Annotated in this window: 194 protein-coding genes and 2 pseudogenes; 96 read left to right on the top strand and 100 right to left on the bottom strand. The window is 73.8% G+C overall.

The genetic code is table 11. The annotated features are described in order from the left end of the window. Nucleotides 1-77: 77 nt before the first annotated feature. From ABT160_RS05120 to ABT160_RS05130, 3 genes are all read right to left on the bottom strand, one after another. The gene (locus ABT160_RS05120; protein ID WP_351643703.1) at nt 78-1343 is read right to left on the bottom strand and encodes a serine hydrolase domain-containing protein; all 1266 of its coding nucleotides are present in this window, start codon (nt 1341-1343) and stop codon (nt 78-80) included. Nucleotides 1344-1565: 222 nt separating this feature from the next. Next, nucleotides 1566-2117: an RICIN domain-containing protein gene (locus ABT160_RS05125; protein WP_351643705.1), complete on the bottom strand. Its 552-nt coding sequence runs from the start codon at nt 2115-2117 to the stop codon at nt 1566-1568. A gap of 207 nt (nt 2118-2324) precedes the next feature. Continuing rightward, a complete protein-coding gene (locus ABT160_RS05130) occupies nt 2325-3326 on the bottom strand; it encodes an ArsR/SmtB family transcription factor (protein ID WP_351643708.1) in 1002 nt (333 codons plus the stop codon). Between the two features lie 186 nt (nt 3327-3512). Between ABT160_RS05130 and ABT160_RS05135 the strand changes: the two genes are divergently transcribed. Then, entirely contained in the window at nt 3513-4658 is a 1146-nt protein-coding gene (locus tag ABT160_RS05135) for an inorganic phosphate transporter (RefSeq protein ID WP_351643710.1), read from the top strand. Between the two features lie 12 nt (nt 4659-4670). After that, the gene (locus ABT160_RS05140; RefSeq protein ID WP_351643711.1) at nt 4671-4934 is read left to right on the top strand and encodes a hypothetical protein; all 264 of its coding nucleotides are present in this window, start codon (nt 4671-4673) and stop codon (nt 4932-4934) included. Nucleotides 4935-4960: 26 nt separating this feature from the next. On the opposite strand, the gene ABT160_RS05145 is transcribed toward ABT160_RS05140, so the two are convergent. Next, nucleotides 4961-5713 (bottom strand): hypothetical protein, encoded by a 753-nt coding sequence (locus tag ABT160_RS05145; RefSeq protein ID WP_351643714.1) that lies wholly within the window; start codon nt 5711-5713, stop codon nt 4961-4963. 333 nt (nt 5714-6046) lie between these two features. Here ABT160_RS05145 and ABT160_RS05150 point away from each other — a divergent pair, with 333 nt between their 5' ends. Then, entirely contained in the window at nt 6047-7609 is a 1563-nt protein-coding gene (locus ABT160_RS05150; RefSeq protein WP_351643716.1) for a M4 family metallopeptidase, read from the top strand. A 96-nt stretch (nt 7610-7705) separates the two neighbouring features. On the opposite strand, the gene ABT160_RS05155 is transcribed toward ABT160_RS05150, so the two are convergent. Further along, entirely contained in the window at nt 7706-7885 is a 180-nt protein-coding gene (locus ABT160_RS05155; protein WP_351643719.1) for a hypothetical protein, read from the bottom strand. A gap of 151 nt (nt 7886-8036) precedes the next feature. Then, complete coding sequence (locus ABT160_RS05160) at nt 8037-9662, bottom strand: acyl-CoA dehydrogenase family protein (RefSeq protein WP_351643721.1); 1626 nt, start codon at nt 9660-9662, stop codon at nt 8037-8039. A gap of 235 nt (nt 9663-9897) precedes the next feature. Here ABT160_RS05160 and ABT160_RS05165 point away from each other — a divergent pair, with 235 nt between their 5' ends. Beyond that, complete coding sequence (locus ABT160_RS05165; protein WP_351643723.1) at nt 9898-11418, top strand: class I adenylate-forming enzyme family protein; 1521 nt, start codon at nt 9898-9900, stop codon at nt 11416-11418. A 51-nt stretch (nt 11419-11469) separates the two neighbouring features. On the opposite strand, the gene ABT160_RS05170 is transcribed toward ABT160_RS05165, so the two are convergent. The 4 genes from ABT160_RS05170 to ABT160_RS05185 form a co-directional block, all read right to left on the bottom strand. Then, nucleotides 11470-11904, bottom strand: a complete 435-nt coding sequence (locus ABT160_RS05170; protein ID WP_351643725.1) for a PaaI family thioesterase — start codon at nt 11902-11904, stop codon at nt 11470-11472. A 10-nt stretch (nt 11905-11914) separates the two neighbouring features. Continuing rightward, nucleotides 11915-13087: an aromatic ring-hydroxylating oxygenase subunit alpha gene (locus ABT160_RS05175; RefSeq protein WP_351644180.1), complete on the bottom strand. Its 1173-nt coding sequence runs from the start codon at nt 13085-13087 to the stop codon at nt 11915-11917. A 155-nt stretch (nt 13088-13242) separates the two neighbouring features. Next, nucleotides 13243-13872 carry a TetR/AcrR family transcriptional regulator gene (locus ABT160_RS05180; RefSeq protein ID WP_351643727.1) on the bottom strand — a complete coding sequence of 210 codons (630 nt, stop codon included), beginning with the start codon at nt 13870-13872 and terminating at the stop codon, nt 13243-13245. Nucleotides 13873-13954: 82 nt separating this feature from the next. After that, the gene (locus ABT160_RS05185; RefSeq protein ID WP_351643729.1) at nt 13955-14860 is read right to left on the bottom strand and encodes an ATP-grasp domain-containing protein; all 906 of its coding nucleotides are present in this window, start codon (nt 14858-14860) and stop codon (nt 13955-13957) included. 185 nt (nt 14861-15045) lie between these two features. On the opposite strand from ABT160_RS05185, the gene ABT160_RS05190 reads away from it, so the two are divergent. After that, nucleotides 15046-15603 (top strand): hypothetical protein, encoded by a 558-nt coding sequence (locus ABT160_RS05190; RefSeq protein WP_351643731.1) that lies wholly within the window; start codon nt 15046-15048, stop codon nt 15601-15603. A 30-nt stretch (nt 15604-15633) separates the two neighbouring features. On the opposite strand, the gene ABT160_RS05195 is transcribed toward ABT160_RS05190, so the two are convergent. From ABT160_RS05195 to ABT160_RS05205, 3 genes are all read right to left on the bottom strand, one after another. Continuing rightward, complete coding sequence (locus ABT160_RS05195; RefSeq protein ID WP_351643733.1) at nt 15634-16773, bottom strand: FAD-dependent oxidoreductase; 1140 nt, start codon at nt 16771-16773, stop codon at nt 15634-15636. Between the two features lie 128 nt (nt 16774-16901). After that, a complete protein-coding gene (locus tag ABT160_RS05200) occupies nt 16902-18293 on the bottom strand; it encodes a hypothetical protein (RefSeq protein ID WP_351643736.1) in 1392 nt (463 codons plus the stop codon). Between the two features lie 68 nt (nt 18294-18361). Next, on the bottom strand, nt 18362-18874 hold the full coding sequence (locus ABT160_RS05205; RefSeq protein ID WP_351643738.1) for a hypothetical protein: 513 nt from the start codon (nt 18872-18874) through the stop codon (nt 18362-18364). Nucleotides 18875-19039: 165 nt separating this feature from the next. Here ABT160_RS05205 and ABT160_RS05210 point away from each other — a divergent pair, with 165 nt between their 5' ends. The 3 genes from ABT160_RS05210 to ABT160_RS05220 all read left to right on the top strand — a co-directional run bounded on the left by ABT160_RS05210 (nt 19040) and on the right by ABT160_RS05220 (nt 22449). Further along, nucleotides 19040-20464: an MFS transporter gene (locus ABT160_RS05210; protein ID WP_351643740.1), complete on the top strand. Its 1425-nt coding sequence runs from the start codon at nt 19040-19042 to the stop codon at nt 20462-20464. A gap of 26 nt (nt 20465-20490) precedes the next feature. Further along, nucleotides 20491-21930, top strand: coding sequence for a pyridoxal phosphate-dependent decarboxylase family protein (locus ABT160_RS05215; protein ID WP_351643741.1), 1440 nt, complete (start codon nt 20491-20493; stop codon nt 21928-21930). Between the two features lie 66 nt (nt 21931-21996). Continuing rightward, on the top strand, nt 21997-22449 hold the full coding sequence (locus ABT160_RS05220) for a nucleoside deaminase (protein ID WP_502984162.1): 453 nt from the start codon (nt 21997-21999) through the stop codon (nt 22447-22449). Nucleotides 22450-22508: 59 nt separating this feature from the next. Here the strand turns inward: ABT160_RS05220 and ABT160_RS05225 are convergent, their stop codons facing one another. After that, entirely contained in the window at nt 22509-24029 is a 1521-nt protein-coding gene (locus tag ABT160_RS05225; RefSeq protein ID WP_351643745.1) for a catalase, read from the bottom strand. 227 nt (nt 24030-24256) lie between these two features. Here ABT160_RS05225 and ABT160_RS05230 point away from each other — a divergent pair, with 227 nt between their 5' ends. From ABT160_RS05230 to ABT160_RS05255, 6 genes are all read left to right on the top strand, one after another. Further along, nucleotides 24257-24646, top strand: coding sequence for a PRC-barrel domain-containing protein (locus ABT160_RS05230; protein WP_351643746.1), 390 nt, complete (start codon nt 24257-24259; stop codon nt 24644-24646). Between the two features lie 113 nt (nt 24647-24759). Continuing rightward, nucleotides 24760-25419: a hypothetical protein gene (locus ABT160_RS05235; protein ID WP_351643748.1), complete on the top strand. Its 660-nt coding sequence runs from the start codon at nt 24760-24762 to the stop codon at nt 25417-25419. A 120-nt stretch (nt 25420-25539) separates the two neighbouring features. Beyond that, nucleotides 25540-26766 carry a phospholipase D-like domain-containing protein gene (locus tag ABT160_RS05240; RefSeq protein WP_351643751.1) on the top strand — a complete coding sequence of 409 codons (1227 nt, stop codon included), beginning with the start codon at nt 25540-25542 and terminating at the stop codon, nt 26764-26766. A gap of 168 nt (nt 26767-26934) precedes the next feature. Next, nucleotides 26935-27840 carry a poly-gamma-glutamate hydrolase family protein gene (locus ABT160_RS05245; RefSeq protein ID WP_351643752.1) on the top strand — a complete coding sequence of 302 codons (906 nt, stop codon included), beginning with the start codon at nt 26935-26937 and terminating at the stop codon, nt 27838-27840. A gap of 120 nt (nt 27841-27960) precedes the next feature. Further along, on the top strand, nt 27961-28428 hold the full coding sequence (locus tag ABT160_RS05250; protein ID WP_351643755.1) for an N-acetyltransferase: 468 nt from the start codon (nt 27961-27963) through the stop codon (nt 28426-28428). A gap of 82 nt (nt 28429-28510) precedes the next feature. Beyond that, on the top strand, nt 28511-29311 hold the full coding sequence (locus ABT160_RS05255) for a maleylpyruvate isomerase N-terminal domain-containing protein (protein WP_351643756.1): 801 nt from the start codon (nt 28511-28513) through the stop codon (nt 29309-29311). A 149-nt stretch (nt 29312-29460) separates the two neighbouring features. Here the strand turns inward: ABT160_RS05255 and ABT160_RS05260 are convergent, their stop codons facing one another. Beyond that, nucleotides 29461-30384, bottom strand: coding sequence for an NADP-dependent oxidoreductase (locus ABT160_RS05260; RefSeq protein ID WP_351644183.1), 924 nt, complete (start codon nt 30382-30384; stop codon nt 29461-29463). Nucleotides 30385-30639: 255 nt separating this feature from the next. Between ABT160_RS05260 and ABT160_RS05265 the strand changes: the two genes are divergently transcribed. The 6 genes from ABT160_RS05265 to ABT160_RS05290 all read left to right on the top strand — a co-directional run bounded on the left by ABT160_RS05265 (nt 30640) and on the right by ABT160_RS05290 (nt 35838). Beyond that, a complete protein-coding gene (locus ABT160_RS05265; protein ID WP_351643758.1) occupies nt 30640-30780 on the top strand; it encodes a hypothetical protein in 141 nt (46 codons plus the stop codon). A 94-nt stretch (nt 30781-30874) separates the two neighbouring features. Beyond that, the gene (locus ABT160_RS05270) at nt 30875-31666 is read left to right on the top strand and encodes a GNAT family N-acetyltransferase (RefSeq protein ID WP_351643760.1); all 792 of its coding nucleotides are present in this window, start codon (nt 30875-30877) and stop codon (nt 31664-31666) included. 113 nt (nt 31667-31779) lie between these two features. Then, entirely contained in the window at nt 31780-31896 is a 117-nt protein-coding gene (locus ABT160_RS05275; RefSeq protein WP_351643761.1) for a putative leader peptide, read from the top strand. 139 nt (nt 31897-32035) lie between these two features. Then, on the top strand, nt 32036-33274 hold the full coding sequence (locus ABT160_RS05280) for an LLM class flavin-dependent oxidoreductase (protein WP_351643763.1): 1239 nt from the start codon (nt 32036-32038) through the stop codon (nt 33272-33274). 17 nt (nt 33275-33291) lie between these two features. Then, nucleotides 33292-34680 carry an NtaA/DmoA family FMN-dependent monooxygenase gene (locus ABT160_RS05285; protein ID WP_351643766.1) on the top strand — a complete coding sequence of 463 codons (1389 nt, stop codon included), beginning with the start codon at nt 33292-33294 and terminating at the stop codon, nt 34678-34680. 9 nt (nt 34681-34689) lie between these two features. Beyond that, on the top strand, nt 34690-35838 hold the full coding sequence (locus ABT160_RS05290) for an LLM class flavin-dependent oxidoreductase (RefSeq protein WP_351643768.1): 1149 nt from the start codon (nt 34690-34692) through the stop codon (nt 35836-35838). Nucleotides 35839-35881: 43 nt separating this feature from the next. Here the strand turns inward: ABT160_RS05290 and metX are convergent, their stop codons facing one another. Both metX and ABT160_RS05300 read right to left on the bottom strand, forming a co-directional pair. Then, nucleotides 35882-37033: a homoserine O-acetyltransferase MetX gene (metX, locus tag ABT160_RS05295; RefSeq protein ID WP_351644186.1), complete on the bottom strand. Its 1152-nt coding sequence runs from the start codon at nt 37031-37033 to the stop codon at nt 35882-35884. Then, entirely contained in the window at nt 37030-38439 is a 1410-nt protein-coding gene (locus tag ABT160_RS05300; RefSeq protein WP_351643770.1) for a bifunctional o-acetylhomoserine/o-acetylserine sulfhydrylase, read from the bottom strand. Before ABT160_RS05300 ends, metX begins: the two co-directional genes overlap by 4 nt. A gap of 376 nt (nt 38440-38815) precedes the next feature. Here ABT160_RS05300 and cpt point away from each other — a divergent pair, with 376 nt between their 5' ends. From cpt to ABT160_RS05315, 3 genes are all read left to right on the top strand, one after another. Further along, nucleotides 38816-39349, top strand: coding sequence for a chloramphenicol phosphotransferase CPT (gene cpt, locus ABT160_RS05305; protein WP_351643773.1), 534 nt, complete (start codon nt 38816-38818; stop codon nt 39347-39349). A gap of 133 nt (nt 39350-39482) precedes the next feature. Further along, nucleotides 39483-40910, top strand: a complete 1428-nt coding sequence (locus ABT160_RS05310) for a hypothetical protein (protein ID WP_351643775.1) — start codon at nt 39483-39485, stop codon at nt 40908-40910. 68 nt (nt 40911-40978) lie between these two features. After that, nucleotides 40979-41422, top strand: a complete 444-nt coding sequence (locus ABT160_RS05315; RefSeq protein WP_351643777.1) for a glutaredoxin domain-containing protein — start codon at nt 40979-40981, stop codon at nt 41420-41422. Nucleotides 41423-41504: 82 nt separating this feature from the next. Here ABT160_RS05315 and ABT160_RS05320 read toward each other — a convergent pair whose 3' ends face one another. The 3 genes from ABT160_RS05320 to ABT160_RS05330 all read right to left on the bottom strand — a co-directional run bounded on the left by ABT160_RS05320 (nt 41505) and on the right by ABT160_RS05330 (nt 48294). Beyond that, the gene (locus ABT160_RS05320) at nt 41505-44822 is read right to left on the bottom strand and encodes a S8 family peptidase (RefSeq protein ID WP_351643780.1); all 3318 of its coding nucleotides are present in this window, start codon (nt 44820-44822) and stop codon (nt 41505-41507) included. Between the two features lie 284 nt (nt 44823-45106). Beyond that, a complete protein-coding gene (locus tag ABT160_RS05325) occupies nt 45107-45928 on the bottom strand; it encodes an alpha/beta fold hydrolase (RefSeq protein WP_351643781.1) in 822 nt (273 codons plus the stop codon). A 155-nt stretch (nt 45929-46083) separates the two neighbouring features. Beyond that, complete coding sequence (locus ABT160_RS05330; protein WP_351643782.1) at nt 46084-48294, bottom strand: MMPL family transporter; 2211 nt, start codon at nt 48292-48294, stop codon at nt 46084-46086. A gap of 449 nt (nt 48295-48743) precedes the next feature. On the opposite strand from ABT160_RS05330, the gene ABT160_RS05335 reads away from it, so the two are divergent. From ABT160_RS05335 to ABT160_RS05360, 6 genes are all read left to right on the top strand, one after another. Beyond that, nucleotides 48744-49946: a sensor histidine kinase gene (locus ABT160_RS05335; protein ID WP_351643784.1), complete on the top strand. Its 1203-nt coding sequence runs from the start codon at nt 48744-48746 to the stop codon at nt 49944-49946. Continuing rightward, nucleotides 49943-50638 (top strand): response regulator, encoded by a 696-nt coding sequence (locus ABT160_RS05340; RefSeq protein ID WP_351643786.1) that lies wholly within the window; start codon nt 49943-49945, stop codon nt 50636-50638. Before ABT160_RS05335 ends, ABT160_RS05340 begins: the two co-directional genes overlap by 4 nt. 67 nt (nt 50639-50705) lie before the next feature. Then, nucleotides 50706-51260 (top strand): hypothetical protein, encoded by a 555-nt coding sequence (locus ABT160_RS05345; protein ID WP_351643788.1) that lies wholly within the window; start codon nt 50706-50708, stop codon nt 51258-51260. A 341-nt stretch (nt 51261-51601) separates the two neighbouring features. Next, nucleotides 51602-53431: a S8 family serine peptidase gene (locus ABT160_RS05350; RefSeq protein ID WP_502984163.1), complete on the top strand. Its 1830-nt coding sequence runs from the start codon at nt 51602-51604 to the stop codon at nt 53429-53431. A 257-nt stretch (nt 53432-53688) separates the two neighbouring features. Next, nucleotides 53689-53892: a cold-shock protein gene (locus ABT160_RS05355; RefSeq protein WP_351643790.1), complete on the top strand. Its 204-nt coding sequence runs from the start codon at nt 53689-53691 to the stop codon at nt 53890-53892. A gap of 94 nt (nt 53893-53986) precedes the next feature. Then, nucleotides 53987-55705 carry a DEAD/DEAH box helicase gene (locus tag ABT160_RS05360; protein WP_351643792.1) on the top strand — a complete coding sequence of 573 codons (1719 nt, stop codon included), beginning with the start codon at nt 53987-53989 and terminating at the stop codon, nt 55703-55705. Nucleotides 55706-55815: 110 nt separating this feature from the next. Here ABT160_RS05360 and ABT160_RS05365 read toward each other — a convergent pair whose 3' ends face one another. Continuing rightward, nucleotides 55816-56736: an endo-beta-N-acetylglucosaminidase H gene (locus ABT160_RS05365; RefSeq protein WP_351643794.1), complete on the bottom strand. Its 921-nt coding sequence runs from the start codon at nt 56734-56736 to the stop codon at nt 55816-55818. Nucleotides 56737-57043: 307 nt separating this feature from the next. Here ABT160_RS05365 and ABT160_RS05370 point away from each other — a divergent pair, with 307 nt between their 5' ends. Further along, nucleotides 57044-59101, top strand: coding sequence for a phosphocholine-specific phospholipase C (locus ABT160_RS05370; protein ID WP_351643795.1), 2058 nt, complete (start codon nt 57044-57046; stop codon nt 59099-59101). A gap of 100 nt (nt 59102-59201) precedes the next feature. Here ABT160_RS05370 and ABT160_RS05375 read toward each other — a convergent pair whose 3' ends face one another. Then, nucleotides 59202-59441, bottom strand: coding sequence for a hypothetical protein (locus ABT160_RS05375; protein ID WP_351643797.1), 240 nt, complete (start codon nt 59439-59441; stop codon nt 59202-59204). Nucleotides 59442-59894: 453 nt separating this feature from the next. Between ABT160_RS05375 and ABT160_RS05380 the strand changes: the two genes are divergently transcribed. The 4 genes and pseudogenes from ABT160_RS05380 to ABT160_RS05395 form a co-directional block, all read left to right on the top strand. After that, nucleotides 59895-61007 (top strand): branched-chain amino acid aminotransferase, encoded by a 1113-nt coding sequence (locus ABT160_RS05380; RefSeq protein ID WP_351643799.1) that lies wholly within the window; start codon nt 59895-59897, stop codon nt 61005-61007. Nucleotides 61008-61187: 180 nt separating this feature from the next. After that, the gene (gene murC, locus ABT160_RS05385; RefSeq protein ID WP_351643801.1) at nt 61188-62621 is read left to right on the top strand and encodes a UDP-N-acetylmuramate--L-alanine ligase; all 1434 of its coding nucleotides are present in this window, start codon (nt 61188-61190) and stop codon (nt 62619-62621) included. A 15-nt stretch (nt 62622-62636) separates the two neighbouring features. Further along, a complete protein-coding gene (locus ABT160_RS05390) occupies nt 62637-63722 on the top strand; it encodes a serine hydrolase domain-containing protein (protein WP_351643803.1) in 1086 nt (361 codons plus the stop codon). 172 nt (nt 63723-63894) lie between these two features. Next, nucleotides 63895-64893, top strand: a pseudogene (locus tag ABT160_RS05395) (threonine ammonia-lyase); the annotation flags it as partial. 85 nt (nt 64894-64978) lie between these two features. Here ABT160_RS05395 and ABT160_RS05400 read toward each other — a convergent pair. The 4 genes from ABT160_RS05400 to ABT160_RS05415 form a co-directional block, all read right to left on the bottom strand. Further along, a complete protein-coding gene (locus ABT160_RS05400) occupies nt 64979-65932 on the bottom strand; it encodes a helix-turn-helix domain-containing protein (protein ID WP_351643805.1) in 954 nt (317 codons plus the stop codon). Nucleotides 65933-66151: 219 nt separating this feature from the next. Next, a complete protein-coding gene (locus ABT160_RS05405) occupies nt 66152-66754 on the bottom strand; it encodes a hypothetical protein (protein ID WP_351643807.1) in 603 nt (200 codons plus the stop codon). Nucleotides 66755-66945: 191 nt separating this feature from the next. Further along, entirely contained in the window at nt 66946-68154 is a 1209-nt protein-coding gene (locus ABT160_RS05410) for an ATP-binding protein (RefSeq protein WP_351643808.1), read from the bottom strand. Next, nucleotides 68151-68813 (bottom strand): response regulator transcription factor, encoded by a 663-nt coding sequence (locus tag ABT160_RS05415; RefSeq protein WP_351643809.1) that lies wholly within the window; start codon nt 68811-68813, stop codon nt 68151-68153. Before ABT160_RS05415 ends, ABT160_RS05410 begins: the two co-directional genes overlap by 4 nt. A 171-nt stretch (nt 68814-68984) precedes the next feature. Between ABT160_RS05415 and ABT160_RS05420 the strand changes: the two genes are divergently transcribed. The 3 genes from ABT160_RS05420 to ABT160_RS05430 are packed head-to-tail and all read left to right on the top strand — an operon-like array spanning nt 68985 to nt 72427. Continuing rightward, nucleotides 68985-70247, top strand: coding sequence for an ABC transporter permease (locus ABT160_RS05420; protein ID WP_351643811.1), 1263 nt, complete (start codon nt 68985-68987; stop codon nt 70245-70247). 56 nt (nt 70248-70303) lie between these two features. Further along, nucleotides 70304-71689 carry an ABC transporter permease gene (locus ABT160_RS05425; RefSeq protein ID WP_351643813.1) on the top strand — a complete coding sequence of 462 codons (1386 nt, stop codon included), beginning with the start codon at nt 70304-70306 and terminating at the stop codon, nt 71687-71689. A 6-nt stretch (nt 71690-71695) separates the two neighbouring features. Beyond that, nucleotides 71696-72427 carry an ABC transporter ATP-binding protein gene (locus ABT160_RS05430; protein WP_351643816.1) on the top strand — a complete coding sequence of 244 codons (732 nt, stop codon included), beginning with the start codon at nt 71696-71698 and terminating at the stop codon, nt 72425-72427. Nucleotides 72428-72521: 94 nt separating this feature from the next. Here ABT160_RS05430 and ABT160_RS05435 read toward each other — a convergent pair whose 3' ends face one another. Beyond that, entirely contained in the window at nt 72522-73853 is a 1332-nt protein-coding gene (locus ABT160_RS05435) for a cytochrome P450 (RefSeq protein WP_351644192.1), read from the bottom strand. A 554-nt stretch (nt 73854-74407) separates the two neighbouring features. On the opposite strand from ABT160_RS05435, the gene ABT160_RS05440 reads away from it, so the two are divergent. The 3 genes from ABT160_RS05440 to ABT160_RS05450 all read left to right on the top strand — a co-directional run bounded on the left by ABT160_RS05440 (nt 74408) and on the right by ABT160_RS05450 (nt 80886). After that, nucleotides 74408-76111: a glycosyltransferase family 2 protein gene (locus tag ABT160_RS05440; protein ID WP_351643817.1), complete on the top strand. Its 1704-nt coding sequence runs from the start codon at nt 74408-74410 to the stop codon at nt 76109-76111. Between the two features lie 14 nt (nt 76112-76125). Continuing rightward, nucleotides 76126-79119 (top strand): SGNH hydrolase domain-containing protein, encoded by a 2994-nt coding sequence (locus tag ABT160_RS05445; protein ID WP_351643819.1) that lies wholly within the window; start codon nt 76126-76128, stop codon nt 79117-79119. A gap of 444 nt (nt 79120-79563) precedes the next feature. After that, the gene (locus ABT160_RS05450; protein ID WP_502984165.1) at nt 79564-80886 is read left to right on the top strand and encodes a phosphatase PAP2 family protein; all 1323 of its coding nucleotides are present in this window, start codon (nt 79564-79566) and stop codon (nt 80884-80886) included. Nucleotides 80887-81021: 135 nt separating this feature from the next. On the opposite strand, the gene ABT160_RS05455 is transcribed toward ABT160_RS05450, so the two are convergent. Next, nucleotides 81022-81357 carry a hypothetical protein gene (locus ABT160_RS05455; protein ID WP_351644209.1) on the bottom strand — a complete coding sequence of 112 codons (336 nt, stop codon included), beginning with the start codon at nt 81355-81357 and terminating at the stop codon, nt 81022-81024. A gap of 1437 nt (nt 81358-82794) precedes the next feature. After that, nucleotides 82795-83724 (bottom strand): annotated as a pseudogene (locus tag ABT160_RS05460) (DUF642 domain-containing protein); the annotation flags it as partial. Between the two features lie 432 nt (nt 83725-84156). Here ABT160_RS05460 and ABT160_RS05465 point away from each other — a divergent pair. Both ABT160_RS05465 and ABT160_RS05470 read left to right on the top strand, forming a co-directional pair. Beyond that, entirely contained in the window at nt 84157-86157 is a 2001-nt protein-coding gene (locus ABT160_RS05465) for a PAS domain S-box protein (protein ID WP_351643822.1), read from the top strand. Nucleotides 86158-86361: 204 nt separating this feature from the next. Further along, a complete protein-coding gene (locus ABT160_RS05470) occupies nt 86362-86523 on the top strand; it encodes a DUF5670 family protein (protein WP_351643824.1) in 162 nt (53 codons plus the stop codon). 132 nt (nt 86524-86655) lie between these two features. On the opposite strand, the gene ABT160_RS05475 is transcribed toward ABT160_RS05470, so the two are convergent. After that, on the bottom strand, nt 86656-87774 hold the full coding sequence (locus ABT160_RS05475; RefSeq protein ID WP_351643826.1) for a glutamate--cysteine ligase: 1119 nt from the start codon (nt 87772-87774) through the stop codon (nt 86656-86658). Nucleotides 87775-87955: 181 nt separating this feature from the next. Here ABT160_RS05475 and ABT160_RS05480 point away from each other — a divergent pair, with 181 nt between their 5' ends. Continuing rightward, the gene (locus tag ABT160_RS05480) at nt 87956-88978 is read left to right on the top strand and encodes an iron-containing redox enzyme family protein (protein WP_351643829.1); all 1023 of its coding nucleotides are present in this window, start codon (nt 87956-87958) and stop codon (nt 88976-88978) included. 8 nt (nt 88979-88986) lie between these two features. Here ABT160_RS05480 and ABT160_RS05485 read toward each other — a convergent pair whose 3' ends face one another. The 15 genes from ABT160_RS05485 to ABT160_RS05555 form a co-directional block, all read right to left on the bottom strand. Continuing rightward, nucleotides 88987-89217 carry a hypothetical protein gene (locus ABT160_RS05485; protein WP_351643831.1) on the bottom strand — a complete coding sequence of 77 codons (231 nt, stop codon included), beginning with the start codon at nt 89215-89217 and terminating at the stop codon, nt 88987-88989. 351 nt (nt 89218-89568) lie between these two features. Beyond that, nucleotides 89569-90489: a hypothetical protein gene (locus ABT160_RS05490; protein ID WP_351643834.1), complete on the bottom strand. Its 921-nt coding sequence runs from the start codon at nt 90487-90489 to the stop codon at nt 89569-89571. A gap of 122 nt (nt 90490-90611) precedes the next feature. Then, a complete protein-coding gene (locus ABT160_RS05495) occupies nt 90612-91439 on the bottom strand; it encodes a hypothetical protein (RefSeq protein ID WP_351643836.1) in 828 nt (275 codons plus the stop codon). 46 nt (nt 91440-91485) lie between these two features. Then, a complete protein-coding gene (locus ABT160_RS05500; RefSeq protein ID WP_351643839.1) occupies nt 91486-92028 on the bottom strand; it encodes an Rv1363c family protein in 543 nt (180 codons plus the stop codon). 125 nt (nt 92029-92153) lie between these two features. Further along, a complete protein-coding gene (locus tag ABT160_RS05505) occupies nt 92154-92831 on the bottom strand; it encodes a hypothetical protein (protein WP_502984166.1) in 678 nt (225 codons plus the stop codon). 101 nt (nt 92832-92932) lie between these two features. Next, nucleotides 92933-93535: a hypothetical protein gene (locus ABT160_RS05510; RefSeq protein WP_351644198.1), complete on the bottom strand. Its 603-nt coding sequence runs from the start codon at nt 93533-93535 to the stop codon at nt 92933-92935. A 32-nt stretch (nt 93536-93567) separates the two neighbouring features. Continuing rightward, nucleotides 93568-94842: an MCE family protein gene (locus ABT160_RS05515; RefSeq protein ID WP_351643843.1), complete on the bottom strand. Its 1275-nt coding sequence runs from the start codon at nt 94840-94842 to the stop codon at nt 93568-93570. Continuing rightward, entirely contained in the window at nt 94839-96134 is a 1296-nt protein-coding gene (locus ABT160_RS05520) for an MCE family protein (RefSeq protein ID WP_351643845.1), read from the bottom strand. The genes ABT160_RS05515 and ABT160_RS05520 overlap by 4 nt, the downstream gene beginning before the upstream one ends. Next, complete coding sequence (locus ABT160_RS05525; RefSeq protein WP_351643847.1) at nt 96131-97156, bottom strand: MCE family protein; 1026 nt, start codon at nt 97154-97156, stop codon at nt 96131-96133. Before ABT160_RS05525 ends, ABT160_RS05520 begins: the two co-directional genes overlap by 4 nt. Next, nucleotides 97153-98220 carry an MCE family protein gene (locus tag ABT160_RS05530; RefSeq protein WP_351643851.1) on the bottom strand — a complete coding sequence of 356 codons (1068 nt, stop codon included), beginning with the start codon at nt 98218-98220 and terminating at the stop codon, nt 97153-97155. The genes ABT160_RS05525 and ABT160_RS05530 overlap by 4 nt, the downstream gene beginning before the upstream one ends. Beyond that, nucleotides 98217-99320, bottom strand: a complete 1104-nt coding sequence (locus ABT160_RS05535) for an MCE family protein (RefSeq protein WP_351643852.1) — start codon at nt 99318-99320, stop codon at nt 98217-98219. The genes ABT160_RS05530 and ABT160_RS05535 overlap by 4 nt, the downstream gene beginning before the upstream one ends. Continuing rightward, complete coding sequence (locus ABT160_RS05540; RefSeq protein ID WP_351643854.1) at nt 99317-100570, bottom strand: MCE family protein; 1254 nt, start codon at nt 100568-100570, stop codon at nt 99317-99319. The genes ABT160_RS05535 and ABT160_RS05540 overlap by 4 nt, the downstream gene beginning before the upstream one ends. A 1-nt stretch (nt 100571) precedes the next feature. Further along, nucleotides 100572-101378 carry an MlaE family ABC transporter permease gene (locus ABT160_RS05545; RefSeq protein WP_351643857.1) on the bottom strand — a complete coding sequence of 269 codons (807 nt, stop codon included), beginning with the start codon at nt 101376-101378 and terminating at the stop codon, nt 100572-100574. A 5-nt stretch (nt 101379-101383) separates the two neighbouring features. Further along, a complete protein-coding gene (locus ABT160_RS05550) occupies nt 101384-102148 on the bottom strand; it encodes an MlaE family ABC transporter permease (RefSeq protein ID WP_351643859.1) in 765 nt (254 codons plus the stop codon). Then, nucleotides 102145-103158 carry an ABC transporter ATP-binding protein gene (locus tag ABT160_RS05555; protein WP_351643862.1) on the bottom strand — a complete coding sequence of 338 codons (1014 nt, stop codon included), beginning with the start codon at nt 103156-103158 and terminating at the stop codon, nt 102145-102147. Before ABT160_RS05555 ends, ABT160_RS05550 begins: the two co-directional genes overlap by 4 nt. 741 nt (nt 103159-103899) lie before the next feature. Here ABT160_RS05555 and ABT160_RS05560 point away from each other — a divergent pair. From ABT160_RS05560 to ABT160_RS05575, 4 genes are all read left to right on the top strand, one after another. Then, nucleotides 103900-104535, top strand: a complete 636-nt coding sequence (locus ABT160_RS05560; RefSeq protein ID WP_351643864.1) for a hypothetical protein — start codon at nt 103900-103902, stop codon at nt 104533-104535. 101 nt (nt 104536-104636) lie between these two features. Then, nucleotides 104637-106208 (top strand): DUF6801 domain-containing protein, encoded by a 1572-nt coding sequence (locus tag ABT160_RS05565; protein WP_351643867.1) that lies wholly within the window; start codon nt 104637-104639, stop codon nt 106206-106208. Nucleotides 106209-106253: 45 nt separating this feature from the next. Further along, nucleotides 106254-107195: a hypothetical protein gene (locus ABT160_RS05570; RefSeq protein ID WP_351643869.1), complete on the top strand. Its 942-nt coding sequence runs from the start codon at nt 106254-106256 to the stop codon at nt 107193-107195. Nucleotides 107196-107415: 220 nt separating this feature from the next. Next, the gene (locus tag ABT160_RS05575; protein WP_351643870.1) at nt 107416-108627 is read left to right on the top strand and encodes a PucR family transcriptional regulator; all 1212 of its coding nucleotides are present in this window, start codon (nt 107416-107418) and stop codon (nt 108625-108627) included. Between the two features lie 231 nt (nt 108628-108858). Here the strand turns inward: ABT160_RS05575 and ABT160_RS05580 are convergent, their stop codons facing one another. Together ABT160_RS05580 and ABT160_RS05585 are read right to left on the bottom strand one after the other, a co-directional pair. Further along, complete coding sequence (locus tag ABT160_RS05580; RefSeq protein WP_351643873.1) at nt 108859-109269, bottom strand: YunG family protein; 411 nt, start codon at nt 109267-109269, stop codon at nt 108859-108861. A gap of 58 nt (nt 109270-109327) precedes the next feature. Further along, the gene (locus tag ABT160_RS05585) at nt 109328-109912 is read right to left on the bottom strand and encodes a TIGR03086 family metal-binding protein (RefSeq protein WP_351643875.1); all 585 of its coding nucleotides are present in this window, start codon (nt 109910-109912) and stop codon (nt 109328-109330) included. Nucleotides 109913-110034: 122 nt separating this feature from the next. On the opposite strand from ABT160_RS05585, the gene ABT160_RS05590 reads away from it, so the two are divergent. Further along, nucleotides 110035-111015, top strand: a complete 981-nt coding sequence (locus ABT160_RS05590) for a helix-turn-helix transcriptional regulator (RefSeq protein WP_351643878.1) — start codon at nt 110035-110037, stop codon at nt 111013-111015. On the opposite strand, the gene ABT160_RS05595 is transcribed toward ABT160_RS05590, so the two are convergent. Continuing rightward, nucleotides 110978-111898: a DUF3626 domain-containing protein gene (locus ABT160_RS05595; protein ID WP_351643880.1), complete on the bottom strand. Its 921-nt coding sequence runs from the start codon at nt 111896-111898 to the stop codon at nt 110978-110980. The genes ABT160_RS05590 and ABT160_RS05595 overlap by 38 nt on opposite strands. A gap of 345 nt (nt 111899-112243) precedes the next feature. Here ABT160_RS05595 and ABT160_RS05600 point away from each other — a divergent pair, with 345 nt between their 5' ends. The 4 genes from ABT160_RS05600 (at nt 112244) to ABT160_RS05615 (ending at nt 116701) form a co-directional block, all read left to right on the top strand. Continuing rightward, nucleotides 112244-113500, top strand: a complete 1257-nt coding sequence (locus tag ABT160_RS05600) for a pyridoxal-dependent decarboxylase (protein ID WP_351643882.1) — start codon at nt 112244-112246, stop codon at nt 113498-113500. Between the two features lie 164 nt (nt 113501-113664). After that, nucleotides 113665-114381, top strand: coding sequence for a CoA transferase (locus tag ABT160_RS05605; RefSeq protein WP_351643885.1), 717 nt, complete (start codon nt 113665-113667; stop codon nt 114379-114381). A 21-nt stretch (nt 114382-114402) separates the two neighbouring features. After that, a complete protein-coding gene (locus tag ABT160_RS05610; RefSeq protein ID WP_351643887.1) occupies nt 114403-115926 on the top strand; it encodes an aldehyde dehydrogenase family protein in 1524 nt (507 codons plus the stop codon). 28 nt (nt 115927-115954) lie between these two features. Continuing rightward, on the top strand, nt 115955-116701 hold the full coding sequence (locus ABT160_RS05615; RefSeq protein WP_351643890.1) for a nuclear transport factor 2 family protein: 747 nt from the start codon (nt 115955-115957) through the stop codon (nt 116699-116701). Nucleotides 116702-116794: 93 nt separating this feature from the next. Here ABT160_RS05615 and ABT160_RS05620 read toward each other — a convergent pair whose 3' ends face one another. The 5 genes from ABT160_RS05620 to ABT160_RS05640 all read right to left on the bottom strand — a co-directional run bounded on the left by ABT160_RS05620 (nt 116795) and on the right by ABT160_RS05640 (nt 121173). Beyond that, on the bottom strand, nt 116795-118135 hold the full coding sequence (locus ABT160_RS05620) for an MFS transporter (RefSeq protein ID WP_351643891.1): 1341 nt from the start codon (nt 118133-118135) through the stop codon (nt 116795-116797). Continuing rightward, nucleotides 118132-118686, bottom strand: coding sequence for a UCP032817 domain-containing protein (locus ABT160_RS05625; RefSeq protein ID WP_351643892.1), 555 nt, complete (start codon nt 118684-118686; stop codon nt 118132-118134). The genes ABT160_RS05620 and ABT160_RS05625 overlap by 4 nt, the downstream gene beginning before the upstream one ends. Before the next feature lie 75 nt (nt 118687-118761). Further along, nucleotides 118762-119985 carry a phenylacetate--CoA ligase family protein gene (locus tag ABT160_RS05630; RefSeq protein ID WP_351643895.1) on the bottom strand — a complete coding sequence of 408 codons (1224 nt, stop codon included), beginning with the start codon at nt 119983-119985 and terminating at the stop codon, nt 118762-118764. Between the two features lie 125 nt (nt 119986-120110). Continuing rightward, nucleotides 120111-120263, bottom strand: coding sequence for a hypothetical protein (locus ABT160_RS05635; RefSeq protein WP_351643897.1), 153 nt, complete (start codon nt 120261-120263; stop codon nt 120111-120113). A 265-nt stretch (nt 120264-120528) separates the two neighbouring features. After that, entirely contained in the window at nt 120529-121173 is a 645-nt protein-coding gene (locus ABT160_RS05640) for a carbonic anhydrase (RefSeq protein WP_351643899.1), read from the bottom strand. A 378-nt stretch (nt 121174-121551) separates the two neighbouring features. On the opposite strand from ABT160_RS05640, the gene ABT160_RS05645 reads away from it, so the two are divergent. Next, on the top strand, nt 121552-122763 hold the full coding sequence (locus tag ABT160_RS05645) for a cation:proton antiporter (protein WP_351643900.1): 1212 nt from the start codon (nt 121552-121554) through the stop codon (nt 122761-122763). Nucleotides 122764-122766: 3 nt separating this feature from the next. Here ABT160_RS05645 and ABT160_RS05650 read toward each other — a convergent pair whose 3' ends face one another. After that, nucleotides 122767-123312, bottom strand: coding sequence for a GNAT family N-acetyltransferase (locus tag ABT160_RS05650; protein WP_351643903.1), 546 nt, complete (start codon nt 123310-123312; stop codon nt 122767-122769). A 117-nt stretch (nt 123313-123429) separates the two neighbouring features. Between ABT160_RS05650 and ABT160_RS05655 the strand changes: the two genes are divergently transcribed. The 4 genes from ABT160_RS05655 (at nt 123430) to ABT160_RS05670 (ending at nt 129387) form a co-directional block, all read left to right on the top strand. After that, entirely contained in the window at nt 123430-124206 is a 777-nt protein-coding gene (locus ABT160_RS05655; protein ID WP_351643905.1) for a tetratricopeptide repeat protein, read from the top strand. 75 nt (nt 124207-124281) lie between these two features. Next, nucleotides 124282-128487 carry a CHAT domain-containing protein gene (locus ABT160_RS05660; RefSeq protein ID WP_351643908.1) on the top strand — a complete coding sequence of 1402 codons (4206 nt, stop codon included), beginning with the start codon at nt 124282-124284 and terminating at the stop codon, nt 128485-128487. Between the two features lie 16 nt (nt 128488-128503). Next, nucleotides 128504-128728, top strand: coding sequence for a hypothetical protein (locus tag ABT160_RS05665; protein WP_351643909.1), 225 nt, complete (start codon nt 128504-128506; stop codon nt 128726-128728). Further along, the gene (locus tag ABT160_RS05670; RefSeq protein ID WP_351643910.1) at nt 128725-129387 is read left to right on the top strand and encodes a hypothetical protein; all 663 of its coding nucleotides are present in this window, start codon (nt 128725-128727) and stop codon (nt 129385-129387) included. Before ABT160_RS05665 ends, ABT160_RS05670 begins: the two co-directional genes overlap by 4 nt. A gap of 37 nt (nt 129388-129424) precedes the next feature. Here ABT160_RS05670 and ABT160_RS05675 read toward each other — a convergent pair whose 3' ends face one another. Further along, complete coding sequence (locus tag ABT160_RS05675; RefSeq protein ID WP_351643912.1) at nt 129425-130945, bottom strand: MFS transporter; 1521 nt, start codon at nt 130943-130945, stop codon at nt 129425-129427. A gap of 330 nt (nt 130946-131275) precedes the next feature. On the opposite strand from ABT160_RS05675, the gene ABT160_RS05680 reads away from it, so the two are divergent. Beyond that, on the top strand, nt 131276-131767 hold the full coding sequence (locus tag ABT160_RS05680) for a MarR family winged helix-turn-helix transcriptional regulator (protein ID WP_351643913.1): 492 nt from the start codon (nt 131276-131278) through the stop codon (nt 131765-131767). A gap of 261 nt (nt 131768-132028) precedes the next feature. Here ABT160_RS05680 and ABT160_RS05685 read toward each other — a convergent pair whose 3' ends face one another. From ABT160_RS05685 to ABT160_RS05730, 10 genes are all read right to left on the bottom strand, one after another. Beyond that, nucleotides 132029-133099 carry a PP2C family protein-serine/threonine phosphatase gene (locus tag ABT160_RS05685; protein WP_351643916.1) on the bottom strand — a complete coding sequence of 357 codons (1071 nt, stop codon included), beginning with the start codon at nt 133097-133099 and terminating at the stop codon, nt 132029-132031. Then, entirely contained in the window at nt 133096-135195 is a 2100-nt protein-coding gene (locus tag ABT160_RS05690; RefSeq protein WP_351643919.1) for a hypothetical protein, read from the bottom strand. The genes ABT160_RS05685 and ABT160_RS05690 overlap by 4 nt, the downstream gene beginning before the upstream one ends. Then, nucleotides 135192-136937: a glycosyltransferase family 2 protein gene (locus ABT160_RS05695; RefSeq protein ID WP_351643922.1), complete on the bottom strand. Its 1746-nt coding sequence runs from the start codon at nt 136935-136937 to the stop codon at nt 135192-135194. The genes ABT160_RS05690 and ABT160_RS05695 overlap by 4 nt, the downstream gene beginning before the upstream one ends. A 77-nt stretch (nt 136938-137014) precedes the next feature. Next, nucleotides 137015-138682 carry a glycosyltransferase family 2 protein gene (locus ABT160_RS05700; protein ID WP_351643925.1) on the bottom strand — a complete coding sequence of 556 codons (1668 nt, stop codon included), beginning with the start codon at nt 138680-138682 and terminating at the stop codon, nt 137015-137017. Between the two features lie 118 nt (nt 138683-138800). Beyond that, nucleotides 138801-140240 carry a GDSL-type esterase/lipase family protein gene (locus ABT160_RS05705; protein ID WP_351643927.1) on the bottom strand — a complete coding sequence of 480 codons (1440 nt, stop codon included), beginning with the start codon at nt 140238-140240 and terminating at the stop codon, nt 138801-138803. Between the two features lie 18 nt (nt 140241-140258). After that, nucleotides 140259-141281: a beta-ketoacyl-ACP synthase III gene (locus tag ABT160_RS05710; protein WP_351643930.1), complete on the bottom strand. Its 1023-nt coding sequence runs from the start codon at nt 141279-141281 to the stop codon at nt 140259-140261. A gap of 15 nt (nt 141282-141296) precedes the next feature. Then, the gene (locus ABT160_RS05715) at nt 141297-141509 is read right to left on the bottom strand and encodes an acyl carrier protein (RefSeq protein WP_351643932.1); all 213 of its coding nucleotides are present in this window, start codon (nt 141507-141509) and stop codon (nt 141297-141299) included. A 225-nt stretch (nt 141510-141734) separates the two neighbouring features. After that, complete coding sequence (locus ABT160_RS05720) at nt 141735-141923, bottom strand: hypothetical protein (protein WP_351643935.1); 189 nt, start codon at nt 141921-141923, stop codon at nt 141735-141737. Nucleotides 141924-142014: 91 nt separating this feature from the next. Further along, nucleotides 142015-143610 (bottom strand): FG-GAP repeat domain-containing protein, encoded by a 1596-nt coding sequence (locus tag ABT160_RS05725; protein WP_351643938.1) that lies wholly within the window; start codon nt 143608-143610, stop codon nt 142015-142017. Nucleotides 143611-143791: 181 nt separating this feature from the next. Continuing rightward, complete coding sequence (locus ABT160_RS05730; RefSeq protein WP_351643940.1) at nt 143792-145015, bottom strand: sensor histidine kinase; 1224 nt, start codon at nt 145013-145015, stop codon at nt 143792-143794. A 325-nt stretch (nt 145016-145340) separates the two neighbouring features. On the opposite strand from ABT160_RS05730, the gene ABT160_RS05735 reads away from it, so the two are divergent. Continuing rightward, nucleotides 145341-145991: a response regulator transcription factor gene (locus tag ABT160_RS05735; RefSeq protein ID WP_351644199.1), complete on the top strand. Its 651-nt coding sequence runs from the start codon at nt 145341-145343 to the stop codon at nt 145989-145991. Between the two features lie 201 nt (nt 145992-146192). Here the strand turns inward: ABT160_RS05735 and ABT160_RS05740 are convergent, their stop codons facing one another. After that, a complete protein-coding gene (locus ABT160_RS05740) occupies nt 146193-146990 on the bottom strand; it encodes a response regulator transcription factor (protein ID WP_351643942.1) in 798 nt (265 codons plus the stop codon). Nucleotides 146991-147695: 705 nt separating this feature from the next. Here ABT160_RS05740 and ABT160_RS05745 point away from each other — a divergent pair. The 3 genes from ABT160_RS05745 to ABT160_RS05755 all read left to right on the top strand — a co-directional run bounded on the left by ABT160_RS05745 (nt 147696) and on the right by ABT160_RS05755 (nt 150136). Further along, nucleotides 147696-148904: a transglycosylase family protein gene (locus ABT160_RS05745; protein ID WP_351643944.1), complete on the top strand. Its 1209-nt coding sequence runs from the start codon at nt 147696-147698 to the stop codon at nt 148902-148904. A gap of 44 nt (nt 148905-148948) precedes the next feature. After that, on the top strand, nt 148949-149905 hold the full coding sequence (locus ABT160_RS05750; RefSeq protein WP_351643946.1) for an LCP family protein: 957 nt from the start codon (nt 148949-148951) through the stop codon (nt 149903-149905). A 75-nt stretch (nt 149906-149980) separates the two neighbouring features. Then, the gene (locus tag ABT160_RS05755) at nt 149981-150136 is read left to right on the top strand and encodes a hypothetical protein (protein WP_351643949.1); all 156 of its coding nucleotides are present in this window, start codon (nt 149981-149983) and stop codon (nt 150134-150136) included. A 132-nt stretch (nt 150137-150268) separates the two neighbouring features. Here ABT160_RS05755 and ABT160_RS05760 read toward each other — a convergent pair whose 3' ends face one another. The 3 genes from ABT160_RS05760 to ABT160_RS05770 form a co-directional block, all read right to left on the bottom strand. Continuing rightward, nucleotides 150269-151804, bottom strand: coding sequence for an AMP-binding protein (locus tag ABT160_RS05760; RefSeq protein ID WP_351643951.1), 1536 nt, complete (start codon nt 151802-151804; stop codon nt 150269-150271). After that, the gene (locus ABT160_RS05765; protein ID WP_351643954.1) at nt 151804-153009 is read right to left on the bottom strand and encodes a DUF5938 domain-containing protein; all 1206 of its coding nucleotides are present in this window, start codon (nt 153007-153009) and stop codon (nt 151804-151806) included. Before ABT160_RS05765 ends, ABT160_RS05760 begins: the two co-directional genes overlap by 1 nt. A 167-nt stretch (nt 153010-153176) precedes the next feature. After that, complete coding sequence (locus tag ABT160_RS05770; RefSeq protein ID WP_351643957.1) at nt 153177-153983, bottom strand: SDR family NAD(P)-dependent oxidoreductase; 807 nt, start codon at nt 153981-153983, stop codon at nt 153177-153179. Nucleotides 153984-154159: 176 nt separating this feature from the next. Here ABT160_RS05770 and ABT160_RS05775 point away from each other — a divergent pair, with 176 nt between their 5' ends. Both ABT160_RS05775 and ABT160_RS05780 read left to right on the top strand, forming a co-directional pair. Next, complete coding sequence (locus ABT160_RS05775) at nt 154160-154795, top strand: TetR/AcrR family transcriptional regulator (protein WP_351643959.1); 636 nt, start codon at nt 154160-154162, stop codon at nt 154793-154795. Nucleotides 154796-154926: 131 nt separating this feature from the next. Beyond that, entirely contained in the window at nt 154927-155430 is a 504-nt protein-coding gene (locus ABT160_RS05780; protein WP_351643962.1) for a DinB family protein, read from the top strand. A 46-nt stretch (nt 155431-155476) separates the two neighbouring features. On the opposite strand, the gene ABT160_RS05785 is transcribed toward ABT160_RS05780, so the two are convergent. Further along, on the bottom strand, nt 155477-157705 hold the full coding sequence (locus ABT160_RS05785) for an FUSC family protein (protein WP_351643965.1): 2229 nt from the start codon (nt 157703-157705) through the stop codon (nt 155477-155479). A 99-nt stretch (nt 157706-157804) separates the two neighbouring features. Continuing rightward, nucleotides 157805-158422, bottom strand: coding sequence for a flavin reductase family protein (locus tag ABT160_RS05790; protein WP_351643967.1), 618 nt, complete (start codon nt 158420-158422; stop codon nt 157805-157807). Nucleotides 158423-158719: 297 nt separating this feature from the next. On the opposite strand from ABT160_RS05790, the gene ABT160_RS05795 reads away from it, so the two are divergent. After that, on the top strand, nt 158720-162625 hold the full coding sequence (locus ABT160_RS05795) for a glycoside hydrolase family 38 N-terminal domain-containing protein (protein WP_351643969.1): 3906 nt from the start codon (nt 158720-158722) through the stop codon (nt 162623-162625). A 38-nt stretch (nt 162626-162663) separates the two neighbouring features. On the opposite strand, the gene ABT160_RS05800 is transcribed toward ABT160_RS05795, so the two are convergent. Continuing rightward, on the bottom strand, nt 162664-163674 hold the full coding sequence (locus tag ABT160_RS05800) for a YdcF family protein (RefSeq protein WP_351643971.1): 1011 nt from the start codon (nt 163672-163674) through the stop codon (nt 162664-162666). Nucleotides 163675-163897: 223 nt separating this feature from the next. Here ABT160_RS05800 and ABT160_RS05805 point away from each other — a divergent pair, with 223 nt between their 5' ends. After that, the gene (locus ABT160_RS05805; RefSeq protein ID WP_351643973.1) at nt 163898-164158 is read left to right on the top strand and encodes a WhiB family transcriptional regulator; all 261 of its coding nucleotides are present in this window, start codon (nt 163898-163900) and stop codon (nt 164156-164158) included. Between the two features lie 141 nt (nt 164159-164299). Beyond that, complete coding sequence (locus ABT160_RS05810; protein WP_351643975.1) at nt 164300-164755, top strand: universal stress protein; 456 nt, start codon at nt 164300-164302, stop codon at nt 164753-164755. Between the two features lie 63 nt (nt 164756-164818). Here the strand turns inward: ABT160_RS05810 and ABT160_RS05815 are convergent, their stop codons facing one another. Then, nucleotides 164819-166858: an ATP-binding protein gene (locus ABT160_RS05815; RefSeq protein WP_351643978.1), complete on the bottom strand. Its 2040-nt coding sequence runs from the start codon at nt 166856-166858 to the stop codon at nt 164819-164821. Between the two features lie 155 nt (nt 166859-167013). After that, nucleotides 167014-167490, bottom strand: coding sequence for a hypothetical protein (locus ABT160_RS05820; protein ID WP_351643981.1), 477 nt, complete (start codon nt 167488-167490; stop codon nt 167014-167016). 396 nt (nt 167491-167886) lie between these two features. Here ABT160_RS05820 and ABT160_RS05825 point away from each other — a divergent pair, with 396 nt between their 5' ends. Further along, nucleotides 167887-168687, top strand: coding sequence for a glycerophosphodiester phosphodiesterase (locus tag ABT160_RS05825; RefSeq protein WP_351643983.1), 801 nt, complete (start codon nt 167887-167889; stop codon nt 168685-168687). A 241-nt stretch (nt 168688-168928) separates the two neighbouring features. Continuing rightward, nucleotides 168929-169297, top strand: coding sequence for a hypothetical protein (locus ABT160_RS05830; protein ID WP_351643986.1), 369 nt, complete (start codon nt 168929-168931; stop codon nt 169295-169297). A 20-nt stretch (nt 169298-169317) separates the two neighbouring features. Here the strand turns inward: ABT160_RS05830 and ABT160_RS05835 are convergent, their stop codons facing one another. The 3 genes from ABT160_RS05835 to ABT160_RS05845 form a co-directional block, all read right to left on the bottom strand. Continuing rightward, nucleotides 169318-170760 carry an FtsW/RodA/SpoVE family cell cycle protein gene (locus tag ABT160_RS05835; RefSeq protein ID WP_351643989.1) on the bottom strand — a complete coding sequence of 481 codons (1443 nt, stop codon included), beginning with the start codon at nt 170758-170760 and terminating at the stop codon, nt 169318-169320. A 506-nt stretch (nt 170761-171266) separates the two neighbouring features. Further along, nucleotides 171267-172133, bottom strand: coding sequence for a universal stress protein (locus tag ABT160_RS05840; RefSeq protein WP_351643992.1), 867 nt, complete (start codon nt 172131-172133; stop codon nt 171267-171269). 85 nt (nt 172134-172218) lie between these two features. After that, nucleotides 172219-173262, bottom strand: a complete 1044-nt coding sequence (locus ABT160_RS05845; protein ID WP_502984164.1) for a hydroxyacid dehydrogenase — start codon at nt 173260-173262, stop codon at nt 172219-172221. A gap of 264 nt (nt 173263-173526) precedes the next feature. Here ABT160_RS05845 and ABT160_RS05850 point away from each other — a divergent pair, with 264 nt between their 5' ends. Further along, a complete protein-coding gene (locus tag ABT160_RS05850; protein ID WP_351643995.1) occupies nt 173527-174627 on the top strand; it encodes a substrate-binding domain-containing protein in 1101 nt (366 codons plus the stop codon). 154 nt (nt 174628-174781) lie between these two features. Next, the gene (locus ABT160_RS05855; RefSeq protein ID WP_351643997.1) at nt 174782-177181 is read left to right on the top strand and encodes a polysaccharide lyase 8 family protein; all 2400 of its coding nucleotides are present in this window, start codon (nt 174782-174784) and stop codon (nt 177179-177181) included. Between the two features lie 53 nt (nt 177182-177234). On the opposite strand, the gene ABT160_RS05860 is transcribed toward ABT160_RS05855, so the two are convergent. Continuing rightward, nucleotides 177235-177897, bottom strand: a complete 663-nt coding sequence (locus ABT160_RS05860) for an RICIN domain-containing protein (RefSeq protein WP_351643999.1) — start codon at nt 177895-177897, stop codon at nt 177235-177237. Between the two features lie 431 nt (nt 177898-178328). Between ABT160_RS05860 and ABT160_RS05865 the strand changes: the two genes are divergently transcribed. From ABT160_RS05865 to ABT160_RS05895, 7 genes are all read left to right on the top strand, one after another. Beyond that, entirely contained in the window at nt 178329-178775 is a 447-nt protein-coding gene (locus tag ABT160_RS05865) for a hypothetical protein (protein ID WP_351644001.1), read from the top strand. Further along, nucleotides 178772-181021, top strand: coding sequence for an NACHT domain-containing protein (locus tag ABT160_RS05870; protein ID WP_351644004.1), 2250 nt, complete (start codon nt 178772-178774; stop codon nt 181019-181021). Before ABT160_RS05865 ends, ABT160_RS05870 begins: the two co-directional genes overlap by 4 nt. Nucleotide 181022: 1 nt before the next feature. Continuing rightward, nucleotides 181023-181430 carry an ArsR/SmtB family transcription factor gene (locus tag ABT160_RS05875; RefSeq protein WP_351644006.1) on the top strand — a complete coding sequence of 136 codons (408 nt, stop codon included), beginning with the start codon at nt 181023-181025 and terminating at the stop codon, nt 181428-181430. Nucleotides 181431-182003: 573 nt separating this feature from the next. Next, the gene (locus ABT160_RS05880; protein ID WP_351644009.1) at nt 182004-182189 is read left to right on the top strand and encodes a hypothetical protein; all 186 of its coding nucleotides are present in this window, start codon (nt 182004-182006) and stop codon (nt 182187-182189) included. 52 nt (nt 182190-182241) lie between these two features. After that, the gene (locus tag ABT160_RS05885; RefSeq protein WP_351644010.1) at nt 182242-183177 is read left to right on the top strand and encodes a CorA family divalent cation transporter; all 936 of its coding nucleotides are present in this window, start codon (nt 182242-182244) and stop codon (nt 183175-183177) included. 94 nt (nt 183178-183271) lie between these two features. Next, complete coding sequence (locus ABT160_RS05890; RefSeq protein WP_351644012.1) at nt 183272-184006, top strand: MgtC/SapB family protein; 735 nt, start codon at nt 183272-183274, stop codon at nt 184004-184006. Between the two features lie 98 nt (nt 184007-184104). Continuing rightward, nucleotides 184105-184791, top strand: a complete 687-nt coding sequence (locus ABT160_RS05895; protein WP_351644014.1) for a TOPRIM nucleotidyl transferase/hydrolase domain-containing protein — start codon at nt 184105-184107, stop codon at nt 184789-184791. Between the two features lie 21 nt (nt 184792-184812). Here the strand turns inward: ABT160_RS05895 and ABT160_RS05900 are convergent, their stop codons facing one another. The 3 genes from ABT160_RS05900 to ABT160_RS05910 all read right to left on the bottom strand — a co-directional run bounded on the left by ABT160_RS05900 (nt 184813) and on the right by ABT160_RS05910 (nt 187316). Further along, nucleotides 184813-185460 carry a dihydrofolate reductase family protein gene (locus ABT160_RS05900; protein ID WP_351644015.1) on the bottom strand — a complete coding sequence of 216 codons (648 nt, stop codon included), beginning with the start codon at nt 185458-185460 and terminating at the stop codon, nt 184813-184815. A gap of 294 nt (nt 185461-185754) precedes the next feature. Then, nucleotides 185755-186798, bottom strand: a complete 1044-nt coding sequence (locus ABT160_RS05905; RefSeq protein ID WP_351644018.1) for an LLM class flavin-dependent oxidoreductase — start codon at nt 186796-186798, stop codon at nt 185755-185757. Beyond that, nucleotides 186798-187316, bottom strand: coding sequence for an SRPBCC family protein (locus tag ABT160_RS05910; RefSeq protein WP_351644020.1), 519 nt, complete (start codon nt 187314-187316; stop codon nt 186798-186800). The genes ABT160_RS05905 and ABT160_RS05910 overlap by 1 nt, the downstream gene beginning before the upstream one ends. Before the next feature lie 231 nt (nt 187317-187547). Here ABT160_RS05910 and ABT160_RS05915 point away from each other — a divergent pair, with 231 nt between their 5' ends. Both ABT160_RS05915 and ABT160_RS05920 read left to right on the top strand, forming a co-directional pair. Continuing rightward, the gene (locus tag ABT160_RS05915) at nt 187548-187904 is read left to right on the top strand and encodes a VOC family protein (RefSeq protein ID WP_351644023.1); all 357 of its coding nucleotides are present in this window, start codon (nt 187548-187550) and stop codon (nt 187902-187904) included. Next, complete coding sequence (locus ABT160_RS05920) at nt 187901-188488, top strand: GNAT family N-acetyltransferase (protein WP_351644025.1); 588 nt, start codon at nt 187901-187903, stop codon at nt 188486-188488. Before ABT160_RS05915 ends, ABT160_RS05920 begins: the two co-directional genes overlap by 4 nt. 7 nt (nt 188489-188495) lie before the next feature. Here the strand turns inward: ABT160_RS05920 and nirB are convergent, their stop codons facing one another. After that, on the bottom strand, nt 188496-191255 hold the full coding sequence (nirB, locus tag ABT160_RS05925; protein WP_351644028.1) for a nitrite reductase large subunit NirB: 2760 nt from the start codon (nt 191253-191255) through the stop codon (nt 188496-188498). Nucleotides 191256-192025: 770 nt separating this feature from the next. Between nirB and ABT160_RS05930 the strand changes: the two genes are divergently transcribed. Next, nucleotides 192026-192259: a hypothetical protein gene (locus tag ABT160_RS05930; protein WP_351644031.1), complete on the top strand. Its 234-nt coding sequence runs from the start codon at nt 192026-192028 to the stop codon at nt 192257-192259. A gap of 191 nt (nt 192260-192450) precedes the next feature. Here ABT160_RS05930 and ABT160_RS05935 read toward each other — a convergent pair whose 3' ends face one another. Then, the gene (locus ABT160_RS05935; protein WP_351644034.1) at nt 192451-193563 is read right to left on the bottom strand and encodes a PP2C family protein-serine/threonine phosphatase; all 1113 of its coding nucleotides are present in this window, start codon (nt 193561-193563) and stop codon (nt 192451-192453) included. A gap of 521 nt (nt 193564-194084) precedes the next feature. On the opposite strand from ABT160_RS05935, the gene ABT160_RS05940 reads away from it, so the two are divergent. Both ABT160_RS05940 and ABT160_RS05945 read left to right on the top strand, forming a co-directional pair. Continuing rightward, the gene (locus ABT160_RS05940) at nt 194085-194858 is read left to right on the top strand and encodes a DUF899 family protein (RefSeq protein ID WP_351644037.1); all 774 of its coding nucleotides are present in this window, start codon (nt 194085-194087) and stop codon (nt 194856-194858) included. 169 nt (nt 194859-195027) lie between these two features. Beyond that, nucleotides 195028-196032, top strand: coding sequence for a LacI family DNA-binding transcriptional regulator (locus ABT160_RS05945; RefSeq protein WP_351644040.1), 1005 nt, complete (start codon nt 195028-195030; stop codon nt 196030-196032). Between the two features lie 12 nt (nt 196033-196044). Here the strand turns inward: ABT160_RS05945 and ABT160_RS05950 are convergent, their stop codons facing one another. Together ABT160_RS05950 and ABT160_RS05955 are read right to left on the bottom strand one after the other, a co-directional pair. Further along, on the bottom strand, nt 196045-196782 hold the full coding sequence (locus tag ABT160_RS05950; RefSeq protein ID WP_351644042.1) for a phosphatase PAP2 family protein: 738 nt from the start codon (nt 196780-196782) through the stop codon (nt 196045-196047). 409 nt (nt 196783-197191) lie between these two features. Then, nucleotides 197192-198148 carry an alpha/beta hydrolase fold domain-containing protein gene (locus ABT160_RS05955; RefSeq protein WP_351644045.1) on the bottom strand — a complete coding sequence of 319 codons (957 nt, stop codon included), beginning with the start codon at nt 198146-198148 and terminating at the stop codon, nt 197192-197194. 832 nt (nt 198149-198980) lie between these two features. Here ABT160_RS05955 and ABT160_RS05960 point away from each other — a divergent pair. Continuing rightward, nucleotides 198981-199172, top strand: coding sequence for a hypothetical protein (locus ABT160_RS05960; RefSeq protein ID WP_351644047.1), 192 nt, complete (start codon nt 198981-198983; stop codon nt 199170-199172). Between the two features lie 41 nt (nt 199173-199213). On the opposite strand, the gene ABT160_RS05965 is transcribed toward ABT160_RS05960, so the two are convergent. Beyond that, entirely contained in the window at nt 199214-199861 is a 648-nt protein-coding gene (locus ABT160_RS05965) for a TetR/AcrR family transcriptional regulator (protein ID WP_351644049.1), read from the bottom strand. A 276-nt stretch (nt 199862-200137) separates the two neighbouring features. Here ABT160_RS05965 and ABT160_RS05970 point away from each other — a divergent pair, with 276 nt between their 5' ends. After that, a complete protein-coding gene (locus ABT160_RS05970; protein ID WP_351644051.1) occupies nt 200138-201100 on the top strand; it encodes an NAD(P)-dependent alcohol dehydrogenase in 963 nt (320 codons plus the stop codon). Between the two features lie 134 nt (nt 201101-201234). Further along, nucleotides 201235-201891, top strand: coding sequence for a DUF2231 domain-containing protein (locus ABT160_RS05975; RefSeq protein ID WP_351644054.1), 657 nt, complete (start codon nt 201235-201237; stop codon nt 201889-201891). A gap of 107 nt (nt 201892-201998) precedes the next feature. Here the strand turns inward: ABT160_RS05975 and ABT160_RS05980 are convergent, their stop codons facing one another. Then, nucleotides 201999-202826, bottom strand: a complete 828-nt coding sequence (locus ABT160_RS05980; protein WP_351644056.1) for a DUF6597 domain-containing transcriptional factor — start codon at nt 202824-202826, stop codon at nt 201999-202001. 178 nt (nt 202827-203004) lie between these two features. On the opposite strand from ABT160_RS05980, the gene ABT160_RS05985 reads away from it, so the two are divergent. Both ABT160_RS05985 and ABT160_RS05990 read left to right on the top strand, forming a co-directional pair. Beyond that, on the top strand, nt 203005-203589 hold the full coding sequence (locus ABT160_RS05985) for a TIGR03086 family metal-binding protein (protein WP_351644058.1): 585 nt from the start codon (nt 203005-203007) through the stop codon (nt 203587-203589). A 212-nt stretch (nt 203590-203801) separates the two neighbouring features. After that, nucleotides 203802-204125, top strand: a complete 324-nt coding sequence (locus ABT160_RS05990; RefSeq protein ID WP_502984167.1) for an SCO0607 family lipoprotein — start codon at nt 203802-203804, stop codon at nt 204123-204125. A gap of 62 nt (nt 204126-204187) precedes the next feature. Here ABT160_RS05990 and ABT160_RS05995 read toward each other — a convergent pair whose 3' ends face one another. Together ABT160_RS05995 and ABT160_RS06000 are read right to left on the bottom strand one after the other, a co-directional pair. Then, complete coding sequence (locus ABT160_RS05995) at nt 204188-206101, bottom strand: M12 family metallo-peptidase (RefSeq protein WP_351644060.1); 1914 nt, start codon at nt 206099-206101, stop codon at nt 204188-204190. Nucleotides 206102-206397: 296 nt separating this feature from the next. Continuing rightward, a complete protein-coding gene (locus tag ABT160_RS06000; RefSeq protein WP_351644063.1) occupies nt 206398-207297 on the bottom strand; it encodes a sigma-70 family RNA polymerase sigma factor in 900 nt (299 codons plus the stop codon). Between the two features lie 143 nt (nt 207298-207440). Here ABT160_RS06000 and ABT160_RS06005 point away from each other — a divergent pair, with 143 nt between their 5' ends. Continuing rightward, on the top strand, nt 207441-209498 hold the full coding sequence (locus ABT160_RS06005; RefSeq protein WP_351644066.1) for an SMI1/KNR4 family protein: 2058 nt from the start codon (nt 207441-207443) through the stop codon (nt 209496-209498). Nucleotides 209499-209886: 388 nt separating this feature from the next. Then, a complete protein-coding gene (locus ABT160_RS06010; protein WP_351644067.1) occupies nt 209887-210975 on the top strand; it encodes a glycosyltransferase in 1089 nt (362 codons plus the stop codon). Here ABT160_RS06010 and ABT160_RS06015 read toward each other — a convergent pair. After that, a complete protein-coding gene (locus ABT160_RS06015; RefSeq protein ID WP_351644069.1) occupies nt 210945-211394 on the bottom strand; it encodes a hypothetical protein in 450 nt (149 codons plus the stop codon). The two genes, ABT160_RS06010 and ABT160_RS06015, sit on opposite strands and share 31 nt — an antisense overlap. A gap of 123 nt (nt 211395-211517) precedes the next feature. Between ABT160_RS06015 and ABT160_RS06020 the strand changes: the two genes are divergently transcribed. Next, nucleotides 211518-212357 carry a class I SAM-dependent methyltransferase gene (locus ABT160_RS06020; protein ID WP_351644072.1) on the top strand — a complete coding sequence of 280 codons (840 nt, stop codon included), beginning with the start codon at nt 211518-211520 and terminating at the stop codon, nt 212355-212357. 97 nt (nt 212358-212454) lie between these two features. Here the strand turns inward: ABT160_RS06020 and ABT160_RS06025 are convergent, their stop codons facing one another. Further along, nucleotides 212455-213210 (bottom strand): dienelactone hydrolase family protein, encoded by a 756-nt coding sequence (locus tag ABT160_RS06025; protein ID WP_351644075.1) that lies wholly within the window; start codon nt 213208-213210, stop codon nt 212455-212457. Nucleotides 213211-213435: 225 nt separating this feature from the next. On the opposite strand from ABT160_RS06025, the gene ABT160_RS06030 reads away from it, so the two are divergent. Further along, the gene (locus tag ABT160_RS06030) at nt 213436-214500 is read left to right on the top strand and encodes a terpene synthase family protein (RefSeq protein ID WP_351644078.1); all 1065 of its coding nucleotides are present in this window, start codon (nt 213436-213438) and stop codon (nt 214498-214500) included. 127 nt (nt 214501-214627) lie between these two features. Here ABT160_RS06030 and ABT160_RS06035 read toward each other — a convergent pair whose 3' ends face one another. Continuing rightward, complete coding sequence (locus ABT160_RS06035; RefSeq protein WP_351644080.1) at nt 214628-215011, bottom strand: hypothetical protein; 384 nt, start codon at nt 215009-215011, stop codon at nt 214628-214630. A 104-nt stretch (nt 215012-215115) separates the two neighbouring features. Then, a complete protein-coding gene (locus ABT160_RS06040; protein ID WP_351644082.1) occupies nt 215116-216561 on the bottom strand; it encodes an MDR family MFS transporter in 1446 nt (481 codons plus the stop codon). 173 nt (nt 216562-216734) lie between these two features. On the opposite strand from ABT160_RS06040, the gene ABT160_RS06045 reads away from it, so the two are divergent. Then, complete coding sequence (locus ABT160_RS06045) at nt 216735-217349, top strand: TetR/AcrR family transcriptional regulator (RefSeq protein ID WP_351644085.1); 615 nt, start codon at nt 216735-216737, stop codon at nt 217347-217349. A gap of 135 nt (nt 217350-217484) precedes the next feature. Here ABT160_RS06045 and ABT160_RS06050 read toward each other — a convergent pair whose 3' ends face one another. The 5 genes from ABT160_RS06050 to ABT160_RS06070 form a co-directional block, all read right to left on the bottom strand. Further along, nucleotides 217485-218681: a L,D-transpeptidase family protein gene (locus ABT160_RS06050; RefSeq protein ID WP_351644088.1), complete on the bottom strand. Its 1197-nt coding sequence runs from the start codon at nt 218679-218681 to the stop codon at nt 217485-217487. A gap of 341 nt (nt 218682-219022) precedes the next feature. Then, entirely contained in the window at nt 219023-219484 is a 462-nt protein-coding gene (locus ABT160_RS06055; protein ID WP_351644091.1) for an SRPBCC family protein, read from the bottom strand. Nucleotides 219485-219585: 101 nt separating this feature from the next. After that, nucleotides 219586-220077 carry a LysM peptidoglycan-binding domain-containing protein gene (locus ABT160_RS06060; RefSeq protein WP_351644094.1) on the bottom strand — a complete coding sequence of 164 codons (492 nt, stop codon included), beginning with the start codon at nt 220075-220077 and terminating at the stop codon, nt 219586-219588. A 209-nt stretch (nt 220078-220286) separates the two neighbouring features. Further along, nucleotides 220287-221249: a DMT family transporter gene (locus ABT160_RS06065; RefSeq protein ID WP_351644096.1), complete on the bottom strand. Its 963-nt coding sequence runs from the start codon at nt 221247-221249 to the stop codon at nt 220287-220289. A 192-nt stretch (nt 221250-221441) separates the two neighbouring features. Then, on the bottom strand, nt 221442-222194 hold the full coding sequence (locus ABT160_RS06070) for an ArsR/SmtB family transcription factor (protein ID WP_351644097.1): 753 nt from the start codon (nt 222192-222194) through the stop codon (nt 221442-221444). A 125-nt stretch (nt 222195-222319) separates the two neighbouring features. On the opposite strand from ABT160_RS06070, the gene ABT160_RS06075 reads away from it, so the two are divergent. Further along, complete coding sequence (locus ABT160_RS06075; RefSeq protein WP_351644099.1) at nt 222320-223540, top strand: cation:proton antiporter; 1221 nt, start codon at nt 222320-222322, stop codon at nt 223538-223540. A gap of 201 nt (nt 223541-223741) precedes the next feature. Continuing rightward, nucleotides 223742-224233, top strand: coding sequence for a histidine kinase (locus ABT160_RS06080; protein WP_351644102.1), 492 nt, complete (start codon nt 223742-223744; stop codon nt 224231-224233). A gap of 3 nt (nt 224234-224236) precedes the next feature. Here the strand turns inward: ABT160_RS06080 and ABT160_RS06085 are convergent, their stop codons facing one another. Both ABT160_RS06085 and ABT160_RS06090 read right to left on the bottom strand, forming a co-directional pair. After that, the gene (locus ABT160_RS06085) at nt 224237-224611 is read right to left on the bottom strand and encodes a hypothetical protein (RefSeq protein ID WP_351644104.1); all 375 of its coding nucleotides are present in this window, start codon (nt 224609-224611) and stop codon (nt 224237-224239) included. Between the two features lie 31 nt (nt 224612-224642). After that, on the bottom strand, nt 224643-225896 hold the full coding sequence (locus tag ABT160_RS06090) for a MalY/PatB family protein (protein ID WP_351644106.1): 1254 nt from the start codon (nt 225894-225896) through the stop codon (nt 224643-224645). 140 nt (nt 225897-226036) lie between these two features. On the opposite strand from ABT160_RS06090, the gene pip reads away from it, so the two are divergent. Then, entirely contained in the window at nt 226037-226990 is a 954-nt protein-coding gene (gene pip / locus ABT160_RS06095; protein WP_351644108.1) for a prolyl aminopeptidase, read from the top strand. The last annotated feature ends 124 nt before the right edge of the window (nt 226991-227114 follow it).

A 227114-nucleotide genomic window follows, 5' to 3' on the forward strand; every position in this document is an offset into this window, starting at 1 on the left:
GGGCGGGGGGGGGGGGGGCCCCGGGGGGGCCCCCCCCCCCGCCGCGCTGTCCGCTTCCGGCCCTCCGGCCTCAGTCCTCAGTCCTCCAGGGCCTGGTAGACCGTGGTCCAGAAGTCGTGGATCAGGTGCGCCGAGTGCGGCACCGACATGCCGACCTGGGTGAGCAGGAGGCCGGTGACGCCGTGCACGGGATCCGCGTAGCTGCTCACGCCGCTGCCGCCGTCCCAGCCGAACTGGCCGACGGGGGCGTAGTCGCCGCGGTAGGTCCGCACCGCCATGCCCAGGCCCCAGCCGCCGTGCTGGCCCTGGCCGTAGGACAGGTGGACGTTGTCGCGGGCCAGGGTGGAGCGGGCGGCCTGCTGCTCGGGCAGCAGGCGGTTCGTCGTCATCAGCTCGACGGCGGCCCGGGACAGGATGCGCTCGGAGCCGTGCACACCGCCGTTGAGGAGCATCCGGAAGTAGGCGTGGAAGTCGTCGGCGGTGGACACCAGTCCCCCGCCACCGCCCTGGAACGCCGGGGCGGAGCTCCAGCGCCCGTCCTCCGGGGCGTCCCAGACGGTGAACTCGCCGGTGCCCGGGTCGGGGGCGTACAGCGTCGGCAGGCGGTCGAGCCGGTCGGCCGGGACGTGGAACCCGGTGTCCCGCATGCCCAGCGGCCCGAAGATCCGCTCGTCCAGGAACTCCCCGAAGGACCGGCCCGAGACCCGGGCGACCAGGACGCCTACCAGGTCGCTGCTGATGTGGTACTGCCAGCGCTCGCCCGGCTGGTGCATCAGGGGCAGGGTGCCCAGGCGGCGGATCCACTCGTCCGGCTCCGGCATCGGCACCGGCAGGTCCGGGGTCAGGCCGTTCTCGAACACCGCGTTCATGATCGGCTTGCCGAGCGCGGTCATGTCCATCCCGAGCCCGAACGTCGAGGTGAGCACGTCCCGTACGGTGATGGGCCGGCGCGCCGGGACGGTGTCGTCCAGCGGGCTGTCGACGGTCCTGAGCACCTGGCGGTCGGCCAGTTCGGGCAGCCACTCCTGGACCGGGTCGTCGAGCCGGATCCGGCACTCGTCGAGCAGGACCATCGCGGCCGCCATGGTGACCGGCTTGGAGGTGGAGGCCATCCGGAAGACGGTGTCGCGCTCCATGGGCGCGCCCCCGTCGTGGCGCATCGTGCCGAGCGCCTCGACGTGCGTACGGCCGCCGCGGCTGACGAGCGCGACCAGGCCGGGGATCTTCTTGGACTCGACGTGGCGGTCGAGGACGGCACGCAGCCGGCGCAGCCCGGACTCCGTGAAGCCCTTGTCCTGCTGCTGGGTGGCGGGGAGGGAGGTGAAGGTGGTGGGGAGAGACATGGTGGCGGGCTCCGTGAGTGAGGCGTTCGGTGGGTGGCCGGCCTGTTCGCTGCCGGTGCCCCGACTCTCCCGGGGCCACCTTTCACGGCCCTGTCACGCCCCTTGCACCGCCGCCGTCACCGCGTGCGCGAGGCGGCGCTCGTCCGCGCGGCCCGCGGTTCCCGGTCTCCCCTGTCGACCGGGAACCGCGGGCGGCTCAGGGCGCGGGGCGCCCGGCGGGCGTCACCGCCAGGTCTGGTTGACGCCTCCGTTGCAGCGGATCGTGCGCAGCCCGAACTGGCTGTCGTCCAGGCACTCCCCCGTCGCCTGGCTCTGGAAGGTGAGCTTGTCGCCCTTGACGAAGACGAACCAGCTCTGCTGGCGCGAGGAGTTGCACGCGCGGGTGTCGAGCGTGACGCCGTCGTCGTACAGGCACTCGTTGGTGGCGAGGTTGCGGAACTGGCGCGTGTTGTCGGCCCACTTGTGCACGTTCCACTTCTGGTAGACGCCCCCGTTGCAGGCGTATCCGCGCAGCCCGTACTGGCTGTCGTCCAGGCAGGAGCCCGTGGCCATGTTGCCGTACGTCTCCACCGCGTCGGTCGCGCCCAGGACGACGGCGTCCGGCGCGGGGGCGGGCGTGCCGAGCGGCTGCGCGGACGCGGCCGTGGTGGCCCCGGCGAGCAGTCCCGCCGCGCCGACGAGTGCGAGGAGGCCCCTGCGGAGGCCCCTGTCCCTTCCCTGGGGGCGTGCCCCATCGAGTCCTTCGTGTCCTTCGTGGGAGGAATGCGGACGCATGTCTGTTCTCCTTGGTTCGCGCCACCGGGCAGCGCCTCGGCGGCCGTTCGGGCGGCCGGGGGCGTCGCGGTCGGTCGGTGCGGCTCCCGTTTCCCGGCTCCTTGCGCACCGAACGTAGGGGCCGGATCCGTGCCGTGGCCAAGCATTCGAGCTCCGTCGAAAGCATCGGCGGCCCGCGCCGGGCAGCGTCTCAGGCGAGTCGGCGGGTCACAGGAGGCGCGAGCCCGGCTCCAGCAGGGCCATGCCCAGCGAGGTCACGGAGTGCAGTACGGCCTTGCCCTCGCGCCGGGTGGTGACCAGCCCGGCGTTGCGCAGGACGGAGGTGTGGTGGCTGACGGTGGCCGGCGAGATGCTCAGCCTGCGGGCCAGGTCGGTGGTGCTGCCGCCGCCGACGGCCGCGCCGAGCACGGCCGCGCGGGTCCGCCCGAGCAGGTCCTCGATCGACTGGTCGTCGTCGGTGTCGGCGCCCTCCCAGAGGGCGTTGCCGAGCGCGGCACCGGTGACCGAGGGAACGGCCAGCACGAGGGGCCGGGCGGGGTCGAGGGCGGGCCGGAGCACTTCGGCGTGGGCCACGGAGAACAGCGTGGGGACGATGACCAGGCCCCGTCCGTCCAGGTGCACGTCCGCCTCGCTGCGGTGGCGTACCTCGAGCACCGGGGGCCGCCACCTCAGCAGCGGTCCGTCGAGCGACGCCAGCAGGTGCTCGACGCCTCCCCCGGCCAGCGCGCCCGCGTACGCGGCCCGGGTCTCGGCCAGGTGGGAGCGGATCCTGCCCCAGTAGGGGGCGACGGCGACGCGGTGGGAGGCGCGCAGGGCCGCGGCGACCTGGAGCCAGGCCTCGCGGTCGCCGTCGACCAGGTTCCCGCCCCAGGAGCGGTACGCGGGGTCGAACTCGACGTGCTCGAACTCGGCCCGGATCAGCGCCCGGGGCGCCGAGAGCAGGGTGTCCACCGCCTCGTCGACGCACGGGGAGTCCCCGGCCAGGCTCCAGACGTCGACGTCGGGCCCGGTGGACGGCAGCAACGCGGCCAGCGGGCGGGCCTGTTCGCCCGGGCGGCCCCGGACGGAGACGGCCCAGCGGCGGAAGGCGATCCCGCCCGCGCGGTCCTTGAGCAGCTTCACGCTGTCGAGGGTCTCGGCCGCCGCGCCGATCGTCGTGGCCACCCGGGTCCGCATGAGGTCCTGGGCAGTGAAGTGGATCCGTTTCACCCGACGTCCCGTCACCCGCGTCCCGTTCGCTCCTCCCAGTGTCCGTTCGGCGACGGCCGAAACGCAACGATCATTCCGGTCAGGGGCGCGGCCCCGCCGTGGACCTTCCGGCCCGGCAGCGAGCCTGCGCTCCTTCTTCACCTGCCTGTTGGGACGCGTACGCGTGACGGGGCTTCAATGACGTGAATGGAGCACATCTCGTTCCTCGTCGCCGTGGTGATCGTGTCGGCGCTCGTCTTCGACTTCACCAACGGCTTCCACGACACCGCCAACGCCATGGCCACGTCCATCGCCACCGGGGCGCTACGCCCCAGGACAGCGGTCCTCATCAGCGGCGTGCTGAACGTCGCCGGCGCGTTCCTCTCCACGGAGGTCGCGCGCACCATATCCGGCGGGATCGTCGACGACACCCTGGTCACCCCGGGAATGATCTTCGCGGGGCTCGTCGGCGCCATCCTCTGGAACCTCACCACCTGGCTCCTCGGTCTGCCGTCGAGTTCCTCGCACGCCCTGTTCGGCGGTCTGATCGGGGCCGTCTGGGTCGGCGCCGGGCAGCACGGTGTGCACTTCGACAAGGTCGTCGAGAAGGTGCTCATCCCCGCGCTGGCCTCGCCCCTGGTCGCCGGGGTGGCCGCGCTGTTCGCCACGTACCTCGCCTACCGGCTGACCGCACGGCGCCGACAGGGCTCCGTGGAGCGGGGGTTCAGGATCGGGCAGATCGCCTCGGCCTCGCTGGTGTCCCTGGCCCACGGCACCAACGACGCCCAGAAGACGATGGGCATCATCACCCTCACCCTGATCTCGGCCGGGTCCCTGCCGCACGGGTCCGGGCCGCCGGTGTGGGTGATCGCCGGCGCGGGACTGGCCATCGGGCTCGGTACCTACCTGGGCGGCTGGCGCATCATCAGGACGATGGGCAAGGGCCTCACCGACATCCGCGCCCCGCAGGGCTTCGCCGCCGAGACGGCGGCGACCACGGTGATCCTCACCTCGGCCCACCTCGGCTTCGCGCTCTCCACCACCCAGGTCTGCTCCGGCGGGATCCTGGGCGCGGGCCTGGGCCGCAGGCTCGCGGAGGTGCGCTGGGGCACCGCGGGCCGCATGCTCGTCGCCTGGTGCGTGACGCTCCCGGCCGCCGCGGCGGTCGGCGCCGTCGCCGCGACCGTGGTGGTCCACGGCGGCACGGCGGGCATCGCCGTGATCGCGCTGGTCGCGGCCGCCACGGCCGGCGGGATCGTCCTGGCGTCCCGGCGCAACCCCGTGCACTACGGCAACGTCAACGACACCCACCAGGTGAACGTGCGCCCCGAGCCCGTGGCCGCGACCCGCTGAGAGGAGCCCCGCGTGAAACTGAACTGGAGCGCCCTGGGCGAAGTGGCCCTGGTGAGCATCGGCGTCACCGTCGGCGTCGTCCTGGTCTTCGCGATCGGCGTACGCGCCCTGGCCGTGCCAGACGGCGCGCCCACCGGGCCCCAAGGCACGGCCACCGGCCGGCACGGCGGCGCGTCACCCGGCCCGGCCTCCCGGGCGGTGAGCGGCCTGTGCTTCCTGGCGTGCGCGGCCGTGGTGGCGTACGGGATCTACCTGATCGTGCCGCAGTTCCACTGAGCCCCGGACGAGATACCGACCCGCACCTACCTGACCTTGAACGGCATCAAGCCCTCCCACCACCACGATTCCAGCTCGTCGTCCTCGATGAACTCGACCGGGGGTGCCCACTCTTCGGGCACCCCCTCGGACAGGGCGCCCGTGCGGCGCACCCGTGTGTGCAGGCTCGCGACCGCCGGTATCTCCGCCAGTTCGTCCGGCGCGTAGGGGCAGCCGCCGGGTCCGCCGAGGAGCAGCCGGCAGCCGAGGGCGTACCAGTCGGCGATCAGGCGGAGGTCCCCCGCCGCCTCGGCCGCCTCGGCGACGGCGGACACCGCATCGACGAGCGGGACCGGACGCGGTTCCTCGGCGGCGGCGCCGGTGAGGCGGCCCGATGACACCATGCGCCGCCACAGCGGGGTGCCGGACTCGCAGTAGAGGTGCGGTGGTTGGACGTATCCGTCGGCGAGCCAGTCGTCGAACCCGGTGAAGTCGTCGGCCTCCTCGGCGTCGTCCGCGTACGCGCGCAGGGGGGTGAAGTCGGTGAGCGCGTCGAAGTAGGCCCGGCGGTCGGCGTGGTCGGGGTGGTCCCGGACGGGGAACCGGTGGGCGTAGCCGTGGCACAGGAGCGCGTCCATGACGCGGAACCGGGTGAACGAGCAGTCGTGGCCGTCCTGGAACGCGTAGAGGGCGGCGATCCAGTCGCGCACGCGCGGTTCTCGCGGCGCCCCGGGACCGTGGCGCGCGTCAAGGGCGCGGATCGAGTCCGCCACCAGGTCCTCGATGTAGTGCAGTGACACGGATGCCCCCTCGTCCGCCGCCGCCGGAACCCCCTCGGCTCCGTACGAACGGACCCTAGCGCCCGCCTCTGACAACGCCGGTCGGCCGCCGGTCGGCCGCCGATCGGCGGCCGGTTGGCCACCGGTTCTTCGCCGGTGCGAAGATCCACGCCATTCCCGTCGCGGATATTCGCCCCCGAACCCCCCGGATATCGGACATCGCGCCGCGCCTGACGGACAAGTACTGGTCAAAACGTTTGTACGCGCACTGACAAAACGCGACGCGGTGTGGCACTGTCTCCCGCACGCACCACCGTTCCCAACAACCCCCCACAAAACACGTGTTGGAGACTCATGACCCCCCACAAGAACACACGGCTCAGTGCTGCCCTGGTGGCCTCGGCCGCCCTCGTCGTCGCCCTCGCCGTCCAGACCACCGGCACCGCCAGCGCCGCCGACCCGCAGGACGCCTCCCCCACGGCGTCCACGGCCCTCGCCGCGCAGCGCACCGCCGCCCTCACCACCGCCCAGGCGCACGCCCCGGCCACTGCCCGGGCGCTGGGGCTCGGCGCGAAGGAGAAGCTCGTCGTCCGCGACGTCGTCAAGGACGCGGACGGCACCGTCCACACCCGCTACGAGCGCACCTACGCGGGCCTGCCCGTGCTCGGCGGCGACCTGGTCACGCACACCGCGAAGGACGGCCGGGTCAAGGGCGTCGACAAGGCCAACGACGCGCCGATATCGGTGCCTTCGACCACACCGAAGCGCACCGCGCTGGCCGGGTCCCGCACCGTCGTCTGGGCCCGCGACGGCAAGCCGGTCCTCGCCTTCGAGACCGTGAAGAAGGGCACCCAGCACGACGGGACGCCCAGCGAGCTGCACATCGTCACCGACGCCACCACCGGCAAGGAGCTGCGCCGCTTCGAGGCGATCAAGACCGGTGAGGGCACCAGCCAGTACAGCGGCGCCGTCGCGGTGGGCTCCACCAAGGCGGGCAACGGCTTCGAGCTCACCGACGGCGAGCGCGGCGGCCACTCCACGTACGACCTGAAGCACGGCCAGAGCGGCAAGGGCACGCTCTTCACGGACGACGACGACAAGTGGGGCGACGGAACCGCCGGCAACCCGCAGACCGCCGCCGTCGACGCCGCCTACGGTGCCGCGCTCACCTGGGACTTCTACAAGTCCGAGCTCCAGCGCAACGGCATCGCGGGTGACGGCAAGGCCGCCTACAGCCGGGTCCACTACGGCAACGCGTACGTCAACGCGTTCTGGGACGACAGCTGCTTCTGCATGACGTACGGCGACGGCGAGGGCGACAAGAAGCCGCTCACCGCCATCGACGTCGCGGGCCACGAGATGAGCCACGGCCTCACCGCGGCCACCGCCAACCTGGAGTACGCGGGCGAGTCCGGCGGGCTCAACGAGGCGACGAGCGACATCTTCGGCACCTCCGTGGAGTTCTTCGCGAACAACAAGGAGGACGTCGGCGACTACCTCATCGGCGAAGAGATCGACATCAACGGCGACGGCTCGCCGCTGCGCTACATGGACAAGCCCAGCAAGGACGGCCAGTCACTGGACTACTGGGACGCCAACGCCGGGAACGTGGACGTCCACTACTCCTCGGGCATCGCCAACCACTTCTTCTACCTGCTGGCCGAGGGCAGCGGGAAGAAGGAGATCAACGGCGTGCAGTACGACTCCCCCACCAAGGACGGCTCCACGGTGACCGGGATCGGCCGGGAGAAGGCGTACAAGATCTGGTACAAGGCGCTGACCTCGTACATGACGTCCACCACCGACTACAAGGCGGCCCGCGAGGCCACCCTCAAGGCGGCCGGTGACCTGTACGGTGCCGACGGCGCGGAGTCGAAGGCGGTCGCGGCGGCCTGGACGGGCGTGAACGTGAAGTGACCACAGGCGCGCCCCTGCCGGTTCCGGCGGGGGCGCGCACGGCGAACGCCCCCGGGACGGCCTCGACGTCGGCCCGGGGGCGTTCGGTATCTATGCCTACCGGCGGCGTCTCGGGCCGGAAGACCAGCCGGAGCCGACCCCGGCCAGGTGGAGGGCGGCCAGGGTGAGGCCGAGCAGCATGAGGCTCGTGGTGCCGAAGAAGTGGTTCGTCGACACCTCGGCGAGATACAGCACCCAGGCGATGGCGAACACGACGGCGGAAGCGATTGCGAGCACGGGTGACTCCTTCAGCGGCGTGAAGCGGAACCATGTCGTTCCGCCCGTGCGAGTGCCCTCGCTTCGACGGATCACACGCCCGTGTCCAACACATTTGGTTCCAGGGCGACTTGGCGTGTCCGTCTTGCGTACGGACGCCCCCTACCGCCCCTCAGGCCCGCGCCGCGACCGCCTTCAGGTCCACTCCCGCGGGCAGTGCTCCGTACAGCCCTCCCGAGCCCGGCTCCCCGGTGAGGCGTGAGGCGGTGAAGGCGTCCGCCACCGCGGGCGGCGCGGTGCGCACGAGCAGGGACGCCTGGAGCGCGAGCGCCAGTGCCGCCACCACCTGGCGGGCGCGCGCCTGGGGCGACTCGGAGGCCAGTACCTCCCGTACGAGCCGGCGCGTCGCCCGCCAGTGGGCGTCCAGGCGGCTGTCGGCGCCGGTCGCGAGGGTCACCTCGGCGTCGAAGGCGTCCAGGGTGGCGGGCTCGCGGGTGAGGGCGCGCAGGACGTCCAGGGCGATGACGTTGCCCGAGCCTTCCCAGACCGCGGTCACCGGCTGCTCGCGGTAGCGCATGGCCAGCGGGAAGTCCTCCGTGTAGCCGTTGCCTCCGAGGCACTCCAGCGCCTCGGCCGCGTGGCCCGGGCCGCGCTTGCACACCCAGTACTTGCCGACGGCGGTGGCGAGCCTGCGCAGCGCGCGCTCGGCGTCGGACGCGTCCTCGTCGTGCGCGCGGGCCAGCCGCAGCGCGAGGGCGGTGGCCGCCTCGGTCTCCAGCTGCAGGTCGGCGACGACCGCGGTCATGGCGGGCTGGTCGACGAGCGCGGCGCCGAAGGCGTGGCGGTGGCGGGTGTGCCAGGCCGCCTCGGCGGTGGCCTGCCGCATGCCGGCCGCCGTGCCCAGGACGCAGTCGAGCCGGGTGCGGGCCACCATCTCGATGATGGTGCGCACGCCGCGGCCCTCCTCGCCGACGATCCGGCCGACGGCCTGGTCGTACTCGACCTCGCCGGAGGCGTTGGAGCGGTTGCCCAGCTTGTCCTTGAGCCGCTGGATCCGGACGCCGTTGCGCTCGCCGCCGTCGAGGAGCCGGGGGACGAGGAAGCAGCTCGGTCCGCCGGGTGCCTGGGCCAGGACGAGGAAGGCGTCCGACATCGGGGCGCTGCAGAACCACTTGTGCCCGGTGAGCGCGTAGCGGCCGTCGCCCGCGGGGACGGCGGTGGTGGTGTTCGCCCGGACGTCGGAGCCGCCCTGCTTCTCGGTCATCGCCATGCCGAACAGGGCGCCGGGTTTGCCGGGCACCAGGCGGCCGTCGTAACGGGTGCTGAGCAGCCGGGGCAGCCACTCCCGCGCGAGGAGCGGATCCTGGCGCACGACGGGGACGGCGGAGTGCGTCATGGAGACGGGGCAGGCGTGGCCGGGCTCGACCTGCGCGTACAGCATGAAGGTGGCGGCCCGGGCGACGTTCGCGCCGGGGCGGGGTGCCGCCCAGGCGGCGGTGTGGGCGCCGTCGGCGACGGCGGCGGCCAGTACGCGGTGGTAGCCGGGGTCGTAGTCGACCTCGTCGACGCGGTTGCCGTACCGGTCGTGCGTGGCGAGCTCGGGTTCGTGGCGCTGGGCGCGGGCCGCGTCGTCCTGGAAGGCGGCGGACCCGACCCGCCACCCTGTCGCGTGCAGCCCGGCCCGGGCCCAGTCGGCGCCGTGCTGGCGCACGCCGTCGACGAGCGCGGGGTTGGTGGCGTACTCGTCAAGGTCGACGCGGGGCGGCGGCTGGTTGGTGACCTTGTGCGTGGGGCTCATGGTGCCCTCCTGAGGGACGCCCGTGCGCCCCGCGCCGCACCGGGCGCACCGGGGACGGCGGGCCGTCCTGCTCGGTCGTGCCCAACGGCCGCCCTGACCGGGGCCGATGGGGCTTCCGCAAAATATTGAACGGTGATTCAATCCTTGCTGAGCCGATTGAAGCACCCACCGCGGGGCGCGACAAGACCGCGTACCGCGCACACCTGGCGGCTCCGACGGGGGAAGGGACCATGCGGTGAACCTGACGTGGATGCTGGAGAGTTCGGCGCGGACGCACCCGGGGAAGCAGGCGGTGGTCTCCGACCTCGGCTCCCTGACCTACGCGGAGCTGCTCACCGCCTCCCGGCGCGCGGCGGCCGTGCTGCGGAAGCGCGGCGTGCGCCCCGGCGACCGGGTCGGCGTCCTCGCGTACAACACCCCGGCCTTCGTGGTGGCGGCCTTCGGCGTCTGGCGGGCGGGCGCCGCCCTCGTGCCCCTCAACCACAAGTTCACCGCGCACGAGCTGGCGTACGTCACCGGGCACGCCGGGGTGCGCGTGGTGGTCGCGGCGCGGGAGCTGGCGGACCGGGTGCGCGAGGGCGCGCCCGGCGCCGACGTGCTGACGACGGACGACGTGGGTGAGGGCTCCTTCGACCGGCTCGTGGCGCGGGCCGCGGAGTGGGAGGGCGTGGAGGTCGAACCCGACGCCGTGGCGCAGGTGTTGTACACCTCGGGCACGACGAGCGCACCGAAGGGCTGTCTGCACTCGCACCGCGGCCTGTCGGCCGTGCCCGCGTACACCACCGCCGCCACCGGGCTGCGCCGCGAGGACCGGTTCCTGATCGCCATGCCGATCTGGCACGCGGCGCCGCTGAACAACTGGTTCCTGTCGATGGTGTACCTCGGCGGCACGGCGGTCCTGCTCAAGGAGTACCAGCCGCTGGCCTTCCTCGAAGCCGTGCAGAAGCACCGGGCGACGGCCTTCTTCGGCGCCCCCATCGCCTACCTCGCCCCGCTGAAGGCCCTGGCCGCCGCCGGGCGCGACCTGTCCGGCTACGACCTCTCCAGCATGCGGCTGTGGGCGTACGGCGGCGCGCCGCTGGGCGCGGGCACCGTGCGGACGCTGCGCGAGGCGTACGGCTCGGACCGCTTCTACCAGGTGTACGGGATGACGGAGATGGGCCCGGTCGGCTCGGCCCTCTACCCCGAGGAGCAGGTCGCCAAGGCGGGCTCGATCGGCGCGGGCGGGATGCCCGGCGTCGACATCCGGGTGGTGACGGCCGACGGGGCCGACGCGCGGCCGGGCGAGACCGGGGAGCTGTGGCTGCGCTCGGGGACCCGGATGCTCGGGTACCTGGACGACCCGGTGGCCACGGAGGCAGCGTTCGACGGGGACTGGTACCGCTCGGGGGACCTGGCGCGGGTCGACGAGGACGGTTACCTGTTCGTGGTGGACCGGCTCAAGGACGTCGTCATCACGGGCGGCGAGAACGTCCACTCGCCGGAGGTGGAGGAGGCGCTCCGGCAGCACCCGGCGGTGCGGGACGCGGCGGTCGTCGGGCGCCCGCACGAGGAGTGGGGCGAGACGGTGGTCGCGGTCGTGGAGGCCGAGGGACCGGTGGAGCTCGACGAGGTGCGCGCCTTCCTGGCGCCGCTGCTCGCCCGGTACAAGATCCCGCGCGAGCTGGTGGTGGCGCCGGTCCTTCCCCGTACGCCCTCGGGGAAGGTGAGGAAGCACGTGCTGCGCGAACGGCTCGCGGGGAACGGCGACGCCTGACGACCATCCACGGCCCGGGGGCTGCCTGCCCCGGGGCCGTGGCCGCGGGCCTCAGCCCTCCTGGGCCGGGCGCTCGCCCGCCGTGACGATGGTGCCCTGCGCCACCGCGACCAGCCGCTCCTCGCCCTGCTCGGTCAGGACGTGGATGGTGCACTGGCACACCGACTGGCGGCGGGTGGTGGCGGTGGCCCTGGCGCGGGCGATGACGACCTCGCCGACCGCCGGACGGACGTAATTGATCTTGTACTCGGCGGTGAGGGCGTCGCCGCCGAGCGCGAGCCCGCCCGCGAACGTCAGCGCGTTGTCCGCCAGGTAGCTGAGCACCCCGCCGTGCACGAAGCCGTGCTGCTGCTGGATCTCGGGGCGGTTGGCGATGCGGATCTCGGCCGAGTCGGGCCCCACGTCGGTGAGTTCGGCGCCCAGAAAGACGCTGAACGGCTGGGCCTTGAAGATGGCGTGGGCGAAGGCGCTGGAGTCCGTGGTCATGGGAGCCGTCCTATCGTCGCTGGGGTGGGGTGTCCGACGCGCCTTCGGCCGCGTCGCGCGCGGGCGCGAGCCGTTCGTCGACGTTGTTCTGGAAGATCGCGAGCAGGCCCTCGGCGAGACCGAGCACGTGGTGGTCGCTGCCGCCGTGCGGCAGGGTCCGCTGGACGTCCTCGGCGATCGCGAAGTCCTCCTGGTCGAAGACCGTGTCGTTGGTGAACCGGAACCGCTTCTCCAGCGCGCTCTGGCCGGCCGAACCGGCGAAGTCCTCGGCGCGGTAGAGCATTTCGTGCGTCCAGACCGTGCGGTCGGGGGCGAGCGGCCAGAAGGTGTTGATGGACACGTAGTCGGGGTGCAGGATGAAGAAGGTGTTGGGGAAGAGCGTGTAGTACACGGAGGCGAAGTCGAGGACGCGCCACTCGTCCTCCGGCTTGAGCGCGGTCTCCCCGATGTTGGTGCGCGCGGCGCACAGCCTGATGTGGGGGCCCTCGCCGTCGTGCGCGATCACGCCGCGCTTGAAGGCGAACGCGAGGGTGTCCCGGTGCAGGTAGGGGACGTGGTAGCCCTCCAGGTACGTCTTGATGAGCAGCTTCCAGTTGGCCTCCTTGACGACCTTCGTCTTCTTGTACCGGACCAGTGAGGCCACGTCGAAGTTGACGAGGTCGTCGTGGAAGGAGCCGAGGAAGCCGGGGACGTCGAGCACCTGCCCGGGGGTACGGCCGACCCAGACCAGGCCGCCGGACTCGGCGGCGGGGAGCTCCACGAGCCCGTAGTCGCAGGTCTTCACGCCGGGGAAGTCATGGGCCCGGGTGATGCCCTTGAGGGCGCCGTCGAGCCCGTACACCCAGCCGTGGAAGGGGCAGACGAAGTTCTTCACGGTCCCGGCGGGCTGGTCGGCCAGGCGCGCGCCGCGGTGACGGCACTGGTTGTAGAAGGCCCGGACCCTGCCGTCCTCACCGCGCACCACGATGTACGGGAACTGGTCCCAGTCGCTGGTCAGGTACGCGCCGGGTCCGTCGAGCGCGGAGGAGTGCCCCGCGATCAGCGGGTACCGCGAGAACGCCGAGGCGATCTCCCGCTCCAGGAGCGTCCCGTCGGTGTACTTGGTGACCGGGATGGTCACCACCTCGTCGAGCATCTCCTCGTCGCGGCGGGCCTCGCGCAGCGCGAGGAGCCTCTTGAGCATGTCCACTTGTTCGTCCTGCCGCACTCGTCCCCCACTCGCACCGCACGCGCACCCGCACGCCAAGATCTGAATCAACGTTCAATTCATGGTACGGACGAGCCGGGGCGCTGGCAACGATCTTCCGCGCGCGGTGCGGGCCGGGGCGGGCGGGCGCGTCAGTGCGCGGCGGCGCCGAGCGCCCGCAAGCAGAAGTCCCTGATCTCGGCGACCAGTTCGGCGTCCGACAACTGCGCCCGCGACGCCTCGGAGACGTCCGGGGAGAGCCTGCCGACCAGGGACTCGGAGATGGCGCCGATGGCCGCGGAGGCGGCGACGTACGCGTTCTGCGGGGCGAACACCCGCGCCGCGACCCCCTCGGCGACGATCCCCTCGCCGAGCGCCACGTAGTCGCGCCGGTACACCAGGCGCTCGGCCTCGACGGCCGGGGACACCGGCTCGAAGAGCAGCGACCACGCCGTCCGGCGCCCTTGGAGGGCGCGCTCGGTGAAGGTGCTGACGAGCGCGCCGAGGCGGTCCACGGGCCCGCTGGTGACGACCGCCACGGCGGCCCGCACCTCGGCCAGCTCTCGGTCGGCGGCGCGCCGGAAGACCTGGGCGAGCAGTTCGTCGCGGCTGCCGAAGTACGAGTAGAGGGAGCCCGCGCTCGCCCCGCAGGCGGCGGCGACGGCGGTCACCTTGGCCCCGGCGAAGCCGTGCCGGGCCACCAGCTCGTGCGCGGCCCGCAGGAAGGCCTCCTCCTTCTCCCGCGCGTTGCGCCTCGTGCGTTCCGTGCGCCGGTACACCATCGCCGCTCCCGGCCCCTTCCCGTGCTGTGGCCCGCCTTCGCGCGAGCGGTGACCAGTGAAGCAGAGGGCGGCCCGGGGTGCCCTATCCCCGGTCGCCGAGCAGGTGCTCCAGGAGGCGGGCCTCCTCGACGTCGGCCGGGAGGCCGCTGACCTGGCCGTCGCCGACCTCCACCACCCGCCAGGCGCCGTCCGTCCGCAGGGCCATGTCCGTGGTGACGAAGGGGCAGCCGAGGGCGCGCACGAGCGGGGCGACGCGCGCCAGGTCGGGGGCGGGAAGCGGGCGGCCACCGGGGTCCGGGGCCGTGGTGGCGTCGGCGTCCGGGTGGGCCGTGGTCAGGACGGGTTCGCCGTCCACCCACCACACCCGCCGCTCCTCGCCGGTGAAGTCCTCGAAGGCGCGCAGCACGATGCCGCCGGCCAGGAACTCCTCCTGCAGCTCGACGAAGCGCCCGACCACGCGGGACAGCCGGGCGTGGTCGGCCGCGTCCGGGACGAAGCACGCCTCGTCCCACTCGTGCTTGCGCGACTTCACGTAGTCCTTGACGACCACGGCGCCCGGGGGCAGCCGGGCGGCGAGTTCCGCGAGGCGCTCGACGGGCGGTACGACCCCGGGCTCCGTGGGGAGCCAGACGCTGGCGGGGGTGGCTTCCGCCAAGGTCCCGTACCACCCGGGCAGTTCGTGCGCGGTCCGGTACTGCGCCGCGTCGGTCACCAGGGTGCGGCCGCGCCCCGCGAGGGCCCGGGCCAGCTGCGCGTACCGCTCGGCCGGAAGCATCCAGCCCCGGTACCAGAGGGGTCCGGTCCCCCGCTCCACCCGGGCCACCGCCTCGTCGGCGCGCCCGGCCACCAGGGCGTCGTGGTCCACCAGCGCGACACCCGCGCCGAGCTCCCCGGCGGCACGGGCCGCGCCCGCGAAGTGCGGGTCGGGGCGGCCGGGGCGCAGGGGGTCGCCGCAGGTGAGGAGGGTGGCGCCGGGTACGGGGGTCATGCCGACCCAGGGTAGTGGCCGTGGGCGGAGCGCCCCGGGGCGACTCCCCCGCTCCCCCAGAGGCGTTCGACGCCGCGTCCGCACCTGCCGGGGGCGCCGCACGATTCCGGGTACCGCTGCCCGGCCGAGGGGCTACGGTACGAACGCGCCACCGTACCCGGAGTGGTCGGACCAGGAGGACGCCCGTGTCATCTCCCTGCGACCCGAAGTACGCGTCCGTCGGCGACGTCGGCGCGGCGCTCATGGTGGTGGACTCGCGGATCAAGGCCCTCCACTCCGGCACGACGGCGGACGACCCCGAACACCGGGCGCTGGTCGAGCAGTACGTCGCCTCGCTGGGCCCCGAGGGCGCGGACGCGTTGCTCGACGGGGCCTGCACGCTGATCTACATGTTCATGCGCTGGCTGCGGGTGGTCCACGAGGACCTCGGCAAGGACGTCATGGAGTACGTCGTGCCGACCCTGGTCGCCACGATGCGGATGATGCCGAAGACCTTCAGGCCCGAGGTCATCCCCACCATGGCGGCGCTCGTCATCGCGGCGGGCACCGACCTGAGCCCGTCGCTCTGGCGGCAGCAGTACGGGGAGTGGACCGAGCCCGAGCTGAACGCCCTGGAGGCCACGACCGTCCTGCTCGCCGAGCACATCAACCGGGTCGCCGGCGACACCGACTTCGCGACGCGCATGGTCAGCGAGGCCATCTCGCGGATGGAGGAGGACGGCGAGGAGGACGATCAAGGCTGAGGTGCCCGGGCCGCGGCGGCTCCGGACGCCTCACCGCTCCCCCGCGAACGCGCTCAGCAGCCCCCGCGGCGCGTCCTCGCCGAACATCAGGTCGTGCAGCTCGTTCCCGTCCGCCGCGGCCTCGGCGCCCCGGGCGAACATCGCCTCCTCGTACCCGGCGAGCGCGGCCTCGACGTCATCGGGGCGCGCGGCGAGCGCCCTGCCGAGTTCGGCGCCGTCGAGCATGGCCAGGTTGGCGCCCTCGCCGTTGGGCGCCGCGAGGTGCGCCGCGTCGCCGAGCAGGGTGACGCCGGGGACGCGTTCCCAGCGGGTGCCGACGGGGAGGGAGAAGAGCGGGCGCGCCAGCGGCGCGGTGTCGCTCCGCGTGATCAGCGCGGTCAGTTCCGGCGCCCACCCCTCGAACTCGCGGGCGATCCGCGCGGCGGCGGCCTGCGCGTCGTCGAAGTCGATCGCGTCGAACCACTCCAGGGGCTCGGTGAGCGCCACGTAGGTGTGCAGGGTGCCTCCCTTCTCCCGGTGGGTCTGGATCCCCTTGCCCGGCGCGAGCGCCAGCATCGAGCCGTCGCCGACCGCCCGGGCGCTCGCGGGGTGCCGCTCCCCCGCGTCGTACAGGTACGTCTCCACGAACACCCTGCCGAAGTACTCGGGCACGGTGTCGGTGAGCAGGGGCCGCACCCGCGACCAGGCGCCGTCCGCCCCGACGAGCAGGTCCGTGGTGACCGTGGAGCCGTCGGCGAAGGACACCTCGTGACGGCCGTCGCCGAGGGAGCGCGCACCGGTGGCCTTGCGGTCCCAGCGCACGATCCCGGCGGGCAGGGAGTCGAGGAGCAGGGCGCGGATCTCGCCGCGCTGCGCCTCGGGGCGGGCGCCCGTGCCGTCGTCAGGCCGGTCGAGCAGGACGGACCCGTCGCGGCCGAGGACGCGCATCGCCTCGCGGCCCTCCAGGACGATCGCCCGGAACTGTTCGAGCAGCCCGGCGGCCCGGAGAGCGAGTTGGCCGTTGTGGTCGTGGATGTCGAGCATGCCGCCCTGGGAGCGCGCCGCCGGTGAGGCCTCGGCCTCGTGGACGGTCGCGGGGATGCCGTGGACGTGCAGGACGCGGGCCAGGGTGAGTCCGCCGAGGCCGGCACCGATGATGGTGACGGGGGCGGGTGCGGTGCTGCCGGGCATGATGGCTCCTCGCGTGTCGTACGCCTGCCGGGCTGGCCCCGGCCGGACCCGGACAACCTCCCAGGTCCGGCCGACAGACCGCCGACAGAGCGGTCCGCGCACCGACGGACGGCCGACACGACGAGCGGTCACCCCCGGAACGTGAGGGTGGCGTAGCCGGAGTCGTCGGCCGCGTCGGTGTCCCCGGGGATCGACGTGCGCACGCTGATCTGCGCGTAGCGGGGCGCCTGGCGGCTGAGGTTCTCCACGGTGACCTCGCGGGTGTGTGTGCCGCCCGGGGGTATCGCCGGCACGGGCGCGGTGTAGGTGGTGGTCTGGCCGTTGTTGGCGCGGGTCACCTGGCAGTCGGGTCCGGCGCCCATCGTGTTGGAGAAGACCTGGACGAGGTTGACCGTGATCGTCATGGTGCCGGGCGAGGACGGGGTGGTGCCGCGGTTGGTGAGGACGACCGGGACCGAGGCCCTGCTCCAGGTGGGCCAGTTGACCGACACGGCCGTGCTCACGTCCGGCGGCCCCGTGGTCCGGTAGCGGGGCGCGGCGGCGGTCCCGGGGTCGAGGCCGGGCAGCACGGCGAGGACGCCGTCGTCGCGCAGCACGGCGACCGAGTCGGTGGCCGGGCGGCCGAGGTCGCTGGTCGCCCAGTACGGCGGGGCCTTGTCGCCGGGCTGGGGCGGGCGCCCGCCGTTGTAGAGGACGAAGTTCTCGTCGCCCTGCATCACGGCGCAGTGGGGGCCTGACGCGGGGGTGCCGACGCGGCGGGCGGCGCCCTGGTCGAAGGCCGTCCAGTAGGCGCGGCCGGTGTCCGGGGCCCGGTCCGCCCCGGCGACGCAGAGCAGCAGGTTGCCGTCGTCGCGCAGCAGGGCGGCGAAGCGGCCGTTCGCCGAGGTCAGGTAGTCGCCGGAGGCCAGCCATTCGCCGGTGCGCAGGCAGCTGCCGCGGTGGTGGCGCAGGACCGGGTAGGCCAGGGTGGTGCGCCAGAGCACGGGTACGGCGTCGAGGTGGGCCTGGTCGGGTTCGCCCTGGGCCGTGTCGTGCAGGCGCAGGTTGCCGTCGGGGCCCAGCGAGAGGCAGTAGCCGCCCCGGTTGCGCAGGATGGAGGTGTTGGTGGCCCAGTACGCCTGGCCCAGCCGGGACGGGTCGGGTCCGGTGTAGAGGACCAGGTTGCCGTCCAGCTGCATCATGGCGAAGTACTGGCCGTTCGTCTGGGCCGGGTTGAAGGTGAAGTACGGGTTCCCCATGTGGCCGGGTCCGTCGTCGAGGACCAGCGAGTAGTAGCGGCGCGCCGGGTCGGGGCTCCCGTCCGGTCTGGCGAAGCAGAGGAGCAGGTCGCCGTTGCCCTGCATCAGGGCCGCGTACGCGTTGCCGTTCGGTCCCCCGCCGCAGGACAGCCAGTCCCCCACGCGCAGGTACTCCCCGGCTCTCAGCAGCCAGCCCAGGTTCTCGCCCACGATCTCGCCCCCCATCGGCGGCCGCGCGGCCGCCCTCCGCCGGAGGGTCCCGCCGGGAGCGTCGATCGTCAACGGAAAACGCTTGCACCCTGCGCGGACACCGCGCCACGGCCCCCTTCGGTCCCGCTCCCCGGTCGGGGTCAGTCCCTGATCCCCAGGTCCTCGCGCATCAGGGTCCGCATCGCCACCAGGCGCGGCGCGGCGGCGCGCACGGCGGTGAGGAGGGTCCCCGCGCTCTCCTCGCCGCGCGGCAGGCCCCGGTCGACGCGCTTGGCCGCCGCGTCCACCTCGGCGAGCACCTTGTTCAGCTCCCGCGAGGCCTCCATCACGCGGAGCGGGACGATCATCTGGGCCGCGGCGTAGCGGTCGCGGTACTCGCGGCGGGACTCCTCCAGGCGGGTGCGGTCGTCGTCGGTGTAGAGGCCGTCGCGCATCCGGTGCAGGGCGTCCTTGAGGAGGGTGTGGAACTGCTCGGAGGCCCGGTTCATCGCCGTGTACGCCTCGCGCCGCTCCTCGAACGACCGTCTGCGCTCCGCCTCCCGGAGCTCGGCGGCACGCTGGCGAGCGAGGAACCGCTGCGGGAGCACCGCGCCGAGCAGGGCCCCGCCGACCCCGGCCGCCGCGGTGATCGCGGTCGCTATCGCGTCTGACATGCGCGGACCCTATCGCGGGGCGGGGACGTCCAGTGGGGCGCACGGCCCGGGCCGGGAAGGTCGCGGGGCGGGGCCCGCGCGCCGTGCGGTCCGCGCGGCGGGCTTCACAAGTCCGTGACACCGCGGGGCTGGTGCACGGGTACGGATCTTCACTAGGTTCGCGCCATGTCCCCCAACGGACCGGCGGCGGCCGGTGGTCTCGGTGCGCGCGTGCGCGTCGGGTACGGGCTCGGCTCCTTCGCCACCGGCACGTTCGGCACGGTGCCCGGCCTGCTGCTGCTCTACTACCTCACCGATGTCCTCGCCGTCGCGCCCGGCATCGCGGGCCTGCTCGTCTTCCTGCCCAAGGCGTGGGACGTGCTGCTCAACCCGTGGATCGGCAGTCTCTCCGACCGCAGCGGCGGGGCCCGTTGGGGGCCGCGCCGCTCGTGGATGCTGCTCGGGGCGGTGACGCTGCCGGTCTGCTTCGCGGCGATGTTCGCCGCGCCCGGCGGGCTCGCGGGCGGCCCCGCGGCGGTGTACGTGGCCGTGCTCTTCCTGCTCTCCGCGTCCGCGTACGCCTGCTTCCAGGTGCCGTACGTCGCGCTGCCCGCCGAGCTCACGGCGGACCCCGACGAGCGGGCCCGGATCATGTCGTGGCGGGTGGCGTTCCTGGCCGTGGCCATCCTGCTGTCGGGAGCGGTGGCGCCCCTGCTCGCCGGGGACGGTGCGAACGGCCGGGGCGACGCGGCCGGTTACCGTCTGATGGGCCTGGTCGTCGGGGGCGTGCTCGCCGCCGGGATGGTGGCCTCGGTGGTGGCGACGGCGGGTGCCCGCAGTGTCGTACGGACCGTCAGCGAGCCGAATCTGCGGGCGCAGTTGCGTGCCGCCCGGGGGAACGCGCCGTTCGGCTGGCTGCTCGGCGCGTTCGTGGTGCAGGCGGCGGCCACCGGCCTGATGCTCGCCGGGACGCAGTACTTCGCCACGTACGTCCTGGGGCGGCCGGGCGCGACGACGTACCTCTTCGCCTGCCTGATCGTTCCCTCGCTGCTGGCGATGCCGCTGTGGCTGGCCGTCGGGCGGCGGACCGGCAAGCGCGACGCGGCGGTCGCGGCCTCGCTGTGCTTCCTGGTGGGCGCGCTGGGCGGGGCCGCGGGCCGTGAGCTGCCGAGCGGCCTGGTGTACGGCGCGGTGGCGCTCGGCGGGGTCGGGTACGCGGGGATGCAGATGCTGCCGATGGCGATGCTCGGGGACGCGGTCGCCGCCGACGCCTACCGCAGCGGCCGGCGCAGGGCCGGGGTGTTCACCGGCCTGTGGACGGCGGGCGAGACGCTCGGACTCGCCCTGGGTCCGGGCCTGTTCGGGCTCGTCCTGTCGCTCGACGGCTTCGTGCCGTCCGACGCGGCGCACCGCGTCGAGCAGCCCGGCTCGGCGCTGACCGCGATCGTCGTCGGCTTCGGCGCGCTGCCCGCCGTGCTGCTCGCGCTGAGCCTTCCGCTGCTCGCCCGCTACCGCCTCACCGAGGCCGAACTGACCCGGCTGCGCGACGCGTCCGCTACCGCCGCCGAGCCGCCCGACCGCCCCGGCGACCGGGACGAGGAGTCCGTGTGACCGCCCCTTCCGAGTGGAGTACCCGCGTGAACCCTGCCGACGAAGCCCTCCTCGCGCGCCTCGCCGCGCTGCGCGAGGGCGACCTGCCGGTGCGCGGCGGGCGCACCATGGCGTACGTCTACGACTCCGGGCTGGCCGGTCTCGAAGAGCTCGCGCACGCCGCCCAGGCCGCGTTCGCCGGGGTCAACGGCCTGGACATGACGGCGTTCCCGAGCGTGGTGCGCCTGGAGAACGACCTGGTGCGCCGCGCCACCGAGCTGCTCGGCGGGAGCGCGGGCACCTTCACCAGCGGGGGCACCGAGAGCTGTCTGCTCGCCGTCCTGACTGCTCGTCAGCACGCCGCGCGCGCACGGGGGATCACCGATCCGGAGCTGGTGCTCCCGGAGACCGCGCACGCGGCCTTCCACAAGGCGGCCGAGCTGTTCGGGCTGCGCGTGGTGAGCGTGCCGGTCGACCCCGGCACCTTCCGGGTGCGGCCCGCCGACGTGGCGGCCGCGCTCGGCGACCGTACCGCCCTCGTAGTCGTGTCCGCGCCCTCGTACGCCCACGGCGTCGTCGACCCCGTCGCCGAGGTCGCCGCCGAGGCCGGGCGGCGCGGCGTGCCGTGCCACGTCGACGCGTGCATCGGCGGCTGGTACCTCGGCCACCTGCGCACCGCGTCCGGCCAGGACGTGCCGGAGGTGGCGGAGTTCGACCTGCGCACGCCGGGCGTGACGTCCCTCTCCGTCGACCTGCACAAGTACGGGTACACCGCCAAGGGCGCGTCGCTGCTGCTGTTCCGCGCCCCCGGCATGCGCCGCCACGGCTGGTTCGCGCACGCCTCCTGGCCGGGCTACCCGGTCGTCAACTCCACGCTCCAGGGCACCAAGTCGGCCGGTCCGCTGGCCGCGGCCTGGGCCGTCACCGAGCGCCTGGGCACCGAGGGGTACGCCGCGCTGTCGCTGCGGGTGCACCGGGCGACCCGGGCCCTGGCCGAGGGCGTCGGGCGCGTCGAGGGGCTGCGGCTGCTCGCCGAGCCGGACGCGTCCCTGCTCGCCGTGGCGTCGGACGACCCGGACGTCGACGTGTTCGTGGTGGCGGACGAGATGCGCGCGGCCGGCTGGTACCTCCAGCCGCAGCCCGCCTTCGGGGCCTCCCCCGCCAACCTCCACCTGACGGTCACCGCCGCGGTGGCCGACGACGCGACGGTCGCGCTGCTCCTGGCCGAGCTGGCGGAGGCGGTGGTACGGGCCCGCCGCCACGGACCCGTACGCGTCGACCCTGCCCTGGTCGAGGCGGCGGCAGCGCTCGACCCCGACGCGCTGACCCCGGAGGAGGTGGAGCTCGCCCTGGCCCTGGCCGGTGTCGGCGAGGGCGGGGCGCTGCCCGCGCGGATGGCGCCCGTGCTCGCGGTGCTCCAGGCGCTGCCGGCGCGGCTGGGCGAGCGCCTGCTGCCGGAGGTCATCGGGCGGCAGTACCGGCTCTGAGGACGCGGCACGGACGCAGGGACCCGCGGACCCGCGGACCCGCGGACCCGTACGACAATGGCGTCCATGGATCCGATCACCGCGCGCTCCCTGCTCCCCGTCGCCCTGGAGGAGGCCCGCCTCGGCCTCGCCGAGGGCGGCGTACCGATCGGGGCGGCGCTGTACGGGCCGGACGGGCGGCTCCTGGGGCGCGGGCGCAACCGCCGCGTCCAGGACGGCGACCCCTCGGCGCACGGCGAGACGTCGGCGTTCCGCGCCGCCGGACGGCAGCGGAGTTATCTCGGGACGACGATGGTCACCACGCTGTCGCCGTGCTGGTACTGCAGCGGTCTGGTGCGCCAGTTCGGCATCTCGCGCGTCGTCGTCGGCGAGGCCGAGACGTTCCACGGCGGGCACGACTGGCTGGCGGAGCACGGCGTCGAGGTGGTCGTCCTGGACGACCCCGAGTGCGTGGAGCTGATGCGCGGCTTCATCGCGGCCCGGCCGGACCTGTGGTCGGAGGACATCGGCGCGTCCTGAGCCGGGCGCGCCCGTGCCCCGGCGCGGGGCACCGGGGCACGGGGACCGGCTCGGGTTCGTCAGGCCTTGTGCTGCATGGAGCCGCGGGCCGGGTTGCCCTGCTCCGCCTTCTTCGGGTCCTTCTCCTCCGCCTTGGCGCGCACGCCCTGCTCGATGCGCTCGCCGAGGGCCTTGTCGATCCGGGACCAGTAGGCGAACGCCCGCTGGAGCACCGGTTCCGTGACGCCGTTGAGCAGGTGTCCGACCACGTTGTCCACGAGCCGTTCGCGGGCCGCGTCGTCGAGGACCTCGCGGACCATGGTCCCGGCCTGGCCCCAGTCGTCGTCCTCGGCGTGGTCGACGTAGGCGGCCCGGGTGATGGCCCCGTCCGCCTCCCAGCTGGGCGGGGTCCCGTACCGCTCGGTGTCGGCGGCGGGCCCGCCCTTGGAGTTGGGCGCGTAGACCGGGTCGCTGGTCTTGCGGTACGCCATCGCGCCGTCCTTGGAGTACGTGTGGACGGGCACCACGGGCGCGTTGACCGGCAGCTGCTGGTAGTTGCCGCCGATGCGGTGGCGGTGCGCGTCGGCGTACGAGAACAGCCGCGCGAGCAGCATCCGGTCCGGGCTCGGGCCGATGCCGGGGACCAGGTTGCTGGGCTGGAAGGCGGCCTGCTCGATCTCCGCGTGGTTGTCGGTCGGGTTGCGGTCCAGGGTCATCCTGCCGACCTCGGTCAGCGGGTAGTCGGCGTGCGGCCAGACCTTGGTGAGGTCGAACGGGTTGAAGCGGTAGCCCGCCGCGTCCTCGTACGGCATCACCTGGACGTACAGCGTCCAGCTCGGGTGGTCGCCGTCGCGGATGTGCTCGAAGAGGTCGCGGGTGTGGTAGTCGGTGTCGACGGCGGCCATCTGGTCGGCCTCGTCCTGGGTGAAGAAGTCGACGCCCTGGTCGGTCTTGAAGTGGTACTTCACCCAGAACCGCTCGCCCTGGGCGTTGATCCACATGTAGGTGTGCGAGGTGTAGCCGTTCATGTGGCGCCAGGTGCGCGGGACGCCCCGGTCGCCCATCAGCCAGGTCACCTGGTGCGCGGACTCCGGGGAGAGCGTCCAGAAGTCCCACTGCATGTCGTGGTCGCGCAGGTTGTTGTCGGCCCGGCGCTTCTGGGAGCGGATGAAGTGCTGGAACTTCATCGGGTCCTTGACGAAGAACACCGGCGTGTTGTTGCCGACCATGTCGTAGTTGCCTTCGCTGGTGTAGAACTTCACCGCGAAGCCGCGCGGGTCGCGCCAGGTGTCCGGGCTGCCGCGCTCACCCGCCACCGTGGAGAACCGGGCCACCAGGTCGGTCGTGGTGCCCGGCTGGAACACGGCGGCCTTGGTGTACGCGCTGACGTCCTGGGTCACCTCGAAGCGGCCGAACGCGCCGCTGCCCTTGGCGTGCGGCTGGCGCTCCGGGATGCGCTCGCGGTTGAACTGCGCCATCTGCTCGATCAGGTAGGCGTCCTGGAGCAGGATCGGTCCGCCCGGGCCGACGGTGAGCGAGTGTTCGTCGCTCTCGACCGGGGCACCGGAGTCCGTGGTGGTCGCGTGCGGGGTGTCGGTCAAGGATCTGCCTTTCCTCGGGGGGGCCGGCGCGGGGACGGCGCGGGGCGTGATCACTGGAGCACGGGTAACCCTCGGCGAACGCCGTCAAACATGGGCGAAACGCCGGGCCGGCGGCCCGGTGGCCCGTTTGGGAGGGGCCGTGCCGGACAAGCGGGGGGTGTCGCCGGAAGGACCTGCGGCGCGTCCCCGCGCCGCCCGTCCGGCGGACCGCACCTGGAGGTACCGACATGGCCGAGAACATCTGGAGCTTTCCGAACACCGCCGGTCACACCCCGGACATCGACCTGACGGGATACCGGGTCGAGGCGACCGACGGGGCCATCGGCAAGGTCGACAAGCACACCGACGAGGCCGGGCCGCAGTACATCGTGGTGGACACGGGCGTGTGGATCTTCGGCAAGGAGGTGCTCCTGCCGGCGGGCACCATCATGAGCATCAACATGACCGCGAAGACGATCCAGGTGGCCCGGACGAAGGACGAGATCAAGAACGCGCCCGAGTTCCAGCGGGACCGCCACCTGACCGACCACGGCTACTTCGAGCAGGTCGGCATGTACTACGGCGCGGCCCCCGGCGCCTGGCCCCTGGGCCCCGGCCCGCACGGCCTGACCGGCTGAGCGCCCGCTCCCGGGGTGCATCCGGACGGGCGCGCGGACGGAAGTGGTGCACGAAGGGTTCGAGGGAGCCGCCGCCCTCGCGGGCGCCGGCGCACCACCGGGAGGAGGGCGGCATGCGCGGCTGGGGTCCTCGCGCGGCCGGGCGGCGCCGCAGGCTGCGCTTCGACGGCTGGATCGCCGGGCTCGGCACCGCCTCGGGGACGCGCCTGGTCGTCGGCCACTGGCCGCGCTCGCCGTTCGGCCCCTTCAGCGACGTGATGGCCGAGCACCCCGACGGGCAGCGGGTGCTGCTCGCCCCGACGCGGGAGACGGCGGACTTCATCCGTCGTACGTACTCCTTCGACGCCGTCCGCGTCGTGCCCGTCGCCGTCCGCCACGCCGGCCGGACCTGGACGGTGACCGCCGGGCCGCTGGACCTGCGCTTCACCACCGGCCGCCGCGGCCCCCTCGGCCTGCTCCTGCGGGCCGTGCCCGGGCCGCTGGCGAGCCGACCCCTGTGGAGCGCCCTGACCGACCGGCCCGCCCGGCTGCTGATGCCCGGGGTGCGGACGCGGGGCACGGCCGGACGGGGGCGGCGCGAGTGGTACGGGGCACGGGACCTGCACCCGGTCGTGGGCGTCACGGCGACCTGGCAGGGCGCGGACCTCGGCGGCCTCGCCCCGGTGTCGCCGCCCGTCCGCTTCGGCTTCGGCTCCGCGCCGCGCGCCCCCTCGCTCACCCGGATCACCACGACGGTGGAGGTGGGCGCGGGCGAGGAGGACCGGGCGGGCTGATTGGAGCGGGGCGGCGCGGGTAAGCGGGGCTGGCCGCCCGGCCCGAGCCGGAAGGGTACGGGGCGGCGCCTGGCCTCCCCGCCCGGCACCACCCACCTCACCCTCCGGCCGAGGAAGGCCATGACCAGTACGCAGGAGCAGCCCGCGCCGATGACGTCCCCGATACCGGGAGCGGCGCCCGGCGCGTCCGCCGAGGAGCGCATCGGGCGCATCCGCAGACGGCTGGAGCGGCTGATCGGGATCGCCGCCACCGAGGGCAACAGCCTGAAGCCGCTGCGCAACGGCGACCGGATCTTCGCCGCGATGCTCGCCGCGATCCGGGGCGCCGAGCACACCGTGGACATGATGACGTTCGTGTACTGGAAGGGCGACATCGCCCGTGACTTCGCCGAGGCGCTCGCGGAGCGGGCCCGGGCGGGCGTGCGGGTGCGGCTGCTCCTCGACGGCTTCGGCAGCCGGCTGATCGAGACCGACCTGCTCGACGCGATGGAGCGGGCCGGGGTGCAGATCGCCTGGTTCCGCAAGCCGATGTACCTCTCCCCGCTCAAGCAGAACCACCGCTGCCACCGCAAGGTCCTGGTGGTGGACGAGGAGACGGCCTTCACGGGCGGCGTGGGCATCGCCGAGGAGTGGTGCGGGGACGCCCGCGACGCGCACGAGTGGCGCGACACCCACGTCGAGGTCCGGGGCCCGGCGGTGGACGGGATCGCGGCGGCGTTCGCCCAGAACTGGGCCGAGTGCCACGACGAACTCTTCGACGAGCGGGACCGCTTCATCCGGCACGAGCCGCGGGGCAGCGCGATCGTGCAGGTGGTGCGCGGTTCGGCCAGCTTCGGCTGGCAGGACATGCAGACGCTGATCCGGGTGATGCTGGAGTCCTCGGAGGAGCGCTTCCGGCTGGCGACCGCGTACTTCTCCCCCGACCGGTACTTCATCGACCTGCTGTGCGCGACGGCCCGCCGCGGCGTCGAGGTGGAGATCCTGCTGCCGGGCCCCCACACCGACAAGCGGGTGTGCCAGCTGGCCGGCCAGCACTACTACGAGGACCTCACGGCCTGCGGCGTGAAGATCCACCAGTACCAGCCGACGATGATGCACGCGAAGGTCATCACGGTCGACGGCGTCGCCTCGCTGATCGGCTCCACGAACTTCAACCGCCGTTCGCTGGACCACGACGAGGAGGTGATGCTCGCCGTGCTGCACGAGGAGTTCACCGCCGCGCTGGACGCGGACTTCGACGCGGACGTGGCGGCGAGCGTGCTGATCAGGCCGGGGCGCTGGAAGCGCCGCTCGGTGCTCCAGCGGGCCAGGGAGCTGGCCGTGCAGCCGATCCGCCGGTTCCTGTGATCCCGTGATGCTGTGATCCTGTGATCCTGTGAGGCCGGATCCCGTACGACCTGGGCAGGTGTCCCCACGGCCGGGGCGGGTCCTCGCGCGGCTTGCTCCGGTGCCCCGGGCCTCCTCCGTGCACGCCCCGCCCGACGGGGGCCGTAGCCCCTCGGGCAAGATCGGCCCATGACCCAGACCAGCAGACGCACCGTCCTCGCCTCCGTCGCCGCCGTCGCGGCGGCCCTGCCCACCCTGAACGCGGTGGTCGGCAAGGGCGCCACCCCGGCCGCGGCGGCCGACCAGTACGCGTCGAACACCGACCTCTACACCCGTACGGCAGCCAAGGAGGGGACCGACTGGCAGCGGCGGTTCCGGATCGGCGCGCCCGTGCAGGTCACGGACAACGTCCGCGCCACCAGCAGCCCCGTGAACAGCACCGCCGTGATCGCGCCGCACGGCGGCGGCATCGAGGCGGGCACCAGCGAACTGTGCCTCGCCGTCGCCGGGTACGCGCCCTTCGACGTCGACGTGGACCCGGCGGGTGCCGCGGTGGCCGGACAGCCGCAGCGGGACTACTGGATGTTCGAGGCGCTCGCCAACTCGGCCGCCCAGCACGTCACCTCGACGCACTGCGACGACCCGGCGGCCCTCGCCGTGTGCGCGAACAACCTCTACGCCGTCTCGCTGCACGGCTTCTCCGACACCGCCGTCAAGAAGGTGATCATCGGCGGCCGGGACGAGCGCCTGCGGCGCAACCTGGCCGCCGCGTTCGCCGCGCACGGCCTGGGTCCCTCGGCGACCGACCCCGACCGGAGCGTCACGGTGGTCCTCGCGGGCGGCGACGACCCGATCAACGGCGACGACCCGGCGAACATCGTCAACCGCACCCGCAGCGGGGCGGGCGCGCAGCTGGAGATCTCCACGGCCCTGCGCAAGGCGATGTTCGGCGACTTCTCGGGCGCGGCCAAGCGCCGGACGACGGCCGGTGTGCCGAGCGCCGAGAGCCCGGCGGCCGACCACTTCTGGAACGCCTTCGTGGACGCGGTGCGCGAGGCCGTCCGCAACCACGAGCTGGGCCTGACCGCGCTGTAGTGCGTCGGGTGGGAGGGGCGGGCCCGGCTCCGGGCCCCGTCCTCGCGGCGCGGGGCGGGGCCCGCTGCGCGCCGACAATCCCCTCGCCGTCGTCCGCCCCGGGCGGATAGGTTCGGCGGCATGTCCGATCACTCTCCTGACCAGCCCTTCGTGCCCGCCGACTTCGACGTGCCCCTCGCCCTCGCCGGGGACGGGTTCCGCCTCGAACCGCTGGGGGCGCGGCACAACGACGCCGACCTGGCCGCCTGGACGTCGAGCATCGCGCACATCCGCGCCACCCCCGGCTTCGCGGAGGGCGGGTGGCCGCCCGCCGACGGGATGAGCGCCGAGGCCAACCTGCGGGACCTGGAGCGGCACGCGGCCGACTTCGCGAAGCGGTCCGGCTTCACGTACACCGTCCTGGACGACGCGGACGTGGTCGTCGGGTGCCTGTACATCTACCCGTCGCGCGAGAAGCCGGGCGTGACCGACGTCAACTCCTGGGTGCGCGCGGACCGGAGCGAGCTGGACGGTCCGGTGCACGAGGCGGTGTCGGCGTGGCTGGCCGAGCGCTGGCCCTTCGGGACGGTGGACTACCGGCCGCTGTAGCGGGCCGGTCCAGGACGGGCTCGAACACGGTTTCCACGGCAGGGTGGTTGCGCGGACCCGGACGCCGGGACGACGCTGAGGCATGGACTACGTCGCGCACTTCCGCCGCGAAGTGGAGGACTTCGGCGTCGCGGTCCGCTCGGCGTCCCGGCGGGCGCGGGGCGGGGGCGCCGTCCCCGTGCCGTCGTGCCCGGGCTGGTCGCTGGGGGACCTGGTGTTCCACCTCGGGGCGCAGCAGCGCCGCGTCGCGCACGTCGTCGGGCACGGGCTGCTGGAGCCGCCGCCCGACGACGTGCTGCTCGGGATCCCGGAGTCGGCCGCCGGGCTCCGGCCGCGCCGGGACGGGACGGGCCCGTGGACCGGGCCGGTGCCCGAGGGGTTGCTCGACTGGTTCGCGCAGGGCGCCGAGGAGCTGGCCGCGCTGTTCGCCTCGCGTGATCCGGCCGAGCGGGTGTGGACCTGGTCGGCGGAGCGGTCGGTCGGGTTCTGGGCCCGGACGCAGGCGATCGAGGCGGCGGTGCACCGCTGGGACGCGCAGGACGCGCTGGGCGCGCCCGGAGCGCTGGACCGGGAGCTGGCCGTGGACGCGGTCGGCCACACCTTCGAGGTGATGGCCCCGGCCCGGCGGGCGGCGCGGGACGCGCCGCCGGGTGGGGGTGAGCGGCTGCGGTTCCGCCAGTCGGACGGCTTCCACGTGTGGGTCGTACAACTGGAGGACGAGGTGCTGCTGTACCGGGGCAGCGAGTGCTGTCTGGTGGAGCTGACCGCGACCGCGTCGGAGCTGGCGCTCTTCCTGTGGCACCGGATCCCGAAGGACGGCCTGGAGGTGCGCGGGGACGCGGCGCTGCTCGACCGCTGGTTCAAGCTGGTGCCGCCGGTGTGAGCGGCATGGCGGCGGGCACCCGAGGGCGCCCGCCGCCGTGCACGGACTCACACCGACTCGCACAGGACATCAGACGGACTCAGCCTGGCCCAGACGGGCTCAGACGGGCTCAGGCGGGCTCAGGCGGGCTCAGGCGGGCTCAGGCGGGCTCAGACCGTGAGGACGATCTTGCCCCGGGTGCGTCCCTGTCCGCTCAGCCGCCATGCGTCCGCCGCCTCGGCCAGCGGGAAGGTGCGGTCGACGTGGACGCTGAGCTTCCCGGCGTCGGCGAGCTTCGCCAGTTCGGCCAGGTCGGTGGCGTCCGGGCGCACCCACAGCGAGTGGCCGCCCTTCTCGGCGGCGGCCTGGTCGGCGATGGAGACGAGGCGCTCGGGGCCGCCGCGCAGCAGGGCCAGCGAGAGGTCGACGACGCCGTCGCCGACGAAGTCGAGTGCGGCGTCCACGCCGTCGGGGGCGAGGGCGCGGACCCGCTCCTCGAGTCCCTCGCCGTAGGTGACCGGCTCGGCGCCGAGGTCGCGCAGGAAGTCGTGGTTGCGCTCGCTGGCGGTGCCGATGACCCGGGCGCCGAGCGCGGCCAGGATCTGCACGGCGAACGCGCCGACGCCGCCGGAGGCCGCGTGCACGAGGACGGTCTCGCCCGCCCGCACGCCGGCGCGCTGGACGGACTGGTACGCGGTGAGCCCGGCGAGCGGCACGCCGGCGGCCTGCTCCCAGCTGAGCGCGGCGGGCTTGCGGGCGAGGGTGCGGACGGGGGCGGAGACCAGTTCGGCGTACGCGCCGTTCTGCGCCCAGTCCTTGCGTACGTAACCGAACACCTCGTCGCCGACCTGGTACTCGGGTGCGTCCAGGCCGACCGCCTCGACGACGCCCGCGACGTCCCAGCCGGAGACCAGCGGGAAGCGGACCTCCATGATCGGGTCCAGGTATCCGGCGGCGAGCTTCCAGTCCACCGGGTTGACCCCGGCCGCCTTCACCCGCACCAGGACCTCACCGGGCGCCACCTTGGGCGCGGGCAGGTCGACGAGCCGCAGGTCGTCGGCGGATCCGTACTTTTCGAGTGCAACTGCCTTCATGGTCGCCATGAACACCACGTATGCCCGGATCATTCCCGGCCATAACGGGGGCCTCGGCGAGAGGCCCTCGATTCGGCGCCGGGAGCGCGCCCGGATCCGCGCCCGTCAGGGCGGCGGGAAAACGCCAGTTCAGAGCCCCGGACGCGACCCCCGGCCGCAGGGCATGCGGTTGACATTCCTTTTGGGGCCCGCATAGCTTGCGCACGACGAGGCGCTCCGGGTCCTGGGCCGAGCGCGCGAGGCGGGGAAGCGAGGGTGACCATCGTGCACGCAGCCGACGGCATACCCGTTCGCCGTGCCCGCCGCCTCCTGCTGTGCGCCGACCGCTGCGTCGACCTGCTGCGCGTCAACAGCGCCCTGTGTACGGGCCGTTCGCGCACCCTCGACCTCGCCTGACGGCTCCCCGCCGCCCCGCACTCCTCGTCCCGCGCCCCGCTCCCCGTCGCCGCCGAGCCCGGACGCCCTCCCGAACACGGAGACCCGTATCGCCATGTCCGCCACCTCGTCCCACATCCTGGACAATCCTGCCTGGGCCGCCCTCACCGGGCCGCACGCGCACTTCGCCGAGCGCGTCGGGCGCGCCGCCCGCTATCCGCGCGACGTCTCCCCCTTCACCGCCCTCCAGGACCCCGCCGACCCGCTGGCCTGGGCCGATCTCGCCGAGCTGATCGGGCCGGGGGCCGCCGTGGCCGTCACCGGGCTGCGCTCCGTGCCCGCGGGCTGGACCCTCGAACAGAGCGGGGACGGTGTCCAGCTGGTGGACACCTCGCTGCGCGCCGAGCCCGCCCCCGAGGCCGTGCGGCTCGGTGCCGCCGACGTGCCCGAGATGCTCGACCTGATCGCCCTGACCCAGCCGGGCCCCTTCCTGCCCCGCACCGTCGAACTGGGCACCTACCTCGGCATCCGCGAGGGCGGGCGGCTCATCGCGATGGCCGGCGAGCGACTGCACCCGCCCGGCTGGACCGAGATCAGCGCCGTGTGCACCCACCCCGACCACCGGGGGCGCGGTCTGGCCACACGGCTGGTGCGCGCCGTCGCGGCGGGCATCCGGGAGCGCGGCGAGACGCCCTTCATGCACGCGGCCGCGAGCAACACCGGGGCGATCGGGCTCTACGAGTCGATCGGCTTCACGCTGCGCCGCCGCACCAAGTTCTCCCTGGTCCGCTCCCCCGAGGCGCCAACCGCCGTACCCGAGTGGCAGGTCGACGCCTGCGTGGGCCCGGTGCTCGCCCCGGCCCGTCCCGTACGAGAAGAGTCCGCGCACGCGGAACAAAGGGCATAGCCGTGCTGTTGTCCTGGTTCACGAGCCGTCCCCGCCCCCTGCGCCAAGGGGTCGGGCCGGACGGCCGACGCGGGGCCCGGGGACCCCGGGCCGGAAGGGTGACGGTGAGGCTCGTGCACGCCAAGTCCCCACTCCCCGAGGCCTGTTCGACGCGCCCGCGCCGCCTCTACCTGTACTCCCGGCCGCACATCGACCTGGTGCGCGTCGCCGGCGCGCTCTGTCGCCCCTGACCGTGACCCCCGCGGCCGGCCCGTCTCCCGGGACCGGCCCCTCCCCGTGTGCCACCGCACCGGGCCCCGCCCCGCCGCGCGCACCCGCGCAGCCGGGGGCGGGCACCTCCGGGCGCCTGACCAGGAAGGTCTCACTCGCGTGTCCTCCGCATCCCCGTCCTCCTCTTCCCCCTCCTCTCCCCCGCTGCACCTGGCCGTCGCCCTCGACGGCGCGGGCTGGCACCCGGCGGCGTGGCGCGAGCCCGTCGCGCGGCCCCGGGACCTCTTCTCCGCCGCCTACTGGGCCGATCTCGTCACCGAGGCCGAGCGCGGCCTGCTGGACTTCGTGACCATCGAGGACGGCCTCGGCCCGCAGTCCTCCCGGCTCCTGGACCCGGACGACCGCACCGACCAGGTGCGCGGGCGCCTCGACGCGGTGCTGATCGCCGCCCGGGTGGCCCCGCTGACCCGGCACGTCGGCGTGGTGCCGACCGCGGTCACCACCCACACCGAGCCGTTCCACCTGTCGAAGGCGATCGCCACCCTCGACTACGTCAGCACGGGCCGCGCGGGCGTGCGCGTGCAGATCACCGCACGCCCGAACGAGGCCGCCCACTTCGGGCGCCGCGACGTGCCCCGCCTCCCGGACGGGGGCTACGGCACCGCCGAGGCACAGGAGTTGGTGCGGCCGCTGTTCGAGGAGACCGCGGACTACGTCGAGGTGGTCCGCCGGCTCTGGGACAGCTGGGAGGACGACGCCGAGATACGGGACGTGGCCACCGGCCGCTTCATCGACCGCGACAAGCTGCACTACATCGACTTCGAGGGCCAGCACTTCAGCGTCAAGGGCCCCTCGATCACCCCGCGCCCGCCGCAGGGGCAGCCCCTCGTGACGGCCCTGGGGCACGCGAGCGTCCCGTACCGGCTGATCGCCCGCGCCACCGACGTCGGCTTCGTCACCCCGCACGACGCCGGCCAGGCCCGCGCCATCGTCGACGAGATCCGCGCCGAGCAGACGGCGGCGGGGCGCGCGGACGAGACCCTGCACGTCTTCGGCGACCTGGTCGTCTTCCTCGACGAGGAGCCGGACGCGGCCGCGGCGCGACGGGCCCGCCTTGAGGAACTGGCCGGGGAGGCGTACGAGAGCGACGCCCTGGTCTTCACCGGCACGCCCGCCCAACTGGCGGACCTGCTGGTCGAGTTCCGGGCCGCCGGGCTGACCGGCTTCCGGCTGCGCCCGGCCGTCACCGGACACGACCTGCCCGCGATCACCCGGGGCCTGGTGCCCGAGCTCCAGCGGCGGGGCCTCTTCCGCGACGCGTACGAGGCCGACACCCTGCGCGGCCTGCTCGGCCTGCCCCGCCCCGCCAACCGCTACGCCGCCACCCCGGCCGCCTGAGCCCCAAGGACACCGTCATGAGCAAGCCGCTCAAGCAGATCCACCTCGCGGCCCACTTCCCGGGCGTGAACAACACGACCGTGTGGAGCGACCCCAAGGCCGGCAGCCACATCGAGTTCAGCTCCTTCGCGCACTTCGCGCAGACCGCCGAGCGCGCCAAGTTCGACTTCCTGTTCCTCGCCGAGGGCCTGCGACTGCGCGAACAGGGCGGTCACATATACGACTTGGACGTGGTCGGGCGACCGGACACCTTCACCGTGCTGGCCGCGCTGGCCGCCGTCACCGACCGCCTCGGCCTCACCGGCACCATCAACTCGACCTTCAACGAGCCCTACGAGGTGGCCCGCCAGTTCGCCAGCCTCGACCACCTGTCCGCGGGGCGGGCCGCGTGGAACGTGGTCACCTCGTGGGACGCCTTCACCGGCGAGAACTTCCGGCGCGGCGGCTTCCTGCCGCAGGAGGAGCGCTACTCGCGCGCCCAGGAGTTCCTGTCCACGACGCACGAGCTGTTCGACTCCTGGCGCGGCGACGAGATCGCCGCCGACCAGGCGACGGGCACCTTCCTGCGGGACGCGGCGGCGGGGGCCTTCGCCCACACCGGTCAGCACTTCGACATCCAGGGCCGGTTCAACGTCCCGCGCAGCCCCCAGGGCCGTCCGGTGATCTTCCAGGCCGGGGACTCCGAGGAGGGCCGCGAGTTCGCGGCGGCGAGCGCCGACGCCATCTTCAGCCGGTACGCGACCCTGGAGGACGGCCAGGCGTTCTACGCCGACGTCAAGGGCAGGCTGGCCCGCTACGGCCGCCGCCACGACCAGCTGCTGATCCTCCCGGCCGCCAGCTTCGTGCTCGGCGACACCGACGCCGAGGCCGAGGAGCACGCCCGCGAGGTGCGGCGGCTGCAGGTGAGCGGGGCGACGGCGCTGAAGCACCTGGAGTTCGTCTGGAACCGCGACCTGTCCGGGTACGACCCGGACGGGCCGCTGCCCGACGTGGACCCGCTGCTCGGGGAGCACACCGTGGCGCGCGGCCGGGCCCAGGTGCGGATGTACCGCGACCCGCTGGCGATCGCCCGCGAGTGGCGCGAGCGGGCCGCCGCCAACAACTGGTCCATCCGCGACCTGGTCATCGAGACCGGCAACCGGCAGACGTTCGTCGGCTCCCCCGCCACGGTCGCCGCGGCCATCGACGACCTGGTGCAGGCGGACGCCAGCGACGGCTTCATCCTGGTGCCGCACGTCACCCCGGGCGGCCTCGACGACTTCGCCGACCGGGTCGTGCCGCTGCTCCAGGAGCGCGGCACGTTCCGTACGGAGTACGAGGGCACGACGCTCCGCGACCACCTGGGCCTGGACCACCCGGACGGGGCGCGCGAGGAGCTGCCCGCCGCCGTGGCCGCCGGGAACTGAGGGGGCGCCATGTCGGACATCCCCCTGGGCGTCCTCGACCTGGTGCCCGTGCCGTCCGGCTCCACGGCGGCCGGGGCGCTGCGGAACTCCCTGGACCTGGCGCGCCGGGCCGAGCAACTGGGCTACGCCCGCTACTGGTTCGCGGAGCACCACCTCAACCCGGGAGTGGCCGGGTCCTCACCGGCCGTGGTCCTCGCCCTCGCCGCGTCGGCCACCTCCACGATCCGGCTCGGCTCGGGCGCGGTGCTGCTCGGGCACCGCACCGCGCTGGCCACGGTCGAGGAGTTCGGCCTGATCGACGCGCTGCACCCGGGCCGCATCGACCTGGGCCTCGGCCGCTCGGGGGGCCGTCCGCCGGGCGGCTCCCCGGCGTCCGGGCCCGCCCCCTCGGGCCGTACGGCGCCCAGGACACCGGTCGTGGACGGGCGAGCGCCCAACGGGCTCCTCGTCCCGCCGCCGTTCTCCTTCGCCCACCTGCTCGGCTCGCCCCGCGTGGCACTGCTGCAGCGGCTGCTGCACCTGCCGGGAGCGCACTCGCAGCCGTACGGCGAGCAGATCGACGACGTCCTGGCGCTGCTGGCCGGGACGTACCGGTCCGAGGACGGCCTGGAGGCCCACGCGGTGCCCGGCGAGGGCGCGGACGTCGAGGTGTGGATCCTGGGCAGCGGCGCCGGGGAGAGCGCCGAGACGGCGGGCCGGGGCGGGCTGCGGTTCGCGGCCAACTACCACGTCAGCCCCGGGACCGTCCTGCAGGCGGTGGACGCCTACCGGGACGCCTTCCGCTCGTCGGACGTACTGGAGAAGCCGTACGTGAGCGTGTCGGCGGACGTGGTCGTGGCCGAGGACGACGCGACCGCGCGCGAGCTGGCCACCGGCTACGGGCTCTGGGTGCGCAGCATCCGTACCGCCGAGGGGGCGATCCCCTTCCCCACGCCGGAGGAGGCACGGGCCCACGGCTGGTCGGAGGAGGACCGTGAGCTGGTGAGGGACCGCGTCGAGACACAGTTCGTGGGGTCGCCGGGCAGGGTCGTGGAGCAGCTGGCCCGGCTCCAGGAGGCCACCGGGGCGGACGAGTTGCTGATCACCACGATCACGCACGACCACGCCGACCGGGTGCGTTCGTACGAGCTGCTCGCCGAGGAGTGGCGGGCGGCCTGAGGCGGTGGGGGTGCCGGCGCGGATCGCGTCGGCACCCCCGGACCTATCCGAGGAGTTCGCGCACGAGTGGGCCGACCTGGTCCGTCTCGATCAGGAACCCGTCGTGGCCGTGCGCGGAGGCGATCATCCGCAGCCCGTCCGCGCCGGGGATCGCGGCCGCCAACTCCCGCTGCTGCGCGGGCGGGTAGAGCCGGTCGGAGTCGACCGCGGCGACCAGGGTCCGCGCGGTGATCCGGCGCAGGGCCGCCCGGGTCCCGCCGCGTCCGCGCCCGACGTCGTGGCTGTTCATGGCCTCGGCGAGGGTGACGTAACTGCCGGCGTCGAAGCGGCGCACCAGCTTGGCGGCGTGGTGGTCGAGGTAGGACCCGACCTGGTACCGACCGCCGCGCCACGGGTCCTCCGCCGCCTGGGCGGCGCGGCCGAAGCGGGCCTGGAGTTCGGGTTCGCTGCGGTACGTGACGTGGGCCAGGCGCCGGGCGAGGCCGAGTCCGGCGTGCGGGCCGCGGCCGGGTCCCGCGTCGTGGTAGTCGCCGCCGTGCCACCGCGGGTCGGCGCGGATCGCGTGCAGCTGGATGTCGGCCCAGGCGATCTGCTCGGCACTGGCCGCCGCCGTGGTGGCGACGAGCAGCAGCGCGTCCACCCGCTCGGGCCGACCCGCCGCCCACTCCACCGCGCGCATCCCGCCCATGGACCCGCCGAGCACCAACGCCCAGCGCTGGATATCCAGTTCGTCGGCGAGTCCGGCCTCGGCGGCGACCTGGTCGCGCTGGGTCAGGAACGGGAAGGCCGACCCCCAGGCGCGGCCGTCCGGGCGCGCCGAGGCGGGACCGGTGCTGCCCTGGCAGCCGCCGAGGACGTTGGGAGCGACGACGAACCAGCGGTCGGTGTCCAGCGGGCGGCCCGGTCCGATCAGCGCGTCCCACCAGCCGGGCGTCGGGTGGCCGGGGCCGGCGGGCCCGGCGGCGTGGCTGTCGCCGGTGAGGGCGTGCAGGACGAGCACGGCGTTCGCGCGGTCGGGCGCGAGGGTGCCCCACGTCTCGTACGCGAGCCGTGCGCCCGCCAGTTCGCCCCCGGCCTCCAGGGCGAGCGGCTTCCCGGCGGCGTACCAGAGCCTGCGGCCCGCCGGGTCCCCCTCCCGCCACGCCCCGGAGGCGGGCGGGAGGGGCGGCGCCGACCGGGGCCGTACGGTGCTCAGGACGCGCCCCGCTCCGCGTCCGCGGTCCCGCCGCCGTCGGCGCCCTTGGCCGCGCGGAAACCGGCCTCCAGATCGGCCTTGAGGTCGGCCAGGTTCTCGATGCCGACGGACAGCCGCACCAGGCCGGGCGAGGTCCCGGTGGCGGCCAGCTGCGCCTCGTCCAGCTGGCTGTGGGTGGTGGACGCGGGGTGGATGATCAGGCTGCGCACGTCGCCGATGTTGGCCAGGTGGCTGAAGAGCTCCACGGCGTCCACGAACCGCTTCCCGGCCTCCACTCCGTCGCGCAGTTCGAAGGCCAGGACCGCGCCCGCGCCGCGCGGCAGGTAGCGCTGCCCGGCCTCGTACCAGCGGTTGGACTCCAGGCCCGGGTAGTGGACGGCGGCGACCTCGTCGCGCCCCTCCAGCCACTCGGCGAGGGCCTGGGCGTTGGCGGAGTGCCGCTCGATGCGCAGGCTCAGCGTCTCCACGCCCTGGAGCAGCAGGAACGCGGAGTGCGGGGCGATCGCGGGCCCCAGGTCGCGCAGCAGCTGCACCCGCAGCTTCACGGCGAAGGCGCCGGGGCCGAGGGCCGGCCAGTAGCGCAGCCCGTGGTAGCTGGGGTCCGGCTCGCTGAAGTCGGGGAAGCGCTCGGGGTGCGCGCCGAAGTCGAAGCCGCCGCCGTCGACGACGACCCCGCCGATGGTGGTGCCGTGGCCGCCGAGGAACTTGGTCGCCGAGTGCACCACGATGTCGGCGCCGTGCTCCAGCGGCCGCAGGAGGTAGGGGGTGGGCACGGTGTTGTCGATGATGAGCGGGACGCCCTCCGCGTGGGCGACGTCGGCCACGCCGCGCACGTCGAGGACGTTGCCGCGCGGGTTGCCGAGGCTCTCGGCGAACAGGGCCTTGGTGTTCGGGCGGATCGCGGCCCGCCAGGCGTCGAGGTCGTCCGGGTCGTCGACGAAGGACACCTCGATGCCGAACTTCGGCAGGGTGTGCCGGAAGAGGTTGTACGTGCCGCCGTACAGGGACGTGCTGGACACGAGGTGGTCGCCCGCCGAGGCGAGGGTCAGGATGGCCAGCGTCTCGGCGGCCTGCCCGGAGGCGAGGGCCACGGCGGCGACACCGCCTTCCAGGGCGGCGACGCGCTGCTCGAAGACGTCCTGGGTGGGGTTGTGGATGCGGGTGTAGATGTTGCCGGGCTCGGCGAGGGCGAACAGGTCGGCGGCGTGCCGGGTGTCGCGGAAGACGAACGAGCTGGTCTGGTAGATGGGCGTGGCCCGGGCCCCGGTGGCGGGGTCGGGCGCGGCCCCGGCGTGGACCTGCTTGGTCTCGAACGACCAGGCGGAGGTGTCGGGCCCCTGGGGCGCGTCCTCGGGGGTGTGGCCGGCGGTGACGGCGTCGACGGGCTGGGACTCGGGCTGGCTCATGGGACTCCCTGGTGCGGGGTGCGGAGGCGTGCGCGGACGCACGCGTACCGGCGTACGGGGACGCGGACGTGCGGGGGCACGGAGGTGCCGGGGTGCGTACGGGGCGGCGCGCCGGGCGCGTTGCGGGCAGCACGCCTCAACGGGCGGTGCAAGAAGGGGTGTTCGAGATCCCGGGCGCCGAGCGGGGCGTCAGCTCGTGGCGGGACAGGCCGTGGTGGTGACACGCACGTAGTCCACGTGGCGGCGGGTCACGAGCACGGTCATGCGGCCAGCAAACCACACGTCGGCCGCGGACTTCCAGGAAACCCCGCAACCGCCGGGCCGCCGCGCGGAAATGGGTGGCGCAGGATGCTGCCTGGCGCCCTAGGGTGACCGGGTGACGACTCAGGTGATCGTGCTCAACGGTGGTTCCAGCTCGGGCAAGTCCGGGATCGCGCGGTGCCTCCAGGCGGTCCTGCCGGATCCCTGGCTGACCCTCGGCACGGACACCCTCGTGGACGCCCTGCCCGCGTCCCTGACGTCCTCGGACTCCGGCATCGCGTTCGCCGACGACGGCGGGGTGAGCGTCGGGCCCGGGTTCCGCGTGGTCGAGGCGGCGTGGATCGAGGGGGTCGCCGCGATGGCCCGCGCGGGCGCCCGGGTCGTCGTCGACGAGGTGTTCCTCGGCGGGGCGTCCTCGCAGGAGCGCTGGCGCAAGGCCCTCGTCGGCCTCGGGGTGCTCTGGGTCGGGGTGCGGTGCGACGCGGAGGTGGCCGCCGGGCGCGAGGTCGCGCGGGGCGACCGCACCGCCGGAATGGCCGCGTCCCAGGCGGAGTTGGTGCACCGGGGCGTGTCGTACGACCTGGAGGTCGACTCCACGCACGCGGAGGCCGTGGAGTGCGCGCGGGTCATCGCCGCCCGGGTGCGGTGAGGCTCGACCTCCGGACCGTGCCGGACGCCCGGCGCCCGGCGATTGTGCCGGGGCCCGGTGCGACGCGACCATGGGGCGTCACCCCGGGGCGCGGCCGGTGCGGTCCGGGGGCCGTGAGGGACTGGGGTGGGTCGTGCGGAGTTACACCAGCGTGCTCGTCGGCCAGTTGGCCTTCGCCGCGCTCTGCTGCTTCCCCGGTCCCGTCATCCTCGTGGTGGCGTACACGGCCTGGCGGGACGGGGCGGACTGGGCCTGGATCGCGCTGCTGGTCGGGGTGGTCTGGACGGCCCCGATCCCGTACGCGGCCGTCGCGTCCGCCCGGCGGCAGTACCCGCGCATCACCCGAGCGGACCGCGTGCGCGCGAAAGACGGCGAGAGGGACGACAAGAGGAGCGCGCCGTACGGCGAACACACCTTCGTGATGTGGGCCCCACGGCACGAACACCGTGCCGAGGGAATGGAGTTGATGCGGGCCGACGTCCTCACCGCCGCGCTCGTGCGCTACTCCCCCGACGGCGAGGCCACCTTCACGACGCACGCGGGCGACTACGCGCCCGACGAGTTCACGCCGCTGGTACGGCTGACCCTGCGGGTGCGCCCGGACGCCGCGGGACCAGAGCACGATGCGTCTCCCCCCTTCGAGGTCACCGGCGAGTGGCGGGTCCCGTCCCTGTGCCTCTCGGCGGTCACCGCCGGGCGCCTGGTCGTCCTGGCCGACCCCCGCGCACCGGGCCGGGTCACCCCGCTCTGGCCGCAGAGCGCGCTCCTCGCGGGCACCAGGACGTGCCGGGTCGTCGGCCTCGACGGGCGGACGGCCGAGGTCACGCGGCGTCCGGTGCGGCAGCTGGCGCAGATGCGCGTCTCGTGGGCGGCCGGCGGGGTCAGGATGGACGGCGACACGGTGGACCTGCGGCGCCTCGATCCCCGTACGGCCTCCCTCTACACCGCCGTCGCCGAGCGCGACCGGGCACGTCCGGAGGCACCGGCGCCGGTGAGCGAGCCGCGCGAGCGCGAGCGGTGGCTGCTGGACGGGCTGCCGGGAGAGTCCGCCGGTTTCGGCGGCGTGCGCGGGGGCTGGGCGCGGCGCGGGGGCGTCCTGGTGCGCGGGCGGTTCCTGGAGATGCGCGGGCGGACGACCTTCCAGGACCACGGCCCGGTCCTGGACACCGTGCTGCGGGTCCGACCGGCCGACGGGTCACCGCCGTTCGAGGCCGCGCGGCGGCTGACGGTGCCGATGAACTACCTGGCTCTCCTGCACCGCACCAAGGAGGTCGTCCTCTGCGCCGACGCGGCCGGGCGCGGGTACGTCATCGACTGGCAGCGCACCAACCTGCTCGCGGGGACCGCCACCGCCTCGGTCATCACCGAGGAGGGGCACGAGGAACGGCTCGACGGCCGCACCGAGTTGGTCTGGGCCCTGATGAACCTGCTGGCAGCCCGCGGGATCTCGCTCCCGTCACCCGTCCTCGACCTGCGCACGCGACGGTTGCGCCCGGTGGCGGGCGAGGTGGTCGACGTCCTGCGGCGCGCCCGTACGGACTCGGGCGCGGGCGGCGCCTGACGTACCGGGCCGTGCCGCGTGCGGGCCCGGTCTCCACCGCGCCGCCGGGGCTCGGTAGCCTCGGGGACATGGTGCGCGGTTGGATCCTCCCGTTGGTGTTCGTGGCGTGCGGTGCCGCCGTCGCGGCGTCCCTCGCCGTCGGCGGGGCGTTCGTCGCCGCCGTCGCCGTCCTTGCGGCCTTCCTGCTCCTCGGGGCGGTGAACTCGCCGCTGCTCTTCCCCCGGTCGGTCAGCGCGGCGCAGGCCCGGCGCCTCAGCGCCGCCCACGGGCGGCCCGTCGTGTACTGGCGCCCCGGCTGCGCCTTCTGCCAGCGGCTGCGCATGCGGCTCGGGCGCCGGGCCCGGCAGCTGCACTGGGTGAACATCTGGCGCGATCCGGACGGCGCCGCGACCGTGCGGGCGGCGAACGACGGCAACGAGACCGTGCCGACCGTCTTCGTGGACGGCACGCCCCACACCAATCCGGACCCCGCCTGGGTGCGCGAGCAGATCACGGCGCGGGGCCGGGGCTGAGCAGGGCCCTCCCCCACGGGGAAGGCCGTGCGGGCGCCCGCGGCTTAGCGGACGCCCGCACGATTCACGCCCTCCTACCGGCTCAGCGGCCGAGGAACGCGTCGAACACCGTCACCGTCGAGGTGTTGCCCTGCTTGTCGACGATGTCGGCCCGCAGCGCCACGCCCTTGCCCTTGGCGGGCGCGACCAGCAGCGCCTTCCCGAGGAGCAGCGGGACCTTGCGCCAGCTGACACCGTTGTCGTACGACGCCTGTACGGTCAGGGACTTGAGGTTGTCCCCGGCCGCCGCGCCCTGCACCTCCACCGGCATCCACACCGGCAGCCCCGCGCGGACCGTCGACTCCAGGTCGGCGTACGGGTGGAAGCGGGCGACCGAGACCGGCGCCGTCTTGTCGCCGTCCTTGGACCGGAAGGTCCAGCTGGCGTCCACCCGCGAGCCCACCCGGCCGATCTTCGCCTCGCGGCTCGCGGTGGTGCTCAGCGTGTAGGAGCCGTCCTCGGCCGGGAGCTTGAACGTCTGGTAGTCCAGCTCCTCGTCCGAGTCGGCCAGGACCTCGCCGTCACGCGTCAGCGTGGTGTGCGCGGACTTCAGCGTGGTGTAACCGTCGTGTCCGTCGCCGTCGGAGAAGACCTTGACGAAGGCGTACAGGGTGTTGGAGGAGCGCACCAGGCTGTGGTCGGCGTCGAGCACCGGTCCGAACGCGCCGGTGTTGAAGTCGATCCCGTACGTGCGGCCCGCCCGGTAGGCGGTCCTGGGGATCGAGTACCGCGAGTCGGTGAGCTGCCAGCCGTTCGGGAGGGTGTCGCCGAGCTGCTCGAAGCCGGTGGTCCAGGCGGCGCCCTCGGCGGTGGAGACGTAGATCCGCTGGGTGCGCGGCGCGGTCAGGGTGTGCCCGCCGGAGTACCCCATCGGGCCGTCCGTGGTCCAGCCGATGACCGAGATCCAGGCGTCCTTGCCGGGCGCGGCCTCGCCGAGGCCGAAGTCCAGCCGGGCCAGCTCGCCGCGCTGGACGTGGCGGGTGAAGCCGGTGGCGAGGCGCTGGACGGGACCGCCGAAGACCAGGGCGTACTGGGTGGTGTCCCCGGCGTCGAAGTCGGCGTCCCAGACCTGCTTCAGGGTCCCGTCAGTGACGTCGGGGCCGAGGTGGGCGGCGCGGAGGTTCCGGTACGAGGCCAGCAGCCAGCCGAACTTCTGCGTCGAGTAGCCGACCTGGACCTCGTAGGCCATGTACGCCTGGTACTGGGTGGCCGCGCGGTCCGGGACGGTGATGTCGACGGGCTTCGCCGTGCGCGCGTCCAGGGTGACCTTCTGCTCCTTGTCGACCTTCAGCTTCGGCTGGGCGATCCAGTCGGTGCCCTTGGTGCTGTCGGACCGGTCGGCGAGGATCATGCCGGACACGCTGTACTCGCCGACGGGCAGGCGCAGCGTGGTCGTGTCGCTCTTCTCGTCCACGGCGTACTCGACGCCCGCCGCGTCGCCGGTGAGACCGGTGACGTACGTCTGGAAGTGGGCGGCGGCCTTGCCGTCGCGGCCCAGGTGGCTCAACTCCACGGCGTACGACGCCACGTCGCGCTTGACGACGAAGGCGCTGCGCACGGACTGGCCGTCGCCGGAGGCGACCACGGCGCCGCTGTACTGACCGTCGGCGGCCTCGACCGAGGTGTCGGCGGTGACGGTGACGTCGGCGGTTCCGCCCGCGGGGACGGTGACGGTCGCCGGGCTGACGGTGAACATGCCCGCGGGCGCGGCCTCCCCCTTGGGGCCCGTGCCGGTGGCGGTGAGGCCGAGCGTGACGGCGGCGGCGCCCTCGTTGCGGTAGGTCAGGGTGCGGGTGAGGGGCTGGTCGTCGTCGTGGGGCCAGGCCGCCTCGCCGAAGTTCAGCGACACCGGCGCCGCGTGGACGCCCTGCGCGACGGCGCGGTCGGCCTGGATGCGGCCCGCGCCTTGCTCGTAGGCGGCGAACCCGGTGTCCTTGGCGGATCCGGTGAGCACGCCCTTGAGCCGGTCGGCCTTCCAGTCGGGGTGCCGCTGCTTCAACAGGGCTGCGGCGCCCGCGACATGGGGCGTGGCCATGGAGGTGCCGGAGATGGTGACGTACCCCTCGGGGTTCTCCCCGTACTCCTTCGCGATCGCGCTGCCGGGGGCCGAGGCGGCGGTGATGTCCACGCCGGGGGCGGTGACGTCCGGCTTGATCGCGCCGTCGCCGACGCGCGGGCCGCGACTGGAGAAGGAGGCCGTCTTGTCGGCGCTGTCGACGGCGCCGACGGTCAGCGCGCCGTCGGCCGCGCCCGGGGAGCCGACGGTGCCCGCGCCCGGGCCCTCGTTCCCGGCGGCGATGGCGAAGAGCACGCCGTCGGCCTCGGTGTGGCGGTTGATCGACTCTTCCAGCGGGTCGGTGCCGGGACTGTCGGGCCCGCCGAGGCTGAGGTTGACGACGTCGGCGCCCTCGGAGACCGCCCAGTCGATCGCGACAACGATGTCAGACTCGGCGCCGCTGCCGGTGTCGCCGAGGACCTTGCCGTCGATGATCCGGGCCCCGGGCGCCACGCCCTTGTACTTGCCGCCGGACTTCGCGCCCTTACCGGCGATGGTGGACGCCACGTGGGTGCCGTGCCCCTGGCGGTCCTTGTTGTCGGGCGAGTCGGAGAAGTTCTTCTCCACGATCTGCTGTCCGGCCAGGTCGGGGTGGGTCTCGTCGACGCCGGTGTCCAGGACGGCGACCTTGACGCCCTTGCCGTCGTAGCCCGCGGCCCACACCTTGTCGGCCCCGATCTGCGGGACGCTCACGTCGAGGCGGGCCTTGACGACGCCGTCGAGCCAGATGCGGTCCACGCCGGAACCGGTCGTGCGGACGGACGGCCCGCTCGTGTCGGTCAGCGCCTCCCACAGCCGGGGCAGGTCTCCTGCAGGGGTGGTGACGGCCTCGGCGTTCAGGGACGCGAGGCCACGGCGCACCCGGGTCGACCCGGCCTCGCGCACCTCGGCGCGGGCGGCGGCCGCCGCGCCCCGGTAGCCGACGATGACCTTGAGCCCCTTCGCGTACGCCTTCCTGGCGTCGGCGGAGGCGAGCCCGGTGGCGTCGAACAGCCGCTTGTCGGCCTTGCCTTCGGCGATCAGCCGCTGGGCGTCGACGGGGACGACGTAGTCGTGGCCCCGCTCGGAGCGGACGGAGACGGGGATGTCCTCGCGCCCCGGGGCGGGGGTGAATCCGGTGACGCGGCCGGACGTCACCTCGGCCACGTCACCGGTGACGAGCGGGACTCGGTAGGCCGGTGCGGCCTTGCCGTCGCCCGCGCGGCCCGACGGCGCGGTGCGGGTGGTGGAGGAGGGGGCGTCGGTGGCGGCGGTGGCCGGTATCGACGCGCCGGCCGCCATCGCAAGGACCGCGGTGGCGGTCATCGCGACGCGGCCCGGTGTTCTCGCCTGGCTTCGCAATTGAGTCCTTCGAGAGGTGGTGAGGTGCCGTGTCCGCGGTTGCCCGCCTTGCACCCGCGACCGGCCGAATTGCGCCGCCCTACGGATGTGTTCACGACACACGTTGCTTGCGCGGGCAGTATTCAGACACCCGCCGCCATGATCAAGAGGCGTGCACGCAAGTCGTCCACCAGGCCCTGCAATGTCGGAAAAGGGTTTACCTGTCGGCAACATGGGACTGTTTCCGGCCACGTACGGACACCCGCCCCTCAGCGAGGCGTCGCATCCGGGAACGCCCGCCGGGCCGCTTCCCGCAGTACGGAGGCCAGGGCCCGGGGGCCCGTGCGGTGGGCCGTGTGCCCCTGCCCCGCCAGGGTCACCACCCGGGCGCGGGGCAGCACCCGGGCGAGCGCGGCCAGGCGTCGGTGCAGGTGGGCCGGGCTGCGGTCGCCCTGGACGAGCGTGACCGGCAGGCCCAGTCGCGCGTACCGCTCGACGCCGACGCCGAGCGCGTCCAGCGCGTCGACGTCGGCGAGCCCCGCCGCCACCCGCGCCGTGAACGCGTCCGACGGCACCGAGCGCGCGAGGATCCCGTCGGTCACCGCCTCCGTCTCCTGGGCGATCTCCCGCAGGTGGATGCGCAGGGCCTCCCTCGCGTCCCCCGCTTCGAGTGCCCGCCGCGCGCGCCGGGCCGGCTCCGCGCCGACCAAGTCCCCGGCGAGGACCGGCGGTTCGTACAGCACCAGGCCCGCGCACACGGACGGCTCCCGCAGCGCCGCCTCCAGTGCGGCGACCGCGCCCGAGGAGTGCCCGCAGAGCAACAGGGGCCCGCCACCGAGGCGTTCGGCGACGGCCAGTATGTCCGCCGCCTCGGTCGCCACGGAGTAGTGCGGGGGTACGCGCGCCCCGGGGACGTAGATGCGCCGGGCGAACCTCACGACGCGGAAGTCTCCGGCGAGCAGCTCGGTGACCCGCTCCCAGGACGCGGGGCGCTCGGCTCCCCCGTGCACGAGGAGCAGCACAGGGCCGGAGCCGTCATCGAGGGCGGTGAGGGGGACGCCGTCGGCGGCGGTCGCGCGAAGCTCAGTCATGGGATCAAGTCTGGACTCTTGGCCGGGTGTTGGGCCGCACCGGCGCCGGGCGAGGGCACCCGCGCGCCCCGCACCGTCACGTTCCGTACGGCCGGAGGGTCAGCGCGGGGAGCCGGCACCTCCCGGCTCCCCGCGCGGACCCCGTACGACGGCGGCTAGCGTCCCGCCCCCACCTCGACCTTCTCGTCGCGCGTATCGACTTCCCTCGGCTTGACGGCACTTCCGCCCGACCGCAGCGGCCACCAGATGCCCCGCCCGAGCAGGGCCGCGGCCGCCGGGACCAGCAGCAGGGAGAGGACGAAGGCGGACAGCAGGATGCCCAGGGCGGTGGCGAAGCCGATCTGCTGGGTGGAGGGCTCCGCGTTCACCGCGAGGGCGCCGAAGGAGGCCGCCAGGACCACGCCCGCCGTGGCGATGGCCGGGGCGGTGTGGCGCACCGCGCGGGCCACCGCGGCGCGCGCCGAGCCGGCCCGGGCCATCTCCTCGCGCAGCCGGTCGCTGATCAGGATGTTGTAGTCGGTGCCCAGGGCCACCACGAACAGGAACAGCACGAGCGGCAGCACGAAGTTGACGCCCGGCCGGCCTCCGACGTGCTGGAAGACCAGCACGGAGGCGCCGAAGGTGGCCGCGAAGCAGAGGCCCACGGCCAGCATCAGGAGCACCGGCGCGAGCAGGCTGCGCAGCAGGACCAGGAGGATCAGCGCGATCAGGGCGGCGGCGACGGGGAACACCGTGCGCAGGTCCTCGTCCACGGCCGTCGCCACGTCGGCGAACACCGCGGCCGTGCCGCCGACATGGGCCGTCAGCCCGTCCGGCACCCCCTGCGCCACGGCCTTGCGGACGGGTCCCGCCACCAGGTCGCGGGCCTCCTGGGTCTGCGCGTCCACGGTGAGGTAGGCGTCGATCCGGGCGGCGGTGCGGTCGGCGCTCAAGACGGGGGCGCCGACCTCGCCCACGCCCTTCACCCCGGCGAGCGCCCGGGGCAGCCCGCCGAGCGCGGCGGCGTCGAGCCTCCGGCCGTCCTCGGCGGTGACGTACACCGTCGTCGGGTCGGACACGCCCGGCGGCAGGGAGCGGGAGATCTCGGCGGCCGTCGCGGCGGCCGGGGTTTCGCGCGGGGTGCTGCCGGTGCTGAAGTCCATGTGGACGCCCTTGACCCCGACGGCCAGCGCGCCCAGCAGCGCGACCGAACCGGCGAAGACCAGGAGGGGGCGGCGGGCGACGAGGTCGCCGACGCGTCCGGCGACGCCCGGGCGCGGGCGCTTCGTCAGCGCCTTCGACGGCCAGAACATCCGGCGGCCGCTGACGGCGAGCACCGCGGGCATCAGCGTCAGGCTGGCCACCAGCATCACCAGGACGGACACGGCCACCGAGGGGCCGAGCACCCGGAACTGGCCGAAGGTCGCCACGCCCAGGGTCGCGAAGGCCGCCACGATCGTGAGCGCCGCCGAGGTGATGGCGGTGCCGACGCGTCCGGCCACGTCCGCGGCCACCTGCCGGTGGTCGGCGCCGGGCCGGGCGCGCAGCTCCTCGCGGAAGCGGAAGAGCAGGAAGAGGAAGTAGTCCACGCCGATGCCGATGAGGACGGTGCCGATCATGCTGGGGGTGCCGGGGTCGAGGTCCACTCCGGCCAGCAGGGCCGCCCCGACGACGGTGCCGGCCGCCGCGCCGCCGACCACGGTGACCGCGAGCAGCGGGACCACCGCGGCGAGCACGCTGCGGAAGACCAGTACGTTGACCAGCACGATCAGCCCCACCATCAGCAAGCCGACCACCATCCCCGTGGTCTTCTCGGCGTCCACGCGGTCCACGACGTCGGCCAGGCCCCCGGTGAAGCCGGTGCGCAGTCCCTCCTGGGCGAACTCCGCGTCCGCCCGGTCGTGGAAGGCCCGGTACAGCGCCTGCACGCCCGGGTCGGTGGCGTTGCCCTTCAACCGCGCGGTCAGCAGGGCGAACGTGCCGTCCGGCGCCGTCATCGCCGGTGTCACCTCGGGCACCTGGGTGTGGTCCTGGGACAGGCCCTTGATCTGGCCCTCCTGCCAGGGCATGTCCACCCGGGTGCCGCTCAGCTCCTTCGCCACCGCGGCGACGTGGGCCCGGTCCGTGCCGGACAGCTTCGCGCCGTCGCGGCGGGCGACGAGGACGGTGACCGCGTTGGCGTCGGGCTCGGCGCCGAACCGCTCCTCGGCGACCTTCAGCGCGGCGGCCGCGTCGTAGGAGTCGGGCAGGAAACCGGCGCTGTCGGTCTGGGTGACGCGGAAGACCAGCACCTGTCCCATGATGGACACGAAGATGCCGACCACCGCCCACACGGCGATGACCCGCCATGGCCGGCTGGTGGAGTATCGGGTCAGGGCACGGATCACGGGGCGTCCTCCGGTACGGGTACGAGGGTGCGGGGTGCGGGGTGCGGACCCCTGGTCGCCAGGCGCTTCGGAGCGCCGGGTGCCGGGCCGGTCCCGGCGGCGGCCGGGGGTGTCCCGGCGGCGGCCGGGGGTGTCCCGGCCCAGGTCGGCCGGTGTCCCCGGCACTTCTCCAGCACATCAGCGGGCCCGGCCGGATTCCTCCGAGCGGGGAACGAGATGCCCGGTGGGAGCAGGGCCCCGCCGCCCCGCCCTCCTGGGACCCTGCTCCCAGGCCGGACTCCCCCTCGGGCCCGGAGGACACCGCCACCCGTACTGACACAATGGGTGGCACATCGGCCGGGCCCCGGGTCAACGGGGCACGGGGACGGTGGCCGGGGGCGCGCGGGGGCGGGCCCTCGTGTGCGTACGTACGACGACAGCGCGGCGAGGCCGGGCAGGGGGAGGACCAGATGCGAGGGCGCCTTGGCGGGGCGCGCCCGGCCGCGGGGAGCGGGGCCGGGCGGTGGGCGGCGGGCGACCGGGTGCCATGGAGCCAGCACGACGGTCTGGTCGCGGTCGGCTGTGCGGCGGTGGACCTGGTCGGCTTCACCGTCACCAGTCAGATGGACCAGGGGTACGTACCGGTCGCGGGCTGTCTGGTGATGGTCGCGGCGTCGTTGCTGCTGCTGGTGCGCCGCCGGGTACCGCTGGTGGCGCTGGCGGGCGTGCTCGCGGTGAACCTCTCGCTCAACTGGTTCAGCGCGATCGGCCAGCACTACGGAGCGGCGACCGTGGTCGCGCTGTTCACCGTCGTACGCGCGTGCCGCCCGGCCGTCAGCGCGGTCGCCGTCGTCGGGTGCGTCGCGGTGCTCCAGTTCGCGCACCCCGTACTGCCCGCGCCGTCGTGGCTCGACCTGGCGGCGAACATCGCGTCGGCGCTGTTCGTGACGGCGGCCGCGATCGGGGTCACCCGCTGGCAGCGCACCACCGAGGCGAACCGCAGGCTGCTCGCCGACCAGGCCGTCGCGGACGAACGCAGGCGCATCGCGCGGGAGTTGCACGACATCGTGGCCCACCACCTGACCACCATGCAGCTGCTGTCCGGTGGCGCGCGCGCCAACCTGGAGCGCTCCCCCGACGCCGCCCGCGAGGCCCTGGTCACCCTGGAGGACTCCGGGCGCACCGCCCTGCGCGAGATGCGCCACCTGCTCGACGTGCTGCGCGCGGGCGACGAACCGGACGAGGACGGTGAGCCGAGGAGCCCGCAGCCCGGCATCGCCGACCTGGACCGGGTGGTCGAGGACAGCCGCAGGTCCGGACTGCCGACCACGCTCACCACCGAGGGCGATCCGCGCACGCTGCCGCCCAGCGTCGCGCTCGCGGTGTTCCGCATCGTCCAGGAGTCCCTCACCAACGCCCGCAAGTACGCGGGGCGGGGCGCCCGCGTCGACGTACGGATCGGCTACGCGCGCGACGGGGTGAGCGTCACCGTCCTGGACGACGGGGGCGGTGCCGAGCGGCCCGCCGCGTCCGGTTCCGGCTACGGCCTGGTCGGGATGCGCGAGCGGGTGGCGCTGCACGGCGGGACGCTGCGCGCCGGTCCCGAGGACGGCGGTTTCCGCGTGCGCGCCAGCCTGCCGCTGCCCGCCGAGCGACGGGAGGCGTACGCGTGACGGGCGGACCGCCGCCCGTGCGGAGCGTGAAGGTGCTGATCGCCGACGACCAGCCGCTGGTGCGGCGCGGTCTCGCGCTGATGCTGGCGCCGGAGCCCGGCTTCGAGGTGGTCGCGGAGGCCGCCGACGGCGAGGAGGCGGTGCGGCTCGCCCACCGGCACCGGCCGGACGTCGTGGTGATGGACATCCGCATGCCGGTCCTGGACGGCATCGCGGCCACCGCGCGTCTGACGGAGGAACTGCCGGACTGCCGGGTCCTCGCGCTGAGCACCTTCGACATGGACGCGCACGTCGTCGCCGCACTGCGGGCCGGGGCCTGCGGATTCCTGCCCAAGGACATCTCCCCCGAGGACCTGGTCGCCGCCCTGCGCGTGGTCCACGAGGGCGAGGCGATCCTGGCGCCCCGGCTGCTCACGCGCCTGATCTCGGCGCACGTCACGGCGCCCGCGCGACCGCCCGCCCCGGCTCCCCCGGCGGCGTCCGAGGGGCTCACGCCGCGCGAGCACGAGGTCTGGCGACTGATCGCCACCGGCCTGGACAACGGCGAGATCGCCGCGCACCTGGGGGTGAGCGCGTCGACGGTGAAGAACCACATCACGGGCCTGTTCGCGAAGCTCGGGGTGCGCGACCGCGCGCAGGCGGTCATCGCGGCGTACGAGTCGGGGGTGGTGACGGCGCGCGGGGAGGCCTGACTGGGCTGAACGACGGAGAACGCCGGGGGCCGGGTGACCGGCCGCGGCGGCGTGCAGTTGGCCCGGTATGCACAAGCCCTCCCTGGCCACGGCCATGACCGTACTGGCCGCCGCCGCGCTGGCCGCGGCGCCGTCCGCCGCGTCCGTCGCCCCCGAGCCGCTGCCCGGCGCCCTCCCCGTCTTCGCGCACGACTACGAACTGGCCTACAGCCCGGCCCTCAAGGAGCTGACGCACGCCGAGGGCCCGGCCGCGTTCTACACCGAGCACCCGCTGTACTGCGCACAGCGCGGGCGCCGGTTCGCCGCCGCGAACATCGCGGACTTCTCCCGGGTCGCCGGAGTGAGCCTGGACCTGCTGCGGGCGGGCCGGCTGCGCTGCGGCGACGTCATCAAGGTGACGCCGGACGCGCGGGCGCTGCGGAACCACCCGGCGCCCGCCGAGGCCGTGGCGTACCTGTTGGTGGTGGACGCGAAGGGCGGGCCCGGCATCAACGTCCCGGTGTCGGTACTGGCCAGGATCAAGCCCGAGAGCCTGGGCACCGGCGTGCACGACGACCTGCGCGTGGAGAAGGCCGACCCCGCCGCAGCCCACGGCGTCCTACGCGACGAGACCCTTCCGTAGGGGGGCGGTGCCCGCGTCCCGTACGGCGGCGCGGGCGCACCGCACATGTGCCGCCGCAACGGGTCGGCCGCGGCTCACCCTACGTATGCGACGGGACCTGCGGCCACGGGATTTCGCGGTGGGAGCCCTCGTGGTCGCCGTCGACGGGCGGTACGTGCTCAAGCGCTTGCTTCGTCGTGAACTGGGCCAGCCACCGCGAAAGTTACGCATAGTGGATCTCAACCACGATATTTCTTCGGGTACTTCCGCAGACCGGTGTCCGTCTGAGATCTTGCCTCCACCCCTACAGGAGAACCGGCCCGACCGGCGCGTCACGCGCCGCCGGACCATCGGAGGACGCCTTGAGATCCCACATATCCCGCCACGCCAGACGCACCGCCGTCGCCCTCGCCGCGCTCGGTGCGGCCTCGGTCCTGCTGGCCCCCGCCGTCCCCGCCGCCGCTGCCCCCGCCGGGGCCGACGGCACCGCGCCCGTCGCACCGCGCGAGCGCGCCGCCGCCCAGGCCCCCGCCGCACAGCCGGCCGGTGCCTGGGCCGCCGGGACCCGCGCCTACCTGGTGATCAGCACCCCCGCGAACGTGGCCGCCGCCAAGACCGCCGTGACCTCCAACGGGGGCACCGTCTTCGCCTCGTACGACGCCATCGGCGTCATCGTCGCCCATTCGGCGTCCGCGACCTTCGCGTCGACGCTGCGCTCGGTCAGCGGCATCCAGCAGGTCGGCGCGACGCGCACCTCCGACGTCCCCGCGGACGCCTACAACCCGGCGCTGCCCGCCAACCCCGCCCAGTCGGCGACGACGCTCACCGAGACCAACCGCTGGGACATGACCCGCATCAAGGCCGACAAGGCCTGGGCCGTCACCACCGGCTCCCCGTCGGTCAAGGTCGGCGTCCTGGACACCGGCGTGGACGACCAGCACCAGGACATCGCGCCGAACTTCGACGCGGCGGACTCGGCCTCCTGCGCCTACGGCAAGGCCGACACCCGTACCGGCGCCTGGCGGGACGTGGACACCCACGGCACCCACGTGGCGGGCACCATCGCGGCGGCGAAGAACGGCAAGGGCGTCATCGGCGTCGCGCCGGGCGTGAAGCTCGCCTCGGTGCGCATCGCGGAGCCCGGCACCACGCTGTTCTTCGCCGAGAACACCGTCTGCGGCTTCATGTGGGCCGGTGACCACGGCTTCAAGGTCACCAACAACAGCTACTACACGGACCCGTGGCAGTTCAACTGCCCGGACAACCTCGACCAGGCGGCCATCATCGAGGGCGTCCGGCGCGCCCAGGAGTACGCCGAGTCCAAGGGCTCGCTCCAGGTCGCCGCGGCCGGCAACTCGAACATGGACCTGGCCGACAAGAAGACCGACACCGAGAGCCCGAACGACTCGACGCCGGTCACCCGCACCATCACCAACGCCTGCCTCGACATCCCGACCGAGCTGCCGGGCGTCGTGACGGTGTCCGCCATGGGCAACGGCGACGTGAAGGCCTCGTACTCCAACTTCGGCCGCGGCGTCGTCGACGTGTCCGCGCCGGGCGGCGACGGCGCCTCGGGCGTCTACTCCACCCTGCCGGGCGGCAAGTACGGCAACAAGAACGGCACCTCGATGGCGTCCCCGCACGTCACGGGCGTCGCCGCGCTGATCGCCAGCGCCAACCCGGCCCTCACCCCGGCCGACATCCGCGCCCGCCTCTCCGGCGACGCGACCGACACGGCCTGCCCGTCCGACGCCCGCTGCACCGGCACCACGACGAACAACTCCTTCTTCGGCGAGGGCCAGGTCGACGCGCTCAAGGCCGTCGGCGGCACCACCACCCCGCCGACCGGGAAGTACTTCGAGAACACCGCCGACGTCGCGGTCCCCGACAACACCACCGTCGAGAGCCCGATCACGGTCAGCGGCGTGACGGGCAACGCCCCGGCGGCCCTCAAGGTGGGCGTGGACATCAAGCACACCTACCGCGGCGACCTGGTCGTCTCGCTGGTCGCCCCCGACGGCACGGTCTACCTCCTGGAGGACTTCGCCAACAGCGACAGCGCGGACGACGTGGCGAAGACGTACACGGTCAACGCCTCGTCGGAGGCGGCGAACGGCACCTGGAAGCTGCGCGTCCAAGACGTCGCGACCCAGGACACCGGGAAGATCGACGCCTGGAACCTGACGTTCTGATCCGGATCGTCACCGATCGTCACTGTCGGTGACCTCTGACCGCCGACCGGGGCCGGGGGCGGGCGCGCAGGCGCTCCGCCCCTGGTCCCGCCCCCTGCGTTTCCTTGGCAAAAGCCAGCTGTGTTAGGCTCGGGGAGTTGCAGTTGTGGTACCCATGAACCTATTGGCGCCTGACGGGAAATGTTTCTCCTGCAGGCGCTTGTTTGTTTTTTCCGGCGTTTCCGGATGGGGCCTCTGCCTTACAGAAGGAGAACGTCATGACGCAGGGAACCGTGAAGTGGTTCAACTCTGAAAAGGGTTTCGGCTTCATCGAGCAGGACGGCGGCGGCCCCGACGTCTTCGCCCACTACTCGAACATCGCGTCCCAGGGCTTCCGTGAGCTCCAGGAGGGCCAGCGGGTCAGCTTCGACGTCGCGCAGGGCCAGAAGGGCCTGCAGGCGGAGAACATCGTCCCCGCCTGACCGCAGGGCGTGTCATCCGCCGACCGGGGTCCGCACCAGCACGGTGCGGACCCCGGCTCGCGCTGTTTCCAGGCTCTTCAGGAAGGCAGACCGCATGTCCCGCAAGCCCCAGAAGAAGACGAGCCGACGCACCCCGGCCGCTTCGTCCCCCGCGTCGCCCAGGGAGTTCCGGGTGCCCGAGGGCACCACACCCGCCCTCCCCGCCGTCGAGGACTTCGCGCTTCTGGACATGCCCGAGGCGCTCCTGAAGACCCTCGCGGCCCAGGGCGTGACCACGCCCTTCCCGATCCAGGCCGCCACGCTGCCGAACTCGCTGGCAGGCCGTGACCTGCTCGGCCGCGGCCGTACCGGCTCCGGCAAGACGCTGGCCTTCGGCCTGGCGCTGCTGGCCCGTACGGCGGGGCTGCGCGCCCAGCCCAAGGCCCCGCTGGCCCTGGTCCTGGTGCCCACCCGCGAGCTCGCCCAGCAGGTGACCGACGCGCTCACCCCGTACGCGACCTCGGTGAACCTGCGCATGACCACCGTGGTCGGCGGCCTCTCGATCACCCGCCAGGCCTCTGCGCTGCGGCGCGGCGCCGAGGTGGTCGTGGCCAGCCCCGGCCGGCTGAACGACCTGGTGGAGCGTGGTGACTGCGTGCTCGACCAGGTGCGCATCACGGTCCTCGACGAGGCCGACCAGATGACCGACATGGGCTTCCTGCCGCAGATCACCCGGCTGATCCAGCAGGTGCGCCCGGACGGCCAGCGGATGCTGTTCTCGGCGACCCTCGACGCGAACATCGACAAGCTGGTGCAGCGGTTCCTGACCGACCCCGTGGTGCACTCCGTGGACCCGTCGGCCGGTGCGGTGAGCACGATGGAGCACCACGTGCTGCACGTCATGGACCAGCCCGACAAGAAGGCCGTCGCCGCGCGCATCGCCGCCCGCGAGGGCCGGGTGATCCTCTTCGTGGACACCAAGCGGTCCGCCGACCGCCTCGCCAAGCGGCTGCTCGCCTCCGGCGTGCTGGCCTCGCCGCTGCACGGCGGGCGCTCGCAGCCGCAGCGCAACCGCACCCTGGAGCAGTTCAAGAACGGCCAGGTCACGGCGCTGGTGGCGACGAACGTCGCGGCCCGCGGCATACACATCGACGACCTCGACCTCGTGGTGAACGTCGACCCGCCGACCGACCACAAGGACTACCTGCACCGCGGTGGCCGCACGGCCCGCGCGGGCGGGTCCGGCACCGTGGTCACGCTGGTGCTGCCGGAGGAGAAGCGGGACGTCACCAAGCTGATGTCCGACGCGGGCATCCGGCCGCGCACCACCCGGATCAAGTCGACCGACCCCGAGCTGGCCGAGATCACCGGCGCCCGCGAGCCGTCGGGCGTCCCGGTCACCATCCCGGTCCCGCAGCCGACCGCACCGGCCTCCTCGCGCCCGGAGCGCAAGGACGGCGACGCCAAGGACGGGAGCTCGCGCCGGGGACGCTCCGGCCGCCGCCGTAGCGGTGGCGGTCGCTCCACCGCCACCGGTACCGCGACCGGCGAGGGCACGCAGGGCCGGGGCACCCAGAGCCGGGGCTCGGAGCGCCGTACCGGCTCGGAGCGCGCCACCGGTGACGGTGTCCGCCGTACCGAGCGCAAGCCCGCGTCCCGTACGCAGGGCGGGTCCGCGTCCCGTACGACCGGCTCGGGCGCGGGCGCGTCCCGTACCGGTGGTGGCGCGGCCTCCGGGTCCGGGGCCGGGGCCGGGGGCTCCTCCCGGCGCGGCTCGCGCGGCGGCCGGCGCGGTGGCGCCGGTGCGTCCGGGCGCGGGAGCCGGGAGGGCTGACCACCCTGACACCCGGCTGACACCGGCTGAGGTCTGACGGAGGGCGGCGCCGCACGGCGCCGCCCTCTTCCTCAGGGGATGGCAACGTTGTCAGCCAGACGTCGAGGACGTCACGGCGTGTAGACCGCGTTGCTCCCGTACAGCTTCTGCGTGAAGGAGGAGACGTACGAGCTGCGGTCGCCGGCGTTCAGGTTGTACGTCAGGTACACCCCGTACCCCTCGCTCACCGTGCGCTGCGCGAGGCTGGCGGCGGTGCCGGACGGGGTCGCCTGGATGTCGACGGCCGCCGGGGAGAGGCCGGACTTCGGCAGGGCGATGCCCGGGACGCCCCAGGTGCCGTAGTACGGGTTCCAGGCGTAGTTGAACTTCGAGGAGACGTCCACGCCGCCGTACGAGAGGCGGGAGGCCGAAGGGCCGATGTTGTACAGCGAGATCAGCTTGTTCGGCAGGTAACCGCGCAGCGCGGTCACCACGTTGACGAACGAGCTGGCGTTGGGCTGGCCGGTGCCGTTCTTGCCGTACTCCGCGTACTCGTCGTCGAAGTCGATGCCGTCGAGGCCGTACTTGGTGACGGCGTCGGACATCTGCTTGGCGAAGGCCGAAGCGGCGGTCTGGTTCGGGAAGTTGGCGAAGCCCGCGCCCTGGTGGTTGCCGAGCACCGACAGCATGACCTTGATGCCCTTGGCCTGCAGCGGGCGGATCTGGGTGGCAGCGTTGTCAAGGACGCGCTGCACGTTCTCGTTGAAGTAGAGGTAGGCGGACTTCTTCGTGGTGTCGTAGTTGATGTTCGCGGCGAAGATGACCGCGACGTCGAAGACGTTCCCGCCGCCGTTGGCCAGCTTGTACTTGCCGACGTTCAGCATGCTGTCGCTGTTGACCTCGATGTACGCGACCGAGGTGGGCCCCTGCTTGGCGACGGGGGCCGCCGCGGTGGCCGTGGTGGTGGCCGTGGTGCCGCCGGCGAACAGCGCGGCGGTCAGGACGGTGAACAGGGCGGTGCGGACTCTGCCCCGGCCGGACGTGAACCTCATCGGTGGGCCTCTCGTGGAAGGGAACTGCTCGTGGGGGACTGCTCGTCGGGGGACTGCTCGTGCGGGACCGCACGGCCCGGCGGCCGTGAGTGACGGCTCGTCAACGAGCCCGTACGCGCCGCGTTCGCCCGACCGGGTGGGAGCCTGCCACACCCGGGACTGTCCTGAACAGGAGGCGTTCGTACATGATCCAACCCGGTTTTCCGATCACAACGCTCATGTTGGTCATGTCTCTTGATCGAGTGGATCGGGTCGAGTACAACGGCTGCGCGCGACACCTCCCACCCCCACAGGAGCCACTCCCCCCATGACAGACATCAACCGGCGCCGTTTCCTGCAGATCGCCGGGGCCACCGCGGCCTCCGCCGCCCTGTCCAGCTCCATCGACCGCGCCGCCGCGATCCCCGCGGCGCGGCGCAGCGGAACCCTGGAGGACGTCGAGCACATCGTCGTCCTGATGCAGGAGAACCGCTCCTTCGACCACTACTTCGGTACGCTCAGGGGCGTCCGCGGCTTCGGGGACCCGCGCCCCGTCACCCTGCCCAGCGGCAAGCCCGTGTGGCACCAGTCCGGCGGCGGCACGGAGACGCTGCCCTACCGGCCGGACGCCGACGACCTGGGCATGCGCTTCATCGCGGGGCTCGACCACGACTGGGCCGGCGGCCACAGCGCCTTCAACGGCGGCGCGTACGACAACTGGGTCCCCGCCAAGGGCACCGGTGCGATGGCGTACCTGACGCGGCGCGACATCCCGTTCCACCACGCGCTCGCCGACGCGTTCACCGTCTGCGACGCGTACCACTGCTCGTTCATGGGCGCGACCGACCCCAACCGCTACTACATGCTCACCGGGCACGTCGGCAACGACGGCGCGGGCGGCGGACCGGTCCTCGGCAACCAGGAGGCGGGGTACGGCTGGACGACGTACGCCGAGCGCCTCGAGCGCGCGGGGGTGAGCTGGAAGGTGTACCAGGACGTCGGCGACGGCCTCGACGCGGCCGGCGGCTGGGGCTGGATCGACGACGCCTACCGGGGCAACTACGGCGACAACTCCCTGCTGTACTTCAACAGTTACCGGGGCGCCAAGCCCGGCGACCCGCTGTACGAGAAGGCGCGCACCGGCACGAACGCCAAGGCGGGCGACGGCTACTTCGACCGGCTGCGCGCCGACGTCGCCGCCGGCACCCTGCCGCAGGTGTCCTGGATCGCCGCGCCCGAGGCCTTCAGCGAGCACCCCAACTGGCCCACCAACTACGGCGCCTGGTACATCTCCCGGGTGCTCGACGCGCTGACGTCCAACCCGGAGGTGTGGGCGAGGACGGCGCTGTTCCTCACGTACGACGAGAACGACGGCTACTTCGACCACGTCGTGCCGCCCGTGCCGCCGGCCTCGGCGGACGAGGGCCGGTCCACGGTCGACACCGCCCTGGACCACTACCCGGGCGGCGGCTCCTACGCGGCCGGGCCCTACGGCCTCGGCATGCGCGTGCCGATGGTCGTCGTCTCGCCGTGGTCCACGGGCGGTTACGTCTGCTCGGAGACCTTCGACCACACCTCGGTCATCCGCTTCATGGAGGAGCGCTTCGGCGTGCGGGAGACGAACATCTCCCCCTGGCGCAGGGCCATTTGCGGCGACCTCACCTCCGCGTTCGACTTCTCCCTGGAGGTCACCTCCCCGGCCTCGCTGCCCGACACCTCGGGCTACGAGCCGCCGGACCGCGAGCGCCACGAGAGCTACGTGCCGACGCCGCCCGCGACGGGGGCGCTGCCGAAGCAGGAGGCGGGCTCGCGCCCGACCCGGCCGCTGCCGTACGCGCCCTACGTGGACGGCGCGGCCGACGTCGGCACCGGGAAGTACCAGCTGACGTTCGGCAGCGGGGACGCGGCGGGCGCGGCCTTCCAGGTGCGGTCGCAGAGCCGTACGGACGGGCCGTGGACGTACACCACGGAGGCCGCGAAGTCCCTGTCCGACAGCTGGAACTCGTCGTACTCCCAGGGGCGTTACGACCTGACGGTGCACGGCCCCGGCGGCTTCCTGCGCGCCTTCAAGGGCGACAACAAGACCGCGGAGCCCGAGGTGACCGCGCGGCACGACGCCGCGACCGGCAACCTGCGGCTGACCCTGCGCAACCCGGCCTCCGCCGACGCGCGCGTCACCGTGACGAACGCCTACGGCGGTGCGCCGGTGACCACCGTCGTGCGGGCCGGTGCGAGCGTGGAGCGGACGGTGGACCTGAGCGGCACCCGGCGGTGGTACGACCTGGAGGTGGTGGTGGAGGGCGACTCCGGCTACCTGCGGCGCCTCGCGGGGCACGTCGAGAACGGTGAGCCGGGGGTGAGCGACCCGCACATCGCGACGGCCTGATCCGCACGGCGGGTCTTCCGAGCACGACGGCGCCCCGGGAACGGCCCGGGGCGCCGTCGCGCGTATGTAAACGACGTGGGTCGGTGCTGGTCAGCGCGCGTCAGTAGCGGACCCACAGGACGTAGACGTCGGGGCGGGACGGGGCGAAGGGTTCGCAGAAGTAGAGCGCCCCCCAGATGTTGCGGCCGGCCTGGCCGGCCGCGTTGCACTCCGCGAGGGAGGCGTGGTGACTGCGGGCGTAGAAGCCGGGCGGGGCCGCTTCGGCGGTGGCGGCGGTGCCGAGCGCGAGTGCTGATCCAGCCACGACGGTGGCGACGGCGGCTGCGATACGACGGTACATGGCAGGCCCTCCTGAAGGCGCCGGTCGTCCCGGCGCAGAGCATGACGATGCGTGACGTACGGGTCGTGCTGGCCCATCAGGCGATATCGGCTGCGCAGCCGGGACGAACCTAGCGGGCGTCCCGTACACCGCACAACAGGTCTAGGCCAATCAATTCCAGCGAGCGGGCCGGTCCCGGTGGGGCCTCCTCACGCCGGCTCGGCGGGACGGGGACCGCTTCCCCACGCCGTCCGACGGGCCCGGACAGGCGCCCTTCCTCACACCGTCCTGACGGGACGGGCCCGAGGCCTTACGCACACGGAGCAGCGGGCGTTCCGTCATCCAGCAGATACACCGCCCTCCTAGCGTGATCGACGTCCGCAAGGCCCGACCCGCACCACCGCGGTGTCGCACGGCGCGGGGCCGCGCGGCGCGCACCCGACGCGCCGCGGCACCCAGAGAGGCGAGAAGCCCATGACCACCCCCGTCTTCGCCCACCTCCCGTCCCACCGGCCGCCGTGCGCACCCGAACGGCGCGAGGAGATCCTCCGCTCTCCCGGCTTCGGCCACCACTTCACCGACCACATGGTCACCCTCAGGTGGAACGAGCGGCGCGGCTGGCACGACGGGCAGGTCCGCCCGTACGCCCCGCTGCCCCTCGACCCGGCCGCCATGGTCCTGCACTACGGGCAGGGCGTCTTCGAGGGCCTCAAGGTCCACCGGGGGCCCGACGGGAGGCTCGCCGCCTTCCGGCCCGTGCTGAACGCGCGGCGCTTCCGGGAGTCGGCCGCCCGCATGGCCATGCCCGAGCTCCCCGAGGAGACGTTCCTCGCCGCCTGCGACGCGCTCGTCGCCCGGGACCGCGCCTGGGTGTCGGGACGACCGGGCCACTCGCTCTACCTGCGCCCGTTCCTGATCGCCACCGAGCCGGGACTCGGGGTGCGACCGGCCCGCGAGTACCTCTTCGCCGTCATCGCCTCCCCCACCGAGGGCTACTTCGCCCGGGGAGGCGACCCGGTGTCGGTGTGGATCTGCGAGGAGTACGTGCGGGCCGCGCCGGGCGGCACCGGCGCGGCCAAGACCGGCGCCAACTACGCCGCGTCCCTCCTCGGCCAGGCCCAGGCGGAGGAGCGGGGCTGCGACCAGGTGGTCTGGCTCGACGCGCAGGAGCGCAGGTGGGTCGAGGAGATGGGCGCGATGAACCTGTTCTTCGTGTACGGGGACCGCGTCGTCACGCCCCGCCTGACCGGCTCCCTGCTGCCGGGCATCACGCGCTCCTCGCTGCTCGACCTCGCCCGCGACCTGGGCCACCGGGCCGAGGAGGGGCGGATCTCTGTACGGCAGTGGCAGCGGGACGCCGCGAACGGCTCGCTGACCGAGGTGTTCGCCTGCGGCACCGCCGCGGTGATCACGCCCGTGGGGCGGGCCAGCTCGGCGGCCGGCCCGTGGACGGTCGGCGACGGACGGTGCGGCCCGGTCACCGCGCGGCTGCGGGAGGCGCTCACGGCGATCCAGCGCGGCACGGCGGCGGACCGGCGCGGATGGATGCGCGAGGTCGCGCCCGCCCCGGCCCTGTCGGCGGTCTGACGACGCGCCGCGCCCCCTCGCGCGCCCCACCCTCTCGTGCGCGCGCCGCCGGTCCCGTACGCGTCCGCCGAGTCCGGACCCGTCCCGCCCCCGCCACTCCCCCACTCCCCACTCCCCCACTCCCCACTCCCCACTCCCAACGCCCAACGCCCAACGCCCAACGCCCCCAGGAGGTCCCCCATGTCTTCCCCCACCACCCTGGCCGCCCTGCCCGCCGCCCTCGGGCGCCCGCACTTCATCGGCGTCGGCGGCTCCGGCATGTCCGCCATCGCGAAACTGCTCGTCGGGCGCGGCGCCCGCGTCTCGGGCAGCGACGCGTACGACTCCGCCACGCTCCCCGCCCTGCGCGCGCTGGGCGCCGGGGTGTCCGCCGGGCACGGGGCGGACCGGCTGCCCTCCGACGCGAGCTGCGTGGTCGTCTCCAGCGCCATCGCCCCCGACAACCCCGAGCTGGTACGGGCCGGGGACCTGGGCGTGCCGGTCCTGCACCGCTCGCAGGCGCTGGCCGCGCTGATCGCGGGGAGCAGGACCGTCGCGGTGGCCGGTACGCACGGCAAGACCACGACCTCCTCGATGCTGGCCGTGGCGCTGACCGCGATGGGCGCGGACCCCTCGTACGCCATCGGGGCCGACCTCGACGCCCCCTGCTCCAACGCGCGCCGGGGCGACAGCGACCTCTTCGTGGTCGAGGCGGACGAGAGCGACCGCAGCTTCCACGCCTACCGGCCCGAGGTCGCGGTCGTCCTGAACGTGGAGTTCGAGCACCACGCCAACTACGCCTCCCTGGAGGCGGTCCACGAGTCCTTCGAGACCTTCGTCGCCGGCGTCGAACCCGGCGGCACCCTGATCGTCTCCGCCGACGACCCGGGCGCGCGGGAACTGACCCGGCGGCTCGGCGCGCACCGGCCCGCGCGCGTCGTGACGTACGGCGAGGCGGAGGACGCCGACGTGCGCATCCGGAGCATCGCCCGCCGGGGCGGCCTGAGCCAGGTCCGGGTCACGCTCGGCCCCCGCACCCTGCTCTTCACAGTCCCGGTGCCCGGCCGGCACTACGCCCACAACGCGGTCGCCGCGCTGGCCGCGGGCCACGCGCTCGGCCTGGACGTCGTCCGACTGGCCGACGCGCTCGGCTCGTACACCGGGGCCAGGCGCCGGCTGGAGCCGAAGGGCACCGCCGCGGGCGTCACGGTCGTCGACACCTACGCCCACCACCCGACGGAGATGCGGGCCGACCTGGAGGCGCTGCGGGAGATGTACGGGGAGCGGCGCCTCCTCGTCGTCTACCAGCCGCACCTGTTCTCCCGCACCCGGCACCTGGGCGCCGCGATGGGGCGGGCGCTGGCGCTGGCCGACGCCTCGCTGGTCCTCGACGTCTACCCGGCGCGCGAGGAACCACTGCCCGGCGTCACCAGCGCGCTGGTGGTCGACGCGGCCGTGGAGGCGGGCGCGCACGTCCGCGCGGTGCACGACATGGCGGCGGCCCCCGGACTGCTCGCCGGGGCGGCCCGTCCCGGCGACGTGCTGGTCACGATGGGCGGCGGGGACGTCACCCTGCTCGGGCCGCTGATTCTGGACGAACTGCGCGGGACCGCCTCCCCCGCCGGGACCGGGTGAGCGACCGTGGCCCTCATGAACGCCACCACCGCGCACCCCGGCACCCGCCTGCCCGGCCGGCGCCCCTGCTTCCCCTGCGTGCGCCGACTCGTCGAGCAGGGAGTGCGCGAGCGGGTGTACCCCGGGGCCGTGTGGGCCGTCGGCGACGCCTCGGGCACGCACGCGTCGGGCACGGCCGGAACGCTCACCGGGGACCCCGCCGGGCCGCCGACGCTGCCCGGCACGGCCTTCGACGTCGCGAGCTTCACCAAGGTGTTCGCCACCTGGTCCTCGGTCGGCGCCCTGTGGGAGGCGGGCCTGCTCGACCCGTACGCGCCGCTCGGCACGTACTGGCCCGCCGTGGCGGGCCGCCCGGTGGGCGGGCTGACCGCGCACCAGCTCCTCACCCACACCGCCGGACTGCCGCTGCGCGCCCAGCTGAAGCCGCTGTACGGCAGCGACCCGGCGGCCGTGCGCCGGGGCGTGCTGAGCGCGGCGCTGCGGCGTCCGCCCGGCGAGGCCGTGGAGTACACCGACCGGGCCGCCATCATCCTGGGCTTCCTGGTGGAGGACCTGACGGGACGGCCGCTGGGGGTCTGCGCCGAGGAGGGGACGTTCCTGCCACTGGGCATGGGCAGCACCCGCTACGGGCCCCTCCCCTTCGCCCGGCGGACCCGTTGCGCGCCGACGGAGCTCGATCCGGAGACCGGCCGGCACGCCTGGGGCACGGTGCACGACTACTCCGCCCGGGTCCTCGGCTCCTCGTGCGGCAGCGCGGGGCTCTTCTCCACGGCCGACGACGTGGCCGCCTTCCTGCGCCACGTCCTGGGCGGCACTCCGGGCACCGCACCGGCCGGCTTCGGCCCGCGCTGGGTCACGGAGTCACTGCGCGTCCACACGGGCGCCCTGCGCCCGGTGCGCGGGCTGCTGTGGCACCTGGCGCCGGGGACCGCGCCCGCCGCGGACGTCTGGGCGCACTACGGGTTCACCGGTACGGGGATGTGGGTGTGCCCGCGCAAGGGACGCTGGGCCCTGCTGCTCACCAACAAGCTCCACTTCGGCCGCGAGCGGGGCCCGATGACCGGGGTGCGCGACCGGTTCCGTGAGCTCGCGTTCGCATGAGCGCGACCGCTTCCGGCAGTTCGCGTTCGCATGAGCCCGATCGCCTCCGGCCGCTCGCGTCCACGCGAGCCGTCGCACGCCGCCCCCGGCGGAGTCCGATGAACACCACGACGAAAGCACAGAGGTACGCATGATGACCGCCCGACAGCTGTACCCTGCACGTCCCGCACGCCTGCTGACGCACCGCCCGCACACCGCCCCGGGCGGCACCCTGACCGAGGTCGCCCCTCCCGGCCTGGACGAGATACGCGCCGCGCGCGACAGGCTCCGCGCGGTGGTCCGCAGGACACCGCTGGAGAGCAGCCGCCACCTCAGCGCCCTCGCGGGCACCCCCGTCCACCTCAAGTGCGAACACCTGCAGCGCACCGGTTCGTTCAAGCTGCGCGGCGCCTACGTCAGGCTGGCGTCCCTCTCCCCGGCGGAGCGGGCGCGCGGCGTCGTGGCGGCCAGTGCGGGCAACCACGCGCAGGGCGTCGCGCTGGCCGCGTCGCTGCTCGGGATGCGCGCCACCGTGTTCATGCCGGTGGGGGCGCCCGCGCCCAAGGTGGCCGCGACGCGCGAGTACGGGGCCGAGGTGCGGCTGGCCGGGGCGGTGGTGGACGAGACCCTGGAGGTCGCCCAGGCCCACGCGCGGCTGACCGGCACGGTGTTCGTCCACCCCTTCGACCACCGGGACGTCGTCGCAGGGCAGGCCACGGTGGGCCTGGAGATCGTCGAGCAGTGCCCGCCGGTGCGGACGATCCTGGTGGGCGTGGGCGGCGGGGGGCTCGCGGCGGGGGTGGCCCTGGCGGTGAAGGCCCACGACCCGGACATCCGGGTGATCGGGGTGCAGGCGCGCAACGCGGCCGCCTATCCCGCGTCACTGGCGCTCGGCCGCCCGGTGACGGTCCCGCCCCGGCCGACGGTCGCGGACGGCATCATGGTGGCCCGGCCAGGGCGGCTGCCCTTCGCGGTGCTGGAGAAGCTCGTCGACGACGTCCGTACGGTGTCGGAGGACGCGCTGGGGGCGGCGGTGCTCACCTGCATGCAGCGCCTGAAGATGGTGGTGGAACCGGCCGGGGCGAGCCCCGTCGCCGCCCTGCTCGACGGCCGGGGACGCTTCGAGGGCCCGGTGGTCGCCGTGCTCTCGGGCGGCAACATCGACCCGGACGTCGCCGGGCGCCTGCTGCGGGGCGCAGCGTGAGTGACCGGGGCCGGGGCCGGCCTGCTCGTACCGTCCGGTCGTGTGGTCGTGCGGTGGGCGTGGTCGTGCGGGCTCACCAGACGCCGTCGTACAGCTCCTTGAGCCAGCGCAGGGACTCGGACGGGTCGCGGGCGACGGCGGCCAGGCGGTTGAGCTGGACCAGGTGGTGCTCGACGGTGACCGGGTCCTGGAGGAACACCGATCCCGCCAGCTGCTCGCAGTACACCGCGTCGGGCAGGTCGACCCGGCCGAAGCGCAGGTACGTGACGTTGCCGGTCAGGGCCGCGACGCCCATGGCCTCGGGCTGGACCACCTGGACGGCGGCCTCTCGCCGCTCGACGCACTCGATGAGGTGGCCGACCTGGGCCCGCATGACCTCCCGGTCGGAGACGGACCAGCGCAGGGCCTCCTCGCGCACCGCCACCCACAGCTGCGGGGCGGCGTCCTGCGCCAGTTGGAGCTCGCGCTGGCGCTGGCGCTCCATGCGCAGCTCCACGAGCTCGGCGACCTGGTGCGCGGTGCGGCCGGGCCGCTCCCCCCAGATGACGTCGGCGGCGTACGCCGCGGTCTGCAACAGGCCGGGCACGTAGTTGGGTTCGTAGATGCGGATCCGGAAGGCGGCGCCTTCGAGGGAGATCAGCGGCTCGAAGAAGTCCTGGACGCTGTCGTGCCAGGGCTGCCAGTACTCGGGCTCCCGCGCGTGCTCGAGGAGCTGCATGAACTCCCGTACGTGTACGGGGTTGTCGACCCCGTACAGCGCGAGCAGCGCGCGGGCGTCGGCCGACTTGCAACTCTGCCGGCCGCCCTCGACGCGGTCGACCTTCGCCTCGGAGAGCCCCAGCCGACGGGCGACCTCGGCGCGGGAGAGGCCGGAGGAGAGGCGCAGTCTGCGCAACTGCCCACCCAGGATGATCTTCAGGGCGGAGGGGTAGTTCTCCATCCGGCTCAGCCCGTCGAGGGACAGCGCCCGCCCGGCGCCGTACGGCTCACCCGAACGGGAAGTGAAGTCCTCTTGCGCGGCACACATGCACGGCTCCCGGGTCACTACGCGGAATCCCAGTATCCCCTCAACCATCCGTGGCGGAAAGGAGGTTGTGCCTCGGTGAGGATTTTCGGCCAATACCGGTCGCACCACGGTGTCACGTCCGTGCGTCGTACCCCGTGCGTCGTACCGGAGCCACCGGCCCCGGCGCCCGGCCCGACGACCCGCGCGGCGACGCGAGTACCACGGGCCGGGCGCCGTGCGTCACTTGGGCGGGGCCGCGGGCTGGAAGACCGCGTCGAGCACCTGGCGGGCGATGTCGATGCCGAAGCCGGTGAACATCTGGGCCGACAGCAGGCTCATCTGCGTCGTCAGGGCGGCGCCGCTGGCGATGAGGGCGCCGTAGTCGTTGCGGGACCGGGCGTCCGCCAGCTTGCGGACCTCCTTCTTGATGGCGTCGATGGTGGCGGCGAGGATCGGGGAGGTGCTGCGGTGGGCCGGTGGACCGCCGGGGATGATGGCCAGCAGGTTGTCGAGCGAGGCGTCCACCTTCTTCAGGCCGACCTCCAGCTTCACCTGGTCCATCTGGCCGTTGAAGACGTCGCCCGCGAAGTTGGAGGTCTCGGCGTTCGCGGCGCCCATCTTGCCGAAGGTGTAGAACCCCTTGGCCTGGCGCCGCATCTCCCGCTCGGTGCCCGCGTCCGGGGGCGGCGGGTCCGCCAGGGGGTCCGTGGCCGGCGTGCCCGCGGCCGCCACCCGTACCGCCGCCTCCGGGCCCGCCGTGTGGGCCGCCGCCGTCGTGACCGGTCCCGCCAGCACACCGGCACACGCCAGCGCGCTCGCGCACCACACCAGTGATCTACGCATCCGCCTCGCTCCTCGCTGTGGACCTGACATCGCGTCAGGCACCCTCAGGCTTAACAGCGGTCCGGGCGCGCCGCACAAGGTGATGCTCCACTTGATGCCCCACCCGATGCTCCACTCGATGCTCCGCTTCGCGACGCGGGCCTCTGCCGGGGTGGCTCCGGGGTGGCCGGCACGGGCGTCGGCGTGGGGTCTCAGGGGAAGCGCAGCGCGATGGCGAGTCCCCCGGCCGGGCCCGGTACGGCGGTCAGTTCCGCGTCGTGGGCCCGGGCGATGGACGCGGCGATCGACAGGCCGAGGCCGTGACCGCTGGTGCCCGTACGGTCGCCGTCCAGGCGGCGGAAGGGCTCGAAGAGCCCGGGGACGCGCTCGGCGGGCACGCGCGGGCCGGTGTTGGTGACGGTCACGGTCCGGCCCTCGAACGTCACGTCCACCCGGCCCCCTTCGTGGTTGTACCGCACGGCGTTGTCCACCAGGTTGGACAGCAGGTGCCGCAGGAGCAGCGGGTCACCCAGGACCGTGAGCGGCGCGCCCTCCGCGACGGCGACGGCCACCCCGGCCTCGTCGGCCCGCGCGGCCTGGTCCGCCGTGACCTGGCGGGCGGTGGCCACCAGGTCGACTGGCCCGCTCTCCTCCAGGCCCCGGTCGCTGCGGGCCAGCAGCAGGAGCGCCTCCACCATCCGCGTCGCGTCGCGGTTGCTGGCCAGGAGTTCGTCGCGCACCTCGGCGAGGTCCGCGGGGAGCGGGTCGGCGAAGCCGACCTGGAGGCTGGTGCGCTGCACGGCGAGGGGGGTCTTGAGCTCGTGCGAGGCGTTGGCGACGAAGCGCCGCTGGCTCTCGAAGGACTTCTCCAGCCGTTCCAGCATGGTGTCGAAGGTGTCGGCGAGCCGGTGCAGTTCGTCGTCGGGTCCGGTGAGGGCCAGCCGCTGGTGCAGGTTCTCGTCGCTGATGCGGCGCGCCGCTTCGGTGACGGAGGTGACCGGGCGCAGCGCCCGCCCGGCGAGCCACCAGCCGAGCACCCCGGCGAGCAGGGCCATGACGACGAGCCCGACGCCGGACCAGAGGAGCATCTGGCGCAGGGCGGCGTCCTGGACGGCCTGGATGGTGTGGTCGATCTTCTGGACCAGCGCGACGTCGCCGCGCGGGACGGGTGGCACCGACGGTTCGGCGCGGCCCGACCCGCCGGGTTCGGCGGGAGCGACGGGGCTGTAGGGGCCTTCGGCGGCCGGGGGCGTCGTGACGTACCTGACGTCCATCGACTGCACCTGCTGCGCCGTGCCGTACCGGGCGAGGACCACCACGAAGGCGAGCAGCGCGACCCCGCTGACCAGGAAGAGCCCGGAGATCGCGACGGCCAGCCGGTAGCGGAAGGGGAGGCGGGCGAGGAACGCGCGCGGGTTCATCCGCACAGCCGGTACCCCTCGCCCTTGTCGGCGGAGATGACGGCGTGGTCGCCGAGCTTGCCGCGCAGCCTGCTGACGGTCGCGCGTACGGCGCTGGTGCGCGGGTCGAGGTTCTCGTCCCACAGGGTCCGCACGATCTCGTCGTGCGCCACGGGCGTGCCCTGGGCCTGGACGAGCAGCCGCAGCACCGCGAACTCCTTGGGGGTCAGCTCCAGGACCCGCCCTTCCGCGGCGGCCTCGCACCGGGTCTCGTCCAGGGTGATGTCCCCGTACCGCAGGACGCTGCGCCGCGGCTGGGGGGCGCGGCGGCTGAGCGCCCGTACGCGCGCGACGAGCTCGGCGAAGTCGAACGGCTTGGCCAGGTAGTCGTCCGCACCGAGCCTGGTCAGTCCGTACACCTTGTCCTCGATCGCGCCCGCGGCCGTGAGCATGAGGATGCGCGGCGGGTCCACGAGCCCCCGCAGCCGCCGGCACACCTCGTCGCCGGTGAGGACCGGGAGGTCGCGGTCGAGGACGAGCACGTCGTAGTCGGTGAGCAGGCACATCCGCTCCGCCTCCTCGCCGTCGTGCGCGACGTCGACGGCCATCGCCTGGCGGCGCAGGCCGATGGCGATGTTGCGGGCCAGTACGTGGTGGTCCTCCGCGACCAGAACTCTCATGCACTCATCAAACCAAGATCATGATTGCAGCGGCATAAGGGCACGAAACGGCACGCCCGGACTCCCCCGCTCCGCCTCCGCCCCTCCCGTCCCCCTCCTCGTCCCCGTGATCCTTATGCCGCCGTAACACTCTTATCCGCCTGCAAGGCCCCACCTGCTCTTCTCTTCGCCATGAACTTCGTCAAGCGCGCCGCGATGAGCCTGCGCGCCAGGAAATCCAGGACGGCGGGTCTGCTGGCGATCTTCGTCGTCCTCTGCACGCTCCTGCTCGGCGGCTTCCTGCTCCAGGCGGCCGCCGCCCGCCAGGAGGCCGACGCCCAGCGCCGCGTCGGAGTGGACGTCACGGTCCGCGGCAAGGGCCTCACCCCGGCCGCCGCGGCCCGGCTGGGCGCGTCGCCCGAGGTCAACCGCTACAACCCGCTGGTCCCGCTGCGGGCCGGCGCCCAGGGCTTCGCGCCGCTGACGTCGCCCGGGCCGCGCCCGGGCGGCAAGGGCACCGACGACGCTCCGCTGGCCCTGAGCGGGGTACGGGACAGCGGCCTGCTGCTGCCGTTCTCGTACGGCACGACGAAGGTCACCGCCGGGCGCGGCATCGAGCCCGGCGACGCGGGGCGCGACGTGGCCCTGGTAGAGCGACGGCTGGCCGAGCGCAACCGCCTGGAGGTGGGCGACACCGTGCGGCTGCGCTCCGCCGACGGCAAGCGCCTCGTACCGGTGGAGGTCGTCGGCGTCTACCGGGACCCGATGCCCGACCCCTCCCAGTGGACCGCGCCGCACCAGCTGCCGGGCAACAACGTGTACGTGCCCGTGGGCACCGTCCAGCGCCTCGGCGCCCCCACCACCACCGCGTCCGAGGCCGTCTTCCGCATCGGCTCCCCCGAACAGGCCGAGCGCCTGCACTCCGGGGCCACCCGGCTCCTCGGCGCGGGAACCTTCGACTTCCGGGTGAACGACAAGGCGTACAAGGACCAGGTCCGCCCCGTCCAGCGGGTCGGCACGCTCGCCGGGCTGATCGTGTGGGTCATCGCGCTGGCCGGGGCACTGGTCCTGGGGCTGATCGTGCTCCTCCAGGTCCGCGAGCGCCGCCATGAGCTGGGCGTCCTGCTGGCCATGGGCGAGAAGAAGTGGAAGCTCATCGGCCAGCAGGTCCTCGAGGTGTCTGTGGTGGCCCTGCCCGCGGTCGGGGTCGCCGCCCTGATCGGCCTCCTCGCCGGTCCGTACGTCTCCGACGCCCTGCCGGGTCCCGAGCGACGGCCGGGTCCGGCGGCGGACGCCGCTGACGCCCTGCCGGCTCCGGTGTCGGTGCGGGTGGACCCCGCCTCCGTCGGCAAGGTCGCGGGCATCGGCCTGGGCATCTCGCTGGCCGCCACCGTCATCCCGGGTGTCGGCGTCCTGCGCCTGCACCCGCGCTCCATCGTCACCGACGACGAGTAGCCCCGTCTCCCCTCTCTTCCACACCTCACCCCACTTCCACGAGAAGGCCGAACACCTTGCTGAACTTCGTCAAACGCGCGGGCCTGAGCCTGTGGGCCCGCAAGGGCCGCACCCTCATCACCCTGAGCACCTTCCTCGTCATCTCCGTGATGGTGCTGGCCGGCGTGCTGGTCAACGGCGCCACCGCCCGGGCCGAGCAGGACGCCAGGCGTTCGGTGGGAGCGGAGGTGAACATGGAGATGGACCTCGGCCGGATGGGCGCCGGCGGCGGGGGAATGCAGGCCCCCCAGATCGACGCGTCCACCGTCGACAGGCTCGGCCGCCTCCCCCAGGTGCAGAAGTACACGTACTCCACGTGGGACCGGGTGATCTTCACGAAGGGCGGCAAACCCGTCGGGGACGGCGCGAGCAACCCCATGGGCCCCGGCGGCACCGCCGGCGTGGGCGTCCTCGACACCGGGCTCCTCGCCGACTTCCGCAGCGGCAGGTTCACGCTGCTGTCCGGGCGGCACCTGACCGCCGCCGACAAGGCCGCCCGGCTCGTCCTGATCGAGGAGCGCCTCGCCCGCAAGAACGGCCTCAAGGCTGGCAGCAAGCTCACCCTGACGGGCAACGAGCAGAAGAACAGCGGCGAGTTCACCGTCGCCGGTATCTTCCGCGACCCGCGGCCGAGCAGTGAGCCGGAGCCCGAGTACGGCGTGAACCCGGCCGACATGGTGTACCTCACCGTGGGCGGCCTCGCCTCGATCGGTTCGGACCCCAAGAGCTCGCTGCGGGTCGGCAAGGCCACCTTCCTGCTGGACGACGCAACCCACCTGGACGCGTTCAAGGACGAGGCCAAGCGCCTGGCCGGCTCCGCGCTCGACGGCTTCAAGCTGGACGCCAACGACAAGGCCCTCCAGCAGATGACCAGCCCCCTCAAGAGCATCCGCTCCACCGCCACCCTCGCCATGTGGCTGATCGCCCTCGCGGGCGCCGCCGTGCTCGCCCTGCTCGCCAACCTCGCCGTCAAGCAGCGGCGTAAGGAGTACGGCGTCCTGCTCGCCATGGGCGAGCCCAAGGGCAAGCTCATCGCCCAACAGGTCCTGGAGACCGTCGTCGTCGCTGCCGCCGCCCTCGTCCTCAGCACCCTCTTCGCCCAGGGCCTCACCCAGAGCGCCGGTCAGGCACTGCTCGGCAAGGAGGCCGCCGACGCCCGGCAGAAGCTGGACTCCTGGCAGCCCCCCGCCCCCGGCAGCACCGGCATCGACCAGGGCGCCGACTGGAACGACAAGCCCGTCGAGAACGCCGACCCCATCGACACCCTCACCGTGCGCCTCGATCCGGCGGACATCGCCGCCGTCGGCGGCGTCGGCCTCGGCACCGCCCTGCTCGCCACCGCCCTGCCCGCCGCCTCGGTCCTGCGCCTCAGCCCCCGCACCATCCTCACGAAGGGCAAGTGACCCCCCATGAACGCCACTTCCGCGCCCGCGTCCCGGCCCTCACCCACCTCCGTTCCCCTGCTCCAGCTCGACGGGGTCAGCCACTCCTACGAGGGCCAGCGCCGCAGGACGACCGTCCTGCGCACCATCGACCACGTCTTCGAACGCGGCACCTTCTACACCATCCTGGGCCCCTCCGGCAGCGGCAAGACGACCCTGCTCAGCCTGGCCAGCGGCCTTGACGCGCCCACCTCGGGCACGATCCGCTTCCAGGGCCAGGACCTCACCCGGCTCGGCCTGGGCCGCTACCGCAACCAGCACGCGGCGACCATCTTCCAGCAGTACAACCTCCTCACCTACATGACCGCCCTGCAGAACGTGACCACCGCCATGGAGATCACCGGCACCCGTCCCGCCACCGGCAGCCGCCGCGCCCGGGCACTCCAACTCCTCCAGCAGATCGGCCTGGACGAGGCGATGGCCACCCGCAACGTCCTGCGGCTCTCCGGGGGGCAGCAGCAGCGCGTCGCCATCGCCCGCGCCCTCGCCTGCGACGTGGACATCCTGTTCGCCGACGAGCCGACCGGGAACCTCGACGAGGACACCGCGCAGGGCATCATCGACACCTTCCGCGCACTCGCCCACGACCAGGGCACGTGCGTGGTCGTCGTGACCCATTCCCAGCAGCTCGCCCAGCAGTCGGACCGCATCCTGACCCTCCGCAAGGGCAGGCTCACCGAACAGGTCAACAACCCCTGAGCCCAGCCGCTCCGGGGCCGGGACCAGGGTCCCGCGCCCGGCTCCGGGAGCCGGGGCCTGGAACCTGGGCCCCGGAGCGAGGGCACCCCGTGCCTCAGCCCTTGCGTCCCCGTACCGTCGCCCACACCTCCCGGTCCGGCTGCAGTGTGAGCTTCGGGGCCGGGCGCAGCTGCGAGGGGTGTACGTCGACGCGGAAGCGGCGGGCCAGGACGGCCAGCACCAGGACCGCCTCCACCATCGCGAACCGCGCCCCGAGGCAGACCCGGGGTCCCCCGCCGAACGGGAACCACGCGTATTCCGGTATCTCCTCCGCCTCCGTGCCCTCCGGCGGGGCCCAGCGCTCGGGGCGGAACTCCTCCGGGTCGCGGAACCACCGGGGGTCACGGTGCGTCGCCCACGGGCTGCTCCACACCCGGGTACCCGCCGGGAGCCGGCGGCCCCCGACCGTCGCCCCTTCGCGCGCCACACCGGAGATGACCCAGATCGTCGGGTAGAGCCGCAGGGTCTCCTTCACCACTGCCTGGGTGTAGGTGAGCTTCTCGTAGTCCTCGAACCCGGGTTCGCGGTCGCCGAGGACCCGGTCCAACTCCCTCGTCAGTGACGCGTGGACGTCGGGGTTGGCGGACAGCAGGGTCCAGGCCCAGACGAGTGCGCTCGCGGTCGTCTCGTGCCCTCCGATGTAGAGGGTCACCGTCTCGTCCCGGATCTCCTCGTCCGTCAGCCGCGCCCCGGTCTCGTCCTGGGCGACGAGCAGCCGGCTGAGGAGGTCGGGGCGTCCGGAGCCCTCGTTGCGGTGCTCGGCGACCACCCGGGCCACTTCGCGGTCGATGACGGCGACCGCCTTGCGCACCCGCGCCCTGCCCGGCGTCGGCATCCAGCTGGGGAGCAGCGCGCCGAGGCCGCTCATCTCCGCGCCGATCTCCTGCTGGGCCACGCTCATGGCCCGGCCGATCGCGTCGACGTCGGCGTCCTTGCCCGTGCCGAAGATGGTCCGCACCGCCACGCGCTGGGTGAGGGCGGACATCTCCCTCCTGAGCTCGATGCTGCGGCCGTCGGCCCAGCCGTCGGCCGCCCGGACCGCCTCGGCGACCATCGTGGACGCGTACGCCTTCACCTGCTTGGGCCGGACGGAGGGCTGCACGAGGGAGCGCTTGCGCCGCCAGTCGGCGCCCTCGGCGACGACGACCCCGTTGCCCAGCAACGTACGGAAGGCGACGCCGAGTTCGGCGCGGTCGAAGTGCTCCTCGGCGCCTATCAGGAGCTCTCCGACGCAGTCCGGTTCGGAGAGGAACACGCAGAGCTTGCCGCCGAACCGCCAGGTGACGAGGGAGCCGTGGTCGCGCAGCCGGGTGAGGAAGCCGAGCGGGTCCTTGCCGAAGTCGGGCAGGCTGCCGAGCAGCGGCAGGCCCCGCGGCCCCGGCACCACCGGGTACTTCCCGGCCCGCGCCCCGGCCCCACCGGCCCCGTCGGCCGCCGCGTCCGCGACGACGGCGCCCTCGTGCGCTTGTGTTCCCACGCCCAACTCCCCTTCGAAGGAGGCCCGGTGCACCCGGCACCGCTTCCACCTCCATGCAAGCGGATCGGCCCGCGCAGCGCGACCCCTGTGGATAACTCCGCCGCCGCCCTCCGAGGAGCCGCGAGCGGGCCGCTTCGTCCACGGCGCGGCGCCGGGTCCGCGCCGGGTCCGCACCGGGCCCCGTTCCGACCGCGAAGCCGCCACAGCTTCCCTTGAGCCGCGGTCGAGACTCCCCGTACTCGACGACACAACACTTCAAGATCCGTTCATTCGCCCGTGACCTGCGGCTTCCTGGTACGAACCACTCCGGGCGTCGAGCAGCCGCGGCGAGAGGTCTAAACCATTAACGTCGCGCCAATTCCCTGTCGCATTCGGACCGTTGGGGCCCTTGGCGGCCTATGGTCTAAACCTGTGGCGCTAGGGTCGTACCCGTTGGACCGCACATCCGAACCAGTGGGGGATTCATGGCAGTTCATCACCTTCCCCAGCCGCCGGACGACGACGAGTTGTACTGGTACTTCGGCCCCCAGCACCGCTGGGTCCTCGTCAGCACCTCGCTCGCCTTCGTCGCCACGGCCGCGACCATGTTCAGCTTCGCCCTGCGCACGCCCGCCCTGTGGGCCTTCCTCGCCGCGCTCGCGCTCAACCTCGTGGCACTGCTGCTCTCCTCCGTGAACAGCCTGCGCCAGCGCCGCCTGACCAGGCGCTCCCACGAGGTGCTGCTGCGCGCCTGGCAGCCGTCCACCGCGCCGAGCGTCGACCTGTACCTGCCCACCTGCGGCGAGCCACTCGACGTACTCGCCAACGCCTACACGGCGGTCGCGGCCGTCCGCTGGCCCGGCGAACTGACCGTCTGGGTCCTCGACGACGCGGACCGGCCCGAGGTCGCCGACATGGCCCGCGCCCACGGCTACCGCTACGTGGTGCGCCCCGACCGCGGCCACCTCAAGAAGGCGGGCAACCTCAACCACGCGCTCACCCTGAGCGACGCGGAGTTCATCGCCATCCTCGACGCCGACTTCGCGCCCCGGCCCGACTTCCTGCACCACCTGGTGCCGTACCTGGCCGACCCCACCGTGGGCATCGTGCAGAGCCCCCAGTGCTTCGACACCGACGCGTCCATGGGGTGGATCCAGCGCGCCGCGGGCTCCGCACAGGAGTGGTTCTTCCGCTGGATCCAGCCCTCGCGCGACGCCAGCGACGCCGCCATCTGCTGCGGCAGCAACGCCGTCTACCGGCGCAGCGCCGTCGACCTGGCCGGCGGCTTCGCCAAGCTCGACCACAGCGAGGACCTCTACACCGGACTCGCCCTGTACGAGCAGGGGTTCCGCACCCTGTACGTCCCCGTGCTCGTCGCCAAGGGCACCTCCCCCGACGAGATCACCGCCTACGTCAACCAGCAGTACCGCTGGGCCATGGGCAACCTGCACCTGCTCGGCACGTCCGAACTCGCCAGGATCCGCGCGCCCTGGCGCATGCGGCTGTGCTTCTACGAGGGCATCGTCGGCTATCTGACCACGGCCGTGAACACCTTCGTCGCGCCCCTGCCCCCGCTCGTGATGCTGTTCTTCTACCCCGACGACATCCGGCCCTGGCACGTCCTGCCGCTGCTCGCGCCCCTCTGGCTGTGGCACGTACTGCTGCCCCGGATCAGCCGTACCCGCTGGCGCATAGAAGTCATCCGCTCCAACGTCCTGACCAGCATGGCGGCGGCCACCGCGTTCCTGCACACGCTCCGCGGACGCAGCGCCGCGTGGGTACCCACCGGGATGCGCGGCGCGGGCAGCAAGGGCGGCATGGCCCGGCGCGTGGTCCGTGTCTCGCTGCTCTGGCTCGTCCTGTCCAACGGCGCCGCCGTCACGGGGCTGGCCGTCGCCGTCACGCGCAACGGCTGGCAGCCCAACTGGGGCCTGCTCCTGTACGTACTGGTGCAGCTCCAGATCAACGTCCCCCTGGTCCGCGACCTCACCGCCGAACTGCGGCCGTCGGCGCCCGCCGACGCGCAGGAGCGACGTTCCCCGGGCGCGCGCCTGCGCGCGCTGACGCGCACCGCCACGACCATGCGCCCGCGCCGCTGGCCCGAGAGCCTCGCCGCGTCCGCACTGCTGCTGCTCATCGCCCTGCTGGCGTCCGGCTGGGTCGACCCGATGCTGCCCTGGCTCAGCTGAAAGGCCACCTCACCATGACCGTCCCCGTCACCTCCAGACCCTCCGCCGCACCACCCCGGCCGCCCGGCCCGGCGCCGCGCCGTGGCAGCGAGTCGGGGCCGAGCCCGCACCGCTCGGCGTTCCGCCCCGACATCGAGGGCCTGCGCGCCGTCGCCGTCCTGGCCGTGCTCGCCTTCCACGCCGGACTCCCTTGGCTCCAGGGCGGGTTCGTCGGAGTGGACGTCTTCTTCGTCATCTCCGGCTACCTGATCACCGGGCTGCTGGTCCGCGAGGCCATCACCACCGGGCGCGTCCGGCTCGCCGACTTCTTCTCGCGCCGGGCGCGGCGGCTACTCCCCTCGGCCGCCGTGGTGCTCGTCTGCGCCGCCCTGGCCGGGGCCGTGCTGACCGTACCGCTGCGGCGCGGCGACCTGGAGCACGACGTCGTCGCCTCGGCCCTGTCCGTCGCCAACTGGCGCTTCGTCGCGCAGCGGACCGACTACCTCGCGGCGGGGCACGACCAGAGTCCGCTGCTGCACTTCTGGTCGCTGGCCGTGGAGGAACAGTTCTACCTGTTCTGGGCACCCTTGCTCGCCGTGACCGTGCTGTGCGCGGCACGCGCGGTCAGGCGCGGGCGCGCCGTACGTGCCGCGGTGGCCGTGCCGACCGCGGTGGTGGGCCTGGGATCGTTCGCCCTGTCGCTCACCTGGACCGAACACTCCGCGTCGCTCGCCTACCTCGCCACGCCGGCCCGCGCCTGGCAGTTCGCCGTGGGCGCGCTCCTCGCCCTGCTCCCCTGGCACCTGCTGCGCGGTCCGCGCGTACCGAGACTGCTGATGGGGTGGGCGGGCGCGGCGGCGATCGCGTGGAGCGTGGTGGCGTACGACGCGAGCACCCCGTACCCCGGTGTCGCCGCGCTCGTCCCGACGCTGGGCGCGGCAGCGGTGATCCTGGCCGCGATACCGGGCCGGGGCGAGCACAGCGTGGACGACCGGCTGTCCGTGGGACGGCTGCTGTCCCTGCGCGCGCCCCGGGCGGTCGGCAGGCTCTCGTACAACCTCTACCTGTGGCACTGGCCGGTCCTCGTCCTCGCCGAGGCGCGCCTCGGCAGCCTGGGCTGGCCCGCGAAGACGGCCCTGACCGCTGCCTCGGTGCTGCCCGCCCTCGCGGCCATGTACGGAGTGGAACGCCCGCTGCGCCGCAGCCGTACCGTCTCCGAACTCCCCCGCCGGGGGCTCTCGCTGGGCATCGCCGCGATCGTCGTACCCGTCGTGCTGGCCCTGGTCGTCGGCTCCACCACACTGCGCCTGCTCGGCGGCGACGAGCCCGTCGCCATGCGCGGCCTGCCGCCGGGCGCGACGAGCGGCCCGCACCTGCTCGCCCGGCCCGCCGGGGCACGACTGGACCGCGGCCCCGTGGTGCCGACCGCCGCACAGGCGCGCAAGGACTTCCCGCCGGACGGCGCGTGCGAGGTGGCACCCGAGGTGACGCGCAGCCCGAGCTGCCTGTTCGGCGCGGTCGACAGCCCCGACCGCATCGTGCTGCTCGGCGACTCGCACGCGGGACAGTGGTTCTCGCCGCTGCTCGCCCTGGCGTCCCAGCGCGGCTGGGCGCTGCAGGAACTCGTGAAGCAGGGCTGCCCGCTGCCCCAGCTCACGGTGCACAACCCGCAGCTGGGCCGTACCTACCGGGAGTGCGACACCTGGCGCGCGGACGCGCTCCAGCGGCTGCGCAGCCAGCCGAAGCCTCGTCTGATCGTGATCTCCTCGCTCAACCGGTACACCGACGACCGCGCCCTGCTGGCCGAGGCCTGGGAGAAGACACTGGCCCCGCTGCGGGCGCTCGGCGCACCCGTCGTCTACCTCCAGGACACCCCGGTCCCCGGCCGGGACGTCCCTGCCTGCGTGTCCGGCAGCCCTGACGACCCTTCGACCTGCGCCTTCGACCGTGCGAAGGCACAACAGCCGGACCCACTGGCCGAACGGATCACCGCGGGCGCGGTGCCCGGGGTACGCACCGTCGGTGTGAACACGGTGCTGTGCCCCGGCACCGGGCCCACCTGCCCGGCCGTACTGGACCGCGTGCTCCTGTACCGCGACGACTCGCACCTGACGAACGCGGCCGCGACCGTCCTCACCGCCCGGCTGGAACGCCTGCTCTCCGACGCGGGCGCCCTGACCACCACCGGCGCCGTCGGCAAGGACGGCTGGAAGGTGCTCCTGCGCGACGACTTCGACGGAGCCGCGGGCAGCCGTCCCTCCGGACGCCACTGGCAGTACGACATCGGCACCTGCTACCCGGGCTGCCCGGCGCCCCAGTGGGGCACCGGCGAGATCGAGACCATGACCGACTCCACGGAGAACGTACGGCTCGACGGCAAGGGTGCCCTGGAGATCGTGCCCACCCGCAAGGACGGCCGCTGGTACTCGGGCCGCATCGAGACCAGGCGCGCGGACTTCGCGCCGCCGCCCGGGGGCGTACTGCGCGTCGAGGCCTCCCTGGCCCTGCCGGACGTGACGGGCACCGGGGCGGCCGGCTACTGGCCCGCGTTCTGGGCGCTGGGCGCGCCCCTGCGCGACGGGTACAAGGGGTGGCCCGCGGTGGGCGAGCTGGACATCATGGAGTCGGTCAACGGGCAGGACACCGTCTTCGGCACGATGCACTGCGGCGTTCTGGAGGGCGGCCCGTGCCGCGAGCCCCAGGGTCTGAGCTCCAAGCCCCAGCGGTGCGACGGATGCCGTGAGCGGTTCCACACGTACGCGGTCGAGGTGGACACCACGGTCGGCGCGGAGGAAGTCCGCTGGTACCTGGACGGGCGCGTCCACCACCGGGTGAAGGCGGCACAGATGGACACGGCGACGTGGAAGCGCGCGGTGGACCACGGACTGTTCGTCATCCTCAACGTGGCGATCGGCGGCAACCTTCCTCTCGCCCACGGCGCGACAGCCGGTCCTGGGACGGAACCGGGTCACCCGCTGCGCGTGGACCACGTCGCGGTGTCGACACGTGATGCGGGGGCGGGGCGCTGACGGATGGCCGATGACGACTGACGACTGACGACTGACGACTTGCAGCTGACAGCTGACAGCCAGCCGATGACAGATGACGGTCGGCAGATGACGACTGAGAGAGAACAGACGACGGATAACAGATGACAGATAGTGACTGACGGCTGACAGCTAACGTTCGCACGCGACGCCCCGTCCGAATGACTCGGACGGGGCGTCGCGCGTTCGTACGCGGCTATGCGCGTCGGCGCCTGCGGGAGCGCGCTCGTAAAACCGGTGGCCAGCCCCTACCCACGTGGGCGCCTCGGATAGCATGATCAGCCTCGCGATGTCCACGTCATCACCTGCTGTTCACGGGAAAATCGCGCCACGGAGCACAGAATTTAACCAATTTAATCAACGTTGAATAAACGGGTCGAACAATTGAAACTGATATCGCCGCGGGAAGTCTCGCCGACCAACTCCATATCCGTAGCCTCCGTCAAACGCCGCAGATCGCTGACCGCCCTCTGGATCAGTACGGGCGTCGTGACCCTCGCCCTCTTCATCGCACTGGAAATCGCCGCGCGCCGATACGGCGTATCGGGCCCGGCGACCAGCCTGGCGGAAGAGTTCGTACTCGCCCCCAAATCGGGGCCGGGACTCTATGCCGGACTGGCGTTGACGATGGTGGTACTCAGCCGACGTGAGCGATACGTCGCCGCTGGTGCCGCCATCGCCATCGACCTCTTCTTCATCCTGTTGCGGTGGGCGCTCCACGACGAGCTGAGCTTCGGCAACGGTGCACTGTGGGTGATGCTGGGCTGCGCGGTGACGGCCGTGGCGCGCCGTACCGGCGGCGACCGCGTGCTGCTCCTGAAGGGCGTCGGGCTCGGCCTGCTGCTCATCGTCGGGGGCAAGGTCGGCGGCACCTGGCTGCTGATCACCTCGCACACCCGCCCGTTGGTGCTGGACCAGTACGTCGCGACCGCCGACCACGCCCTGGGCAACCCGTCGTGGCTGGTGGGCCGGGTCGTGGAGTGGAGCGGTTCCGTCGGGTCGCACCTGCTGGACTTCGTGTACGACCAGCTCGCGGTGGCGGCCGTCCTCGTGGCGCTGTACCAACTGCGCAACGTCGTACGGGACCGGGCGTTCCCGGTCCACCACCTGGTGCGCACGTTCCTGGTCATCGGCCTGGTCGGACCCGCGATCTACATGATCTTCCCGGTGGTGGGGCCGGTCTTCGCCTACGGTTCGCACGGCGGGGGCTGGGCGGTGGCGGACGTGTGGCCGCACGCCCTGGCGTTCGGCGCTCCGCAGCACATGCCGTTCGACGCCGTCACACCGCGCAACTGCATGCCGAGCCTGCACACCGCGTGGTCGACCGCGCTGTTCATCCATTCCCGCAAGGGACCGAGGCTGTTGCGGTACGCGGGGACGTTCTGGCTGGTCGCCACGCTCTCGGCGACGCTCGGCTTCGGCTACCACTACGGCGCGGACCTCGTCGCCGGCGTGGTGTTCACACTCACCATCGAGGCCGCTCTGCGCGCCTACGACAACAACTGGGACCGCAAGGGAATCGCACTGGTCGCGTACGGTGTGACGGTTTTCGCTGGTCTTCTGCTCGCTTACCGTTTCGCCGCGACGGAAATGGCCGCGTACCCGTGGTTCTTCGGTCCGCTGTTGATCCTCGTACTGCTTTCGGTGATCTACGCGTTCGTACGGACGACGAAACTGTGGAGCGCCGTCCCCGTCCCGGCGCCGCGTGCGGCGGAGCAGCAGCTCGTGCGTGAGCCCGAACTCGTCTGACCTCGTCCGGCCTCGTCCGACCTCGTCCGGACAGAGGGCAGGTCGAGGTGGGGTGGAGATCAGACGGGCGGTACGCGGTTCCTGGCCGCGTACCGCCCGTCGTTGTTACGTCCCCCTGCTTGCTCCTGCTCGCGGTTACTCCTGCTCGCGCGAGCGGGTCCGCCTTCTGACCTGGGCCACGAGCATGCCGCCGAGGGTCACCAAGAGCAGGGCGACCAGGCTGTAGAGCAGCTTCGCCTCCGTGCTCATGCCGGTCTTCGGCAGGGTGCTGGGGGCGTCGTGCGATGCGGGGCCCACCTTCCCGAAGATGTCGTGGAGGCGGCGCTGCTCCTCGGGCGACAGGTTCTCGTAGTGGTGGATCAGTTGGTCGACCACCTGGTGGATGTCGACGTGTCCCGTCCCGCCGTCACGACCGTCCTTGCCGTCGCGCCCGGGACGCCCGTCGGCGCCCGGCTCCCCCGCCTCGCCCATGGCACCGTCGAGTCCACGCGGACCGGCCGGGCCGACGGGGCCTGCGGGGCCGGGCAGACCGTTCGCTCCGGCCCGCCCCGCGGGACCGACCGGGCCAGCGGGACCCGCCGGGCCCTGCGCACCTGCCGTCCCGGAGGCGCCGTCGGCACCGCGCTCACCCTGCGATCCCTGCGCGCCCGTCGGACCCACCGGACCGGGAGGTCCGGGCGGACCGGGGTCGCCCTTGGCGGCAACGTCGGAGACGGGGCCGGGCTCGCCCCGCTCGCCCCTGTCACCCCTGTCGCCCTTGTCGCCCTTCGGTCCGGGAAGGCCGGGGAGCCCGATCGGGCCCTGTTCACCGGGAACACCCTGTGCGCCTGTGGGTCCCGCCGGCCCGGCGGGGCCTTGCGCGCCCGTGGCACCGGCAGCTCCGTCGACGCCGTCCTGGCCGTCCTGGCCGTCCCTACCGTCCTTGCCCGGGTCTCCCTTCGCTCCGGCCGGCCCCTGAGGGCCTACGGCGCCCGTCGCGCCGGGATCACCCTTCGGTCCGACCGGACCGATCGGACCTTGTTCGCCCTGTGCGCCTGTCGGGCCGACCGGGCCCAGAGGGCCCTGTGCGCCGGTGGGGCCGACGGGGCCGAGCGGACCCCTGTCTCCCGTATCGCCCTTCGGGCCGACCGCTCCCGTGTCACCCTGCGCCCCCGTAGGACCAACCGGGCCCACCGGGCCGAGGGCACCCGTGTCACCCTTCGGCCCTACCGGGCCGAGCGGTCCCGTAGCACCGGTCTGTCCCTCAGGCCCAATGGGCCCAATGGGCCCAATAGGTCCGGCAGGTCCGGCAGGTCCCGCGGGTCCAACAGGGCCCACGGGACCGAGCGGCCCGGTTGGGCCAGCCGGTCCGATCGGCCCCAACGGCCCGGTCGCCCCCGTTGCCCCCGTTGCCCCGACAGGACCGTCCGGGCCGACGGGACCGACAGGACCCACGGGACCCACCGGGCCCTGTGCGCCCGTAGCGCCCGTAGCTCCATCGGCTCCCGCCGCCCCGGTCGCACCCGTCGGTCCCGCAGGGCCGGTCGCACCCGTCGCCCCGGTCGCGCCCGCAGCACCCGTCGGACCGACAGGCCCGGTCGCACCCGTACCACCCACCGGGCCAGTAGCGCCCGCCGAACCGGTCGGCCCCACTGCCCCGGTCGCGCCCGCCGCACCCGTCGGCCCCACCGCGCCGGTGGCCCCGGTCGCTCCCGTCGCTCCCGAAGGCCCCGTCGCACCCGTAGGGCCTCCCGGGCCCGTCGGACCTGTCGATCCCGTAGGGCCTGTCGGCCCCGTCGGGCCCGTTGGGCCCGTCTTCGTCACCGGTGGGTCGAAGGTGGACTCGCTGACGTCCGCGCTGATCGGGCCGTTGTCGGAGGTCTTCGGGTCGGAGGTGCTCGCGTTCACCCACGCCTGGTTCATCGGGAGGTTGGTCGCGGTCCCGCTCATGGTGCCGTTGACCGCGATGTTCACCGAACCGCCCGCCGGGATGGTGGGCACGGGGCAGTCGAACTGGGTGCCCGCACCGCCGCCGAGGGTCGTGGCCGTGCACGGGCCGCCGCCCTGGACCACGGACGCCTGGGGGTTGAGGACGGTGGGCGGGATCCGGTCGTGGACGACGACCCCGTACGCGTCGTCCGGTCCGGCGTTCGTCACCGTGATCTGCCAGGCGACGCTCCCGTTCGGGGTGACCGACTTGGTGATCATCTTCTTGGTGATGTTCAGGTCGGCCACGGGCGGCTGCTGTACGGCGCGGACGTTCGCCAGGATGGCGCCACAGGCCGCGCTGGCCCGCGTCTCCTTCGACGTGAAGGTGATCGTCGGATCGTCCGTCCCCGCGGTGAAGGTGTACGTACTGTCCTGCCACCTGCCCGTGTTGAGCGTGGGGACGCCCAGCGTGGTGTACGACGTCGTGGGTCCGCCCGTGCCGCTCACGGTGAACGGCTGTCCGGTCGACAGCTGGGCCGTGGTGCAGCCGTTCCAGGTGTTGGGGCTGTTGCCGAAGGTGACCGTGACCGTCGCTCCGCGCTTGATGCCGGTCAGCTGCTGGCTGAGGCTGATGGCCGCGCCGCCGTTGAGGTCCACGGCCTGCAGTCCGTCCGAGCGCTTGGCCATCGCGGCGGAGTAGACCTCCGTGGTGCCGTTCCAGTTCGGCACCGCGACCGAGGTGAAGCTCTGGTCGCCGTTGGCGACGGCAGGGCTGCCGAAGGTCCCGTTCGTGACGGGGACGGCGACGGGCGCCCCGCTGCCCGCGTGGGCCGCCAGGGAAAGGGACGTGGCCTGGAGCGTGACGAGCAGCCAGGACAGGGCGGCGACGCGCTTCACCGTACGGCGGGAGGCCGGGTTGTTGCAGTGCACCGAGTTCTCCAGATGGACGGGGGAGGGAACGCAAGCAACACAGGTGACGGACCGTCACTCCCCGGTGGGAGGCGGGGAACAGCGGCCGACGTCTCCGTCTCCGGGAAGTGTGAAATCCGTACAGCTGAAAATCCGGTTACGACACGCATGCGCCATTAGATGTCGTTATGCGATCTCTTGGGGTGTTGCTGTGCGACCTCTTGGGGTGGTGCTGTGCCACCACTCGCCGCTGCCATCCCTCCAGTGGCACGGGACTCGCCGGCACAGCCCCTCCCGCGCCTCCCGGGCGCCACCCCCGTCAGGCTGTCAATTCCCGACAACTTCGCGCGGCAACTGCGTCATCAGGGAACTAATAGCGGACATATGCCAAAGGCAGGGGACCGCGTGCGCTGGGATGGAGCACACGCCATCGCCGGAGCCCCTGGAGGCACCATGCGCAAGACGGCCGGCAACGGGGCCTCGGGCGATCCCGTACCGGAGGACACCCCGGCCCCCGCGCCGTCGTACGCCTCCCCCACCGCCTCCCCCGTGCACCCCCGCGAGCGCGGCGGGCACGGCGGCGTCGACGAGCGGTTCCGGGGCGACGAGCGGTTCCGCGGGCTGCTGGAGGCCGCGCCCGACGCGATGGTCATCGTCGACGACACCGGGACCATCCGGCTCGTCAACGCGCAGACGGAGGCCCTCTTCGGCTACCGGCGCGAGGAGCTCCTCGGCCGGCCGGTCGAGCTCCTCGTCCCGGGCCGCTTCCGCGCGCACCACACCCACCACCGCGACGGCTACACCGCCAACCGGCAGGTCCGCCCCATGGGCGCGGGCCTCGAACTCCACGGCCTGCGGCGCGACGGCACCGAGTTCCCCGTCGAGATCAGCCTCAGCCCCCTGGAGACCGCGGACGGGCTGCTCGTCTCCGCCGCCGTGCGCGACGTGAGCGAGCGCAAGGCGGCCGAGGAGCGCATCGCCGAGCTCGCCGCGCTCGTCGAGTCCTCGCAGGACGCGATCCTCGCCAACACCCTCGACGGCCGCATCACGTACTGGAACGCCGCGGCGCAGCGGCTGTACGGGTACACCGCCACCGAAGCGATAGGGCGCCACGTCGCCATGCTCGCCCCGCCCGGGCACGCGACCGAGATCGGCGCCCTGCTCAAGCGCCTCGCGCACGGCGAGAAGGTCGAGCATTTCGAGACCCTCAGGGTCACCCGTCACGGACACCTCCTGGACGTGGACGTCACGTTGTGGCCCACCCGGGCGCCCGACGGCGCGGTCATCGGTGCCTGTGCCATCGTCCGGGACATCAGCGACCGCAAGCGCGCGGAGGCCGAACTCACCGCCCTGTACGAGCAGCAGCGCCACATCGCCCTCACACTGCAACGGAGCCTGATGGGCACCCCACCCGCCATCCCGGGCCTGGCGACGGCCAGTCGCTACCTGCCCGCCACCCAGGGCGCCGGCGTGGGCGGCGACTGGTTCGACCTGGTCCCCCTCGGCGCGGGGCGGGTCGGCGTCATCATCGGCGACGTGATGGGGCGCGGCCTGGAGGCCGCGGCGGCGATGGGGCAGTTGCGCTCGGCCGCGCACGCGCTGGCCAAGACCGGTATGGAGCCACGGCAGTTGATGCAGGCCCTGGACACGTTCGTCACCGACCTGGACCTGCCCGACCAGCTGGTGACGTGCGCGTACCTGGTCATCGCGCCCGAGGCGGCGGAGGTGATCGTGTGCTCGGCCGGGCACCTGCCGATCCTCATCGCCGCTCCCGGGCAGCAGGTGCACACGCTCCCCGTGCCGGTGAGCGCGCCGCTCGGCGTCGGGGGCATCCCCCACCAGCAGACGCGACTGGACATCCCTCCCGGGGCCACGCTGTTGTGCTACACGGACGGGCTGATCGAGACCCCGGACAGCGACATCGAGACGCGCCTGTCGGAGCTGACGGCCGCGTTGCAGAACGCCTTCGAGAGGACCAGCTGTCTGGAGACGGCCGCGGACCGGGTGCTGTCGTGCCTGCTGCCCGACGCCCACGCGCACAACGACGACGTGACCTTGCTGCTGACCCGGTTGCCGCAGGCGCCGCTGGCCTCGGCGACGGCTGACCTCCCGGCGGTCGCGACGTCGGTGTCCGAGGGGCGGGCGTTCCTCGGCAAGGCGCTGACGGCGTGGGGGTGCACCAGCCGGGCGGACGACGTGCGGCTGTTGCTGTCCGAGGTGCTCACCAACGCCGTCCAGCACGCCCGGGGTCCCCTCGTGCTGCACGCACGGCGTACCGCCTCGGAGCTCACCGTCGAGGTCACCGACCGCAGTCCGCAACTCCCTCAGCCCAGGCTGGCGTCGGCGGACGAGGAGTCGGGCCGGGGGCTGCTCCTGGTGGACGCGCTGGCCACCAGTTGGGGCGTGCGGCCGGGCGACCCGGGCAAGACGACGTGGTTCACGATCCGCTTGTGACGCACCGCGCCCCGCGTCGACCCCTACCGCCTCTACCCCTGCCGCCTCTGCTTCTGTCGCCGCCGCCTCCGCTTCCACCGCCTCTACCTCTACCGCGCTTCCATGAAGCGGTCACACTTACCCCGAACCGCGTTCATAAACGTGCGTGTTCGCAGGATAGTTCGAGCACCTTCAGGGCACACGCGGGTCTGGAGGTTGATAAACATGGTTCCCCTTCTTCTGGTTCTCCTGCTCGCACTGATCCTGTTCGGCGTCGGCTTCGCGGCGAAGGCACTGTGGTGGATCGCCATCATCGTGCTGGTGGTGTGGCTGATCGGTTTCGTGGCACGCCCGAAGGGCGGTAGCGCCCGCTGGTATCGCTGGTAGTCCGTCGCGGCACCCGCGTCATCGCACCCACGAGGGGGGACGTCCCACGTCCCCCCTCTGGTGTGTCCGGATGGTGTGTGCGGATGGTGTGTGCGGCCTCCGCCGGCCCCGGGCCCCTCCGGGCCGAGGCCGTCACCCCACGGTCAGACGGGCGCAGTCGGTGACGACCGATCCCAGGCTCCCGTGCCTGTGCAGCAGCTCCCGCTGCGTCCGTGCGCCCGTCCCGTCCCGCAGCAGCCGCTTCAGCGCGTCCTCGGCCCGCTGCAGGTCGCCGGCCCGTTCGAGGTCGTCAGCCACGTGGTCGAGGAGGGCACGCACCACGTCCTCGGCCGGAGTGGGCCGCAGGGTCACCGGGTGCAGCAGCTCCCCGTCCAGTCCGGAGCGGGCCGCCCGCCAGGTGGCCAGGCGCAGCAGACTGACCGGGTGCTCCTCCGGGGCCCGGCCCGTCCGGGCGTCGCGCGCCGCGCGTTCGACCAGTCCCCGGGCCAGGGTCGCGATCAGTACGGTGTCGCGCGCGTCCAGGCACACGTCGGCGACCCGGATCTCGACGGTGGGGTAGGTGTGGGAGAGGCGTGCGTCGAAGTAGACCATGCCCCGGTCGCGCAGTACTCCGGTCGCGACCATGTCCGTGACGACCTGGTGGTAGGTGTCCGCCGTGCCGAACAGTTCGACGGGCCCGGCCATGGGCCAGCGGCCCCACACCTGGCTGCGGTAGCTCGCGTACCGGCTGTCCTTCCCTTGCCAGAAGGGCGAGTTGGCGCTGAGTGCGACGAGGACCTGGAGCCACGGCCGGATGCGGTCGAGCACGGCGACGCCCTCCTCGTCCGACGCCACGGAGACGTGGACGTGGCATCCACAGGACAGGAGTTCGCGCACGGGCAGGCCGAAGTGCTCCTGCATCCACAGGTAGCGGCTGCCGGGGTTGACCGAGGGGCTGACGGGGAGCGGTGAGGTGGCGAGGGCGGCGACGGCCGCGCCGGACTCCGCGACGCGTTCGCCCGCCTCCCGTCTGCGGGCGGTGATCTCGTCCCCGAGCGCGTCCATGTCGTCGTGCGGGCGGGTGGCGAACTCCAGCTGCTGGCGGTGCAGCTCCTTCTCGAACGCCTCGTCCCCGGCACCCCCGCCACCGCCGTCCGTCCCGCCCTCCCCCTCCCCCGTCATCCGGTCCAGGACGGCGGAGGGCAGGGCTCGTGGTTCGCCCGTCTCCGGGTCGACGAGCAGGAGTTCCTCTTCCACACCCACGGTCCGCATCTGATTCCCTTCGCGACGGCGTGAGGAGCCGGTACCCCCGTCGCCCGCGCCGAGACCCGGCCGGGTGCCGCGGAACACACGGCCGATTCCGCGGGGGCGTACCGGGCGCGTGGCCGCGCGCCGCGTGGGTGCCGGGGCGTGCGCGGCGGATGTGACGGGCCGCACCGGGTACGCGCACGGGATGACGACCGAGAAGCGTGCCGCCCTGCCCGAGGAGCGCGGTGTACTGTCCGCCGCCGTGGTCCGCCGCCTGCGCGACGACGCCCGGCTGCCGAGCGACGACCTCGCCTGGAGCGCGGACCCGTACGGGGACGACCTCCAGCTGGCCCTCTACCTCTGCTACGAACTGCACTACCGGGGCTTCGAGGGCGTCGACGACGCCCATGAGTGGGATCCGGCCCTGCTGGCGTTCCGCAGCCGGATGGAGGGGCGCTTCCTGGACGCGCTGCGCGAGGAGCTGCCTGCCTCGCGCAGTCCGCACGACGTGCTCGCGGACCTGTTCGACCCGCCGGGCGGGTCCCGGGAGGGGGCTTCCGGTCTGGCGGAGCACCTGGCGGGCGCGGGAACCGGTCGGCAGGTGCGGGAGTACGTGGTCCAGCGCTCGCTCTACCACCTCAAGGAGGCGGACCCGCACGCCTGGGCGCTGCCCCGGCTGCGGGGGCGGGCGAAGGCGGGTCTGGCGGCGGTGGAGTTCGCCGAGTACGGCAGCGGGCGGGCGGAGAGGGTGCACGCGCGGCTGTTCGCCCGGCTGATGGAGGACCTCGGCCTCGACCCCTCGTACGGGCGCTACCTCGACGCGGCGTGCGCTCCGGCGCTCGCGTGCGTCAACCTGATCACCCTGTTGGGGTTGCACCGCTCGCTGCGCGGTGCGCTGGTGGGGCACGTGGCGGCGGTGGAGCTGACCTCTCCGCCGGACTCGCGCAGGCTGGCGGAGGCGATGCGGCGGGTGGGGGCCGGCGGGGCGGCGGCGCGGTTCTACGACGAGCACCTCAAGGACGACGCGGTACGGGAGCAGGTGGTGCGGCAGTCCCTGGTCGGCGGGCTCCTGGAGCAGGAGCCGCAGCTGGCGGCGGACGTCGTCCTGGGGGTGGAGGCGAATGCCCTGCTGGAGCGGCGGCTGGCCGCGCACCTGCTGACGGCGTGGCGCGCCGGCGCGTCGTCGCTGCGCCGCCCGGAGCCGGGCCTGCTGCGCGCCGCCGGGTGAGGGGGAGGTCAGGAGTCCGGGCCCGGCGCGCGCGGGGGCGCCGGGGCCGTTCCGCCGGACATCGGGCCCCACAGTCCGACGGCGTCGACCAGGGCGAAGAGGTCGTCGTCGACGGGGTCGGCGGGTGCGGCGCGGTGGTCGGCCCGGAGCAGGTGTTCCGCCTGGGCCGACGGGTCGGCCAGGATCTGCTCGGCCTGGGCGACGGGGTCGGGCGTGGAGTCGCTGAGGGGATCGGTCACGCGGCAGAGGGTTCCGTTCGGCCGGGGCGCCAGAAACCTCCGCTAGGCCAAGCGGGGCCCTGACACGCCCCCGGTCGGGGCTTCCGGGGCGGCGTGCGTGGGGCCCGTCATGTCTTCGGCTCGCGTGGTGGCGCGGTGTCGGCGGGCGTCGGGGCACGTGACCGGGGGAACTGTCGGGGCACACGACCAGGGGCCTGTACGGATCGGACAGCCGTCGGGTCAGCGGCCGAAGGTCGGCGGGGCGCGGTCGGACGGCCGTCCGGTCAGCCGCCGAAGGTCGCCGGGGCGCGGTCGGACCGCTGTCGGGTCAGCGGCCGAAGGTCGGCGGGGCGCGGTCGGACGGCCGTCGGGTCAGCCGTCGCAGGCGCCTGGGCGCGGTGGGGCGGGTGGCAGGGCGAAGGCGTAGCCGCGCTGTGCGCCGCACCAGGTGCACGTACCGCTGAAGCGGCAGATCCGGTGTCCGTCGTCCTCGACCACGATGTTGCGCCACCGGCAGCGGAACTCGCCGCACGCGCAGGCCCGTTGGGCGACCTCGGCGAGGGCCGCGACATCGGTGGACCAGCCGCGCTCGGGCGGGGTCCCGTGTGACGGGTCGCCCCCGCCGGCGCCCTCGTCGACGGGCAGTCCGGCCTGTCTGCGCCGCCACGCCGCCGCCTCGACGGTCACGCTTCCGGTGCCGCCGCAGTCGATGCAGGACCCCGGGCCGCCCCGGCCTCCCCAGCACCAACACCTGTCGTCCCCGACGGACTTGGCGCGGCCGGAGCCCTCGCAGTCCATGCACGCCGTCCAGCCGTGGCACTCGTCGCACAGGACCCGGTCGACGGTGCTCAGGGTGTAGCGCGGCTGGCGCAGCGCGCGGCCGGAGAACACCACCGGCGTCCATCCGGTCAGCGTGAGGACTCCGGGTCCCGCGCCCTCGTAGACCGACACCTGGAACTCGCCGTGGCGCGCCGTCGCCCAGGTCTCCCCCGCCACGCCGCGGTGCGACAGTCGGGCCTGCCAGCCCGCGGCGGTGAAGGCGTCCGCCACCGCGCCGGGCCCGACTCCCGCCGGGCGGTCGGCGGCGCCGAGCGCCAGCATGAACAGGGCGCGCTCGCCGACCGGTTCGGGATCGCGCAACCGCACCGGGTCCGTCCACTGCCGCACCAGTACCGCGCTCGACTCCGGGAACACCGCCCCGGTCACGTACCTGAGGCGGCCGTACAGCCACGCCGCGCCGTCGGCCAGCGACGCGCTCCCGGCTCCGTCCGGCCCTGTGGCCCCTTCGTCCATCTCCGACGTCTCCCGCCACTCGGGGCACCCCGCACTGCCCGTCCCTCACACGATCACTGACCGTGCAGACGAGGGGGTCGTGGGAGACGGTTCCCCCGGGGCGGGAGGGTCACCGGATGGTGTCAGCGGCCGAAGGTGTCGATGCCCTCCACGATCCAGCGGCCGTTCCGCTCGACGACGTCCACCGCGAACATGGCGCCCGCGTAGACCCCTTGGTCCGGTGCGCCCGTGGCCTTCTTCCCCTTGGCGGGCTTGGCGGGGGCCGCCGTGCTCACGCTGCTCTGGTCCGCGTAGACCAGGACGCGCGCCCGGTCACCGTCGATGCGCTCGACGGCGCTGTCGGTCACCGTGGTGGTGATGACCGTCTTCTGCTTGGCCGCCTGGGCGAGCACCCCGCCGATCAGGTCCTTGTGCTGGGCGACGGCCTTGCCGGTGAGCAGGGTCCTGGCCGCCTTCTCGGCGGCGTCCGGGGCGGCGTAGTCGTACGAGAAGAGTGCCGCGACGGCCTTGCCGGTCTGCCCCTTGATGTCGCTGGTGCGGGCCGGGTCGGTCAGCGCGGTGTTGGTGCGGGCCGGGTCGTCGCGCAGGGCGGTGGCTCGGCTGTGGGCGAGCCCGGCGAAAGCGCCGAGGAGCAGGGTGAGTACGCAGAGGACGGCGAGGGCGACGGCGGGGCCGCGGCGGGCCTTGTCACGGGCGCCCGCCGGCTCGGTGGACTCCGCCTCCGGGGCCGGTGCGGTGTCGAGGCCCTGGGCGCTCCCGGACTCCTCTGAGGTCTCCGCGTCGGCTTCCCGCGGCCGCGGCGCGCGCAGCCGTACCGCCGTCCCCTCGGCGGGCAGTACGTCCACCGGGGCGGTGCGGGTCGCCTCCTGCTCCGGGGCGGTGGTGGCGGGCTGGCCGTCGCGGGCCTGGCGGCGGCGCTGGCGGTTGATCAGGTGGCGGGTGGTCGACATCGTGCGGTCCTCTCCGGTGCGGGCGGCTGGCGTGGGGCGGGACCGGTCAGCCGGTCGACGCGCCGCCCACGGGGGCCTGGCCCAGGGCGCTGAGCTTCCAGCGCCCTTCGGCGCGGGTGAGTTCGCCGAGCATGCGGCTGTCCTTGTCGGAGCTCTTGTCGTCCGCCGTGCGCACCGTGACGCGCAGCGCGACCAGCAGGCGCGCCCGGCCCGCGCGGTCGTCGAGCTCGGTGATCGCCCCGGACAGCACCCGGGCCGTGGTCACGGTCTTGGCCGCCTTCACCTGGGTGGCGAACTCGGTCCGCCCCTGCGCGAGTTGGCTGTGCAGGTCCCCGGTGGTGGAGGACTCCCACAGGTCCAGGCCCTGGTCCACCTTGCTGTGGTCGAGGGTGTTGAGGTTGACGACGGCTTGTTCGCCGGCCTCCAGGGCCGTGTCGCGCTGGGCCGCGTACCCGGCGGAGTCGTCGTGGGAGGCGTCGTACCAGTCCCATCCGGTCCAGGCGGCGAACCCACCCGCGAGCAGGGTGAGCGCCAGCGCCGCGGCCAGGAGCGGCCGGGTTCCGGTCAGGGCGCGGACGCCGCGTGCCATGGGGTGCTCCTGTCTCCCGCCGGGGTCGGCGGGGCCTTGAGGGTGGTACCGCGTGCGGTGTTCGTGTGGTGCGGGGCCGCCGGGCTCGCGGGTCCGGGGGCTCCTTCGGTGCGCGGGTCAGCGGGTCAGCGGGTCTTGATGTCGACGATCTGCCAGCGGTTCTCGTACAGCCGTGCCGTGACGTTCAGTTGGGCGGCCGAGCTGGTCGGGGTGCCCTTGGCCCGGGTGGACGTCTGGTCCAGGAAGACCAGGACGTGCGCGGTGTCGCCGCGCAGGTCGATGACACCGGTGCGTACGGCCTGGGTGGACAGGGTGATCCCCTGCTGGGCCAGGCTCTGGCGGACCTGTGCGAACAGCTCCGTGTACTGGCGTGCGGCGCGTCCCGCCAGGACGGTCCGCGCGGACCGTTCGGTGGCGTCGGCACCGGTCGGCGTGTACGAGAAGACCCGCGCGAGCGCGTCGTTGACGTCGCCGCCGACGCGGGTGGTGGCGGCCGCGTCGGTGAGGGCCTGGTTGCGGGCCGAGGGGGTGGAGCGCAGTTGGTGGGCGCCGTAGAAGAAGGCGCAGCCGCCGATCAGGAGGATGGCGGCGACACCCCCGATGACGGCGCGCCGCCAGACGTCGGCACGCCGGGCGCGGGGGGCGGTGGCGTCGGAGTCCGCGTCCGCATCGGCATCGGCATCGGCATCGGCATCGGCATCGGGAAGGTCGGCGGTGTCGCTGTCTTCGGGGTCTTCGGGGCCTTCGGCGGCTCGGGGCGCTTCGGGGCCGTCCGGCTCCGCTGGTGCCGTCTCGTCAGGCATGGCGGCCGCCACTTCCGTACTGGTGTCCGCCGGTTCCGCCACGGCCTCCGGCATCTCCTCGGCGTTCCGTGACGCGCCGTTCGTCCTGCGCAGCAGCCGGTTCACTTCTTCCCGCTCCCCTCGGCCGTGCCCGTTCCCGTCCCCTTGTCCGGCGCGGCCCCGGCGACCGGGACCGCGCTGAGGGCCTTGACCTTCCAGGTGTCCTCGCCGGTGCGGTCCAGGACGGCCTCCAAGCGCTTGCGGTCGCTGGTGGCCTTCGTGGCGCCCTGCGCGGTGACGTCGACGCGTACGGTCGCGATGAGCTTCGCCGTACCGGCGCGGGTGTCGAGCGCCGTGACCGCCGCGTCGGTGACCGTGGCGCGGGCGGAGGCGCCCGTGGTGGGCTCGGTGGTGCCCAGCTCCGCGCGCAGCGGTCCCGTGGACGCCTCGCGCCAGGCGGCGATGGAGTCCTCGGCGTGGTCGCGGGTGGAGGCGTCGAGGGTGTTGAGCACGGCGAGGTGGTGGCGGCCCTGTTCCAGGGCGGCGTCGCGGGCCCGCCCGTAGGCCAGGTCGTCGTCGGTGCGGGCCTGGGAGTAGGTCCAGGCACCGGTGCCGCAGAAGGCGAGGGCGACGGCCAGGGCTGCGCCGGTGAGGGCTCGGGTGCGCCCGGCCGGACGCGTCGGGGCGGGTCCCCGGGACCGGGACGGCCGGCCGAGGCGCTTCATCGACTTGATCCGCTGCATCGGCTTCATCGGCTTCATCGGCTGCCTCCGCTGGTGAGGCCGAGCAGTCCGGCCAGGTCGGTCGGGCCCGCGCCCTGGCCGGGGAGCGCGAGGGCGCCGGGCAGGGCGGGGGTCGTGGAGGTGGGGGCGGCGGTGCTGCCGGAGGGCAGGGAGCCGGGCTTGGCCGGGGTGGGGACGGCGCCGCTGCCGGGGGCGTGTGCGGAGCCGCGCACGTTGAGGCCCGAGGAGGCGGGGGCGGTGCAGCCGGCCTTGGTGTTGAGGGCGGGGGCGGTGCCGAGGTCGAGGCCGTTGCGGTAGCGGGTGCCGCCGTAGCCGGAGGTGCAGGGCAGGGGCTTGAAGAAGGTGACGGCCATGCCGAAGTTGACCTTGCCGCCGTCGACGGCGGTGGCGCCGGCGGAGACGGCGGCGGGGAACTTCACCAGGAGTTCCTCCACGCCGCGCTGGCGGGTGACGGCGATCTGCGAGGTGGTGAGCAGGTTGGCGAGGACGACGCCGAGGCTGGGGTCGAGGTCGCGCAGCAGTCCGCTGACCTGGGTGGTGGCGTCGGGGGTGACGGTGAGCAGGCGGCGCAGGTCGGTGTCGGAGCCCTTGAGGGTGGTGGCGAGGGTGCGGGCGCCGGTGGCGAAGTCCCTGATGGCCTGTGCTTCTTCGGCCTGGGTGCGCAGCACGACCGCGCCGTCGTTCATGAGCTTGGTGGTGGAGGGCAGGGCGCGGTCGGCGGCCTGGACGAAGGCGCTGCCGTTGTCCAGGAGCACCTGGAGGTCCTCGCCGTGTCCCTCGAAGGCCTTGCCGAACTCGTCGACGACCGTGCGCAGCGATTCCAGGGGTACGGAGCTGGTGAGGTCGTTCATGCTGGTGAGGACGTCGGTGACGGGGGCGGGGACCTGGGTGGCGGACTGTTCGATGGTGGTGCCGTCGGCGAGGTAGGGTCCTTCGTCGCTCTCGGGGCGCAGGTCGACGTACTGCTCGCCGACCGCGGAGAGTCCGGCGACGACGGCCTTGGCGTCGGCGGGGATGCGGGGCGCGGACTTCTTGATGCGCAGTTGGGCGACGACGCCGTCGGAGGTGAGGCCGATGTCGCCGACGCGGCCGACGGAGACGCCCCGGTAGGTGACGTCGGAGTGGGTGAACAGCCCCCCGGTGCGGGCGAGGTGGACGTCGACGGTGTAGTAGTCGGCGACTCCGGCGAACCGGCCGAGGTCGGCGTAGCGGATGCCGACGAAGCCGAGGACGAGGACGGCGATGACGAGGAACGCGAGGTTCTTCAGCCGTACGGCGAGGGTGATCACCGGCTGCCGCCTCCGTTCGCGCGCGTGGTCGGGGAGGTGGTGACGACCGGCAGGGGCAGCAGCGGCGAGCGGTTGTGCCGTACGCCTTCGGGCTGGGGGCCTGGGTCGCCGGTGGGTTCCTCGGTGGGCTGGTCGGTGGGCTCTTCCGTGGGTTCCCCGGTGGGCTCCTCGGTCGGTTCCTCCGTGGGTTCCCCGGTGGGCTCCTCCGTCGGCGTGGGCGTGGGGTCGGGGTCCTCGCGGGGCACCAGTGGCGGGATGACCTGGGTGCCGGGTGCGGCGGCGATGTGCAGGTAGGTGTTGAGGTAGTCGCCCTTGACGCCGCGCAGCACCTCGTCGGTGAACGGGTAGGTGAGGAGCGCCTGGAGGGAGTCCGGCAGGTCGGTGCCCGCGTCGGCGAGCGCCTTCAGGGTGGGCGCGAGCGCCTTGAGGTCGGCGACCATGTCGTCCTTGCTGGCGTTGATGGTGGAGACGGCGACGCCGGAGAGGGTGTCGAGCGCGCGCAGCATGGTGAGCAGGGAGCCGCGCTGCTTCTCCAGGGTCTTCAGGCCGGGCGAGAGCGTGGTGAGGACGGTGTCGACGTCGTCCTTGCGGGTGGCGAGGGTGGCGGAGAGCCGGTTGACGCCGTCGAGGGCCTGGGTGATGTCGTCGCGGTGCGCGTCGAGGTCGGTGACGAGGGTGTTGACGCGCTGGAGCATGGAGCGGACCTGGGGTTCCCGGCCGCCGAGCGCCTTGTTGAGTTCCTGGGTGATGGTCTTGAGCTGGTTGACGCCGCCGCCGTTGAGGAGCAGGGAGAGCGCGCCGAAGACCTCTTCGACCTCGCTGTTGCGGCTGGTGCGGGAGAGCGGGATGACCTGGCCGCCCGCGAGGGTGCCGCCGGTGGTCCTGGACGGGGCGATGAGTTGTACGTACTTCTCGCCGAGCAGGCTGGACTGTTCCAGGCGGGCGGTGGCGTCGGCGGGGAGGTGGACGTCGCCGTTGACGCGCATGGTGACGCGGGCGGTCCAGCCGTCGTCGCCGAGGCGGATGTCGGTGACGCGGCCGACGGCGACGTCGTTGACCTTGACCGCAGACTGGGGGACGAGGCTGAGGACGTCGTCGAGTTCGGCGACGACGGTGTAGGGGTGGGAGCCGAGGTCGGCGCCGCCGGGCAGCGGGAGGTCCTCGATGCCGTCGAACCGGGGCGGGCCCCAGGAGAAGGAGGTGACGGCGAGGGTGAAGCCGAGGCCGAGGGCGATCACGCCGCCCACGCCGACGCCGATGGTCTTGCCGGCCAGGGCCGCGCCGCGTCTCACCGGTTCCCCTTTCCGGTGGCCGCCGAGGTGCCGCCCGCGACGGGCAGCGGGAGGAGCGGTCCGCCCGAGCTGATCTCGTTGAGGTTGGCGCGGCCGTCGAGGGTGCGGGTGTTCTTGTTGTACGCGTTGACGACGTTGCCGGCGGCCAGCGGGGCCGCGTCGAGGGCTTCGGCGAGGGAGGCCCGCTGGCGCACCAGGGTCTGGGTGATGGGGACGAGCTTGTCGATGTTGTTCTTGAGCTCGCCGCGGTTGTCCTTGATGAAGGTCTTGACCTGGCTGAGGGCCTTGCCGAGTTCGGAGAGCGCCCCGGCGAGGTCGTCCTTGTTGTCGGCGAAGTAGCCGACGACGTCGTCGAGGCGCTCCTGGGCGCTGCGCACGTCGCCGTCCTTGTCCTTGAGCATGGTGGTGAAGGTCTGCAACTGGGCGAGGGTGGTGAAGAGTTGTTCGCTGCTGCCGTCGAGGGTCCGGGCGGCCTTGCCGAACTCCTTGACGGAGTCGCCGATGGCGGCGCCGTTGCCCTTGAGGTTCTTCGCCCCGGTGTCGAGGAGTTCGGAGAGGGCTCCGGCGGAGTTGGCGCCGTCGGGGCCGAGCGCCTTGGCGAGGTCGGTGATCGAGGAGTAGAGCTGGTCGATCTCGACGGGGGTGCGGTTGCGGTCGGCGGGCAGGACGGCGCCGTCGGCGAGTGCGGTGCCGCCGGTGTAGGCGGGGGTGAGTTGGACGTAGCGGTCGGCGACGATGCTGGGGGCGACGACGACGGCCCGGGCGTCCTCGGGCACGCGGACGCCGTCGTCGAGGGCGAGCCGGACGCGGACCTTGGTGCCCTCGGGGTCGACGGATTCGACGTGGCCGACGCGGACGCCGAGGATGCGCAGGTCGGAGCCGGGGTAGATGCCGACGGCGCGGTCGAAGTAGGCGGTGACGCGGGTGCCTTCGTCGTCCAGGACGGTGTACGTGACCAGTCCCGCGGCGGCGAGGACCGCGACGGCGAGTCCGACGACGAGGGGTCTGCTGCGGGTGGTCATCGTTCACCGCTTCCCTGGGCCGCCGCCTGCTGCCGGGGCGGCTGGCATCCGGTCTTGGGCTGGGAGCCCGCGGGCAGGTAGTCGCGGGGCACCACGCCGCACAGGTAGCTGTCGAACCACCGGCCGTTGCCGAGGGTGTTGCCGATCAGCCGGTAGTAGGGGCCGACGAGGGCGAGGGTCTTGTCGAGCTGGGCGGTGTTCTTCTCCAGGACGCCGGTGACCCGGCTCAGCGCGCTGAGGGTGGGTCCGAGCTGGCGCTGGTTGTCGGTGACCAGTCCGCTCAGCTGGGTGCCCAGGGCACGGCTGCCCTTGAGGAGGGCCTTGATGGCGTCGCGGCGGCTCTGGAGTTCGCCGAGCAGGGAGCTGCCGTCCTCGATGAGGACCTCGAAGCTGGACTGCTTGTTCTGCAGGGTCTTGGTGAACTTCTGGCTGCCCTTGAGCAGTTGGGCGAGCTGGGTGTCGCGCTTGGAGACGGACCGGGAGAGCGCGGAGAGTCCGTTGACGGCTTCGCGTACGTGCGGGGGCGAGTTCTTGAAGGTGTCGGAGATCGTCTTGAAGCTCTCGGCGAGCTGCTGGGTGTCGATGGCGTCGACGGTGCCGCTGAGGTCCTGGAAGGCCTGGGTGACGTCGTACGGGGAGGTGGTGCGGGAGGCCGGGATGCGGGTGTCCGGGTCCTGGCGGCCGGAGCCGAGCGGGTCCAGGGCCAGGTACTTGTCGCCGAGGAGCGTCTTGATGGCGATGGCGGCGGTGCTGCGGTCGCCGACCCAGGCGTCGCCGACCTGGAAGTCGACCCTGACCTTGGCGCCGTCCAGGGCGACGGAGGTGACCTGGCCGACCTTGACGCCGGCGATGCGGACCTCGTCGCCGGTGTCGAGTCCGGCGGACTCGGTGAAGTCGGCGCTGTAGGTGGTGTCGTCGCCGACCAGGGGCAGGTCGTCGATGTTGTAGGCGAGGGTGCCGAGGACGGCGAGGACGACGAGCCCGGCGACGGCGACGTGGACGGGGTCGCGTTCCTTGACGGGCTTGAAGCGGGGCCCGGCGGGGCGCCGGCGGGCTGTGGTCATCCGCGGCACCTCGGTTCGCTGACGGTGATGCCGGTGGGCGGCTTGGAGCCGTCGGAGGTGCTCACGCCGCTCACGCGGGCCTCGCAGAGGTAGAGGTTGAACCAGGACCCGTACGAGGAGAGCCGGGCCAGGGCGGTCATCTTGGCGGGCGTCCTGGCGAGGAAGTCCTCGATCTGCGGGGTGTGGTCGCCCAGGGTGCCGGAGAGCCTGCCGAGGTCGCGGATGTCCTTCTTCAGGGGCGCGCGGCCGTCCTGGAGGAGTCCGGCGGTGGCGGTGGTGAGGTCGCCCATGGCCTGGACGGCCTCGCCGAGGGGCTTGCGGTCGCCGTTGAAGCCGGTGACGAGCCGCTGGAGGGTGGTGACGAGGTCGTCGAAGGCGCTCTCGCGGTCGTTGAGCGTGCCGAGCACGGTGTTGAGGTTGGTGACGACCTGGCCGATGACCTTGTCCTTGGCGGCGACGGTGGTGGTGAGCGAGCCGATGTGGCGCATCAGGCTGTCGACGGTGCCGCCCTCGCCCTGGAGGACCTGGACGAGGGATCCGGCGAGCTCGTTGACGTCCTTCGGGGAGAGGCCCTCGAAGAGCGGTTTGAAGCCGTTGAAGAGCAGGGTGAGGTCGAGGGCGGGGGTGGTGCGGTCCAGCGGGATGGTGTCACCGTCGTGGAGGGTGCCGTCGAGGTCGCCGCTGCCGCGGTCGAGGGCGACGTAGCGCTGTCCCACCATGTTGAGGTACTTGACGGCGGCGGTGGCCGAGCGCGGCACGGCGCGGTCCTCGCGGACGCTGAAGGTGACCTGTGCGGTGCGCCGGTCGACCACGCGCACGTCGGTGACCTCGCCGACCTTGACGCCGGAGATGCGGACGCTGTCGCCGTCGACGAGGCCGGTGGCGTCGCTGAACAGGGCCTTGTACTCGTTGGTCGCCGAGCCGGTGCCGGTGTTGGCGATGCTGAAGGCGAGCACGGTCGTGGACAGGGCGGTGACGACGAGGAACGCGAGGGACTTCAGGACGGGTCCGGTCAGGCCGCGCCGGCGCAGGTGGTCGGCGGGCGCGGGGGCGTCCTCGGTGGCGGGGGCGTCGTCCACGGGGGTGGGTGCGGTGGTCATCGCAGGGTCACCTCCGCTCCGCGGTAGGCGGGTCCGACGAGCAGGCTGCTCCACTCGGGCAGGTCACCGGGGGGCTTCTTGGCGCCGGGCGCGAGGAGTTCGTTGACCAGGGCGCTCTCCTGCGGGGAGTTCGCGGGTCCGAGGTCCTGGTCGGCGGCGGCGGTGGCGCGGGCGGCGGGCGCGGTGGGCACGCCGAGGTAGGGCACCGGGTAGCAGTGCGGGCCGTCGCCGCCCGCGTACGACGGTGTGTCGCGGCCGGGCAGGTAGGCGCCGCGGGAGGGCACGGTGGTGACGTTGACGTGGAGTCCCGGCTGGTTGGTGCCCTTGCCGAGGGCCTTGTCCATGGCCGGCACGAACTCGGCGATGGTGCGCAGCGTGCAGGGGAAGGACGAGGAGTACTCGGCGAGCCGTTCCAGGGTGGGCCTGCTGTCCGCGCTGAGCCGGATGATGTTGTCCTTGTTCTGCCGCAGGAAGGCGGTGACGTCCTCGGAGGTGCGGGTGACGGCTCCGTAGGTGCCGACGAGGTCGCTCTCCTTCTCGGCCAGGGTGGTGCTGGTGGTGGTGAAGTCGGTGAGCGCCTGGACGATGTCGGGCGCGGCGTCGGCGTACACCTGGCTGACCTTGACGAGTTCCTTGAGGTCGCGGTTGAGGGTGGGCAGCTGCGGGTTGAACTTGCGCAGGTGGTCGTCGAGTTGGACGAGGGTGTCGCCGAGCTGGTCGCCGCGTCCCTCCAGGGCCTTGGAGACCGCGGAGAGGGTGGCGGAGAGCTTCTGCGGCTGGACGGCGGTGAGCATGGGCAGCACGTTGTCCAGGACCTGCTGGAGTTCGACGGCGTTGCTGGAGCGGTCCTCGGGGATGACGGCGCCCGCGTCGAGGCGCTGCGCCGAGGGGCTGGCGGGGGGTACGAGGGCGACGAACCGTTCGCCGAACAGGGTGGTGGGCAGCATCTGGGCGGTGACGTCGGCGGGGATGTCGTCGAGTGCGCCGGGTTCCATGGCGAGGGTGAGGCGGGCGCCGGTGTCGGTGGCGTCGATGCGGCGTACTTCTCCGATGACGACTCCGCGCAGTTTGACCTCGGCGCCCAGGTGCATCTCGTTGCCGACGGTGCCGGTCTCGACGGTGACGGGTTCGGAGGCGGTGAACTGCTTGTCGTACACGGCGATCGCGAGCCAGACCAGCAGCGCGGGCACCAGCAGGAAGGCGACGCCGGCGAGTCTGCGGCGCAGCCGCTCGCCGTGGGGACTCCTCATCTCAGCCCGCCACCTTCACGGTCGTGGTCGCGCCCCACAGGGCGAGCGACAGGAAGAAGTCGGTGACGCTGATCAGGACGATGGCGTTGCGCACGGAGCGGCCGACGGCGACGCCGACGCCGGCGGGGCCGCCGCTGGCGCGGAAGCCGTAGTAGCAGTGCGCGACGATCACCATCACGCTGAAGATCAGTACTTTGAGCACCGAGAGCAGGACGTCGGTGGGTGACAGGAACAGGTTGAAGTAGTGGTCGTACGTGCCCTGGGACTGGCCCTTGAAGAAGACGACGGTCAGGCGCGAGGCGAAGAACGAGGACAGCAGTCCGATGGCGTACAGCGGGATGACGGCGACGACACCGGCGATGATGCGGGTGGTGACGAGGTAGGGCATGGAGCGGATGCCCATGCCTTCGAGGGCGTCGACCTCCTCGTTGATGCGCATCGCGCCGAGCTGGGCGGTGAAGCCCGCGCCGACGGTGGCGGACAGGGCGAGGCCGGCGACGAGGGGCGCGATCTCGCGGGTGTTGAAGTACGCGGAGACGAATCCGGTGAACGCGGCGGTGCCGATCTGGTCGAGGGCGGCGTAGCCCTGGAGGCCGACGACGGTGCCGGTGAAGAGGGTCATGGCGACCATGACTCCGATGGTGCCGCCGATGACGCCGAGGCCGCCGGAGCCGAACGCGACCTCGGCGAGCAGGCGTTGGACTTCGCGCAGGTAGCGGCGCAGGGTGCGCGGGATCCAGAGCAGGGCGCGCAGGTAGAACAGCAGCTGGTCGCCGGAGCGGTCAAGCCAGACGAGCGGGGAGGCCATCGGCCTCAGCCTCCCTTCGGCGGGACGATCTGCAGGTAGATGCCCGTCAGGATCATGTTGACGAAGAACAGCAGCATGAAGGTGATGACGACGGACTGGTTGACCGCGTCGCCGACGCCCTTGGGGCCGCCGCGCGGGTTGAGTCCGCGGTAGGCGGCGACGATGCCCGCGATGAACCCGAAGATCAGCGCCTTCAGTTCGCTGATGTAGAGGTCGGGCAGCTGGGCGAGGGCGGAGAAGCTGGAGAGGTAGGCGCCGGGGGTGCCGTCCTGCAGGATGATGTTGAAGAAGTAGCCGCCGAGGGTGCCGACGACGGAGACCAGGCCGTTGAGCAGGACGGCGACGCCCATGGTGGCGAGGACCCGGGGGACGACGAGGCGCTGGACGGGTGAGACGCCCATGACCTCCATCGCGTCGAGTTCCTCGCGGATCTTGCGGGAGCCGAGGTCGGCGCAGATGGCGGAGCCGCCGGCGCCGGAGATCAGCAGGGCGACGATGAGCGGGCTGGCCTGCTGGATGACGGCGAGGACGCTGGCGCCGCCGGTGAAGGACTGGGCGCCGAGCTGCTGGGTGAGCGAGCCGACCTGGAGGGCGATGACGGCGCCGAAGGGGATGGATACCAGGGCGGCGGGCAGGATGGTGACGCTGGCGATGAACCAGAACTGCTCGATGAACTCGCGGAACTGGAAGGGCCGTCGGAAGATGGCCCGGCCCACTTCGGCGCCGAGCGCGAAGAGCCGCCCGGTCTGGCGCAGGGCCGCGGTGATCACGCGCCGCTCCCGGTGGCCGGGAGGGTCAGGGTGGGTGCGGCGCCGTCCCTGGCGTAGGTGTCGCGGATGGCGGTGCGGGCGGCGGGCGGCAGGGTGTCGAGCATGCCGAGGACGCGCTCGCGGCGGCGGGCGACGGCGCCGCGGGGCGGCAGGCCGGGGGACGGCTCCAGCTGGGGCACGATCTCGCGGGGCGCGGCGGCGCGGCGGGCGGCGACGGTGGCGGCCTCGGCGGCCATGGTGTCGGCGTCCTTCTCCTCGGACATGCCGATGGGGCCTTCGCGGTGGCCGCCGAGGAACTGGGCGACGACGGGTTCGTCGCTGGTGAGGAGGACTTCGCGGGGCCCGAAGGTGACCAGGTTGCGGCGGAAGAGCATCCCCATGTTGTCGGGGACGGTCGCGGCGATGTCGAGGTTGTGGGTGACGATGAGCATCGTCGCGTCGATCTGCGCGTTGAGGTCGATGAGCAGCTGGGAGAGCAGGGCGGTGCGCACGGGGTCGAGCCCCGAGTCGGGTTCGTCGCACAGGACGATCTGCGGGTCGAGGACCAGGGCGCGGGCGAGTCCGGCGCGCTTGCGCATGCCGCCGCTGATCTCGCCGGGGAGTTTGCCCTCGGCGCCGAGGAGGCCGACGACCTCGATCCGCTCCATGACGATGCGGCGGATCTCGGACTCCTTCTTGCGGGTGTGCTCGCGCAGCGGAAAGGCGATGTTGTCGAAGAGGTTCATCGACCCGAAGAGGGCGCCGTCCTGGAACATGAGCCCGAAGAGTTTGCGCGTCTCGTAGATGTCGCGTTCCGGGCTGTTCACCATGTCGACGCCATTGATGAGGACGCGGCCCCGCTGGGGCTTGAGCAGTCCTATGAGGGACTTCAGGAATACGGTCTTGCCGGTGCCCGAAGGTCCCAGCATGACGCTGACTTCCCCGGCCGGCAGGGTCAGTGTCACGTCCTGCCAGATGTTCTGCTTGCCAAAGGACATGGTCAGGCCTTCAACCACTACTTCGATACCCATCTCACCTCCAGCAAGCGCTCTCGCGCGTGTGTCGCGGCCCGCACGCTAAGTCCTTGTGGATCTCCCGGACAATAGGTCCGGCAGCCAATTCCGTACACGATCCCGGGTTTTGTCACCGCGCAGACAAAGTCCGGTGCCCCGCTTGTCTCCGGGGAGATACAGCGGGACCCCGCGGCTCCGGGTGCCGGATCCGCGGGGTCGCGCCGACGGGCGTCCGTCCCGTACCGGGTCCGGACCGGTTGCCGCCCCCCGGGACTCCGGGCGGCGGGGGGCCGCCGACCTGGAGTCGAGCGTCGCACCCGGAACGCTACGGCTGGGTAACCTCCGGCGGCAATACCAGGTTCTGAGATTTTCGCGAGACCGCGTACGGCCAGGTTCCTTTTGTCATCCAGGAGCCAAACGGGCGCGCGGAGTTGTCACCGCGGAGCGCTTTCTGGCGCAACGCTGACAAAGTACGGGGCGGCCTGACACGGCGCTGACACGAGCCCGCCCTCCGACCACCGAAAATGTCGACTTTACGCACCTGGCGACAAGGTGCGCCCCGGCATCGCTCACCCAGGGAACAGGTATTTCCACATCTTGAAAGAATCATGAACTACGCCATTGTTCAGGGAAGTTTCCCGCAAGTAACGTCTGGCTCGCGGCCGAGGAAATCCGAGCCGCGGGCCGCCCGGCCCCGCCCCCACTGTTCCGCCGCGGCCCAACCTCTGCCGGTCAATCCCCAAGGAGAGTCCCAGAGTCATGAAGAACGCCATCAGAAAGTTCGCCATCGTCGCCGGTGCGGCCACCGCCTCCTTCGCCCTCGCCACCGGTCCGGCCCTGGCCGTGCCCTCCACGGTGTGGACGGTCAACCCCTCCCCGGCCAGCTTCACGGCGACCAACAGCGGCAACATCGTGCTGAGCGTCAACGGCATCGCGATGACGTGTACGACCTCGGGCGCCTCCGGCACCATGGCGAGCGCCACCGGCAACCCGGCGGTCGTCGCCTCCATCAGCGCCATCAACTTCGGCACGGCGGGCACCCCCTGCACCAGCGTCCTCGGCAACGTGACCACCGTCCCGACCACCCCGTGGACGATCAACGCCGCCGACTACACCGCCGCCACCGGCACCACCAAGGGCTACGTCGGCAACATCGTCGCCGACGTGACCGTCGGCGCCTGCAAGTTCCGCGTCACGGGCAAGGCCTCCGGCAACTACGTCAACTCCACGGGCAAGCTGTCGGTCGCCAGCACCAGCGGTGAGCTGATCGTGTCGAACTCGACCAACTGCGGTTCGGCCGTGCCGAACGGCGCCAAGCCGATCTTCACCGGCGCCTACCTCGTCAAGAAGACGGGCACCACCACGATCCCGACGATCGTCGGCTCGAACCCGTAAGCAGTACGGCTCCGTACCCGCCCGGCCGGCCACCCCGGCCGGGCGGGTGCGGGCTTGCGGCCTCCCGAACCGGCGCCACCCCGAGCGGAGCGACACCACCCATGACAGGCCTCCCCGCCACCCCGCGCACCACCCGAGCCCGCACCCGCTACGCCGCCGTGGCGGCGTTCGTCGCGCTGGCCCCCCTGCTTCCCGGGGCGGCGGCGGCCGTGGGGCCGCAGGAGGTCGACGCCGAACTGCCGTACGTGTGCGCGTTCCCGTCGGGCAAGCAGCCGGTGAAGGTCCGGGTGCGCGCGACCTTCCCGGCGCAGGCTCGGACCGGCGAGGAGATCAGGCCGGTGAAGGTGTCCACGGCCGTCGAGCTGCCGGCCGCCGCCACTGCCGAGCTCACCGGGCTCAAGGCCGCCACCGCCCAGCCGGCCACCCGGCTCTCCGTGACCGCGAGCCAGGGCGCGGAGGAGGCGCCGGCGAGCTGGCCCGGCTCCGCCCAGCCCGTCGCCGTACCCGCCGAAGGGCCGCTGGAGCTGTCCACCACGGGGGACGTGCCGGCGGTGTCCACGGCGAGCGCCGGGCCGCTGGTCTTCACCGCCGGGGCGCTCGACCTGGACCTGGCGCTCGCCCTCGCCGACGGCGCGGCCGCCACCCCGCCGTCGCTCAGCGTGACCTGCGCCCTGGACCCGAAGGCCTCCGGCGGGGACGGCAAGCTCGTCACCGTGCCCGTGGGCGAGGACACCGGCACCACCTCGCCCTCCCCCGGCGGCTCGCCCTCCCATTCGGAGCCCGGGGGGACCGGTACGACGGCGCCCGGCAAGCCCGGCACCAGCCCGTCGCCCGGCAAGGGCCCCAAGGCCAAGGCGAAGGGACCCTCGGTCCGGGCCGCCGCGCCCAAGCGCGACGCGCCGCCCTGCATCAAGAAGAACCCCACGGACGTGTCGCTGAACGCCTACATCACGGGCTACGCCAACGTCCGCAAGCAGAAGGGCGCCTCGCTGATCCCGGTGTCCTGCGTCCAGATCGAGCAGGGGCCGCCGGAGCTGGTGTTCCCGCCGGACGGCAGTCCGCTGCACCTGGTGCAGACGTCGCCGGGCTACCTGGACTACCAGGGCCGCAAGCAGACCCCGCCGTTCAAGTCCACCTTCCTGACCTTCGACTTCGTGCCCGCCACGGCCACCATGGTGCTCGAACAGACGGGTCCGATGGTGGTCAGCTCGGACGTGCTGCTGAGCTTCCCGGACAACATCGCCGAGACGTACGTACGCGTACCGCTGAAGATCCACGTCCTGGACGTGAAGGTCAACGGGACCCGGCTCGACGTCGGCCCGAACTGCCGCACCGCCACGTCCCTGAAGTCGGCCGACCCGGACCCCGCCAAGTACCCCGGCGACCACCTGGTCATGCTGGGCAAGGGCAAGCTCGTCAACGGCACGGACGCCACCGGGTACGTGCTCACCTCAGGCGGCCCGCTCACCGGCGAGGTCACGATCCCCGCGTTCAAGGGGTGCGGCAGCAAGGGCGAGAACCTCGACCGCCTGCTGACCGCCTCCATCTCGGGTCCCGGCAACTACATCAAGCAGATCCAGGGCCAGACCTGCAAGGTCATCGAGGACGTCCCGACCGAGAACCAGTGCACCGAGGACCGCGAGCCCTACGTGGTCCCCAAGCCCGAGCGCTGATTCCCCGCCACCGCACCACGCCCCCGTCAAGGAAAGGCAGCCGCCATGCCCCTCGTCACCAGGCGCACCAGACTCGCGACGCTCTCCGCGCTCACCGCGCTGGGCGCCTTCGCCTCGCTCGGGACGGCCACGGCGGCCGACCCGGTGCTCAACGGCGGCTGGGCGCCGTTCACCCGCTGTCCGGTGGACGCGGGCCCGATGATGGCCACCGACGGCCTGGACAAGGCCCCGCAGTGCGTCGCCTCGTCCTCCGCCAGCGGCTCCATCAAGCTGGGCAACACCACCGTGATCACCGCCAGGACCAACCTGCAGATGGGCACGATCCAGAACAGCGACGGCACCAGCTCGGTCGTCGCCCCGGCCTCCGGCGCGCTCATCGCCGACTCGGCCACCGTGCCCGGCGGCCTGCTCGGCCTGATGTGCCCGAGCAACCTGCCCGGCATCACCGAGATCTGCCAGACCCTGAGCGACGCCAAGCTCAACAAGATCACGGCGACCATGGAGTCGGTGGGCACGCCCTCCAACTTCGACCAGATCGCGGGCGTCCTCACGGACATGCCGATCGTCACCATCCCGGTCCGCATCCACCTGCAGAACCCGATCCTGGGCGACAACTGCTACATCGGCACCAAGGCCAACCCGATCCTGCTGCGCCCGGCCAACTCCACCGCGCCCGGCTTCGGCGTGGACCGCTTCAACGGCGACGGCTCGGCCAACGAGGAAGGCGACATGAGCCGCCTCAACCTGCTCGGCTCCACCCAGGGCGACAGCACCTTCGCGGTGCCCGGCGCCAGCGGCTGCGGCCTGGGCCTCGGCCTGGTCAACGCGGCGGTCAACCTCAAGACCGGGCTGCCCGCGGCCTCCGGCAAGAACAAGCTCACTCTCAACAACACCCAGACCTACCTCGGCGGCCTGTTCGCCCCCGGCGTGGTCGCCCCCGACGCAGGCAAGACGCTGTCCCGCAACTGGCACTCCGCTGTCAAGTAGCAGCCGCCGGGCGGCGAATACCGGCCAGCTCAGCGGGCGCGCCGCCACCCCTGGGCACCAACTCTTGCGCAAGTGGTGTACAGCACAAGGAACTTGATTTAGCTTCAGCAGTCCGCGAAGCAATGCACCTGACGGCAGCACCGGCGCCCTCCCCGCCACGGAGGGCGCCGTACCGCACCGCCCTCCCCCCACCGGGCGCGCAGGAGAGCAAGGGATCGTCATGCCCTCAACCGCACAGCCACCGGCACTCGGTGAACCGCTCGACCCGCTCCCCAGGGAGTTCGCCGCGCTGATGCGTCCGGAGATACCCGGGCTCATCAAGGAGATACGCGTCGAGGTCCAGCGCGCCTACCCGGTGTACGCCAGGCTGCTCAACGGGCCCAACGCGGACGCCATCCGCCAGGGCGTCGAGCAGGCGCTGGCCGGCTTCGTCGACCGGGTCGCCGACCCCGGCACGAACTCGGCCCTGCGCGACGAGCTGCTGCGGAAGTTCGGCCGGGTCGAGGCCTACGAGGGGCGTGAACTGGACACGCTCCAGGGCGCGTACCGCCTGGGCGCGCGCATCGCGCTGCGCCGCGCCAAGACCATCGGCCGCCAGTACAACCTCTCCCCCACGCTGATCCTGACCTTCGCCGACGCGCTCTTCGCGTACGTGGACGAGCTGGAAGCGCTCTCGCGCGAGGGGTACGTCGAGGTGCAGGCCCGCTCCGCGTCCGAGGTGTCGGCGCTGCGAAGACAGTTACTCCACCTCATCCTGGCCGGGTCCCCGCTGCCCCAGGCCACGATCGCCGAACTGTCCCAGGACGCGGACTGGGAACTGCCCGAGCAGTGCACCCTGGTCGCCCTGCGCGCACCCGCCCCCGACCACATCCAGGCCGGCCTGGACCGGGACGTGCTGGCCGACCTCGGCATCCCGCAGCCCCATCTGCTGATCCCCGGGCCGCTCACGCCGGAGCGGCGGGCGATGCTGGACGCCGCGCTGGCCGGGACCCACGCGGTCGTGGGCCTGACCGTCGCGCCGGACCAGGCGTCGGACTCGATCCGCTGGGCGCGCCGGGTGCTCCAGCTCATCGACGACGGCATCGTCGCGGACGCGCCCGTGGTGCGCTGCGAGGAGCACCTGACAACGTTGTGGCTGCTCTCCGACCCGGCCCTGGTCGGTCATCTGGCGGCGCGTGAACTGGCGCCGCTCGGCGGCCTCTCGCGGGTGCGGCGGGGCCGTCTCGTGGAGACCCTGCGGGTGCACGTCTCCACCCGGGCGCCGGCCGAGCAGGTCGGCGAGGTGCTCGGCGTGCACGCGCAGACGGTGCGCTACCGGCTGCGCAACCTCGACAACCACCTGGGCCCCCAGCTCACCGACCCCGACCACCGGTTCGCGATGGAGGCGGCGCTGCGCTCACTGCACCTCCAGGGCAACGACTACGCCGAGTGAACGAGTGGCCGAGTGGCCGAGTGGCCGAGTGGCCGAGTAGAAGCGTCGGAGAGGAACCCCCAGAGCGGCATGCCGGGCAGCCACCTCCCACGCCGCGCCTGACAGTCGTTCAGCTGTCGGCGGTGCGGCCCGGCATGACCACGCACACGACGGCGGCCGTGACGAGGACGGTCACGGCCGCGGTCGTCGCGGAGCTGGGCAGCGGCCCAGCCGTGATCGACCGGGGAGGTCCTAAAGGTCCGTCGCGCCGCGCGGCCGGCCGAGGCGGTCCATGACCCGGTCGCGCAGGATCTCGTACTCCTCGCGCAGCCGCCGCCACTCCGCCGCGGGCGGCCGGGGTATGACGACGCCGTCCGTGACGCTCTCGTGGGGCGCGAACTGCTCGCGGGTCAGGTCGATCTCGACACCCGTGGCGAACCGGTTCCACCAGTGGTAGTCCACCCGCTCGCCGTCCACGTGCACCTCGCCCCTGACCAGTTCGCCGCCGAGCAGGTCGTTGACGACCATCGCCGTGACACCGCACTGGTCGCGGGCCGGGTTGTCCGCGCTCCAGTGCGGCCGGTGCACGGGGGTGCAGGTGTCGGCGCCCCAGCTGTCGCGCACGGCCTGTTCGACGTCCTTGAGGAGCAGTGGTCTCGTCATGCGGCGATCATGGCAGCCGCCACTGACAACGGCCGGTTCGGCCTGGGGAAGTACCAGGTCAGTGGGCCTGTACGTCCCGTCCGAGCCAGGCCGCCAGGCGCTCGTACGCGTCGGCGTCCGCGCCGGCCTCGCGGGGGGCCTCGAACGGCACGCCGTTCTCCTGGCCGCGCCGGTCGGCCGCCACCATGCGGCGGGCCGACTCCAGGGCGACCTCGGCGATCTCCTGGTCCAGCACGACCGGTTCGCCCAGGGCCCGGGACAGGTCCCAGGTGTGGGTGGCCGTCTCCATCACGTGGGCCTGGAGGGCCCCCGCGCCGGGGAGCGTCCCCCACGGCATGGTGACCTGTGCGGCGAGGCGGTCGTCCGGCGTCCAGGCGGCGTACGCGCGCTCACGGGCCTGGTCGTAGGCGACGCTCCACTCGTCGTCGGCGACGGGTTCGATGTCCACGGGCTGGGAGAGGGCGTCGCCGCCCTCGCCCACGACGGCGATCCGATGGGCGCCACCGACGACGTGCGCGAGCAGTGCCCTGACGTCGAACTCGGCGCACGGGGTGGGATGTTCGAGCTGTTCGGGGCGGACCGTCTTGATCAGTGCGGCGAGCTGTCCGGTGGCTCGGGCGTACAGCGGTCGGGGGTCGTTCATGACGCTCCTCGTGCTCAGGTCTCGATGACGCTGTCACTGTGCCGAGATAACCTGATAGCTTCCGTCAGGTTTACCTCGGGATGTGAAGCCGTGCGACGACGACCCGCCCAGGACGGTGCCCCGTGAAGTCCGACCGGCTGCTCTCGATCCTGCTGCTCCTCCAGACCCGCGGCCGTGTCCCCGCCGGTGACCTGGCGGAGCGCCTGGAGGTGTCCGTACGGACCATCTACCGCGATGTGGAGGCGCTGTCGGCGGCGGGGGTCCCCGTGTACGCCGAGCGCGGGCGGCACGGCGGGATAGCCCTGCTGCCCGGTTACCGCACCGACGTCACCGGGCTCACCCAGGACGAGTCGCGCGCGCTCTTCGTCCTCGCCGCCGAGGGGACCCACGCCGCGCTCGGCCTCGACCAGGCCCTGGGCTCCGCGCTGCGCAAGGTCATGGCCGCGCTGCCCGCGCCGCACCGTCCCGCCGCCGAGCTGACCAGCCGCCGCATCATCGTGGACCCGGTGCGCTGGCGCACGGGCGCGCGGCCCGAGGGGGTGGTGGACGTCGGGGCACTGTACGACGCGGTCTTCGCCGACCTCCGGCTGCGCCTCGACTACCGCCACGGGGGTGCGCGGACGACGAGGACGTACACCGTCGATCCGTACGGGCTCGTGGTCAAGGCGGGCGTCTGGTACCTGGTGGCCGCGCACGAGGGCGCCTTCCGCCTCTACCGCGCCGACCGGGTCCACCGCGCGGAGCTGACGGGTGAGCCGGTGCGGCGCGTGGCGGGCGTGGAGCTGGCCGACGCCTGGGAGGTGCTGCGCCGCAAGGTGGAGGAGCGGCCGACGGACGTACGCGTACGGGTACGGGTGCGGGCGGCGCGCGTCGACCAGTTCGTACGGTTCAACGCGGGCTTCCTGACCGCTCCCCCAGTGCTGGCGGAGGGGGCCGAGTGGGCCTACGCGGAGCTGGGGTTCCCCGAGCTGGGCGCGGTGCGCGCGCTGCTCGGCTTCGGCGCCCTGGTCGAGGTCCTGGACCCGCCCGAGGCCCGCGCGCTGCTCGCCGCGACCGCCGCCGAGGTCACGTCGCTGTACGCGCCGCCGGAACCGCCTTCGTAGGCGTACCCGCCCGGGGGTCCGCCGCGGGCCGGTCGTCCGGGTCGGCCCGCGGGGCGCCGAACCTGGCGAGGTAGTGCCAGACCTTCTTCACCGCCTGCGGGTCGTGCTCCCCGCTGAGCGCCGCGTCGCCCAGGACGCGCGGGTCGAGCACGCCGTCCTCGGCGATCCGCGCGGCCAGTTCGACGTACTCCGGCCCTCGGTAGCCGGGATGGCGGCGCAGCTCGTCGACGGTGACGCGGAAGCCGGGGTGCCATTCCACGGCGCACGGCAGCCGGCGCGCGGCCTCCTCCACGGGCGTGCCCCGGTGGCTGGGGTCCAGGACGAGCGCCTCGACGGCGTCGGCGAGACGGACCGGTCCGTGGACGTGGGCCTCGACGCAGTCGTCGAGGGCGTCCTGGTCGTCGGCGAGGGCGAGCGGGATCAGCGCCATGCGGTCGGCCGTGCCGAAGTCCGTGGGCTCCATGCAGCTGTCGGGGTAGCAGAACGTGGTGCGGCGGAGTGTCGCGGCGGTCAGGCGGAAGTGGGCCGAGCCGAAGCGCGGCGCGGCACCGACCGGGCTGTGGCGGTGGTTCAGCGCGCCGTACACCGGTCGTTCGTCCGGGGGCGCGCCGTCGTAGGCGCCGGCGAAGATCCGGCTCTCCCAGCGCCAGCGGTCGCCGCCGGGGTGGGCGGTCAGGCCGCCGTTGCTGGTACCGGTGGCGAACTGCGAGAGGTAGACACCGCTTTCGGCGAGGGCCGCGAGGGCGGTCGTCCCGTGCGCGTCCCGGTCCGGGTGGAAGTTCAGGGTCACGCGGAGACCCGGGTCAACGGGCGGTCCCGAGGACAGCTCCCGCACGTGGGACAGCGCCCGTGCGCCCGGTGTCCGGTCCGCTTCGGTGATCATGACCCGAGTGTCCTCCGGGAGCCCGGTCGATGCACGCGGTTTCCGCGCGCCTCGCGGCTCCCCGACCACGCCCGCCCCGTACCCCCCGGAGTTGCCCGTCGCACGTCCGGGGAAGCCGTGGCGCGGTCGGGGGCGGACGCCTCCAAGGGGCGTACGCCCGACGGATGTTTGTACCGAGTGCGCCCGTGTCCCGAGGGGTGAACATGCCCGGGGCACGTTGTCGCCCGACTTGTCTCCTGCCTCTAATCGAGGAGCCCGCGAAAGCCCTTTCACCAAGGCGAACCCACGGGAGCTGCCCAGGCGAACGCGTGGGCAGGAGCACACCGATCCAGAGAGCGGCAACCGATGACGCGTGGAAGTGAACTCCTCACTTCGAAATCCGGTCCCCTGAGCGAACGGAGGGCTCTCGGCCTCGACTACTCGCTTCGCACCCGCACAGGTCCCGACGTCCGTCCCGAACGCAACCTCGGGAGCTACACCACCACTTGGCCGCTCCCCGAAGTCCAGGCCATCGCCTCGCTCTTCTACGACACCAACCTCGTCAACCGCGCGGAGTACCCCACGATCGCCGAGATCGAGCGCGAGTGCCTGGGCATGCTCGGCACCCTCTGGCACCGCCCCGGCGGTACCCCCGCGGGCTGCTCCACCACCGGGTCGACCGAAGCGGCGCTCCTGGCGGGCCTGGCCCTGCTGCGCTCCTGGCAGCAGCGGACGACCGGCGCCGGGCGTCCCAACCTGGTGCTCGGCGCGGGCGCCCACTCGTGCTGGTACCGCTTCTGCCGCTACTGGGACGTGGAATGCCGGACCGTGCCCGGCGGGGCGGACGGGGTGTCGGTGCTCCCGGAGGCGATCGCCGACCGCTGTGACGCCGACACGATCGGCGCGGTCGCCACGCTCGGCGGGCCCGAGGTCGGGCGGTACGACCCCGTCGACCGCATCGCCGACGCCCTCGACGCGCTGGAGGACCGCACCGGGACCTCCGTGCCCCTGCACGTCGACGCGGCCTCCGGCGGCTTCGTGGCCCCCTTCCGACGACCCGAACTGCGCTGGGACTTCGAGCTCCCCCGGGTCACCTCCATCAACGCCTCGGGCCACAAGTTCGGGATGACGAGCCTGGGCGTGGGCTGGCTGCTGTGGCGCGCGCCCACCGACTGCGACCCGGCGCTGCTGCACAGCGCGGCCTACATCGGCGACGGCCAGCCGCAGATCGGGCTGAGCTTCTCCCGTACCGCCGCTCCCGTCCTGCAACAGCACTACCTGCTCACCTATCTCGGGCACGGCGGCTACCGGCGGGCGCTGGACCACTGCGCGGGCGTCGCCGATGCGGTGGCCTCCGTCCTCGCCCGCGCCCCCGGACTGCGGCTGCTCAATCCGGGCCTCGACCTGCCCGTGGTGTCCTTCCAGGACCGGGGCACCGACGCGCCGTGCGTCGAGCGGCTGCGCGAGGCGATGCGCCGGCGCGGCTGGTACCTGCCCGCGTACCGGCTCCTCGCCGACCCGGCCCGGGGCACGGCGTCCCGGATCGTGATCCGCCCCGGTTTCCCCGGCCCCGCGGTCCCCGGCCTGCTCGCCGACCTGTCGGCGGCCGTCGGCGACCTCTGACCGACGCCCCTCGGCCCGTCCCTCCGCCACCGCACTCCTCACCACATACCAGGACCCCTCATCCCTGAGTCCCCACTCCTGACCGCTGCGCCCTGACTCCTCATCCCTGAGTCCCTGATGTCTGATCCCCATCCCGGATCGGAAGACCGAAAGGAAGACACCCCATGAAGAAGGTCCTCGAACTCGGTTCCTACGTCCTTCCCGCCTACGCCGGCATGGTCCTCGCCGAGCAGGGCTGCCACATCACCAAGTGGACGCACCCGGAGGGCAAGCCCGACCCGGTGCAGGAGCTGCGCCGCGGCCACGAGCTGTGGGACTGGATCAACCACGGCAAGACGCTGGTCCCCCGGCACGCCCGGAACATCACCTCCCTGGCCCCCGGCGACGTCGACGTCGTCATCGACAACATCCGCGCCACCGCCTGGGAGCGGTGGGGCATCGATCCCCAGCGGGAGGCGGAGCGCCTGGGCGTGCCGTGGGTGTCGATGCGCGACGAGTTCGACGGCCGCTCCTTCGACGCCGTCGCGCAGGCCAGGGCCCTGATGGAGCACGGCCCCTACGTGCCCTTCTACCTGGGGGACACCTCCGGCGGCCTGTGGCTGGCGTTCAAGGCGCTCGCCCTGCTCAACCAGACCGGCCTCGCACCCCGCCACCACGTGCTGTTCCAGTCCAGTTGCCTGGCCAAGCTCGTCGAGGGCGAGCTGATGGTCACCGAGGAGCGCGTCAGCACTCCGCCGTGGGACGCGCCGGGCACCTACGGCCCCGACGACAACGGTGTCACGGTCGTCTTCCGCGGCGAGCCCGTGCACGAGCCCGTACGCGACTTCGACTGGAAGTGGCGCCACCTGCGCCACGACGGCGCCGGTCGCATCACCGTCTGACCCGACCCCAGGAGGAGTCCGATGAACACCGCAGTGAGCACCCCGCCCGAGTCCACCGACCGCCCCGCCGTCCGGCCCGCGCGCGAGCGCGCGTGCGGGGCCGGGAACGGCTCCCCGGTCGAGGGGCCCTGGCAGAACTTCATCGACGGAACCCCACGGCCCCCGTCCACCGGTGACTACACGCCCCTGATCGACCCGTGCACGGGGCGTGCGGCGGGCAGTGCCGCGCGCTCCGGCGAGCGGGACGTCGACGCGGCCTGCCGGGCGGCCGAACGCGCGTTCACCACCTGGCGCACGACCACCCCGGCGGAGCGCCAGCGCGGACTGCTCGCCCTCGCCGCCCTGCTGGAGCAGGAGTCCGACCGCTTCACCGCGGCCGAGTGCGCCTCCACGGGCAAGCCGTACGCGTCCACCGCGCGCGACGAGGTCGCGGTCGCCGTCGACGTGCTGCGCTACTTCGCGGGCGCGGCCCGCTCGCACGGCGGGCCCACCGCGGGCGAGTACCTGGAGGGCCACACCTCCTACGTACGGCGGGAGCCCCTCGGGGTGTGTGCCCAGATGGTGCCCTTCAACTACCCGCTGCTGATGGCGGTGTGGAAGGTCGCCCCGGCCCTGGCCACCGGCAACACCTGTGTCCTCAAGCCCTCGCACAACACTCCCGTCACCACGCTGATGCTGGCGGAGGCGGCCTCCCGGGTGCTGCCTCCGGGCGTCGTCAACGTGGTGTGCGGTGACCGGCTGGCCGTGTCCACGCTGCTGGAACACCCCGTGCCGCGGCAGGTCAGCGCCACCGCGTCGACCCCGTCGGGCATCGGCATCGCCCAGAGCGCGCTGCAGGACGTCAAACGGCTGCACCTCGGGCTCGGCGGGAAGTCCCCCGTGCTCGTGCTGCGCGACGCGGACGTCGACGCGGCCGCGGCGGCGATCGCCGACGCCGGGTTCTTCAACGCGGGCCAGGACTGCACCGCGGCCTCCCGGGTGCTGGTCGCCGAGCCGGTGCGCGAGAGGTTCACGGCCGCGCTCGTCGCCCAGGCCGCCTCCCGGCGCACCGGGCCGCCCTCCGACCCCGCGGTCTTCTACGGTCCGCTGGGCGGCGAGAAGCAGCTCCAGCGCATCCTCACCCACCTCGAACACCTCCCGTCCCACACCGAGATCGCCACCGGCGGCGACCGCCCGCACCCCCGGGGGTGGTTCCTGTCCCCCACCGTCCTCGTCGGGGTGCGGGCCGGGGACCCGCTCACCACCGAGGAACTCTTCGGCCCCGTCATCACCGTCGAGTCCTACGACGACCTCGACGAGGCCGTCACCCGCGTCAACTCCTCCCCCTACGGGCTCGCCTGCAGCGTCCACGGCCGCGACCACGCGACCGTCATGCGCACCGCCGCCGCTCTGGACTACGGATGCGTCTGGGTCAACACCCACCTGCCCCTGGTCTCCGAGATGCCGCACGGCGGCTTCAAGCACTCCGGCATGGGCAAGGACCTGTCCGTCCTGGCGATGGACGACCTCACCCGGATCAAGCACGTCATGCACCGCATCGGCTGACCGCCCCCGCAGCTTCGTGAGGACCCGCATGGAAACACCGCGCCACCTCGTCCTGCGCGCCGTCGAGCAGCTCTTCGCCCGACGGGACAGCGCCTCCGCCGCACAGTGGGCAGCGCCCGGTTACCAGGAGAACAGCGTCCTGTGCCGGGGTACCGGCCCCGACGCCCTCGCCGCTCTGGTGGACGGCCTCCCCGAGGACTTCCGCTACACGCCACACCTCTGCATGGCCGACGGCGGCCACGTCTTCATCCAGGCGACCTGCCACGGCCTGGGCCCGCAGCCCTTGACCGCGTACGACCTCTTCCGCGTCGAGGGCGGCAGGCTCACCGCGCACTGGGACGCCCTGGGACCGGTCGGCTTACTCCCGCCCGTCCACCCGTCCTCGCCCGCCCACGGCAACCGCGCCCTCGTCCTCGACTTCATGCACACCGTGCTCCTGCGCGGCCAGTCCGCCGCCACCGGCGCCTACCTCCACCCCAGGGCCCGCTACTACCAGCACGACGTCGTCCACGGCACCGAGGTACTCGCCCGGCCCGGCTCCCCGGCGCCCGCCTGTACCACCTTCGCCCGCCACCTGAAGCCGCACCACGTCCTCGCCCGGGGCAGTACCGTCGTCGCCCGCAGCCAGGGCCTCCTGCACGACATCGCCTGCGACGTTTTCGACCTCTTCACCGTCGCACGCGGCAGGATCACCGAACACCGGAGCCTGGTCGCCCCGCACTTACCGCCCTCCCCCTGTCCGTCCCTGACCTGCGCCGTCAGCGTCAGGACCTAGCCACCTGGCCCGACCGACAATCCCCTTCCAATCCCCAGCGGCGGCGGGCGTGTTCGCCCGGTAGGCCCACCCGGCGGACACGCCGCCCGCCGCTCACCCCGTCGCCGACGGCTGCGCACGGCGGGGACGCGTGGCTCCCGCTCCGCGGGCCTGCCGGGCCACGAGCGGCACGACCGCGAGCGCGAGGGCTCCCCCGCAGACGGCCAGGAGCGGATAGCCTCCACCGGCCACGACCAGGCCCGAGACCATCCCTCCCGTCGCCCCCGCCACCGACATCCCCACGTCGACCAGCCCTTGCACGGAAGCGCGCCTCTCGGGTGCGGCAGCTTCCGTGACCATCGCCGTGCCGCTGACGAGGCCCAGGTTCCATCCGACGCCGAGCAGCACGAGCGCGGCCCCGACCAGGTACGGCCCCGCCGTACCCGTCGGCGGTGCCAGCGCGGCGAGCAGTCCCGCGCCCAGGAGCACACCACCGGAGGCGACGGCCACGGGGAGCGGACCCACCCGGTCCACCAGCCAGCCCGTCAGCGGCGAGGGGAGGAACATCGCGCCCACGTGGAGGCCGATGACGAGGCCCGCGGTCCCCGTGCCGTGCCCGTGGGCCGTCAGGTGGACGGGAGTCATCGTCATGATCGCGATCATCACCAGCTGTCCGGTGACCATCACGGCCGCCCCCGTGACGACCCCCGCCCCGCCCGCTGCCCGTATGCCGGGGACAGCGCCCCGGTCTCGTACGCCGGTGGTCCCGGCGGACGGAGCCTGCGGCTCCGACTGTCCTTCCGGCGCGGCGCGTTGCCGCTCGCGGGCCAGCAGCAGCGGGTCGGGGCGCAGCCAGCCGCCGATGACCACCGAGGCCGCCCCGTAGGCGACGGCGGCGAGCAGGAAGGGGCCGGCCAGCCCGGGTATCCCGAGGGCGTGCGCGAGGTCGCCGGTGGGGCCCACCAGGCTCGGGCCCGCCACCGCGCCGAGCGTGGTGGCCATCAGTACGGTTCCGGTGGCCCGCCCCCGCTTCTCGGGCGGGGCAAGGTCGGCTCCCGCGTACCGGGCCAGCAGGCTGGTGGCCGTACCCGCCCCGTACACGAACAGCGCGAACAGGAGCAGCGGCACGTTGCGCACCGTGGCGGCCAGCACCACGCCGGCGCTGCCCAGCGCGGCCGTCCCGTGCCCGAGGGCCAGCCCGGGGCGGCGGCCCCGCTTCTGGGAGATCCGGCCGATCAGGAAGGCCCCGAGGGCCGCGCCTCCGGTGAACAGGGCCACGGGCAGACCCGCGAGCCCCGTGGAGCCCAGCAGGTCCTGGGCGAGCAGCGCGCCGACGGTGATGCCCGCGGCCATCCCCGCGCCGCCGAGCGTCTGCGAGGCCACCAGCACGGTCAGGACGCGCCGTTGGGCGTCGGGCGGTGCGGATCCCGTGGCCGGGGCCGGGCGGCCGGTCACGGGGAGTTCCCACTGGAGGGCTCTGCTGTCTCCTCGGCTCCGAGCGCCGAGATCTCGGCGAGGTCCATGTCCATCTGTTCGTGGAGGAAGCGGACGACGGTCCAGTGGGGCAGGGCGCGTTCGTCGAACGGGCCGAAGGCGGCCGTGTAGAGCGGGATCCAGCGCAGGGCCTCCTCCGCGGCCGTCCGCCGGCTGTCCTGGCGGCGCTCTCCGTCCTGGTAGTCGGTGTAGGCGATGCTGCGGTGGTGGATGAAGTGGCCGCCGGGCAGCTGTTCCTCGCACAGCCGGCGGTACTCCCGGGTCTGCAGGATGAGGAAGTGCCAGATCTCGTCGATCTCCTGCTCGACCGGCAGGAAGAGCCCGGCGAGGCGGTCGGGGTGGCGGGACACCAGGTAGAGGTAGCGCAGGCACTCGCGCACCTGGTCCTCGACGTAGGTGCGCGGGTGGTCGGTCCTGGCGGTGAAGCACTCCACGACCTCCTCGTGGAGCGTGGCGCCGAGGAGGTCGACGGCGGTCGGTGTCGTACGGGCGGGGGGTGTGCGTGTGGTCATGGGACGGGTCCTGTTCGGATGCGACGCGACGGAGCGCGGGGCGTACGGGGGAAGTCGGCGGTCGCGGACCGGGGTTCAGGGGGTCCGGGTCAGCCAGGCGTACTTCCCGGAGCGGCCGATCGGCAGACGGGACCGGTGCACCGGGTCGCAGGGCCGGCCTATGAGATCCCGGAGCACGTCGCGCAGTTGCTCGCGTTCGCGCGCGGCCAGCGGCTCGTCGTCGAAGGTCGTGTACTCCAGCGCGGCGGCCCGCTCCTGGTCCAGGCGGAGTTGGTAGAGGAACACGCGGGAGGTGACGGTGGCGATGCGGGTGTCGAGGTCCGCTTGGGCGACCGGGCCGCCGGGTGTGTCGAGGAGTTCCTTCTCCCGGCCGCAGAAGGCGGTGATCCGGTCGGGGTCGGTGGAGCCGTCGTCGGTGCGGACGCAGTCGCCCGAGCGGTAGCGCACCAGGGGCATGAAGGGGTTGCGCAGGCTGGTGACGATGAGGCTGTGGATGCCGCTGCCGGGGGCGACGGGGATGAGCTCGACGCTCATGTCCTGAAGGTGCGGGCGGTAGCCGCCGGTGCGCGGGTCGCTGGAGTAGAGGTAGCCCAGTTCGGTGCTGCCGAACAGGTCCACGACCGGACAGCCGAACCGGTCGTGCAGCAGCGCGCGGACGTTGCGGGGCGTGTACTCGTAGGCGTGGACGATGCTCCCGGGCCGGGGGAACTCCTCCCACAGCCCCCAGTCGTCGACCTTCCGCACCAGGTGGGCCAGGTGGTAGCCGGAGCAGTCCAGGTGGTAGGTGCCCGCGGGGTGGGCCGTGGTGACCTCGCGGATCTCCGCCAGCATCCGCCGCACCTCCTCGCGGTCCCAGTCGGCCGGGTCCAGGGTGCGGTTGAGGTAGAGGGTGCGGTCGTCCAGCCAGCGCTCTCCGGGGGTGGCCCCGGGCTGCTTGGCGTTGACCCGGGCGACGTGCTCGGTGGCCAGGACGGTGGTCAGGGAGATCCGCTTGGCGCCCGCCTGCCAGGTGGCCTTCAGGTCGGGGTGCTCGCTCCACAGCCGGTAGTAGGAGCGGAGCAGGAAGTAGGGCGGGCGGATCAGCTGCATCCGGGCGTGGTTGGTGCCGGTCGACAGGACGTACTCCGCCTCGCCCGCCGCGAGCGCTTCGGCCAGGCGCGGCGTCATCCAGTTGTCCGGGAATCCGCGGGCGATCTCCGGCTTCTCCAGGATCGGGAAGTCCCCGCGGGCGACGGACGCGCGGTAGAGGGGGATGTCCCGGACCCGGTCGACGACATGGGGGCTGGGCAGCGGGCTCATCGGGGCCTCCCTGGATCACTGGTGCACGGCGGGTCTGGTGGTGGACCGGGCTCGGAGCCGCCGCCGACGTGCGGCGGCGGCTCCCGCCCGGATCAGGGGCGGGTCGGGGGCGGGTCAGGGACGGGTCAGGAGATACAGCCGGACTTGACCGCGGCGCTGATGCACCCGGACTTCGGCGTGGCGCTGATGCAGCCTTCCTTGGCTCCCTGGGCCGAGTTGGCCGCGACCCACTTCTGCCAGCTGGCGTCCTGCGTCATCCGGTCGATGAGCTTGTCCATGGGGACCTCCTTGGATGGGTGTCGTGCTTGCGGTGGATCTTCGGTCGACCGCAGAACCGAAGGTAAAGAGATGGTCAATCACTCGTCAATGGATGGTCAAGCCGATTGGCGCAAAGTGGCCACTCGACCACTCGAACGTGTGTATGCAGCCCGAAGCGGCCTGCCGCGCACCGTGGCGCGACAGGCCTTTCAGCTGGACTTTCACGTGGAGGCGCCAGGCCCTTCCGGCCTCACACCCCCGACCCGACGGCGGCCTGCGCGGCGATCACAACGGCCGGAACACGGGGCCGCGCCCGCCACCACCGCCGTCCGGCCGCCCGGAGGCCGCGTACGCGGCGACCGCCCCGGTGTGGACCTCGTAGTACCAGCCGTGCAGGCCCAGTTGCCCCGCGCCGAGCCGCTCGCGCACACAGGGGTATCCCCGCAACGCCGCCAACTGCGCGACCACGTGGGCCTGTACGGGCTCGGCCACGTCCGGCGCCGCGCACCCGAGCGAGCGCAAGGAGGCATCAGGGGGCACGGAGTGCTCCAGCCAGCCGCGCACGGCCGGCACCGAGGAGAGGTCCTCGCCCCTGACCAGGGCGCCGACGGCCCCGCAGTGCGAGTGGCCGCAGACGACGACGTCGCGGACGCCGAGGACGCGCACGGCGTACTCGATGGTGGCCGCTTCCCCCTGCGGCCGGTCGTCGGCCGGATAGGGCGGCACGACGTTGCCCGCCGTCCGCAGTTCGAAGAGCTCACCGGGCCGCGCGCCGGTGATCAGCGCGGGGACGACCCGCGAGTCGGAGCAGGTGATGAACAGGACCTGGGGGGACTGCCCCGCCTCCAGGGCCCGGAAGGAGTCGGTGTGCCGGGGGTCCGCCACATGGCTCGTGGCGAACGAACGGGCGTGTTCGATCAGGGACTTCATGATGGCCTGCCTCCTGCGCCACGGCGGCGCGAGGCCCGGGCGCGGTGTGGTCGGGTCGGTGAGAAGGGGCGCCGGCTTACTGGTGGGGGGAGGCCGGACGCCCTGCGGCTCAGTCTCCAGGACGACCGCTGCGACTACTTTGCCATTGCATTACCCGTGGGTGACAGGACGCATTCTCGCCAAACTAGCGGGGCACCCGTCGCTGACCTGCACAGAGGCGACCAGACGTTCGATCCGCCACCGCTCGGGGCCCGTTCGCGCCCGGACACGGCTCCGGGTGGCGACGACCCCGCCGGGCCGCCACCCCATCCGGGCGACCGTCACGACGCCCGCCCGGCCACCCGGCTGTTTCGACCCGGTTCGTGCTAGTCAGTACGCATGTCGCATCCCGGGGCCCTCATCCTCATCATGGCCATGGCCGTCCTCGCTCCTCTGCTGGCCCACTGCGTCGGCCGCTGGCTGAGCGTCCCCGTGGCCATCTTCGAGATCGTCCTCGGCATCCTCGTCGGACCGGACGTCCTGGGCTGGGCCCACCCCGACACGGTGGTCGACACCCTGTCGGACCTCGGTCTGTCGATGCTGATCTTCCTGGCCGGGTACGAGATCGAATTCGCCAGCGTGCGCGGAGACACCCTGCGCCGCGCGGTGCGCGCCTGGGCCGTGACGCTCGCCGTGGCACTGGGCCTCGCCTTCGCCCTGACCGGTGGGCAGAGCACCAAGAGCTTCGTGGTCGGCACCGCGCTCACGAGCACCGCCCTCGGCGCCGTGCTGCCCATCCTGCGCGACGCCGACCTGCTGCGCGGTCGCTTCGGGACGGTGGTGATGGCCTTCGGGGCCGTCGGCGAGTTCGGCCCGGTCATCGCCATCTCCCTGCTCCTCAGCGGACGCTCCCCCGGCGTGGCGACCGCGCTGCTCGCCGCGTTCGCGGCCATCACGGCGGCCGCCGTCCTCTGGGCGCTGAGGCCGCGACCGCCGTGGTTCTCCACGGTCATCGCCAAGACCCTGAACTCCAGCGGACAGTTCGCCGTCCGGTACGTGATGCTGCTGCTCGCCGGGATGCTGGGGCTCGCCGGGGCCTTCGGCCTGGACACGCTCCTCGGCGCGTTCGCGGCCGGTCTGCTGACCCGCCTGGTGCTGCACGGGGCGGCCCCGGAGAGCAGCGAACTGATCGTCGGCAAGATCGAGGCGATGGGGTTCGGCTTCCTCGTGCCCGTCTTCTTCGTGGTGACCGGGATCGACTTCGACCTCTCCGCCCTGCTGGAGGGCGGGTCCGCGCTCCTGCTGCTGCCGGTGTTCCTGCTGCTGTTCCTCCTGGTGCGCGGCGGGCCCGCCTGGCTGTTCGCCCCGAAGGACCTCTCCCGGCGCGAACGCGCGTCGCTGACGCTCTACTCGGCGACCTGTCTGCCCCTGGTCGTCGCCATCACCACGATCGGGGTGGACGACGGCGTCCTGAAGTCGAGCGAGGCCGCCGCCCTGGTGGGAGCGGCCATGCTGTCGGTGTTGCTGTTCCCGCTGATCGCCCTGAAGGCGCTCGCGGGACGTGGGGCGCGACCGTCGGCGGAGGTGGCGGACTCGTACGAGTCGTGGTGAGGGTCAGAGCGGGTCGAGCAGCATGAGCACCTCGTCCCTGGTGTCGTCCGGCGCGAGCCGGAGCGCCCGGGGCCAGCGCCCTGCCTCGCGCCACCCGAGGCGCCGGTAGAAGTCCTCCAGTCCCTCCCCGCCACGGGCCGCGAGGCGGAGCTGTTCGAGGCCGAGCTCGTCCCGGGCCACCCGCCGGGCCTCGGCCATCAGGGCCGACCCCACGCCACGCCCGCGGTGGCGCGGGTGCGTCTGGAGGTGGCGGACCGTGCCCCAGTGACCGACGAGCCGGTGGTCGTCGCGGTCGAGCACCACCCAGCCCGCCAGTTCGCCGTCGAACCGGGCGACCAGGAGGCGGCTGAGGCCCGGTTCCAGGCGTGCGAGGAGCTTGTCGGCGACGGGTTCCACGTCGGACACGGCCACCGGCGGGAACGGGAATCCGGCGGCACCGCCCGCGTTGGTCACCTCCGTCCAGCACTCGACCAGTTGCCGGCGCAGCCCGGGACCGGCCTGGTCGGGACGGGTGAGCTGGGTGAGGGCGGGCCCGCTGCGGTCGGTCATGGAAGCGAGCATGCCAGCCGGGTACGACAGACTTCGTACCGCTCTCGTCAAGCGGGCTCGCCCGAGGGTCCTTTGGGCTTACGATCCCCGGGTCGGCATTCGGCGTTGGGGGCGCGCGTGGCCAGATGGTTCCGCAGGTCGGAGAAGTCACGCGAGGCACGGCCCGACGACCCGCTCACGACCGCCGACGAGCTGCGCATGGCGTACGGGCAGACGGGCGACGCCCGGCTGCTGACCCGCGCGGTCCACGCCGCGGAGGAGGCCCGGGACCAGTACCCGGCCGACGACCCGCACCACGCTTCGAGCCTCTCGGCGCTCTGCATGCTCTACCGGCTCCGCTGGGAGCGGGAGCACGACGCGCGCCTGCTGGAACAGTCCGTGGCGTACGGACGCCAGGCCGTCGTCGCCTCGCCACCGAGCGACCCAGCCCTGGGCCGGCACATGTCGTCCCTGGCGACGTCCCTCCAGGAGTCGTTCGAGCGCACCGGGCGCGTGAAGGACATCGACGAGGCCATCGCCTTGTACCGCGGCTGCCTGGACCTCCTGGAGGAGGGCCACCACGAGCGGGCCGGACAGGAGTCCAACCTGGCCAACTCCCTGCTGCGCCGGGCGCAGCGGTTCCCCGACGCGGACGTCCTGGAAGAAGCCCTCACGCACGCCCGCGCCGCCCTGCGGCACACCCCGTCACGTGACCCCATGCACCCCGTACGGCTGGTCAACCTCGGCGGGGCGCTCGTCGGGCTCGTGCAGAACGGACAGGTACAGCACGTGGCGGAGGCGCAGGAGCGGTACGAGCAGGCCCTGCGGGAGTTCCCGTCGGCCCATCCCGCGTACCGCTCGGTCCAGGCAGCCGTCGAGCGCATCCGCACGCTGCGCGGGAACCTGGGCATCTGAGCCGCGATGGTCGTGCGACCGGGCGGCCCGCGGACCGGGGAACCCGCAGGCGGGCCGGCGGAACTGCGCCTCCGCGTGAGCGATTACTCCGGGCCCCACGACTGGCGGTGGGAACTCAGCGACCCGGAGGGACGGCTGCTCGCCGGTCACCGGGTGCGCCTGGACACGGGGTCGGCACTGTACGAGGCGTTCCACGACGTCACCGGGTACGTCCGCCGTCATGCGCCGCCCGATGAACGGGTGCGGCGCGAACGGGAGATCCTGGCCGCCCTGGGCGCGTGGATCGCGGCCGTGGTCCTCGGTCCCGTCGCCGACGCGCTCGCGGCGGCGGCGCCCGCCCTGGTGCGCGTGGTGGTCCCGGCCGAGCTGCCGGAGGCACGGCGGCTGTGCGCGGTGCCGCTGGAACTCGCCCGTCTCTCCGGAGTGCCCCTCGCGCACCTCGGCGTGAGCCTGGTGATGGAGCCAGAGGAGTCGCGCAGGGAGCACCGACCGGTCCCGCGCGGACGGCCGGTACGGATGCTGGCGCTGTTCAGCCAGCCGGAGGGCAGCCGGGCGCTGAACCTGCGGCGCGAACGGATGGCGCTGACCGAGCTGTTCGACGCGTCGGACCGGGCGGTGGAACTGAGGACCCTCCAGTACGGAGTCACGCGGGAGCGGCTGCGGCGGGTGCTGGCGGAGGGGTGGGACGTCATCCACCTGTCCGGCCACGGCTCCCCCGGAGAGCTGCTCCTGGAGACGGCGCCGGGAGGCGCCGACCGGGTCGCCGCCGGCGAGCTGGTGGACCTGCTCGCCGCGGCCGACGGGGTGTCGCTGGTGACCCTGTCGGCGTGCTGGTCGGCCGCGATGACCGTACGCGAGCAGCGACGCGCCCTGGACGTGCCGGAGGCCGGGGTCCCGGCGGGCGAGGACACCGGCTCCCGCGCGCACGAGCCGGGCACGCTGCCCGGTCGCCTGGTGCGTCGCCTGGGCTGCGCCGTCGTGGCCCTCCGGTATCCGGTCGCGGACGACTCCGCGATCGCGCTGTCCCAGGCGCTCTACCGGCATCTGCTCATCGAGGGCGTGGCGCTTCCCGAGGCGCTGCTCCGGGCCACGCGGGACGGTGGGGCGCCGCTCGACACCGGGGTGCCCGCGCTCTTCGGCTCCCTGGCCGCCGCGCTGAGGCTGCCCGCGCCGCCGCGTCAGGAGCCGCGGCGGGCCGTCCCCGGTCCTGGTGACCACTTCGTGGGCCGCGTGCCCCTGATGACCCGTGCGGGCGCCGCGCTCGCGCCGCTCAGCGGGCTGTGCGGCGTGCTCCTCCTCGGGATGCCGGGCATCGGCAAGACGGCCTGCGCCCGGGAGCTGGTCGCGACGCACGCCCACGCCTTCGACGGCACCGTCTGGTTCACGGCGCCGGAGTACGCGGAGTACTCGGCGACGGACGCGCGGTCGACTCCCGCCGAGTTCGCGCAGCGGCTGGAGGACGCGGGCGTTCCGGGTCTGCTGCGCCTCCTCGACGACGACGGACCGTACGAACCGTTCCTCGCGGCCGTCGTGCACGCACTGGAACAGCGCGCCCTGCTGATCGTCGTGGACCGCGCCGACGGCCTACTCACGCGGACGGGCACGTGGCACGACGAGCGGTGGGCACGGCTGCTCTCCGCACTGAGCACGCGCGGCCCTGCGGGGACCTCGCGGGTCGTGCTCACCGCCCGGACGCGTCCGCCCCTGCCGGACCCGTGTCGGCTGCGGGTCGAGACCGTCGAGCTGCTCCTCGCCGACGAGACCCTGCTCCTGGCGCGTGAACTCCCGTACCTGGCCCGCCTCTCCGAGGGCGGTGCGCCCGGTCTCGCTGCGGCGGTGGCGCGTCGCCGTCTGGCCCGCCTGCTGGAGCTCACCCAGGGCCATCCCCGGCTGCTGCGGCTCGCCGACGCCCAGGCCGCCGACCCGGAACGGCTGGCGGCACTGCTCGCGACGGCCGCGCGGGCGTGGGCCGGGGCCGGTGGCCTGCCCACCGGGTTCTTCACGCACGACCGTGCGGACCAGACTGCCGACCGTACGGACCACGACCGTACGGACACCGCGCACGAGGACTACGCGCGCGTGCTGGTGGACTGGGCGTCGGAGATCTCCGGTTCCCTGGCACCCGCCGCGCGGGACCTGTTCCACGTGCTGTGCTGTCTGGAGGAGGCCGACCGGGGGCGTTCCGTGCTCGATCACAACTGGCGCGACCTGCGCGCCGGCCTGGGCCACGGGGACGGCCCGCTCGACCGGCTCCTGGACGAGCTGACGGACCACGGGCTGCTGGCGCGGCGCGGGACGGGGGTCCACGAGGCGTACGAGGTGCAGGGCACTGTCGCCACGGACGTGCGGGAGCGCTCCGGTGAGGCGTTCCGCCGGCTGGTGGACACCCGGCTCGCCGGGTACTGGACGCGGGTCTTCGAGATGGCCTGGGACCGGGAGGGCACGGCCGCCGAGGGCGCGCACCTCGCGGGGCCGGTCCTCGCGCGCGCGGCGCTGTCGGCGGCGCCGTACGCGATCCGGCTGCGGCTGTGGGAGGGCGCGGAGGCGCTGTTGCGGGCGGTGCTGCGCAGGGACGACAGCCGGGCGACGCGTGCGCGCGTGCTGCCCGTGGTGCGCCACCTCGCCGCCCTCGCCGCGTCCGGCACCGGCGCTCCCGTACCGCACGGCGCACTCGCGGAGGTCCTGTGGGCGACGGACCCCGTGGCCTCGGAGCGGCAGGCCAGGGCCGCGTGGGAGGAGGCGCGGGCCCGGGGCGACCACGCGGGGGCGGGTACGGCTGCCGGGGAACTGGTCGGTCTGTGCGTCCGTACGGGCCGGCTGGCCGAGGCCCTGGCCTGGGCCGAGTCGGAGATCGAGCACGCGCGCGAGGCGGGGCTCGGACCGTGGACACGGCTCCTGGGCGAGGTGCACCGGCTGCACGTGCTCGTCGAGCAGGGAGCGTACGCGCAGGTGGTGGCACGGGCCGCCGTCCTGGTGCCACGGGCCGGGCTGCTGCCCCGGAGCCATGACGGCGCGGAGGCGGTGCTGTGGTGGGAGGTCTGGGAGGAACTGTGCGACACGGCCCAGCGGGCCGCCGTCGGCGCCGAGGAGTGGCAGCGGGCCCTGGAGTACAACGGCGAGCTGTGCGCGTCCATGGCCGCCCGGGGCGCACCGACCCCCGCGTGCGCGCAGGCCCGCTTCCCCGCGTACCTGCCGCTGCTGCGGCTGGGCTCCGTACAGGCCGCGCTGGACCTCCTGGACCGGTGCCGCGAGGTGTTCGCGGCGGCGGCCGACGACCTGCACCTCGGGGAGGTGTTCGGCGCCCTGGCCACCGTGGAGGACGCGCGCGGGCGCGGAGAGGCGGCGCTCACGCGGGGGCGTGACTGCCTGCGGTACGCCTACCGGGCGGGCGTTCCCGCGACCGTCGCCGTCAGCCACGCCAACTTCGGCAGCTACCTGCGCGCGCATGCCCGGGACGGCTCCGGGGCGGTGGCCCACCACGTGGCGGCGGCACTGCTCGGCGTGCTCACCGGTGGGCGCACGGCCGACGTGGTGGGCACGGTGGCGGAGGACCTCCGGGAGTTCGGGTCGGAGGGGCTGCTGCCGGACTCCCCCGACGCGCTGTACGCCCGCGTGGGCGAGGTGTCCGGAGTGGACCTGGGGCAGTTGGTGGGACGGCTGGGGCAGGGGCCCGAGCGGGTGCGTGCGGTGTTCCGGGACCTGGTCGCCACCGCGCGCGCCGGGTCGGACGCCCGGGCGGTCGCGGCGGCCGTCTGGGGGCTGGTCTGGGAGCCGGCCGTGGCGGCACTGGTCAGTGCCGCGGACGGCAACTCGGTGGCGGCGGTGAAGCTGCGCCAGCACCTGGCCCGGTGCGCCGCGATGCCGTCGCCGTTCGCGGGCCCGTGCGGCGCCCTCGTACGGCTGCTGGACGGCGAGCGCGACGCGGGTGTCGCCGACGGCCTCGGGCCGCTCGACGCGGGCCTGGTGCGCCGTGCGCTGAGGGCCCTGGGCGGTGAGGAGCCGGTGGCGGTCGAACTGTGGCCCGCGATGCACCTCGGTCCGGCCCTGGGCGACTTCGTCGCGGGGGTGGTCGCCACGACAGGGGGAACCGCGCACGCCGACCTGACGGTCTTCGCCGGGGACCCGGCCACGCACGCGTTGGTGCCGGTCCTGGAGGAGGTCCTGGCCGGCGGTCGGGAGGCCGGGCTGGCCGGGCGGGCACGCACGCCGACGCAACGGGCGGTGGTGGCGGCGCTGTTGCGCGTCCTCGGCGAGGCCGAGGCGGGGAAGGGCGCGGCATGAGGACGGGAGAGGACCCATGGAAGCGGAACCCCAGCGCGATGACGTCCAGGCCGGTGACGTCCAGGCCGGTGACGTGCAAGGAGGTGACGTGCAGCGCAATGCCGTACGGCTCGGACCCGACGGCTCGTTGGAGTACTACGACGGAAGCAGATGGCAGCCCTACCCGGACGTACCGGACGACGACGACTTCGCGCCGCGCGGACTGATGCGTCCCGCCGACGGCAGGGACGACGCGCCGTGACCGCACCGCACGCACCGGACAGTTCTGCCGCACCGGACGCGACGCGGTTCGACGCCCTTCCCTCGCCCCTGGACGCCGTGCCGGAGCTCCGCGCGGCCGCACGGTGGATGATCGCCGCCTTCGGGGCGGTCGGGGCGGCCCTCATCGGTGCGGGGCCCCTGGTGGCCGTGGGCAAGGTCCACGGGCTCGGTGAGGCGCTCGTGGCCGGAGCCGCCCTGTTCGTCTCCCTGACCGGGGTGAGCCTCGCCATCTGGCAGGTCAGCAGGGTGCTGGAGCCGCCGCTGACGACCGTGGCCTCCCTCGCCGACCCGGCGGTACGCGAACTGCGCGAGCTGGTCGACGCCTCGCCGGCCGACTTCCTCGGCTCCGCCGCCACCAGCGTCGAGGACCTCCTGAGCCATCGCGCGGTGGCGGCGAACACCGCCCGGCTGCTCGCCGACGAACCGGACCCGCGGCGACGGGAACTGCTGCGGGCCCATCTCGCGCGGGCCCGCGCCAACGTGGTGCGCACGGATCCGTACGTGCGCTGGCTGCTCGCCATGACGCACGTGTGGCAGATCCGTGCCGCCCTGCGCAGGGCCCGCTGGTGGTGCCTGGTGGCCGTGGTGCTGGTGACGACCGGGGCCGTGGGCTTCCTGACGGTGACCGGGGGGACGTAGCCGGTGCCAGGACGGCCCCTCGGCACGGGGCGGGCGCTCAGCCCGCCGGTGCGCCCGGTGGCGTATGTGTACCGGCCCCGCCCTCCGTCGGCGTGGACGGCTTCGCGGACAGGGGGGTGGCGATCTCCTCCAGGGACTTGCCCTCCGCGTCCACCGCCAGGAACGCGGCCACCACTCCGGCGACCGTCATGAGCGCGGCGCCGACCGAGAACGCGAGCACCGCGTCGCCCACCACGCCGCTCGACGTCAGGCCGGAGAAGACGAGGGGGCCCGAGATGCCGCCCGCCGCCGTGCCGATCGCGTAGAAGAACGCGATGGCCATGGCGCGGGTCTCCATCGGGAAGATCTCGCTGACGGTGAGGTACGCGGAGCTGGCCCCCGCGGAGGCGAAGAAGAGCACGACGCACCAGCAGGCGGTCATCGTCGTGGCGTTGAGGCTGCCGCGGTCGAAGAGCCACGCGGTGGCGAAGAGCAGGATGCCGGACAGCACGTACGTCCCGGCGATCATCTTGCGGCGTCCGACCGTGTCGAAGAGCTTGCCGAGCAGCAGCGGGCCGAGGAAGTTGCCGAAGGCCACGACGGCGAAGAAGTAGCCGGTGCTGCCGCTGGGCACGTCGAAGAACTTCACCAGGATCGAGCTGAACCCGAAGGTGATCGCGTTGTAGAGGAAGGCCTGTCCGATGAAGAGGGCGAAGCCGAGGACCGCGCGCTTGGGGTAGGCGCGGAACAGGGTGCGGGCGATCTCCAGGAAGCCGATCCCGCCGCGCTGTTCGATGGTGATCGCGCCGCGCGGCTCGGGCAGCGGCCGCCCCTTCTCCCGCTCGATCCCGCGCTCCACGTCCGTGACGAGTTCCTCCGCGCCCTCCTCCTTGCCGTGGATGAACATCCACCGCGGGCTCTCCGGGACGTGCCGGCGCACCAGCAGGATCACCAGGCCGAGGACGACGCCCAGCGCGAAGGTGAGCCGCCAGCCGAGGTCCTTGGGGAAGATGTCGGTGTTGAGGGCGACGACGGAGAGCAGCGCGCCGCCGACGGCGCCCAGCCAGTAGCTGCCGTTGATGATCAGGTCGACGCGGCCGCGGTACTTGCTGGGGATCAGCTCGTCGATGGCGGAGTTGATGGCCGCGTACTCACCGCCGATGCCGAAGCCGGTGAAGAAGCGGAAGAGGAAGAACCACCAGGCCGAGAAGGACAGGGCGGTCATGGCGGTGGCGGCCAGGTAGACGGCGAGGGTGACCAGGAAGAGCTTCTTGCGCCCGAACCTGTCGGTCAGCCAGCCGAAGAACAGTGCTCCGACGCAGGCTCCCGCCACGTAGAGCGCGGCGCCGATGCCGGTGACCTGGGCGTCCGTGATCGCGAGGCCGCTGCCGTCCTCGGAGAGGCGACTGGCGATGTTGCCGACGACGGTGACTTCCAGGCCGTCCAGGATCCACACGGTGCCGAGCCCGATGACGATCATCCAGTGCCATCGCGACCACGGGAGCCGGTCGAGCCGGGCGGGCACGGACGTCGTCACGGTCGGATGACCGGCGCCCGGTCCCTGCGCGGTTGCGCTCATGAGCTGCCTCCTCCTGCCTCCCTCCGGCGTCGGCGCGGATGCGGCCGGCACCGGAACTCCTGGACGCGCACCTGCGACCGATCCTCCGGCAGGAAGACCCCGGGCGCCCGCCCGGGTCCCCCGCACGGACGACGCCCACCGAGACGCCCCCGTACGTACTCAGCACCGGATTGCCAGTGCGGGGCGGATCAAACGGGGTGTGCGGGTGCGGAGCCACGGATGGCGTGGGTGCGCCGCCGGGGCGCTGCGCGGCGAGCTCACGCCGGCACCCGGCCGGAGCTCCCCGCGGACCGCGACCGGGAGGCGGAGGGCGACCGCTAGGCTGGCACGGTGACCAGCAAGGACATCGACGAGCAGCCCACGGCCGCCGAGCCCGGGGCCGAGGCGCCCGACCTCAGGTCCTTCGCCGTCGAGCTGCGCCGGATGACCGGTGAGGTCAACGCGCTGGTGCACGGGTTCGCCGCCGCCCAGCACCTGCACCCGACCGACGTGCAGGCGCTGGCCGCCGTGCTCGACGCCGACTCCCCCATGACCCCGACCAAGCTGCGCCAGCGCCTCGGCCTGACGTCGGGGGCGGTCACCGCCTGCCTGGACCGCCTGGAGCGCGCGGGGCACGTGACCCGCGTCCGGGACTCCCGGGACCGGCGGGTGGTCCACGTGCGGTACCTGGCGCCCGCGCGTCTCGTGGCCCGGGAGCACTTCCTGCCCCTCGCCGAAGCCACCCGGCGCGCCCTGCGGCAGTTCAGCCCCGAGGAGCAGGACCTGGCCCTGCGGTTCCTGGGCGCGCTCAACGAGGAGCTGGGAAGGGTCTCCGAGGACTGAGGGATACGGACGGGGTGACAGGGGGCGCGGGGATCCCGCGACCCGTGTCACCCCGTCCGGTGTCGCATCCAGGGCGACGCGGACCCGTCCCCGCGCGGACCCGCGCCGCCCTGCCCCCGTTGACACCCCCGTTGATGCGGCACCCCCGTGTCACCGCACTCGCTCAACCATCGTTCATCACACGGCCGTTGTCATTGGCATTGCGTGCCGGGATCCTTGACGCGGAGCGCCGCGCTCCCGCGCCGCCCCGGCCGGCGTCCGTCAGCCGGCCCTGAACGCCAGCAGGGCCATGTCGTCGTCCCGCGCACCGCCCGTCCAGCGCGCCACCGCGTCCACCACCGAGCCGAGCACCGCCGCGGGCTCGCCCCACGCCGTCGCGGTCAGGTGGCGGGCCGGGTCGAAGAAGGTTCCCTGCGCGTCCCGGGCCTCGGTGACGCCGTCCGTGAGCAGCAACACCACGGCGTCGAAGGGCAGTTCCACCTCCTCGGGCGCCACTGCGTCGAGCAGGCCCATGTCGAGGCCCAGCGGGGAGCCCGGCCGCCGAGAGTGCAGCTCGCGCACCGCGCCGTCCGCGCCGAAGAGGTACGCGCTGGCGTGGCCGCAGTTCAGCAGGCGCAGCCGGCCGGGCTCCGCGGCGGACACCTCGACGAGCAGCGCCGTGGCAAATCCCTCCCAGCGGTCCTCTCCGCCGCGCCGCGCCGCCTCCCGCGCCGCCGCCTCGTCCATCCGCAGGGCCACCTCCTCCAGGCCCACGTCCCGGATGGCGGACTCGCGGAAGGCTCCCAGGAGGATCGCGGCGAGGCCCACGGCCCCGAGCCCCTTGCCCCGTACGTCACCGACCACCAGGCGCACCCCGTGCGGGGTGTCGACGGCGGCGTAGAAGTCGCCGCCGATGCGGGACCCGCTCTGGGCGGCGCGGTACTCGGCCGCGACCCGGATGCCGCCGAGGCGTTCGGCGGGGGTGGGCAGGACGGCCCGCTGTGCCGCCTCGGCCACCTCGCGCACCGCGGCCAGCCGCGTTCCGTACCGGCTCCTCAGCTGGTGCGCGGCCACGCCGAGGGCGCCCGCGATCGGCACGTCCAGCGCGTGCACCCAGTCGTCGGGTCCCATGGGCAGCGCGAGCCACGCCTTGATCAGCAGTTCCACGGCGACGGCCGTCACCACCACGGCGACCGTGCCGCGCAGCGGGAGCAGTACGCCGGCCGCCACGCAGGCCGCCGCGAACAGCGGAGTGGCGACGATGTGCGTGGGCGTCGCCAGTTCCAGAGCCGCGGCGAGGAGGAGGACCAGCGACGGCAGCGCGTAGGCCGGGAGCGCCCGTACGGTGCTCATCGCGGTGCGGTCGCCGTCGGCTCGCCGAGGGCCAGGGCCGCGGGGATCAGGACCGGGGCGGGCTCGGCCTCCGGGCCGGCGAAGGGGCTCGCGATGACCTGCCGCGCCCGCACCCCGCGCGGGTAGAGCCGTACGGCACTGTCGTAGCAGCGGTTGACGGCTTCGTTGAACCGCCGCTGCGGGTCTCCGTCGCCGAGCAGATAGCCGCGCAGTACGGCGCGCCGCTCGGCGAGCACGTCCCCGCCGCGCCCCCGGGCGGCCTCGACGGCCTCGTCCAGGAGTTCGCACGAGGGGCCGAGGAGGTACGCGGCGGAGGCGGCCGGGTTGGCCTCGGTGAACTCCCGTGCGTCGAGCCCGCCGGGATTGGTCACGGCGTACGGCTTCTCGCTCGCCAGGAAGTCCGAGACCACGCTGGAGACGTCACTGATGAGCAGGTCGGACTCGTTGAACACGGCGTTCAGGGAGGGGAGTTGACCGGTCGAGATCTGGTGGAGCCGGTCATCGCGGGAGGACCAGTAGAGGCGGTTCCACTCGCGCTGGAGCTCGTGCCAGTCGTCGCCCGGCGGCCGGGACAGGACCCGGCGGTCCTTGCGCCACCGGCCGTAGACCCCGGCGACGGTCCACTCCTTCGCGGCGCCCATCCGCCGTTCCAGGTCGGCGAGCCGGTCCGCGGCGTCCGGGCCCGCGGGTGCGGCGCCGTGCCGCTTGTTGCTCGCGGTGAGCATCTTCACGATCTGCCGGTGGGCCTGTTCGGCCTCCGCCGAGCGGCGCCCGGTCAGCGGGTGGGGCCGGTAGACGATCCGCACCGGGTCGGGGCGATTGAGCAGCATGCGCACGATCTTGGCGCCCATGATGACCAGGGAGGTCTGGTAGGGGTCGGCGGTCCAGCCCTCCCAGGTCGGGGCGTAGAGGACGGTGGTGACCGGCCGGCTCGGGCGCGTGCCGACGTGCTCGACGTCGGTCAGCTGCGGTCGGCCGACCTCGCGGATCGCGGTCTGGCTGACCGAGTGGCGGACCCGGCCGTAGCGGGCCCTGCCGCCCTCGCCCGCCACCCAGATCTCGTCGTACACCTTGCTGACGCGGTTGCTGCTGGCGAGCTTGTCGCTGTCGCCGTGCCCGATGAAGACGTGCTTGGCCTCGGGCACCCGCAGCATGTGCACGTTCTTGCCGGAGTTGGCGGGGTAGGCGATGACGCGCACGTCCGGCAGTTCCAGCAGGCTGAGGTCGTCGGCCCGGGGCACGCACACGACGGGCAGCGAGGTGTACGCGAGGAAGCGCAGCGTGGACACCTCCCGCAGGACGATCACGGCCCGCCGGTCGAGGTTGCGCAGGCTCTCCAGCCACATGTTGACCTGGTAGGCGGAGTCGCGGGGGCCCGCGTCGTAGCTGAAGTAGAGGGCGATCTCGGGTGCGTTGACCGCGAGTTGACGGTTCAGCAGGTTGAACGTGCGCTCGGTGCCGGGGACCTTGCGGCAGCGCTGGACCGTGGGCAGCAGGGCGAGGAGGCCGAGGAGGACCAGGGCGACGGCGGTGGCGGTGCCGAGCAGTGCCGCTTCCGGCCTGGCGGTCACCACGGCGAGCACGCCTCCGGACATGACGGGGACGTCCAGGTACAGCATCAGCTTCCGGCCGTGGCGGCGGTACGCGGCGGACGGCGGCGGCGCGGGCATGTCCAGCGCGCCGAGGTCGATGTTGCGCACCCGTACGGGCAGGGCCCGCCGCTTGCGGACGAAGGCGCACAGGAACACGTACAGCGGGCGCAGGGCGTTGAGCACGACCAGGCCGCCGAGCGTCCAGGAGGTGGCCCCGTGGGGTCCCGGCACGGTGGCCAGGAGCAGGGCGAGCGCGGCGTGCCGGGCGAGGGAGCGCATGCCCAGGCCCCACTTGAACCGGCCGAGCGCGCGGACGAGCGCGGGTTCGGCGCGGTGCACCCAGGCGTCCGCGGCGAGACCGGCGGCGCAGGCCGCGGCGAACACGGCCGGCCGGCCGCAGAGCACGGCGACGACGAGCGCGGGCGTGGAGAGGAGGAGCACGGCTCCGGCGATCAGGCCGGGGACGGTCTCGGCCTCCGCGTACCGCATCAGCTTCTGGATCACGTCCGGACGCTCCGCCCGAGCCGGGAGATGCGGGGGGACAGGACGGTGCGCGTCCACAGGCCGCCACCCCGCCCCTGTCGGGGATCCGGGGCGTCGGGAAGGGGCAGTCGGTGGCCGACCTCCACGCTGAGGTTGCCGTGGGGATCCGTCCAGAACAGGTGCGCCACCAGGTCGGGCCGGCCCGGTCGGCCGGCGGGCGCGACGACGTGGCCCCGGCGGGCGGTGAGGTCCACCGCGTCGGCGCGCCTGGCACCGAGGCGTACGCGCTTGCGGATGCCCTCGGCGTGCACGCTCAGATGGAGGTCCCAGATGCCGGGGCCCAGCGGTGCGCCGTCGGCGGCCGAGGCCAGGTCCAGGGAGGCGGTGAAACCGTCGGCCCGGCGGGCCACGAGGGTTTCACGACGAGGTGAACCAGACTGCACGGAGGGGGAGTTGGCGGTCCCGCGCACCTGCACGCGGTGTTCCGCTCCCGTGGCGCGCTCGCGTGCGATCAGTTCGGTGCCACGGTAGCCCGTCGCGAGCCCGTCGATCCGGGCGCGCCCCGTCAGGCGGAGCACGCCCCGGCTCCACTCCACGCGCTCCAGCTCGTGCACCACGCGCAGCTCGCCCGTGATGTCGTACAGCGCGTCGGGCAGGCCGACCGCGGGATCGCGGAAGTACGGCAGCCGCAGGTAGGCGCGCCCCTTGAGGACGGTGGTGGCCGGCGGGCTGTGGGCGGGGTCGTGGGCGAAGAGGTTGCGCAGCGCGGCGTGGCGGCCGGTGCGGAAGCAGTGCAGGCGCAGTCGGGTGAGGGGCGCGAGCCCCTGCTCCAGCGCGTCGTCCCACCAGGTGTCGCAGAGCCGGGCGGCGCGTGCGCGGACCGCCTGGCGGTCCGTGTGGTCGGGGTCGACGTGCTCCGCGACCGCGAGGACGTCTTCGGTCAGCGCCCGGAAGAGGTGGGCGAGCATCGTGCGGCGCACGTCCGGGTCGGCGTCGGAGGTGCCGACGAGTTCCATCAGGCGCTCGATGTACGCGATGGGGGCGTCGGCCGGTACGGGACGCCCGTCGTGCGGGCGTTCACGGTGGCGCACGTGGTAGCAGTCGTAGTCGCCGACGGCGGAGACGGTGTCCGCGGCGAGGTAGGCGCGGGCCGTGAACACCTGCTCGCCGCCCCGCGGCAAGTCGGTGGGGAAGTAGATGCCGTTGCGGACGAGGAGCCTCCGCCGGAACAGCTTCATGGGGTCGAGGCGGCGGTAGACCTCCGTGTCGGCCGGATCGACGCGCTCCGCGTGCCGGTGGTCACGGGTCGCGACGGGCCGGCCGACGCCGACGTGCTTGCCGAGCGTGATGTCGCTGCCCTGTGCGTCGGCCATGGCGACGAGGCGCTCCAGCGCTTCCTCGCCCAGGAAGTCGTCGGGCTCGACGACGAAGACGTACCGCCCCCGGGCCAGGTCCAGGGCCTGGTTGCGGGCCTGGGCGAGCGCCTCCTCGTACGGGTGGTGGCCGCCCGGGCCGCCCGCCGCCGCGAGGTGGCGCACCGTGAGGCGGGGGTGGCGCCCGGCCCAGCGGTCCAGCTCGCGCCCGCTGCCGTCGGTCGACCCCGCGTCCACGGCGATCACCTCCAGCCGGCTGGGGCCCAGGCTCTGCGAGAAGAGCGAGCGCAGGCAGGCGACGAGGTACGGCATGGAGTCGCGCACGGCCATGACGACCGAGACGTCTGGGGCGGGGGCCGCTGGCCCACCGGAGCGGACGGGGCTGTCCATCGGGGTCACGTGACCTTTTCCGTGAGGGAGTCGGGGTGATCTGGGGGTGAGGGGACTTCGCGTGGGAGCGCGCGGGGTCAGTCGGCGGGGAGGCGCCGGAAGACGTCCACGCTGACGTTCTCGTGCGGGTCGGTGAAGTACGGCACGGCGGTGACCTCCCTCGCCCGTCCCTCCACGTGCTCCACCCCCAGGGCGACCGGGCGGCGCGCCATGGTGTCGACCGCGCCGCCACGGCGCCGTCCGACGCGGGTGGTGAGTTCGAGGCCCGGGGCACCGAGGCGCAAGAAGACGTCCCAGACCCCGGAGGGCAGCGGGCCCCCGTCGACGACGCGCGTGAAGTCGACCTCGGCCGTGACCTGCCGGTCCCCGTCGCCCGCGCGCCGGGGGCCGGTGCCCGGCGGGACGGCGGGAGTACGGCAGTCGAGCAGGAACTCCTCCCCCGTACCCCGGTGGCGCAGGACCAGCGCGGCGCGCATCGGGTCCGGGTCGACGCCGCTCGCCCGGGCCGTGCCGGCGAACGTGCACACGCCCTCGCGCCACTCCATCCGCCGCAGCGTGAAGGTGAGCTTCACGTCGTCGGTGGCGTCGAAGAAGTCGTCCGCCAGCGCGGCCTCGGGGTCGCGGAAGTGCGGCTGCGCCTCGAACACCCTTCCCTCCTCGATGACTTGGGGCGCCTTCGCCCCAGACGCGATGAACTCGGCCTGCTCGGCGGCCTTGACGAACTGGCCGCGCGCGATCAGTTCGACGTACACCCGCTTGGCCCGGGACAGCCGGCGGCCGATGCCTGCCGTGTACCACTTGGCGACAACCTCGCGGGCCTGCCGGGCGACCGGGTCGGTGGCGGCGCCCCCGGCGAGCCAGTGGGCGCGGCGGCTCGCGGTGGCGTTCCAGAACTCCACCCGGAAGTGACGGGCGTGCAGCTGGTCGCGCCGCTCCCCCGGCGGTACGCGCTCCGCCGAGTACGCGAGGATGGCGGCCACCATGGGGAAGGGGCGGCGCAGCCGGGTGGTGATGTTCCCGCCGTCGTCCCTGCGGACCGCGTGGTAGCAGTCGTAGTCGGAGAGGACCGAGATGCGGCGGGCGGCGAGGTAGGCACCGGCGGCGAAGAAGGAGTCCTCGCCGTAGTGGAACTCGGTGGGGAAGCGCAGCGCCTCGCGCTCCACCATGTCGCGGCGGAAGAGCGACGTGACGCGCAGGGAGGAGTAGACGTCCGAGGAGAAGACGTCGGTGGACGCGACGTTCCGCTTGAAGATCCCGGGTACGGAGCGTCCGTGGCCGACCAGTTTGCCCAGCACCACGTCGGAGTCGTTGGCCTCGGCCATGGCGACCAGCCGTTCCAGGGCCTCGCGCCCCAGGTAGTCGTCGGCGCCGACGAACATGACGTACGTGCCGCGCGCCCGCTCCAGCGCGTCGTTCGAAGGGGCCGACGCGCCACCGGAGTTGACGGCGCGGTGGACGACCCGCATGCGGGGGTGGCGGGCGGCGTACCGGTCGAGCACCTCCGCCGTGCCGTCCGTCGACGCGTCGTCGACGGCGACGATCTCGATGCGCTCGGCGTCGAGCGACTGGGCGAACAGGGACTCCAGGCAGGGCACCAAGTAGGCGCCCGCGTTGTAGGCCGGGATCAGCACGCTCACGAGGGGGGCGACGGGGCCGCCGGCCCGGGCCGGCTCGTCCGGGACGGGGGTGGGGATCGGGGCCGTCGCCGTCGGGGCCTGGGCACGGCTCGGAAGGAGGAGGGACACGCGGATTCCTTGGTGCGAAGGGGGAGTTGTGTCTACGGAAGGGCTGCGGAAGGCCTGCGGAGGGCCTGCGGAAGGCCTGGGGAGTGCCTGGGGAAGGCTTATGGAAGGCGCGGCGCGGTCATTCGCGGCCGGGGTCGATCCCCTGCGGCCGGACGCGCGGGATGTGTGCGCACTCCCCGCCGGAGCCGCAGGGCTCCCAGTCGGGTGAGGGCCGGTCGAGCCAGTGTCCGGCCGGCTTGCCGACGACGGTGAAGTCCACCCGCACGTCGGAGGCGGGCTGGCGGTTGCGCACGGCGATGAACTCGACGGTGTGCGGGCCGGTCGTCCAGTCGTGCGGCAGGCGGCACCGCCAGCCGCCGTCCGCCTCCACCGGGACGCGGCCAAGCCAGCGGCCGTCGCACACGGCGACGACGGCGGTGACCCCGCGGTCGGCCGTCCCCTCGAACACCGGGCGCGGCCCGCACAGCGAGCCGGGCGCGGGCGCGGTGACGATCGGCGGGGCGACGGCCTCGGCCGTCCTGAAGCGGTGGGCCACCGGCGCCGAGCGCGCCCAGCGGCCGATCGCGGTGAGCACGACCTCCTGCGGCCCGGTGCCCCAGGAGACGGTGCGCCGCCACCGCCAGGTGCCGTCCGGGGAGACCCGGGTGCCGCCGATCACGCGGTCGCCCTCGCGGAAGACGATCCACCGCGCGTCGGGCGGCGCCTGGCCCTCCAGGCAGGGGAAGGGGTACGCGTCGCGCTCCGGGTCGGGACCGGTGACCACCGGGGCGTCCAGCCGCTCGGGCAGCCGCGCGACGTGCGGCCAGCGCCGCTGGTACCAGGACGTGGAGCGGCTCAGCTTCATCGGCGCGGGCGGCGCGGACGGGATCCGGAACACGGAGGGCTCGAGCAGGTGCAGGTCGCGCAGGCCGCGGGCGACGCAGTGGGCGATGAGCCTGGCGCCCTGCTCGTTGAAGTGCACGCTGTCGACCACCCCGGCGGGCGCCTCCTTCTGGTCGCCCGGGTCCATCCAGCGGTAGTAGCCGCGGGCCTGGTCGGGCGTGCAGCGGGCGAGCAGCTCACCGCTGGCGCGCTCGACGTCGACGAGCGCCACTCCGTGCCGCTGGGCGAGGGTGCGCAGCAGCGCGGAGGCGTGTCCGGTGCGGAAGCCGGGGAGCAGCCGCCCGTGCCGGTCGAAGGTGTGCCGTACGGATCCGGTGAGCAGGACGGGGACGCACCCGGCGGCCCGCAGGTGGTCGAGGACGATCTCGTGGTACGCGGTGAACTCGGCGTCGGTCAGGGCGAGGTCGGGCCGGTCGTAGTCACGCTCGTTGGCGCCGAAGGCGAGCAGGACGAGGTCGCCGGGCCTGGATTCCTGGAGCAGGCCGGGCAGTTGGTTGCGCAGGAAGACGTGGACGGAGTTGGCGTCCTTGGCGAGGTTCCTGACCCTCGGCGGCTGCCCGTCGGGCAGCTTCCCGGCCAGCAGCTCGGGGAGCTGGGTGCCCCAGCCGGAGAGGGTCCTCGTCGCCTTCTTCCGGTGGGCGGCGGTCGAGTTGCCGCCGATGAAGACGGTACGCATGCGGGCGTGCTCCCTGGCTCAGTGGCGTACGGCGGCCGGAGCCGCGGCGGTGACGTCGGGGCAGGTGAGCGTCACGGCGCCCCAGGTGAGGCCGCCGCCGAAGGCGGGCACGAGGAGCCGCTGCCCGGCTTCGAGCGCGCCCCGGTGCAGTCCGTCGGCGAGGGCCAGCGGGATGGACGCGGCGCTGGTGTTGGCGGCCCGGTCGACGTGGACCACGGTGCGCTCGGCGGGGATGCCGAGCCGTTCGGCGACCGCGTTCATGATGCGTACGTTGGCCTGGTGCGGGACGAGCCGGTCGACGTCGTGCGCGCTCCAGCCGGTGCGGGCGAGGACCCGCTCGGACGCCTCGACCATGCGGCGGACCGCCTGGGTGAAGACCCGGCTGCCGTCCATCCGTACGAACGCGTCCGGGTCGCCGGGACCGGCCGCGAGGGGACGCTCGCTGCCGCCGGTCCGTATGGTGACGAGGTCGTGGAGCGTGCCGTCGCTGCCGAGCTCCAACTCCTTGACGGCGCCCGGCTCTTCGGGGTCACCCGCGCGGACGACGACGGCCCCGGCGCCGTCGCCGAAGAGCACCGTGGTGTTGCGGTCGCCCGGGTCGACGACGGTGGTCAGGGTCTCGGCGCCGACCACCGCGACGCGCCGCGCGTGACCGGCGACGACGGCCGCCACCGCCGAGCCGAGCGCGTAGACGAATCCGGTGCACACGGCACTGACGTCGTGGGCGGGGATGTGCGGGAGCCCCAGTTTGGCGGCGACGACCGGGGCGGTCCCGGGCATCCGCCGGTCGGGGGTGGTGGTGGCGACGATGAGCGCGTCCACCCGGTCGTCGCCCGCGGACTCCAGGGCCCGTCGCAGCGCGACGGCCGCGAGGTCGCTGGTGGTCGTGCCGGGCGCGGCCGCGTGGCGCCGGGTGATGCCGGTACGGGTGCGGACCCAGGCGTCCGAGACGCCCAGGGCGGCCGGGAGCGCGTCGTTGGTGACGACGTCCGGGGGAAGGTGTCCTCCGACCCCGCAGAGGACGGCGGCGTGACTGGTCATGGTGCGCTTCCCGTCTCAGACCAGGAGCCCGCTGACGATGCGCACGGCGTCGTCGAGCGAGTGGTGGGCCTTGAGGTCGCTCACGTCGAGCTCGACGCCGTAGCGGTCCTCCAGTTCCATGGACAGCTCCATCAGGGCGAGGGAGTCCATGTCGAGGTCGTCGAAGGTGTGGGTGACGTCGAGGTGGCGGTCGCGGACGTGCGGGAACTTGTCGTTGAGGATTCCCATGAGATCTTCCTGCCTGAGCGAAGGCATGTGTTTCTCCCGTGGTGAATTGGGGGGGGGTGGTCGGGCATGACGCCCGGTGGTCGTGCGGGCCGGTTTCCCCGGCCTCTTTTCCAGTCTGTCCGGGTGAGGGGCCCCGGGTTCACCGCCGAAAGGCCACACCGGGTCATCGATGGATGAGTCGTGGGTGAAGAAGGAGGACGGCGGAGGGAGTGGCGTCTTCGGACGTCACGGCAGCACGGCGGAGTGCGCGCTCCCCGCCTGCGAGCCGCTCTCCACCCAGACGACGAAGAGGCCGCCGAGGAGGTCGCCGATCAGCATGCCGAGGAAGCTGCTGAGCCCCCAGGTCGCCAGGCTCGCGAGGACGAGGAAGGCGAGGAACCGGAGCACCAGGGAAAGACGGGGGGAGTTGAACACGAGGGGTCACCAACTGGCTCGGAGGGGAAGGGATGTACGGAGCGGAGGTGCTCGGCCGCCGTGGCCGCACGCACCCCCGCTCCGGCCGCGGCTACGGCGCCGGAACCGTCAGCTCGACGGTCCGGGGCGCGCCGAGCATCCCGCTGCCCGGCTTTCCGGAGGACGTGAAGGTCTTGACCTCGTTCGTGTTCGTGTCGATCGCGAGGACGTCGGCGACCTTGTTCCCGCTGAAGTCACCCGTGGTCAGGTTGCTGAAACCGGCGAACGACATCACCCGCACCGGCGCCTTGAACGGATTCCCGTTCACGTTCCCGTCCGAGATCCACACCCGCAGCTCCTGCGACGGCGTCACCGCCATCACGTCGGTGATCCCGTCACCGTCGGCGTCACCGCCCGTCGTCTGCGTGTAGCCCTTCCACGCGGTCAGCTTCCGCGGCGCGGAGAACACCGGCTTCCCCGGCCCGGAGTCCTTCGTGCCCCGCCACAGGTAGGCGGTGTCCGACGTCGTGTCCAGGGCCACGATGTCCGCCACGCCGTCGCCGTCGAAGTCACCGGCCGTCGTCTGCGCGTACTTCGCCGGCCACTTGGTCAGTTCCGTACGCTCCTGGAACGTGCCGTCGCCGTTGCCCCGCCAGATCCACGCGCTGCCCCCGTCCGTGGCCACCAGGTCGGCGATCCCGTCCCCGTCGAAGTCACCCGCGCTGGTCTGCTCGTAACCCCACTCCTCGAACACGACCTCGCCGGTTGCGAAGGTCCCGTCGCCCTTGCCCGGGAACCGGTACAGCTTGCCGTCCTCGTCGTTGCGTGCGACCAGGTCCGCCTTGCCCGTACCGGTGAAGTCCGCGAGCACCGGCTCCGCCACGTCGCCCGCGTCCACCGGTACGTCCTCGTCGGCCTGCTCCACCGTGACCTCGCGGGTCTCCTCCGAGGGCGGCAGCGGCCCGGCGAGTACGCGCACCGTGATCTGGTGACGGCCCTCGGGCACGTCCTCGAAGTCGACGCTCCACTCCGAGGTGCCCGGGACGGTGACGGTCTTCTGCTGTCCGGCGACGGACACTTCGAGCGCGGTGTTGTGGGGCGGCCACTTGTCCCCGCCGAAGCGGCCGGTGACGGTGAAGGCGCTGCCCGTCCGCGCGTCGGGGCCGGTGATGACGGCCTTCGGGACGTCCATCAGGGCCACCTCCGCAGGGTCGGCGCCGTCGGCGGACAGGCTCACCTTCACGGTGCCGCCGCGGACGTCGAGGTCGGCCCTGCCCACCATGTAGGAGGACCGGCCGCCGCTGTGGGTGGAGGCGCGGACCTGCTGCCATCCGTCGTCCGTGGTCCCGACCCAGAGCGGTGGCGTCTTCCTGCCGGGGTCGCTGATGCTGAGGTAGATGCGGAAATCGCGCCCGGTGGACTGGTACGAGTCGATGGTGAAGTCCTCCTCCCCCACCTGCTTGCCGGCGTCAGCGGAGCCCTCGGTCCCGGCGGGAGCGTCGGTTCCGGCGGGGCCGGCGGTCCCGGCGCCGTCGCCGGGCGTGGCCCCGGGGGCAGCCGGCACGCTCAACGTCGGTTCGGGCGCGGGCCCTTCGGCGGCCACGGCCGGGACCGTGCCGGTCGCCGCCGCCGCCGAGACGGCGACGGCTATGACGGAGGTGCGCAGCGCGCGGTGGGTGCGGCCGGGGGCGGTGGATCGGGAAGGCACGGAATACCTCGTTCTGCTGGAGTGGTCACACCGGACTCCCGCGGAGTCCTGGTGCCTTCCATCCTTGGCGCGGGGCCCCGCTCCCCGTAGCGCCGAGCGATGACGAGTACGGCGACCAAAGTCGACCGCTCCCGTCACTTCCCGACCCCTTCCGGCCCTTCCTGACGGAGGGCCCCCCGCCTCACCCCGCCAGGTCGACCGGGACCACGGCGGTGATGCGGAAGCCGCCCGCCGCGGTGGGGCGGGCCTCGAAGCGGGCCCGGGGGTCCCGCTCGAAGGCCGCGGACAGGCCGGACAGGCCCATCCCCCCGGAGTCCAGGACCATGCGGGGGCCCTGCTGGCGGGAGTTCTCGATGTCCAGCGTGACCAGGTCCCCGTCGACGCCCAGCGTCAGCGTCACCTCGGCCCCGGGGGCGTGCTTGGCCGCGTTGGTCAGGCCCTCGCGGGCCGCGCGCAGCAGCAGTTCGACAGCGGCCTCGGAGAGCGGCGGCAGTTCGGCGGGGGCGCTCGCGCGGACCTCCATGCCGGCGGCCTTCATGTTGCGGGCGACCCCGGTGAGGAAGCGGCCCACGTCGCGCGGCGGGATCCGTTCGCGCGGCGACTTCAGGGTGTTCAGGACCGACCGCACGTCCGCCATGGCGCCCCGGGCGGTGTCCTCGATGACCCCCGCGCGCTCCATCAGCGCCGGGTCGTCGCGGACCTCGGTGCGCAGCGCGGCCGACTGGAGGACCAGGACGGTCAGCTGGTGGCCGAGGACGTCGTGGGCGTGCTGGGCGATCCGGGTGCGCTCCTCGACGACCGCGAGGTCGGCGGCCTGCTGGACCGCGGCCTCCGCCTGGCTGGCGCGCTCCCGCACGACCCGGACGACCGCGCGGTAGCGGCGCACCGTCTCGCCGTACAACGCGGGCAGGACGGCGGAGGCGAAGAGGTAGCTCTCCGGGGGGCGCGCTTCGAGGCCGCCGCCGAGCTCCAGGAGGTTGCGGGTGACGTGGTACGAGAGCAGGATCGCGACGACGCCGAGCCAGCGGTAGCGGCGGCCGTAGGCGGTGACGGCGAACGCGGCGAACATCATCAGCACGCGGTCGTCGGAGACGAGGCTGTAGCCGATCTCGGCGACGACGGGGAGCCAGGCGAGCGTGCGGCGCCACAGCAGGGTGGCGGAGGCGGCCCAGGCCGCGATGAGGCTGGGCAGGTAGTCGGTGATCACCCCGGTGGTGTGCGTGACGGGCAGCAGCACGGTGGACAGCAGGGCGCAGAGGAGGGCCAGGAGGATGTCGACGCGGCGCGCCTCCCCCGGCTTGTCGGGACCGCTCTCGCCGGTGAGGACGGAGAGGAGCCGTTCCAGCGCCCGCCCCGGGACTCCGGGCAGCGCGGCCTGCGGACAGTCAGCGTTCGTTCCGGTCACTGTTCCCTGAACACCAATCTCCGTCGGTCGGCGACGCTGCCGGCCGGGACGTGTGCGCCCGGCGCGGGCGCCGTCCGGTGCGGAGCCCGGGGGCTCGCGGGACGGCGCGCGACCGTTGCGCGCGGAATGTCCTTTTCCGGCACCATACTGGGTGTCCGCCGCCGGACTCCGTACGGAGAAAGTTGATCCGGTGCGCCGAAAGTTGACAGCCGGCTGCGGACCCGCAGCGAGGACAACGCCCCGAGCAGGCCATCGCCACGAGGAGTCACCCGTGCAGCACGCGCACGACACGCGGTCGGGCGGAGCGTCCGCGCCGCCGCCGGGGATCACGGTGCTGATCGCCGACGACCAGGAGCTGATCCGGTCCGGGCTGCGGGCCGTGATCGACGCCGAGGGCGACCTGGTCGTGGTGGGACAGGCCGGGGACGGCGCGGAGGCGGTCAGCGCGGCCCGTACGCTCGCGCCCGACGTGGTCCTGATGGACCTGAACATGCCGAAGGTCGGCGGCGTGGACGCGACGAAGCAGATCATGCGCGGCGAGCGCCCGCCGAAGGTGCTGGTGCTGACCACGCTGAGCAGCGACGACCACGTCCTGGAGGCGCTCGACGCGGGTGCCTCGGGCTTCCTGCTCAAGGACTCCCTGACGCGCGAGCTCACGGCCGCCATCCGCACCGTCGCCGCGGGCGGCACCGCGCTCTCGCCCGAGGTGATGGGCGGGCTGGTCACCAAGGCGCGCGGCCACCGGGGCGCGGTGGCGGAGGGAGCGGACCGCCGCCTCTCGTCGCTGACGTCGAGCGAGGGCGAGGTGCTGCGGCTGCTGGGCCGGGGCCTCACCAACCAGCAGATCGCGGACGAGCTGCACCTCTCCGTGACCAGCGTGAAGACGTACGTGTCACGGCTGCTGGCCCGGCTCGGCCTGGACAACCGCACGCAGGCGGCGATCCTGGCGTACGAGTCGGGGCTGCTCGACGGCTGACCCGGCTCGGCGGACCAGGGAGTACGGGGACGGGGGCGGGGCCGCGGTCGGGCCCCGCCCCACGGATGCCGGTCGCCAGGGCCGGTCACCGGTGCCGGTCACACGGGCCGGTCACACGGGCCGGCCTCGGGGGCCGGCCTCGGGGGCCGGCCTCGGGGGCACCGGCCCTCCGAGGTACCCGGCCGCCGGTGCCGGTGGCGCCTACGCGGCCGTGGCGGCCTCCCCGAGCAGGCCCGCCTCGTAGGCGAGGATCGCCGCCTGGGTGCGGTTCTCCAGGCGCAGCGTGGTGAGCATCCGCGAGACGTAGGTCTTCACGCTGGCCACCGAGAGGTGCAGCTGGGTGGCGATCTGCTGGTTGGTGAGCCCGGAGCCGATCAGGCCGAGCACCGCGCGCTCACTGGACGACAGGGAGCCGATCCGCTGCGCCTGTCCCGGCTCCGCCGCGGGCTTGCGGCGGCCGGCCCGCTCCACCAGGCGTGACATGACGCCGCGCGACATGCAGGTGCCACCGGCCGTGACGGTGTGCACGGCCGCCACCAGCTCCTCGCCGCGGACGTCCTTGTCCAGGAAGCCCGAGGCCCCGGCCTCCAGCGCCTCGACGACGATGTCGTCGGCGTGCAGGGTGGTGAGGACCAGTACCTTCGGGGGCCTGCCGAAGCGCAGGACCTGGAGCGTGGCCTCGACGCCGTTGACCTTCGGCATGTTCAGGTCCATCAGGACCACGTCGGCGGCGGTCTCGCGGGCGGCGCTCACCGCCTCGGCGCCGTCGCAGGCCTCGCCCACCACGGTGAGGCCGGGGGCCGCGTCGATCACGGACCGCAGTCCCGACCGGATCAGGGGCTGGTCGTCGACGACCAGGACGCGGGTGGCCGCGGGCGCGGCGGCGGGGACGGGCGGCGGCCAGCCGCCGGGGGCGGGGCCCGAGGAGGCCGCGGGGACGCCGAGGTCGGGGGCGTCGAGGACGTCGTGGGACGACGGGGCGGAGCGTACGAAACTCATACCGGCTCTCTGGTCTGGTCGAAACTGGGCGCGGAACGGATTCGAGGGCAGTACGGCACGCGCCCGTCGTGGGTGCGTGGTGCTGCCGCTGCTGGGGAGAGGCCTGCGAGGACACGGATCGTCGTGCCCCCTGGCGGGCGCCTCGGCCCCGGGGTGACCGGAAGGGTTGCTCCCGGACGACACCAGGATCGCCACTGAATCGATCCATTCAGAAGGTCCGAAGGTCGAACATCGGTCAACCTTCGGCGACGGGACCGTCCGCCCGCCGCCGCCGAGCGTCCTCGTACGCGTCGGGGACCCGCCCCGAGACGGGTCCCCGACGCACGGCGGGCACGGGCCGCTCGCACCCCGACGGGGCACCCGTGCTCCACCGACGACGCTACGGACGCGTCCGCCGCTCCACCGCGTGCGTTGGGTGACGGGGCACGCCGTTGGTTGACGACTTTCGGCGGGCCGCGCGGCGCCGGAAGTCGCCGCACCCCGTGGTGGCGGGGCGGCGCAGCCACCCGGCGACGACGAGTAGCCGTTCGAGGACGCGGCCGTCAACCTTCGCGCCTGCCCCGCGCCCGCCCCGGCCCCCAGTCTCGAAGACGTCGGCCGACTCCGCCGTCGACGCGCGGCCCCGAAGAACCACTCCGCCGCGTCACGCGCAGGCCGGCTTCCCCCGGGCCCGCACCGGGCCACCGCTCGCACGAAAGAATCCCCATGGGTACCCACCGCAAGCCCCGCCCCTCCACGAACAAGTCCCGCGCCGTGTCGCTGGGCATCGGCTCGTTCGCCGCCCCGGCCCTGGCCTGGCTGGCGGCCCCGACCGCATCGGCCGCGCCGGTCTCGACCTGGGACAAGGTCGCCCAGTGCGAGAGCACGGGCAACTGGTCCGTCAACACCGGCAACGGCTACTACGGCGGCCTGCAGTTCTCCGCCTCCAGCTGGGCCGCGGCGGGCGGCACGCAGTACGCGTCGAGCGCGCACCTGGCGACGAAGGAGCAGCAGATCGCCACGGCCGAGCGCCTCCTGGAGATGCAGGGCCCGGGCGCCTGGCCCACCTGCGGGGCGCAGGCCGGCCTCGCGAGGGGCGGGGAGGCACCGGAGTTCGGCGCACCGGAGCAGTACACGGAGCCGGACACCGGGTCCTCCGCGGAGCCGGAGACCTGGTCGGACGGCGGCGCGCGGCAGGCCGAGCAGCAGGCCGATCCGGTGCGGGACGGCGGCCTCGACGGTTCGTACGTGGTGCGCCAGGGCGACACGCTCGGGAAGATCGCCGCGTGGGTGGGCACCAGCTGGGAGCAGCTGTACGAGGACAACCGGGCGACCATCGGAGCGGACCCGCACGTGATCGTGCCCGGTCAGGAACTCGACTTCTCCTCCGGTGAACAGCACGGCGGGGAAACCCAACTGACGGAGCCTCAGCCGGACGAGCCGGACACTGCCGGTACTCCCGACGGCGCCCCCGTACCTCCCGTCTCCCCCGACTCCCCCGGCCTCCCGGAACAGGACGGCGGACAGTACGGCGACTGGCACCGACCCGTCGAGGGCGGTGCGCTCACCGCCTCCTACGGCCAGGCCGGGAGCTGGGCGAAGGGCTACCACACCGGCACCGACTTCGCCGTGCCCGAGGGGACCCCCCTCCAGGCGGTGACCGACGCCACGGTCGTCTCGGCCGGGTGGGACGGCGCGTACGGGAACGCCGTCGTACTGCAACTGCCCGACGGGCACTACGCGTTGTACGCGCACCTCAGCTCCGTGGCGGTCGCGACGGGGCAGCAGGTCGGGGCCGGCCAGCAGATCGGGCTCTCGGGCAACACCGGCAACTCCACCGGTCCGCACCTGCACTTCGAGATCCGTACCGCCAACTCCTACGGCTCCGACACCGATCCCCACGCCTACCTCGGCGGCAAGGGCCTGGCCATCTGATGGCCCGGGGCAGGCACGGCAGGCAGCGGAGCCGACGGCGGCGCGTGGCCCTGTCGGTGGCGCTCGCGCTCGCCGCGGTGACGCTGGGCGGCGGCGGGTGGGCCTACCACCACCTGGACGGCAACCTGCGCGCGGTCGAGCTCGCCTCGCTCCGGGACGAGCCGCGCCCGAGCCCGCTGGCCACCGGAGCGCGCACGGTCCTCGTCCTCGGTTCCGACTCCCGGGCGGGTGAGAACGGCGCGGTCGCGGGAGCGGGGGGCGAGGCGGACGGCGGCGCGCGCTCCGACGTGGCGATGCTGGTGCACCTGCCCGAGGGACGCGACCGGGCCACTTCGGTGAGCATCCCGCGCGACACGCTCGTGGACCGTCCCGCCTGTACGGACGACCGCGGCAAACGGCTGGCGGCGGCCCGGCAGGTGATGTTCAACTCCGTCTACGCGCAGGGCGGCGCCGCGTGCGCGGTGCGGGCCGTGGAGGCGCTGTCGGGGATGCGGGTGGACCACTTCGCCGTGGTGGACTTCGCGGGCTTCCGCTCCTTCGTGGACGCGCTCGGCGGCGTGAACGTGGAGCTGGACGAGGGCGTCGAGGACCCGGGGACCGGGCTGGCCCTGGCGGCGGGACGGCACCGGCTCGACGGTGACCGGGCACTGGCCCTGGTACGTGCCCGCCACGGCGTGGGCGACGGCGGCGACCTGGGGCGGATCGCGAACCAGCAGCGCGTCGTGCGCGCGCTGCTCGCGGAGCTGGACCGCCAGCGGCTGCTCACCCAGCCGGTGAAGCTGTACCGGCTCGCCTCGGCGCTGACGAAGTCGCTGACGACGGACTCCGAACTGGCCTCGCTGGGCTCGCTCCTGGCGTTCGCGCGGAGCATGCAGCACATCGACCCGGGCAAGCTGACGACGGTGACGCTGCCCGTCGTCCCGTACGTGCCCAACCCCGACCGCCTGGTGCCGGACTCCGCGAAGAGCGCGGAACTGTGGCAGCGCCTGAAGGGGAGCTGAACGGGGTGTGTCGGACCGCGATCCCGAGGTACCTGGCCACGGCACGAGGAGCCGCGAGCACAGGAAGGACCCGACGTGAACGATCGCAGGCCGGAAGGGCCCGGCAGCTGTGGGGCCCCGGAACCGGAGCCCGTCCCGCGCGACCTGCCGGACCAGCAGGCGGACCCCGATGAGGAGGCCTCGGACGCGGAGGCCGAGACCACGAGGACCCCGGAGGAGCCGACGGGCTGACCCGGACGCGTACGCACGCTTCGTGCCCCGCGCCGCGTACCGGCCCGGTGCGGGTCCGTACGAGCGCGGGGGCACGACGCGGCACGCCCGCGGGACGCGACGGCCACGATGCGGTGCGGCCGTCGCGTCCGCTCAGGCCAGGCGCCGCTTGACCTCGCTCTTGAGCACCTTGCCGACCTTGGAGCGCGGCAGGTCGGCCCAGACCTCCACCTGCTTGGGCGCCTTCACCGAGCCGATGCGCCGCTTGGCGAAGGCGACCGCCTCGGACGTCTCCAGCGAGGCGCCGGGACGCAGCTGGAGCACGGCCGTCACGCGCTCGCCCCACTTGTCGTCGGGCAGGCCCACCACCGCGCAGTCGGCGACGGCGGGGTGTTCCATCAGGGCCTGTTCGACCTCGGCGGAGTAGACGTTGAAGCCACCGGTGATGATCATGTCCTTGGCCCGGTCGACGACGTGCAGGAACCCCTCGTCGTCCAGGAAGCCGATGTCGCCGGTGTGGTGCCAGCCGAACCGCGACGCCTCGGCGGTGGCCGCCGGGTCCTTGTAGTACCCGGCCATCACCAGCGAGCCGCGCACCACGATCTCGCCGCGCTCCCCGGCGGCCAGCGTGCGGCCCTCCTCGTCCATGACGGCCACGGTGACCAGCGGGCCCGGGCGGCCCGCCGCCGAGAGCCTGCGGGTGAGCACCTTGCCGTCCTCGTCCACGTGATCGCGCGGGTGCATCGACGCGATCATCATGGGCGCCTCGGTCTGCCCGAAGAGCTGGCCCAGCACCGGCCCCATCAGCCGGATGGCCTCCTCGAGCCGGGTCGGGGACATCGGCGCCGCGCCGTACCAGAAGCACTGGAGCGAGGAGTAGTCCGTCGTGGCGGCCCGCTCGTGGTCGAGCAGCCCGTAGACGACGGTGGGCGGCAGGAAGGTGTGGGTGACCCGCTCGCTCTCGATCAGCCGCAGGAACTCCCCCACGTCGGGAGTGCCCATGACCACGATCCGGCCGCCGAGGGCGAGGACCGGGAAGCACAGCACGCCCGCCGCGTGGGTGAGGGGGGTCAGCGCGAGGTAGCTGGGCCGCCCCCGGAACGGATAGCCCATCAGGGTCAGCGCGGTCATCGCCTCCAGGTTCGCCGCGGTGAGCATCACCCCCTTGGGCACCCCGGTCGTCCCGCCCGTGCCCACCAGCATCGCCAGACCGTCCGGCGAGGGCCGCGCCGCCCCGGCGTCCGGCCCGTCGGCGGTCCAGCGCTCCAGGGACACGTGCCCCTCCGGGGTCCCCCGGGTGTCGTCCAGGCACACATAGGTGGTCACCTCCGGCAGGTGGGGGGCCATCTCCGCGACCTGGTCGGCGTACGCGGGGTGGTAGACCAGGCAGCGGCAGTCGAAGAGGTCGAGCAACTGCCGTGTCTCACCCGCCGTGTTGCGCGGGTTGACCGGGCACCACACGGCGCCGCGCCGGGAGATGCCGAACACCGTCGCGAACGCGGCGACGTCGTTGTGGGAGAGGATCGCGACCGCGTCGCCGGGCTCCACGCCGGAGCGTGCCAGCGCCGCCGCGACCGCGTCGGCGTGCGCCTGGACCTCGGCGTACGTCATGGTGCGCCCCGGCCCGGTGAGGCACACCGCGTCGGGTCCGAGCGAGGCGCCCTTGTCGAGGTACTCGACGGGCGACATCACGTGTGCGCCGTCACGATCGGGTCCATCACCAGGCCGAAGTTCTTGAGCACGCCCAGGAGTTCGCGGTGCCCGAAGGCCTGGCAGGCGGAGGCGAACCCGGCGCGCCGGGGCGGCTGCTGGAGCAGCGAGTACGCGCAGTAGGCCTGGAGCAGGCCGGTCTGCTTGTAGTTGGAGTTGCCGTGCAGGGCCACGTGGACGCGGCCGAGCGGGCCGGAGGCGTACACGGAGTCGATGGAGGTGTTGGTACGGGGGTTCTCTCGGGGCGGCATGTCCGCCTGGAGCCCGTCCGCGATCTCGGAGAGCGCCGCCTCCTGGGCCTCGGGGTCCAGCGGGCGGATCCGCTCCTCGAACATCGCGGTGGTGGCGATGACGCCGTCCATGACCGCCCGGTCCATGACCCCGCCGGTGACGGTGCAGGTGGCCACGCGCGGGTCGTCCTTGAACCAGACGGGGTGCAGGGTGCCGCCCCACGGCACGGTCAGCGCGGTGCCGTGCTGGCCGGGGACGACGCACTCGCGGGTGGCCTGGTGGTCCCAGGCGACGTACTCGTTGTCGACCAGGTGGTACCAGTCGGCCTTCAGGATCGTGAAGATGGTCTGCGTGGAGGCGTAGGTGGGGAAGCCCTTCCAGAGCACCAGCATGTCGAGGGTGTCCAGGCCGGGGCCGGTCTCCAGGGCGATGTTCGCGGCGATCTCGCCGGTGGTGTACATCTGCGCGATGCCGGGCGAGAGCAGCAGCCCCGCGTCGGCGAAGCGCCGCCCGTACTCCTCGCGCGCCAGCAGCGTCCAGTCCTGTTCCCCGGTGGTGTCCAGGAAGTGGCAGCCGGCGCGCAGCGCGGCCTCGACGGTGTCGGGTCCGTACTTGATGAACGGGCCGACCGTGGAGCACACCACCTTGGCGCCGCTGAACAGTTCGGTGAGGGAGTCGACGTCGTGGGACACCTCGACGACCTCGTAGTCGGCCGTCTCGATGCCGGGGATCTTGTCGACGACGTCCTGGACCTTCTTGCCGTCGCGGCCCGCCGCGATGAAGGGGACGCGGTACTCGCGCAGGTACTCGCAGATCAGGCGCCCGGTGTAGCCCGAGGCGCCGTAGACGACGACCGGCCGCTTGGCGGCGGGGGCGGTCTTCCCCGGGCCGGAGGAGGTGGTGGAGGAGGTGGCGGGGGCGGGTGAGTGGGCGGTCTGCTCGTTCTCGGTCACGTCGGCGCTCTCGTTTCGTCGGCTGCTGTCGTTTCGTGGGCTGCTGTCGTCGTGCGGGCCGCTGTCGTCCCGTGGGCCGCTATCGTCCGAACGGCCTGTGCCGTCCGGTCGGCCGCTGTCGTCCCGTCGGCCGTCGGTCACGCGGGTGTCCTCCGTCATCGCCGTCGTCACATGCCCATGCCGCCGTCGACGGACAGCCCCGCCCCGTTGACGAACCGGGAGGCGTCCGAGGCCAGGAAGACCACGGCGTCGGCCATGTCGGCGACCTCGCCGAGGCGCCCCGAGGGGGTGAGCGCCACCACCGCCTCGACGGCGGCCTCCGGTCCCTCGAACAGGCCGAGCTGGGCGGTCTCGACGGCCAGCTTGGTGCCCATCTCGGTGGCGACCAGGCCGGGGTGGACGCAGTTGACGCGCACGCCGTAGCCGAGGCGGCCCGACTCGGCGGCGGCGACCCGGGTGAGCCGGTCGACGGCGGACTTGGTGGCGGAGTACCCGGCGATGCCGGGGAAGGCGATGGTCGCGGCCACGGACGACACGTTGACGATCGCGCCGCCGCGTCCCGCCGCCCCGCCCGGCCGCATGGCGCGCATGCCGTGCTTGAGGCCGAGCATGGTGCCGACGACGTTCACGTCGAGCATCCCGCGCACCTCGTCCGCGTCCGTGTCGACGAGGAGTTGCGTGACCTCGATCCCGGCGTTGTTGACGACCACGTCCAGGCCGCCGAACTCGGCGACGACCCGCGCGACGGCGGCCTCCCAGTCCCCATCGCGGGTCACGTCCATCGCCGTGGCGGCGACCCGCGCCCCGGTGGCCGCCGCGAGGTCGGCGGCGGTCTGCTCCACGGTGTCCTTCAGGACGTCGCCGAGCATCACGGACGCCCCCGCCGCCGCCATCGCCCGGGCCATCCCCGCGCCCAGTCCGCGCGCTCCCCCGGTGACGAGTACGCGCTTGCCCTCCAGATCGAACGTCCCCATGGTGCCGGTCCCTTCGCGTCGGAAGTGATGCGCGGCACAACGTAGGACCGGGTTTGGACGAGCGTCAAGATATTGTTGGACAATCGCCCAAGTTTTCTTGGACAGTTGTCAAGACGCCTCTCTCCGCTACGCTGCGACCCCGGAGGTGCGGCACGTACGGAGGGGGAAGCGGCTCGATGACCACGGCCGACCGACAGGGCGAGCGCATCGCGCGCCGCCAGGCCGACAAGTTCGAGGAACGCCGCCGCGAGCTCGCGGGCGCGGCGCTGCGGACGCTCTCCGAGCTGGGCTACGCGCGCACCAGCCTGCGGGAGATCGCCCAGAACTCGGCGTTCTCGCACGGCGTGCTGCACTACTACTTCCGCGACAAGGTCGACCTGATCACCTACTGCGTACGGCAGTACAAGGCGGACTGCGTGCGCCGCTACGACCGGATCGTGACCGACAGCGGCACGGCGGCGGAGCTGCGCGCGGGGTTCGCCGCCGGGCTCGCCAGGACGCTGGCCGAGGACGCGGCCCTGCACCGGCTCTGGTACGACCTGCGCTCGCAGGCCCTGTTCGAGGAGTCGTTCCGCGCGGACGTCCTGGAGATCGACGCGACGCTCCAGGACATGATCTGGCGGATCGTCAGCCGGTACGCGGAGCTCTCGGGCGCGGAGGCGGCCCCGTCGCCCGCGGCGGCGTACGCGATGCTGGACGGGCTGTTCCAGCAGCAGTTGCTGCACCACCTGGCCGGGGACGCCGGGGCCGTGGACCGGCTCGCGAAGGACGCGGCGACCGTGCTGGGGCTCACGGTGCCGGGAGGCGGCTGACGGACGGCGGGGCTCCCCCGCGCGCACCCCGTCCGAAAGGCTCACGCGCACCCCGTCCGAAAGCTCGCGCGCACCCGTCCGAAAGGCGGAACCGCCTGGCCGACGGGCCCGCGCCTTGTCATGATCACCGGATGCATGACGACCAGCGCACCCATCCCTCCAAGGTGGCCGGCGACCGCGCGTCGCTCACCACCTTCCTCGACTACCAGCGCGCCACCCTGGCCATGAAGTGCCAGGGCCTGGACGCCGAACAGCTCAGGGCGCGGGCCGTGCCCACCTCCGCGCTCACCCTGCTCGGACTGGTCCGGCACGCGGCCGAGGTGGAGCGGTCCTGGTTCCGCCTCGCCCTCGCCGGGGAGCCGATCACCCCGCTGTGGCCCGCCGTGGACGGCGTGCGCGCCGACTTCCTGGTCCAGGACGCCGACGTCGAGGAGGCGTTCGCGCGCTGGCACGAGGCCTGCGCCGGGTCCCGGAAGGTCGCCGACGGCTTCGCGTCCCTCGACGACACCGTGGAGTTCCGGGGCGAGACCCTCTCCCTGCGGTACGTACTGACGCACATGATCGAGGAGTACGCCCGGCACAACGGGCACGCGGACCTGCTGCGCGAGGCGCTCGACGGGACGGTGGGCGAGTAGTCCCCCGGCCCGTCAGACGTGGATCCCGCCCCGCCGGGAACGGGGCTCAGGCGCCCGGCGCGGGCGCGCGCTCGTGCCGGGCGACGCCCAGTGGCTCCCCCAGGCCGAGCACCCGCTCGTCCAGACGGTGCAGATGGCGGCGGGCGCCGACGCTGCGGGCCAGTTCGGGCGCGGGCAGCCGCTCCGCCGGGGCCTCCAGGGTCCGCGGCGCCGCCTCCTCGTCCGGTGCGGCGGGGCGCAGCGCAAGGGAGAGCGCCAGCAGGTTGGCGCCCACGCGCGCGGCGGCCGACTCCAGCGCCGGGTCGAAGGGCCGCTCGGGGCCGCGCTGTTGGGCCCAGGAGGCCAGCACCCGTACGTGGTAGGCGCAGCTGTCGACCAGGCCGAGCGCGTAGGCGGTGGTGCCGCGGCGCTCGCGCAGCGGCGTCGCCGGGTGGGTCAGCGGCACGGTCGAACGGTGCAGGGCGTCCAGCGCGGTGTCCAGGGCGAGGGCGCGCGCGGCCACCGCGTCGGGGTCGCCGCGCCCGTCGACGCAGGCGGCCAGCGTGGCGCGCAGCTCGTCGAGGGTCGCGGCGAGTTCCGCGTCGGTGCGGTCCCGGGTGCTGACGGGCAGCACCACCAGGGCGGCGACCAGGCCGCAGGCGGCGCCCAGCGCGGTCTCCTCGATACGGACCAGCATCACCGACGTCGTGTAGGTGTGCAGCAGGGTGTAGAGCAGGCCGAGCATGGTCGTCACGAAGAACGACATCAGGGTGTACGAGACCGGCGCCACGTAGAACATCGCGAACACGCACAGCAGCACCAGGGCGAGCACGAGCCCGACGTGCCCGGTGACCAGGGCGGTGAGGCCGAGCCCGAAGACCACGCCGACCAGGGTGCCCGCGAGGCGCCGGCCGCCCTTGACCAGGATCTCGCCGGTGGAGGAGGTGTTGAGGAAGACCACCCAGCAGGTGAGGACGGCCCAGTACCAGCGCTGTTCGGAGATCAGCTCGCCGCCCGCGATGGCCAGGGCGGAGCCGATGGCGACCTGGCAGGCGGCCCGGGTGGTGGGCCTGCGCAGCCCGCGCTCCTGGTCCCCGGCGCCGTCCTCGCGCCCTTCGGATCCGGCTTCCAGGGAGAGGTCCTCGACCGACAGCTCCTCCCGCACGCGCTCGGTGGCGTCACCGGTGGCGCCCTCGGCGTCCGTGCCGGAGGCGATCCGCACGGCGAACGCGGCGCCCGCCAGTTCGCCCGCCGCGCGCAGGGTCTCGCCGAGCGCGGGCGGCAGCCCCGCGCGCGGCTCCTCGTCCCGCAGGGCGAGCACGTCCTCCAGGCCCTTCAGGTCACCGTCGCCGAACCGCTCGGGCCCGCCCTCTCGCGAGGCCCCGATGAGCGACGCCAGGGTGTCCAGGGCGGCGACGAGTTCCCGCGCGGCACCGGCGCGGGCCTCCCGGGCGCCCTGGGTGGGCTCCCCGCCCTGGGCGATGCGCTCCGGGAGCACGAGCAGCAGTGCGGCCAGGCGCTGCGCGGCGACGTCCGCCTCGGCGACGCGCCTGCTCAGCGCCCCGGCCTCGGACTCGGGGAGCGCGTCGGGGATCCGGTTCTGGAGGGTGAGCGCGCACGCGTGCAGGCGGTCGACCCGCTTGCGCAGGGCGTCGGCGAGCTCCGGGGCCGGTGCGCCCGCGGGGGCCCGGGCCTCTTCGGCTGCCGCGTCGCGCGAGGCGCGGACCAGGTCGAGCAGGCGAGTGCGGTAGGCGTGCAGCAGGCGGCGCAGGATCCCGTCGGGGGTGCTGCGCACCAGCCCGAACCGGGCGAGCGCCGCGCAGCCGAAGGCCGTGCACAGGACCGCGTACAGCGTCGGCAGCAGCTGCGCGGTGGCCTGGATGAACTGGGCGACGAAGAACATCTGGAAGCCGATGAGGCCCAGCGAGGTGGCCCGGCGCCCGTACCTGCGCCCGTAGACGGCCGCGAAGATGACGCCCACGAAGACGACGTCCGCGAGGATCCGGTGCGGGGCGAGCAGGGTGCCCGCCGTGACGGCCGCGCACGCGGTCGGCAGCCCGAGGGCGAGGGTGACCGCGTGCTGGCGCGGCAGGGGTTCGGTGACGGCGAAGGAGGCCACCATCGCGGCCATGGCGCCCGCGACGAGGACGGTGGGCTGGACCCCCGCGAGGGCGAGCACGACCAGGGCGAGCGCGATCGCGGCCACGGTGCGCAGGCCGGCCAGCAGCCGCAGGAGTCCGGGGTCGCTGGCGGCGAAGCGCCTCCATCCGGCGGACAGGGACTGTCGGCCGCGCATGAGGGGGTGCCCCGCTCTCGTTCTCTAGACGCCGGTACCCGCCCAAATATAGCTTTGTCGTCCTTTGGGCGTTCGGGCGGGGCGGGCGTCCCGTGCCGCTCAGTCTCCGGTGGCGTGCTCGCCGTACTCGCTGTAGCGGATGCGGCGCAGGTCGCGTACCCCGCCGAGCGTGCTCCACTCGTCCCCGCCCAGCCGGGCCAGCGGGCGCAGCCGCGTGACCTCGGGATGGCCGTCCACCAGGACGGCCGCGTCCACGGCGAAGTGGACGACGCGGCCCAGGACCAGCGTGGAGTCGCCCAGCGGCAGGGTGCTGTGCAGTGCGCACTCCAGGACCGCGGGGGAACCGGCCACGCGCGGCGGCCGCACCCGGGCGCTCTCCTCGCGCGCCACGCCCACGGCGTCGAACTCGCTCGTGCCGGGCGGGAAGTCGGTGGCCGTCCGGTTGACCTCGTCGATCAGCGGCTCCGGCGCCAGGTTGACCACGAACTGGCCGGTGGCCTCGACGTTGCGCAGGGTGTCCTTGCGGCCGACCGAGGTGAACTGCACGATCGGCGGCGCCACCGAGGACACCGTGAAGAACGAGTGCGGCGCCAGGTTGTCCACCCCGTCGGCGGAGGTCGTCGACACCCAGGCGATGGGCCGGGGCACCACGGTCGACGTCAGCAGGCGGTACACGGCGGGGCCGTCGAGCAGGGCCGGGTCCAGTTCAGTGCGCATGCCGACGAGTATCGCCCGCGACGGCCGCGGGTCCGCGGCCGCCTGGGAGACTCGGCGCGCTGTCACGACACGCGCCACCGGCGGGCCGCCCGCGGCGTCCGCCCGGCGTGCTCGCCGCGGCGCGCTCCCGTGCCGTGGCGGGATCCCGTGCCGTGGCGAGATTCCGGCAAACCTTGGGTACGGCGTGTCGACGGCCGCACCCCGCTCGCAAGATCCTTGTACCGCAGGCCCCCACCGCACCGCCCAGTCCCCCCACGTCCGACCGTGACGCGCACGACCGCGTCGAGGAGAGTGCCCATGGACACCGGCGTCCACCTCACCACCCTCGCTTCGCCCGCCCTCTTCACCGGCCCCGCCTCCGCGCCCGAACAGGTCCTACGGGTCACGGTGCGCCGCACCCGGGCGGCCGGTCCGCTGCTCGTACGGGTCGAGGGCCCGGGTGTCACCACCCCGCACGCCCCAGTGCTGCGGGAGGCCGGGGAGCCGTGCCCCACGGAGGACCGCGTGGAGGTGTCGGTACGGCTCACGGGGGCGCCCGCGCCCGGGACGCGGCTGCCCGTCACCGCGTACGCGACCGCTCCCGACGGCCTCGAACTGGCCCGCCTGGAGGCGGAGATGACGGTCGCCGAACCCGGCTGGACGCTGCGCCTGGTGCCCTGCGTCCCGCACGGCCCGACGGGGTTGCTGCCGCACCTCCGGGCGGCCCGTGACGATCCGGAGTACCGCTTCGCGCTCTCGGGGGCGGACTGCGTCGAGCACTTCCCGGACGCCCACCCCGAACACCGCGAGGAAGTGCGTCGGCTGATCGGCGAGGGCCGCCTGGAGATCGTCGCCGGCCCTTGCGCGGCGTCCGACGGGCCCTCGGCCGAGAGCACCGTGCGCGGCGTCCGGCACGGACTCGCCCTTCCCGAGGGCGTCCTGGGCGCCCGCACCCATACCGCCTGGCAACCCGACGGATCCGGGCACGACCCGTCCTTCCCCGACCTGATGGCGCGCCGCGGCCTGGACTCGGCGGTGCTGGTGCGCGGCCCGCACCACCCGTGGGGTCCCGTGACGGACGTCCCGGGCGCCCTCGCGCGCCCGCCGTCCGCGGCGCGGCTGCCCGCCGAGTACGAGTGGATCGGCCCCGGCGGCGACGGCCTGCTGCTGCACCACGCGGCGGGCTGGTTCCCGCGCTCGCCCTCCGACCCCGACGCCGCCGCCGAGGAGGTCCTGGAGCTGTACGAGCTGCTGCGCCCGGCGGCGGCCACCCGCAACGTCCTGCTCCCGACGGGCACGGACTCCTCCTGGCCGTACGCGTGGGGCACCGGGGTCCGGCGCCGCCTGGCGCGCCGCTACACCTGGCCCCGGGTCGAACACGCCGTCCCCGCGCAGCACTTCGCCGCCGTGCGCGCCGAGCTGGCCGCGCGCGGGGAGCTGCCGCTGCCGGTGACCCGGGAGCCGGGCCCGTCGCAGGGCGGCGGGGACGTCCCGTACACCGACATGACGCGGGCCCGGTGGGCGGCCGGGACGGCACTCCTGCGCGCCGGGACGTTCGCCCCACTGGCCCACGCCGCGACCGGTGCGCGCGTCCCCGCCGACGCGCTCGGCAACGCCTGGCGGCAGGCCCTGCGCGCCGCGCACCACGACGGCGTCACCGACGCCTCCTCCGACCAGGCGTACCTGGACCTGCTGCCGGCCTGGCGGGAGGCCGAGGAGGTCGCGGACGAGGTGACCGCCGCGGCGCTGGCGCGGCTCACCGCGCGGATCGACACCGGGGGCGAGGGCCTGGCGCTCACCGTGTTCAACCCGCTGCCGTGGCCGCGCACGGACGTGGTCCGCACCGAAGTCGCGCTCGACGGGGCCGATCCGGACGCGCTGCGGCTGCGCGACGGCGACGGCGCGGAGCGCCTGGTGCACGTGGAGGCGGTCGGCGGCGGGCGCGCCGCGCTCGTGTTCCTCGCCGAGGACGTCCCCGCGCTCGGCCACCGCACCTGGTGGCTCACCGGCTCGGGCACCCCCCTGTTACGCGGCTGGCAGGCGGACCCCGACCCGGAGGGCGGCCCGGAAATCGCCAACGGGTTCCTGCGCGCCCGCGCCGATCCGGAGCGCGGCGGCGGCCTGGTGTCGGTGACCGACCTGCGCACCGGAAGGGAGCTGCTGACCCGGGGCGAGGCGGTCGAGCTGGTGCTGCGGGACGCGTACCGGGCGCTCCCGTCCCCGGGCGAGGGCTCCGGGGACGCCGGTACGGGGACCGCGGCCTGCCCCGCCGGGTCGGTGCACGTCGAGTACGGCACGCTGGGCTCCCGGCTGGTGGCGACCGGCGTCCTCGCGGGCACCGTCCGCTGGCGCTCCACCATGACGCTCTGGCACGGCGTGGACCGGCTCGAACTGACCACGGACGTCGAGGAGTTCACCGGGAGCGACCAGCTGCTGCGGCTGCGCGTCCCGGCCGACGTGCCCGGGGCGCTGCCGGTGGCCGAGACGGCCGCCGCGGTCATGGGACGCGGCTTCGCCTTCCCGGACGCGGGCACCGGGACCGGCGACGAGCCGGTGCCCGGGACCCTGGAAGGCTCCTGTCCGAACTGGTTCGGCCTGTCGTCGGTGCTGCGGGCCGAACTGGCCGGTCCCGACGGCGCCCCGGCCGGTACGCGCGCGGTGGGCGCCGTGGAGGTGGTGCTCCCCGCGGCCGGGCTGCCCGGGCACGGCAGGCCGTCCGCCGACGGCGCCCCGGCGCTGCGCGACCTGGTGACCGCGCTCGGCCGGCGCGGCGCGACGGCGGAGCCGACGCGCGCGGCGGGGCCGCGCTGGGGTGCCGCCGACGCCGACGACGGCGGCCCGCCGGACCTGCGGATCGCCCTGGGCGGCCCGCGGGACAACCCGTTCACCGAGGCGGTCCTCGCCTCGGCGGACGGTCCGTACCGGGACGCGGTCGAGGCCGGTCCCGGACCGTCCCCGTACGCGCTGGTCTGGGTGCCCGCGCGGGTCCCGCTGCGCGCCGCGTGGACGCCCGGGTGCGACCTGACGGGCGGGCGGGACCTGCCGGTGGCGGTGCTGACCCATCCCGAGGGCGGCGAGGACGCCGCGCTGCGGGCGCTGGCCGCCGACCTCGACGCGCACGGCGTCCTGCGGGTGCGCCACCCGGCGCCGGCCGACGGGACCGGGGAGCGCGGGCCCTTCGAGGACCGGACGGTGGCCCTGCTCGTGCGCGGCACCCCGGGCTTCGCCGTGGACACGCGCGGGCGGCTGCACAGCTCGCTGCTGCGGTCCTCGGCCGGGCGGCCGGACGGGGAGTGGACGGACCCGCCCCGGCGCACCGCGCCGGACGGCTCCTCGTTCCGGCTCCAGCACTGGACGCACCGCTTCGAGCACGCGCTGGTGTGCGGCGACGGAGACTGGCGGGCGGCGGAGCTGGTGCGCCGGGGAAGGGAGTTCGCGCTGCCGCTCTCCTGCGCGGCGAGCCCTCCCGGGCCGGGCCCGCTGCCGCACCGGTGGTCACCGCTCCCGGCGGCCGGGCCCCTGCCGTCGGAGGCGGGCCGCTGCCGGACCCGTACCGTCGGCACCGCGCCCCTCTCCGTCACCGTCGCGCCGCGGCGCCTGGTGCACGACGGCGGGGCCCTGACCGCCCGGGTCACCGTCCGCGCCGGCACCGGGCCCGGCGCGGCCCCCCGGTCGCCGTCCGTGCGGGTGGACGCTCCGGACGGCTGGACGGTGGACCGGCCCGAGCGGCAGGTGGACCTGGCTCCCGACGGGTTCGCCGCGCACGACCTGCGGATCGAGGTGCCGCCGGGGACCGCGCCGGGGCACTACCTGGTGCGGGTCCTGGCCTCGTGCGCGGCGGAGGGCACCGCCGAGGACCGGGTGACCGTGGCCGTGGCCGGGCCGGACGGCGCGCCGGTCGAGCAGGCGCTGTCGGTCGAGGCCCTCACCGGTTCCGTACGGCTGTGTCCGGGCGGTCGCGGGTCGGTGCGGCTGCGCGTGTCGAACCCGCTGCGCAGCGCCCTGCGCGGGCAGTTGTTGACCCTCACGCCGTACGGGGCGTACGCGCTCGCGCCCGTGCGCGCGACGGCCCTTGAGGTACCGCCCCTGGGCACCGTCGAGACCGTCCTCGCGCTGCGCGCGCCGCTCACGCTGCCGCCCGGTACCTACTGGGTCGGGGCCAAGGCCGTCCTGGAGGGACGCGTCGGGTACGCGCAGCCGGTCGCCGTCCACGTGCTCCGGTAGGCCGTGGCCGGTCGCCGGCGCCCGGTGCGCGCGGGGGGTCAGCGGCTGGCGAGGATGCCCAGCACGCCGAGCGCCACCAGGGCCGCGCAGATGGTCAGGTTGACCTTGCGGTGCTGGACGAAGACGGCGGCGAACTCGCGCAGCGTGGCGCTCGGCCAGAAGTAGGCGGCGGTGGGCGCCCCGACCACCTGGCCGTTGACGCCGTGCCTGCGGGCGGTCAGGGCGGCGCGGAAGGCGTGGAAGTTGTTGGTGACGATCACGCAGCGGTAGCCGGGCGTGCCGCGCTCCATGATCTCCCTGCTGAACCGCAGGTTCTCGTCCGTGGTGCGCGAGCGGTCCTCGCGCTCGACGTCCTGCGGGGGCACGCCCCGTTCGATGAGGTGGTCGGCCATCGCGTGGGACTCCGGGAGCAGTTCGTCGGGGCCCTGGCCGCCGGACATCAGCAGGACGGGCGCCCTGCCGCCGCGCCGCGCCTGCGCCTCGTAGACGGCGCGCCCCTTGTCGACCCGACTGGCCAGCAGGGGCGGGACGCGGTCGCCGCCGAGCAGCCCCGAGCCGAGGACCACGACGTAGTCCAGGTCCCCGGCGACCTTCTGGCGCCCGTAGAGGAAGGCGTAGCCGACGAAGCAGAGGAAGAGGAAGGAGACGTACGCGGCGACGGCGAGCGCGGTGGCGGAGAGGCCCACCAGGACCGTGGAGTGGTGCGTCGCGGCGAGCACGGCCAGGCCGATCAGCAGGAAGATGGTGACGCCCGCGAGCAGCGAGAGCAGGTTGGAGAGCCGGCGGCCCTCCTTGCGGACCATCGTGACGCCGTTGGCGACGAGCAGGCACGGCAGGACGAGGAAGCCCAGGCCCGCGAGGAGCAGGGCGAGCATGACCGGGACCTGGACCAGCGGGGTGTCGTAGCGCACCAGGGTGGTCAGCAGGGCGGGCACGAGGAAGAGCACCACGAGCCCGAGCAGGACGGCGTTGCTGAACCGTCTGCGGTCCTTGCGGACCCCGGCGCAGAACAGCAGCAGGAAGAGGGCGGCCAGCCCGTACGAGAACATGCCGACAGCGTACGTTTCGCGGAGGTTGTTCCTTACTGGGGGCCTACGACCGATCCCTGCGCTTATCCGGCGCTCCTCGCCGAATTGACCTTCGGGACCAGTGGCCCCCGTCCGGGGGACCTTCGTCCCTGGGCCGGGGCGCGCCCGGGCGAAGAGGGTGGGGAACAGCCCCCACTCCGTCGGCGCGCGGCCGGCGGACGGCCACCACGAGGGGACCTTCCTCATGACTTCCCGGACCAAAGACTGGCGCACCCAGGGCTCTTGCACGGTCGTCGACCCCGAGCTCTTCTTCCCGGCGGGCAACACCTCGCGCGCCCTGAGCCAGGCGGCCCGCGCCAAGGCCGTCTGCTCGCGGTGCCCGGTGGCCCTCGAATGCCTGCACTGGGCCGTGCGCTGCGGGGAGCCGAGCGGGATCTGGGGCGGTCTGACCGAGCACGAGCGCAGCAGGCTGGGCGGCCGGCACCGGACGCACCGCCCGGGCTGAACCCGCGCGCGGGCGTGCGGATGTGACGGCCCCTCGGCGGGGCCCCTTGGGCGCACCCCCTCCCCGGCTATACCTTTTGCCGGATTTGCACCTCCGCTTCTTGTCCCACCCACGACGTGCCCCACCCACGAGAGGAAGACGTTGAGCGAGCGCAGAGAACCCCTGGTCATGGTCGGCGTGGACGGTTCGCAGAACTCCAAGGACGCGTTGCGCTGGGCCGTCGCGCACGCCGCCGCCGTGTCGGGCCGCGTACACGCGGTGATGTGCTGGGAGTGGTCCCGCAACCCCTTCAACATGGGGACCACCGGCACCGCTTCGGGCATGGTCACCCCCGAGGAGCTGGCCCGCGAGAAGCTCGACGAGATCCTGCGCGAGACCCTCGGCGACACCCCGCCCGTCCGGGTCAACGCGCGCGTGGAGCAGGGCGCGCCCGCGCACGTCCTGGTCGAGCTGTCCGACGACGCGGAGACGGTCGTGGTGGGCACGCGCGGCTACGGCGGGTTCAAGAACGCGCTGCTCGGCTCGGTGAGCACCCAGGTCGTGCAGTACGCGCGCTGCACGGTCGTCGTGGTGCGCGCGGAGGGCGACACGGCGTAGCCCGTACCGGGTCCGGTCGCGCGCGGCCGGACCCGGTGGCCCGTCCTCCCGGGAGCCCCCGTCTCAGTCGCCGAACGACGGGCCGCTCTCCACCGCCTGGGCCAGCATCCGCGCCGGGTCCTGCCTGCGGCCCCTGCGGAACGCCCGCTCGTACGCCACGTCCCCGATCTGCGCCCGCGCCTGGCGTTCGCAGCGCTCGCGCAGCGGGCCCAACTCCGGTGTGCCGCGCTGCGGGTGGCCCACCCGGCGCCAGAAGCCGTGCCCGGCCCCGTACGCCAGCGCGGCCGTCTCGCCACGGCCCTGGGCGGCGGTGGCGACGGCGAGCAGGTCGAGTCCCAGCGCGATGCCGTAGCTGTCGTCCAGGCGGCGCTTGGCGTCGAGCATGGAACGGGCGTGCGCTGCCGCGGCGGCCGGGCGGTCGTGGAAGACCGCGATCAGGGCGAGTTGGTAGTCCGCGTAGGAGCGGGCCCAGTACTCGCCGATGGCCGCGCAGCCCTGGCGCAGCTCCTCGGCCTCGCGCCGGGCCTGGTCCAGCTGACCGGTGCCGGTGAGGCCGAACAGCCGCACCAGGCGGCAGCGCAGCCCGGCGGCGGAGGCGAACGGGTCGGCCGGGGCCAGCGCGAGCGCCAGGTCGGCCTCGTGCAGCGCGGCCAGCGGGCGCCCGTGCAACAGGTGCACGATGCCCGTCAGGTAGCCGGCGGCGACCACGCCCTCGCCGTCCCCGTCGCGCCAGGACTCCTCGTGGCAGCGGGCCGCCGTGCGGTAGGCCTCGTCGTGCTCGCCCTGGATCGCCCGGGCGAAGCCGAAGGTGCGCAGCGCCCGGGTGCGGTCGGGGCCCTGGACCCGGGTGGCGGCGAGCGCCCGGCGCGCGTACTGCTCGGCCTCGCGGACGTGGCCGCCGCAGACCCAGATCAGGCCGAGCCCGCCGACCGGTTCGAGGGCCCGCTCCGGGTCGCTGTCGATGAGGTGGTCCAGGGCCGCGCACACGTCGGGGTGGGCCTGGGCGAGGTGGCGGAAGCCCTCGTCCTGGCCGGGGCCGAGCCAGCTGCTGTCGGCGCGCTCGACGAGCCGGGTGTAGTGCGCGGCGTGGCGGTCGGCGAAGGCCTGGCGCAGGCCGAGCGCACCGAGCCACATCCCCCCGTACTCGCGCAGGGTGTCCAGCATCCGCAGCCGGCCGCGGTCCTCGGCGACCACGGAGTGCTCGACCAGTCCGCGCAGTGCGGCGGTGACCTGGCCGGGGGTGAGCTGGGCGTCGGCGCAGACGGCGCGCGCGTCGTCCTCGGTGAAGGTGCCGCGCAGCACCGAGAGGCGGGCCCAGAGCATCCGCTCGTGCGGGGCGCACAGTTCGTGGCTCCAGCCCACGGTGGTGCGCAGGCTGGCGTGGCGGGCGGGGCGCCGCTCCGCGTACGAGGCGCCCAGGCCGCGCAGTTGGGAGCCGAGTCTTCGGGCCACCTCCTGCACGCTGATGTGGCGCAGCTGGGCGGCCGCCAGTTCCAGGGCGAGCGGCACCCCCTCCAGGCGGCGGCAGATCTGCCGGGCGGCGGCGCCGTCCTCCTGCTTCAGGGGCGCGCCCGCCTCCGCGGCGCGGCGCCCCAGCAGGTTCAGCGCGTCGGCCTCGCGGCTGAGCGGTCCGAGCCGTACGACGTGTTCCCCGGGCAGCCGCAGCGGGCGGCGGCTGGTGGCCAGGACGGTCAGCCGGGGGCAGCGGGCGAGCAGTTCGGCGACCAGGGGCGCGCAGGCGTCGACGACGTGTTCGCAGGAGTCGAGGACGAGCAGGACGCGCCGCTCCCCCAGGCAGGCGGAGAGCGCTTCCAGCGGGTCGCGGGAGGTGTGGTCGTCCAGGCCCACCGCCTCGGCGAGGACGGGGAGCAGCGTCCGCTCCTCGCGCAGGGTCCACAGGTCGGCCCAGCGGGTCTCCACTCCCGTGCGGGCGTCGGTGAGTTGCTGGACGATGTCGCGCACGAGCCGGGACTTGCCGACGCCACCGGTTCCGGTGACGGTGACGAGTCGGTTCCTGCGCAGGGCGCGACGCAGCCGGGCGGCGTCCGCGACGCGTCCGATCAGGGGCGCGGCGCCTTCGGGTTCGGGAATGGGGCGGGCCACGCCCCCAGTGTTCTGGTCGCGGTGGGCGACGGCACGCCCGGAGGGGTCAGACCCGTCGGAAAACCCTCTCAAGCCTGGTTTTGCGGCGCGGTGTTGACGGTCGGCGCCGGGGCCGGCCGGGGCGCGCGAGGGACCTGCCTGGGGCGCGCGACGGGTCAGGAGGCGCTGGTGCGCCAGGCGTAGACGGTGTCGCCGCGCACGACCACCTGGTAGGTGCCGTGCGCGTCGCAGTAGGTGCGGGCGTCGGCGACCGCGTCGCCGGGGAACCAGCGCGCCGCGAGCGGTGCGGCCGGGCGGGCCGCGGCCGGGCAGTCGGTCCCGGCGGGCGCCAGCGCGGCGCGGCCGAGCCGGAAGCGGTAGAGGGCGCCGTCGGGGCCGCCGCGCCGGGTCTTGACCTTGACGTCGGTGGCGTCGGAGGGCGTGAAGGCGGGCAGCGTGAACGTGGTGCCGCCCTCGCCCTTGGCGTCGGCCGCCGTGGCGAACGTGCGGGTCGACTCGTGGTGCAGGATCTGGTTGAACCGCCCGGCCGCCGGGAGTTCGTCGAAGAAGTCGGAGGGCAGCGCGTACGCCAGCGTGCCCACGCCCACCGCGACCGCTCCCGCGATCAGGATTCCCCGCCCCTTGCCGGCCATCCCCGTGGCCTCCCTTCCCACTCCGCGAACGTCTCGCCTCAAGTCTCCCGGCGGCGCCGGGGCCGCGCGTACCCCTGAAGGAGGAGATGAGCCTCCCTCCGACGTAGCGGGTGGACGGGCCGTCGACCATCAAAAGGGCGATGACGAGGGGTGATTGAACATCGAACGGAAGGTACGGTTCCGACGGAAGGCACGGTTCCGGCGGGCCGCGCCGAGGACGCGGTACGCGGCGTACGGCCGGGGCGGCTCGGAGTCGAGCGGCGCTCCCGCGACCCGGTGCATGATGGGCCGTCATCACGCGCCGGCACCCGCCGCGGCACCGCTCGCCGCCGAGCCGACCAGCGTTTCGCCACCGGACGTCACCTCCGGTTCACCTCATTTCGGCATATTACGGTCATGGACTCCGACGCTTCCTCCGCCACCGCGACCGGCCGCCCCTGGGTCGTGGCGCACCGCGGCTCCTCGTACGACTTCCCCGAGCACACGCTGTCCGCCTACGAGCAGGCCGTCGACGACGGCGCCGACGCGCTGGAGTGCGACGTCCGGCTCACCCGCGACGGCCATCTGGTGTGCGTCCACGACCGCACCGTGGACCGCACCTCGGACGGGCGCGGCACGGTCTCCTCGATGACGCTCGCCGAGCTCTCCGCGCTCGACTTCGGCAGCTGGAAGGGACCGGGCCACAGCGCCGGGGTGCTGCGCTTCGAGCAGCTCCTGGAACTGGTCGTGTCGGCCTCCCGCCCGGTCGGCCTGCACGTCGAGACCAAGCACCCGGTCCGCCAGGGCGGCGGCCTGGAGCGCTCGCTGGTCTCGCTGCTGCGGCGGTACGGACTGCACGCGGCCGGGGAGGGCACGGCGCGGCGGCACCGGGTGGAGGTGATGAGCTTCTCCCGACTGGCCCTGCACCGGCTGCGGGCCCTGGCCCCGACCCTGCCGCGCGCCTACCTGGTGGAGCACCCGCTCCTCGGGACCACCGCGCCGCGCGGCACCGCGGTCGTCGGCCCCGGCATCGACCTGGTGCGGGCGCGGACCGGACTGGTGGCCCGGCTGCACGCGGCCGGCCACCGGGTCAACGTGTGGACCGTGGACGAGCCCGCGGACGTCGAGCTGTGCCTGCGGCTGGGGGTGGACACGATCATCACCAACCGGCCCCGGCAGGTGCTGCGCATGCTCTCCGAGACGACTCTGGGGGCCTGAGCACCGCACCGGGCCGTTCCCCCGCTCACGCGCGGCGATCCGCGCTCACCCGTGCCGACCTGGGCAAACGCAGGTAAACCCAGGTCCGCGCCGGGTAAAGGAAGATCCACCGGGGGCCACGGATCGGCAAAACAAGGTGAAGTGTACGCATATCGCACAGACAGCCGAAGAAGCGGGTGTTCACTGAAGAAGCAAGACATCCCGCCCCCGGGATGCCGAAGTCAGGGAAAGGCCGGACACCATGCTTCAGCAGACGCTCACGCCGAAGACCGACCGGGCCGCCGCACCGCGCTCCGCGGACGCCGCCCACGAGGCCTACTCCTTCGCGTGCCTGCGCTGCGGCTACGGCTGGGAGCGCTCGTACGTCATCCAGCACCACGGCTGGGGCCCGCTGAGCCGCGAGGTCACGTACACCGTCGACGGCAAGCGCGTCCCCTCCCCGCTCACGAATCCCAGCTGCCCCAGCTGCGAGAGCGACGTGGTGCGCATCATGCGGGCCGGCCGGGTCGCGGGTGCCCAGTCCGCGCGCGCCACGGTGCGGCTGCACGCCCCCTGGCAGGAGAACCTGCTCGCCACGCTCTTCCCGCAGCCCGAGGCCCGGGAGCGCTAGACCGCTGGAGCGCTGGACCGCTAGGGAGCGTCCCGAGGGTCCCCGCCGGACGAGGCCCGGTCCACCCGGCCCCGTTCGGCGCTGTCGCTCAGCCGGACCATCAGGGCCACCATGATCCAGTTGGCCACCAGCGAAGACCCGCCCTTCGCCAGGAACGGCAGCGCCTTGCCGGTCAGCGGTACGAGTCCGGTGACACCGCCCGCGACCACGAACACCTGCAGGCCCAGCGCCCCGGCGAGGCCCACGGCCAGCAGTTTGCCGAACGGGTCGCTCAGCCGCAGCCCCGCCGAGAAGCCGCGCTGCACCAGCAGCGCGTACACCAGCAGTACCGCCATCAGGCCCGCGAGCCCGAGCTCCTCGCCGACCGTGGTGAGGATGAAGTCGCTGCGGCCCGCGAAGCCGACCAGCTCCGGGTTCCCGCCGCCGAGGCCGGTCCCGGCCAGGCCGCCGCTGCCGAAGGAGAACAGCGCCTGCGCGGACTGGTCCGAGACCAGGCCCGGCGGACGCTGCCCCACCGGCAGGTAGATCGCCATCGGGTTCAGCCAGGCCTCCACGCGCCCCTTCACATGGGGCTGCACCGAGCCGACCACCGCGGCGCCGACCACCGCCATGGCCAGGCCGCACACGATCCAGCTGGTGCGCGAGGTCGCCGAGTAGAGCATCAGGACGAAGACGCCGAAGAAGATCAGCGAGGTGCCCAGGTCCCGCTCGAAGACCAGCACCAGGAGGCTGACCACCCAGATCACGACCAGGGGCGCGAACTGCCGCCCCGGCGGCAGCCGCATCCCCAGGAACTTCCGCCCGGCGAGCGCGAGTCCGTCCCGGTGGGTGGCGAGGTAGCCGGCGAAGAAGACCGAGATCATGATCTTCACGAACTCGCCCGGCTGCACCGAGAGCGGGCCCAGGAAGATCCAGCGCTTGGCGCCGTAGACGTCGGCCGAGAAGAACGCCGGGGCCATCAGCAGTCCCAGGGCGACGACCATCGTGACGTAGATGTACCGGCGCAGGTGGCGGTGGTCGCGCAGGGCCAGCACCACCGCCGCGAACACCGCGACCCCGATCACCAGCCACAGCAGCTGCCCGGGCGCGGTGGGCGTGGACTTCGGGTAGCGCTCGGCGTACGCCACGTCCAGGCGGTACAGCAGCACGAGCCCGAGCCCCGAGAGCAGGGACGCCAGCGGCAGGATCAGCGGGTCAGCACACGGCGCGGCGAACCGCACGGCCAGGTGCGCGACCAGCAGGAAGAGCAACACACTCCCGGCGAAGCCGGCCAGCTGGGGCGGCAGCTCGCCGCGCATGGTGAGTGACGCCGCGCAGTGCCCGCCGATCGTCAGGACGGCGACGAGCAGCAACAGCAGCGCTTCGGTACGTCTCCGGGCCCGGGCGGAGGCGCGCCAGAGCGGCGGCCCCGCCCCCTCGGGCGCGGAGTGCGGACCGGGCTCGGCGCGCGTGATCGTGTCCATGGGCCCCGTCCGCCGTCGCTCGTCTCTCGTCGCTCGCTGCCCTTCCCCGTGGCCCCGCCCCCGGTGAACGGCGTGGTCGCACGCGGTCGCACGAGCGGATTTCGCGTGTAAAGAGGGCAAAAGCGGCGCGATGGTTGCGCGGGGCGCCGCCCCGGCCGCTGTGAGCCGGGCCACCGGGCCCGTACCGGCGCCGCCCTCGGCCCCAAAGCCCCGGCCGGAGGGGACCTTCGGCGGCGGGGAGCGCGTCCGGCGCTCCCTAGGATCGAAGCGCGAGCAGGACCCGGGACGGATGAGGCCGGGCAGCCCGTGCGGTGTCAGCGGACACCGGACAACCGAATAGGCGGGGTCGAGGCCGCACACCCGTAACACGACCCTGCGCCAGTGTCCCCGGCGCACCACCCCCGCCACCGGGGACACTCGCCTTTCCGGGGGGCTCGGCGAGGCACCCGCGGGGCTCTTCCGGGGCCTTTCCGGGCACCTTTCCAGGCGCCTTTCCGGGATGCCGCTCACTCCTCCGCGGGGACCACCGCGACCGGTGCGTGCGCGTGGGTGAGGACCGCGTCGCTCACGGAGCCGATCAGCAGGCTGGCGCCGGTGACCTTGTAGCGGTGGCGGCCGACCACCACGAGCGCCGCCGTGCGCGAGGCGTCCACCAGGTACCCGGCCGCGTCCCCGGGCACGATCAGGGACTCCACGGCCACCCCGGGATGGCGCCCGGCGCTCGCCGCCAGGCGGTCGCGCTGGATCTTCCGGGTCGCCTGCTCCAGCGGCGAGGCGTCCTCCTCGGCGGGCAGTGCCTCCAGGGGGGCGGCCCCGACCAGCATCAGCGGGGACGGCGGGACCGCGTAGGCCGTCAGCACCCGCAGCGGGACCTCGCGCGACGCGGCCTCGGCGAAGGCGAAGTCCACGACCTCCTCGGCGGTCTCGATGGTGTTCAGGCCGAGGACCACCGCCTCCTCGCGGTCGTCGGCCACCCGGCGCTCGGCGTGCGGCACCACCACGACCGGGCAGGGCGCGGACGCCGCGCACTTGCGGCTGTTGGAGCCGAGGAGCAGGCTGGCGAACCCGCCCCGGCCGCGCGAGCCCATGACGAGCATCCTGGCGCCCCTGGCGACCTCGCCCAGGGCCTCGGTGACGCCGCCCTCGACGACCTCGTACCGCACGGCGGGCAGGTCGTCGCGGCCGTCGAAGAGCGCCCGCACCTGTTCCTCGACCGTGCCGGGCTCCCGCGGCCCCGTCCGGTCCGGCTCGCGCAGGGCGTGCGCGACGACCAGCTCGGCGCCCAGGCGCCGGGCGCTCGCGCGGGCCCAGTCGAGGGCGGTCAGGCTGTGCGCCGATCCGTCGACGGCTGCGATCACGGGGCCATGGTTCATGCCCCAAGCCTGCGGGTCGCCGTCCGGGCGCGCAGGGCTGGTGGTCCGGACGGCGCAACGCGGCGGACGCGGGAGGCGGGCCCGGTCAGGCCGAGCGGGACAGCTCGGCGGCGGTGAGCGCGTGGCGCAGGGGCAGGCCCTCGGCGTAGCGGACGAGCTCGGCCAGCACGGACTCCGTCATGCGGACCAGCTCGGTGCCGAGGGAGCCGGCCGCGTGCGGCGTGAGCAGCACGTTGGGCAGCCGGTAGAGCGGCGAGTCGGCGGGCAGCACCTCCGGCTCGGTCACGTCGAGGACGGCGCTGATCCGGCCCGAGGCGAGCTCGGCGGTCAGGGCCCGGGTGTCGACGAGGGAGCCGCGGGCGGTGTTGACGAGGGTGGCGCCGTCCCTGAGGAGGGCCAGGCGGCGGGCGTCGAACATGTGCCGGGTCTCGGGCAGGGCCGGGGCGTGCACGGACACGACGTCGCTGCGGCGCACCAGTTCGTCCAGGCCGACCTGGCGGACGCCGGGCTCGTCGACCGTGGCGTACGGGTCGTAGACCAGCACGTCGAGGTCGTACGGGCGCAGCAGCTCGATCACGCGGCGGCCGATACGGGAGGCGCCGACGATGCCGACGGTCTTGCGGTAGTTGCCCACCTCGCGGAACGGCTCGTCCAGCAGGTCCGGCGGCCGTCGCTCCAGGGTGTAGCGGCGCGAGGCCTCCAGGACGCGCTTGTTGGCGAAGAGGACGGCGGCGACGGTGAACTCGGCGACCGGCAGGGCGTTGGCGTCGGCGGCGCAGCACACCTGGATCCCGCGCGCCCAGACCTCCTCGGTGACCAGGGCCTTGACGCTGCCGGCCGCGTGCAGCACCAGGCGCAGGCGCGGCATGAGGTCGAGCACGGGGGCGGTGAGCGCGGGCGCTCCCCAGTGGGTGAGCAGCACCTCGGCGCGGGCGAGGGCGTCGCGGCGCGGCGCGTCCAGGTCGTCGAAGCCGGTGACCAGCAACCGCGGGTCGGCCTCGGCGACTTCGGTGAGCCGGTCGAGCGCGCCGACGCGCAACAGGCCGGTGTGCACCTGCCGTTCCATGACCAGGGCGGCCCGGGGGCGGCGGCGGCCGGTCGACTGGCGGGGAACCCGGTTCCGCTCCACGTCACTTCACCGTGCCCGCGGCCGGGCCGGCGCCGGAGGCGCGGCGGGCGGGCGGAGGGGTTCTCGGCATCGCGGCTCCCAGGACAGGTCCTCCGGGCACCCGGGGGATCGCACGCAACTTTCACTTCGTTTCGATCGACTGTCAATGATCGAGAGAGCGTTCCTTCTGACACGATCGTTTCGACCGGAACCGGTATGTGATCGCTACGATGGCGCCCCAGCCGCCCCGCCGGGGGACGGCGCCCAGGGTTTCCGGAGGACCTCATGCGCGGCCACGTCGCCGACCGGCACCGCCAGGTGCTCGAAGTGCTGCGCGACCGGGGCAGCGTGCGCGTCTCCGAGCTGGCCGCCGAGCTCGGCATCTCCCCCGTCACCCTGCGCCGCGACGTCGAGGTGCTGGCCGCCGAGGGCAGGCTGCGCCGCCTGCACGGCAGCGTGCAGCACGTGGACGGTACGGCCGTCACCGCCCCGGCGACGCCCCGGGCGGGGCAACGGGCCCTGACCGTGGGCATGGTGGTCCCCACGACCGACTACTACTACGCGGACGTGGTCCAGGGCGCCCGCGCGGCGGTGCAGGCCCAGGGCGCCCGGCTCGTGGTCGGACTCTCGCGCTACCTGCCGGACGAGGACGCCGTCCAGGCCGGCCAGCTGGTCCGCTCCGGCGTCGACGGCCTGCTGGTCACGCCGTGGTGGCGGACCGGGGCGCCGGTCGGGGACGAGGGCTCCTGGGTCGCCCGGCTGCCCGTGCCGACCGTGCTCGTGGAGCGCACCGCGCCGGCCGGCCACCCCGCCGCCGGTCTCGACCGGGTCCGCACCGACCACGCCCAGGGCGCCGCCCAGGCACTGGCGCACCTGGCCCGCCTCGGCCACCGCCGGATCGCGCTCGCCCTGCAGTCCAGCCCCACCGCGCACCGGATGGCGGACGGCTGCGCGAGCGCCGCGGGCCCGCTCGGCCTGGAGTCCCTGCCGCCGCTGGAGCACCGGCCGCAGGAGTCCCGCACCGAGCGCCTGGACCGCACCCTGCGCCACCTCCTGGACGCCCTGCACGAGCACGGCGCCACCGCGGCCCTGGTCCACACCGACGCCGACGCGGCCACCCTCGTGCCGCGCCTGCAGCACACGGGGGTGCGCGTCCCCGAGGACCTGGCCGTGGTGGCGTACGACGACGAACTGGCCGGGCTCACCGACCTGCCCCTGACGTCGATGGCGCTGCCCAAGCGCGCCCTGGGCACCCGCGCCGCCGAGCTGCTGCTGGCCCGCGTCGCCGCCACCGCCTCCGGCGCCGACCTCCCGGTCCAGCACGTCGACCTGCTCCCCCGCCTGTCAGTGCGGGCGTCCTGCGGCGCTTCCGCAAGGGCTTTCTGACCGCCCCCCTTCCCTGAAGCACCACACCCCACGGCCGATGCGGCAGCTGGGGCGCTGACCCATGTCCCGCACGACCCTTGCGCACCGCCCTTCGCGACCTCCACGATGGAAGCGCTTTCTATCGGACGGCCCTTCACCCGAACCGGAGTCCGCCATGTCGCGTCCCTGGTCACGTCGTTCCTTCCTGGTCGCGGCCGGGGGCGCCACCCTCGCCCTGGTTCCGCTCCCGTCCGGGCCGCTCTTCCCCACCCGTACGGCCTTCGCGGCCGACGACGAGTTCGCCCGGCTGCGCACCCGGTGGCGCGAACTCCAGCTCGGCGGCGGGTTCGACGCGGGGGCCGAGCCGTTCAGGACCAAGCTCGCCGACCTGGGGGCGCAGGCCCGCGACTTCGCCGACCGGATGAGCCCGGCGGCCACCTCCCTCTGGCCGGACCTCGTCTTCCGTACGCCCGACAACTCGGCGAACGTCACGGGCAGTTGCAACCGGCTGCGCACCATGGCGCAGGCCTGGGCCCAGCCGGGGACCGGCTCCACCGGGGACGCGGGCCTGCTCGCGTCCGTGCTCACCGGGCTGGACCAGCTGTACGCCCGGGTCTACCGCGAGGACCAGACCGCTTACGGCAACTGGTGGGACTGGCAGATCGGCTCCCCGCAGGCCCTGCTGGACACCGCCGTCCTGGTCCACGCCTCCCTCTCGGCGACCCAGAAGTCCCAACTCGGTGCCGCTATAGACCACTTCGTTCCCGACAGCGCGGTGGCCTCCTCGACCGGGGCGAACCGGGTCGACCTCTGCCGCGTCCTCGCGGTGCGCGGCCTGCTCGGGGACAGCGCCGCCAAGCTGGCGTCCGCCCGCGACGCGCTCTCACCGGTCTTCCCGTACGTGACGACGGGCGACGGCCTGTACCGCGACGGGTCCTTCGTCCAGCACACCAACATCGCCTACACCGGCACCTACGGCACCGTGCTGCTCGGCGGCGTCGGACTGCTGCTCGCCGCGCTCGCCGGTTCGACCTGGGCGATCACCGACCCGCAGCGCCAGGTGGTGCTGGACGCGGTGGAACGGGCCTGGGCGCCGTTCCTCTACAACGGCCTGGTGATGGACAACGTGTCCGGCCGCGCGGTCAGCAGGGGCGTCGCGGCCAGTGACCCCGAGCGGCTCCAGCAGGACGACCACCGGCGCGGACACGCCGTGCTCGCCTCCGTCCTGCTGCTCGGCCAGGGCGCGAGCGCGGCGGAGAACGCCCGGTGGCGGGCGCTGGTCAAGGGGTGGGCGCAGCGCGACTACTACAGCCCCCCGACGGGCGACCGTTCCCTGGGCGTGGCCGCGCTGGCCCGGCTGCGGGACGTGCTGGACGACACCTCGGTGACGGCCGCGCCGGAGCCGGTCGGGCACTGGCTGTTCTCCTCGATGGCCCGGGCCACGCACCGGCGCCCCGGCTGGGCCGCCTCCGTGAGCATGGCGGACAAGCGGATCTCGTACTACGAGACGGGAAACGGCGAGAACCCCCGCGGCTGGCACACCGGCAGCGGGATGCTCACCTGGTGGGGCGCCGACTTCGCGAACGGCCAGTACAGCGACGCGTTCTGGCCCACCGTCGACCCCTACCGGCTGCCCGGGACGACGACGTCCCGCAAGCGCCTCGCGGACGGGGAGGGCGGGGCCTGGGCGAACAAGCGGCCCGACGCCGGCTGGGTCGGCGGGGCCACGGACGGCACCTACGGCGCGGTGGGCCAGCACCTCAAGGCGCTGTCGAGCACCCTCCAGGCGCGCAAGTCCTGGTTCTTCCTGGACGACGGGATCGTCTGCCTGGGCGCGGGGATCAGCTGCGCGGACGGCACGCCCGTGGACTCGGTCGTGGACAACCGCAACCTGGGAACGGTGGGCGGCGCCCCGCTCACCGTGGACGGCGTGGTGCAGCCGTCGGCCTACCCGTGGTCGGCGACGGCGAGCGCGTCGTGGGCGCACCTGGGCGGGCACGCGGGGTACGTGTTCCCGTCCGGCGGCACGCTCGCCCTGCTGCGCGAGGAGCGGTCGGGCCGGTGGAGCGACATCAACACCGGCGGCGACGGCGCCGTGCTCTCCCGCAGGTACGCGACGCTCTACGTCGACCACGGCACGGACCCGGTGGACGCGTCGTACGCGTACGTGCTGATGCCGGGCGCCACCGCGCAGCGGACCGCCGCCCGGGCCGCCGACCACGGCTGGCTCGACCTGCTCGCCAACACCGGTGCGGCGCAAGGGATCCGGGTGCCCTCGCTGGGGGTGACGGCCGTGAACTTCTGGGCCGCGGGGACGGCAGGGCCGCTGACCGCGGACGGGCCGTGCTCGGTGCTGGTCCACGAGCACGGTGACGGGACGGCGTCGGTGTGCGTCAGTGACCCCCCGCGCGAGCGCACCGCCCTGACGGTGACGTGGCGCAGGGCGGTCGCCTCGGTGCGGTCCGCGCCCCCGACGGTGCGCGCGGCGACGCCGGGGGCGACGCTGACACTGGAGTTCGGCAGCCTGACGGGCCAGGCCGGGGTGACGCAGGAGGTCGTGGTCGCACTGGCCTGAGCGGCCGTGGCCGCGCCGCACAGGGGGCGGCGCGGCCACCGCCGCCGTCCCGCTCAGTACCAGTACTGGCCGTTGCTGCCGGTGTACTCCCACTGGACCGCCTTGGCGCCGTTGGCGGTGCTGCTCGCGCCGATGGCCAGGAACTTGTCGCTGTTCCAGTTGAGGATGTGGCCGTCCGTGTGGCCGTACCACGCCTGCTCGTTGCCGCCGGTGTGCTCCCACTGGATGGCCTTGGCGCCGTTGGCGGTGTTGCCGCCGCCGATGGCGAGGTACTTGCCGCTGTTGAAGTTCACGATGTTGTTCCCGCCGACCCACCAGACCTGGTCCGCGATGTCGAGGCAGTCCCACTGGATCGCCACGGCGCCGTTGGCGGTCTTGCCGTTGCCGATCGCCAGGCACTTGTCGCTGTTGAGGTTGCGGATCTTGTAGTAGCCGCCGGTCTCGGCGCCCGGGTCGACGGCCGTGGTCCCGGCGGCGCGCGCGGCGCCGCGGTCACCGGCGGAGAGGGCGACGGCCTGCTTCAGCCGGGCCGCCTGGACGGGGTACCTGCTCTCCAGGTCCCGCGCCTCCTGCGCCGAGAACCTCTCCAGGGACTGCCCGACCGTCGGCTGCGGCGCCGCGGCGGCCGTCCCCGTCGTGGCGGCCACGGCCGGTGCGGCCGCGACCGCGAACACCGTGGCGGCCGCGCCGGCGAGCACTCTGGTAGCACGCTTCATTTCTCGTCCCCTCGTGGCGAAGACCCGGCAATCCCCGGGCCCGGTGAATGTTTCGCGGTGCACCGCCCACCACGTTCCGGTGAACGGCACGAAAGATTCACACCGGGCGCGATGAGGCGTCAATGGCGACGAGAAGCGCAGGTCGGAGCCGCGCGACCGAAAACCGACGCAACCCTTCGAGAGCCGCACATGTCCTGGTCATTCATCGAATGCCCGACGTCCGGCACCCGAAGGGGGAAATGACGAGAATTCAACGTTCAACTTCCAGCGGGACACCAGGAATTGTGCAGCACCCCGGCAGGAAAGGGCCAGTAATTCTCCAGCGGAATCCGACCGGGGCGACGCCGCCGAGTCTTCCGCGTTCGAATGCTGTGCGGGACGCGCGGCCGCTAGGGTCCCAGGCCTCTCCATCCGAGAAGGGGGCACCACGGATGCTGACAGAGGGATGCGTCGCGCTGGCCGCCGCAGGGGGCACGGCCGTCGTACAGGCCGCGGGTACGGACGCGTGGAGCGCGCTCCGCGGACGGTGCGCCGCCCTGCTGGGGCGCGGCGACGCGGACGGCGAACAGCGGGCACGGGCACGGCTCGACGCCACGGCGCAGGCACTGGCGCACCGCGCCGGGGACGGCGGGGACGCGCTCGACGAGGAGCACCGACTGCTGTGGCAGCGGGTGTTCACAGCCCTGCTGACCAGCACGGCCAGCACGGACGAGGCGGAGGGCGTCCATGGTGAACTCAGGTCGCTGGTCGCAGAGTTCGGGACGTCCGTCCCGCCCGCGTCCTCGTGCACGGTCCAGGGCAACACCTTCCACGGGCCCACCGCCTACCAGGTTGGCGACCACAACCGGCAGGACGTGCACTTCGGTTCGACTCCATGACCACGGGCGACACCCACCCGCACGACGACGACGCGGCACCGGACGAGCCCGCGCCTCCGCCGGGCGCTCACCTCACCTCGCACCACGGCCCGAGCGCCCACCAGTACGGCGACCACAACACCCAGCACGTCCACTTCCACTCCGCCGATGACGGCGAACCGCCCACCGCGCTGGACGCGTTGGCCGACCGCCTGGAGGCGGCGGTGCGCACCCAGTGGCGGCGGGAGGCGCAGGCGCGGCGGCTGTACGAACCGGCCCCGCTCCCCCTGCGCTGGCGCGTCAGCGGGCGCGACCTGGGCAACCGCGCCGACGGGTCCCTCCCGGCGGCGGACGGCCACACCCGCTTCCGGCCGCTGCCGGGCCTCCCGCCGGTCACCCGCGCCACGCTGCGCGCCGGGGGCGGCCAGCGCCAACTGCACGACGTGTACGGCGGGTTGGCGTCGGGGCGACTGCTCCTGGTCGGCGCGCCCGGCTGCGGGAAGACCACCTCGGCCGTGCTGCTGCTCCTGGACGCCCTGGAGCACCGCGCGCACGCCTCGCCGCGCGACCGCGCCCGCATCCCCGTTCCCGTCATGGTCACGCTCCAGGGCTGGAACCCGCACGCGCAGACCGCCGTCCGGTGGCTGGCCGAGAAGCTCACCACCGAGTACCGGCTCTCCCGCGGGCCGCACGGCAGCGCCCGGGCCGAGCGGCTCCTCGCGTCCGGGCGGATCGCGGTGATCCTGGACGGCCTCGACGAGGTGGCCGGGGTGAAGCTGCGCGCGGCCATGCTGAAGGCCCTGGCACCGGCGCCGTTCCGGATCGTCCTGGTGTCGCGGGCCACCGAGGCGGTCCTGACCAGCAAGCGGACCCGGACCCGGCTCGCCGGGGCGGTGGCCCTGGAGATCGACCCGGTCCCGCCGGCCGTGGCCGTGGACTACCTGCTCGACCAGCAGCCCGACCCGGCGCCGCCGCCCTGGCGCCGGCTGGCGGGGCACCTGCTGCGCGACGAGCCGGAGGACCCGGTGCGCGAGGCGCTGGCCAGCCCGTTCGCCCTGCGCCTGGTGCACGACGTGTACGGCGGGGGCGACGCCGTCGACGAACTCCTGGACCGCGGGCGCTTCCCCGGCGTGCGCGACGTCGAGGACCACCTCCTCGACCACCTGGTCACGGCCGCGTACACCGTCCGGCCCGGGCACCCGCCGCCCCGCTACTCGGTGCCCACCGCGGTGCGCACCCTGCGCTACGTCGCCCGCCGCCTCGACCAGGAGGGGACGCGGGACCTGACCTGGTGGCACATACCGTCCTGGATCGACCGGCGCAGGAACGCCGCGCTCGTGGCCCTGTGCGCCGCCGTGGTGTTCGTGCCGGTCTACGCGTTCATCCTCGGCGCGCAGTTCGCGCACTGGTGGGGGCCCTGGGCGGGGGTCGGGATCGGGCTGGTCAACGTCGTCACCGTGCTGCTGCGGCTGTCGTCCTTCGACGACGTGCGGCCGCTGGAGACGGCGGGCTGGCGGGACATCTTCCACCCCTCGTCCCTGCGCTTCGGCTTCTTCGCCTGCGTAGTCCCCACGCTGCTGCTGTGGCTGGCCAGCCCGATGCCCCTGCTGGGGGTCGCGCCGCCGCCGTTCTGGGCCTGCGCCGCCTTCGGCATCGCGTACGGCTTCGGCTCCGTGCTCGTCGGCGGCGGCGCGCACGAGCTGGTGTCCGGGAGCCTGTTCGCGGCCGGGCCCTCCTTCCGCTCGTTCCGTACGGACCACGGCCCGGCGCCGGAGCTGGAGGTCCGGGCGATCGGCCCGCGCGAGATCTGGCGGCACCACCTGGGGCTGCGCCTGGTCCTGGGCGTCGGCGTGGGCCTCGCGTCGACGCTGGCGATCGGGGCGGCCGGGGTGTGCTGGGTGGGGCTCGTCCAAGGCACCCTCATGGGGGCGGGCTTCGGGATCTGGAACTGCCTGTGGTCCGGGCCGCTGGCCAACCTCGCGGTGCACACCATGCTGGCGTCGGCGCAGCTCAGCCGCGCCGAGGGCACACCGGTGCACCTGATGGCCTTCCTGGAGGACGCGCACCGGCGGAACCTGCTGCGCACGGTGGGCCCGGTGTACCAGTTCCGGCACGTCAAGCTCCAGCGCCGGGTCGCGCGGGCGGAGCCGGAGCCGGCCGGCGGGGGGATGCGGGTCCCGTACCGGGGACGGCCCGGGCACCGGGACGGCCTGGGCGCCGCGGACGGTCCGAGCGCCCGGGACGGCCGACCCGGCGTAACCTCGTGACATGAACGCGCAACGGGCCGAGGCATGGGACCCGGCCGCCGCCGACCGGGCCGTGGCCGTCCTCAAGGCCGTCGCGGACCCCTCGCGCTACCGGCTGCTGTGGGCGCTCACCCGGGACGAGCTGCCGGTGAGCGCCCTGGCCGAGCTGCTCGGCGCCCATGTGGCCGCCACCTCCCAGCACCTCGCGAAGCTGCGCGCGGCGGGCCTGGTCGTGGCCCGGCGCGAGGGCACCCGGATCTACTACCGGGCGGTGCCGGTGCGCGGGCTGCTCGACGAGGCGGTGCACGTGGCCGAGACGACCGTGGAGGGCGCGGCGCGCTCCGGGGACGCCGCGGCCGGGGCGGCGCCGTCCCGGGCTACCGGGCGTGCGGCCGGGCGGCGCCTCGCGACCGGTAGCACCTCGTCCTGAAGCAATCCTGAACGTCATACGAGCGACGTCTTCGCAGGTCAGAGCTACCTTGATGCGCGATTACGGCGGAATTCCGACATCTACCCCCTTTGCCTCTCCTTGCACATCCGTGCAAATATGGTGACCACGCCAGCCCGGCGGGGTGCCCCAGACACGTGTGCCCCGGTGCCGAGCTGGGACCGCTCGTCCCGCGCGGCACCGACCGCGCACGAATCGCGAAAGGGGGCGGTCATGGACATCTGCAGTCCGGGTCACAGTAGGACCCGCCTTCCGGCCGCTCCGGCCCAGGCCTGACGACACCCTCGTCCCGGGTCGCGCCCGCTGACGGCACGCCCGCTCGGGCCCACGCCTGACGACGTCCTTCCCCTTCCGACGCACGTCCTTCCCCCGGCTCACGGCCGCCCGGCCGTCGGTCGTCCACGCCATCTCGGCACTCCCCCGCGGCACCGCCATGCCCTGGATCCCGCACGCCCCGCCGAGGGCTGCCGGGCTCGTGTCCGTACGCCTCCGTGAGCGCGTACGGGGTCCAGGGTGTGCTCGGTGCTGCCCGAAACCCCCGAAGGGGGTCCTCCCATGACCACGCTGGGCAAGCCCGCCGCACCGAAGACCAAGCAGCCCAACCTCGAGCGCCAGGCGCTGGTGTTCACCATCAGCCTCTACCTGTTCATCTGCATCGGGCTCCTGGTCGTGCACTACGCGGCGCCGGAGCCGCCGCCCGAGACGGGCAGCAGCTCCTCGACCTCCCCGTACAACCCCTGACCGGCGCGACCGGCAACGACGCAGGAACGCACCACCAGAGAAGGAACACCCCATGACGCAGAACACGGTTGCGGCCGTCTTCGACCCCGAACGCCTCAACGACCGCTGGATCCAGGTGGCGACGGACGACCGCTCCGCCCTCGACCGGGCCGCCAAGGCCACCGGCGTGGACTTCGACAGCGCGCGCGACCGCGCCTGGGAGACGGACGACTTCGTCTACCTGCCGATCGTGGTCAACATCCGCAGCGGCGGTACGATCCGCCGCGAGCGGCTGGTCTTCGCGCTCGGCGAGGACGTGCTCGTCACGCTCCAGCCCTCCACCCCCTTCGCACCGTTCGACAAGGCCCTGGCGCGGCTGCGGCGCCTCCCGCACCTCGCCGAGAGCGCCCACGGCGTGATGTACGCCCTGCTGTACGCCCTCAACGAGGCGCAGGAGCGCGTCATCCACCACGCCTCCGACGTGCTGGAGCGCATGAGCGACGACATCGAGCTCGCCACCCAGGGTTACGACGAGCGCGGCGCGGACATCGGCGTCAGCAACATGCAGGGCACCATCCGGCAGATGAACGCGGCCGAGGAGGTCGTCTCCCGCTCGCAGGAGTCACAGCTGATGCTGGCCCGCGCGGCGCGGCACCTGAGGGCCGAGGCCGAGGCGTCCCACCCGCGGATCGCCCCGCTGATCGACGTCCTGGTGGCGGACATCAACGGTGTGAAGGACCACGCCAGTTACGAGCACGACAAGGTGCGCTTCCTACAGCAGTCGATCATGACGTCGCTGGACGTGAAGCAGAACCAGATCGTCAAGGTGTTCACCATCATCACGGCGGTGTTCCTGCCGCCGACGCTGATCGCCACGTTCTACGGCATGAACTTCACCAACATGCCCGAACTCTCCTGGCAGCACGGCTTCTTGTTCACCACCGTACTGACCTTCATCACCGCGCTCATCCCGCTGTGGTACATCCGGCGCCGCGGATGGCTGCGCTGAAGCCCGCCCCACCCGCGCGGCACCGGCCGTCCCCCGGCCGGTGCCGCGCTCCCCTCACTCCCCCGAACCGACGCGCCACCGGGAGGTGCCGCCCATGCAGACCACGCTGAGCACCATCGACTTCGCCACCCGCCTCGTCACGGGAATAGGCTGCGGCGCCCTGATCGGCGTGGAGCGCCAGTGGCGCGCCCGCATGGCCGGTCTCCGCACCAACGCCCTGGTGGCCGCGGGCGCCACCCTGTTCGTCCTCTACAGCGACGTCGTGGGCGACCCCAACAGCCCCACCCGTGTGGCCTCCTACGTGGTCTCCGGCGTCGGCTTCCTCGGCGCGGGCGTCATCATGCGCGACGGGGCCAACGTCCGCGGCCTCAACACCGCCGCCACGCTGTGGTGTTCGGCGGCGGCCGGCGTCCTGTCGGCCTCGGGCCGGATCCCGCTGGCGCTGATCGGGACCCTCGCCGTGGTCGCGATCCACCTGGTGCTGCGTCCGGCGAGCCGGCTCATCGACCGTGCTCCGCAGGGCGACGACGACACCGGGACGACGGTGAACCTGCACCTGTCCTGCGACCGCCGGGCCGAGGCGCACATCCGCGCCCTGCTGATCCAGGTCCTCAGCGGCACCACGGCGCAGCTCTCGGGCCTGCGGCTGCGCCGCGTCGACGACGACACCACCACGCTCAAGGCGGTCCTGGCGCTGGGCGCGGACCCCAATCCGGTGATGGACGCGGTGATCGGACGGCTGTCCCTGGAGCCCGGCATCAGCGACCTGCACTGGCACCGCACGGACCAGGAGGAGCAGCCGGCTCCCGGCAGGGACGCACTGGTGTGAGGCGCGGGTGACCGTCCGTGCGCACCCCGTGCGTACGGGGAAACGCGCGTGCGCACGGGCGATCACCCGTGTCACGATGAGCCGGAGAGCGAGGTCCCGTGGACGAGTCGAAGCGGTTGCGCACGGCCCTGGTGAGCTGGGCGGCCGGTGGTCCCGGCGCCGGGGAGGCGGCCCGGGAGGCCGGCCTGCTGGCCCGGGAGGGCGTGCGGACGGTGGTGCTCGTCGAGGGCGCCAGCGACCGGGCCGCCCTGGAGGCGCTGGCCGCACGCCGCGGACGCGACCTGGAGGGCGAGGGCGTCGTGGTGGTCCCGCTCGGCGGGGCGACCAGCATCGGGCGCTTCCTCGACGTGTGCGGGCCGCCCGGCCTGGACCTGCCGCTCGCGGGCCTGTGCGACGTGGGCGAGGAGCGGCACTTCCGGCGCCACCTGGAGCGCGTGGGGCTGGGCACCGGCCTGACCAGGGAGGGCCTGGAGGCGCTCGGGTTCTTCGTGTGCGACGCGGACCTGGAGGACGAGCTGATCCGCGCGCTGGGCAACGACGGCGTGGAGCGGGTCATCGAGGACCAGGGCGAGGGCCGCGCCTACCAGACGTTCCGCAACCAGCCGGTCCAGCGGGAGTGGTCGGTGGACCGGCGGCTGCGGCGGTTCATGGGCACGCACAGCGGCCGCAAGGCGCAGTACGCGCGGGCCCTGGTGGAGCGCCTGGAGGCGGACCGGGTGCCGGAGCCGCTGGTGCGGCTGCTCGACCGGGTGGGGCGGCGGGCCGTCCCCGCCCCGGAGGGCTGAGCCGGGGCCGCCCCGGCCCTCTCACTTGCGCCAGAAGAGGTGGTGCGTGACGCCGCTCGGGCTGGGCACCACGTCCAGGTGGTAGCGGTCGCGCAGGTCGTCCGGCGAGTCCCACAGCCGCAGCCCGGTCCCGGTCTTGATCGGGGACACGGCGACGTGCAGCGTGTCGACCAGCCCGGCGTCGAGGTACTGCCGTACGGTGCTCACCCCGCCGCCGAGCCGTACGTCCTTGCCGTCCGCGGCCTCCTTGGCCCGGGCCAGGACGTCCGCCGGTTCGCCCGACACGAAGTGGAACGTGGTGTCGGAGAGGGTGATCGAGGGCCGCGGGTGGTGGGTCAGCACGAACACCGGGGTGTGGAAGGGCGGTTCGTCGCCCCACCAGCCCTTCCACTCGTGGTCCTGCCACGGACCGCGCTGGTGGCCGAACTTGTTGCGGCCCATGATCTCGGCGCCGATGTTGTGGGAGAAGTCCCGGATCAAGTGGTCGTCGAGGCCCCGGCTGCCTCCCCCGTCGGTGCGGCCGGGCCAGCCGGCGGTGGCGAAGGCCCAGGCGAAGATCCGCTGGGGGTCGAAGGCGCTGCCGAACGGGCGCTCCAGGGTCTGGTCCTCGCTGGAGCCGAAGCCGTCGGCGGAGACGTTGAAGTTCTGCACCTTGAGTAGCTGGGGCACTGCTCCTCCTGTGGGTCGGTGACGCAGGGGAGACTTCCCGGCCGCCGGGAACTCATCGCGCTCCGGCCACGGTTTCACCCGTCCACCCCGCCGGTACGGGCCGGGGCGCGCGCGGCGCCGTGGAGCCGGGTCCGGTTCAGGGGCGGACGACGTAGGTCGGCGGGGCGAGGACGGTGGTGTCGCGGGTGCCCTGGCCGCCCGCGTACTCGTGGACCGCGGCGGCGGTGCGTCCGGGGAATCCGCGGCAACCACGCGCTTGCGACCGGACGCCGCCCGGCGGGCCGTCCACCGCCCCTACGTCTGCCGCACCAGGTCGATCGCGCGGCCGAGGGTGTCGAGCCGGGCCTCCAGCGTCTCCCCCGCCGGGTAGAGGCGCACCGTGTCGACCCCGGCGTCGCGCCACACCCGCAGCCTGGCCCGCACCATGTCCTCCGTGCCGATCAGCGTGGTGGCCAGCACCATCTCGTCCGTGACCAGGTCCGCGGCGCCGTCGCGGTCGCCGGACTGCCAGCGCTCGCGGACCGCGGCGGCGACCTCGGCCCAGCCCTGCCTGCTGTAGGCCTGGTTGTAGAAGTTGGTCGAGGCGGAGCCCATGCCGCCGAGGCTGAAGGCGAGTTCCTTCTTGCGACTCGCGACGATCGTGCGCAGCGCCTCCTCGTCCTCGGCGAAATCGACCTCGGCGCCCTGGCAGACATCCAGGTCCGCGCGGGTGCGGCCGGCCGCGGCGAGGCCCGCGTCCAGGTGGTCGAAGTAGGCCGTACGGGAGCCTTCGGGCACGAAGCTGGTGCCCAGCCAGCCGTCGGCGACCTCGCCGGTCAGGTGCAGCATCTTGGGCGACAACGTGGCGAGGTAGATGGGGAGTTCGTACTCGGAGCGCATCGACAGGCGCATCGGGCGCGCGTCGCCGCCGGGCAGCGGGAGCGTGAACTCCTTCCCCTCGTACGCGATCTTCTCGCCGCTCGCGGCCAGCCGCACGATCTCCACCGTCTCGCGCATGCGGGTCAGCGGACGGGCGAAGGGCACTCCGTGCAGGCCCTCGATGACCTGCGGCCCGGAGGGTCCGAGACCCAGCAGGAAGCGGCCCTCGGAGATCTGGGAGAGGGTGAGGGCCGCGCGGGCGATGGCGGCGGGGGTGCGGGTGGCGAGCTGGATGATGCCGGAGCCGAGCAGCAGGCGCTCGGTGCGCGCGGCCAGGAAGCCCAGCGGGGAGGGCGCTTCGGAGCCCCAGGCCTCCGCGACCCAGCAGATGTCCAGGCCCAGCTTCTCGGCCTCGGTCACGAAGTCGACCGTCTCGCGCCAGTCGCCGCCGGACGCCTCGATGGTGGTCGCGGTGCGCATCAGCGGGCGGTCCCCTCGGCGAGTTCCCCCAGGGCGCCGAGCGTGAGGCCCATGTTGTGCTCGAACTCCCTGAGCCGCACGAAGACGATCTTCTGCTCCTTGTCCGGCATCCGCTCGATGGCGGTGGAGAGCCCGGAGGGTCCGGGGCCCAGCTGCACCCACTGGGTCAGTTCCGTGGTGCCGTCCGGCTGCTCCTCGATGGTGAACCGCCATACGGCGGCGGGCCGTTCGAGGTCCGAGACCGCCCAGGCGAACACCCGCGGCTCGGCGCACTCGATCACGTACGAGACCGTCTCCCACTCCCCCAGCGCGTCATGCTTGCTGCGCCCGACGAAGCTCGCCCCGACCGCGGGCCCCTCGGCGCCGCCGCGCCACTCGACGGACTGGAGCTCCCCGCTGGTGCGGGGCATCAGGGCGATGTCGGTGACCAGTTCCCAGACCCGGTGCGGCGAGGCGCGGATGCTGCGCCGCACCTCGACGGTCGGGGTGTCCGCGTACCGTGCGCCCGTCCACTCCATCGTGGTCCCACCTCTCTGCACTGCCCGGCGACCAAGGTCCTGAACACGAGAGTTTCGTAAATGGACTCACCACGTCAAGGGGGCTCGTACGAGGGGCACCTGAAGGGCCGTCAGCCGGGGACGGCAAACCCGCTCGCGGTGGCGGCCGTTCCGTAGTAGTGATGGGGGTCCGCGTCCCCGGGGCCCGCGCTCCCGGGGCTCCGTACCCCTCCTCCCGCACCGGAGTCGTCCGTGACCGTCCGCCGTGTCGTCCCCAACGTCCAGACCGAAGCCGTCGGCGAGAGCCGGGAGTTCTACGGCCTGCTCGGCTTCGAGCCCGTGATGGACCACGGCTGGATCACCACGCTCGCCTCGCCCTCGCACCCCGCCGCGCAGATCAGCGTCATGGGCGAGGACGCGACGGCGCCGGTGGCGCCCGACATGAGCGTGGAGGTGGACGACGTGGACGCCGTGTACGCGGCGGTGCGCGCCACGGGGGCGGAGATCGTCCACCCGCTCCAGGACGAGGAGTGGGGCGTGCGCAGGTTCTTCGTGCGGGACCCCAGCGGCCGCGTGGTGAACGTGCTCAGCCATAATCCCGCCTCATGAACGACGTGAACGGGACGGACACGCGCCTCACGGCCGGGGCCACGGGCTCCGCGCCCGCCCTGGAGCTGCGCCCCTGGGGCCCCGCCGACCTGGAGGACCTCCTCGTGGCGGCGCACGACGAGGAGATCCACCGCTGGACCAGGTTCGCCGTGCGCGACCGGGCCGGGGCGGTGGAGTGGATCGAGGAGCAGCGGGCCGGCCGCCGCGCCGGCGACCGGTTCGCCTTCTCCGTACGGGAGTCCGTACCGGAGCCGAGCGGCAGCGGGTCGCCCGGTCCGCTGCTCGGCCACGTGGTCGTCAAGGGCCTCGCCCCGGCGTCCGCGACCGGTGAGGTCGGCTACTGGACGCTCTCGGCCGCCCGGGGCCGCGGCGTCGCGTCGCGCGCCCTGGACGCCGTGTCGGCCTGGGCGTTCGACGCGTTCGCGGACCGCGGGCTCGTACGGCTCCGGCTGTTCCACCGGCGGGACAACGACGCGTCCTGCCGGGTCGCGGTGAAGGGCGGCTACGCCCAGATGTCCGAGGTGCCCGCCGCCCCGCCGGAGCACCCGCTGCCGGGGCACCTGCACCTGCGGTCGCGGGACTGAGCCCGGCTCAGCCGGAGTCGGCGGAGCCCCTGCGCACCGAGACGAGCGGCAGCAGCTTGCGGCCCGCGTGGAACTCCCTTCCGGTGCGCAGGTCGTAGACCTGCCGGTACATCGGCGAGGTCACCACCGGCACACCGTCCCGGTCGCCCAGGATGCCGTTGGCCATCACGGGCGCGCCGGAGACGGGATCGGTGTCGTCCATCGCGTACACGCGTCCGTCGCGGGTCTTGAACATCGCGGTCCGGCGCCCGTCGGGCAGCACCACCGCCCGGCCGCGCCCCGGCTCCAGGCGCTCCTCGGCGCCCTCGAACTCCAGGGCTCCGAAGCGGTCGAGGGCGGCCGGGTCGTCGAGCACCGCCCGCCACTCGTCGCGGTAGGCCGCCACGTGCCGCTCCATCTGGGCCTCCAGCTCGGCGCACAGCCCGAGCGAGTCCTCGACGAGGACCTCGCGCAGGTGGCCGACACCGCCGTCCAGGCGCTCGATCCAGGTTGAGGTGCGGTGCAGCCGCTCGGCAGTGCGCACGTAGTACATCAGGTAGCGGTCGACCAGCCGGACGAGCTCCCCGGTCGTGAGGTTCCTGGCGAGCAGGTCGCCCTGGCGCGGGCGGGAGCCGCCGTTGCCGCCCACGTACAGGTTCCAGCCGCCCGCCACGGCGATGACACCGATGTCCTTGCTGCGCGCCTCGGCGCACTCCCGCAGGCACCCGGCGACGCCGCCCTTGAGCTTGTGCGGCGCGCGCAGGCCCCGGTAGCGCAGCTCCAGGTCGACGGCGAGGGCCATGGTGTCGCCCTGGCCGAAGCGGCAGAAGCGCGAGCCGACGCAGGACTTCACGGTGCGCAGCGACTTGCCGTACGCGTGCCCCGACTCGAAGCCCGCGTCGACCAGCCGGCGCCAGATGGCGGGGAGTTGCTCGGCCCGGGCGCCGAACAGGTCGACCCGCTGGCCACCGGTGATCTTGGAGAAGAGCCCGAAGTCCCGTGCCACCTCGCCCAGGACGATGAGCCGCTGCGCGTCGATCACTCCTCCGGGCACCCGCGGTACCACCGAATAGGTGCCGTCCTTCTGGAGGTTGGCGAGGAAGAGGTCGTTGGAGTCCTGCAGGGAGGCCTGTTCGCCGTCGAGGACGTGGGAAAGGCCCAACTCCGGTGCCAGGGTGGCCAGTACGTTGGCGACGACCGGCTTGCACACGGCGCAGCCCTCGCCCCTGCCGTGCCGGTCGAGGAGTTCGCCGAAGGACCGGATGCGCTCGTCGCGCACCAGGGCGTAGACCTCGGGCCGCGACAGGTCGAAGTGCTCGCACAGCGGGCGGCGCCGGGGCGGCCCGTCCGTGCGCGTCGCCGCTTCCAGGACGGCCTCCAGAGTGGGCACGCAGCCGCCGCAACTGGCGCCGGCGCGGGTGTGCCGCTTGATGCCGTCGACGTCGGTGAGACCGTGCTCCGCGACGGCTGCGGTGACCTGCGCCTTGGTGACGTCGTGGCAGCCGCACACGACGGCCTCGCCGGGGAGGTCGCCCGCGGTGGGCGCGGCGCCGCTCGCGGTGGGGGCGAGGTAGGCGGCGGGCGAGGTCGGCAGGGCGGCGCCGACGTAGGGGTGGAGGATGCCGTGCGCGGCGGTGTCGCCGACCAGGACGCCCCCGAGGAGGATCCCGTCCCTGCCCAGGAGCAGCTTCTTGTGCACGCCCTCGTCGGCGTCGGTGTACGTCATGGCGACCGCGCCGCCCGCCCGGTCGGCGAACGGGTCGCCGAAGGAGGCCACTTCGACGCCGACCAGCTTCAGCCGGGTGGAGGTGTCGGCGCCGGTGAACGGCCGGGGGTCGGCCGCCCCCGCCAGGACCGCCGCCGCGGTCTCCGCCATCCGGTACCCGGGCGCGATCAGCCCGTGCACCACGCCGTCGGCGCCCGCGGCACACTCCCCCACCGCGTACACCGCGGGGTCGGAGGTGCGGCAGTACTCGTCCACCGCGACGCCGCCGCGCCCGGCGAGGCGCAGCCCGGCCGCGCGGGCCAGTTCGTCGCGGGGCCGGATCCCGGCCGCGTACACCACCAGGTCCGTCCCGAGGCGGCGGCCGTCAGCGAGCTCCACGGCGCTCGCCCGCCCCCCGTCACCGGTCACCACGCGGCGCACGCCGGTCCCGGTGTGCACGGCCACGCCCCTGGCCGCGAGGGTGGCGCGCAGCACCTCGGCGCCCTCCTCGTCGAGCTGGCGCGGCATCAGCCGGGGCCCGGCCTCCACGACGTGCGCGGCGAGGCCGAGGGTGCGCAGGGCGCCCGCGGCCTCCAGGCCGAGGAGCCCGCCGCCGACGACCAGGCCGGTGGCGCGCCCCTCGGCGTAGCGCGTCAGCGCGCTGACGTCGTCGAGGGTGCGGTACGTGAAGCAGCCCGCGGCGTCCGCCCCGGCGACCGGCGGTACGAGTGGCGCGGAGCCGGTGGCCAGGACCAGGGCGTCGTAGCGCAGGGTGCGGCCGCGGGCGGTGCGCACGGTGCGGGCGGCGGTGTCGACCTCCTCGGCGGGCTCGTCGAGGAGCACCCGCACGCCGTGCCGCTCGGGGAAGTCGCCCGCGCCGAGCCGGAGGGTGTCGGCTCCCGCGCCGGCGAGCACGGTGGAGAGGTTGACCCGGTCGTAGGCGGGGACGGGCTCCTCGGCCAGGACGGTGGCCCGCCAGCCGCCTTCGCCCAGGGCGCCGTGGCCGGCGAGGGCCTCCAACAGGTGCTGGCCGACCATGCCGTGGCCGACGAGGACCAGTTCACGGACCGGGGTGCGCGCCATTCGTGCCTCCATCGTGGCGCCGCGGCCGCGGCGCGCCATCTGCCCGACGCTAGGACCGCGCGGGGCACGAGGAGGACGGCAAAGGTCCCCGGTGGCCGGGACCAAGGTCGGCGGGCGCACGGGACGGGAGGACAGGACGGGGAAGACGGGACGCACAGGGCGGGCGCACGCGTGTGGACGTCCCGTGTGTGAAAGTCCTGTGCCCGGACGTGTGCGCGGGGGCTGTCCGGGAAATCACGCCATAGCCGGTGACTGCTCCACCTGCCGCGGTGATCCCACGCCGACTGGGGTCACCCGTGAGCAGCCACCGGTCATGGACTCCCATGGCATCCGCATTCCTCCCGCGCTCGCGGTCGCCATGGTCGAGAGGGCCGGCCGTAATGCGGAGGGGAACCCACTGCGGCCGGACTCTCTCCCGACAGCATCCTCCCTGGTGTGGGGAATTGCACTACCCCTGCGCACTCAGAGTTGCCCGGAAAGCGGAACCCCGATTTCACTGGTGTCGAGGGTGCGGGTGTGGCGCGGGTGACCACGGACCGTCACGGCGAGGCCACCATTGGTGCGGCGGTCCGAAAAAGGGCATGTGCCGGGGGCAAGCCGACCGGACGCGGCGCACCGCGGGCCCCTTCCGTCCGCTTCCGTCCGCGCGGGGCAGGATCCGGTTGCGGTGACCGGTCGGCATGCCGCGCCGATTCCGGGCGTCCGTCGTGTCACCATCCGATACACACATCGAGCGACTCGATCCATTCCCGGCAGAAAGGCGGACGGCGTTGGGGAGCAAGGAACGGGGTCCTGGGCGGCACTACGAGTGCCGCGGGTGCGGACAGCCGCTGTACGCCACCCACACCCACCAGGAGGACAGTCCCGTACGGGACTGGGAGATCGACCACCAGCACCCGCCGAGCGCCTGTCCGCTGGAGCGGCTGCTCCCGCTGACCGGCTCCGCCGACCAGGCCGTGCACCTCCCGCAGGCCCCACACCTCCTGCTCCCGCTGCCGCACTGACGGGATCCGGACCCCGCCGCGCCCGACCGCCGACGCGACCGGGCGCGGCTACGTGCCGGGACGGCCGCGACGCGGGTGCTGCGGCGCCCGGTCGGCGCGCGTCGCGGCGGAGGTACTCGCGGGCCGACATGCCGTACGCGGCACGGAAGGAGCGACTGAAGTCGGCCGCGTGCTCGAAGCGGACCGCGGGATCAGTCCGCCTCCGAAGCGGGCACGGCCGTGCGCCGGGCGACGGGAGGCGCCTCGAAGCGCTCCGCGTCCGGCGGCCCCGGCGGCACGCGCGGGGACTGGACGAGGACCAGGGCGATGTCGTCGCGCCCCCGGGTGCGCCGGATGTGCAGCGCCACGGTCTCCATGACCATGTCCAGGCAGGCCCCCAGGCGCGGCCCCCGGCACAGCTCCGCGATGCGCCCGAGGTCCGGCATCACGCCCGCCCGGTCGCGCGCCTCGGCGAGCCCGTCCGTGTAGAACAGCAGCCGGTCCCCCGGCGCGAGGTCCACGTCCTGCACGAAGGGGGCGGGGGCGAGGCCGATGGGCGTGGTCGCCTCGGGCGGGTCGAGCAGCACCATGTCGCCCGCCCCGCCGCGCAGGTGCAGGGGCGCGTGGTGGCCGCAGTTGGCCAGCCGCACGTGGTCGGCCCTGACCTCGGCGACGACGGCCGTCACGAAGTCCTCCGGGCCCAGGTCGCGCGCCAGCCGGGTGTCCATCTCGCGCACCACGTCCAGCAGGCCGGGCTGGGTGTAGGCCGCGTCGCGGAAGTGGCCGATGGCCGCCGCCGCCAGGTGCACGGCGGGCAGGCCCTTGCCCCGGACGTCGCCGATGAGCAGCCGCAGGCCGGTGGGCGTGTGGGCGAAGGCGTAGAGGTCGCCGCCGATGCGGGCGTCCTCGGCGGCCGAGCGGTAACGGGCGCTGACCTCCAGGCCGCCGATCTCGAAGTCGCTCGGCCGGATGACGGCCTGCTGCGCGGCCCAGGCGACCCGCTCCAACTGCCGCCGGTGGCGCGCGGACTGGTGGGCGACCCAGGTGGCGTACCCGGACGCGGCGGCCAGGACGATGAGGCGGAGCACGCTCTCGCCCCGGGTCAGGGAGTGCTCGACGGCGCTGATGGCCACGGCCAGCAGGAACGTTACCCCGGACACGGCGGCGGTGGTCCTGCCGTCGCGCCGGGTGGAGGCGAGCAGCGGACAGACGAGGAGGAGTCCGACCAGGCTGACGTCGGGCCCGAGGGCCAGGTCCGCGCCGAACGTGCCGAACGCCATCAGTACGGTGAGCCAGAGCCATGCGACGGCTGATCTCTCGGGCATCCGCCCTCTCCCCTCGACGTGCGGCGGGTCTCTCGCGGAGCGTCGGCCACCGGATCCCGGTCCGGCTACGGTGCGTAGCCGATGGGGGATGGGTGGCGCGACGCGGCACGTGAACGCGGCCCGGCGCCAACCAGCCGACACTAGTGGCGCGTTGGGGGTATACCCGCTGGTGCCCGGCCCGAACGCATTCCGAACGGCGGGATCGCGCCACGCTCGGACCACAGTTCGAGCGCCGTGCGAATCGCACGCACCCCGCGCGACCGGGCACGCAGAGTAGCGGCCTTCGATCACGGCTCTGGCGAGGGCGATCCCGGCGGCCATCGCCGCATGATCAACACGTTTACCGCAGATTGCAGTTGATCTCATAGGCGTTGAACGGGCTTGCACACAGGGCCAGTTGATTCGTAGGGATGACAACCGGTCGGCCAGTGGGCGGCGATGAGTTCCGGCCGGGCGGGGAGTCCACCCTCCCGACCGCCGTACGCGACCGGCGTACGGCTTCGACACTCCACGGAGGACACATGACGACCCATCCGGAACACGCGCCCGTCGGCCGCCCGGCCGTCGTGGACCCGGACGCCTGGCAGGCGGCCCGCGACGAGCTGCTGGCCCGGGAGAAGGCCCACACCCGCGAGGGCGACGCCATCGCGGCGGCCCGCAGGAGGCTGCCGATGGTGGAGTTCGACGGCACGGTCGAGGTCGTCGGCGCGGATGGCCCGGTTCCGTTCGCCGACCTGTTCCAGGGGCGCGACGAACTCGCCGTCTACAAGCACATGTGGTGGGACGGGGCGCCGCACCAGGGCCAGTGCGAGGGCTGCACCCGCGCGGCCTGGCACCTGCGGGACGCCTCCTACCTCAACGCCCGGGGCGTCTCCTTCGCGGTGCTGACCACGGGCCGCTGGGAGGAGGTGGCGGCCTACACGGCGTTCATGGGGTACACCCAGCCCTGGTACTCGGTGCGCGGCGTGGACGGGCCCGCGGGCGGGGACATGGGGTACCTCACGTGCTACCTGCGCGAGGGTGACCGCACGTTCCTGACCTACTCCACGACGGGGCGCGGCAACGAGCGGGTCGACGCGGCGCTGGGGCTGCTCGACATGACCCCGTACGGGCGCGGCGAGGCATGGGAGGACAACCCGGAGGGCTGGCCCAAGGGCGGGAACCCGTGCTGGTCCTGGCGTACGGACGCGCACGGCGAGGCGACCTGGGGCCCGACCAGCCGGCCCGTGCCGCAGTGGACGCGGCCGGGCGCGACGCCGGTGGAGACGCTGGGCAGGAACGGGCACTGCCACTGAGGCGGCCCGGTCCGGCGACGCGCCTTCGCGTGCCGCACCTCCACCTACCGGGCCATCGCACCTTCACGTACTGGGACGTTCGACACTCTTGTCGAGACACGCAGGGGTAACGCGTGTAACCTGAACGCATTGCCGGCCGGGGGGCCGGCGGGACGGGGCGAGGGACGCGATGGGCGAAGGATCGGCCGCACCGACAGCCGTCACCAGCAGCGACGTGGCACGGCTGGCGGGGGTGTCCCGGGCGACCGTCTCCTTCGTCCTCAACAACAAACAGGCGCACCGCATCACCGCGACCACCCGCGCCAAGGTGCTGGCCGCGGCCCAGGAACTGGGCTACGTCCCGCACGCCGCCGCCCGCGCGCTGCGGGCGGGACGCAGCAACCTCGTACTGATCCCGGCGTCCGTGTCGGCGGCCGGGCAGCTGGTGAGCGCCTGGGTCGACGCGTTGCAGAGCGCGCTCTACGCACACGGCTACACCACCGTCCTGCACGGCGCCCGCGACACCGACGCGGTGGCCGCCGCCCGCGCCTGGGCGGAGTTCCGCCCGGCCGCGGTGCTGACGCTGGGCGGCGAGGCGCTGACCGAGGCCGCCGCCGGCGTCCTGACGAGGGCCGGGGTGCGGGGCGTCCTCGTCCTCGGCTCCCGCCCGGTCAAGGGCGTGCACACCGTCGGCTTCGACCACGGGCTCGTCGGTGCGCTCGCCGTCCGGCACCTGGTCGGGCGCGGACGCACCCGGATCGGCGTGGTCATGCCGCGCGAGCGCGGCCTCGCCACCTTCGCCGTGCCGCGCCTGGCGGGCGCGCGGGCGGAGGCGGCGGGGGCCGCGACGGTGACTCCGGTGGAGATGTCCTACACCGACCGGTCCGCCTCCGAACTGGCCAAGCGCTGGGCCGAATCGGAGCTGGACGCGGTGTTCGCGTACAACGACGAGTACGCGACGCTGCTGCTGCACGCCCTGCGCAACGAGGGTTTCGCGGTGCCCGACGACGTGGCCGTGGTGGGCGCCGACGACCTGGTCGGCACGACGCTGCTCCAGCCGCCGCTGACCACGGTCCGGCTGGGCCTGCCGGCACCCGCGGTGGTGGCCGACGCACTGCACGAACTGATCGACCAGGGCACGGCTCCCGTCATCCCGGGGATCGAGCCGGTGCTAGTGGCCCGGGGGTCGTCCTGAGCCGGGGCGGGCTCAGTTCACGCGACGCGCCAGGCGCGCCCGGCGTGCCTCGGCCTCCCGGGCCAGCTGCGGGGCGAAGACCCACCACAGCAGTACGGTGACGCCCGCGCCGGCCGTCGCGCCGGCCAGGGTGTCGCTGATCCAGTGCGCGTGCAGCCAGGTGCGGCTCCACATCATGGCCGCGACCAGGACGCCGGTGGCGATCCACCACGGGCGGCGCCGGGCGGCGGGCACGAAGACCACGCCCGCGGCGATCGCGAGCACGGCCATCGCGGCGGCGTGCCCCGAGGGGAACGAGCCGTGGTCGACGTGCACCAGGGGGTTGGCCGGGCGCGGCCGGTCGAAGAAGTGCTTGAGGGCCTGCGGCACCAGGATGTTGCCCACGACGTACGCGGTGAACACGAAGGCCGACGAGCGCCAGCGGCGCATGGCCGCGAGCACGACGATTATCAGGACCGGGACGACGATCCCGTTGGGACCGCCGAACCAGTTCAGGGCGGAGGCCACGGCGGAGTACGCGCCGTCGTGCGGGCCGCCCATCCAGCGCAGCCAGGTCTCGTCGGCGCCCTGGAAGAAGGGGCGCGCCGGGTCGGCGAGCACGGCGGCGGCGAGCGTCGCGGTGACCAGGAGGAAGACGCCGCCCACGGCGGCGGTCCTGGAGGGGGCGCGCCGTCCGGCGGCCCGGGCGGGCAGTCCGGCGGCGGGGGGCGGAGCCGCTGCGGGCAGGCCGGCGGCGGGGGTGCTGTTCATGAGGTACCTCTCGGGAACGGAACGCGCCGTGCGGGGCGCGGTGCCGAAACGGGGACGGTCACGTGGGCCGCGAGGGCCGGGGGCGGGGCGCCGGGGACCGGAGGTGGCGGGGGCGGCCGAGCCGGGGGCGTGAGAGGCCGCGGATCGCGCGGCGGACCTCATGCGGGTCGTGGTGAGGGCCGTGATGCCGGTCGTACGACGGCGGCACGCGCGGCGCCGGGAGGCGTCGGGTGCTCTGCCGGTAGGCCCGGTGGGCCTGTCGTCCGGATCAGGCCGGGTGTGGGCCCGGCCCGGGCCGTCTTGCACAGAGGCGGCCCGGGCCGGGGGTCGTAGGGACCCGTCAGGCGGTCGGGTGGCGGGGGCCTGAGGGATCGTCAGGCGGGTCAGGGGACGCGGTTCGGAGGAACCGTCAGGCGGTCAGGTGGCGGGCCAGGAAGGCGACGCTCTCCGAGACGATCTCCTTGATGTCCGGGGAGCCGAGGAAGATGTGCTCGGCGGCCTCGACCGGCTGCAGGGTGACCTCGCCGCCGGCCCCCTTGAGGGCGTCGGCCAGCAACTCGCTCTGGTGGTACGGGACGACGCTGTCGACGGTGCCGTGCACGAGGAGGAACGGCGGGGGCACCGCCGGGCCCACGTACGTCAGCGGACTCGCCGCGCGGGCGAGTCCGGCGCGCTCGTCCTGCGTACCGCCGAGCAGCGAGACGACCGGGTCGGGGTAGCCGCTGTCCACCGGCATGGCCGGGATGACGTGGGTCAGCAGCAGGCCGAGGTCCGCCGGGCCGTACCAGTCGACGACCGCGCGCACCGAGCTGTCGCCGTCGGGAACGCCGCAGGAGCCTTCCAGCTCCGGGTCCGTCCCGGCGCCCAACAGGCCCGCCAGGGCGGCGAGGTGGCCGCCCGCGGACTCGCCCCAGACGCCGATGCGGTCCGGGTCGACGCCGAGCTCGGCGGCGAAGCGGCGGACGTAGCGGACGGCCGCCTTCACGTCGTGCAGCTGAGCCGGGAACGGCGCCTCCAGGCTGTGCCGGTAGTCGATGCTGACCACGGCGAGCCCGGCTTCGAGGACGGTGCCGTAGAGCAGCTCGACCGGTACGGTCGGCGGCGGGTAGCGCCGGTCGCCCTCCAGCCAGCCGCCCCCGTGGATCCACACGACGACGGGCACCGGCCCGTCGGCGGCCGGAACGCGTACGTCGAGCTGGCGCGGGCGGTAGCCCGGGGTGCACGCGTAGGTCAGCGCGTCGTGTGCGCGCACTCCGTCCGGCCCGACGACCGCCGCGTGGGGCGCGAGGAAGGCCGGCGGGGGCCAGCCCGTGTCGAGCCCGGCGGCCGCCTGTGCCTCGGGGCCGGTCGAAGATGTGTCCGTCATGTCCGCCTCTTTCTGTGCGTGCGCCCGCGGACGGGCACACCGCGTGGACCGGGTGGCGCCCTCGGGCTCCCCCGGGGTCCTGCCGGGGGTCCTGGGGGTGCCGGTGCTCCGGGGTTCGTCCGGAGCGCCTGGTTCTCACACGGGGCCGAAACTTTGTGGTTACACGTGTAACACAGGGGACGGGGTCGCGTAAACGGCTGCGCGCGGATCGGTACGGACCAGATCGCGGGACGCGGGTGTGCGCGGCCCGTTCGACGTCGTCGGGTTCCGCCGCGTACGCCCCCGGAGAGCCGGCGCCCTGGCGGGCCGGGCCCACCGCCGTGCGCCCGGGCACGGGCCCCGCACCCTCCCGCGCCCCCGGCCGCTCCAGCGCGCCCTGAGCCCCGGTGCGTACCCTCGTCACGACCGGTGGACCGACCGGCGCGCGCGGTGTGCGACGAGCGCCTCCCGTCACCATGAAGTGCGCCGATCCACGACGAGACGTACGGTGGCTACGCACCTCGGCCGGGTACACCGGAGCAGGCCGAACCAGAATGCCGCCCGGAACGTGTACAAGGGCAGCTCCCGACACTCCCCGCACTGTCCGGTCGGCGTCACATGTGCGATCGGCCGGACACCGCGGGCGCTCCCGATCTACGCTGCTCCCCTGCGCGCTCGCCCACCCACTCGGCGCCTGCCCAGGGGGACGGTGAACCCAGCTGCGCCCGCCAGCGCAGGACGGCCGCGACGCCACGTGCGCACGGCCGCTGTCGCACGACGGAAGCGGCACGGAACCCGACCCATGACGAGCACCGCGACGCGGGCCACGCCCCGAGCGCCGAGAGGACGAACCATGACCACGAACCAGCGACGCACACCGGCCAGAGTGCCCGCGCCCACCACCACCGGGCCCTCGCGCCGCCCCCTCCTCAAGGACCTCCGCGTGGACACCCCCGCGCAGCGCGAGCGCCTCGCCCGGCTGCTCGCGCCCGGTGCCGCGGACCGCCTCGGGGAGCAGCCCGCCCGGTTCAACTCGGCGCTCTGAAAGGCCACTCCGCACGGCTGGGGCCGCCCCGGCCCCAGCCGTCACGCCGAGCGGCCACCCGTGAGCGGGAGGCTTCCGAAGTCCGCCGGGCTCGGCGGCGGCAGTGCCCCGCGCCGCGGCCCCGCCCGGAAGCCCTCGAGCAGGTACGCCACCAGGCGGCGTGACGCGGCGCGGTCCCCGGGCAGCGCCGTGACCAGGCCGCCGTGCGCGACCAGCACGACCAGCAGGTCGGAGGCGTGGAAGTCGGGGCGCAGCGCGCCCGCCGCCTGGGCCCTGCGGACCAGCCCCGTGAAGGCGCGCTCCGCCCCGGCGCGCGCCTGCGCGTGCTCCCTCGCCTCGTCGGGGAAGGCCGCGAGGAAGGCCTCCGGGAATCCCCGCTCCTCGCTCTGGAGCCGGCACAACTCCTCGACCAGGCGCCGGAACCCGCGCCACGGGTCGGGGTCGTCGACCGCCTCGTCGAGGACCCGCGTACAGGCCGCCATCTGGTCCGCGAAGGCGCCGCGCACCAAGGCCTCCCGGGTGGGGAAGCGCCGGTAGAGGGTCGCGACGCCGACACCCGCGCGCCGCGCCACCGCGGCCATCGGCGCGTCGATCCCGCGCTCGGCGAACACCTCGCGGGCCGCCACCAGGATCCGCTCCCGGTTGAGCCGTGCGTCCAGCCGCAGGTCGTCGGGCTCCCCCGGACGCACGCCCCGCGCGGCGGTCCTCCCACCGCCCTCGGACACTCCGGCCGCCCTGGGCCCTCCGCCCGTTCGGGCCGCTCCGGCCACTCCGGCCGCTCCGGCCGCTCCAGCCACTCCGGCCGCGATGTGAGAGGAAGCAGCGGTCACCCTGTCTCACCTCCGGTGTAAACGGACGATGTCGTCCACTTACCAGCCTACGGTGGCGGAACAGCCCGCCGGAGTCCCACCGGGCTCCGCGGACGCCTTCCCCCAGCACCAGTGACGACAGCAGAGGCGACGACGATGGACAGCACGATGAAGGCCGTACTGTACGACCGCTACGGCGGTCCCGAGGTGCTCAGGATCGGCGAGGTGCCACGGCCCGGACCACGGCCGGGGCACGCCCTGGTGCGGGTGCGCGCGTTCAGCGTCAACGGGGGCGAACTCGCGGCCCGCGCCGGGCGCGTCAGGTTCGTCACCGGACGTTCCTTCCCCCAGCGCCTCGGCCTGGACCTCACCGGGGAGGTCGCCGCGCTGGGGCCGGGCGCGACCGGGTTCGCGGTCGGCGACCGGGTGTGGGGCGTGCTCGGCCGCACCAGCGGTTTCGGCAGCGCCGCCGAGTACGTGTCCGTGCCGGTGGAGCGGCTCGGGGCCGTGCCCGGGGACGTCGACCTGGTCGAGGCCGCCGCCCTGCCGGTCGCTACGACCGCCGTGACCGCGCTGCGGGACAAGGCGCGGCTGCGGCCGGGCGAGCGGCTCCTGGTCCGGGGCGCGGCCGGCGGCGTGGGCAACGCGGCGGTGCAGCTGGGCGTGGCGCGGGGCGCCGAGGTCACCGCCCTGGCCCGCGCCGCCAACCTGGATTTCGTACGGGACCTGGGCGCCCACCACGTGGTGGACCACCGGGGCGTGACCCCCGCGGCCCTGGGGCGCTTCGACGTCGTCCTCGACACGGCGGGCTCGGAACTGCGGGCGTACCGAGGCCTGTTGGGGCCTGGGGGGCGGATGGTGACGATCGCCTTCGACCTGTCGCGGGCCGCCGCCTCGCTCGGCTACATCGCCGCGAGCGCCGTGCACGGGCGCGGCCGGGTGCGCTTCTTCAGCGGCAACCCCAAGCGGGCGCTCCTCGACGACCTGGCCCGCCACACGGCCCGTGGCGAGCTGCGCCCGAGGGTGGACCGGGTCTTCGCGCTGTCCGAGGTGGCCGAGGCCCATCGCGCGCTGGAGGCGGGAGGGGTGCGCGGGAAGTTCGTCGTGCGGGTGGACTGAGGGGTGGGGGTGCCGTCCGCGCGTCGAGGCGTACGCGTCGGTCGAGCCGTACGACGGGACGGACGCGGGGCCCCAGCGGCGTGCCCCGGCGTGCCGTCCGGTTTGGCCGGGGCCGGGGCGGTAACGCGCAGGGCATGCGATTCACACCGGTCACCGCCACACAGGACTCCGTCACGCGGGGCTCGTCCGTACCGGGCGCCTCCGAACGGGACGCCGCCGCGCCGGGGTTCCGCTTCCCCGCGCCGCTGGCCCGGCTCACCGAGAGCCTGGACGCGGTGGCGTCGAACAAGGCGCTCGACGTACTGACCCGGCCGCTGCGCCTGGGCGTGCGCGCGCTGCCGCTGGGCAAGGCGCGCGAGGTGCTGCGGGGCGTTCCCCTGGGGCACGCGCTGCACCCGGCGGCGGTGCAGGTCCCGGTCGGCGCCTGGCTGTCGGCCGCCGCCCTCGACCTGGTGCCCGGCAACGAGCGGGCCGCCCGGTTCCTGGTGGGCCTCGGCGTGGTCTCCGCGCTGCCCGCCGCCGCGTCCGGCTGGGTGGACTGGTCGGAGCAGCGCCACGAGCAGCTGCGCACCGGCCTGGTGCACGCCGCCGCGAACTCGGTGGGGCTGGTCTGCTACGCGCGCTCGTGGCGGCGGCGCGGCCAGGACCGGATGGTCGCGGGCAAGGTGTGGGGCTTCGCCGGTCTGGCGGCCGTGGGCGTCGGCGGGTTCATCGGCGGCCACATCGCCTACCGGCAGGGCGTGGAACCGGTGGAGACGCTGCCGCCGCTGCCCCGGACGCCGGAGGGGTGAACGCTCTCCCGCTGCGACTGTCCCGGCAACAGCCGTCCGGTGCGTTGGAGTAGCCGTCGGGTGCTTGGAACAGCCGTCCGGTGCGTTGGAGCAACCGTCCGGTGCGTTCACGGTCCCCGGTGCGGCGCGTACGCCGTGGGCGGTACGCCCACCGTGCTGGTGAAGTCCCTGACGAGGTGTGCCTGGTCGCTGTAGCCGAGCCCGGCCGCCAGCGCCGCCCAGTCCAGCGGCCCCTCCCCCTCGGCGCGTTCCATCGCCTCGTGGATGCGATAGCGCAGGATGACCCACTTGGGGCCGACCCCGACGTACTGCGCGAACAGCCGTTGCAGCGAGCGCGCCGTCGTCCCGCCCGCCTCGGCGAGCGCCGCGACCGAGCGCACCGTACGGTCCTCGCGCACCACGTCCACCAGGGCCATCGCCCGCTCCGCCTGTGGGTCGGGCCGGGGTCCGCGGGCCAGCAGGAACGCGTCGAGTGCCGCCACGCGCGCGTCCTCGTCCGCCGGGTCAAGCACCGCCCGTACGGACGCGGGCCCCGCGTCCCGGAACACCTCGGCCAGCGGCACCTGCCGCCCGGTCCACGCGGAGACCGGCAGGCCGGGCGCGAAGGGCCGGAACCCTCCGGGCCGGAACTGGACCCCGCAGACCCGTCCGCTCCCCTCCAGCTTCTGCGTGGCCAGCTCCAGGCCGATGCCCGCCACCTCGGCGAAGTCCCGTCCGCCGCGCCGCTGGAAGACCACGTTGACGGACGGGTGCGGCACGACGTGGGAGGCGTAGGGCTGCTCCAGGTCCCAGTCCACCAGCCAGTAGTGCTCCAGGTAGGCGCGCAGGGCCGGGGCGGGCCCGCGGCGGCGGAAGCGCACCCGGGCGAAGAGGTCGGCGGGGTCGACGATGCCCCGGGTGTCACGACGCGGGCCGCCGCCGGGTTCCTGGCCCACGCCCGGCCCACCGTCGCCACACGTGGCGTCCAGGCGGCCCGGCGCACGCCGGTGACCTGCCCCTTCGCCCTCCGGTCCGTCTACCTCCGCCATGGCAGCGATCCTAGGCCGCGTCGCCCCGCGCCGCGCTGTCGCGTTTCTTCAATACGCCGGGGCGGCGCCGCCGTACGTTCGGGGCATGAGCGACACCGAACACACCATGAGCACCCTCCTCGACCGGGCCGCCACGCGCGCGGTGGCCGTCGTCGACGGGATCGGCGACGAGCAACTGGGCCTGCCCACGCCGTGCGCCGAGTACGACGTGCGCGCGCTGGTCGACCACCTGACCCAGGTGGTCGTCAACTTCCAGGCGCTCGCGGCCAAGGGCACCACGGACTTCTCGGCCACGCCCGCGTACGTGCGGGAGGACGCCGACTGGCGCGCGCTGTTCGCCGCCGAGACCGGCAAGCTCTGCGCGGCCTGGGCGGCGCCCGGTGCCGAGGAGGGCACCACCGGTCAGATGGGCCTGCCGGCCCGTACCGTCGCCGCGATGGTCCTCGGTGACGTCGTGGTGCACGCCTGGGACCTGGCACGGGCCACCGGGCAGGACTTCGCGGTGGACCCGGAGGTGGTCCAGGGGCTGTCCGGGGAGGTGGAGCAGATGGCGCCGATGGCACGGAAGACGGGGGTCTTCGGGGAGCCGTTCCCGCTGCCGGACGGTGCCTCCGGCTTCGACCGGGTCCTCGCGACGACGGGCCGTGACCCGGAGTGGCTCCCGGCGTAGCCCGTGCCTTCGCGTTCCCGTACGGACGGCGGGGCGAAGTGGGCGTACGGGACGGGTGCTTCGACGTGAAGTGGGCGTGAGCGACGGGCGCTTCGCGTACTGAGTACGCGGGTGGGCACCCGGTTGAGTATCCGCACTCAGGTCCCGGGCGGTCGGCTGGAGCACAGTGGGACCCGACCGTACGACCGAGCAAGGAGACGACAGTGACCCCCATCGCCCGCCGCCCCCGCACCGCCGTCCGGAACCGGCGGCCGTCCGCCGTCGTGGCCGCCGTGCTCGCCGGAGGGGTCGCCCTGGTGACGCTGTCCGGCTGTTCGTTCCGGGACGACATCTGTGCGGGCGGCGAGTACCCGGTGATGACGGTCGGGGACACCGGCTCCGCGTGCGTGAAGGACGGCGAGAAGGTGCCGCAGGGATACACGCGCTACCCGGAGGGCAAGGTGCCGCAGCAGGTCGACGACAAGTGGGACGTGTACTGGCGCACGCACAGCGTCGACAAGGACGGCAAGACCATCGAGGTGCCGAGCCCGTCCTGAACGGGATGCGCCCGAGCGGCGGGACAGACCACTGTCCCGCCGCTCGGGCGTTCACCGGCGCCCTACTTGACGACCGTCTTCCCCGTCCTGGCGCTCCACGTGATGCTGCCGCCCTCGAACCGCTGGGTCAGGTCGCCGCCCCGCGCGCGGACGGCCGCTCCCGTCGGACAGCCCAGCCGCTTCCGCTCCGCACCCGCCTTCTTCCAGGCGGCCGCGACCGCACCGCCCGCGGGGGCGGTCCGGCAGGCGAACTCGGCCGTCACCACGGTGTCGGCGGCCAGGGTGAGCGCGAGCGGCGAGCGGGCGCCCTGGCGGCTCTTGCCGACGAGCCAGCCACCGAGCTTCCAGTACCGTCCGGGCGTCGCCGTCAGCGCCACCCGGGCGCCCTTGCGGTACGGCGCGGCGGGGCGCGCGGCGGCCTTGCCCGCACGGGCCACCGGTCCCGTCCTGACGGTCAGCTTCACGGGCGGCGCCGGCGGGACGGCCGGCGTGGTCTTCGACGCGCGGTAGGCCGCCACCACGGGGGCCGTCAGGTTCAGCACGGACGCGGCGTCCGCGGTCCCCGCGGCGCCGAGGGGCTGCGGGTCGTCGTCGTCCGCGGTGCGCGCCGGGCTGGAGAACGTACCGCTGTAGCGGCAGGAGGGGTCGGGCGCGCCGATGCTCTCGGCGAAGGGCTCGCAGGTGATCCGGTAGGCCATCGTCGTGAAGTACCGGGCGTCGGGGGCGATGTAGCCGCGCGAGGCGGCGTACGGCGGGATGCCGAGCCGCTCCATGTACGCGGACGGCGTCAGGCCGTTGCGGGCGGCCGCCTCGCCGACCTGGCCGTCCAGGGTGCGCTGGTCGTGCCAGAGGCCCAGGTTGTGGCCCAGTTCGTGGGCGAATCCGGGGTCGCGGCCGGTGGCGGTGAAGACGTCGATGGTGCTGTACGCGTACGCGGCGGTGGCCGCCGACGCCCTGGTGTACCCGCCGTACCCGTCTCCGGGCATGCTGCCGGTGCCCGCGGTGAACCTTCCGGTGTTCTTGGGGACGTTGACCCAGACGGACACCAGGTCAGCGCCGTACTGTTCGCGCACCCGGTGCGCCGTACGGCCCAGTTCTCCCTCTCCCGCCTCGATCTGGTCGAGCAGCCTGCTGGGGTCCTCGCTGCCGGTGTAGCCCTTGGCCTCGAAGGTGTGGACCACGCGGACTTCCGCGTTCACGCCGCTCGCCCTGAGCGCCTGGTTCATGTGCGCGGCGGCGGCCTTGATCTCGTCCTCGATGTCGCGGGACTGCCAGGCCCAGGAGGGCGTGCCCGAGCCGCTGCCGTCCACCAGGCCGCGCTTGGCCGCCGGGGTGTAGCCGACGGCGACGTCGATGACGGCCTTCCGTCCGGCGCGGGGCCGCGCCGGCTCGTGCGGGGTCCCGGTGCGGGGTTTGGCGGGCGGCAGCACGTCGGGGAGTTCCAGCGGGGGCACGCCGGGCCGCGGCAACTGGTCGGGGTCGATCTCCAGGGCCTCCGTACGACCGGGGTTGTCGGAGTCGGAGTCGAAGAGGTACGAGCGCTCCGAGGTGTCGACCTTGCCGGTGACCTCGTCGTCGCCCTCGGCGGGCGTGCAGGCGCCCTCGACGGAGAAGTACGCGAACGAGCCCGGGTCGTCGTCGACCTCGCCCACCCACAGCAGGCTGCGGCCCGCGGCGTCGGGGTCGGCCGCGACCTGCCCGGTGACGTGCAGCACCACCCGGCTCTCCTCGGCGAAGTCGGGCAGCTGGGCCACCTGCAGGGCGAGGGCGCGCCGGTCGTCCCTGACGTCGTGCGGACCGAGGCCGCAGAACGCGGCGAAGTCCCGCGCGTGCAGGTCGAGGGTGCCGATGCCGACGACGACGGGTTCCCTGTCGCCGTCGGGTCGCGGGGCGGCGGCGGAGAGGCCCGGCAGGGCGGCGGGGGCGGTCACGGCCAGGGCCGCGACCAGGGCTGTGCGGCGGATCAGGTCGCGCACGGGGCTCCTCGGAGGGGAGAGCGGGCGCCCCGGCACGGCCGGAGGGCGGCGGCGGGGAGCGGGTACGCGAACAACAAACACAGCTCCCGGGGCCGGTGCCGCGCCGACACCGTGCCCCGGCGCGCGAATCACCCGCCACGCCCACAGAGCACCCACCCGATGCCGTACCGCCGTCGCCGCTCCCGGACGCTCCGTACGGTGTGCCCGGGCGCGGCGGCGGTACGGGTGGTGGCCCGGCGGGGCGCGGGGCGGGCGGGGCCGCGCGGGACTCCGGGATGCTCGTCCCCCTCCCCCCGTCAGCCCTCCACGGCGCTCAGGTCGATCCGCGCGAGCCGTTCCGGGTCGGCCAGGATGTCCACTTCGAGGACCCGGCCCCCGACGACGGTGAACGCGATGACGGAAGCGGGGTGCCCGTCGCGGTACGCCACCACGCCCACCGCGCCGTTGACCAGCGCGGGCCGGTGCACCGCCGCCGGGTCCCGGAAGGTGATCGCGCCCCGGGCCACGGCCTGCGCGCCGCGCACCACGGCGGAGGGCACGGGCCCGCCGGTCCCGTGGTCGGCGCGCAGCACCACGTCCGGGTCGAGCACACGCAGCAGTCCCTCGAAGTCGCCCTCGCGGGCGGCGGCCAGGAACGCGTCGACGACCTCCCGCTGGCGCACCGGGTCGGCGTCGGGCGCGGGCGACCCCTGCACCCGGCGGCGGGCCCGGCTGGCCAGCTGGCGGGTGGCCGCGGGCGTCCGCCCGACGACGGGCGCGATCTCGTCGAAGGGCACGCCGAACAGGTCGTGCAGGACGAAGGCGAGGCGCTCGGCCGGTGCCAGGCTCTCCAGGACCACCAGGAGGGCGAGCCCGACGGAGTCCGCGACCAGCGCCTGCTGCTCGGGGTCGGCCGTGTCGGCCCGCTCGACGACCGGGTCGGGGACGTGCACCCGGGCTTCGGCGGGCTCCAGGGGCGCCTCGTGCCGCGCCGTGCGGCTGCGCAACATGTCGAGGCAGACCCGGCCGACCACGGTGGTCAGCCAGCCGCCCAGGTTCCGCACGCCGGAGGCGTCGGCGCGGTCGAGCCGGAGCCAGGACTCCTGCACGGCGTCCTCGGCCTCGCTGAGCGTGCCGAGCATGCGGTACGCCACCGCGCGCAGGTGCGGCCGGTGCTCCTCGAAGCGTTCGGCCAGGAACTCGGTCTCGTCGGTCACCGGTGCGTCTCCTCGTCTTCCGTCGTCCACCACCTTGACGAGGGCGGAGCCGCGAATGTGACAGGCGGGGCGCGGTGGGCGTCCGAACCGGGCCCGGGCGGCCCCGGCACCGGTTGTCAGTGGTGGGTGCCACCATGATCCGCATGAAGACCTTCCAGTGGGGGCCGCTGCTCGAGCGGTGGAGCGAGGAGTGGCTCGAAGGGCTCGCCAAGGCGGAGCCCGAGGAGTTCGAGGAACTCGACGAGGTGGTGCGGCGCGAGCGCTGGATGGGGTTCGCGCCGGCCGGTGCGGAGCAGCTCGCCGCGCTGGAGGAGCGGGTGCGCGGCCTGGGTGTCGAGGTGCCGCTGCCGCCGTCGCTGCTCGCGTTCCTCGCGGTGAGCAACGGGTGGCGCTACACGGGCGGTTCGTTCTACCTGATGGCCGGTGCCGAGGGCATCGACGCGTACGGGGACCCCTACGGCCTCCAGGAGGTCTACGAGGAGGGCCTGGGCGACGGGGCGACGCCGGAGGAGGTGCGGGAGGCCGGGATGTGGGGCCGCGCCCTCCAGCTCGTCCTCGACTCCGACATGACCGACGTGCTCCTCGACCCCGGTGACGTGGGCGGGGACGGCGAGTGGGCGGTGTACGTGTACCGGGGCTGGAGCGGTGAGGCGCCCGCGCGCCACGCGTCGTTCCGGGAGTTCATGGAGCAGGAGTACCTGCACTTCTACGCGATGCGCGGCAGCGACCCGGAGTTCGAGACCTCGGTGACCCGCGAGCAGGACGCCGCGGTGGAGCGGGCCAGGGCGGCCTGCCTGCGGGGCGAACTGGACGCGGCCCTCGCGGTGTTCGAGGAGGCCGAGGAGCTGGGCAGGCCGCGGGCCCATTTCCTCGCCGCGCAGTTGCGGTCGTTCCTGGGGGTGGTGCGGACCGTGGCCGTGGAGCCGCTGATGGACGACCCGTTCTACGCCCACGAGGTGCTGCCGCCGCGCGTCGTGGAACACCTGCGCACGCGCCGGGCGGACGACTTCTTCCTCGGCCCGGACACCGAGGAGAACGCGCGCGAGCGCCGACGTGTCGCGGCCGTGGTGGAGCGGGTCGCCGGGCGCACGCACGCGTACACCGCGCCGGGTGCCTTCGGGGACGCGGTCGTGACGGCCAGGGAGCTGGCGCGCTGGGGCGACACCGAGGGCGCCTGGCGCGTGCTGCTCGCCGCGGTTCCGCTCTGGGAGCCGTACCACGAGGACCACGTCGCGCCGCTCGGCCTCCTCGGGGACCCGCTGCTCGGCCCGGTCATCACGCCGGAGCGCGGCCGCGAGCTGCTGCTGACCGCCCGCGCGGGGCAACCCGGCACCGGGGAACGGCAGTCGACAGCACCGGAGTCGATACCATCCGCCGCCGCGGACACCGCCGGGGAGCCCGTGCGGGACGGCCTCGGCTGGCTGGCGGACTCGGTGCCCGACGGCCTGAACAGTCGTGACCCGTACCGGTTCGTCCTGGTGGCCGGGGTCGGGCCCGAGGAGCTGGCCGGGCGGTTCGGGACGGGACCGCTGGAGGCGGTGGCGAACGAACACGAGGTCTGGCGGCTGCGGTTCGTCCAGGGGCAGGCCCGTGCGGAGCGGGCCGTCCGGGTCGGCGCGCGGGACGGGTGGAGCTTCGCCTTCGAGTCCTCGCCCGTCACGCTCTTCGACGCGGACCGGCTGGTCGCCCCGGGCACCGCGCTCTCCGCGGGCACCCGCGCGCTCACCGTGTGGCGGGCCGAGGACGCCTTCCACTTCGCGTACGCCGAGGACGGGGAGCAGCGGTACGCGTTCACGGTGACCGGGACCGGGTGGCAGCGGGTGGGCGAGCTGCCCGACGCGCTCGATCCGGCACGGCTGTTCCCGGGCGCGGGCGGGGCGGGCGAGGCGGGCGCGGACGGTGCGGTGGAGGCGGGCGCGGACGGCGCGGACCGTTTGGGCGAGGAGGGCGGGAGCGGCGAGGAGCGGTTCGTCGTGGACGCGGCGGGGGAACGGGCGGCGCTGGAGGCGGTGGCGGCGGAGTTCGGCGTCTCGCTCCCCCGGTTCGCGCTCGACCGGGGCAGGCTGCCCGTGGTGTCCACCAAGCCGTGGCTGAGGCCGTACGGGTCCGGGGAGTCGTACGCGACGATCTCCTTCGGCTCCTCGCGGCCCGGGCAGACCGGAGCGGAGTATCCCGGAGCTGAGCGAACCGGAGCGGAGTGAACCGGAGCGTCGTCGGGTGAGCCGGTGAGGTCGGGAGGAGAGGGGCGGAGAGGGGCCGAGCGGAGCAACCGGGGTCGCGCGGGCGGGTGATGACCGCGTCCGTCCACCCGGCGAGGGGAGGGCGGGGCCTAGGGTCTGGCCGACCCACGGGGCGGGACCGGCTCCCGCCGGACGCCGTCGCGCCGTGGGCCCGCGCCCCTCACTCCGTACGAAGGACACCATGTCCGCATCCACGCCCTCCCCGTCCTCGCCCGCGCCGTCCTCCCCGTCCTCGCCCTCGTCCCCGTCCTCCGGCGACGGCCGGCGCGGCCCTCTGGTCCCCGCTCCCTCCGCCGGGTCGTCCGGCTCGTCCGGGGGCGCAGGCGCACGGCCCACGGTGTGCCTGTGCATGATCGTGAAGAACGAGTCCGCCGTGATCGCCCGCTGCCTGGAGTCGGTCCGGGACCTGATCGACTACTGGGTCGTCTCGGACACCGGCTCGGACGACGGCACGCAGGACCTCGTGCGGGCCGCGCTGGAGGGCGTGCCGGGCGAGCTGCACGAGGAGCCGTGGGTCGACTTCGGGCACAACCGCACCCTGAACGTCCGGCGTGCCCGGGGCAAGGCGGACTACCTGCTCCTGGTGGACGCCGACATGGTGATCCGCCGGGAGGGCCCGCTGCCGGTGCTGGGCGCGGACGCCTACATGGTGCGCCACAGCGGCGCCACCGAGTACCGGATCAAGCGCCTGGTCCGGGGTGACCTGGACTGGCGGTACGTGGGCGCCACGCACGAGTACCTGGACTGCGACGAGCCGCAGCGGGTGGCGGAGCTCGACGCGTGGGTGGTGGACCACTTCGCGGACGGGGGCTCGCGGGCGGACAAGTTCGTCCGGGACGCGCGGCTGCTGAGGGCCGACCTGGAGCGCGACCCGGAGAACACGCGCACGGTGTTCTACCTCGCCCAGACCCTCAGGGACCTGGGCGAGCGGGAGGAGGCCGGGGCGCTGTACGAGCGGCGGGCGGCGATGGGCGGCTGGGAGGAGGAGGTGTACTACGCGCTGCTGCAGGCGGGGAACCTGGCGGCGGACGGCGGTGACTGGGCGCGCGGGATGGACCTGCTGGTCCGGGCGTGGGAGTCCCGGCCCCGGCGCCTGGAAGCGGTCTACGAACTGGCCTCGCGGCTGCGGCTCCAGGGCCGGTACCGCACGGCCCACGCGCTGCTCGAACAGGTGCTGGACCTGCCGCGGCCCGACGACTGGCTGTTCGTGGACGGCTGGGTGTACGAGTGGGGGCTGCTCTTCGAGTACTCGATCACCAGCTACTGGACCGGTCGCCCGCGGGAGAGCCTGGAGGCGTGCGACCGGCTGCTCGCGCTGCCGGGGCTTCCGGAGTCGTACCGCGAACAGACCCGTGGGAACCGGGAGTTCGCGCGACTGCGGGTGGCGGAGGACAGCGGGGCCGATCCTCAGGAGCGCCGGGTGCGCGCCGCCAGGTAGGCGATGGGGACGCTGCCGGCGAGGCCGCCCAGCAGGACCAGGGCGACGCCCACGCCGAACAGGCCGGTGGTGTCGTCCGACCAGTCGTAGTACGCCGCGCCGGTGAGGCCGGCCGCCGTGCCCAGCGCCACCGCGAGCGGCTCTCCCCGGCGCGCCACCGCCAGCACCAGGGCCAGCAGCGTCACTCCGAGCCCGATGACCTGCCACGCCTCGTAGGGACCGGAGACGGAACCGTCGGGGTGCACGTCGCGCTGCTGGTCCCAGCCCAGCCAGGCCGCCCAGAGGGCGAGCGCCACCAGGGCCACGAGGACGCCGGTCACGAGGGAGCGGACGGTGAGCCCGGAGGGAGTGGGCCTGGAGAGCACGGGCCCGGAGGGGGTGGGCCGGGAGGGTGCGGGCTCGGGGAGTTCGTTCGTCATGGCCCCAGTCTTCGGTCCGGCCGGGCAGCCCGGCAGCGCGCGGATACTCATGTCGCGGGGTGATCTTGGTGAGTACGGGCGCTCTCCCGCCACTGCGGCCCCTACCGTGGCTACCGTGGGCCCATGCGCGACGACACGCCCCGTGAGGACCGCAGGGCCACCCTGGCCCGCACCTTCGACGAGGACGCCGAGCTCTACGACCGGGCCAGGCCCGGCTATCCCGACGGGCTCTTCGACGACCTCGCCGCGCTGACGGGCACCGGACCCGGCTGTCGCGTCCTGGAGGTCGGGGCGGGCACCGGAAAGGCGACCGTGCCGCTCGCCGAGCGCGGCTGCCGGGTGACCGCCGTGGAGGCGGGGGCGCACATGGCCCGCGTCGCCCGGCGACGGCTGGCCCGTTTCGACGTGGTGGAGGTGGTGACCGCGGCGTTCGAGACCTGGCCGCTGCCCGCGGAGCCGTACGACGTGGTCGTGGCGGCGACCGCGTTCCACTGGCTCGACCCCGCGGTGCGGGCGGCCCGGTGCGCCGACGCGCTGCGGCCCGGGGGCGCGCTGGCCGTGGTGGTCACGCAGCACGTGGCGGGCGGCACGGAGGAGTTCTTCGCCGAGGTGCAGGAGTGCTACGAGCGCTTCGACCCGGACACTCCGCGCGGGCTGCGCCCCCCGGCCGCCGGGGACGTCGACCGCGCGGAGCACGCGGACGAGGTGGTCCGCAGCGGCCGGTTCGGTGACGGGGCCCTGGACGTGCGGCGCCACGAGTGGGAGCTGACCTACCCGACCGCCGCGTACCTGGACGTGCTGCGCACGTACTCGGGTCACCGGGCGCTGCCGCCCCGGGCCAGGGAGGGGTTGCTGCGGTGCGTCGGCGCGCTCGTCGAAGGGCGCTACGGCGGGCGCGTCACCAAGCGGTACCTCACCGAACTCCGGGTCTGCCGGACGCCGGTGGCACCTGCCCGGGGGTAGCCGCCACCAGTAAGGAGGCGGAGAAGGAGGACGGTACGCGGGCGGGCGGGGCGCCCGCCCGCGTCGCCCGGCCGTCACTTCACGGGGTCCGCGTGGATCACAGGGTCCGTGCGAAGAGCGCGAGCAGCTCGCGCCAGTGCCGGGCGTCGGCTTCCGCGTCGTACGCGGAGGTGTCCTTCTGCGTGTAGCCGTGCGAGGCGCCGGCGAACACCTCTGCCCGGTACGTCAGCCCGGCCTCGGCCAGCGCCTCGTCCAGGGCGGCGATCTGCTCGGGCGGCATGGAGGAGTCGTTGTCCGCGTGCCCGAGGAACAGCTCGGCGGTGATGTCCTTGGCGAGCCGGTGCGGGCTGTCCGGCCCGTCGCCCGCGAGGTTGCCGCCGTGGAAGCCGCCGACGGCGGCCACCCGGCCGGGCTGGGCGGCGGCCGTGCGCAGCGCGAGCCCGGCGCCCAGGCAGTAGCCGGTCAGGCCGACCGGGCCGTCCGTGGCGAGCGGGGACCCGGCGAACCAGTCGAGGTAGGCGGCCGCGTCGCGGACGACGCGCTCGGGGCTGAGCGTGCCCATGAGGGGCATCAGCTTGCCGAAGAGGGCGGGCCGTTCGTCGGGCCCGATGAAGTCCGGCAGGTCCACGACGGGCGCCCGGCCCTCGCGGTGGAAGACGTTGGGGAGGAGGACCGTGTACCCCTCGGCGGCGATCCGCTCGGCCATCGCCAGGGAGGCGGGCCGGGGGCCGAAGGCGTCGGCGTAGTAGAGGACTCCGGGGTGGGGCGCCCCGTCGTCGGGGTGCGACACCCAGCAGTCGATGGTGCCTTCTGGGGTGGACAGGTCCAGTGCGAAGCTGACTACGTCTGTCATGCCTCGCACGATAGACCCGCGCCCGGCGCCGCCTGCGCGTCCCTGGCCGGACCCGGCCGCTCATATGGCCGGTTCGGTGTGCTCCGCACCCGGGGAGTGCGCCCCGGGAGGCACGCAGTCCCGTACGCCCTGTGCGCGCCCCCGTGGCGCCCTCCACCATGGGGGGACGCGCACCCCCGACTCTCCGCCGTACCCCTGATGCCGGCCCTGCCGACGGAGACGCCGATGACCGCGACAGCCGACCGGCCCGCCCGGGCGCTCGACCTCCCTCCGTTCTTCTGCCCGATCCCGTCCGCGGGGCATCCCGACGCCGAGCGGATCGACGGCGACTCCCTGGCCTGGGTCGCGGGGCTCGACGCGGTCGGCCCCGGAGGTCTCGGGCGGCTCGCGCGGGGGCGGCGCGGCCTGGCGGCCGCGTGGGCGCACCCGCAGGGGATCCCCGAGCGGGTCCGGGTGCCCGCCGACCTGATGTACCTGGCCGACGCCCTGCGGGACGGCACACCGCCGCCCGGTGCGCGCCGGCTGCACGCCGCCCTGGGCCGGCTCGCCGCGGCGGCCGAGCCGCCCGGTGCGCCCGACGCGCTCGACGACCCGTGGCTGCGGGGGGTGCGGGACGTGCGGCGGCGGCTCGTCCAGTGGGCGACGCCGTTGCAGGCGGCGCGCTGGGGCGGGGCGTGGCGTCGGCTGCTGATGGGCTGGTCCTGGGAGGCCGCCGTGCTGGCCGAGGGGGCCGTGCCGGGGCTCGACGAGTACGTGGCGCTGCGCGCGTACGGCTCGGCGGGGGCGGAGTCCCTGACCGTCCTCATCGACGCCGTCGACGGCTACGAGGTGCCGGCCCGCCAGCTGGAGGCCCTGCCCGTGCGGGCGCTCACCGAGATGAACTGGCTGGTCACGGCGCTCGACGAGGACCTGTGCCGGTACGAGCACGGCCGCCGGGACCGGCTGAACGTGGTGGACGTGGTGGCGCGCGCCGAGGGGTGCTCCGCCGATCAGGCGGTGCCCTCGGTGGTCTCGATGCGCGACCGCGTGATGTGCCTGTTCCTGCGGCTGGGCACGCAGGTGTCGGCGTACGCGTCGTACGAGCTGCGGCGGTACGTGGACGGGCTCGGCCGGCAGGTCCGGGCCGGCATCGACCGGGGCACCGGCCGCCGCTCCGGCCCCTTCGCCCCGGACGGTCCGCCCGGGATCCGGGTGCGGCCCGGGCCGGTGTGCACGGACGTCCCCCGGGACGACCGCCACGAGCCGGTGGGGGTGCCCGCCGTCGCGTGGTGGTGGGACCAGCTGCTCTGAGGGACCGGGCGCCCCCGCTCGACCCTCAAGGTCAGCCTTAGGGTGAGACGAGGAGGGGTGTGCCGGGGCCGCCGGCTGCGGCCGCGGCACACCCCGCCCGTGCCCTGTGCGCCTGTCCGGGCTGGTGTCAGCCCTTGGCCTTCTGGGCCGGGATGCTGTCCGTACCCGCCGGCCGCTCGACGGTCTGGCTGTACTTGCTCTGGGCGTTGTCGCCGGTGGAGCCGTTGGCCTTGGCCTTCTTGGCCGCGGTGTTGTCCGTGCCCGCGGGGCGCTCGACGCTCTGGCTGTACTTGCTCTGGGCGTTGTCGCCGGTCGAGCCGTCACCCTTGGCCTTCTTCGCCGGGATGCTGTCCGTACCCGCGGGGCGCTCGACCGTCTGGCTGTACTTCGAGTTCCCCTGGTCGCCACCGCCGCCGTTCTCGCTGGCGTTGGCGACGCCCGCGAGGGCGAGCGAGCCTCCCAGGACGGCGGTCGAGGCGACGGCGACGGCGATGCGCTTGACGTGCTTCATGTGAGCTCCCTGTGTCGGGGTGGTCCTGCTCTGACACCAATGAAGCTACCGAATCGGGCATTTCACCCTTGTTTGTCTTGATCACCTAAGGCACGGGCCCCGCGTCAGGACTTCTCCGCCGGGGCCGGTCCCGCCTTGCGTAGCGGCACCTCGATCACGAAGAGCGCCGCGACGAAGGCGAGCGCGCACAGGACCGCGCCGGTCAGGAAGACGTGCTGGGTGCCCGAGGCCACCGCGACCGGGTCCGCGCCCCGCGCGCCGACGGCGCGCGCGAACAGCGAGCCGAAGACCGCGACGCCGAGCGAACCGCCCAGCGTGCGGGAGAGGTTGACCGCGCTCATCGCCGCGCCCATGTCCCGCATCCCGACGCTGTTCTGCGCGATGGTGCCCGCCATCTGGAGGGTGAAGCCGAGCCCGATGCCGACCAGGACCATGTACGCGCTCGTCAGGAGCCGGGGCGTACCGGCGTCCATGGTGGCGAGCAGCCCCATCCCCGCGGTGAGGAACGCGGTGCCGAGCACGGGGAAGACCTTGTACCGGCCGGTGGCGGACATGACCTTGCCCGCGAGGGTGGAGACGATCACCACAGGGACCATCATGGGCAGCATCAGCAGACCCGAGTTGACGGCGGAAGCACCCTGCACCGACTGCTGGAACAGGGGCAGGTAGAGGCCCGCGCCGAACATGACCACGCCCCCGGCGAGGGTCAGGACGGAGGCCAGCGGGAAGTTGCGGTGCCCGGTGAAGACGGTGAGCGGCAACAGCGGTTCGGCGACGCGCCGTTCGACGCGCACGAAGAGCGCGAGTCCGGCGACCGCGACCACGCCGAGGCCGATGACCTGCCAGGAGCCCCAGGCGTAGGTGGTGCCCGCCCAGGTGGCCGCGAGGACCACGGCGGTGACGGCGGCCGTCAGCAGAGCCGTGCCGGCCCAGTCGATGCGGGCCTCGCGCCGCGCGGTGGGCACGTGCAGCAGCAGCGCCAGCCACACCAGGGCCACCAGGCCGAGGGGCAGGTTGACGTAGAACGCCCAGCGCCAGCCGAGGTGTCCGGTGACGAAGCCGCCGAGCAGCGGGCCGCCGACGGTGCCGATGGCCATCACCGAGGCGGTCATCCCCTGGTAGCGGCCGCGTTCGCGGGGCGGCACGAGCGCGGCGATCAGGGCGAAGGCGCCCGCGCCGATGCCGCCGGCGCCGACGCCCTGGAGCGCGCGGAAGGCGATGAGCTGGGGCATCGACTGGGCCGCTCCGCACAGCGCTGAGGCGGCGACGAACACCGCGACCGAGGCGAGGTAGACGCCCTTGCGGCCCAGGAGGTCGCCGAGCTTGCCCCAGACCGGGGTCGTGACGGCGGTGACGAGCGTGTAGGCGGTGACGACCCAGGAGATGTGCTCCAGGCCGCCGAGGTCGCCGACGATCGTCGGCATGGCGGTGCTGACCACCATGTTGTCGAGCATCGACAGGAGCATGGCGAGCATCACGCCGAGCAGGACCCAGCGGACGTTCCTGGGGACGGACTCGGGGGCCCGGGGAGGGGAGGCGATCGCGGACATGGCTGATCACTCCTTTCGCATGGCGTACGGATGGCCTCTCCGGCGGGTGACCGCAGGAGGGGAAGGGCGGCCGGGCCGTGCCTCGCTGCCGCCATTCCAAAAAAGCACATCGACTCAATAAGTGCAACAGCTCAACTTTTGAAGTCACTGCACTCAAGGGTTACGATGGCGGCATGACCGACACCGAGACCGGCGCCCCCGCGACCGCGCCCCCGGGCCGCCGCGAGCGCAAGAAGGCGGCCACCCGCCAGGCCATCGCGGACGCCGCGCTGCGGCTGTTCCTGGAGCGGGGGTACGACGACGTGGGCATCCGCGAGATCGCGGACGCCGCCGACGTGTCCACGACCACGCTCTTCAAGCACTTCCCGGTCAAGGAGGCCCTCGTCTTCGACGAGGACGCCGTCCACCTGGAGCGGCTGCTGGCCGCCGTGCGCGAGCGCGCCCCCGGGCAGTCGGTCCCGGCGGCCCTGTGCGCGCACGCCCTCGCCCACCGCATGGCCGACAAGGACGGCGACCCCGGTTTCACCGCCTTCTTCGACCTGGTCAACAGCACGCCCGCACTGCGCGACTACGTACAGAACATGTGGCTGCGGCACACCGCCGCACTGGCTTCGGCCATCGCCGAGGCCGACGGCCTGCCCGAGGACGACCCGGCCTGCACGGCCCTGGCGCACTTCGCGCTGGAGGCCCCGCGCGCGTCACGCGGCCAGGCCGACCCCCGCGCGGCCGTGGTCCGGGCGTTCGAACTGCTGGAGCGGGGCTGGGGCGACGTCTCGGGGCGCGCGTAGCGCCACCGGGGATGCGGGATCCGGCATCCGGGACGCGGGATCCGGGACCGTACGACGGAGGCCGCCGTACGGACCGAGTACGACGACTCCGTCCGCACGGCGGCCTGGGCCCCCGCCCTCACACCCAGCCCGGTCTCACGTCAGGGCGCTGCGCCGCTTCCACTGGGCCCAGCTCTCCTGCCAGTCCTCCAGACCGTTGCCCACGTCCGTCTTCTCCGTGCTGGAGGAGCCCTTCACCTCGACGGTGGAACCGATGAGCAGGAAGTCGTACGCCGTCTTGGCGTCGGCCTCCGTCATGCCGAAGCAGCCGTGGCTGTTGTTGGCCGTGCCGAGCTGCTTGTTCCAGGGCGCGGAGTGCAGGAACGTGCCGGACGCCGTCAGGTGGGTGACCCACTTGGACGGCAGCGACCACTGGTTGCCGTAGCCGATGGTGGCGGAGTCCATGGTCTCGGAGGCGTTCTTGCTGCGGACCGTGTGGACGCCGCCCCGGGTCGGCGTCTCCTGCGAACCGGCCGATCCCTTCAGGGTGTCGACCTTCTTGTCGCCGTCGTACAGGGTCAGCGTGTGCCCCGGGACGTCGATCACTCCCTTGTGGTCGGGGCCGATCGTGAAGTCGAAGTCGTAGTCGCGCGCGAACCACCCGCCCGCGCCGGAGTCGAGGCCGCCGAGCGCGCCCCGGACGGAGACCTTCGTACCCGCGGGCCAGGGGTCCTTGGGGCGCCAGTCGATCCGGTCCTTGCCGCCGTAGTCCTTCACCCAGCCCCAACTCCCCTCCACCCGGGGCTTGGTGGTGACCTTCAGGGTCTTCTCGACGGCGGCCCGCCGCGCCTTGTCCACCGGGTGGTCGAACAGGATCGAGACCGGCATGCCCGTCCCGACGGTCGAGCCGCCCGCCGGGGCGTTGGTGAGCTTGTTGGTCCTCGGCGCCTTCCTGGTGGTGAAGGAGGCCGTGAACGACTTCTTCCCGTCCGCTCCCCCGCCGCCCCGCCCGGCCGTCGCCGTGCTCGTCACCCGGTACGTCGTACCGGGCCTGACGTCCCGGTCGGAGACCCAGCCGGTGCCGCCGCCCGTCAGGTGCCCGGGCAGCGCCGCGCCGTCGCCGTCCTTGACCGCGACCGACAGCAGCGTGCCGCCCTGGACGGCGGCCTTGACCGGAGCGCCCAGCGGGGCGTCCCCGCTGCCCGCCGCGGGCGTGACCGTCACCTGCGGGCCTTCGGGGCCGTGCCCTTGGGAGGCGGGGTCTCCGCCCGCCCCGGCGCAGCCGGCGAGGAGCAGGGTCCCCGCGGTCGCGGCGGCCGTCAGTGTGGGCGCCAGGGTCCGTATGCCACGCATCGCGCCGGTCCTCCGAGAAACATCGATCCGGGCGAACGCCTTCCCCGCCCGCCGGGGCCGCGAAGGCGGTCGCTCTGCCGGTTGTCGAGATGCCGTCGGGTCACGCGCGGTTTCAGGAAGGCGCGCGAGCGGGACGAAGGAGGGCTTTCGGCCCCGGAAGGTCCGTCCGTACGGCCTTGGCCGGGGTCGGGTGGCGTCGCGTACGGGCGCGGGGACGGCGGGCGCGTACGGGTGCGGGGCCGGGCAAGCACGGTGAGTGGCGCGCCCCGGGTGGGCCGGGCCTTGCGGACGCGCGGCGTCAGGGGCCCGGGACGGGGGGCAGAGGCCGGGGACGCGGAGGGTCAGGACTCCACGTAGGTGGCGAGGTGGGCAAGCGAGGAGGCGATGCCCGCCTCGTGGTCCGCCTGGTCGATGCCGGGCGGCACGTCGGTGGCGGTGACCGTGACCTCCGTACCGGTCGCGGTCCCGGCCAGGTCCCACGTCATCGTCATGGTGCCCGCGTACGCCGGGTCGTCGGACGCGAAGACGGCCCGCTGCACCACGCGCACGGCCGGTACGAGCTCGGCGAACCCGACGTCGACGACGTCCGTGGCGTCCGAGGACTTGCCCGGCGCGTCCGAGGCGTCCAGGTGGGTCAGCACCATGCGGAAGCCGCCGCCCGGGCGGGGGTCCCAGTGCTCGACGCGCCCCCGCATCCCGTCCGGCGGCAGCCACGACTCCAGTGCGGCGCGGTCCAGGAGCGCCGCGTAGACGGCTCCGGGCGGTGCGGCCACGCTGCGCGCGGCGCGGTCGGTCCTGGTCATGGCCCGAGGGTAGCGGGGCGGCACGGCGCGGGCCCGTCGGCGCCGGGCCCCGGTGCGCGCGGGGGCACGGTGGGCATGGGCCCGGCGCCGGGGGCTCCGGTTCAGCTGCCGATGGGGATGCGCAGCAGCTGGCCGACGACGATCTTGTCCGGGTCGGTGATCTGGTCGGGGTTGGCGCGCACGATCCACGGGTAGCGGGCGGCGTTGCCGTAGTGGTGCTTGGCGAGCGCGCTCAGGGTGTCGCCGCGCACCACGCGGTGCAGCCGGTAGCCGTAGTAGCCGGGCACGATCCGGGGACCGTAGATGACGGGCACGCTGACCAGGTTGATCTCACTGCCGTCGTGGGCGCTGACCTCGAAGACCTGGACGATCAGCCGGTCGAGCGCGAAGGAGGCGTGCGAGACGTCGACGGAGAGGTGGAACTGACCGTGCTCGCCGGAGCCCCCGCCCACCATGAAGCTGTCGCTGACCTCGTCGTGACCGTCGCCGATGCGGTACGTCAGCGTGGCCTCGAACCCGGTGCCGATCCCCCCGACTTCGATGGGGTTCCCGACCAGGTCGAGCGTGCGCGGCTGGTCCAGACGGTTCGTCATGGGGCCTCCTCGGGCGGCGTTGCGTGAGGGGGGCGGCTGGCTCCAGCATCGGGGTGGGGAGGGCCGTGGGCCAAGAGCCGGATTCGGCGTACCGTGCAACGGACTCGAAGCGGCCGTTCCGTTCGTTCCGCACGCCGCCCGCACGCCGCCCGCGCGAAGTCCGGCGTGCGGAGCGGACGTTGACGTCCACGCGAGGTCAGGGCGCCGGTTCAGGCGTCGGCACCCGTTTCCTGACGATCCGTCACCACCGGCTCGGCGACCGGCGGTCCGGGCTTCTCGGCGCGCGACCGGGAGCGCGACACCGCGACGCCCGCCAGGCAGAGCACGCCGCCCAGCAGGGCGAGCCAGGTCGGGACCTCGTCGAGGAGCACCCAGCTGAGGGCGACGACGATGGCCGGAACCGCGTACGTGGTGGCGCCGAGCTTTCCGGCCGGGGTGCGCGCCAGGGCGTAGCTCCACGTGGTGAAGGCCAGGGCGGTCGGCACGACGCCCAGGTACACCATGTTCAGGGTCGCCGACATCGGGGCCCGGGGCAGTTCGTGGGCCAGCTGTCCGGCGAAGGGCAGGCACGCGACCGTACCGACGAGGCAGCTGAACGCGGTGACCTGGAGCGGCGTTCCGTACGAGAGGGCGGGCTTCTGGGCGACCACTCCGGTCGCGTACGCCACCGCGGCGAGCACGCACAGGACCACGCCGAGCACGGACGTCGGACCCGACGTGTCGCCGGACATGGACAGGCCCACCACCACGGCGCCGATGAACGACACCACCATGCCGGCCACCAGCCGGGGCGGCAGGGCCTCGCCGAGCAGCCGGGCGGCGAGCAGGGCCATCAGGATGGGGCCGATGTTCACCAGCAGGGCGGCGGTTCCCGCGTCGACGAGGCGCTCGCCCCAGTTGAGCGCGACCATGTACCCGCCGAACCAGACCAGGCCGGATATCAGAATGCCCCGCCAGGCCTCGCGGGGCGGGAAGCCCTCGCGGCGGACGAGGACGAGCACGAGCAGGACCACCGAGCCGGCGAGCAGCCGCCCCAGCGCGAGGGCGCCCGGCGAGTAGGCGGAACCGGCGCTGCGGATCGAGACGAAGGCGGACGCCCAGGCGAACACGGTGAAGCACACCGCGGCGATCGTGAGTGCGGCACGCGGGGAACTGCTCTGGCGGGATGTCATGGCGGCAACTCTAGGAGAGTTCCATTTCGGCGTCCACCGAAATGTTCGGTGGGCGATCCGGGGGTCAGGGTGGTCGGCGGGTGGTCCCGGAGGGTGGTCGGCCATCAGTCCCAGGCGGACGGCCGTCCAGCCCCGGCAGGCGTCCCCGTCCGGCCCCGGCAGGCGTCCCGTCAGGCCCCGGCAGGCGTCCCGTCAGGCCCAGGCGGACGGTTCGAGGCCGAGCAGGGTGCCGAACGCCCGCTCCCCCGCGTCCGTGACCACCACGCCGCGCCCGCCGCCGGGCGGCCGGACCACCCACTCCAGGGCGAACGCGTGCGCGCACAGCCGCGCCGCGGCCGCCCCGCCGAAGTGGCGGCGCCGCTCGGTCCAGTCGAGGCAGGAGCTCGCCAGCGGCCGGCGGCCGCGGCCGCCCAGGTCGACCCCCAGCCGGGCGAACCAGTCGCGCCCCTCCTCCGTCAGCTCGAACAGCGCCTCCGTGCGCAGCAGTCCGCCGCGCTCCATCGCGTCCGTCACGGCCATGCCGAAGCGTCCCGCGAAGTGGTCGTAGCAGGTGCGGGCCCGGGCCAGCGGGTCCGGCGCGGAGACCACCGGCACCGTGTGGGGCGCGTCCCGGTCGGGGATGGCGTGCGAGGCCAGTTCGTCGACGAGGCGGGCGGTGGCCGCGTCGGCGATCCGTACGTAACTGTGCCGCCCCTGCCGCTCGGTGACGCAGACCCCGGCGGCGAGCAGCTTGTTCAGGTGGCCGCTGACCGTGGAGGGGGCGACGTCCGTGACCCGCGCCAGCTCGCCCGCGGTCCAGGCCCGGCCCTCCAGGAGCGCCATGCAGATGGCGGCCCGGGTCTCGTCGGCCAGTGCGGCGGCGAGCCCGGCCAGGCGCGCGGCCGGGGTGGCCGGCGCCACGGGGGACCCGGGGGCGGAGTGCTGGTCGCGGGGAGTGGTCGCCATGGCTCCAGGATGCCCCATTCCTTCGTCAGGTGCCGAATGGTCCCGGCCATCGGGAGCCCGCGCCCGCCGGACCTCCGCGGAGTGCGGTGTGATCATGGAGGCCCGACACAAGGGATCATGAAGCCATGACGGCGTTGTTGATCGGATTGTCCTTGTTGTTCGTGTGGTCGGTGACCGCGGACCGGCTGGCCCGCTGGAGCGTGACCGCCCCTCTCGCGTTCGTGGCGGCGGGCATGCTCCTGACCGGGGGCCCCGACCCCGCCATCCGCATCGACCTCGACATGCACGGCATGCAGCGCGGCGCCGAACTCGTCCTGGCGGTGCTGCTGTTCCTCGACGCCTCCGAGGCCAAGGACTACGACCGGCTGCGGCGCACGGTCGGCGAGTGGCGGCTGCTGGGCATCGCCCTGCCGCTGTCCATCGTGCTCGCGACGCTCTTCGGGGCCCTGCTGTTCCCCGGCCACAGCTGGTGGCTGCTCGTCCTGATGGCCCTGGTGGTCATGCCCATCGACCTGGCGCCCATCTCGGCCGTCCTGCGCGACACCCGGATCCCGCTGAAGGTGCGGGCGGCGCTCAACTTCGAGGGCGGTCTCAACGACGGGCTGATCAGCCCGGTCTTCCTGTTCTGCGTCGCCAACCTGTCCTCCGCGCAGGGCAGCGGTCTCGCCGAACTGGCCTGGAACGCGGGCAAGCAGGCCCTCCTCGCGGTCCTGATCGGCGGCGCCCTGGGCCTGCTGGCCGCGTGGCTCGTCCGCACCGCGCACCGTGCCGGGTGGGCGGACGGCGGCAGCCTGCGCCTGGCGACCCTGGCGCTGCCCTTCCTCGCGTACGCGGCGACGGTGCTGGTCGACGGGAACGGCTTCGTCGCCGCGTTCGTCGCGGGCCTGTGCTACGCCCCCACCGCCCGTGAGCTGGCCGGCAACCTCGACCTGGTGCACGACGTGGCCCAGGTGATGGCCTTCGCGGTGTGGCTCGTGCTCGGCGGGCTGGCCACCGACGTGTTCTCGCTCAGCGGGGGCTGGGCGGTCTTCGGCTACGCCCTGCTCGCCCTCACGGCGGCCCGGTTCGTGCCCGTGTTCCTCTCGCTGGGCGGCCTGGACCTGAGGCGGCCGGAGCGGGCGGCCGTGGGGTGGCTCGGGTCGCGCGGGGTGACGTCCATCGTCTTCGGCATCCTGGCCGCCTCCCAGCTCCCCGACGACCAGGACACCCTGCTGGTCGTGAACGTGATGTGCGCGACCGTGCTGCTGAGCGTGGTGCTGCACGGGGTGACGGTGGCGCCGGTCGCCCGGTGGTTCGAGGGCCGGGACAGGGCGCGGGAAGGCACGCCCCGGGAGCCCGTGGGGTAGCGCCCGCGCCGCACCGTCCCCGTACGGACGCGCCGTACGCCCGCGCGGTCCCGCAGGCCGCGCGCACGCACCGGACCGGGCCCATGATGGCGGGACCGGCCGGGTGGCCCCCGGGCGTTCCCCGGACCGCGTCCGGGGTACGAGCCGGGCCCGGCCCGGATCCGGACCGTCCCGCCCGCCCCTCGCCCCCACGGAGTCGCCATGACCGACCACCACGTGCTGCTGATCTCCTTCGCCGACCCCGCGCGCTGCCGCGAGGCCTTCCGGGAGGCCGCCGGGCTGCCCGGGCTGAGCCACGCGGCCGTCCTTGAGCGGTCCGCCGAGGGCCTGCTCGACGTGCCGGAGACGTACGTCGGGGACAGTACGGGCCACGCGGTGGGCGCCGGGGTGGCCGGCGGTCTCGTGGGGCTCCTCGCGGGGCCGATCGGCGCGTTCCTCGGGATGGCCAACGCGAGCGCGCTGGCCGAGGCGGTGGAGAGCGCCCGCGAGGAGGAGGCGGGTGCCGCGCTGATCTTCGTGAGCAGCCGCATCGAGGACGGCACGTCGATGCTGGTCGTCGACGTGCACGAGGAGTCGCCGCGGGAGGCCGACGCGCTGGCCGCCCGGTACGGCGGCACCCTGGAGCGCCTCCCCGCCAAGGAGTTCGGCGCGCAGGTGCGGGCCGCGCAGAAGGCCGCCTCGCGCAAGGACTGAACCCTACGGCTCCCGCTCCTCGGGGCGCACGTCCACCTCCGGGCACCTGCGGCAGGCCTCCGGCCCCGTCTGGTGCCACCAGGTGCAGCGCGGGCGCAGGGCGCAGCGCGACACCGGGGCCGCGGGCGTGCGGGCCGTGAGCCGGTCGGCGAGGGTGCAGCGCGCACCGTCCCGGTTGAGGCAGTGCGCGACGCAGGGGGACGCCAGGCGCAGGAAGCGGCGCGGCTCGCTCCCCTCCGGCAGCGCGGCCAGGGCCGGTGCGGCGGCGAGCGGGGCGTCCAGGAACCGTACCGGGCCGTCCTCGCGGGTACGGACGCCGAGCACCAGCGCCTCCGGGGCGAAGGCAGCCCCGGAGGGGCACCACAGGTCCTCGGTCACGCGCGCCCGCCGCCCCTCGCCACTCCGCCCCTCACCCCTCCGCCCCTGGCTTCTCCCCCAGCGCCCGTCCCATCCGGACCAGCGCCTCGGTCAGTATCGCCGGGGAGGTGGCGAAGTTGAGGCGCACGCAGCCGGCGCCGCCGGTGCCGAAGACGTGCCCGGAGCTGAGGGCGACGCGGGCGCGGTCGAGGAACAGCCGTGCCGGGCCCTCGACTTCGGTGACCACGCCGGGGCCGTCCAGGGGGGTGTCGTCGTGCAGGCCGAGGCCGGTGCAGTCCAGCCACGCCAGGTACGTGCCCTCGGGTGGGACGTGGCCGATGCCGGGCAGGTGCTCCCCGACCAGGGCACCGAGCAGCGCCCGGTTGGCGTCGAGTCCGGTGAGCAGGGAGTCCAGCCAGTCGCCCGCGTCCCGGAACGCCGCCGTGTGCGCCTGGACGCCGACGTGGCTGGGTCCGTGGCCGACCTCCTCCGGCAGCCGCCGCAGGTCCCCGGCCGCCTCCGGCCCCGCGACGGCGAGGGCCGCCTTGAGCCCGGCCAGGTTCCAGGCCTTGGAGGCGGACATCAGGCAGAAGCCGTCCTCGGCGCCGGGCACGCTCAGGTACGGCGTGAACCGCGCGCCGGACAGCACCAGCGGGGCGTGGATCTCGTCGGCGACCACCCGCACCCCGTGGCGCCGGGCGAGCGCGGCGACCGCCTCCAGTTCCGTACGGGTGTGCACCACGCCGGTCGGGTTGTGCGGGTTGCTCAGCAGGAACGCGGCGCGACGGCCCCGCGCCCCGGTCCGTACGAACGCCTCCTCCAGTGCGCCGAGGTCCATCCGCAGGTCGGGGCCGAGGGGCGCTTCGAGGACCCGGCGGCCGTCGTGCGCGACGAACGCGTAGAACGGCGGGTAGACGGGCGGGCACACCACCACCGCGTCCCCCGGGTCCGTGACCAGGCGCAGCACCTCGACGACCCCGAGCATCACGTCGGGCACCAGCGCGGTGTCGGGGACGCGCAGGCCGTCCCAGCCCCAGCGCGCGGAGGCGAACGCGGCGAGCGCCTCCGCGTAGGCGGTGCCGTACGCGTACCCGGTGTCACCCAGGTCGACCGCGCGGTGCACGGCCTCGGCGACGGGCGGGGCGAGCGGGACGTCCATCTCGGCCACCCACAGCGGCAGTACGTCCTCGGGGTGGGCCCGCCACTTGGCGCTGCCGCGCCGGCGCAGTTCGGCCAGGGACACGCGGACCAGCGGGTCGGTGCGGCCGGCCCCCACGGGCGCCTGCGGGATCGTGTGCTCGCTCATGCGGTACTCCCCCCGGCCCACTGGCGGGCGGGCCTTCGAAGGTGTCCGCGCGGCGGTGCCCCGCCGCGCGGGAACGGGGTGCCCTGCTCGTGCGGGTCGCCTAGTCTCTCTGGGTTGCCGCAGCGAGGAGGAGACGAACGATGCCGGAACGCTACCCGCCCGTCGAGCCGTACGACCACGGCATGCTCGATGTCGGCGACGGCCACCGGGTGTACTGGGAGGTCGGCGGCAACCCTGACGGCAAGCCCGCCGTGGTGCTGCACGGGGGACCCGGTTCGGGCGCCGGGCCTGCCTGGCGGCAGCTCTTCGACCCCGCCGCGTACCGCGTCGTCCTCCTCGACCAGCGCGGCTGCGGGCGGAGCACGCCCGACGCGGCGGACCCGGCGACCTCGCTGGAGACCAACACCACCGCGCACCTGATCGCCGACCTCGAACTCCTCCGGAGGCACTTGGGGGTTGAGGCGTGGCTGGTGCTCGGCGGCTCGTGGGGCGTCACGCTGGCCCTGGCGTACGCGCAGCAACACCCTTCGTCCGTCTCGGAGTTGGTGCTGTTCAGCGTGACGAACACCACGCGCCGCGAAGTGGACTGGGTCACCCGGGACATGGGCCGGGTCTTCCCGCAGGAGTGGGAGCGGTTCCGTGACGCCGTGCCCGAGGACGAGCGGGAGGGGAGCCTGGTCGACGCGTACGCCAGGATGCTGGCCGACCCCGATCCGGCCGTCAGGGAGCGGGCGGCGCGGGAGTGGTGCCGCTGGGAGGACACGCACGTGGGAACGCACCCGGGGCACGCGCCCGACCCCCGGTACGAGGACCCGGCGTTCCGGATGCGCTTCGCGCGGCTGGTGACGCACTACTGGCGGCACGCGGCGTTCCTGGAGGACGGTGCGCTGCTGCGGGACGCGGGGAAGCTGGCCGGGATCCCGGGCGTGCTGGTCCACGGGCGGCTCGACATCAGCGGTCCGCCGGACACGGCGTGGAACCTGGCTCGGGCCTGGCCGGACGCGGAGCTGGTGCTGGTCGGGGACGAGGGGCACGGCGCGGGGCTGACGACGACGCGGGCGCTGCTGGCGGCGACGGACCGGTTCCGCCCGTAGGGACCGGCCCTCGTGAAAGGCGCGGGGTGGTGCGGGTGGACCCCGCGCGCCGGGCGCGCGCTTCCACCGGTCCGCTCCCGGGGGCCGCGCCCGCCCCCGTCTCCTTGACCTCAAGTTAAGTCGA

This window comes from Streptomyces sp. NPDC001941 (genome assembly GCF_040296945.1).
In the GTDB taxonomy this organism is placed as follows: Bacteria; Actinomycetota; Actinomycetes; order Streptomycetales; family Streptomycetaceae; genus Streptomyces.

Bases quoted from the DNA above. Each gene is read 5' to 3' on its own strand.
- ABT160_RS05970 (WP_351644051.1), top strand. From the start codon at position 200,138: ATGGACAGCACGATGAAGGCCGTACTGTACGACCGCTACGGCGGTCCC.
- ABT160_RS05490 (WP_351643834.1), bottom strand. From the start codon at position 90,489: ATGGACGAAGGGGCCACAGGGCCGGACGGAGCCGGGAGCGCGTCGCTG.
- ABT160_RS06090 (WP_351644106.1), bottom strand. From the start codon at position 225,896: ATGAGCGAGCACACGATCCCGCAGGCGCCCGTGGGGGCCGGCCGCACC.
- ABT160_RS05325 (WP_351643781.1), bottom strand. From the start codon at position 45,928: ATGACTGAGCTTCGCGCGACCGCCGCCGACGGCGTCCCCCTCACCGCC.
- ABT160_RS05640 (WP_351643899.1), bottom strand. From the start codon at position 121,173: ATGAAGTCCCTGATCGAACACGCCCGTTCGTTCGCCACGAGCCATGTG.
- ABT160_RS05400 (WP_351643805.1), bottom strand. From the start codon at position 65,932: ATGTGTGCCGCGCAAGAGGACTTCACTTCCCGTTCGGGTGAGCCGTAC.
- ABT160_RS05455 (WP_351644209.1), bottom strand. From the start codon at position 81,357: ATGGGCGAGGCGGGGGAGCCGGGCGCCGACGGGCGTCCCGGGCGCGAC.
- murC (WP_351643801.1), top strand. From the start codon at position 61,188: ATGTCTTCCCCCACCACCCTGGCCGCCCTGCCCGCCGCCCTCGGGCGC.
- ABT160_RS05695 (WP_351643922.1), bottom strand. From the start codon at position 136,937: ATGGACAGCCCCGTCCGCTCCGGTGGGCCAGCGGCCCCCGCCCCAGAC.
- pip (WP_351644108.1), top strand. From the start codon at position 226,037: ATGCCGGAACGCTACCCGCCCGTCGAGCCGTACGACCACGGCATGCTC.
- ABT160_RS05870 (WP_351644004.1), top strand. From the start codon at position 178,772: ATGACCACGGGCGACACCCACCCGCACGACGACGACGCGGCACCGGAC.
- ABT160_RS05850 (WP_351643995.1), top strand. From the start codon at position 173,527: ATGCGCGGCCACGTCGCCGACCGGCACCGCCAGGTGCTCGAAGTGCTG.
- ABT160_RS05535 (WP_351643852.1), bottom strand. From the start codon at position 99,320: ATGACCACCGCACCCACCCCCGTGGACGACGCCCCCGCCACCGAGGAC.
- ABT160_RS05445 (WP_351643819.1), top strand. From the start codon at position 76,126: ATGACCGTCCCCGTCACCTCCAGACCCTCCGCCGCACCACCCCGGCCG.
- ABT160_RS05230 (WP_351643746.1), top strand. From the start codon at position 24,257: ATGGCCGAGAACATCTGGAGCTTTCCGAACACCGCCGGTCACACCCCG.
- ABT160_RS06010 (WP_351644067.1), top strand. From the start codon at position 209,887: ATGATCGTGAAGAACGAGTCCGCCGTGATCGCCCGCTGCCTGGAGTCG.
- ABT160_RS05180 (WP_351643727.1), bottom strand. From the start codon at position 13,872: ATGGTGTACCGGCGCACGGAACGCACGAGGCGCAACGCGCGGGAGAAG.
- ABT160_RS05475 (WP_351643826.1), bottom strand. From the start codon at position 87,774: ATGCGGACCGTGGGTGTGGAAGAGGAACTCCTGCTCGTCGACCCGGAG.
- ABT160_RS05950 (WP_351644042.1), bottom strand. From the start codon at position 196,782: ATGAACAGCACCCCCGCCGCCGGCCTGCCCGCAGCGGCTCCGCCCCCC.
- ABT160_RS05985 (WP_351644058.1), top strand. From the start codon at position 203,005: ATGAGCGACACCGAACACACCATGAGCACCCTCCTCGACCGGGCCGCC.
- ABT160_RS05860 (WP_351643999.1), bottom strand. From the start codon at position 177,897: ATGAAGCGTGCTACCAGAGTGCTCGCCGGCGCGGCCGCCACGGTGTTC.
- ABT160_RS05785 (WP_351643965.1), bottom strand. From the start codon at position 157,705: ATGCGCGGCCGACAGTCCCTGTCCGCCGGATGGAGGCGCTTCGCCGCC.
- ABT160_RS05580 (WP_351643873.1), bottom strand. From the start codon at position 109,269: ATGACGAGACCACTGCTCCTCAAGGACGTCGAACAGGCCGTGCGCGAC.
- ABT160_RS05175 (WP_351644180.1), bottom strand. From the start codon at position 13,087: ATGCTCAAGAGGCTCCTCGCGCTGCGCGAGGCCCGCCGCGACGAGGAG.
- ABT160_RS05185 (WP_351643729.1), bottom strand. From the start codon at position 14,860: ATGACCCCCGTACCCGGCGCCACCCTCCTCACCTGCGGCGACCCCCTG.
- ABT160_RS05710 (WP_351643930.1), bottom strand. From the start codon at position 141,281: ATGACCAGTCACGCCGCCGTCCTCTGCGGGGTCGGAGGACACCTTCCC.
- ABT160_RS05570 (WP_351643869.1), top strand. From the start codon at position 106,254: ATGCCCCTCGTCACCAGGCGCACCAGACTCGCGACGCTCTCCGCGCTC.
- ABT160_RS05605 (WP_351643885.1), top strand. From the start codon at position 113,665: ATGAAGAAGGTCCTCGAACTCGGTTCCTACGTCCTTCCCGCCTACGCC.
- ABT160_RS05390 (WP_351643803.1), top strand. From the start codon at position 62,637: ATGAACGCCACCACCGCGCACCCCGGCACCCGCCTGCCCGGCCGGCGC.
- ABT160_RS05610 (WP_351643887.1), top strand. From the start codon at position 114,403: ATGAACACCGCAGTGAGCACCCCGCCCGAGTCCACCGACCGCCCCGCC.
- ABT160_RS06035 (WP_351644080.1), bottom strand. From the start codon at position 215,011: ATGAAGCACGTCAAGCGCATCGCCGTCGCCGTCGCCTCGACCGCCGTC.
- ABT160_RS05665 (WP_351643909.1), top strand. From the start codon at position 128,504: ATGGAAGCGGAACCCCAGCGCGATGACGTCCAGGCCGGTGACGTCCAG.
- ABT160_RS05745 (WP_351643944.1), top strand. From the start codon at position 147,696: ATGGGTACCCACCGCAAGCCCCGCCCCTCCACGAACAAGTCCCGCGCC.
- ABT160_RS05420 (WP_351643811.1), top strand. From the start codon at position 68,985: ATGAACTTCGTCAAGCGCGCCGCGATGAGCCTGCGCGCCAGGAAATCC.
- ABT160_RS05635 (WP_351643897.1), bottom strand. From the start codon at position 120,263: ATGGACAAGCTCATCGACCGGATGACGCAGGACGCCAGCTGGCAGAAG.
- ABT160_RS05355 (WP_351643790.1), top strand. From the start codon at position 53,689: ATGACGCAGGGAACCGTGAAGTGGTTCAACTCTGAAAAGGGTTTCGGC.
- ABT160_RS05345 (WP_351643788.1), top strand. From the start codon at position 50,706: ATGCACAAGCCCTCCCTGGCCACGGCCATGACCGTACTGGCCGCCGCC.
- ABT160_RS05865 (WP_351644001.1), top strand. From the start codon at position 178,329: ATGCTGACAGAGGGATGCGTCGCGCTGGCCGCCGCAGGGGGCACGGCC.
- ABT160_RS05160 (WP_351643721.1), bottom strand. From the start codon at position 9,662: ATGAGCCCCACGCACAAGGTCACCAACCAGCCGCCGCCCCGCGTCGAC.
- ABT160_RS05625 (WP_351643892.1), bottom strand. From the start codon at position 118,686: ATGACCACACGCACACCCCCCGCCCGTACGACACCGACCGCCGTCGAC.
- ABT160_RS05920 (WP_351644025.1), top strand. From the start codon at position 187,901: ATGAACGACGTGAACGGGACGGACACGCGCCTCACGGCCGGGGCCACG.
- ABT160_RS05585 (WP_351643875.1), bottom strand. From the start codon at position 109,912: ATGAACGACCCCCGACCGCTGTACGCCCGAGCCACCGGACAGCTCGCC.
- ABT160_RS05365 (WP_351643794.1), bottom strand. From the start codon at position 56,736: ATGAGGTTCACGTCCGGCCGGGGCAGAGTCCGCACCGCCCTGTTCACC.
- ABT160_RS05595 (WP_351643880.1), bottom strand. From the start codon at position 111,898: ATGATCACCGAAGCGGACCGGACACCGGGCGCACGGGCGCTGTCCCAC.
- ABT160_RS05820 (WP_351643981.1), bottom strand. From the start codon at position 167,490: ATGGCCGGCAAGGGGCGGGGAATCCTGATCGCGGGAGCGGTCGCGGTG.
- ABT160_RS05170 (WP_351643725.1), bottom strand. From the start codon at position 11,904: ATGACCACGGACTCCAGCGCCTTCGCCCACGCCATCTTCAAGGCCCAG.
- ABT160_RS05740 (WP_351643942.1), bottom strand. From the start codon at position 146,990: ATGAGTTTCGTACGCTCCGCCCCGTCGTCCCACGACGTCCTCGACGCC.
- ABT160_RS06060 (WP_351644094.1), bottom strand. From the start codon at position 220,077: ATGACGAACCGTCTGGACCAGCCGCGCACGCTCGACCTGGTCGGGAAC.
- ABT160_RS06030 (WP_351644078.1), top strand. From the start codon at position 213,436: ATGACCGCGACAGCCGACCGGCCCGCCCGGGCGCTCGACCTCCCTCCG.
- ABT160_RS05530 (WP_351643851.1), bottom strand. From the start codon at position 98,220: ATGACCACAGCCCGCCGGCGCCCCGCCGGGCCCCGCTTCAAGCCCGTC.
- ABT160_RS05285 (WP_351643766.1), top strand. From the start codon at position 33,292: ATGAGCAAGCCGCTCAAGCAGATCCACCTCGCGGCCCACTTCCCGGGC.
- ABT160_RS05830 (WP_351643986.1), top strand. From the start codon at position 168,929: ATGCTTCAGCAGACGCTCACGCCGAAGACCGACCGGGCCGCCGCACCG.
- ABT160_RS05840 (WP_351643992.1), bottom strand. From the start codon at position 172,133: ATGAACCATGGCCCCGTGATCGCAGCCGTCGACGGATCGGCGCACAGC.
- ABT160_RS05760 (WP_351643951.1), bottom strand. From the start codon at position 151,804: ATGTCGCCCGTCGAGTACCTCGACAAGGGCGCCTCGCTCGGACCCGAC.
- ABT160_RS05290 (WP_351643768.1), top strand. From the start codon at position 34,690: ATGTCGGACATCCCCCTGGGCGTCCTCGACCTGGTGCCCGTGCCGTCC.
- ABT160_RS05685 (WP_351643916.1), bottom strand. From the start codon at position 133,099: ATGAGCACCGTACGGGCGCTCCCGGCCTACGCGCTGCCGTCGCTGGTC.
- ABT160_RS05825 (WP_351643983.1), top strand. From the start codon at position 167,887: ATGGACTCCGACGCTTCCTCCGCCACCGCGACCGGCCGCCCCTGGGTC.
- ABT160_RS05940 (WP_351644037.1), top strand. From the start codon at position 194,085: ATGACGACCCATCCGGAACACGCGCCCGTCGGCCGCCCGGCCGTCGTG.
- ABT160_RS05135 (WP_351643710.1), top strand. From the start codon at position 3,513: ATGGAGCACATCTCGTTCCTCGTCGCCGTGGTGATCGTGTCGGCGCTC.
- ABT160_RS05855 (WP_351643997.1), top strand. From the start codon at position 174,782: ATGTCGCGTCCCTGGTCACGTCGTTCCTTCCTGGTCGCGGCCGGGGGC.
- ABT160_RS06050 (WP_351644088.1), bottom strand. From the start codon at position 218,681: ATGCGTGGCATACGGACCCTGGCGCCCACACTGACGGCCGCCGCGACC.
- ABT160_RS05645 (WP_351643900.1), top strand. From the start codon at position 121,552: ATGTCGCATCCCGGGGCCCTCATCCTCATCATGGCCATGGCCGTCCTC.
- ABT160_RS05505 (WP_502984166.1), bottom strand. From the start codon at position 92,831: ATGCCTGACGAGACGGCACCAGCGGAGCCGGACGGCCCCGAAGCGCCC.
- ABT160_RS05315 (WP_351643777.1), top strand. From the start codon at position 40,979: ATGGTGCGCGGTTGGATCCTCCCGTTGGTGTTCGTGGCGTGCGGTGCC.
- ABT160_RS06040 (WP_351644082.1), bottom strand. From the start codon at position 216,561: ATGTCCGCGATCGCCTCCCCTCCCCGGGCCCCCGAGTCCGTCCCCAGG.
- ABT160_RS06070 (WP_351644097.1), bottom strand. From the start codon at position 222,194: ATGGCGACCACTCCCCGCGACCAGCACTCCGCCCCCGGGTCCCCCGTG.
- ABT160_RS05250 (WP_351643755.1), top strand. From the start codon at position 27,961: ATGTCCGATCACTCTCCTGACCAGCCCTTCGTGCCCGCCGACTTCGAC.
- ABT160_RS05245 (WP_351643752.1), top strand. From the start codon at position 26,935: ATGACCCAGACCAGCAGACGCACCGTCCTCGCCTCCGTCGCCGCCGTC.
- ABT160_RS05405 (WP_351643807.1), bottom strand. From the start codon at position 66,754: ATGCGTAGATCACTGGTGTGGTGCGCGAGCGCGCTGGCGTGTGCCGGT.
- ABT160_RS05375 (WP_351643797.1), bottom strand. From the start codon at position 59,441: ATGTACCGTCGTATCGCAGCCGCCGTCGCCACCGTCGTGGCTGGATCA.
- ABT160_RS05905 (WP_351644018.1), bottom strand. From the start codon at position 186,798: ATGCGCACCGCGACCACCATCGAGGCGTCCGGCGGCGACTGGCGCGAG.
- ABT160_RS05675 (WP_351643912.1), bottom strand. From the start codon at position 130,945: ATGAGCGCAACCGCGCAGGGACCGGGCGCCGGTCATCCGACCGTGACG.
- ABT160_RS05565 (WP_351643867.1), top strand. From the start codon at position 104,637: ATGACAGGCCTCCCCGCCACCCCGCGCACCACCCGAGCCCGCACCCGC.
- ABT160_RS05480 (WP_351643829.1), top strand. From the start codon at position 87,956: ATGACGACCGAGAAGCGTGCCGCCCTGCCCGAGGAGCGCGGTGTACTG.
- ABT160_RS05360 (WP_351643792.1), top strand. From the start codon at position 53,987: ATGTCCCGCAAGCCCCAGAAGAAGACGAGCCGACGCACCCCGGCCGCT.
- ABT160_RS05270 (WP_351643760.1), top strand. From the start codon at position 30,875: ATGTCCGCCACCTCGTCCCACATCCTGGACAATCCTGCCTGGGCCGCC.
- ABT160_RS05555 (WP_351643862.1), bottom strand. From the start codon at position 103,158: ATGGGTATCGAAGTAGTGGTTGAAGGCCTGACCATGTCCTTTGGCAAG.
- ABT160_RS05890 (WP_351644012.1), top strand. From the start codon at position 183,272: ATGCAGACCACGCTGAGCACCATCGACTTCGCCACCCGCCTCGTCACG.
- ABT160_RS05370 (WP_351643795.1), top strand. From the start codon at position 57,044: ATGACAGACATCAACCGGCGCCGTTTCCTGCAGATCGCCGGGGCCACC.
- ABT160_RS05220 (WP_502984162.1), top strand. From the start codon at position 21,997: ATGGATCCGATCACCGCGCGCTCCCTGCTCCCCGTCGCCCTGGAGGAG.
- ABT160_RS05575 (WP_351643870.1), top strand. From the start codon at position 107,416: ATGCCCTCAACCGCACAGCCACCGGCACTCGGTGAACCGCTCGACCCG.
- ABT160_RS05630 (WP_351643895.1), bottom strand. From the start codon at position 119,985: ATGAGCCCGCTGCCCAGCCCCCATGTCGTCGACCGGGTCCGGGACATC.
- ABT160_RS05415 (WP_351643809.1), bottom strand. From the start codon at position 68,813: ATGAGAGTTCTGGTCGCGGAGGACCACCACGTACTGGCCCGCAACATC.
- ABT160_RS06005 (WP_351644066.1), top strand. From the start codon at position 207,441: ATGAAGACCTTCCAGTGGGGGCCGCTGCTCGAGCGGTGGAGCGAGGAG.
- ABT160_RS05410 (WP_351643808.1), bottom strand. From the start codon at position 68,154: ATGAACCCGCGCGCGTTCCTCGCCCGCCTCCCCTTCCGCTACCGGCTG.
- ABT160_RS06045 (WP_351644085.1), top strand. From the start codon at position 216,735: ATGACCGACACCGAGACCGGCGCCCCCGCGACCGCGCCCCCGGGCCGC.
- ABT160_RS05150 (WP_351643716.1), top strand. From the start codon at position 6,047: ATGACCCCCCACAAGAACACACGGCTCAGTGCTGCCCTGGTGGCCTCG.
- ABT160_RS05615 (WP_351643890.1), top strand. From the start codon at position 115,955: ATGGAAACACCGCGCCACCTCGTCCTGCGCGCCGTCGAGCAGCTCTTC.
- ABT160_RS05500 (WP_351643839.1), bottom strand. From the start codon at position 92,028: ATGGCACGCGGCGTCCGCGCCCTGACCGGAACCCGGCCGCTCCTGGCC.
- ABT160_RS05795 (WP_351643969.1), top strand. From the start codon at position 158,720: ATGGACACCGGCGTCCACCTCACCACCCTCGCTTCGCCCGCCCTCTTC.
- ABT160_RS05790 (WP_351643967.1), bottom strand. From the start codon at position 158,422: ATGCGCACTGAACTGGACCCGGCCCTGCTCGACGGCCCCGCCGTGTAC.
- ABT160_RS05260 (WP_351644183.1), bottom strand. From the start codon at position 30,384: ATGAAGGCAGTTGCACTCGAAAAGTACGGATCCGCCGACGACCTGCGG.
- ABT160_RS05465 (WP_351643822.1), top strand. From the start codon at position 84,157: ATGCGCAAGACGGCCGGCAACGGGGCCTCGGGCGATCCCGTACCGGAG.
- ABT160_RS05440 (WP_351643817.1), top strand. From the start codon at position 74,408: ATGGCAGTTCATCACCTTCCCCAGCCGCCGGACGACGACGAGTTGTAC.
- ABT160_RS05835 (WP_351643989.1), bottom strand. From the start codon at position 170,760: ATGGACACGATCACGCGCGCCGAGCCCGGTCCGCACTCCGCGCCCGAG.
- ABT160_RS05600 (WP_351643882.1), top strand. From the start codon at position 112,244: ATGACGCGTGGAAGTGAACTCCTCACTTCGAAATCCGGTCCCCTGAGC.
- ABT160_RS06075 (WP_351644099.1), top strand. From the start codon at position 222,320: ATGACGGCGTTGTTGATCGGATTGTCCTTGTTGTTCGTGTGGTCGGTG.
- ABT160_RS05125 (WP_351643705.1), bottom strand. From the start codon at position 2,117: ATGCGTCCGCATTCCTCCCACGAAGGACACGAAGGACTCGATGGGGCA.
- ABT160_RS05510 (WP_351644198.1), bottom strand. From the start codon at position 93,535: ATGAAGCGCCTCGGCCGGCCGTCCCGGTCCCGGGGACCCGCCCCGACG.
- ABT160_RS05470 (WP_351643824.1), top strand. From the start codon at position 86,362: ATGGTTCCCCTTCTTCTGGTTCTCCTGCTCGCACTGATCCTGTTCGGC.
- ABT160_RS05545 (WP_351643857.1), bottom strand. From the start codon at position 101,378: ATGGCCTCCCCGCTCGTCTGGCTTGACCGCTCCGGCGACCAGCTGCTG.
- ABT160_RS06065 (WP_351644096.1), bottom strand. From the start codon at position 221,249: ATGACATCCCGCCAGAGCAGTTCCCCGCGTGCCGCACTCACGATCGCC.
- ABT160_RS05195 (WP_351643733.1), bottom strand. From the start codon at position 16,773: ATGCCCGGCAGCACCGCACCCGCCCCCGTCACCATCATCGGTGCCGGC.
- ABT160_RS05255 (WP_351643756.1), top strand. From the start codon at position 28,511: ATGGACTACGTCGCGCACTTCCGCCGCGAAGTGGAGGACTTCGGCGTC.
- ABT160_RS06055 (WP_351644091.1), bottom strand. From the start codon at position 219,484: ATGACCAGGACCGACCGCGCCGCGCGCAGCGTGGCCGCACCGCCCGGA.
- ABT160_RS05205 (WP_351643738.1), bottom strand. From the start codon at position 18,874: ATGTCAGACGCGATAGCGACCGCGATCACCGCGGCGGCCGGGGTCGGC.
- ABT160_RS05650 (WP_351643903.1), bottom strand. From the start codon at position 123,312: ATGACCGACCGCAGCGGGCCCGCCCTCACCCAGCTCACCCGTCCCGAC.
- ABT160_RS05885 (WP_351644010.1), top strand. From the start codon at position 182,242: ATGACGCAGAACACGGTTGCGGCCGTCTTCGACCCCGAACGCCTCAAC.
- ABT160_RS05715 (WP_351643932.1), bottom strand. From the start codon at position 141,509: ATGGGAATCCTCAACGACAAGTTCCCGCACGTCCGCGACCGCCACCTC.
- ABT160_RS05705 (WP_351643927.1), bottom strand. From the start codon at position 140,240: ATGCGTACCGTCTTCATCGGCGGCAACTCGACCGCCGCCCACCGGAAG.
- nirB (WP_351644028.1), bottom strand. From the start codon at position 191,255: ATGGCGCGCACCCCGGTCCGTGAACTGGTCCTCGTCGGCCACGGCATG.
- ABT160_RS05210 (WP_351643740.1), top strand. From the start codon at position 19,040: ATGTCCCCCAACGGACCGGCGGCGGCCGGTGGTCTCGGTGCGCGCGTG.
- ABT160_RS05525 (WP_351643847.1), bottom strand. From the start codon at position 97,156: ATGACCACCCGCAGCAGACCCCTCGTCGTCGGACTCGCCGTCGCGGTC.
- ABT160_RS05560 (WP_351643864.1), top strand. From the start codon at position 103,900: ATGAAGAACGCCATCAGAAAGTTCGCCATCGTCGCCGGTGCGGCCACC.
- ABT160_RS05800 (WP_351643971.1), bottom strand. From the start codon at position 163,674: ATGTTCTCGTACGGGCTGGCCGCCCTCTTCCTGCTGCTGTTCTGCGCC.
- ABT160_RS05775 (WP_351643959.1), top strand. From the start codon at position 154,160: ATGACCACGGCCGACCGACAGGGCGAGCGCATCGCGCGCCGCCAGGCC.
- ABT160_RS05770 (WP_351643957.1), bottom strand. From the start codon at position 153,983: ATGGGGACGTTCGATCTGGAGGGCAAGCGCGTACTCGTCACCGGGGGA.
- ABT160_RS05975 (WP_351644054.1), top strand. From the start codon at position 201,235: ATGCGATTCACACCGGTCACCGCCACACAGGACTCCGTCACGCGGGGC.
- ABT160_RS06020 (WP_351644072.1), top strand. From the start codon at position 211,518: ATGCGCGACGACACGCCCCGTGAGGACCGCAGGGCCACCCTGGCCCGC.
- ABT160_RS06025 (WP_351644075.1), bottom strand. From the start codon at position 213,210: ATGACAGACGTAGTCAGCTTCGCACTGGACCTGTCCACCCCAGAAGGC.
- ABT160_RS05805 (WP_351643973.1), top strand. From the start codon at position 163,898: ATGACTTCCCGGACCAAAGACTGGCGCACCCAGGGCTCTTGCACGGTC.
- ABT160_RS05335 (WP_351643784.1), top strand. From the start codon at position 48,744: ATGCGAGGGCGCCTTGGCGGGGCGCGCCCGGCCGCGGGGAGCGGGGCC.
- ABT160_RS05780 (WP_351643962.1), top strand. From the start codon at position 154,927: ATGCATGACGACCAGCGCACCCATCCCTCCAAGGTGGCCGGCGACCGC.
- ABT160_RS05430 (WP_351643816.1), top strand. From the start codon at position 71,696: ATGAACGCCACTTCCGCGCCCGCGTCCCGGCCCTCACCCACCTCCGTT.
- ABT160_RS05910 (WP_351644020.1), bottom strand. From the start codon at position 187,316: ATGGAGTGGACGGGCGCACGGTACGCGGACACCCCGACCGTCGAGGTG.
- ABT160_RS05380 (WP_351643799.1), top strand. From the start codon at position 59,895: ATGACCACCCCCGTCTTCGCCCACCTCCCGTCCCACCGGCCGCCGTGC.
- ABT160_RS05320 (WP_351643780.1), bottom strand. From the start codon at position 44,822: ATGACCGCCACCGCGGTCCTTGCGATGGCGGCCGGCGCGTCGATACCG.
- ABT160_RS06015 (WP_351644069.1), bottom strand. From the start codon at position 211,394: ATGACGAACGAACTCCCCGAGCCCGCACCCTCCCGGCCCACCCCCTCC.
- ABT160_RS05120 (WP_351643703.1), bottom strand. From the start codon at position 1,343: ATGTCTCTCCCCACCACCTTCACCTCCCTCCCCGCCACCCAGCAGCAG.
- ABT160_RS05300 (WP_351643770.1), bottom strand. From the start codon at position 38,439: ATGAGCCAGCCCGAGTCCCAGCCCGTCGACGCCGTCACCGCCGGCCAC.
- ABT160_RS05955 (WP_351644045.1), bottom strand. From the start codon at position 198,148: ATGACGGACACATCTTCGACCGGCCCCGAGGCACAGGCGGCCGCCGGG.
- ABT160_RS05875 (WP_351644006.1), top strand. From the start codon at position 181,023: ATGAACGCGCAACGGGCCGAGGCATGGGACCCGGCCGCCGCCGACCGG.
- ABT160_RS05935 (WP_351644034.1), bottom strand. From the start codon at position 193,563: ATGCCCGAGAGATCAGCCGTCGCATGGCTCTGGCTCACCGTACTGATG.
- ABT160_RS05235 (WP_351643748.1), top strand. From the start codon at position 24,760: ATGCGCGGCTGGGGTCCTCGCGCGGCCGGGCGGCGCCGCAGGCTGCGC.
- ABT160_RS06080 (WP_351644102.1), top strand. From the start codon at position 223,742: ATGACCGACCACCACGTGCTGCTGATCTCCTTCGCCGACCCCGCGCGC.
- ABT160_RS05960 (WP_351644047.1), top strand. From the start codon at position 198,981: ATGACCACGAACCAGCGACGCACACCGGCCAGAGTGCCCGCGCCCACC.
- ABT160_RS05945 (WP_351644040.1), top strand. From the start codon at position 195,028: ATGGGCGAAGGATCGGCCGCACCGACAGCCGTCACCAGCAGCGACGTG.
- ABT160_RS05495 (WP_351643836.1), bottom strand. From the start codon at position 91,439: ATGTCGACCACCCGCCACCTGATCAACCGCCAGCGCCGCCGCCAGGCC.
- ABT160_RS05880 (WP_351644009.1), top strand. From the start codon at position 182,004: ATGACCACGCTGGGCAAGCCCGCCGCACCGAAGACCAAGCAGCCCAAC.
- ABT160_RS05240 (WP_351643751.1), top strand. From the start codon at position 25,540: ATGACCAGTACGCAGGAGCAGCCCGCGCCGATGACGTCCCCGATACCG.
- ABT160_RS05540 (WP_351643854.1), bottom strand. From the start codon at position 100,570: ATGAGGAGTCCCCACGGCGAGCGGCTGCGCCGCAGACTCGCCGGCGTC.